The 230,686-nt window shown below is 35.3% G+C and carries 199 protein-coding genes, 2 tRNA genes, 1 other RNA gene and 1 riboswitch (2 of these 203 cut by a window edge); of the genes, 93 read left to right on the top strand and 109 right to left on the bottom strand.

Annotated features, from left to right (window positions below):
- The 6 genes from ACZ2G0_RS08220 to lgt all read left to right on the top strand — a co-directional run.
- Positions 1 to 703, top strand: the 3' portion of a protein-coding gene (locus ACZ2G0_RS08220; RefSeq protein WP_470307174.1) for a pyridoxal phosphate-dependent aminotransferase. 491 nt of this gene lie to the left of the window's left edge; 703 of the gene's 1,194 nt are visible here — the last part of the coding sequence; its start codon lies off the left edge, out of view; its stop codon occupies positions 701 to 703.
- Between the two features lie 237 nt (positions 704 to 940).
- Positions 941 to 1,612 carry a GTP cyclohydrolase I FolE gene (gene folE, locus ACZ2G0_RS08215; RefSeq protein ID WP_470307172.1) on the top strand — a complete coding sequence of 224 codons (672 nt, stop codon included), beginning with the start codon at positions 941 to 943 and terminating at the stop codon, positions 1,610 to 1,612.
- A gap of 45 nt (positions 1,613 to 1,657) precedes the next feature.
- On the top strand, positions 1,658 to 2,020 hold the full coding sequence (locus ACZ2G0_RS08210; protein ID WP_470307170.1) for a four helix bundle protein: 363 nt from the start codon (positions 1,658 to 1,660) through the stop codon (positions 2,018 to 2,020).
- A 76-nt stretch (positions 2,021 to 2,096) separates the two neighbouring features.
- Positions 2,097 to 3,575: a cysteine--tRNA ligase gene (gene cysS / locus ACZ2G0_RS08205; protein ID WP_470307169.1), complete on the top strand. Its 1,479-nt coding sequence runs from the start codon at positions 2,097 to 2,099 to the stop codon at positions 3,573 to 3,575.
- 23 nt (positions 3,576 to 3,598) lie between these two features.
- Complete coding sequence (gene yidD, locus ACZ2G0_RS08200) at positions 3,599 to 3,844, top strand: membrane protein insertion efficiency factor YidD (protein ID WP_470307167.1); 246 nt, start codon at positions 3,599 to 3,601, stop codon at positions 3,842 to 3,844.
- A gap of 99 nt (positions 3,845 to 3,943) precedes the next feature.
- Positions 3,944 to 4,864 carry a prolipoprotein diacylglyceryl transferase gene (gene lgt, locus ACZ2G0_RS08195; RefSeq protein ID WP_470307166.1) on the top strand — a complete coding sequence of 307 codons (921 nt, stop codon included), beginning with the start codon at positions 3,944 to 3,946 and terminating at the stop codon, positions 4,862 to 4,864.
- Between the two features lie 50 nt (positions 4,865 to 4,914).
- Here the strand turns inward: lgt and ACZ2G0_RS08190 are convergent, their stop codons facing one another.
- From ACZ2G0_RS08190 to ACZ2G0_RS08155, 8 genes are all read right to left on the bottom strand, one after another.
- Positions 4,915 to 7,128 carry a T9SS type B sorting domain-containing protein gene (locus ACZ2G0_RS08190; protein ID WP_470307165.1) on the bottom strand — a complete coding sequence of 738 codons (2,214 nt, stop codon included), beginning with the start codon at positions 7,126 to 7,128 and terminating at the stop codon, positions 4,915 to 4,917.
- A gap of 219 nt (positions 7,129 to 7,347) precedes the next feature.
- Positions 7,348 to 10,323 carry a protein translocase subunit SecDF gene (gene secDF, locus ACZ2G0_RS08185; RefSeq protein WP_470307163.1) on the bottom strand — a complete coding sequence of 992 codons (2,976 nt, stop codon included), beginning with the start codon at positions 10,321 to 10,323 and terminating at the stop codon, positions 7,348 to 7,350.
- A 223-nt stretch (positions 10,324 to 10,546) separates the two neighbouring features.
- Complete coding sequence (mdh, locus tag ACZ2G0_RS08180; protein WP_470307162.1) at positions 10,547 to 11,482, bottom strand: malate dehydrogenase; 936 nt, start codon at positions 11,480 to 11,482, stop codon at positions 10,547 to 10,549.
- 84 nt (positions 11,483 to 11,566) lie between these two features.
- Positions 11,567 to 13,510: a DNA topoisomerase (ATP-hydrolyzing) subunit B gene (gene gyrB / locus ACZ2G0_RS08175; RefSeq protein WP_470307161.1), complete on the bottom strand. Its 1,944-nt coding sequence runs from the start codon at positions 13,508 to 13,510 to the stop codon at positions 11,567 to 11,569.
- Positions 13,511 to 13,702: 192 nt separating this feature from the next.
- Complete coding sequence (gene asnB, locus ACZ2G0_RS08170; protein WP_470307160.1) at positions 13,703 to 15,304, bottom strand: asparagine synthase B; 1,602 nt, start codon at positions 15,302 to 15,304, stop codon at positions 13,703 to 13,705.
- A 242-nt stretch (positions 15,305 to 15,546) separates the two neighbouring features.
- The gene (asnB, locus tag ACZ2G0_RS08165; protein WP_470307159.1) at positions 15,547 to 17,223 is read right to left on the bottom strand and encodes an asparagine synthase B; all 1,677 of its coding nucleotides are present in this window, start codon (positions 17,221 to 17,223) and stop codon (positions 15,547 to 15,549) included.
- Positions 17,224 to 17,423: 200 nt separating this feature from the next.
- A complete protein-coding gene (locus ACZ2G0_RS08160) occupies positions 17,424 to 19,049 on the bottom strand; it encodes an amidohydrolase (protein WP_470307157.1) in 1,626 nt (541 codons plus the stop codon).
- Positions 19,050 to 19,131: 82 nt separating this feature from the next.
- Positions 19,132 to 19,581 (bottom strand): hypothetical protein, encoded by a 450-nt coding sequence (locus tag ACZ2G0_RS08155; protein ID WP_470307155.1) that lies wholly within the window; start codon positions 19,579 to 19,581, stop codon positions 19,132 to 19,134.
- Between the two features lie 180 nt (positions 19,582 to 19,761).
- Here ACZ2G0_RS08155 and ACZ2G0_RS08150 point away from each other — a divergent pair, with 180 nt between their 5' ends.
- Positions 19,762 to 20,307 (top strand): DUF2911 domain-containing protein, encoded by a 546-nt coding sequence (locus ACZ2G0_RS08150; RefSeq protein ID WP_300283635.1) that lies wholly within the window; start codon positions 19,762 to 19,764, stop codon positions 20,305 to 20,307.
- A 73-nt stretch (positions 20,308 to 20,380) separates the two neighbouring features.
- On the opposite strand, the gene ACZ2G0_RS08145 is transcribed toward ACZ2G0_RS08150, so the two are convergent.
- The 3 genes from ACZ2G0_RS08145 to ACZ2G0_RS08135 all read right to left on the bottom strand — a co-directional run bounded on the left by ACZ2G0_RS08145 (position 20,381) and on the right by ACZ2G0_RS08135 (position 26,165).
- Entirely contained in the window at positions 20,381 to 22,141 is a 1,761-nt protein-coding gene (locus tag ACZ2G0_RS08145) for a TonB-dependent receptor (RefSeq protein ID WP_470309835.1), read from the bottom strand.
- A gap of 88 nt (positions 22,142 to 22,229) precedes the next feature.
- A complete protein-coding gene (locus ACZ2G0_RS08140) occupies positions 22,230 to 23,096 on the bottom strand; it encodes a PhzF family phenazine biosynthesis protein (RefSeq protein WP_470307154.1) in 867 nt (288 codons plus the stop codon).
- A gap of 54 nt (positions 23,097 to 23,150) precedes the next feature.
- A complete protein-coding gene (locus ACZ2G0_RS08135; RefSeq protein ID WP_470307153.1) occupies positions 23,151 to 26,165 on the bottom strand; it encodes a tetratricopeptide repeat protein in 3,015 nt (1,004 codons plus the stop codon).
- A 166-nt stretch (positions 26,166 to 26,331) separates the two neighbouring features.
- Between ACZ2G0_RS08135 and ACZ2G0_RS08130 the strand changes: the two genes are divergently transcribed.
- From ACZ2G0_RS08130 to ACZ2G0_RS08120, 3 genes are read left to right on the top strand one after another with little or no spacing between them, the layout of a single operon-like run.
- Positions 26,332 to 27,015 carry a cell division ATP-binding protein FtsE gene (locus ACZ2G0_RS08130; protein WP_470307151.1) on the top strand — a complete coding sequence of 228 codons (684 nt, stop codon included), beginning with the start codon at positions 26,332 to 26,334 and terminating at the stop codon, positions 27,013 to 27,015.
- Positions 27,015 to 27,899 carry a glycosyltransferase family 2 protein gene (locus ACZ2G0_RS08125; protein WP_470307150.1) on the top strand — a complete coding sequence of 295 codons (885 nt, stop codon included), beginning with the start codon at positions 27,015 to 27,017 and terminating at the stop codon, positions 27,897 to 27,899. The genes ACZ2G0_RS08130 and ACZ2G0_RS08125 overlap by 1 nt, the downstream gene beginning before the upstream one ends.
- On the top strand, positions 27,899 to 28,843 hold the full coding sequence (locus ACZ2G0_RS08120) for a glycosyltransferase family 2 protein (protein WP_470307149.1): 945 nt from the start codon (positions 27,899 to 27,901) through the stop codon (positions 28,841 to 28,843). The genes ACZ2G0_RS08125 and ACZ2G0_RS08120 overlap by 1 nt, the downstream gene beginning before the upstream one ends.
- Here the strand turns inward: ACZ2G0_RS08120 and ACZ2G0_RS08115 are convergent.
- Complete coding sequence (locus tag ACZ2G0_RS08115) at positions 28,840 to 29,235, bottom strand: sugar 3,4-ketoisomerase (protein WP_470307148.1); 396 nt, start codon at positions 29,233 to 29,235, stop codon at positions 28,840 to 28,842. The two genes, ACZ2G0_RS08120 and ACZ2G0_RS08115, sit on opposite strands and share 4 nt — an antisense overlap.
- Positions 29,236 to 29,239: 4 nt before the next feature.
- Positions 29,240 to 30,343 carry a glycosyltransferase gene (locus tag ACZ2G0_RS08110; protein WP_470307147.1) on the bottom strand — a complete coding sequence of 368 codons (1,104 nt, stop codon included), beginning with the start codon at positions 30,341 to 30,343 and terminating at the stop codon, positions 29,240 to 29,242.
- Between the two features lie 40 nt (positions 30,344 to 30,383).
- On the opposite strand from ACZ2G0_RS08110, the gene ACZ2G0_RS08105 reads away from it, so the two are divergent.
- Positions 30,384 to 31,520 carry a glycosyltransferase gene (locus ACZ2G0_RS08105; RefSeq protein WP_470307145.1) on the top strand — a complete coding sequence of 379 codons (1,137 nt, stop codon included), beginning with the start codon at positions 30,384 to 30,386 and terminating at the stop codon, positions 31,518 to 31,520.
- A gap of 6 nt (positions 31,521 to 31,526) precedes the next feature.
- On the opposite strand, the gene ACZ2G0_RS08100 is transcribed toward ACZ2G0_RS08105, so the two are convergent.
- From ACZ2G0_RS08100 to ACZ2G0_RS08080, 5 genes are read right to left on the bottom strand one after another with little or no spacing between them, the layout of a single operon-like run.
- A complete protein-coding gene (locus ACZ2G0_RS08100; protein ID WP_470307144.1) occupies positions 31,527 to 32,996 on the bottom strand; it encodes a lipopolysaccharide biosynthesis protein in 1,470 nt (489 codons plus the stop codon).
- A 34-nt stretch (positions 32,997 to 33,030) separates the two neighbouring features.
- Positions 33,031 to 34,386, bottom strand: coding sequence for an SDR family NAD(P)-dependent oxidoreductase (locus ACZ2G0_RS08095; protein WP_470307142.1), 1,356 nt, complete (start codon positions 34,384 to 34,386; stop codon positions 33,031 to 33,033).
- A gap of 26 nt (positions 34,387 to 34,412) precedes the next feature.
- A complete protein-coding gene (locus ACZ2G0_RS08090) occupies positions 34,413 to 35,741 on the bottom strand; it encodes a CDP-glycerol glycerophosphotransferase family protein (RefSeq protein ID WP_470307141.1) in 1,329 nt (442 codons plus the stop codon).
- Positions 35,742 to 35,775: 34 nt separating this feature from the next.
- Positions 35,776 to 36,876 carry a DegT/DnrJ/EryC1/StrS family aminotransferase gene (locus ACZ2G0_RS08085; RefSeq protein WP_470307140.1) on the bottom strand — a complete coding sequence of 367 codons (1,101 nt, stop codon included), beginning with the start codon at positions 36,874 to 36,876 and terminating at the stop codon, positions 35,776 to 35,778.
- The gene (locus ACZ2G0_RS08080; RefSeq protein ID WP_470307139.1) at positions 36,873 to 37,850 is read right to left on the bottom strand and encodes a GNAT family N-acetyltransferase; all 978 of its coding nucleotides are present in this window, start codon (positions 37,848 to 37,850) and stop codon (positions 36,873 to 36,875) included. The genes ACZ2G0_RS08085 and ACZ2G0_RS08080 overlap by 4 nt, the downstream gene beginning before the upstream one ends.
- A 117-nt stretch (positions 37,851 to 37,967) precedes the next feature.
- Here ACZ2G0_RS08080 and ACZ2G0_RS08075 point away from each other — a divergent pair, with 117 nt between their 5' ends.
- Positions 37,968 to 39,779, top strand: coding sequence for a gliding motility-associated C-terminal domain-containing protein (locus tag ACZ2G0_RS08075; protein WP_470307137.1), 1,812 nt, complete (start codon positions 37,968 to 37,970; stop codon positions 39,777 to 39,779).
- Between the two features lie 4 nt (positions 39,780 to 39,783).
- Here ACZ2G0_RS08075 and ACZ2G0_RS08070 read toward each other — a convergent pair whose 3' ends face one another.
- Positions 39,784 to 40,386, bottom strand: coding sequence for a trimeric intracellular cation channel family protein (locus ACZ2G0_RS08070; RefSeq protein ID WP_470307135.1), 603 nt, complete (start codon positions 40,384 to 40,386; stop codon positions 39,784 to 39,786).
- 205 nt (positions 40,387 to 40,591) lie between these two features.
- Between ACZ2G0_RS08070 and ACZ2G0_RS08065 the strand changes: the two genes are divergently transcribed.
- The 6 genes from ACZ2G0_RS08065 (at position 40,592) to ACZ2G0_RS08040 (ending at position 47,870) form a co-directional block, all read left to right on the top strand.
- Positions 40,592 to 41,377, top strand: coding sequence for a TrmH family RNA methyltransferase (locus ACZ2G0_RS08065; RefSeq protein WP_470307133.1), 786 nt, complete (start codon positions 40,592 to 40,594; stop codon positions 41,375 to 41,377).
- Between the two features lie 26 nt (positions 41,378 to 41,403).
- A complete protein-coding gene (locus ACZ2G0_RS08060; RefSeq protein ID WP_470307131.1) occupies positions 41,404 to 42,951 on the top strand; it encodes a serine hydrolase in 1,548 nt (515 codons plus the stop codon).
- 103 nt (positions 42,952 to 43,054) lie between these two features.
- Positions 43,055 to 45,274 carry a RelA/SpoT family protein gene (locus ACZ2G0_RS08055; RefSeq protein ID WP_470307130.1) on the top strand — a complete coding sequence of 740 codons (2,220 nt, stop codon included), beginning with the start codon at positions 43,055 to 43,057 and terminating at the stop codon, positions 45,272 to 45,274.
- Positions 45,275 to 45,412: 138 nt separating this feature from the next.
- Positions 45,413 to 45,916 carry a Fur family transcriptional regulator gene (locus tag ACZ2G0_RS08050; RefSeq protein WP_300286343.1) on the top strand — a complete coding sequence of 168 codons (504 nt, stop codon included), beginning with the start codon at positions 45,413 to 45,415 and terminating at the stop codon, positions 45,914 to 45,916.
- Positions 45,917 to 45,959: 43 nt separating this feature from the next.
- Positions 45,960 to 47,231, top strand: coding sequence for an adenylosuccinate synthase (locus ACZ2G0_RS08045; protein ID WP_470307128.1), 1,272 nt, complete (start codon positions 45,960 to 45,962; stop codon positions 47,229 to 47,231).
- Between the two features lie 57 nt (positions 47,232 to 47,288).
- Positions 47,289 to 47,870: an NUDIX domain-containing protein gene (locus tag ACZ2G0_RS08040; RefSeq protein WP_470307127.1), complete on the top strand. Its 582-nt coding sequence runs from the start codon at positions 47,289 to 47,291 to the stop codon at positions 47,868 to 47,870.
- A gap of 80 nt (positions 47,871 to 47,950) precedes the next feature.
- On the opposite strand, the gene ACZ2G0_RS08035 is transcribed toward ACZ2G0_RS08040, so the two are convergent.
- Positions 47,951 to 48,589, bottom strand: coding sequence for a peroxiredoxin (locus tag ACZ2G0_RS08035; RefSeq protein ID WP_300286334.1), 639 nt, complete (start codon positions 48,587 to 48,589; stop codon positions 47,951 to 47,953).
- An 82-nt stretch (positions 48,590 to 48,671) separates the two neighbouring features.
- Positions 48,672 to 49,586: an AEC family transporter gene (locus ACZ2G0_RS08030; RefSeq protein WP_470307124.1), complete on the bottom strand. Its 915-nt coding sequence runs from the start codon at positions 49,584 to 49,586 to the stop codon at positions 48,672 to 48,674.
- Positions 49,587 to 49,697: 111 nt separating this feature from the next.
- Between ACZ2G0_RS08030 and meaB the strand changes: the two genes are divergently transcribed.
- Positions 49,698 to 50,837: a methylmalonyl Co-A mutase-associated GTPase MeaB gene (gene meaB, locus ACZ2G0_RS08025; RefSeq protein ID WP_470307122.1), complete on the top strand. Its 1,140-nt coding sequence runs from the start codon at positions 49,698 to 49,700 to the stop codon at positions 50,835 to 50,837.
- A 31-nt stretch (positions 50,838 to 50,868) separates the two neighbouring features.
- Here the strand turns inward: meaB and ACZ2G0_RS08020 are convergent, their stop codons facing one another.
- The 5 genes from ACZ2G0_RS08020 to ACZ2G0_RS08000 all read right to left on the bottom strand — a co-directional run bounded on the left by ACZ2G0_RS08020 (position 50,869) and on the right by ACZ2G0_RS08000 (position 57,055).
- Complete coding sequence (locus tag ACZ2G0_RS08020) at positions 50,869 to 51,630, bottom strand: hypothetical protein (RefSeq protein WP_470307121.1); 762 nt, start codon at positions 51,628 to 51,630, stop codon at positions 50,869 to 50,871.
- Between the two features lie 206 nt (positions 51,631 to 51,836).
- On the bottom strand, positions 51,837 to 52,067 hold the full coding sequence (locus tag ACZ2G0_RS08015; protein ID WP_091473020.1) for a hypothetical protein: 231 nt from the start codon (positions 52,065 to 52,067) through the stop codon (positions 51,837 to 51,839).
- A 236-nt stretch (positions 52,068 to 52,303) separates the two neighbouring features.
- Entirely contained in the window at positions 52,304 to 53,683 is a 1,380-nt protein-coding gene (locus ACZ2G0_RS08010; RefSeq protein WP_470309798.1) for an MATE family efflux transporter, read from the bottom strand.
- Positions 53,684 to 53,774: 91 nt separating this feature from the next.
- Positions 53,775 to 55,535: a cytochrome-c peroxidase gene (locus ACZ2G0_RS08005; protein ID WP_470309797.1), complete on the bottom strand. Its 1,761-nt coding sequence runs from the start codon at positions 55,533 to 55,535 to the stop codon at positions 53,775 to 53,777.
- An 83-nt stretch (positions 55,536 to 55,618) separates the two neighbouring features.
- Positions 55,619 to 57,055, bottom strand: a complete 1,437-nt coding sequence (locus ACZ2G0_RS08000; RefSeq protein ID WP_470309796.1) for a PhoX family protein — start codon at positions 57,053 to 57,055, stop codon at positions 55,619 to 55,621.
- A 430-nt stretch (positions 57,056 to 57,485) separates the two neighbouring features.
- Here ACZ2G0_RS08000 and ACZ2G0_RS07995 point away from each other — a divergent pair, with 430 nt between their 5' ends.
- Positions 57,486 to 58,058 (top strand): hypothetical protein, encoded by a 573-nt coding sequence (locus tag ACZ2G0_RS07995; RefSeq protein ID WP_470309795.1) that lies wholly within the window; start codon positions 57,486 to 57,488, stop codon positions 58,056 to 58,058.
- Positions 58,059 to 58,112: 54 nt separating this feature from the next.
- On the opposite strand, the gene ACZ2G0_RS07990 is transcribed toward ACZ2G0_RS07995, so the two are convergent.
- Positions 58,113 to 58,991 (bottom strand): PPK2 family polyphosphate kinase, encoded by an 879-nt coding sequence (locus ACZ2G0_RS07990; protein WP_470309794.1) that lies wholly within the window; start codon positions 58,989 to 58,991, stop codon positions 58,113 to 58,115.
- A 201-nt stretch (positions 58,992 to 59,192) separates the two neighbouring features.
- Here ACZ2G0_RS07990 and ACZ2G0_RS07985 point away from each other — a divergent pair, with 201 nt between their 5' ends.
- Positions 59,193 to 60,029, top strand: coding sequence for a DUF6929 family protein (locus ACZ2G0_RS07985; RefSeq protein WP_470309793.1), 837 nt, complete (start codon positions 59,193 to 59,195; stop codon positions 60,027 to 60,029).
- A gap of 2 nt (positions 60,030 to 60,031) precedes the next feature.
- On the opposite strand, the gene ACZ2G0_RS07980 is transcribed toward ACZ2G0_RS07985, so the two are convergent.
- Positions 60,032 to 60,895: a L,D-transpeptidase gene (locus ACZ2G0_RS07980; RefSeq protein WP_470309792.1), complete on the bottom strand. Its 864-nt coding sequence runs from the start codon at positions 60,893 to 60,895 to the stop codon at positions 60,032 to 60,034.
- A gap of 277 nt (positions 60,896 to 61,172) precedes the next feature.
- Here ACZ2G0_RS07980 and ACZ2G0_RS07975 point away from each other — a divergent pair, with 277 nt between their 5' ends.
- Both ACZ2G0_RS07975 and ACZ2G0_RS07970 read left to right on the top strand, forming a co-directional pair.
- Positions 61,173 to 61,889 (top strand): 3-ketoacyl-ACP reductase, encoded by a 717-nt coding sequence (locus tag ACZ2G0_RS07975; protein WP_470309791.1) that lies wholly within the window; start codon positions 61,173 to 61,175, stop codon positions 61,887 to 61,889.
- Between the two features lie 11 nt (positions 61,890 to 61,900).
- Complete coding sequence (locus tag ACZ2G0_RS07970; RefSeq protein WP_470309790.1) at positions 61,901 to 62,404, top strand: hypothetical protein; 504 nt, start codon at positions 61,901 to 61,903, stop codon at positions 62,402 to 62,404.
- Between the two features lie 102 nt (positions 62,405 to 62,506).
- Here the strand turns inward: ACZ2G0_RS07970 and mtaB are convergent, their stop codons facing one another.
- Positions 62,507 to 63,835 (bottom strand): tRNA (N(6)-L-threonylcarbamoyladenosine(37)-C(2))-methylthiotransferase MtaB, encoded by a 1,329-nt coding sequence (gene mtaB, locus ACZ2G0_RS07965; protein WP_470309789.1) that lies wholly within the window; start codon positions 63,833 to 63,835, stop codon positions 62,507 to 62,509.
- Between the two features lie 184 nt (positions 63,836 to 64,019).
- On the opposite strand from mtaB, the gene ACZ2G0_RS07960 reads away from it, so the two are divergent.
- Positions 64,020 to 64,601, top strand: coding sequence for a hypothetical protein (locus ACZ2G0_RS07960; RefSeq protein ID WP_470309788.1), 582 nt, complete (start codon positions 64,020 to 64,022; stop codon positions 64,599 to 64,601).
- 98 nt (positions 64,602 to 64,699) lie between these two features.
- Positions 64,700 to 66,196 carry a hypothetical protein gene (locus ACZ2G0_RS07955; RefSeq protein WP_470309787.1) on the top strand — a complete coding sequence of 499 codons (1,497 nt, stop codon included), beginning with the start codon at positions 64,700 to 64,702 and terminating at the stop codon, positions 66,194 to 66,196.
- Positions 66,197 to 66,263: 67 nt separating this feature from the next.
- Here ACZ2G0_RS07955 and ACZ2G0_RS07950 read toward each other — a convergent pair whose 3' ends face one another.
- The 15 genes from ACZ2G0_RS07950 to ACZ2G0_RS07880 all read right to left on the bottom strand — a co-directional run bounded on the left by ACZ2G0_RS07950 (position 66,264) and on the right by ACZ2G0_RS07880 (position 81,017).
- Positions 66,264 to 67,061, bottom strand: coding sequence for a Cof-type HAD-IIB family hydrolase (locus ACZ2G0_RS07950; RefSeq protein WP_470309786.1), 798 nt, complete (start codon positions 67,059 to 67,061; stop codon positions 66,264 to 66,266).
- Positions 67,062 to 67,147: 86 nt separating this feature from the next.
- A complete protein-coding gene (locus tag ACZ2G0_RS07945; protein WP_470309785.1) occupies positions 67,148 to 67,366 on the bottom strand; it encodes a DUF2007 domain-containing protein in 219 nt (72 codons plus the stop codon).
- Positions 67,367 to 67,375: 9 nt separating this feature from the next.
- Positions 67,376 to 68,062, bottom strand: a complete 687-nt coding sequence (locus ACZ2G0_RS07940) for a DEAD/DEAH box helicase (RefSeq protein WP_470309784.1) — start codon at positions 68,060 to 68,062, stop codon at positions 67,376 to 67,378.
- Positions 68,063 to 68,144: 82 nt separating this feature from the next.
- The gene (locus tag ACZ2G0_RS07935) at positions 68,145 to 69,308 is read right to left on the bottom strand and encodes a sigma-54-dependent transcriptional regulator (RefSeq protein ID WP_470309783.1); all 1,164 of its coding nucleotides are present in this window, start codon (positions 69,306 to 69,308) and stop codon (positions 68,145 to 68,147) included.
- Positions 69,309 to 69,497: 189 nt separating this feature from the next.
- A complete protein-coding gene (locus tag ACZ2G0_RS07930; RefSeq protein ID WP_470309781.1) occupies positions 69,498 to 70,814 on the bottom strand; it encodes an ABC transporter permease in 1,317 nt (438 codons plus the stop codon).
- Positions 70,815 to 70,880: 66 nt separating this feature from the next.
- Positions 70,881 to 71,804: an ABC transporter ATP-binding protein gene (locus ACZ2G0_RS07925; protein ID WP_470309780.1), complete on the bottom strand. Its 924-nt coding sequence runs from the start codon at positions 71,802 to 71,804 to the stop codon at positions 70,881 to 70,883.
- A 165-nt stretch (positions 71,805 to 71,969) separates the two neighbouring features.
- Positions 71,970 to 73,091 carry a molecular chaperone DnaJ gene (dnaJ, locus tag ACZ2G0_RS07920; protein ID WP_470309778.1) on the bottom strand — a complete coding sequence of 374 codons (1,122 nt, stop codon included), beginning with the start codon at positions 73,089 to 73,091 and terminating at the stop codon, positions 71,970 to 71,972.
- 51 nt (positions 73,092 to 73,142) lie between these two features.
- On the bottom strand, positions 73,143 to 73,721 hold the full coding sequence (locus ACZ2G0_RS07915; protein ID WP_300288956.1) for a nucleotide exchange factor GrpE: 579 nt from the start codon (positions 73,719 to 73,721) through the stop codon (positions 73,143 to 73,145).
- Positions 73,722 to 74,040: 319 nt separating this feature from the next.
- Positions 74,041 to 75,969, bottom strand: coding sequence for a TonB-dependent receptor plug domain-containing protein (locus tag ACZ2G0_RS07910; RefSeq protein WP_470309777.1), 1,929 nt, complete (start codon positions 75,967 to 75,969; stop codon positions 74,041 to 74,043).
- A gap of 98 nt (positions 75,970 to 76,067) precedes the next feature.
- A riboswitch (cobalamin riboswitch) is annotated at positions 76,068 to 76,327 on the bottom strand.
- A 49-nt stretch (positions 76,328 to 76,376) separates the two neighbouring features.
- Positions 76,377 to 76,898 carry an alpha-ribazole phosphatase gene (cobC, locus tag ACZ2G0_RS07905; RefSeq protein WP_470309776.1) on the bottom strand — a complete coding sequence of 174 codons (522 nt, stop codon included), beginning with the start codon at positions 76,896 to 76,898 and terminating at the stop codon, positions 76,377 to 76,379.
- A complete protein-coding gene (locus tag ACZ2G0_RS07900; RefSeq protein WP_470309775.1) occupies positions 76,883 to 77,680 on the bottom strand; it encodes an adenosylcobinamide-GDP ribazoletransferase in 798 nt (265 codons plus the stop codon). Before ACZ2G0_RS07900 ends, cobC begins: the two co-directional genes overlap by 16 nt.
- Before the next feature lie 80 nt (positions 77,681 to 77,760).
- Positions 77,761 to 79,440 carry a nicotinate-nucleotide--dimethylbenzimidazole phosphoribosyltransferase gene (gene cobT / locus ACZ2G0_RS07895; RefSeq protein WP_470309774.1) on the bottom strand — a complete coding sequence of 560 codons (1,680 nt, stop codon included), beginning with the start codon at positions 79,438 to 79,440 and terminating at the stop codon, positions 77,761 to 77,763.
- Positions 79,441 to 79,477: 37 nt separating this feature from the next.
- Positions 79,478 to 80,128: a Dph6-related ATP pyrophosphatase gene (locus tag ACZ2G0_RS07890; RefSeq protein ID WP_470309773.1), complete on the bottom strand. Its 651-nt coding sequence runs from the start codon at positions 80,126 to 80,128 to the stop codon at positions 79,478 to 79,480.
- A 2-nt stretch (positions 80,129 to 80,130) separates the two neighbouring features.
- Positions 80,131 to 80,640, bottom strand: coding sequence for a bifunctional adenosylcobinamide kinase/adenosylcobinamide-phosphate guanylyltransferase (gene cobU, locus ACZ2G0_RS07885; protein WP_470309772.1), 510 nt, complete (start codon positions 80,638 to 80,640; stop codon positions 80,131 to 80,133).
- Positions 80,641 to 80,657: 17 nt separating this feature from the next.
- Positions 80,658 to 81,017: a DUF5522 domain-containing protein gene (locus tag ACZ2G0_RS07880; RefSeq protein WP_470309771.1), complete on the bottom strand. Its 360-nt coding sequence runs from the start codon at positions 81,015 to 81,017 to the stop codon at positions 80,658 to 80,660.
- 96 nt (positions 81,018 to 81,113) lie between these two features.
- On the opposite strand from ACZ2G0_RS07880, the gene ACZ2G0_RS07875 reads away from it, so the two are divergent.
- Genes ACZ2G0_RS07875 through ACZ2G0_RS07865 form a run of 3 tightly spaced genes read left to right on the top strand, consistent with a single transcriptional unit; the run spans position 81,114 to position 84,104 of the window.
- Positions 81,114 to 82,256 (top strand): ABC transporter substrate-binding protein, encoded by a 1,143-nt coding sequence (locus tag ACZ2G0_RS07875; protein ID WP_470309770.1) that lies wholly within the window; start codon positions 81,114 to 81,116, stop codon positions 82,254 to 82,256.
- A gap of 1 nt (position 82,257) precedes the next feature.
- A complete protein-coding gene (locus tag ACZ2G0_RS07870) occupies positions 82,258 to 83,289 on the top strand; it encodes an iron ABC transporter permease (RefSeq protein WP_300288966.1) in 1,032 nt (343 codons plus the stop codon).
- Positions 83,290 to 83,318: 29 nt separating this feature from the next.
- On the top strand, positions 83,319 to 84,104 hold the full coding sequence (locus tag ACZ2G0_RS07865) for an ABC transporter ATP-binding protein (protein ID WP_470309768.1): 786 nt from the start codon (positions 83,319 to 83,321) through the stop codon (positions 84,102 to 84,104).
- Positions 84,105 to 84,209: 105 nt separating this feature from the next.
- Here the strand turns inward: ACZ2G0_RS07865 and ACZ2G0_RS07860 are convergent, their stop codons facing one another.
- Together ACZ2G0_RS07860 and ACZ2G0_RS07855 are read right to left on the bottom strand one after the other, a co-directional pair.
- On the bottom strand, positions 84,210 to 84,662 hold the full coding sequence (locus tag ACZ2G0_RS07860; protein WP_300287572.1) for a tRNA (cytidine(34)-2'-O)-methyltransferase: 453 nt from the start codon (positions 84,660 to 84,662) through the stop codon (positions 84,210 to 84,212).
- A gap of 38 nt (positions 84,663 to 84,700) precedes the next feature.
- On the bottom strand, positions 84,701 to 85,276 hold the full coding sequence (locus ACZ2G0_RS07855; protein ID WP_470309767.1) for a pseudouridine synthase: 576 nt from the start codon (positions 85,274 to 85,276) through the stop codon (positions 84,701 to 84,703).
- Between the two features lie 105 nt (positions 85,277 to 85,381).
- Between ACZ2G0_RS07855 and ACZ2G0_RS07850 the strand changes: the two genes are divergently transcribed.
- From ACZ2G0_RS07850 to ACZ2G0_RS07835, 4 genes are all read left to right on the top strand, one after another.
- The gene (locus tag ACZ2G0_RS07850) at positions 85,382 to 86,752 is read left to right on the top strand and encodes a DNA recombination protein RmuC (RefSeq protein WP_470309766.1); all 1,371 of its coding nucleotides are present in this window, start codon (positions 85,382 to 85,384) and stop codon (positions 86,750 to 86,752) included.
- A gap of 4 nt (positions 86,753 to 86,756) precedes the next feature.
- Positions 86,757 to 87,122: a 6-phosphogluconate dehydrogenase gene (locus ACZ2G0_RS07845; RefSeq protein ID WP_470309765.1), complete on the top strand. Its 366-nt coding sequence runs from the start codon at positions 86,757 to 86,759 to the stop codon at positions 87,120 to 87,122.
- A 5-nt stretch (positions 87,123 to 87,127) separates the two neighbouring features.
- Positions 87,128 to 87,676, top strand: a complete 549-nt coding sequence (locus tag ACZ2G0_RS07840) for an acyl-CoA thioesterase (RefSeq protein WP_300287576.1) — start codon at positions 87,128 to 87,130, stop codon at positions 87,674 to 87,676.
- Positions 87,677 to 87,791: 115 nt separating this feature from the next.
- Entirely contained in the window at positions 87,792 to 88,328 is a 537-nt protein-coding gene (locus tag ACZ2G0_RS07835) for a YceI family protein (protein ID WP_470309763.1), read from the top strand.
- 3 nt (positions 88,329 to 88,331) lie between these two features.
- Here ACZ2G0_RS07835 and ACZ2G0_RS07830 read toward each other — a convergent pair whose 3' ends face one another.
- Positions 88,332 to 89,240: a TIGR01777 family oxidoreductase gene (locus tag ACZ2G0_RS07830; RefSeq protein WP_470309762.1), complete on the bottom strand. Its 909-nt coding sequence runs from the start codon at positions 89,238 to 89,240 to the stop codon at positions 88,332 to 88,334.
- A 110-nt stretch (positions 89,241 to 89,350) separates the two neighbouring features.
- On the opposite strand from ACZ2G0_RS07830, the gene ACZ2G0_RS07825 reads away from it, so the two are divergent.
- From ACZ2G0_RS07825 to ACZ2G0_RS07800, 6 genes are read left to right on the top strand one after another with little or no spacing between them, the layout of a single operon-like run.
- Entirely contained in the window at positions 89,351 to 90,010 is a 660-nt protein-coding gene (locus ACZ2G0_RS07825) for a TetR family transcriptional regulator C-terminal domain-containing protein (RefSeq protein ID WP_470309761.1), read from the top strand.
- Entirely contained in the window at positions 90,011 to 91,309 is a 1,299-nt protein-coding gene (locus ACZ2G0_RS07820) for an ABC1 kinase family protein (RefSeq protein ID WP_470309760.1), read from the top strand.
- A 2-nt stretch (positions 91,310 to 91,311) separates the two neighbouring features.
- Positions 91,312 to 91,593 carry a TIGR03643 family protein gene (locus ACZ2G0_RS07815; protein WP_470309759.1) on the top strand — a complete coding sequence of 94 codons (282 nt, stop codon included), beginning with the start codon at positions 91,312 to 91,314 and terminating at the stop codon, positions 91,591 to 91,593.
- A gap of 25 nt (positions 91,594 to 91,618) precedes the next feature.
- A complete protein-coding gene (locus ACZ2G0_RS07810; RefSeq protein WP_470309758.1) occupies positions 91,619 to 92,302 on the top strand; it encodes an SDR family NAD(P)-dependent oxidoreductase in 684 nt (227 codons plus the stop codon).
- Positions 92,303 to 92,328: 26 nt separating this feature from the next.
- On the top strand, positions 92,329 to 92,940 hold the full coding sequence (gene folE, locus ACZ2G0_RS07805; protein ID WP_470309757.1) for a GTP cyclohydrolase I FolE: 612 nt from the start codon (positions 92,329 to 92,331) through the stop codon (positions 92,938 to 92,940).
- An 18-nt stretch (positions 92,941 to 92,958) separates the two neighbouring features.
- Positions 92,959 to 94,377 carry an SDR family oxidoreductase gene (locus ACZ2G0_RS07800; protein WP_470309756.1) on the top strand — a complete coding sequence of 473 codons (1,419 nt, stop codon included), beginning with the start codon at positions 92,959 to 92,961 and terminating at the stop codon, positions 94,375 to 94,377.
- Between the two features lie 237 nt (positions 94,378 to 94,614).
- Here the strand turns inward: ACZ2G0_RS07800 and ACZ2G0_RS07795 are convergent, their stop codons facing one another.
- The 7 genes from ACZ2G0_RS07795 to ACZ2G0_RS07765 all read right to left on the bottom strand — a co-directional run bounded on the left by ACZ2G0_RS07795 (position 94,615) and on the right by ACZ2G0_RS07765 (position 101,289).
- The gene (locus tag ACZ2G0_RS07795; protein WP_470309755.1) at positions 94,615 to 95,910 is read right to left on the bottom strand and encodes a cryptochrome/photolyase family protein; all 1,296 of its coding nucleotides are present in this window, start codon (positions 95,908 to 95,910) and stop codon (positions 94,615 to 94,617) included.
- Positions 95,910 to 96,371 carry an SRPBCC family protein gene (locus ACZ2G0_RS07790; RefSeq protein ID WP_300287587.1) on the bottom strand — a complete coding sequence of 154 codons (462 nt, stop codon included), beginning with the start codon at positions 96,369 to 96,371 and terminating at the stop codon, positions 95,910 to 95,912. Before ACZ2G0_RS07790 ends, ACZ2G0_RS07795 begins: the two co-directional genes overlap by 1 nt.
- A gap of 168 nt (positions 96,372 to 96,539) precedes the next feature.
- Positions 96,540 to 96,980, bottom strand: coding sequence for a sterol desaturase family protein (locus tag ACZ2G0_RS07785; protein WP_470309754.1), 441 nt, complete (start codon positions 96,978 to 96,980; stop codon positions 96,540 to 96,542).
- Between the two features lie 25 nt (positions 96,981 to 97,005).
- Positions 97,006 to 97,848, bottom strand: coding sequence for a phytoene/squalene synthase family protein (locus ACZ2G0_RS07780; RefSeq protein ID WP_300287589.1), 843 nt, complete (start codon positions 97,846 to 97,848; stop codon positions 97,006 to 97,008).
- Between the two features lies 1 nt (position 97,849).
- Complete coding sequence (locus tag ACZ2G0_RS07775; protein WP_470309753.1) at positions 97,850 to 99,319, bottom strand: phytoene desaturase family protein; 1,470 nt, start codon at positions 99,317 to 99,319, stop codon at positions 97,850 to 97,852.
- A gap of 17 nt (positions 99,320 to 99,336) precedes the next feature.
- Positions 99,337 to 100,251 carry a MerR family transcriptional regulator gene (locus ACZ2G0_RS07770; protein WP_300285329.1) on the bottom strand — a complete coding sequence of 305 codons (915 nt, stop codon included), beginning with the start codon at positions 100,249 to 100,251 and terminating at the stop codon, positions 99,337 to 99,339.
- A 75-nt stretch (positions 100,252 to 100,326) separates the two neighbouring features.
- Complete coding sequence (locus tag ACZ2G0_RS07765) at positions 100,327 to 101,289, bottom strand: ion channel (RefSeq protein WP_470309751.1); 963 nt, start codon at positions 101,287 to 101,289, stop codon at positions 100,327 to 100,329.
- Between the two features lie 235 nt (positions 101,290 to 101,524).
- Between ACZ2G0_RS07765 and ACZ2G0_RS07760 the strand changes: the two genes are divergently transcribed.
- The 3 genes from ACZ2G0_RS07760 (at position 101,525) to ACZ2G0_RS07750 (ending at position 104,375) form a co-directional block, all read left to right on the top strand.
- The gene (locus tag ACZ2G0_RS07760) at positions 101,525 to 102,208 is read left to right on the top strand and encodes a nitroreductase family protein (protein ID WP_470309750.1); all 684 of its coding nucleotides are present in this window, start codon (positions 101,525 to 101,527) and stop codon (positions 102,206 to 102,208) included.
- Positions 102,209 to 102,292: 84 nt separating this feature from the next.
- Entirely contained in the window at positions 102,293 to 103,150 is an 858-nt protein-coding gene (locus tag ACZ2G0_RS07755) for a DUF808 domain-containing protein (protein ID WP_470309749.1), read from the top strand.
- 34 nt (positions 103,151 to 103,184) lie between these two features.
- A complete protein-coding gene (locus tag ACZ2G0_RS07750; protein ID WP_470309748.1) occupies positions 103,185 to 104,375 on the top strand; it encodes a retropepsin-like aspartic protease in 1,191 nt (396 codons plus the stop codon).
- A gap of 68 nt (positions 104,376 to 104,443) precedes the next feature.
- Here the strand turns inward: ACZ2G0_RS07750 and ACZ2G0_RS07745 are convergent, their stop codons facing one another.
- A complete protein-coding gene (locus ACZ2G0_RS07745; RefSeq protein ID WP_470309747.1) occupies positions 104,444 to 105,625 on the bottom strand; it encodes an alginate lyase family protein in 1,182 nt (393 codons plus the stop codon).
- A gap of 298 nt (positions 105,626 to 105,923) precedes the next feature.
- Here ACZ2G0_RS07745 and ACZ2G0_RS07740 point away from each other — a divergent pair, with 298 nt between their 5' ends.
- The gene (locus tag ACZ2G0_RS07740; RefSeq protein WP_470309746.1) at positions 105,924 to 108,350 is read left to right on the top strand and encodes a zinc-dependent metalloprotease; all 2,427 of its coding nucleotides are present in this window, start codon (positions 105,924 to 105,926) and stop codon (positions 108,348 to 108,350) included.
- Between the two features lie 104 nt (positions 108,351 to 108,454).
- Here the strand turns inward: ACZ2G0_RS07740 and carB are convergent, their stop codons facing one another.
- Both carB and rpmH read right to left on the bottom strand, forming a co-directional pair.
- Positions 108,455 to 111,307, bottom strand: coding sequence for a carbamoyl-phosphate synthase large subunit (gene carB / locus ACZ2G0_RS07735; RefSeq protein WP_470309744.1), 2,853 nt, complete (start codon positions 111,305 to 111,307; stop codon positions 108,455 to 108,457).
- Positions 111,308 to 111,475: 168 nt separating this feature from the next.
- Positions 111,476 to 111,637, bottom strand: coding sequence for a 50S ribosomal protein L34 (rpmH, locus tag ACZ2G0_RS07730; protein WP_008464848.1), 162 nt, complete (start codon positions 111,635 to 111,637; stop codon positions 111,476 to 111,478).
- 166 nt (positions 111,638 to 111,803) lie between these two features.
- Between rpmH and ACZ2G0_RS07725 the strand changes: the two genes are divergently transcribed.
- A complete protein-coding gene (locus ACZ2G0_RS07725) occupies positions 111,804 to 112,319 on the top strand; it encodes a DUF2892 domain-containing protein (RefSeq protein ID WP_470309743.1) in 516 nt (171 codons plus the stop codon).
- A gap of 69 nt (positions 112,320 to 112,388) precedes the next feature.
- On the opposite strand, the gene ACZ2G0_RS07720 is transcribed toward ACZ2G0_RS07725, so the two are convergent.
- The gene (locus tag ACZ2G0_RS07720) at positions 112,389 to 113,297 is read right to left on the bottom strand and encodes a lytic transglycosylase domain-containing protein (protein ID WP_470309742.1); all 909 of its coding nucleotides are present in this window, start codon (positions 113,295 to 113,297) and stop codon (positions 112,389 to 112,391) included.
- Between the two features lie 36 nt (positions 113,298 to 113,333).
- Entirely contained in the window at positions 113,334 to 113,990 is a 657-nt protein-coding gene (locus ACZ2G0_RS07715; RefSeq protein ID WP_300288257.1) for a lipase family protein, read from the bottom strand.
- Between the two features lie 426 nt (positions 113,991 to 114,416).
- On the opposite strand from ACZ2G0_RS07715, the gene ACZ2G0_RS07710 reads away from it, so the two are divergent.
- Positions 114,417 to 114,701 carry a GNAT family N-acetyltransferase gene (locus ACZ2G0_RS07710; protein ID WP_470309834.1) on the top strand — a complete coding sequence of 95 codons (285 nt, stop codon included), beginning with the start codon at positions 114,417 to 114,419 and terminating at the stop codon, positions 114,699 to 114,701.
- A 61-nt stretch (positions 114,702 to 114,762) separates the two neighbouring features.
- Here ACZ2G0_RS07710 and ACZ2G0_RS07705 read toward each other — a convergent pair whose 3' ends face one another.
- From ACZ2G0_RS07705 to ACZ2G0_RS07690, 4 genes are all read right to left on the bottom strand, one after another.
- A complete protein-coding gene (locus tag ACZ2G0_RS07705; RefSeq protein WP_470309741.1) occupies positions 114,763 to 116,397 on the bottom strand; it encodes an ABC-F family ATP-binding cassette domain-containing protein in 1,635 nt (544 codons plus the stop codon).
- Positions 116,398 to 116,560: 163 nt separating this feature from the next.
- Positions 116,561 to 118,021, bottom strand: a complete 1,461-nt coding sequence (locus ACZ2G0_RS07700; RefSeq protein ID WP_470309740.1) for an alanine/glycine:cation symporter family protein — start codon at positions 118,019 to 118,021, stop codon at positions 116,561 to 116,563.
- Between the two features lie 307 nt (positions 118,022 to 118,328).
- Positions 118,329 to 119,504 carry a GlmU family protein gene (locus ACZ2G0_RS07695; protein WP_470309739.1) on the bottom strand — a complete coding sequence of 392 codons (1,176 nt, stop codon included), beginning with the start codon at positions 119,502 to 119,504 and terminating at the stop codon, positions 118,329 to 118,331.
- A 699-nt stretch (positions 119,505 to 120,203) separates the two neighbouring features.
- Positions 120,204 to 120,455: a type B 50S ribosomal protein L31 gene (locus ACZ2G0_RS07690; RefSeq protein WP_470309738.1), complete on the bottom strand. Its 252-nt coding sequence runs from the start codon at positions 120,453 to 120,455 to the stop codon at positions 120,204 to 120,206.
- A gap of 244 nt (positions 120,456 to 120,699) precedes the next feature.
- Between ACZ2G0_RS07690 and ACZ2G0_RS07685 the strand changes: the two genes are divergently transcribed.
- The 6 genes from ACZ2G0_RS07685 to ACZ2G0_RS07660 all read left to right on the top strand — a co-directional run bounded on the left by ACZ2G0_RS07685 (position 120,700) and on the right by ACZ2G0_RS07660 (position 127,577).
- The gene (locus tag ACZ2G0_RS07685) at positions 120,700 to 121,233 is read left to right on the top strand and encodes a DUF4199 domain-containing protein (protein ID WP_470309737.1); all 534 of its coding nucleotides are present in this window, start codon (positions 120,700 to 120,702) and stop codon (positions 121,231 to 121,233) included.
- A 6-nt stretch (positions 121,234 to 121,239) separates the two neighbouring features.
- Positions 121,240 to 122,196, top strand: coding sequence for a glycosyltransferase family 2 protein (locus ACZ2G0_RS07680; RefSeq protein WP_470309736.1), 957 nt, complete (start codon positions 121,240 to 121,242; stop codon positions 122,194 to 122,196).
- Between the two features lie 111 nt (positions 122,197 to 122,307).
- A complete protein-coding gene (locus ACZ2G0_RS07675; protein ID WP_470309735.1) occupies positions 122,308 to 124,035 on the top strand; it encodes a phospho-sugar mutase in 1,728 nt (575 codons plus the stop codon).
- Between the two features lie 75 nt (positions 124,036 to 124,110).
- Positions 124,111 to 125,937 carry an ABC transporter ATP-binding protein gene (locus ACZ2G0_RS07670; RefSeq protein WP_470309734.1) on the top strand — a complete coding sequence of 609 codons (1,827 nt, stop codon included), beginning with the start codon at positions 124,111 to 124,113 and terminating at the stop codon, positions 125,935 to 125,937.
- 114 nt (positions 125,938 to 126,051) lie between these two features.
- Complete coding sequence (locus tag ACZ2G0_RS07665) at positions 126,052 to 126,687, top strand: DUF2306 domain-containing protein (protein ID WP_470309733.1); 636 nt, start codon at positions 126,052 to 126,054, stop codon at positions 126,685 to 126,687.
- A gap of 188 nt (positions 126,688 to 126,875) precedes the next feature.
- The gene (locus ACZ2G0_RS07660) at positions 126,876 to 127,577 is read left to right on the top strand and encodes a hypothetical protein (RefSeq protein WP_300287485.1); all 702 of its coding nucleotides are present in this window, start codon (positions 126,876 to 126,878) and stop codon (positions 127,575 to 127,577) included.
- Positions 127,578 to 127,636: 59 nt separating this feature from the next.
- Here ACZ2G0_RS07660 and ACZ2G0_RS07655 read toward each other — a convergent pair whose 3' ends face one another.
- The 3 genes from ACZ2G0_RS07655 to ACZ2G0_RS07645 all read right to left on the bottom strand — a co-directional run bounded on the left by ACZ2G0_RS07655 (position 127,637) and on the right by ACZ2G0_RS07645 (position 132,658).
- Complete coding sequence (locus ACZ2G0_RS07655; RefSeq protein ID WP_470309731.1) at positions 127,637 to 128,359, bottom strand: hypothetical protein; 723 nt, start codon at positions 128,357 to 128,359, stop codon at positions 127,637 to 127,639.
- 114 nt (positions 128,360 to 128,473) lie between these two features.
- Entirely contained in the window at positions 128,474 to 130,906 is a 2,433-nt protein-coding gene (locus tag ACZ2G0_RS07650; RefSeq protein WP_470309833.1) for a TonB-dependent receptor, read from the bottom strand.
- 54 nt (positions 130,907 to 130,960) lie between these two features.
- Positions 130,961 to 132,658 (bottom strand): M23 family metallopeptidase, encoded by a 1,698-nt coding sequence (locus ACZ2G0_RS07645; protein WP_470309730.1) that lies wholly within the window; start codon positions 132,656 to 132,658, stop codon positions 130,961 to 130,963.
- A 180-nt stretch (positions 132,659 to 132,838) separates the two neighbouring features.
- On the opposite strand from ACZ2G0_RS07645, the gene ACZ2G0_RS07640 reads away from it, so the two are divergent.
- The 4 genes from ACZ2G0_RS07640 (at position 132,839) to rny (ending at position 135,198) form a co-directional block, all read left to right on the top strand.
- Positions 132,839 to 133,129, top strand: coding sequence for a hypothetical protein (locus tag ACZ2G0_RS07640; RefSeq protein WP_470309729.1), 291 nt, complete (start codon positions 132,839 to 132,841; stop codon positions 133,127 to 133,129).
- 7 nt (positions 133,130 to 133,136) lie between these two features.
- On the top strand, positions 133,137 to 133,430 hold the full coding sequence (locus tag ACZ2G0_RS07635; RefSeq protein ID WP_300287495.1) for a cell division protein ZapA: 294 nt from the start codon (positions 133,137 to 133,139) through the stop codon (positions 133,428 to 133,430).
- A gap of 51 nt (positions 133,431 to 133,481) precedes the next feature.
- A non-coding RNA gene (gene ssrS / locus ACZ2G0_RS07630) (6S RNA) lies at positions 133,482 to 133,588 on the top strand.
- Positions 133,589 to 133,635: 47 nt separating this feature from the next.
- Positions 133,636 to 135,198 (top strand): ribonuclease Y, encoded by a 1,563-nt coding sequence (gene rny / locus ACZ2G0_RS07625; protein WP_470309728.1) that lies wholly within the window; start codon positions 133,636 to 133,638, stop codon positions 135,196 to 135,198.
- Between the two features lie 133 nt (positions 135,199 to 135,331).
- Here the strand turns inward: rny and ACZ2G0_RS07620 are convergent, their stop codons facing one another.
- Entirely contained in the window at positions 135,332 to 136,231 is a 900-nt protein-coding gene (locus tag ACZ2G0_RS07620; protein ID WP_470309832.1) for a site-specific tyrosine recombinase, read from the bottom strand.
- A 78-nt stretch (positions 136,232 to 136,309) separates the two neighbouring features.
- The gene (locus ACZ2G0_RS07615) at positions 136,310 to 136,903 is read right to left on the bottom strand and encodes an outer membrane beta-barrel protein (protein WP_470309727.1); all 594 of its coding nucleotides are present in this window, start codon (positions 136,901 to 136,903) and stop codon (positions 136,310 to 136,312) included.
- Between the two features lie 366 nt (positions 136,904 to 137,269).
- On the opposite strand from ACZ2G0_RS07615, the gene ACZ2G0_RS07610 reads away from it, so the two are divergent.
- The gene (locus ACZ2G0_RS07610) at positions 137,270 to 137,833 is read left to right on the top strand and encodes a porin family protein (protein WP_470309726.1); all 564 of its coding nucleotides are present in this window, start codon (positions 137,270 to 137,272) and stop codon (positions 137,831 to 137,833) included.
- Between the two features lie 71 nt (positions 137,834 to 137,904).
- Positions 137,905 to 138,318 carry a type II 3-dehydroquinate dehydratase gene (gene aroQ / locus ACZ2G0_RS07605; RefSeq protein ID WP_470309725.1) on the top strand — a complete coding sequence of 138 codons (414 nt, stop codon included), beginning with the start codon at positions 137,905 to 137,907 and terminating at the stop codon, positions 138,316 to 138,318.
- A 61-nt stretch (positions 138,319 to 138,379) separates the two neighbouring features.
- On the opposite strand, the gene ACZ2G0_RS07600 is transcribed toward aroQ, so the two are convergent.
- From ACZ2G0_RS07600 to ACZ2G0_RS07585, 4 genes are all read right to left on the bottom strand, one after another.
- On the bottom strand, positions 138,380 to 139,252 hold the full coding sequence (locus ACZ2G0_RS07600; protein ID WP_470309724.1) for a cation diffusion facilitator family transporter: 873 nt from the start codon (positions 139,250 to 139,252) through the stop codon (positions 138,380 to 138,382).
- Between the two features lie 17 nt (positions 139,253 to 139,269).
- Positions 139,270 to 140,583, bottom strand: a complete 1,314-nt coding sequence (murA, locus tag ACZ2G0_RS07595; protein ID WP_470309723.1) for a UDP-N-acetylglucosamine 1-carboxyvinyltransferase — start codon at positions 140,581 to 140,583, stop codon at positions 139,270 to 139,272.
- A 77-nt stretch (positions 140,584 to 140,660) separates the two neighbouring features.
- Positions 140,661 to 141,383: a DUF4290 domain-containing protein gene (locus ACZ2G0_RS07590; protein ID WP_470309722.1), complete on the bottom strand. Its 723-nt coding sequence runs from the start codon at positions 141,381 to 141,383 to the stop codon at positions 140,661 to 140,663.
- Between the two features lie 83 nt (positions 141,384 to 141,466).
- Positions 141,467 to 141,751, bottom strand: coding sequence for a DUF493 family protein (locus tag ACZ2G0_RS07585; protein ID WP_470309721.1), 285 nt, complete (start codon positions 141,749 to 141,751; stop codon positions 141,467 to 141,469).
- Between the two features lie 144 nt (positions 141,752 to 141,895).
- Here ACZ2G0_RS07585 and ACZ2G0_RS07580 point away from each other — a divergent pair, with 144 nt between their 5' ends.
- The 5 genes from ACZ2G0_RS07580 (at position 141,896) to ACZ2G0_RS07560 (ending at position 146,486) form a co-directional block, all read left to right on the top strand.
- Entirely contained in the window at positions 141,896 to 142,435 is a 540-nt protein-coding gene (locus ACZ2G0_RS07580; protein WP_300287768.1) for an AAA family ATPase, read from the top strand.
- Positions 142,436 to 142,503: 68 nt separating this feature from the next.
- Positions 142,504 to 144,399 carry a RecQ family ATP-dependent DNA helicase gene (locus ACZ2G0_RS07575; RefSeq protein WP_470309720.1) on the top strand — a complete coding sequence of 632 codons (1,896 nt, stop codon included), beginning with the start codon at positions 142,504 to 142,506 and terminating at the stop codon, positions 144,397 to 144,399.
- Positions 144,399 to 145,346 carry a methionyl-tRNA formyltransferase gene (fmt, locus tag ACZ2G0_RS07570; RefSeq protein ID WP_470309719.1) on the top strand — a complete coding sequence of 316 codons (948 nt, stop codon included), beginning with the start codon at positions 144,399 to 144,401 and terminating at the stop codon, positions 145,344 to 145,346. The genes ACZ2G0_RS07575 and fmt overlap by 1 nt, the downstream gene beginning before the upstream one ends.
- Positions 145,347 to 145,521: 175 nt before the next feature.
- Entirely contained in the window at positions 145,522 to 145,794 is a 273-nt protein-coding gene (locus tag ACZ2G0_RS07565; RefSeq protein ID WP_187009898.1) for an HU family DNA-binding protein, read from the top strand.
- Between the two features lie 131 nt (positions 145,795 to 145,925).
- Positions 145,926 to 146,486 (top strand): YqgE/AlgH family protein, encoded by a 561-nt coding sequence (locus ACZ2G0_RS07560; RefSeq protein ID WP_470309718.1) that lies wholly within the window; start codon positions 145,926 to 145,928, stop codon positions 146,484 to 146,486.
- On the opposite strand, the gene ACZ2G0_RS07555 is transcribed toward ACZ2G0_RS07560, so the two are convergent.
- Together ACZ2G0_RS07555 and ACZ2G0_RS07550 are read right to left on the bottom strand one after the other, a co-directional pair.
- Positions 146,483 to 147,322, bottom strand: a complete 840-nt coding sequence (locus tag ACZ2G0_RS07555) for an aminotransferase class IV (protein ID WP_470309717.1) — start codon at positions 147,320 to 147,322, stop codon at positions 146,483 to 146,485. The two genes, ACZ2G0_RS07560 and ACZ2G0_RS07555, sit on opposite strands and share 4 nt — an antisense overlap.
- Before the next feature lie 55 nt (positions 147,323 to 147,377).
- Positions 147,378 to 147,770: an START-like domain-containing protein gene (locus ACZ2G0_RS07550; RefSeq protein ID WP_470309716.1), complete on the bottom strand. Its 393-nt coding sequence runs from the start codon at positions 147,768 to 147,770 to the stop codon at positions 147,378 to 147,380.
- Positions 147,771 to 147,922: 152 nt separating this feature from the next.
- On the opposite strand from ACZ2G0_RS07550, the gene ACZ2G0_RS07545 reads away from it, so the two are divergent.
- Positions 147,923 to 147,996: transfer RNA gene (locus ACZ2G0_RS07545), tRNA-Met, on the top strand.
- A 104-nt stretch (positions 147,997 to 148,100) separates the two neighbouring features.
- On the opposite strand, the gene ACZ2G0_RS07540 is transcribed toward ACZ2G0_RS07545, so the two are convergent.
- The 6 genes from ACZ2G0_RS07540 to ACZ2G0_RS07515 form a co-directional block, all read right to left on the bottom strand.
- Entirely contained in the window at positions 148,101 to 151,142 is a 3,042-nt protein-coding gene (locus tag ACZ2G0_RS07540) for an efflux RND transporter permease subunit (RefSeq protein ID WP_470309714.1), read from the bottom strand.
- A complete protein-coding gene (locus ACZ2G0_RS07535) occupies positions 151,142 to 152,071 on the bottom strand; it encodes an efflux RND transporter periplasmic adaptor subunit (protein ID WP_470309713.1) in 930 nt (309 codons plus the stop codon). The genes ACZ2G0_RS07540 and ACZ2G0_RS07535 overlap by 1 nt, the downstream gene beginning before the upstream one ends.
- Complete coding sequence (locus ACZ2G0_RS07530; RefSeq protein ID WP_470309712.1) at positions 152,061 to 153,236, bottom strand: TolC family protein; 1,176 nt, start codon at positions 153,234 to 153,236, stop codon at positions 152,061 to 152,063. The genes ACZ2G0_RS07535 and ACZ2G0_RS07530 overlap by 11 nt, the downstream gene beginning before the upstream one ends.
- A gap of 142 nt (positions 153,237 to 153,378) precedes the next feature.
- The gene (locus ACZ2G0_RS07525) at positions 153,379 to 153,813 is read right to left on the bottom strand and encodes a PepSY-like domain-containing protein (RefSeq protein ID WP_470309711.1); all 435 of its coding nucleotides are present in this window, start codon (positions 153,811 to 153,813) and stop codon (positions 153,379 to 153,381) included.
- A 47-nt stretch (positions 153,814 to 153,860) separates the two neighbouring features.
- Entirely contained in the window at positions 153,861 to 155,135 is a 1,275-nt protein-coding gene (locus tag ACZ2G0_RS07520; RefSeq protein WP_470309710.1) for a sensor histidine kinase, read from the bottom strand.
- Positions 155,132 to 155,812 (bottom strand): response regulator transcription factor, encoded by a 681-nt coding sequence (locus ACZ2G0_RS07515; protein WP_470309709.1) that lies wholly within the window; start codon positions 155,810 to 155,812, stop codon positions 155,132 to 155,134. Before ACZ2G0_RS07515 ends, ACZ2G0_RS07520 begins: the two co-directional genes overlap by 4 nt.
- 194 nt (positions 155,813 to 156,006) lie before the next feature.
- Between ACZ2G0_RS07515 and ACZ2G0_RS07510 the strand changes: the two genes are divergently transcribed.
- Positions 156,007 to 156,744 carry a phosphatase PAP2 family protein gene (locus tag ACZ2G0_RS07510; protein WP_470309708.1) on the top strand — a complete coding sequence of 246 codons (738 nt, stop codon included), beginning with the start codon at positions 156,007 to 156,009 and terminating at the stop codon, positions 156,742 to 156,744.
- Between the two features lie 494 nt (positions 156,745 to 157,238).
- On the top strand, positions 157,239 to 162,200 hold the full coding sequence (locus ACZ2G0_RS07505; RefSeq protein WP_470309707.1) for a LamG domain-containing protein: 4,962 nt from the start codon (positions 157,239 to 157,241) through the stop codon (positions 162,198 to 162,200).
- Positions 162,201 to 162,500: 300 nt separating this feature from the next.
- Here ACZ2G0_RS07505 and ACZ2G0_RS07500 read toward each other — a convergent pair whose 3' ends face one another.
- On the bottom strand, positions 162,501 to 162,953 hold the full coding sequence (locus ACZ2G0_RS07500) for a DUF4442 domain-containing protein (protein ID WP_300288759.1): 453 nt from the start codon (positions 162,951 to 162,953) through the stop codon (positions 162,501 to 162,503).
- 214 nt (positions 162,954 to 163,167) lie between these two features.
- Here ACZ2G0_RS07500 and ACZ2G0_RS07495 point away from each other — a divergent pair, with 214 nt between their 5' ends.
- The 5 genes from ACZ2G0_RS07495 to ACZ2G0_RS07475 all read left to right on the top strand — a co-directional run bounded on the left by ACZ2G0_RS07495 (position 163,168) and on the right by ACZ2G0_RS07475 (position 167,534).
- Positions 163,168 to 163,623 carry a DUF4870 domain-containing protein gene (locus ACZ2G0_RS07495; RefSeq protein ID WP_470309706.1) on the top strand — a complete coding sequence of 152 codons (456 nt, stop codon included), beginning with the start codon at positions 163,168 to 163,170 and terminating at the stop codon, positions 163,621 to 163,623.
- A gap of 158 nt (positions 163,624 to 163,781) precedes the next feature.
- Positions 163,782 to 164,114: a PadR family transcriptional regulator gene (locus ACZ2G0_RS07490; protein ID WP_039110051.1), complete on the top strand. Its 333-nt coding sequence runs from the start codon at positions 163,782 to 163,784 to the stop codon at positions 164,112 to 164,114.
- A gap of 2 nt (positions 164,115 to 164,116) precedes the next feature.
- Positions 164,117 to 165,877, top strand: coding sequence for a PspC domain-containing protein (locus tag ACZ2G0_RS07485; protein WP_470309705.1), 1,761 nt, complete (start codon positions 164,117 to 164,119; stop codon positions 165,875 to 165,877).
- A 2-nt stretch (positions 165,878 to 165,879) separates the two neighbouring features.
- On the top strand, positions 165,880 to 166,620 hold the full coding sequence (locus tag ACZ2G0_RS07480; RefSeq protein ID WP_470309704.1) for a head GIN domain-containing protein: 741 nt from the start codon (positions 165,880 to 165,882) through the stop codon (positions 166,618 to 166,620).
- Positions 166,621 to 166,703: 83 nt separating this feature from the next.
- Positions 166,704 to 167,534, top strand: a complete 831-nt coding sequence (locus ACZ2G0_RS07475) for a GIN domain-containing protein (protein ID WP_470309703.1) — start codon at positions 166,704 to 166,706, stop codon at positions 167,532 to 167,534.
- 73 nt (positions 167,535 to 167,607) lie between these two features.
- Here the strand turns inward: ACZ2G0_RS07475 and trxB are convergent, their stop codons facing one another.
- The 4 genes from trxB to ACZ2G0_RS07455 form a co-directional block, all read right to left on the bottom strand.
- A complete protein-coding gene (gene trxB, locus ACZ2G0_RS07470; protein ID WP_300288765.1) occupies positions 167,608 to 168,555 on the bottom strand; it encodes a thioredoxin-disulfide reductase in 948 nt (315 codons plus the stop codon).
- A 206-nt stretch (positions 168,556 to 168,761) separates the two neighbouring features.
- Complete coding sequence (locus ACZ2G0_RS07465; protein ID WP_470309702.1) at positions 168,762 to 170,378, bottom strand: isocitrate lyase; 1,617 nt, start codon at positions 170,376 to 170,378, stop codon at positions 168,762 to 168,764.
- A 71-nt stretch (positions 170,379 to 170,449) separates the two neighbouring features.
- On the bottom strand, positions 170,450 to 172,048 hold the full coding sequence (gene aceB / locus ACZ2G0_RS07460; RefSeq protein WP_470309701.1) for a malate synthase A: 1,599 nt from the start codon (positions 172,046 to 172,048) through the stop codon (positions 170,450 to 170,452).
- 885 nt (positions 172,049 to 172,933) lie between these two features.
- Positions 172,934 to 173,011, bottom strand: a tRNA-Pro gene (locus ACZ2G0_RS07455).
- 229 nt (positions 173,012 to 173,240) lie between these two features.
- Here ACZ2G0_RS07455 and ACZ2G0_RS07450 point away from each other — a divergent pair.
- The 6 genes from ACZ2G0_RS07450 to ACZ2G0_RS07425 all read left to right on the top strand — a co-directional run bounded on the left by ACZ2G0_RS07450 (position 173,241) and on the right by ACZ2G0_RS07425 (position 178,562).
- The gene (locus tag ACZ2G0_RS07450; RefSeq protein ID WP_300284614.1) at positions 173,241 to 174,008 is read left to right on the top strand and encodes a ParA family protein; all 768 of its coding nucleotides are present in this window, start codon (positions 173,241 to 173,243) and stop codon (positions 174,006 to 174,008) included.
- Positions 174,009 to 174,012: 4 nt separating this feature from the next.
- Entirely contained in the window at positions 174,013 to 174,912 is a 900-nt protein-coding gene (locus ACZ2G0_RS07445; protein WP_300284612.1) for a ParB/RepB/Spo0J family partition protein, read from the top strand.
- Positions 174,912 to 175,472: a DUF5683 domain-containing protein gene (locus ACZ2G0_RS07440; RefSeq protein ID WP_470309700.1), complete on the top strand. Its 561-nt coding sequence runs from the start codon at positions 174,912 to 174,914 to the stop codon at positions 175,470 to 175,472. Before ACZ2G0_RS07445 ends, ACZ2G0_RS07440 begins: the two co-directional genes overlap by 1 nt.
- Positions 175,473 to 175,527: 55 nt before the next feature.
- Positions 175,528 to 176,226 (top strand): 4-hydroxy-tetrahydrodipicolinate reductase, encoded by a 699-nt coding sequence (gene dapB / locus ACZ2G0_RS07435; RefSeq protein ID WP_470309699.1) that lies wholly within the window; start codon positions 175,528 to 175,530, stop codon positions 176,224 to 176,226.
- A 51-nt stretch (positions 176,227 to 176,277) separates the two neighbouring features.
- Complete coding sequence (lepB, locus tag ACZ2G0_RS07430) at positions 176,278 to 177,855, top strand: signal peptidase I (RefSeq protein WP_470309698.1); 1,578 nt, start codon at positions 176,278 to 176,280, stop codon at positions 177,853 to 177,855.
- 89 nt (positions 177,856 to 177,944) lie between these two features.
- Complete coding sequence (locus ACZ2G0_RS07425) at positions 177,945 to 178,562, top strand: WbqC family protein (RefSeq protein WP_470309697.1); 618 nt, start codon at positions 177,945 to 177,947, stop codon at positions 178,560 to 178,562.
- 15 nt (positions 178,563 to 178,577) lie between these two features.
- Here ACZ2G0_RS07425 and ACZ2G0_RS07420 read toward each other — a convergent pair whose 3' ends face one another.
- The 6 genes from ACZ2G0_RS07420 to ACZ2G0_RS07395 form a co-directional block, all read right to left on the bottom strand.
- On the bottom strand, positions 178,578 to 179,624 hold the full coding sequence (locus ACZ2G0_RS07420) for an endonuclease/exonuclease/phosphatase family protein (RefSeq protein ID WP_470309696.1): 1,047 nt from the start codon (positions 179,622 to 179,624) through the stop codon (positions 178,578 to 178,580).
- 48 nt (positions 179,625 to 179,672) lie between these two features.
- Positions 179,673 to 180,542 carry a rhomboid family intramembrane serine protease gene (locus ACZ2G0_RS07415; RefSeq protein WP_470309695.1) on the bottom strand — a complete coding sequence of 290 codons (870 nt, stop codon included), beginning with the start codon at positions 180,540 to 180,542 and terminating at the stop codon, positions 179,673 to 179,675.
- A gap of 17 nt (positions 180,543 to 180,559) precedes the next feature.
- Positions 180,560 to 181,336 (bottom strand): rhomboid family intramembrane serine protease, encoded by a 777-nt coding sequence (locus ACZ2G0_RS07410; RefSeq protein WP_470309694.1) that lies wholly within the window; start codon positions 181,334 to 181,336, stop codon positions 180,560 to 180,562.
- The gene (mutL, locus tag ACZ2G0_RS07405; protein WP_470309693.1) at positions 181,333 to 183,195 is read right to left on the bottom strand and encodes a DNA mismatch repair endonuclease MutL; all 1,863 of its coding nucleotides are present in this window, start codon (positions 183,193 to 183,195) and stop codon (positions 181,333 to 181,335) included. Before mutL ends, ACZ2G0_RS07410 begins: the two co-directional genes overlap by 4 nt.
- A gap of 163 nt (positions 183,196 to 183,358) precedes the next feature.
- The gene (ribH, locus tag ACZ2G0_RS07400; RefSeq protein ID WP_470309692.1) at positions 183,359 to 183,931 is read right to left on the bottom strand and encodes a 6,7-dimethyl-8-ribityllumazine synthase; all 573 of its coding nucleotides are present in this window, start codon (positions 183,929 to 183,931) and stop codon (positions 183,359 to 183,361) included.
- A gap of 104 nt (positions 183,932 to 184,035) precedes the next feature.
- Positions 184,036 to 184,812 carry a tetratricopeptide repeat protein gene (locus tag ACZ2G0_RS07395; RefSeq protein ID WP_470309691.1) on the bottom strand — a complete coding sequence of 259 codons (777 nt, stop codon included), beginning with the start codon at positions 184,810 to 184,812 and terminating at the stop codon, positions 184,036 to 184,038.
- 234 nt (positions 184,813 to 185,046) lie between these two features.
- On the opposite strand from ACZ2G0_RS07395, the gene recF reads away from it, so the two are divergent.
- From recF to ACZ2G0_RS07335, 12 genes are all read left to right on the top strand, one after another.
- On the top strand, positions 185,047 to 186,126 hold the full coding sequence (gene recF / locus ACZ2G0_RS07390) for a DNA replication/repair protein RecF (RefSeq protein WP_470309690.1): 1,080 nt from the start codon (positions 185,047 to 185,049) through the stop codon (positions 186,124 to 186,126).
- 76 nt (positions 186,127 to 186,202) lie between these two features.
- Positions 186,203 to 186,901, top strand: a complete 699-nt coding sequence (locus tag ACZ2G0_RS07385; RefSeq protein WP_470309689.1) for a rhodanese-like domain-containing protein — start codon at positions 186,203 to 186,205, stop codon at positions 186,899 to 186,901.
- Positions 186,902 to 186,908: 7 nt separating this feature from the next.
- Positions 186,909 to 187,589 carry a DUF2461 domain-containing protein gene (locus ACZ2G0_RS07380; RefSeq protein WP_470309688.1) on the top strand — a complete coding sequence of 227 codons (681 nt, stop codon included), beginning with the start codon at positions 186,909 to 186,911 and terminating at the stop codon, positions 187,587 to 187,589.
- Between the two features lie 9 nt (positions 187,590 to 187,598).
- Entirely contained in the window at positions 187,599 to 188,669 is a 1,071-nt protein-coding gene (locus ACZ2G0_RS07375) for a glycosyltransferase (protein WP_470309687.1), read from the top strand.
- Between the two features lie 2 nt (positions 188,670 to 188,671).
- Positions 188,672 to 190,519, top strand: a complete 1,848-nt coding sequence (asnB, locus tag ACZ2G0_RS07370) for an asparagine synthase (glutamine-hydrolyzing) (RefSeq protein WP_470309686.1) — start codon at positions 188,672 to 188,674, stop codon at positions 190,517 to 190,519.
- 46 nt (positions 190,520 to 190,565) lie between these two features.
- The gene (gene murB, locus ACZ2G0_RS07365; RefSeq protein ID WP_470309685.1) at positions 190,566 to 191,579 is read left to right on the top strand and encodes a UDP-N-acetylmuramate dehydrogenase; all 1,014 of its coding nucleotides are present in this window, start codon (positions 190,566 to 190,568) and stop codon (positions 191,577 to 191,579) included.
- A 108-nt stretch (positions 191,580 to 191,687) separates the two neighbouring features.
- A complete protein-coding gene (locus tag ACZ2G0_RS07360) occupies positions 191,688 to 192,794 on the top strand; it encodes a glycosyltransferase (RefSeq protein WP_470309684.1) in 1,107 nt (368 codons plus the stop codon).
- On the top strand, positions 192,785 to 193,336 hold the full coding sequence (locus ACZ2G0_RS07355) for an RNA polymerase sigma factor (RefSeq protein ID WP_470309683.1): 552 nt from the start codon (positions 192,785 to 192,787) through the stop codon (positions 193,334 to 193,336). The genes ACZ2G0_RS07360 and ACZ2G0_RS07355 overlap by 10 nt, the downstream gene beginning before the upstream one ends.
- Before the next feature lie 185 nt (positions 193,337 to 193,521).
- The gene (locus ACZ2G0_RS07350; RefSeq protein WP_470309682.1) at positions 193,522 to 194,343 is read left to right on the top strand and encodes an energy transducer TonB; all 822 of its coding nucleotides are present in this window, start codon (positions 193,522 to 193,524) and stop codon (positions 194,341 to 194,343) included.
- 268 nt (positions 194,344 to 194,611) lie between these two features.
- Entirely contained in the window at positions 194,612 to 195,481 is an 870-nt protein-coding gene (gene lipA / locus ACZ2G0_RS07345; protein ID WP_300284567.1) for a lipoyl synthase, read from the top strand.
- A gap of 62 nt (positions 195,482 to 195,543) precedes the next feature.
- Complete coding sequence (gap, locus tag ACZ2G0_RS07340; protein WP_470309681.1) at positions 195,544 to 196,551, top strand: type I glyceraldehyde-3-phosphate dehydrogenase; 1,008 nt, start codon at positions 195,544 to 195,546, stop codon at positions 196,549 to 196,551.
- Between the two features lie 19 nt (positions 196,552 to 196,570).
- Positions 196,571 to 198,736: a tetratricopeptide repeat-containing hybrid sensor histidine kinase/response regulator gene (locus ACZ2G0_RS07335; protein WP_470309680.1), complete on the top strand. Its 2,166-nt coding sequence runs from the start codon at positions 196,571 to 196,573 to the stop codon at positions 198,734 to 198,736.
- A gap of 5 nt (positions 198,737 to 198,741) precedes the next feature.
- Here the strand turns inward: ACZ2G0_RS07335 and ACZ2G0_RS07330 are convergent, their stop codons facing one another.
- Entirely contained in the window at positions 198,742 to 199,554 is an 813-nt protein-coding gene (locus ACZ2G0_RS07330; RefSeq protein ID WP_470309831.1) for a purine-nucleoside phosphorylase, read from the bottom strand.
- Complete coding sequence (gene lpxK / locus ACZ2G0_RS07325; protein ID WP_470309679.1) at positions 199,544 to 200,551, bottom strand: tetraacyldisaccharide 4'-kinase; 1,008 nt, start codon at positions 200,549 to 200,551, stop codon at positions 199,544 to 199,546. The genes ACZ2G0_RS07330 and lpxK overlap by 11 nt, the downstream gene beginning before the upstream one ends.
- Before the next feature lie 102 nt (positions 200,552 to 200,653).
- On the opposite strand from lpxK, the gene ACZ2G0_RS07320 reads away from it, so the two are divergent.
- The 4 genes from ACZ2G0_RS07320 to rluF all read left to right on the top strand — a co-directional run bounded on the left by ACZ2G0_RS07320 (position 200,654) and on the right by rluF (position 204,449).
- Positions 200,654 to 201,751, top strand: coding sequence for a Nif3-like dinuclear metal center hexameric protein (locus tag ACZ2G0_RS07320; RefSeq protein ID WP_470309678.1), 1,098 nt, complete (start codon positions 200,654 to 200,656; stop codon positions 201,749 to 201,751).
- Positions 201,752 to 201,754: 3 nt separating this feature from the next.
- Positions 201,755 to 202,534 carry a zinc ribbon domain-containing protein gene (locus ACZ2G0_RS07315; protein ID WP_470309677.1) on the top strand — a complete coding sequence of 260 codons (780 nt, stop codon included), beginning with the start codon at positions 201,755 to 201,757 and terminating at the stop codon, positions 202,532 to 202,534.
- Between the two features lie 39 nt (positions 202,535 to 202,573).
- The gene (locus ACZ2G0_RS07310) at positions 202,574 to 203,425 is read left to right on the top strand and encodes an alpha/beta fold hydrolase (RefSeq protein ID WP_470309676.1); all 852 of its coding nucleotides are present in this window, start codon (positions 202,574 to 202,576) and stop codon (positions 203,423 to 203,425) included.
- Between the two features lie 202 nt (positions 203,426 to 203,627).
- Positions 203,628 to 204,449 carry a 23S rRNA pseudouridine(2604) synthase RluF gene (gene rluF / locus ACZ2G0_RS07305; protein ID WP_470309675.1) on the top strand — a complete coding sequence of 274 codons (822 nt, stop codon included), beginning with the start codon at positions 203,628 to 203,630 and terminating at the stop codon, positions 204,447 to 204,449.
- 60 nt (positions 204,450 to 204,509) lie between these two features.
- On the opposite strand, the gene xrtN is transcribed toward rluF, so the two are convergent.
- The 12 genes from xrtN to ACZ2G0_RS07245 form a co-directional block, all read right to left on the bottom strand.
- A complete protein-coding gene (gene xrtN, locus ACZ2G0_RS07300) occupies positions 204,510 to 205,661 on the bottom strand; it encodes an exosortase N (protein WP_470309830.1) in 1,152 nt (383 codons plus the stop codon).
- 83 nt (positions 205,662 to 205,744) lie between these two features.
- Entirely contained in the window at positions 205,745 to 208,243 is a 2,499-nt protein-coding gene (locus tag ACZ2G0_RS07295; protein WP_470309674.1) for an XrtN system VIT domain-containing protein, read from the bottom strand.
- 57 nt (positions 208,244 to 208,300) lie between these two features.
- Complete coding sequence (locus ACZ2G0_RS07290; protein ID WP_300285740.1) at positions 208,301 to 208,594, bottom strand: winged helix-turn-helix domain-containing protein; 294 nt, start codon at positions 208,592 to 208,594, stop codon at positions 208,301 to 208,303.
- A 1-nt stretch (position 208,595) separates the two neighbouring features.
- Complete coding sequence (locus tag ACZ2G0_RS07285; RefSeq protein ID WP_470309673.1) at positions 208,596 to 209,210, bottom strand: hypothetical protein; 615 nt, start codon at positions 209,208 to 209,210, stop codon at positions 208,596 to 208,598.
- Between the two features lie 138 nt (positions 209,211 to 209,348).
- A complete protein-coding gene (locus tag ACZ2G0_RS07280; protein WP_470309672.1) occupies positions 209,349 to 210,275 on the bottom strand; it encodes a magnesium transporter CorA family protein in 927 nt (308 codons plus the stop codon).
- 412 nt (positions 210,276 to 210,687) lie between these two features.
- Positions 210,688 to 211,572, bottom strand: a complete 885-nt coding sequence (locus ACZ2G0_RS07275) for a bifunctional 5,10-methylenetetrahydrofolate dehydrogenase/5,10-methenyltetrahydrofolate cyclohydrolase (protein WP_470309671.1) — start codon at positions 211,570 to 211,572, stop codon at positions 210,688 to 210,690.
- Between the two features lie 147 nt (positions 211,573 to 211,719).
- A complete protein-coding gene (ffh, locus tag ACZ2G0_RS07270; RefSeq protein WP_470309670.1) occupies positions 211,720 to 213,072 on the bottom strand; it encodes a signal recognition particle protein in 1,353 nt (450 codons plus the stop codon).
- A 124-nt stretch (positions 213,073 to 213,196) separates the two neighbouring features.
- A complete protein-coding gene (locus tag ACZ2G0_RS07265) occupies positions 213,197 to 214,861 on the bottom strand; it encodes an MBOAT family O-acyltransferase (RefSeq protein ID WP_470309829.1) in 1,665 nt (554 codons plus the stop codon).
- Between the two features lie 39 nt (positions 214,862 to 214,900).
- Positions 214,901 to 216,310 (bottom strand): GDSL-type esterase/lipase family protein, encoded by a 1,410-nt coding sequence (locus tag ACZ2G0_RS07260; RefSeq protein WP_470309669.1) that lies wholly within the window; start codon positions 216,308 to 216,310, stop codon positions 214,901 to 214,903.
- Complete coding sequence (locus ACZ2G0_RS07255) at positions 216,300 to 217,814, bottom strand: SGNH/GDSL hydrolase family protein (RefSeq protein WP_470309668.1); 1,515 nt, start codon at positions 217,812 to 217,814, stop codon at positions 216,300 to 216,302. The genes ACZ2G0_RS07260 and ACZ2G0_RS07255 overlap by 11 nt, the downstream gene beginning before the upstream one ends.
- A 35-nt stretch (positions 217,815 to 217,849) precedes the next feature.
- The gene (gene argS / locus ACZ2G0_RS07250) at positions 217,850 to 219,628 is read right to left on the bottom strand and encodes an arginine--tRNA ligase (protein ID WP_470309667.1); all 1,779 of its coding nucleotides are present in this window, start codon (positions 219,626 to 219,628) and stop codon (positions 217,850 to 217,852) included.
- 288 nt (positions 219,629 to 219,916) lie between these two features.
- The gene (locus ACZ2G0_RS07245) at positions 219,917 to 220,924 is read right to left on the bottom strand and encodes a 3-oxoacyl-ACP synthase III family protein (protein ID WP_470309666.1); all 1,008 of its coding nucleotides are present in this window, start codon (positions 220,922 to 220,924) and stop codon (positions 219,917 to 219,919) included.
- Between the two features lie 231 nt (positions 220,925 to 221,155).
- Here ACZ2G0_RS07245 and ACZ2G0_RS07240 point away from each other — a divergent pair, with 231 nt between their 5' ends.
- Positions 221,156 to 223,567 (top strand): alpha/beta hydrolase family protein, encoded by a 2,412-nt coding sequence (locus tag ACZ2G0_RS07240; protein WP_470309665.1) that lies wholly within the window; start codon positions 221,156 to 221,158, stop codon positions 223,565 to 223,567.
- Positions 223,568 to 223,611: 44 nt separating this feature from the next.
- Here ACZ2G0_RS07240 and ACZ2G0_RS07235 read toward each other — a convergent pair whose 3' ends face one another.
- The 3 genes from ACZ2G0_RS07235 to ACZ2G0_RS07225 form a co-directional block, all read right to left on the bottom strand.
- Positions 223,612 to 224,562, bottom strand: coding sequence for an ABC transporter ATP-binding protein (locus ACZ2G0_RS07235; RefSeq protein WP_470309663.1), 951 nt, complete (start codon positions 224,560 to 224,562; stop codon positions 223,612 to 223,614).
- A 143-nt stretch (positions 224,563 to 224,705) separates the two neighbouring features.
- On the bottom strand, positions 224,706 to 225,401 hold the full coding sequence (locus tag ACZ2G0_RS07230) for a YiaD family glycine zipper/OmpA-like lipoprotein (RefSeq protein WP_470309662.1): 696 nt from the start codon (positions 225,399 to 225,401) through the stop codon (positions 224,706 to 224,708).
- Between the two features lie 33 nt (positions 225,402 to 225,434).
- Entirely contained in the window at positions 225,435 to 225,911 is a 477-nt protein-coding gene (locus tag ACZ2G0_RS07225; RefSeq protein ID WP_470309661.1) for a lipocalin family protein, read from the bottom strand.
- A gap of 179 nt (positions 225,912 to 226,090) precedes the next feature.
- Here ACZ2G0_RS07225 and htpG point away from each other — a divergent pair, with 179 nt between their 5' ends.
- Positions 226,091 to 227,977, top strand: a complete 1,887-nt coding sequence (gene htpG, locus ACZ2G0_RS07220; protein ID WP_470309660.1) for a molecular chaperone HtpG — start codon at positions 226,091 to 226,093, stop codon at positions 227,975 to 227,977.
- Between the two features lie 256 nt (positions 227,978 to 228,233).
- On the opposite strand, the gene ACZ2G0_RS07215 is transcribed toward htpG, so the two are convergent.
- A protein-coding gene (locus ACZ2G0_RS07215) for a TonB-dependent receptor (protein WP_470309659.1) crosses the window boundary here: on the bottom strand, positions 228,234 to 230,686 show its 3' portion. The gene runs 673 nt beyond the window's last position; the window shows 2,453 of its 3,126 coding nt (coding positions 674-3,126); the start codon falls outside the window, past its right edge — the gene reads right to left on this strand; it ends in the stop codon at positions 228,234 to 228,236.

Here is a 230,686-nt window from a genome sequence, read left to right as displayed (position 1 = left end):
AAAGGCAATCTTAATATGTAATCCAGGTAACCCAACCGGTTATTTGTATTCGAAAGAAGAAATGATGCAATTAGCTGATCTTGTTAAAAAACACGATTTATTCCTAATTGCTGATGAGGTTTATAGAGAGTTTACTTATGATGGCGACGTGCATTACTCGGTAATGAACATACCTGGATTAGAAGAAAACGCAATCATGATTGATTCGGTTTCTAAAAGATACAGCATGTGTGGCGCACGAATTGGTTGCATTGTTTCTAAAAACAAAGAATTGATGGCAACTGCAATGAAATTTGCTCAAGCTCGTTTGAGTCCACCAACTTTTGCTCAAGTAGCCGCTGAAGCTGCACTTGATACACCACAAAGTTATTTTGACGAAGTAATTTCTGAATATAGGGAACGTAGAGACACATTGGTTACGGAGTTAAACAAAATCGAAGGTGTAAAAGTAGCCAATCCAAAAGGGGCTTTTTACTGTATCGCCGAACTACCTATTGACAATGCAGATACTTTTGCACAATGGTTACTAGAAAGTTTCGATTTTAACGGAGAAACTGTAATGGTAGCTCCTGCAGCAGGATTTTACTCAACACCAGGTGTAGGACTTAATCAAGTACGTATTGCTTATGTTTTGAAAAAAGAAGACTTAATAAAAGCGGTTCAAATTTTAAAAGAAGCAATCAAAGTCTACAACGCTAAATAATTTTTTATAGACAAGAGGTGCTTTAAAAGCGTAGTAACCATAGGTAATAGACACAACTCAAGGCAGTAACAAATAGAAGTTACTGCCTTGAGTTTTTTGGACAGATACACACAGAAAAAAAGAATTATACCACACCTTAAATCGAGTTGATTAATTAGTAAAACCTTTAGAAAATGTTTGGTTTTTATTAATTATCTTTACGCTCGAAAATTATACACACAATAATAGCTTTTTTTAATGATAAATAAGGAAGAATTACAAGATGAAATGGGTGACAACCACATCGCATCTAGTGCAAATAACCCAGTAAGAGAAGATGCATTTGACATTACTGATGATGAAAAAATTGAAAAAATAAAAAAAGACGTTGAAAACATTCTTTTAACTTTAGGAATGGATTTAACGGATGATAGCATGAAGGGCACACCTAACCGTGTAGCTAAAATGTTCGTAAAGGAGATCTTTGGGGGACTAAATCCTGAAAAAAAACCAAAGGCATCTACATTTGATAACAATTACAAATATGGAGAGATGTTAGTTGAAAAAAACATCACTTTGTATTCTACTTGTGAACACCACCTTTTACCAATTATAGGAAGAGCACATGTTGCTTACATCTCAAACGGAAGAGTTATTGGACTTTCTAAAATGAATCGTATCGTAGAATATTATTCAAAAAGACCACAAGTACAGGAACGTTTAACAATGCAAATTGTTCAGGAACTACAAAGAGCGTTGGGAACAGAAGATGTTGCTTGTGTTATTGATGCTAAACATCTTTGTGTAAATTCAAGAGGAATTAGTGATATTGAAAGTAGTACTGTAACCTCTGAATTTGGTGGAAAATTTAAAGAGCCACAAGCCCGAAGAGAATTTTTAGACTACATTAAGTTAGATACAAAATTCTAAAGAAATGTTTAATTGTCAATTTGTTTAACTGTTTAACCTACTCTCATGTATATTTTTTCCTTTGAAAAACTTGATGTTTGGCAAAATTCAAGAGAGTTTATTATAGAAATATACAAATTGACGAGTAACTTTCCAGCAAGCGAAACCTATGGTATCAGTTCACAAATTAAAAGGAGTTCGTCGTCTATTGCAACAAATATAGCAGAAGGCACTTCAAGAAACACTAACAAGGACAAAGCTCATTTTCTAACTATTTCATATTCTTCAGCTACAGAAACGTTAAATCACCTAATAATTTCTAAAGATCTGAAGTATATTACTGAAGATGACTATTTACTCTGCAGAGATAAACTTGAAAAAATTTGCAATCAAATTAATAGCCTGAAAAAATACTATCTTGCTCAATAACAATTGATTAAATCGTTTATTTGACTACCTAACAATTAAACGATTTAAACAGTTAAACAATTAAACTAAAAAATACATGCCTTTATACTCAAGTCAAAAACTGAAAATATACAATTCGCTTTCGGGAGAGAAAGAAACATTTGTACCTATTAACGAAGGAAACATTGGTATGTATGTTTGCGGACCTACTGTTTACAGCAATGTCCATTTAGGAAATGTTAGAACTTTTATGTCATTTGATGTCATATTTAGGTACTTATTGCATTTAGAGTATAAAGTACGCTATGTGAGAAACATTACAGATGTTGGACATATTGTAGATGATGTAGATGAAGGCGAAGATAAAATTGCAAAAAAAGCCCGTTTAGAACAGCTAGAACCAATGGAAGTCGTACAACGCTACACTATTGATTTTCATGATATCCTTAAAGCATTTAATTTTTTACCACCAAGTATTGAGCCAACAGCGACAGGACATATCGTGGAGCAAATTGAAATCATCAAAAAAATAATCGATTCCGGAATTGGATACGAAGCGAATGGTTCTGTTTATTTTGACGTAGTAAAATTCAATAAAACTAATCATTACGGACGCTTAAGTGGTCGTAATATTGAAGACATGCTTGCCAATACTCGAGATCTTGATGGCCAATCCGACAAGAGAAATCCACAAGATTTTGCCTTATGGAAAAAAGCAGAGCCACAGCATATTATGCGATGGCCTTCGCCTTGGAGCGATGGTTTTCCTGGATGGCACTTGGAATGCACAGCGATGAGTACAAAATATTTAGGCAATCATTTTGATATTCACGGCGGTGGAATGGATTTAAAATTCCCCCATCATGAGTGTGAAATTGCTCAAAATGAAGCTTGCACGGGACAAACCCCAGTTAATTACTGGATGCACGCCAATATGCTGACCTTAAACGGAAAGAAAATGGCGAAATCTACGGGTAACAATATTCTACCAAGAGAAATCCTGACAGGCGAAAACAGCATTCTTAGTAAAGCATTTTCAGCATCAGTGGCTCGATTTTTTATGCTACAGGCACATTACCGCAGTATTTTAGATTTCTCTGATGATGCTATTGTCGCTGCTGAAAAAGGATACAAACGCTTAATGGAAGCAATAGATACGCTTAAAACTTTACAAAGTAACACTGTTAGTTCACTAGCAATCGAAGACTGGAAGCAAAGTTGTTATGATGCTATGAATGACGATTTCAACTCTCCTATTTTGATTGCGAACTTGTTTGAAGGTGTCCGATTCATCAACCTTATAAATGATAATAAAGAGACTGTTACAGCTGATGATCTTGACATACTGACCACAACAATGAACGCCTTTGTATTTGATGTGCTTGGACTTGAAGATGATAAAACTGTTGACGGGAATTCGAATAAGCTAGAAGGAACGATTAACATGCTAATTGGTATGCGCAATCAAGCACGTGCTGACAAGAATTTTGCTTTATCTGATCAAATTAGAGACCAATTGATAGCAATCGGAATTCAGTTAAAAGATGGAAAAGAAGGAACAACCTTCACGGTCTAGCTTTTAATGTAAAACGAAAACAAATGCTGAAAAAAGTACTTATTTTCCCATTTTTAGTGCTTGTTCGTTTTTACCAACTGGTGATATCACCATTGACTCCTGCTTCTTGTAGATTTGAGCCAACCTGTTCAGCCTATATGATTGAAGCATTAAAAGAGCATGGCTTATTGTATGGCTTGTTTTTAGGCATAAAAAGGATAATAAGTTGTAACCCATGGGGCGGCAATGGATATGATCCCGTTCCTAAGAAAAATTGCAACCACAAATAAGTCGATAAGCATTCCGATCTTGAGTCCAGTTTTAATTTTCAAAAAATTTTAGAGCGAACCTCTCTACAAAAAATGTATTTTTACTTAAAATAAATAATAATGACGCACGCTTTAAATATTGTCTGGAACCCATCAGAAGGAATTGATCTTGGTTTTTTTATGATTCGTTTCTATAGTCTAATGTTCGTAATTGCATTTGGACTAGGATGGTACATTATGAAAAACATCTTTGAAAGAGAAGGTGAATCAATTGAAAAATTAGATTCACTATTCATATGGTCCGTATTGGCTACCTTAATTGGAGCGCGTTTAGGACATGTCCTTTTTTACGATTGGGGCTACTTTAAAAACAACTTATTAGAAATATTTTTACCGGTTCGTTTTAGTCCTACATTTGAATTCACAGGTTTTCAAGGACTAGCAAGCCATGGCGCTGCCATTTCGATAATTGTAGCTATGTATTACTTTAGTAAAAAAGTACTACAACGTCCGTTATTATGGATTTTGGATCGTATCGTAATAGCGGTAGCTAGTGGAGCTATTTTTGTACGACTAGGTAATTTTTTCAATTCTGAAATCATTGGGAAAGAAACGACATCACCTTTTGGAATCCGTTTTTTACGTGATCAATTCACTCCCAACGATGCAATAAATGCGACCCAAATTACCAATCCTAATGAGGCATATAAAGCGATAGCAACCGACCCTAAATTTGCTAATTTATTAGCACAAGTACCCGTAAAACATCCAACTCAGTTGTATGAGGCTGTTTGTTATATTTTTGTATTCGCTATTTTGTTTTTCTTATATTGGAAGACAGAAGCTAGAAAAAAATCAGGATACTTATTTGGTTTGTTCTTAGTCCTATTGTTTTCTGTACGAATGGTAGTCGAATCAGTTAAAGAAAGCCAAGGAGGTTTTGAAAGTGCCTTAGGACTACTTTCAACAGGACAATGGCTAAGTATTCCCTTCATCTTAATCGGTTTTTACTTTGTCTTTACTGCTGAAAAGCAACCTTAAATGGTAAATTAGTATAAAAAACGAAAAGCTTCTCAATGAGAAGCTTTTTTTTATCTTTTAAGCGAAAAATGTGATCTATATTTTTTCAAAACATCTTGCACTGTGTACTCAACTACAAACCAGTAGTCGTCGCTAGGCATTGGACGACCAATGTACAAACCATTCCAACCCGCACTATTTGGCGTTATTTCTTTGAGAAGTTTACCAAATCTATCAAAAATATGAATTTTAGCTGTTGGATCATCTCTTAGAGAAAAAATGTTCCAATTTTCATTGTAACCATCTCCATTTGGAGTAAAAAACCTTGGATAATCAATTACAAGTATATTAGATTTTGTTATCGGACTACTACATCCTTTATTCTCAATAACGGTAACAGTATGAAGGCCTGCACTCACAAATTCAAATACGGGACTAGCTTGAAACGGACCATCATCCAATCGATAAGAATAATCGCCATTTGCAATAGTTGGTAAAATGGTAATCATTTGATTATTAGAAAAAGCTTCAGTAACGGTCCAACTAAAATCCGTTAAAGTATTAGAAGGATTTACGACTACGTTGATTGTTTGAGCCGTAGCACACTCATTAGCATCAGGTGTAAATACATAAGAACCACTTGTCATGTTGTCCACAACAGCAGGATTCCACAAACCATTTACGCCCGATGGAGAGGTAGTATTTAAAGTTGGAGGTACAGCTCCTGAGCAAATACTAAAAGAGCTAAAACCAGGCGCTGTCCTTGCGTTTACAGTTGTAGTAAGTGATTGAGAGGCTGCACACTCGTTAGCATTAGGGGTAAACACATAGGTACCACTTACTAAATTATCAACCTGAGCAGGATTCCACGTACCCATTACACCATTAGGTGAGGTCGTGGCCAAGGTAGGTGCGGTTGTGCCTGCGCAAAATGCGGGAATTGCTACAAATCCAGGATTAACCCTAGCTGTAACCGTAACATTAAGCGTTTGATTCGTTGAACACTGATTTGGATTGGGTGTAAATACATACGAACCACTAGTAGTATTACTAATTTGTGCTGGTACCCAAGATCCCGTCACTCCCGATGGAGAAGTAGTCGCTAAAACGGGTGCTGTACTACCGGAGCAAAGCGGAGCAATAGCAGCGAAGTTCGGACTATTATTAGCAACAATAGTAATTGTAGTTGTCGTAGGATTCACCGAACTACACTGTCCTGGATTAGGTGTAAAAGTATAAGTAACGGGTCCTAATATAGCAGTATTAACTATAGAAGGTGACCAATTACCTGAGATTGCTGGCGTATTATTAGAATTCATGGGTAATACAGGTGCAGCTGCATTTTGACAGACAGTAGCTGGAATACCTGTAAAAGTTGGCGCTACTAATGGCAACACCGTTACATTTAATGTTTGGGTAGTTACGCACGGATGCAACATAGCGTTAGGAGTAAAAACATAACTTCCACTAGTGGTATTACTGACCACTGCTGGAGACCATGTACCCGAAATTCCATTAGGGGAAGTAGGTCCCAAAACTGGAGGCGGAGTACCTATACAGAAAGGAGGTATTGGACTGAAATTAGGCGTAGTAGTAGCAGTCCCACACGGAACACTACAGGTCAAAACAGAACGATCACATGGATACGTAGCGTGTTCTACAGTTAATGTAACTGATTGACCTGGTAACAACCCAAAAACTTGCAAATTAGTAGGACTCTTTGATCCCGTAACAGCAGGTCCACCATCAACGGTATAACTATAATTATACTGATTAGGCAAACCAGTTGTATTTGCCCAATCAAAAAAGACGGAACTATTTTTATCCGCAGCAGCAATTTGTGAGGGATCACATCTAAAAACTAAAATTTTACTTCCATTATCTGCCACTACATTAACAACAATTTGGACTCTTGAACTTTCAAGTACACCGTCAGTTTCGCTAACATAATAAGAAACAGATCCAACAGCTACAGTCGATGGTGTAGGCGCAGTGGTACTAAAAGTACCACCTGTAGCAACTGTATACCATCTTAGCGTGTTCCCTACTGAAGGTGTTGCTGTTAATGGCACAGCAGTAGTCCCTTGACAATAATAAACTGGAGAGCTAACAACTGGAGGTGCCACCGCTAAAGTACCAACTCGAGCAAAAGTACTTGGGCTTACAAAGGTCTTATTGAAAAACAACCTGGTATTTAGAGGCGCGCTATCCTTCGCTACTGCCGTCGCATTGAGCAAGAATACAGTTATAAAGATAAAAACAGATTGGATAATGTTTCTTTTCATTGTTACGATTTATAAATGATATGGAATCTCAAAAACTAGGAGAATCTTAAGGATAGTAAATATATTAAAAATGAAATTGTTAAAAAATAAAAACCGACTAACTACAGTATTAAATCCCGTATTCGATACTATTTAACTACAAAAATACCAAGCCTTAATACTAGGTCAAAAAAAAGACCTAACAGTTGTTAGGTCTTTTACTTTCTGAATTAGCAGCAATTATGCTTCAGCATGTTGCTTTTCAATTATTTTTTTATCAGCAGCAGATATTGTATCTACTAATACCGGCGTAGCGATAAATAGTGAAGAATACGTACCAACTACGATACCAACTAACATTGCGAAGATAAATCCTCTGATTGACTCACCTCCAAAGATGAACATGATCAATAATACACCAATCATTGTTAACGAAGTATTGATTGTTCTTGACATAGTTGAATTAATAGATTGATTCACGATCTCTCCAAAATTACCTTTTACTTTACCATCAAGGAATTCACGAACCCTATCAAATACAATTACAGTATCATTCATCGAGTATCCAATAACCGTTAGGATTGCTGCAATAAAGTGCTGGTCGATTTCCATTCCAAAAGGCATGAATTTATAACATAATGAGTAGATACCTAATACAAAGATAACATCATGCGCTACAGCTGCGATAGCTCCTAAACCATATTGCCATTTTCTAAAACTAATGATTAAGTATAAAAATACGATTAACATAGCTCCAAGTACTGCCCAGTATGCGTTAGTTTTAATATCCTCAGCAACAGTTGGTCCAACTTTAGATGCTTGGACAATACCAAACTTTTTACCATCATACGAGTTAACAAATTTATCATATGTTAAATCAGTGCTGTAATACGATTTTAAAGTTTCGAATAGAATTTTATTAACTTCCTCGTCAGCTTCTGTACCGTGTTCTTGTACTTTATATTTAGTAGTAATTTTTAATTGATTGTCGTTTCCAAAGATTTTCACCTCAGCACTTCCATCAAAAACTTTAGCTAACTGTTCTTTTACCACTTCAGTTTCAACTGGTTTTTCAAAACGAACTTGAAAAGTTCTACCTCCTACGAAATCTACACCTTGATCTAAACCATTTGTGAATAAAGAGAAAACACTTACAACTACAACAATCGCAGAAAACGCATAAGTACCTTTTTTAATTCTTAAGAAATCAAAATGGAAGTTAGTAAAGAAGTTTTTAGAAAAATTAGTTACAAAAGATAAATTAGCATTCTTAGCAATATCCTTATCGATGAAAATTCTAGCGATAAAAATAGAAGTAAATAATGAAGTTATAATACCTATTAATAAGGTAGTAGCAAATCCTTTAATTGGACCTGAACCAAAAATAAATAAAACTGCTCCAATTAAGATGTGCGTTACGTTTGCATCCACGATTGAACGCATTGCTCCCGTCCAACTGTACGAAATTTTAACTGCCTCATCTAAAGATTTACCAGCTCGTAGTTCTTCTTTCGCTCTTTCATAAATAATGATATTCGCATCTACCGCAGTACCCATTGTTAATACGATACCAGCAATACCAGGCAATGTAAGTACAGCACCTAAACTTGCTAAGATTCCGAATAAGAAAAGTAAGTTCACCGCTAATGCAATGTTAGCATACCATCCTGCTTTACCATAATATACAAGCATCCAAAGAGACACTAACAACAATCCTACGATTGCTGAAGTCGTTCCATTATCGATAGCCTCTTGACCAAGGGATGGACCTACCACTTCTGATTGAACAATATCTGCAGATGCAGGTAATTTACCCGCTCTTAAAACGTTAGCTAAATCTTTAGTTTCTGTAACATCAAAATTACCTGAAATTTCAGATCTTCCGCCTGATATAGGACCACTAGAAACTCCTGGAGCTGAGTAAACAACATCATCAAGAACAATAGCAATATTACTTTTTTGAGTATAGGCTCTTCCTGTTAACTCTTCCCAAGACTTAGCACCTTGACCGTTCATTTGCATAGAAACAGCAGGCTTACCTAACTGATCAAATGAATCACTAGCATCAGTTACAACACCACCACTCATCGCAGCAACATTATCTCTATTTCCCTTTAAAGCGTAAAGTTCAACAGCATCAACATCTTTATCTTTTGCATCTTTAATAGTTGTTGGTTTTCCCCAAACAAATTTAGCATAACGTTGATCAGCACCTAATAAAATTCTGATGTCAGCTCTCTTAAAGTAAGCATTAACAGTTGCAGTATCTTTTGGTGAAAACAGACCCAATACTGGACCACCACCTTGTGCAATAATTTTATCTAATAAAGGATTATTTCCTTTTTTAGCTACAGCTGTATCTTTTGCGTCAGTTAACAAAGCACTAAGAGAATCTTTTGCCACTGCTGGTTTAGTTTCTACTTTAGCAACTTCAGTTTTTTTCAATGACTCATTTGCAGCCATTAAAAAGTTACCTATTTCTTCAATTTTATAGGTTTCCCAAAATTCCAACTGAGCGGTACTTTGTAATAATTTCTTGATTCTATCAACATCCTTAGCTCCTGGAAGCTCAACAAGAATTTGACCAGACTCACCTAACTTTTGAATATTTGGTTGTGTTACCCCAAATTTATCAATACGTTTTCTTAGTACTCCAAAAGCACTCTCTACAGACTCATCAACTTTTCTTCTGATTACTTTTTGAACTTGCGAATCTGTCATTTGGAAATCAACTCCACCTTCACCTTGCAAACTTCTGTTAGCGAAGATATCTGGAGATGCTAATTTTACCGTTCCTTTAGAATTCGCTTCGAAAGCTTCAAAAAACTTATCAATAAATGGTTTGTTTCCTTGCAAATTTGCTGTTGCATCTGCGATCGACTTATTAAAAACAGGGTTTTTAGAATTATTAGATAATCCTTTCAAAATGTCTTTAACTGAGATTTGAAGGATCACATTGATACCTCCTTCTAAATCCAGACCTTTATTAATTTGTTTGTCACTTACTTCGTTAAAAGTAAAATTGGTAAATCCTAAATTAAAAACACTCTCCTTACCGATAGAGTCTAAGTATTTAACTTCTTTTTCAGGATTCCCTTTTGCAAAAGATTTTGCATCACTTTTTACTTTGTTTGCCACGAAAGTGAACGAAAGTTGGTAAATACTTACCAATGCAAATAGAATTGCGAAGAATTTAATAAGTCCTTTATTCTGCATTATTACTAAAAATTAATTATTTTTTATTATTTATGTTTGTTTCAAACCGATAATACAAGCCTTCAAACGATATTTCTCCTAAAAGGAAGACCGTGAAAACCCCCATTATTTTTTTAAACCGAGCAAATATATAATTAACGAAAAGATTAACCAATTTATTTATTAACTAATCTCAAAAAAAAGACTGCAAAACTGCAGTCTTCTCCGTTATATTGCAAATAGTTTATTCTAAAATTGATTTTAGCGCATCATTCATTGCACGAACAGCAGTTGCGCTTTTAGCGAACAACTCCTTTTCAGCATCATTTAATTTGATATCTACGATTTCTTCCACACCGTTTTTACCAATGATACATGGAACACCAATACAAATGTCATTTTGTCCATACTCCCCTTCTACGAAAACAGAACAAGCAATCATTTTCTTTTGGTCATTCAAGATACTGTCTACTAAATAAGCCACAGATGCTCCTGGTGCGTACCAAGCTGAAGTTCCTAAAAGTCCCGTTAAGGTTGCTCCACCTACCATTGTATCAGCTGCCACTTTTTGCAAAGCTTCTTCTGATAAAAATTGAGATACTGGCATACCATTATAAGACGCTAAACGAGTCAGAGGAATCATAGTTGTATCGCCATGTCCTCCAATAACCATAGCTGATATATCGTTAGCTGGTTTATCTAAAGCCATAGACAAATACGTTCTAAAACGAGAACTATCTAAAGCGCCTCCCATTCCTATAATTCTATTTTTAGGCAATCCTGTTGATTTAAGCGCTAAATAAGTCATCGTATCCATTGGATTAGAAACCACCACAATAATTGCTTCTGGCGAAAATTCTAAAACATTTTGGGTAACCGTTTTCACAATACCGGCGTTTATACCTATCAACTCTTCACGAGTCATCCCTGGTTTTCTTGGAATACCAGAGGTAATAACCACTACATTACTATTCGCAGTGCGAGAATAATCATTAGTTACACCCACTACTTTGGTATTAAAACCTGTATTGGTAGCACATTGCATAATATCCAATGCTTTACCTTCGGCAAATCCTTCTTTAATATCTAATAATACTACTTCACTTGCAATTCCTCTATAAGAAATAACATCTGCGCAAGTAGCTCCTACATTTCCTGCCCCTACTATGGTAACTTTCATAATTTTGAGTTTATTCGGTTAATCGTTAATTTGGTTGTTTTATTGCAGTAAAAAAATCAGAAACTCTTTTACTTTTTTTATGTTTTAAGCATCAATATTAGCGTAAACTGCATTTTTCTCGATAAATTCTCTTCGTGGCGGCACCTCGTCACCCATCAACATTGAGAACACACGGTCAGCTTCGGCTAAACTGTCAATGGTTACTTGACGTAAAGTTCTGAAATTAGGATCCATTGTTGTTTCCCACAATTGCTCTGCATTCATCTCTCCAAGACCTTTGTAACGCTGAATAGCAGCACTTCCACCCATTCTTTCGTTCGCTTGATCACGTTGCACATCATTCCAAGCATACTCTTTTTTGTTTCCTTTTTTAACTAAATATAAAGGAGGAGCTGCAATGTAAATGTGACCTTCCTCGATTAATTCTTTCATGAATCGGAAGAAGAAAGTTAAAATTAAAGTAGAGATGTGACTACCATCGACATCGGCATCACACATAATAATTACTTTATGGTAACGTAATTTTTCGATATTTAAAGCTTTACTATCTTCAGCAGTACCTATGGTAACTCCTAGAGCGGTAAATATGTTACGAATCTCTTCGTTTTCAAATACTTTATGGTGCATTGCTTTTTCTACATTCAAAATCTTACCACGTAATGGCAAAATAGCTTGAAAAGCTCGGTCACGACCTTGTTTTGCAGTTCCACCTGCCGAATCTCCCTCGACAAGGTATACTTCACATTTTGCTGGATCCTGCTCTGAACAATCTGATAATTTTCCTGGTAATCCACCGCCACCCATTACGGTTTTGCGCTGTACCATTTCACGTGCTTTCTTAGCCGCATGACGTGCTTGAGCCGCAAGAATTACTTTTTGAACTATGATTCGTGCGTCATTTGGATTTTCCTCCAAATAGGCCTCAATCATATCACCAACTGCCTGACTTACCGGAGAAACAACCTCTCTGTTCCCTAGTTTCGTTTTGGTTTGTCCCTCAAACTGAGGTTCCGCTACTTTTACAGAAATAATAGCTGTTAACCCTTCACGGAAGTCATCTCCAGCGATTTCGAACTTTAATTTATCTAACATACCCGAAGCATCTGCATACTTCTTCAATGATCTTGTTAAACCAGTTCTAAAACCTTGTAAGTGTGTTCCTCCTTCGTGGGTATTGATATTGTTTACGTACGAAAAGATATTCTCTGAATAACTCGTATTATAAATAAGTGCTACTTCAACAGGAATATCTCCTTTATCGTTATCCATAGAAATCACATGAGCAATAATAGGCTCGCGGTTTCCATCTAAATACCTAATATATTCTTTTAGTCCTTCTGTAGAGTGAAAAACCTCTGAAACAAAATTTCCGTCTTTGTCCTTTTCTCTTTTGTCAGTAAAAGTAATTGTGATTCCTTTATTCAAGAATGACAATTCACGCATACGAGCCGACAGCGTATCGTATGAATATTCAATTGATTGTGTAAAAATAGTTGGATCCGGATAAAAAGTTACGATTGTACCTCTTTTAGTCGTTTCACCAATTTGTTTTACAGGATATAACGCCTTTCCTTTCTCGTATTCTTGCTCATATATTTTTCCATCACTACTGTGAACGGTAGCTCTTAAATGATTAGAAAGTGCATTTACAACAGAAACCCCTACACCGTGCAATCCTCCAGAAACCTTGTACGAATCTTTGTCAAATTTACCTCCAGCACCAATCTTAGTCATTACAACCTCCAGTGCAGAAACACCTTCTTTTTTATGAATCCCAACCGGAATACCACGTCCATTATCCTCAACAGAGATAGAGCCATCTTCATTTATATCTACTCGAATGGTATCACAATGGCCTCCCATTGCCTCATCGATCGAGTTATCAACTACTTCATAAACTAAATGATGTAATCCTCGAACTCCTACATCTCCAATATACATGGATGGACGCATTCTAACATGCTCCATTCCTTCTAATGCTTGAATACTATCCGCTGAATAATTGCTCTTATTGATTTCTTCGCTCATATGATTTATTCTAAATGAAATTTTGTCTAACACGCAAATATATAAAAATGCAACCTATATAACCGTTAAATTACCCTTTTAAGCCCTTAAGTTATTAACATATTGTTGATTTATAGCCCATAAAAAAACGCTCTCCGCGAGGAGAACGTTCTAAATTTTATTAAACAGCAAATCCAATGACTAGTGCAAGTCTTATTTTGCATTTCCCGCTCCAGACCCAATATGCGCAGCATTGGCTCTTCCGCTTGGATCTTCGTTTTCTTGCCAACGGGGAATCCATTTTCTAACTGTTTGAGCTGCATTTGTTTCCGGGTAATATTTATTAAATATAGTTCGGTACAAATAAGCTTCTTTGGTAGTTGGCGGATTATAAGGAAACTCCACTGCAGCTCCTGCCAACTGCGCATCAGTCACTTGTGAGGCACAATAGGATTTTAATTGATCAATCCATTCATAGCCCACTCCATCACTAAACTGCTCTTTTTGTCGCCACAAAATTTCATCCGGTAAATACGGATTATCAACATCGTCAAAGGCTTTTCGGACAATATATTTCTCTTTATTATCGTACGTTTTAGGTTGTTTTTCTTCCGGATTGATTCGCATTACCACATCTAAAAAATCAGTATCTAAAAACGGAACTCTGGTTTCGACTCCTTGCGCCATAGTTGATTTGTCCGCACGCAATAAATCTGCCGTAAACAGTTTTTGAACTCTTTCGATGGTTTCCTTCTGGAAATCTTCTGCCGATGGTGCATTTCTAAAATACAAATACCCGCCAAAAACCTCATCAGCACCTTCTCCTGAAAGCACGACTTTTATACCTAGATCACGTATTGCTTTTGATAAAAAATACATCGGCACACTCGCTCTTACCGATATGATATCATAGGTTTCCAAATGCCAAATCAATTTATCAAGCAATTCTATCCCTTGTTCTACAGTAAAGTAAACTTCGTGATGCTCAGTCCCTATGAAATCAGCCGCTTTTCTTGCTGCGATAACATCGGGAGCATTCTTATCTAATCCAATTGAAAATGTATATAATTTCAAACCTTTCTCTTTCAGTATTCTGGCAGTGATCGCTGCAATCAAAGAAGAATCTAATCCACCTGAAAGCATGACACCCAAAGGCACGTCAGCCATTAATCGTTTGCTTACAGCTGCGGTTAAAGTACTATTTATAGCCTCCAAATCTAATTCCTGATTGGCATTTAAATAGTCTTCATATTCAGGTCTGTAATACTTTACAAAACCAGAATTTACAGTGTAGTAGTGTCCGGGAGGAAATGTTGATAAAGTAACACATTGGTCAGTAATCGTTTTCATCTCTGAAGCAAAGTACATTCTTCCTCTTTCATCCAAGCCATAATACAAGGGCTTCACTCCAAGAGGATCTCTAGCTGCCATAAAATCATCTCCATTGATAATGACAAAGGCAAAATCTCCATCTAATTTATTGCAAAAGTCATAGCCAAATTCCTCGTACAAATGTACAATTACCTCACTATCCGATTTGGTGCGAAATGAATGTGCTGCTAACAGCCCGTCTCTTAATTCTTGATGATTGTATATCTCGCCGTTGTGAACCATCCAAGCATCCGAAGTTCCTTGAATAGGTTGTCTACCCGAGGTCAAATCAATAATTGACAAGCGTTCACTACTCAAAATATTACCCTTTGCAGTCAAATATAAATCACTCTCATCCGGACCACGATGCGACATTCTTTTAGAAAGATCTTTCACAAGTTGCAGGTCCTTACCTTTACCAATAATGGCCACTATTCCACACATACTATTCTATTTTATTTTCTGAATCACAAAGAGAATATTCTCTATATAATTCGCCATATTACTAGATTTAATTTAAAGCTAAAATCAAATATAAAAAAGAAACCCAAATAATTAACTAAATTTTTAATTTTTAGACTTAATAAAAATAGCAATCACAATTAAAGTACTTCACAACAAAAACGTTCTCAAATTGGAGAACGTTTTTCAATTTACTAATTAAAAATTTAAAAATGATTTTCTTCTTATGCTTTCAGGTATGCATCATCATGGACATTAGCTACTGCTCTACCCGATGGATCGTTCATGTTTTTAAATGCTTCATCCCATTCCAAAGCTATTTTAGTACTACAAGCCACACTTGCTTCTTGCGGCACACACAAGGCTGCTGCATCACTTGGAAAATGTTCTGTGAAAATAGATCGGTAATAATATTCTTCTTTTGAGGTTGGCGTTTGCAAAGGAAACTTGTATTTTGCGTTTGCTAATTGTTCATCTGAAATCTCTTTAGCAACCACTTCCTTTAAGGTGTCGATCCAACTGTAACCTACTCCATCAGAAAATTGTTCTTTTTGTCTCCAAGCTACACTTGGTGGTAACACATCTTCAAAAGCCTTACGAACTACCCATTTTTCCATAGGGTGTTCTTTATTAATCATCTTGTCTTGTGGATTAATTCGCATAGCGACATCCATGAATTCTTTATCTAGAAAAGGAACACGACCTTCAATTCCCCACGCTGCTAAACTTTTATTCGCACGCAAACAATCGTACATATGCAGTTTACTTAATTTACGAACATTCTCCTCGTGAAATTCTTGAGCATTGGGTGCTTTGTGAAAGTACAAATACCCACCAAATAACTCATCAGCTCCTTCACCTGATAACACCATTTTTATTCCCATTGACTTAATAACTCTCGCCATTAACCACATAGGAGTGGAAGCTCTAACAGTTGTCACATCATAAGTCTCGAGGTTATAGATAACATCTTTAATAGCATCTAAACCTTCTTGAATTGTAAATTTGATTTCGTGGTGAATCGTTCCAATATGATCTGCGACAATTTGTGCTGCTGCTAAATCAGGTGAACCATCTAATCCTACTGAAAAGGAGTGCAATTGCGGATACCAAGCATCGGTTGTATCATCAGACTCGATTCGTTTTTGCGCATATTTTTTGGCTACAGCCGATGTAATAGAAGAATCTAATCCACCCGAGAGTAAAACACCATACGGCACATCACTCATTAACTGTCTGTGAACCGCTGCTTCCAGCGCTACCTTAATGTCTTCAATCTTTGTCTCGTTGTCTTTTACATTTTCGTACTCCGTCCAATCTCTTTTATACCATTGTACAAATTCACCGTCTTTACTCGTCATGTAATGACCCGGAGGGAATAACTGAATTTTGGTACAATACCCTTCTAATGCTTTCAGCTCTGAGGCTACGTAAAAAGTACCATGCTGATCCCAACCAATATACAAAGGAATGATTCCCATATGATCGCGTGCTACAAAATACTCGTCTTTGTCAACATCATAAATTGCAAAACCAAAAATTCCATTCATTTCATCAAGAAAACGAGGCCCTTTTTCTTTGTACAACGCTAAGATTACTTCACAGTCACTTTCTGTTTGAAAATCATAGCTACCTACAAACTGCTTACGCAATTCTCTGTGGTTATAAATCTCTCCATTGGCCGCCAATACTAATTTGCCATCAGCACTAAACAAAGGCTGTTTTCCAGATGCTGGATCAACAATTGCCAAACGCTCGTGTGATAGTATGGCTTTATCATTACTAAAAATCCCACTCCAATCAGGTCCACGATGACGAATTATTTTTGACATCTCCAATACCTTTGGTCGTAAGGTTTCTGCATTTTGTTTTAAATCGAAGGCACATACTATTCCGCACATAACTATATATTTTATTTACTACTTTGTTTATTTTGACAAGGCAAAGATGGATTATTAGTTACAAATAGCAAACACATTTACTATATCTGATTATAAATCAAAACAAAAAACGCTTATTTACCGCAGTTTTGTAATCAAAACATGCAATAAACAAGCGTTCCTCTTAAAAACAGTAAGAAACCTACTGTTACTCTAAACTTTTACTTTACTTTTTGTCCTTTTAGGTAGGTATTTACCGGCTTCATGTTAAGGATCTCACTTTCAGATATTTTCATCAAATCTTTATCAAAAATCACCAAGTCAGCCCATTTACCAACTTCTAAGCTTCCTTTCTCTTTATCTTCAAAATTAGAAAAAGCAGCCCAAATTGTCATCCCTTTAAGTGTTTCTTCTCTAGTTAAAGCATTTTCCATTTGGAATCCCTTCGCAGGATATCCTTTACTATCTTTTCTAGCTACTGCGGCATGAAAAGTAAGCATTGGATTCACCTCTTCTACGGGGAAATCAGTTCCTAATGCAATTACCCCAGCTTTTTGAAGCAGTTTTTTATAAGCATAAGCATTTTTTAGACGTTCTTTTCCTAGTCGATCACCCGCCCAATACATATCCGATGTAGCATGTGTTGGTTGTACCGACGGAATAATCCCAAATTTGAAGTAATCAAAATCAATTTCACGCACTACTTGAGCGTGCTCAATTTTCCAACGACGATCCTTTTTACCCGTTAATGCATCTTTATATATTTTTAGCAAAACCGTATTAGCAGAATCACCAATCGCATGGGAATTCAATTGAAAATTAGATGCTGCAATTTTTTTTGCGATTGTTTTCATGTCAGCAATTGGAGTAATTAAGGCTCCAAACTGCGTGTGACTATCAGAATAGGGCGCATGCATAGCTGCTCCTCTAGACCCTAAAGCACCATCTCCATACATTTTAAAGGAACGCACATCTAGGTTATCTGTTTTGTAAGTTCCTTTTTTAAGGTACAAATCCAAATTATCTGGATTAGCACTAACCATTGCATAAACATTTAATTTCAGCACTTTTGCCTTTTGAAGGCTATCAATTAAATCGATTATTTTGTGGTCTAAGCCGGCATCATTTACCGTAGTTAAGCCGTAATCAAACATGATTTTTTCTGCATCTAACAAAGCAGCAATTTGTGTTTTACGACTTGGCTTCGGAATAATACTAAAAACCAATTCCATAGGATTATCAATTAAAATCCCCGTTGGCTCTCCGTTTTTGATTTCGATTTGACCACCCGAAACCTTGGTGTCTTTCGTAATATTGGCTAAAGCCAAAGCTTTGCTATTTACAATAATTGCATGTCCATCTATTCGATTTAACACGACAGGAATATCAGGGAAGTATTTATCTAAAATGGCTTTTGATGGAAATTCTTTAATAGCCCAATCGTTTTGATCCCATCCATTACCTACAATAAAATCAGTTTTTTTCACCTTTTGGAAGGCTTGAATCCTGGCAACAATCTCTTCCATACTCTTTGTTCCGCGAAGATCAACTTCTTGTAAGGTCAAACCAAAATTGTAAAAATGGCAATGCGCATCAAATAAACCAGGATAAATAAACTTACCTTCGGCATCAATTGTGTTTCTAGATTGGTATTTATCAGTTAGTTCCTCATCCGTACCAATTGCAATTATTTTACCGTCTTGAATGGCAATAGCAGTAGCGGTATCAAAATTTTTATTAACAGTATATATTGTAGCATCAGTAATGATAGTATCTACCGTGATTTTATCTTTTTTTAGACAAGAAGTAAGCGATACTAAAGAGAGCAGTAAAATAATTTTTTTCATAAAGAGTCTATTTTTATGCTGGCTAAGATAAAAAAAGATGACTAAAAAAATACATCAACAACTACTAAATATGAAACTTTGCTTAGCTAATTTCTTCTAAAATATAATTTGTATTGCCAATTTCAAAGGTATAGCCAACGGAATTACCCATTAGCTTATTACCCAATGGTGACTCCGGAGATAAAGCAATTACATTAACTCCATCTATATTAATTTTAGGTAAGGCCAATGATAAATACAAGTAAATTCCGTTCGCTTTTACCAAACTACCCAATGTAACAATCTCTGCCACAATTTCAGGGTTAATCTTTTCTAAAACTGCTTTTTGCTGAACTACTTCACGTAGTTTCGCATTTAGTTTTTCTTGCTCCAAGTGCATCATCGAAAGTGCGGTTTCGTGCTTGTCGCCTGCAGAACCTTTTGCATCGTTTTTAGAATCTTCAGTCAATGCGGCGATCATATCTCTAAAAACATCGATTCGATCTTGAACAAGTTGCTTGTAATAGTTGTATATCTTATGCTTAAAGGTCATTTGATTTATTTTTATTCTTTAAAAATTTGAGATAATTTTCTTATCAATGGTGTATTTAGCAATCAAAGTTAGGCTAATAATAGCTGAGTATATTGCAAAATTATCCAAAATTTAACATCTGTTTTTGTGCTTTTCACAGCACAACTGCTATTTTTAGCATTAAATTAATTTAAAAAAATTATGAAAAAATCGACAATCATTGCTTCAGCTGCATTTGCTTTTACCGTTTTACTATCAACAAATGCCTCTGCACAAAAATTTCCTGATTTAGACAAAAGTAGCATGGACGTTGCTGCATTCCCTACAGATTATAAAATTTCAGATAAATTGGTAAAAGTAACGTACAGCCGTCCGTTATTAAAAGGACGTAGTTTATCTGAATTAGCTCCTGATGGTAAAGTATGGAGAACCGGTGCTAATGAAGCTACTGAAATAACACTTTATACTGACATGAAACTAGGTGGGAAAACTGTAAAAGCAGGAACCTACACACTTTATGCTATACCTGCTAAAGATAATTACACCATTATCATCAATAAAGATTTGAATGTTTGGGGATCTTATTTTTACAAAGAAGCTAACGATGTTGCTCGTGTAACAGTACCTGTAACAACTGCTGCTGATTCATTAGAAGCATTATCAATGGTTTTCACTCCAAGTGATAACGGCGTGGTACTTAATATGGGATGGGACAAAGTAAGAGTTGCAGTGCCATTTACAAAATAAAACTTTTGATTTTAAATAGAAAGAGCGCTGTATACTAAATACAGCGCTCTTTTTTTATAGCAAATTTCTAGGTTTAGAAATCAAATTTATAATTAGCTCCAAGTACAATTTGAAAAGCTTGAACGGGATAATTTAACCATTTTTGATACCCTTGATTGGCAATATTATTCGCTTTTACAAAACCTGTTAATTGACTGCTGTACTTGTACCCTACATGCGCATTGGCATCAAAGTAACTCTTAAGTGTTACCGGAGCAGGAGGAACAATATAAATGATATTGGTATCTACTTTTAAATCCTTTCTGTCTCCAACATAAAATACAGTGGTACCAGCATACCATTTTTCAGTAATAACTACATCTAATGTGGTGTTCATTTTAATTTTTGGTAAATTCCAGGCTTCCGGTTGAAAAGCATTTGTATACGTACTAAAAGTTCCTCCGATGCCAAACGTAACATTATCAGAAAAACTTGCCTTCAAATCACCTGAAAAACGTAATGTCTTCATATCATCATAAACCACACCCATCGAATTCCCAAAAGCGTAATCCTCATTAGAACTATTCTCAGTATAGTTATTACTTTTAAATAAAGCTCTATTTTTTTCTAAAGCATATGAACCTTTGATGTTGTAACTTACATTAGAGGCTAACTTACCTTTTAACCCTGCAAAAACATCATATTGCTTATCAGTAGGCGTTATATTTAAGGTAGGAGATAAAAAAGCATTCTCATTGACAAAATCTTGATATGAATTTTGAGAAAGACTTCCTTCAGCTCCAGTATAAAAAATCATTAAATCACCAACTACTTTAAGCGAAGCAGTAATATTAGGATACACATACACTTTATTGCTGCTATTTTGATTATCCATACTATAAAATACCGAGGCTCCTAAATTCAAGGTCCAATCGTCTTTTAATACAACAAAACTTGGCGCTACTCCAAAGTTAGTATACCCATACTTCAAAGGTTGGCTATTTGTGTTTTCATAGTTTTTTTCAAAAGATCCGGCTACATAATCAACTATAATATTAGTTTTAATAAACTGATCCATAATATTAAATTGCAAAGAGGGTTTGATAGAAAAACGGTTCTCAGCCGACTTAAAGTTGTCAGTAAAACGGCTGAACTTAACCGTAGATTCTTTTAAAAATCCATCATTAAATTCAATTTTAGCTCCTGCAGAAAGTGTATTATAACTGTGTTGCGGATCGATTCCAAATACCAAAGCTGAGCGGTCAGAAGGACTTAACGTATTACCAAAACTCTCTGGTAGGCCATACCAGTTGTAAATTTGATTTTGATAACCTAAATCCAAATTCCACGACATTGAGTTATAATTAGCTCCGTAGGTCAATCCGAGAGAAGTATCGTAAAAACGATCGTCTAATTCCACTCCTGAAATCCCTCCTTGCGAAGACAGATGGCGAAAAATACCCGCAACATAATCATTAGCTCCCAACTCTTGATTTACAAATAGCTCTCCGTTAAAAACACGATAATTACCAAAACCAAGGGTCGCATAATTATTAAACAAACGCGCTTGTTTGGTTTTATCAACTCCTTCTGCTTTCCCTTTTGAAGGTGTAAAAGTGGAAGCAACTGGAAAAGAAAATATAGTATATCTAATCGTTTCTTTCTTAGCATTTCCCTCATCATCAAGATTAGGTATCTCTTTAATTTTAAAAGCATCTGAAATGGTTGGTGTATATGGCTTAACCACATTTACTACTTCAGAACCTATTGTTTCTTCCTTTTTTTGAGCAATAGTTAGCTGAAACGCTACTAAAAACGTGGCAATAAGTAATTTGTTTTGAAAATTGAAATTCATATTTTTCATTTGTTATATTTTGATCTCGTTCGCATCGGTTTTCAAAAACCAATCCTACGCTATTATAGTTCTTATTTTATCGTATTTATTACCCAACTTGCCATTCTCCAGCAGCTATAAACTGTGTTTGGCCACCTATTCTAATATCATATTGATCACCAACCACTTTTCCATCAAAATAAATTTGCGATGGACGATGAACACTTTCTCCTTGATTGTTAATCATCTTGATAACAGGATTATGATAGCGCAATAAAAAAGCTTGTAAACAGGTGCTTGCGCTTCCTGTCGCTGCATCTTCAATTAATTGATTGTGTTCAATACATAACATTCTGGTATGCAGTATTTCGTTTTCCAAACTAAAAAAATACAAGGCTTTATGCTGCGTTTTACAATTGGCTTGCAACCAAGTCGCTGTTTTTTCTTTGTCTAACTGAATCTCTTGCAAAACTGTCTTGCTTTTTACAGGCACGATTACAAAGGCACTACCAGTTGATACTTCCTGAATTTCAAAACGGGAATCAAAATCAGCAGCGGTAAGATTACTAAAAGCAGCAAAATCATCCTTATTTAAGGTATCAAAAAATTGGGACTGAGCCGCCTGTAACCAAAGTTGGTTGTTAATTTCTTCCACAGGAATCGCTCCAACAGGTACCTGCAAAGTGATATTCTTGGATGTAGCATTCCATATTTTGTTTAAAATCACCCAAGAAGTTCCTATTACAGGATGACCCGCAAATTGCATTTCGCTTGCAGGTGTGAAAATTCGTACTGATGCTTCTTTAGTTTTTGCATTTAATGACGTGACAAAAGTACTTTCGGCGAAATTAATCTCTCTTGTAATTTCTTGCATTTGCTCGGTCGTTAACTCGCCTGCATTAAAAAAAACAGCGAGCTGATTGCCAGCGTATTTCTTTTCGGTAAAAACATCTACGATATAAAAGGGAATAGTCATTTATTTAATTTTTAAAAAATTAGGCAACGCTGTTGATTGAATTGCGCATCCTTTTTATTTTACAATCGATGAATTTGTTTTCGCTTCTTCTCCTTTTATACGATCCAATTCGGTTTGCGCTTCCGCGATTACGTCTGGATAATCTGTGAAATTTTTAATAACATTTTCTAAAATGTAGGTTGCCTGAAAACTATCTTTCAAACCATAATTGTTTCTAGCCATTACTACTAATCCTTTGGCACCAAAATAACGGTAAGCCGAATAATTTTTAGCTAATTTTTGAACCGCCAGATTTGATGCTTCGTATTTACCATCTCTGTACTTGAAATAGGCATCATAATACAAAGCCTCAGCAGCTAGTTCGCCTTTTGCCAATGTCAACAATTTAGCATAACCTGCCCTTGCTTTAGTTTCATCACCCGTTTGCAAGGCAGAACGCGCTATTATGATTTGAGCATCACTTTTTACATTATCATCTGTTTTTGGATTGTTCAATACTTTATCCGCATAAATAACCGAATTACTATAATCTTTCTTTTCGTAATAGCATTTCATCAAATTCGATTGCGCAAAAACTTTATTTTGTGGAAAATCAGCTTCATTTTCTAATCGAATAAGCACTGGAATAGCTTTATCGTTAGCTTTGTTATCCAATAGTACTTGAGAAAGTCTCGCTAAAGATTGCTCCGTAAATTCGCTTCTAGGTTCGTTAATTACAAAGGTATAATTGGTAATTGACTTGTCTTTTTGACCTTCTGCAAAATAGGCTTGCGCCAAATAGAAATTCGCTTTCAAAGCATGTATTCCTCTTGGGAAGCTAGAAATGTAAGCCATAAAACCAGAAATGGCTTGCTTATTATTGTTTTGTTCAAACTGCTTCAAAGCCGATTCGAATGTATCATTATCTAAATCAACATCGGTAACAGCAACAAAATCTAATGTTTTTACCCAAGCAGCATACTCTCCTACTCTACCACCATCAACATAAATAAGTCTTGCTGTTGAAACCGCCTCCAAAGCTTCCGCAGTTTTCGGGAAATCAGCAGCTACTTTTTTGAATTTAGTTAAAGCCTCCGCGTTTCTATCTGAATTGTAATAAATCAAACCTTGACGCAATATTGCTTTAGCAGTATAGGAACCTTTGGGATATTCATTTATTAATCGATCATAGGTTTTTAAACCCAAGTCCTGCTTACTAGCGGCAACATAAGTACTTGCTAACTCATACATCGCATCATCACGTAAACTAGATTTAGGATACGCACTCAAAAACGAATTTAACTCCTCAATTTTCTTATCATTTTTAGAAACAAATCCGTAGCAAATCGCTTTTTGGTAGGAAGCATAATCAGAATCTACACTTTTAAAATCGATCACCTTATTATAGGCATCCATTGCAGGCCAGTATTTTGAAGTAACAAAAAGACAATCTCCCAATCGTAAGTAAGCATCAGTCAAACGCACTTTATCATCCTTAACTTTATCAATATGTACTTGAAAAGCAGTTGCTGCCTGATCGTACTCTTTCATTTTAAAATAGGCATACGCTAAATTGTAGCTACTGTTTTTATACTCAGGAGTAGCACTAGCTTTGGGCATGCTTAAAAATTGTTTGTAACTAATAGCAGAATTGGCATAGTCAGCGGTAGTAAATTCGGTTTCACCTTTCCAAAAAGTGGCTCTTGCTGCGAATTCGGCATCGATTTGACCTGCTAAAGAACTTTTAAACATCTTGGCAGCAGCTGTATAATCCCTATCCATGTACAACTCTAAACCTCTATAAAAAGTCACCTTTTGATAGGCTAATTTATTTTCGGGACTTTTATTTTTTTCTAATAAAACTAAAGCTTCCTTATAGTTTTTTGAAGAGATGTAGGAGTCAATTAATAATTTTTCGACTACTGATTTACTAGCATTATTAGGATAGGTTTTCAAAAAACCTTGCAAAACAGCTGGAACACTTTGATAAGAATTCCCTAGTTCGTAACTTAATTTGGCGTAATTTAAACTTGCATCTTCCTGAATGGCCGCATCAAAATTCATCTCTGAAGCATTTTTAAAAGCATTCAATGCTTCTTGCTTCTTATCTAAATTCAAGTAACTCTCTCCTAAATGATAGTAGGCATTTTGAGCAACGAAGTCTTTTCCGTTCACAATTTTATTGAACTGAGAAACGGCGCTTTCAAAATCCTTTTGCTTGTAATAAGCATATCCTAATTGGTAAAAATCAGTGTTATTCCATCGGCCTTTTTTACCTTTATATTGCGATAAATACGGGATTGCTTTTTCATATTGCTTCAAGTTAAAATAACTCTCACCAATAATTTTATTGAGTTCTGATTTTTCCAATGCCGAAGATTTCGCCATCGCTTTATCTCCTAATTCAATAGCTTTTTGGAAATTACCCAGCTTAAAATTCATATCAGCTTGGTAGTAAGACAGCTTTTCCTTATATTTTTCTTCTCCTGAAACTTCATCGAAATACTTGGTAGCTTCCTTGTAATCATCGCCTTCGTATGCAATAAAACCAAGATAATATTTGGCCTGCGAGCCGTATTCTTTAGAATTAACAACCTTATTTAAGTACGTAGTCGCTTCTTTTTTGTTTTTGGAACTAAAAAACGCATAGCCTTTTTGAAAGTTAAATTTATCGCGATCACTAGCACTTAATTGATTTTCATTTACTTTTTGAAACCATTGCAAAGCTTGCGGATAGCTTCCTTGATCAAAATAATAATGAGCTACCTCAATATAGGCTTGATTACTTTTGGCACTTGTTGGAAAATTTGTTACAAAATTCTCCATTTTTTCATCTGCATTGGCGTGATTTAGTCGAATCGCGCAAGATGCATCGTAATAAGCGCAGTCCGATTTTAATTCGGCATCATTAGTTTCCGACTTGATTTTATCAAAAATCATTTGAGCCGAAGCATACTGATTGTCGTTAAATAACGCCACTGCTTTATTGTAATCCTTTAAATCACTGGTATATATAGCTGATTTTTGAGCTGAAACTGTAAACGAGTTTACCGCTATAAGTAAAAAGAAAAGCCAAGAAAGTTTACGCATTTTATATGTTTTTTAATGTATTCAAATGTATTGTAATATACTATTTATAACGAGGTAGTCAGCGGTTTTATTATGAACAAATTTTTAACATTGTTTAAAAAATTAATAATTGATAAGCGAAAATTCATAATTGATAATTACTTTTACACCATAAACACTATTAATTATGTCTCAAGCAATTCTGTCTTTAAAAAACGCAACGATTTATCAAGAAGATAAAGTGATTTTATCTAACATTAACCTAGAAGTAAATCGAGGCGAATTTTTATATATTATTGGAAAAACGGGATCAGGTAAAAGTAGTTTAATGAAAACGCTTTATGCTGATTTACCCTTTTCGGAAGGTGAAGGGCAGATTGTAGATTTCGATTTAGGCACCCTAAAGGAAGACGATATTCCGTTTTTAAGAAGAAAAATTGGTATTGTTTTTCAAGATTTTAAATTATTACCCGATCGTACGATTAAAGACAACATGCTTTTTGTTTTAAAAGCGACAGGTTGGATCGATGCTAACGAAATGGATCGTAAAATAGACGAAGTTTTGGACAAAGTAGGAATGAAAGCATATGCCTCAAAAATGCCGCACCAAATTTCGGGCGGGGAACAACAGCGTGTCGCTATTGCCAGAGCATTATTAAACGACCCTGAATTGATACTTGCTGATGAGCCTACTGGAAACCTAGACCCACAAACAAGTACAGAAGTATTAGAAGTTTTACGTACCATTAACGAAAACGGAAAAACGATTATAATGGCAACTCATGATTATGCCTTATTAATGAAATTCCCTGCTAAAACGTTGAAATGTGAAGACACTAAAATCTTTGAGGTAGTTCAGAGAACCGTGTAATGATTTCCATCCTGATTCCGATATACAATTACAATGCACTTCCTTTAGTACAAGAATTGCACTCGCAGTGTATGGAAGACGATTTGGATTTTGAGATTATCTGCATCGATGATGCTTCAACTGCTTTTACGTCCTCAAATAGTACCATAAGTACGCTATCCAATTGTAGTTACGAATTATTACCCCAAAATATTGGTCGCAGCCAAATACGGAATCTACTAGCAACTAAAGGTGCTTATGATTGGTTCCTGTTCCTAGATTGTGACACTTTTCCTCAAAGCAGCACTTTTATTGCTACTTATTGCAATCATGTAAAAAAGAATTCCTTCGAAGCAGCCTTTGGTGGACTGTTGTATTCCTCCTTACAACCAGCCAATGATCAATTATTACGATGGAAATATGGCCATAAGCGAGAGGCTGTTTCGGTTGAAAACAGAAAAAAACAACCCTATACCACTAGCTTTGTATCTAATTTTTTAATTTCAAAATCGGTATTTCGTGCTAGTCCATTTAGTGATGCGATTACTACTTACGGATATGAAGATTATGTTTTTATTCAAAATTTAAAAGAAAAAAACATTGCAATTGAGCAAATAGAAAACCCTGTTTTTCATCAAAATCTAGAATCATCTCTACAGTTTTTATCAAAAACTAAGGAAGCCTTGCAAACCCTTTTTTTCTTAAATCAGAATAATAAAGGGGTTGTAACCAAACTTACTCAAACCTACTCTATTTTAAAAAAGATACGATTGGTAGCGATCACATCATTTGTTTTCCAAAAATCGGCGCCCCTTTTAGAGAGAAATTTACTTTCAAAAAAACCTTCTCTATTCGCCTTTGACCTTTATAAAATTGGTTATTTTTGTTACTTAAACTACCAATAATGCCTTTTTTCTCGGTCGTCATTCCGCTGTATAATAAAGCAAATTATATTGAGGCAACTGTAAAAAGTGTTCTTAATCAATCTTTCGCCGACTTTGAGCTACTCATAATTAATGACGCCTCCACCGACGCTAGTTTAGAAAAAGTTATTGGCTTGGCTTCCGCCAAAGTAAAAATCATTAAGCATAGTAAAAACAAAGGACTTTCAGCTACGAGAAACACGGGAATTAGCGCGGCTTCTGCTCAGTACATTGCTTTTTTAGATGCTGATGATACTTGGGATTCTAATTACCTAACTACTATTGCTGATTTAATCCAAGAATTCCCCGAGGCTAATTTATTTGCAACTCATTATCTAGAAATCTATTCAAAATCCGTTGCACTCCAACCCAAAAGTCCGATTCAAAAAAACGATCCCTTTATTGTAGCTAATTTCTTTGAGACTAGTTTAAACCAACCCATTTATTGTCCATCGAGTTTGTGCATACATAAAATAGTTCTGGAATCAGTGGGAAACTACAACGAACAAATAACCTTTGCGGAAGATGTCGATTTTAATATTAGAGCCAACCTTACTTTTCAGCTTGCCTATGCACCACAGCCTTTAGTACATTACAGCATGTTTTCTGAAAATAAAATCACTACCTCATCAGTAAAAAACAAGGTGCTTCCTAATTTAGATTTCTATGAAAAAGACACTAAAGGCAACCCTAGTTTGAAAAGATACTTGGATTTTCACCGTTATATTTTTGCAAAAATGTATAAAATGGAAAAAGAGGAGCAAACGTATCAAAAATTAAAGAAGGCTATTGCTAACGATCCTTTTGTTTCAGGTTTGAACCCATCACAACGACTATTATTGATTGCGCCAAGAAAATTGCTGCTATTCGTTCAATACTTAAAACAATATTTGGTAAAAAAAGGCTACCGAATCACGACCTACTAATCCTGAATATACGCTATAAACTTTTGGTAATCTCGGATGTAATCTGATTCATCAAAAACTGCCGAAGCCATCACTAGGCATACAGCTCCCGACGAAAAGTTATCGAGTTCTCTCCAAATATTTGCATTAATTAAAAGACCCATATTGGGTTTATTGAGTGTAATTTTTTCTTCAGAAAAACCATCTTTTACGATAACATCAAAACTGCCTGAAATCGCTATTAAAACCTGCCGTAAATTTTTGTGTGCGTGTCCGCCGCGGCTCGCTGAACTAGGAATATCATACAAATAATACACCCTTTTCATTTCAAAAGGTATGGTATTATTCTCGACAACACCTATGGTTCCGAGGACATTTTCAAAGGTAGGGATTTCGATTAATTCTATATTCATAAGGCTAACTTACATCAATTTTTAAATAGGCCAACCATTGCTTTCCTATATTTTCTAATGAAAACCGTTGTACACTTGCTAACGCGTTTTGCTTGCAATTCTCATATAAAACACAATCCTCTATCATGCGGTTCATGGCTAGTGTGAGTTTTTCAAAATTCTGATTCTCGACCAAAAGTCCGTTCAATTGATCTTGTACAATCTCACTTGGTCCTGAGAGACAATCAAAGGCTACAACAGGCGTTTCGCACGCCAATGATTCTATTAAAACGGTACCAAAACCTTCATTCTTACTTGATAAAACCGTGAATTTGGCATGTTTAAAATAGCTAAACGGGTTATCATTCCATCCCAAAAACACCACCGATTTATCCAATTGACTTGCCACCACTTGCTGTTGTAATTGAGCGCGAAGTTTCCCTTCGCCCAGAATTACTAATTTGATTCTTTTGCTTGGAAGCGTTGAATTGGCGTAGGCAGTAATTAATTTATCAAACTGTTTAACGCTATCATCCATTCTACCTACTACTACAATATAGTCGTAATCTATAGCAATTTTCTCCGTGGAACTAGATTGAATATCCTCAATTGCAATTGCATTATGTATTGTAATTGTATTTTCATAACCCAACTCGAGGTTTATTTTTTCTTTTATTTTTTCAGAAACCGTCACGATTCCGTATGCGTTAGTATAGATATGTTTGGCTAAAAACTGCCGTTTCGGGAAATACAATGCTGTCATGTAGCTATGAATCGTCATCACATAAGGAGCCGAATACAGTAACTTAGTCATCAAGAATTCCTGAAACTGATTATTTTTGACTCGGAAATCAATGATGTAATCGAACCGGTTCGAGTTTAAAAATCGCCTTAAAACCCAAAATCGTTTTAGCTTGTTAAAAACACCATTTCTTTGATTCTTAAGCTTTCCGAGATTCAACAATTCACCTGAAAAATCATAGCCTATTTTGTCTATCACAATCACATGATGCACTTTAATATTATTCGAGACAAAAAATTGAGACAACAAAGCTGCCGCACGCTCAGCCCCGCCTGAGGCTAATTGTTCGCTTATGAGGCATATTTTGTACTCTTTCTTTTGAGGCATAAAGCAAAATCACTAATTTCGAAAACAAATATAACTATTCATGCGGATTTTATTAGTGGGCGAATACAGCAGATTCCATAATTCTTTAAAAGAAGGTCTGGTCGAACTTGGTCACGAGGTACTACTCATTGGAGATAATGATTTCAAAAATTATCCTTTAGACATTTCGGTTTTTGCGAAAGCTTTTAAGAAAAATTACCTCCTTAATAAATTCAGACAAGGCATTTTTAGATTATTTAAATTCGACTTAGCACAAGTGGAAACGGCCTACCGATTTTATACCAATCGAAAAAAATTAGTGGGTTTTGATGTGGTCCAATTAATTAATGAATATCCTTTACAATCTACGGTGTTTTTGGAAAAGAAAATGCTTAGTTACATTTTCAAAAACAATAGCAAAGTCTTTCTTTCCTCTTGTGGAGATGATTATAGTAGCGTTAACTATATGCTTGGAGGACAATTTCGCTACTCAGTAGTTACCCCATGCATCGGTAATCCTGAGCTTGGTCATTGTCCGTACACGCTGCGCTATGCGACAAAACCGTTCCAAGAATTACATGAGTTTGTATTCGAAAACACAATCGCAGTAATTCCAGGTGATTTAGATTATGCCATTCCGTTAGTAAATCATCCTCATGCAACAGCTTTAATTCCTTATCCCATAAATACAGCTACATTAAAATACTGTCCTCTTGAAATAGCAGAGAAAATCATCATTTTTCATGGAATAAATGAAGCTAATTACTTTAAAAAAGGAAACCACTATTTTGAAGCAGCTTTAAAAATTATAAAAGATAAATATCCTACCAGAGTAGACATAATTACCGCTAAAAGTATACCCTACGCCACCTATATAGAACTTTATAATAAAAGCCATATTGTATTGGATCAAGTATTGACTTACGACCAAGGTTATAATGCTTTAGAAGCTATGGCAAAAGGCAAAGTTGTTTTCACGGGAGCCGAAACCGAATTTTTAGTGCATTATAAATTAACTGAAACAGTTTGTATCAACGCCCTTCCTGATGTATCCTCACTTGTTAACGAATTGTCTTTTTTAATTGAAAATCCTACTGAGATTACTGCAATTGGAAAACGTGCAAGAGCATTTATTGAGAAAGAACACGATTATAAAGCTATAGCTGAACGGTACTTACAAACTTGGTTGAAAAATTAATACCACTTACCCATTGTTCGATTGATTATATACTTTCTTTTTAAAATTTAAAAGCAACTGTCTCAATTCGAAAACTTCCTCTACTTGCAGTAAATGGCAAATACCCAAATAGGTTATCAAACCGAAAAATCCACTCAAGAGTAATTGTAAAAGTAAACCTTCAGTAATCATTTGAATTAGTACGATTAGCACAGCCATTCCACAAGTGGCAATTAGTACCGGAATCATATCTTTAAATTGTTTAATTGCACCGTACCCAAAAAGTTTGCCCGGTAGATAGGAGTTGATTATAAACGATATTGCCGAGGTGATAACATGCCCAATAATCATTGCTTTTACTCCTAGCGGAATGGTAATCACTAGCGCAATTACAGTCATGGGCAATTTAGATAAGTCCACTTTTAAATACAAATCAGAACGACCAATCGCATTCAACACATTCATATTAATTGCACTCATCGGTAATAAAATCCGTGCAAATACCATCCATTGCAAAAGTGGAATCAAGGCAACCCACTTATCGGTAAGTAACAAAATCACAATTGGTTTGGCTAACAAAGCGATGAATGTCATCAAGGGAATCGTGCAAAAGGCTGCCATTTTAATCATTCGGCTGTAGACCGAAACCAATCTTTTCCTATCCGTTTGAATCAAGGTAAATATCGGAAAAGTAGTTTGTTGCAAAATAGTTCCAATGGTTCCCGCAGATACATCTGCGAATGTTTTGGCTCTTGTATAATAGCCGAGAACCGTACTGGGATAGAAACGCCCGATACAAATATTGTAAATATTGTTCAGCGTTTGTGCGTACAAACTCGCCAGCAAAAGCTTGGATCCGTAACCAAATAAAGTACGAAAAGAGTCTGTAGAAAATAAAAAAGAAAGTTTCCAATTGCCATACGACCACAAAGCTGCAGATGTAGCTATGGAACTTACAATCATTTGTACCACCAAGGACCAGACTCCAAAGCCATTCAAAGCCATAATTACCCCGGACAAACCTCCAAAAACGACACCTACTACATTACTTTTTGCGATGGATTTAAAGTCCAAGTCTATTGTTAAAATCGTTCTTTGAACTATAGCAAAAGCATGTATAAATAAACTTAATCCTAAAATTCTAGTCAAATCAATGAGATCTGGTTGACGAAAAAAAGCAGCAATATATGGTGCTGTAAAAAATAACAGAATGTAAAAAAAAGTACTAATAACTAAATTGAATACAAAGGTTGTTGAAAAATCAATCGCTTTTCGCTCTTGGCTCTGGATCAAGCCCATATTTAATCCGCTTTCAATAACCGTTTGCGATAAGGCGATGAAAATCGCAAGCATACCGATTAAACCAAAATCTTCAGGCATTAATAATCTAGCAAGCACTACTCCTACTATAAATTGCCCAATTTGACTTGCAAATTTATCTAAGGCAGTCCATAGGATTCCTTTTGCAGCAGCTGATTTTAGAGGAGAAGTATACATTGTTTTTTTTAGTCGCTTTATAATTTAGTCGCTTTTACAATCGAACATCTACAACTTGACCCGTATAGTCAGATACCACCGTTTGAAGGCTTCGCATAGCAACTAACTCTGGATTTAATAAACTAGATTCGTCCTCATTACCAAAATTTTTTACTCGCATGGGTGTTTTAGTCCGCTCTGGATTGATACAATTTACCTTGACCCCAAAGGATTCCCATTCTTGCGAAATGGCTTGTACAAAATTGACTGTCGCCGCTTTAGCTGAGGAATAAATACTAAAAAAAGCACGTCCTCTGGTGTACGAACTTGAAGTAAAAAACAAGAGATGCCCTTTGGACTTTTTCAAATAAGGCAATGCAACTAGAGCAATATTTATCATTCCTAGATAATTAGTATTCACGGACTCCGCTATTGCTTGCTGTTTCATTGATGCCAATGGTTCTTTATGCAAGATTCCTGCTGCATTAATTAGGTAATCAATAGTTCCTTCTCGGTCTGAAACTTCTTTTAATGCTTTTTGTACGGCATCAAAATCAGCAATATCAACATTATTTTGAGATCTTGAAAAACAGTGAACTTTAGCACCGTGTTCGAGTGCTAAATCGGAAATACACTTCCCTATTCCTGAATTACCTCCAAAAATTACAAGGACTTTATTAGCAAGATCTTCTTTAGTTAATTCGATGTTTTGCAATTCACCTGATTGCAATTGAAATAGCTTATCCAAAATGTAAGTATCCTCTGGATAGGTCAATTTCATGTTGGTTTCTTCACCTTCAACCACTACAATCTCTTCTGATGGTACATATTTTTTAACGATTCCACAGTCATCAGTGGCTGCAAAATTATCATCCAATAGCGCTAATTTATACGCTTGTGCAATCACTTTTTGCTTAAACCCTTGCGGAGTTTGCCCTCGTCGCATTTTACTTCTGTCGGGAATCGCTTTTATGATGGAATCTTCGACTTCGATAATGGTATCAGCTGAATTAATGGCGACATCGACTGCAGCAAAACTATCTAGTTTTTTGACCACTTCAGTAATGATACGTTGACTTACAAGTGGCCTAGCGGCATCATGAAATAGTATATTGGAATCTTGAAAATCAGCATAAGCTGTCACTGCTGCATAACTAGAATGGTAGCGCTCCTTTCCTCCTACCAAGATGCGCTTCACTTTTTTCCATTCGTTTTTTATGATCATATCCTCGACCATAAAAATATAATGCTCGTTGACTACAACAGCTATTTCATCAATCCATTCGTTTTTTTCAAACGCGGCTATAGCATGCTCCAGCACCATTTTTCCAGCAATTTTGAAAAACTGTTTTGGAAGAGATTTTTCTAATCTGCTTCCTTTACCACCTGCCAAAATAACCGCTATATTCATCTATTGTATTCTGTATATTTTTAATTCTACTCCTCTAAAAACAATTCCTTTTCAAGAAATTCTACTATTCTGGATGAAGCTGTTTGCTTATTGGTATTCAAAAGAACCGCATCGACAAAAGCTTTTCGGGCTGTCATCATAGTATCCTGTTCCTGTAAAACGACATTTTCAATAAAATCAACCAATTGCTGTTGATTTCTAGATTGATAATGTACTTGAATGGCTTGTTCCCCAAATGTACTCCATTGTTCCATAACTGACTCCTTTCTGATCATAAAAAGTGATGGTTTGCCCGTTATTAAGTATTCAGCCATGAAGGAACCACAGTCATGAATGAGCGCATCAGAGGTTAAAAAAAGATCTATATAATCCCCATTCTCTAACTGACCATTATCTAAATTCTCCCATTTAGAATAGTAGGCAGTCGTTTTCTCTTCTCCCCAATTAGGATCTTGCTCTAATTTAATTCGCAGCAATTGATGCGGCTTGAAGGCAATTTGAATTTTATCACTATACCTGCTGGCCAGTTCTAAAAAAACATCACAATATTCCAAAAAATTAGACACTTGATTGAGCTCGTGCATGGAGTGATGCGGTGCCCAAATAATTTTCTTTAGTTTTTGGTTTTTATTTTTCCAAACCGAAAAATCGGGTTTATCACAAAGCAAAATTGGATCGAAACCAGGGTAACCCGTCAGTACAGTATTGACACCTTTGTTCAACTGCTGATCTAATGCGATTTGGCGGTGCAATGGCGTTTCAGAAAAAATTTTCCAAACCAAATTATGAAAATCAGTATTGTAAAACAACTCATATTTGGTAGTCATAATCGCATACGGAACATAGCAAGTTAAAGTAGTTTTAAACTGTTTAATGTAATATCTATAATCTTGTACTCCTTCATATGGATTGGTATAAAAAACCAAATCAGGTTGAAAATACTTCTTAACATCTAGGTATTCTTCAGTTGTTTCATTGAATGTTTTAGTAACAGCATAGCCTTTGTTTTTAAAAGATTGATAGGTTTTTTCCATTTCAGCCAGCCTGTTTTCTTTGCCAAAATTCACAACTGGACAAACAAAAAGTGACGGTTCAAATCGCGGATGCTCTAACATCATCTTGTATAAAACATCATATTTCCAAACCGACTCATGAGTCAAGAAAAAAGCAACTTTCACGATTTCCTTGTTACGAACCAATTCTAGAGCTTTTTTATGATGATTTGGGGCTTGCTTAATCAAATACCAATTACAGCAATATTGATACGTTTTAATTAGCCTGCTTTTACCAAGAACAAAAAACCACCAAACGGAAGTTGGTGTATGTTTTTTTACTATTTCTTTCAAGTTGTTCATGGTTGTAAAGGGTAATGCTTTTTATTGGAAAAAATCAATATTGATTTATAACTTTTATAGTAAAATGCACTTCTTCGTTAGTAAGTATTGGACTTATTGGCAAACTCAAAACGGTATCATGAATTTGCTCCGTAATTGGAAATGACAAATGATTCAATGATTTCAATGCTTTCTGTTTGTGTGGTGGAATTGGATAATGGATAACCGTTTGAATACCATTATGCAACAGATATTCTTGTAAATCTTCCCTATTTTTTGTTCGAATAACGAACAAATGAAAAACGTGATTATTGCTTAAATCCCAAGCAGGAAGGACTATTTTGTCATTTTTAATTTCTGCTAAATACTGTCTTGCAATAGCTCTTCGTTTTTCATTATCGGTATTTAAATGAGGTAATTTTAGATTCAAAAAGGCAGCTTGTAATTCATCTAACCTCGAATTTACGCCAAGGAATTCGTTCTGGTATTTCGTCTCTGAACCATAATTTCTTAAAGCAAAAACGACTTTGGCCAAATCATCATCATTCGTTACCACCGCGCCACCATCCCCTAAAGCACCTAAATTTTTTGCTGGATAAAAACTATATGCTTGAGCATTTCCTCTACCTGATTTTGGATATTGACTTTCAAAAATAGCACCATGTGCTTGCGCCGAATCTTCAATTAACAGTAAATCATTTGCTGCAGCAATAGAACATATTTTATCCATTTCAGCCAATTGCCCATATAAATGAACAACGAGGATCGCTTTCGTTTTTAAACTAATATTGGACTCGATCAATTGGGGATCTATATTATAGGTATCTCGCTTTGGCTCGACCAAAACAGGAATTAAACCCGCCTCAATAATTGCCATGATACTCGCTATATAAGTATTGGCAGGAACAATGACTTCATCTCCAATTTGTAATTTACCTAATTGAATATAACCTTTAAAAATCAAAACTAAAGCATCCAAACCGTTCCCTACTCCAATACAATGTTCAGATTGACAAAACAACGCAAACTGCTTTTCGAATTCCAGTACTTCATTTCCTAGCACGTACCAGCCACTTTCTAAAACAGACTTCAATTTTTCTTGAAAGGCTGTATTATAAGCTGCGTTCACTTTTTTTAAATCCAGGAAAGGTATCATATAATCGCCGTTTCTAAGTGATAGTAATTAGCTGTTTCAATTTCGTAAAAATCTTGAATTGTAGTGCTGGCGCCAAAACTCTCTTTCCATTCTACTAATCCGGCATTCAATTCCTTCCCTTGATTTTCATTCGAACTTCCAAAATCAAAATAATTTTTATCTGCAAAAGTAATACGAATCAAATGATCAAATAAAAAGTCAAGACTTCCTGAATTCTTCTCTTTTTCGTATTTTGAAATGTATTGGCAATGTGCTGTAGTTTCGGTTTCAAAAATAGTAGTTCCGGCTATAAGCTGCCCTTTACGATACACATTAAATTGACGTATATTAGCTGGAAATTTATTTCGCAAGTAAGTGATTTCTGCTATGGAATGAACGGGACTAACTTGGTGGCGTGTTGCCAAATTTGGAATTAAAATTTCGTTCCAAAAACACTCAAAGTCTGTTTCTTCTTTGATAATCAAATTATTCTTAATTGCTTTTTGAATGCCTCTTTCTCGTAGCTTAGAAAAAGAAAAGTCTTTTTTCAAATCAATTACAGCTAATGAATCTCGGCGAACGAGCTGCGCTTTTGCCAAAAACAAAGCAGCTGCGATTTCGTCCGATGGTTTTTTATAATAATAAGATGGAATTGTTTTCACATGTAATGTACTAATTCCCTCCTTATTTAAGAATGACAATATGGCTTTAAAACAACCTATAACATTCACTAAACTAAGTCCATCTTCATAAACTAAACCGCCATAACTAAGTCCTGAATGTGAAAAAACAGTATTTTGCAATGTATTGGCAGGTAGTACCGCTACGCAATTTTTTCCCGAAAAAACCAATAAAGAATAATCTTCAAAACGATCTTGATGGTATTCCATAAAATCGCGATGAAATAAAAAAGTACCATTTTTGGCCGTACTTATAAAAGCATTCCAAATACGATAATCGCTAGGTTCATATATTTTAATCGTGTATTTTTTCAAAGTCAACTGTATAAAGGAGTAAATTAAGTAATTATTCTATAATTTTAGGGCATCAAGTAGAATAAGATTTCCAAATAATTTAATGTCCATAATAATAATTGGGCAAGGACCATTACAATGAATCAAAAACGACAACTTAATTTTATACTTTGGATGCTGCTATTATCTTGCACTGCTTACAGTCAAGATATCGAATTATTCAAACAGTATAATGGACGGTACGATTTTGTTTTCATTGGAAACACCTTAAATAAGGCAGAAAACGGCACTGGCGCTCCCTGTGAAATTAACACTAGCTCATCAGCTACTTTAGCACTTAATCCTACCGATCAAATTGAAAATGCTTATTTATACTGGGCCGGCTCAGGATTGGGTGATTTCCAAATAAAATTGAATTCTATCGATGTGGTAGCTGATCGAACTTTTAGTGTGGTTCAACAAACCTCTGGACTCCCCTTTTTCAGTGCTTTCGCAGATATTACCAATCAAGTAAAACAAAAGGGCAATGGTACCTATACTGTATCAGAATTGGATTTAACCAATGTAATCAACTTCTATTGTTTTAATGGAACTAATTTTGGTGGCTGGGCAATCGTACTAGTGTATAAAAATGCGCAACTTCCGCTTAATCAACTTACCATTTATGATGGCCTCCAATATGTTCCAAACGAGATTAACATAGTCTTGAACAGCTTGAACGTAATTGACAACCAAGACGCACGCATAGGTTTTGTAGCTTGGGAAGGCGACCAATTTATCAGTGTAAACGAAACACTAAGAGTTAATGGCAATCCTTTGAGTAATCCACCGCTCAATCCCGTCAACAACGCTTTTAATGGTACCAATAGTTTCACAGGATCCAATACGCTTTACAATATGGATTTGGACGTTTACAATATTCAAAACAATATTAAAGTGGGCGATACCTCCGCTCAAATACAGTTAACATCAGGACAAGATTTTGTGATGATCAACACTATTGTTACCAAGTTAAATAGTCAATTACCTGATGCTAGTACTCAAATTAATTCGGTTGAAACTGCCTGCGACTCTAAAGAAGTAGCTATTGCTTATACCGTCTTTAATAGTAATAGTACCAACAGTTTGCCAGCGGATGCACCTATTTCATTTTATGTCAATGGAAATCGAGTGGGTAGCAGCAAGACCAATACAATTATACCAATTGACGGCAGCGAGCAAGGAAGAGCAATAATCAAAGTCCCCGATAACACTGTTTCTCCCTTTACTTTGGAGCTAAGTGTAGACGACCTTGGAAACAGAATAGGAATTATAACCGAATTAAATGAAAATAATAACAGTGCATTTGCTAACAATATCATTTTAAAAAATTCACCCAAAATTAACACGGTTGCAAATCTAACTGCTTGTAACGAAGGATTTGGAATGGCAACTTTTGATTTTTCAAATTACCAAGAAAGTGTAAAAGTAGCTTCCAGCGACACAGTGAGTTTTTATTCCTCTTTACAAGAAGCTACCCTCGGAGTGGATCAAGGTGGAATAACTGTTCCTTCTACCACAGGATTTCAGGCTAAAAACCCCATTACTACGATTTATATTAGGGTCCAAAATGATTTTTGTTTTACAATAACCTCTTTTCAATTACTAGTTAAAAACTGTTTGCCTAAACTATACAACTTCGTATCAGCAAATAACGATGGTATCAATGACAGTTTTTCAAGCCAAGGTTTGAAAAATATCTTTACCAATTACAAAACAAGTATTTACAACCGTTGGGGCGTTATGTTATGGGAAGGAAATAATGCCACCGCTGACTGGAACGGATACGCATCCAAAGGATTAACTTGGGGCAATAGTAAGTGTCCGGATGGCACTTATTTTTATGTTATCGAATTAAATGATAAAGAATTCCCAGAGCCTCTAACCGGATTTATCTATTTAACTAATTAGCGCGCTACACCTTATCCAAAACTGGTAAATACCATTTGTACTTGACTGCCATTAAGCGAACCGATATAATCACCACCGAGGTACTGAGGTACAAAACGTCCTCATTTAAGTGCATTTTCTTGAGCAGAAAAAAAACAGCACCGCCTAAAATGCAAATAGTAGCATAAATTTCTTTTCGAAATATAACAGGGATTTCATTGCACAAAATATCCCGAATCACACCTCCAAAACAAGCTGTCATCGTACCTAACGCTATGCAAATTACTGGATGTAGCCCAATATTTATTCCTTTTTCAAGACCAATTAAAGTAAAAACTCCCAAACCAATCGTATCAAACAAAAATAAAGAAGTGCGCAATTTGTCAAATTTACGACGGAAAACAATAGATAAAATAAATGCAAAGGCAATAACATAAATATATTCTAAATCTTGCATCCAACCCACCGGCGTACGACCAATCATGACATCACGCAGGGTTCCCCCTCCTACAGCCGTTACGAAAGCGATAATAAAAACACCAAAAGGATCTAGTTTTTTACTGATAGCTGTAAGCGCGCCCGACATGGCAAAAGCAATGGTACCAATAATATCTAATAAATGAAACATGAAAAATAGTTTAGGATAGCTAATGGATTCCTTTTCGCAATCCGAATTGGGGCAAAATTAGCTAAAATTAGTGGTAAACCGCTACTTTTATAGTCGCTAATCCATTCTAAATGACCCTCACAAATAATCTGTTGGGATGTATCGAAAACTGCAGTTTCTCTCCGTATCTTTGTTTTTTTATTAAGCCATTAAAATGTAAATTCCCTTGAAACAAATTACTTCCATTCAAAATCCCTTCATAAAAGCCTTAGTTTTATTACAAGAAAAGGCAAAAAATCGCAAGCAAAGCGGAAGCTTCTTGATCGAAGGGCAACGCGAAATTAGTTTAGCACAAAAAGGGGGTTATGAAGTAGAAACTATTTTGTTTGCTCCTGAAATTTGCAGTGAATCCGAAGCGCGAAAACTTTCCAAATCAGCTGAATTGATCGAAATTAACACGGCTATTTTTCAAAAACTAGCGTATCGAGATACGACCGAAGGTATTTTGGCTGTAGCCAAAACAAAATCAATGCACTTAAGCGACCTAAAACTTTCGGAAAACCCGTTAATTGTAATTGCTGAAGCCCCTGAAAAACCCGGAAACATTGGTGCATTACTCCGCACCGCTGATGCTGCTAATCTCGACGCGGTGATAGTAGCAAACCCTAAAAGTGATTTGTACAGCCCAAATATTGTACGATCTAGCGTAGGCTGCTTATTTACAAACCAAATTGCAACAGGAACCACAGCTGAAATAATTGCTTTTTTAAAAGAAAAAAAGATCAATTTTTACTGCGCCACACTGCAAAACTCAACGGCTTACCACACTCAGGATTACACCACACCAACCGCATTAGTTGTGGGTACAGAGGCGACGGGATTAACCCAAGAATGGCGCGATGCAGCTACGCAAAATATCATTATTCCGATGCAAGGCGAAATAGACAGTATGAACGTTTCAGTTGCGGCAGCCATATTAATCTTTGAAGCCAAAAGACAACGAGGATTTTAAAAATTCAAATAAAAACCAATCTAATTATGAAAAATAAAGTAATTATAGCCCTAGCGCTTATCAGCAGTGCATTTGCTTTCGCACAAATAAGCGAGCCACAAGTCGATGCTTTAGTTAACAAAACCTTGACCGCTTTTAATGTACCTGGAATTGCAGTAGCGATTATCAAAGATGGCAAAGTAGTCCTTGCTAAAGGATATGGAGTCAAATCGATCGAAACGAAAGAAAAGGTAGATGCAAATACACTGTTTGGTATTGCATCTAATAGTAAGGCTTTTACAAGCGCTGCATTAGCTATTTTAGTTGATGAAGGAAAAGTAAAATGGGACGATAAAGTGGTTAAATACCTTCCTAATTTTAAAATGTATAGCGATTATGTAACCCAAGAATTCACAATCAGAGACCTTTTAACACATCGAAGTGGTTTGGGTTTAGGAGCTGGAGATTTAATGATTTGGCCTGATGGCAGCGATTTTACTGCCCAAGATATCGTTCAAAACTTACAATATTTAAAACCTGTTTCTGCTTTTAGAACCAAATACGATTACGACAACCTGTTGTATATTGTAGCTGGCGAAGTCATTCATAAGGTAAGTGGTAAAAGCTGGTGCGATTTTGTCGAAGAGCGTATCATGAAACCGTTAGAAATGAATAACAGTGCTGCTTCCTACGTGCGACTAAAGGACTCGACCAATATTATTGCTCCTCATGTTCCTATGAATGGCAAACTGAAGGTGATTAGAAGGTATCAAAACCAACTATTCGATGCTGCTGCCGGAATTTACTCTAGTGTAAATGACTTGAGCAAATGGGCTATTATGCAAATGAATAATGGAAAATACGGCCCTGAAAACAAATCGCTATTCTCTGAAAAAGAACATGACGAAATGTGGCAACTACAAACTATTATCCCAACTAAAACAAGAGCGCCGTACTTCACACATTTTAATGGCTACGGTTTAGGCTGGTTTCTTAGCGATGTAAAAGGATACAAACAAGTGACGCATACCGGCGGTTTAGAAGGTATTGTAACACAAACGACCTATATTCCGGAGTTGCAACTTGGAATTATTGTATTAACCAATCAACAATCAGGTGCGGCATTTAATGCGATTACAAATACCATCAAAGACAGTTATTTAGGGATTGCATCCGAAGATTATGTTAGTGTTTACGCTAACCGCGTAAAAGCAAATGAAGAAACTGCCGATAAAACTACGGATGAAGTTTGGGCTCAAGTCGCAAAAAACAAAAAAGATAAAATCAAAACCGACCTGAAGAAAATTGTAGGAACCTACAAGGACAATTGGTTTGGAAATATCGTATTATGGGAGAAAAAAGGACAGTTGTACTTTCGTTCAGAACGCTCTTCTCAACTAGCAGGTGAAGTCTTTTTTTACAAGGACGGAAACTATGTTGTAAAATGGAACAATGCTTATTTTCATGCCGATGCTCATTTAATTTTCGGATACGATACTAACGGAAACGCTAGTACACTTAAAATGAATGCTATATCAGAATTAACTGATTTCAGCTATGATTTTCAAGATTTAAATTTTACTAAAATTAACTAATAATTCGACTTGGAACAACCTAAAAAATGTTTACGCCATACACGCAATTAGGCTTGCATATATGGGAAGTATTCGCTATTTTTAGGAAGTAAATCCTGCTGTTATGATCGAAATAGATATAGAAAAAGAAAACAAAGCCATTGCTCACGAATACAAGGAGTTACTCCGGATTAGTTATCAAACCTTAACCGCTGAGGATAAAAAACTAATTAGGAAAGCCTTTGACGTGGCTGTAGATGCGCACAAAGAACAGCGAAGAAAATCAGGGGAAGCCTATATATTTCATCCTATTGCTGTTGCAAAAATTGTAGCTTCAGAGATTGGTCTTGGCGCTACCTCAATTGCAGCTGCCTTGATGCACGATGTAGTTGAAGACACACCTATAACGGTTAAGGATATCGAAAAAATGTTTAATCCTAAAGTAGCACAGCTAGTGGAAGGATTAACCAAAATATCGCTAGTGCAAAAAGACATGAATGTGTCAATGCAAGCAGAGAACTTTCGCAAAATGTTACTGACGCTTAATGATGATGTACGGGTAATCTTGATTAAAATTGCCGATCGATTGCATAATATGCAAACCATGGAATCGATGGAGGATTACAAGCAGGTAAAAATAGCGTCCGAAACGCTATATATCTATGCACCATTAGCACACCGCTTGGGATTATACAACATTAAAACCAAACTCGAAGATCTAGGTTTGAAATATACCGAACCAGCTATTTACAACGACATTGTAAGTAAAATTAGAGAAACAAAAGAGCAGCAAGACGCATACATCAAAGATATTTCAGATATATTAAAAACCTCTTTAGATGCCGAGGGCGTGGAATACATTATAAAAGGCAGACCAAAATCTATTTATTCCATCAGGCGTAAAATGAAAGCTCAGAATGTAAGCTTCGATGAAGTTTACGATAAATTTGCTTTGCGTATCGTTTACAAATCTACGCCACACGAGGAAAAATTTGTTGCTTGGAAAATCTATTCTATCGTTACGGACCATTATAGACCCAGCCCTAGCCGATTGAGAGATTGGATTTCTTCACCTAAATCTACGGGCTATGAAGCCTTGCACATTACCGTAATGGGACCAAAGGGTCGTTGGGTGGAAGTGCAAGTACGTAGTGAACGAATGGATGAAATAGCTGAGAAAGGTTACGCAGCACATTACAAATATAAAAATGGTGCGACTGAAGAAAGCGGATTGGATGTTTGGTTGAATCTATTAAAAGAAGCACTAGAAAACTCAGAGTCGAGTGCGGTGGATTTTGTAGAAGATTTCAAAATGAATTTGTATTCCAAAGAGATCTATATTTTTACTCCAAAAGGAGATATAAAATCACTCCCAAAAGGAGCAACCTCGCTGGATTTTGCTTTTAGTATTCACTCTGAAATCGGAATCAAAACGCGTGGTACTCGTGTCAACGGAAAACTAGTACCGCTAAACTACGAATTAAAAAGTGGTGACCAAGTTGAAATTATTACTTCACCTAACCAAAAACCAACCATCAACTGGTTGGATTATGTAACCACTTCTAGAGCCAAAAATAAAATCAGAAATGTTCTCAACGAGAATACTAAAAAAATTGCCGAGGACGGAAAAGAAGTTCTTACCCGAAAATTAAAACACCTTAAAATAACACTTAACGAAACCGTTGTTAATGAGTTGGTCAACTTTTTTCAATTAAAAACTAGTTTAAACCTCTTTTATAGAGTGGGCGTGGGTGCAATCGAAAACCAGCAACTTAAAGATTTTGCTGCGCAAAAAAGCAATACGTTAATCAATTTCTTTAAAAATAAAATCAAACGATCAGGACCAACATCTGACGGTGATATCCACAAACAAATACTAAGTAATAATTACGATTTAATCGTTTTTGGTAAAGAGCAAGACAAGCTAGATTATAAACTTTCGACTTGTTGTAACCCAATTCCAGGCGACCAAGTATTTGGATTTGTTACCATTAACGAAGGAATCAAAGTACATAAAAAAGATTGTCCAAATGCTATCTCGATGCAGTCTAATTATGCTTACAGGATAATGCAAGCAAAATGGATCGACTCGTCACAGCAAGAATTCCATGCTATTTTAAATATTACCGGTATGGACACTTTGGGTCTTACTAATGAGTTGACCAAAGTAATATCAAATAATATGAACGTTAATATTCAGAGCATTTCCTTGAATGGTGATGCTGGACTGTTTAAAGGACAATTGACCGTAATTGTTCAAAACATAACAATCCTGAAGAAACTAATAGACAACATTAAGAAAATTGATGGTATCGACAAAGTGACTCGTGTTTATAAAAATTGATATTCGTTAAAAAAATAGCTATTCAACTCGTAATCAAACACAAAAACACTATTTATTAAATTTTAAACACCTATTTTTATTTCGCTTCCTATCGATAAACACGATAAGTTTTAAAATAAAAAATTATCTTTGCCAGATATGACACTCATTTCCACAGATAACAACAAAAACCAAGAAATTGTAAAAAATGTTTTTACAATGTATCTTGAGCAAAAGGGACATCGAAAAACACCTGAAAGGTATTCTATACTACAAGAAATATACGAAAGCGAAGAGCATTTTGATATAGAGAACCTCTACATCAAAATGAAAAACAAAAACTATCGTGTTAGTAGAGCTACTTTATACAATACGATTGAATTATTGCTAGACTGTGCACTTGTTAGAAAACATCAGTTTGGACAAAACCAAGCACATTACGAAAAGTCCTATTTTGACAAACAGCATGATCATATCATCATGACTGATACCGGAGAAGTAATTGAATTTTGCGATCCAAGAATACAAACCATCAAGAAAACGATAGAGGAAATTTTTGATATCGAAATCACAAATCACTCTTTGTATTTATACGGTGTTAAAAAGACTCCAAAAGCAGAAACAATAACAGAAAATAGCACCAACACAGACGAACAACTGTAGTAGTTGCTCATCAATAAAAATTAACTACAAATAATAAAATAGAATGACCGTAGATTTATTACTAGGATTACAATGGGGAGATGAAGGAAAAGGAAAAATCGTTGATGTATTAACATCAAAATATGATATCATCGCTCGTTTCCAAGGAGGACCTAACGCAGGACATACGCTAGAATTTGACGGTATCAAACACGTGCTAAGAACAATCCCATCTGGAATTTTTCATGGTAACAACGTAAACGTAATTGGAAACGGTGTTGTGATCGACCCAGTTGTTTTTAAAAGTGAAGTTGATGGTTTAGCTAAATTTAATTTAGATCTAAAATCTAAATTAATCATTTCAAGAAAAGCACACTTAATTTTACCAACACACCGTTTACTTGATGCAGCATCAGAAGCTTCAAAAGGAAAAGCGAAAATTGGTTCTACACTTAAAGGAATTGGTCCAACTTATATGGACAAAACAGGTAGAAACGGAATTCGTGTTGGAGATATTGAATTAGCAGACTTTAAAGAGAGATACAGAGCATTAGCTGATAAGCACGAAGCAATGATCGCTTTTTATGATGTAAACATACAATACAACTTAGCAGAATTAGAGAAAGAATTTTTTGAATCTATCGAAGATTTGAAAAAATTAGATTTTATAGATAGCGAAGAATATTTGCACCAAGCTCAAAAAGCTGGGAAATCCATTTTATGTGAAGGAGCTCAAGGTTCTTTATTAGATGTTGATTTTGGAACGTATCCTTTCGTTACCTCTTCAAATACTACTGCTGCAGGTGCTTGTACCGGTTTGGGTATTGCTCCAAACAAAATCAAAGAAGTGTATGGTATCTTCAAAGCATATGTTACTAGAGTTGGTAGCGGACCCTTCCCTACTGAGCTTTTTGACGAGGACGGATCGACTATGGCACGCGTAGGAAACGAATTCGGTTCAGTTACCGGAAGACAAAGACGTTGTGGTTGGTTAGACTTAGTAGCGTTGAAATATGCGGTACAAGTAAATGGTGTTACGCAACTAATGATGATGAAAGGCGATGTTCTTTCTGGCTTTGAAACGTTAAAAGTATGTACGGAGTACAACTACAAAGGACAAAACATTGCTCATTTCCCGTACAACATTGAGCCAGAAAATGTAACTCCAGTTTACCAAGAGTTTAAAGGCTGGAAACAAGATTTAACTGGAATGACTACTTACGAGGAGTTACCGACAGAGTTAAAAGAGTACATTGCTTTTATTGAAAAAGAAATTGAAGTACCTATCAAAATTGTTTCTGTTGGACCAGATAGAAAACAAACAATATTGAAATAATATAAAGTAACGCTCTGAAATTTCAGAGCGTTTTTTATTTTGCCCAAAAAAAATATTATGTACAATCCCGAAATAAAAATTCAAAAAACAGACTTGCTTTCAAACAACAAGTACTTGCTTAACAAAGTTACTTTTGATTATAAAAAAAATGACAATTCTTGGATCACGCAAAAAAGAGAAGTCTATGATCGAGGAAACGGAGCCGCAATCTTGTTGTATAATTCTGAGACTCAAAATGTCATTCTTACAAGACAGTTTCGTTTACCTACTTACCTTAACGGGAATCAGAGCGGAATGTTGATAGAAGCCTGTGCGGGCATGTTAGACCTTGACGAACCAGAACAATGCATCATTAGAGAAACCGAAGAGGAAACCGGATACCGTATCACTAACGTGAAAAAAGTGATGGAAAGTTATATGTCACCTGGCGTACTAACGGAAATACTCTACCTATTTGTTGGCGAATACAACGAATCGATGAAAGTAAACGAAGGTGGCGGCTTAGAAGAAGAGCAAGAAAACATAGAAGTGTTAGAAATGCAATTTGATGCTGCTTACAACATGATCGCAACTGGCGAAATAAAAGATGCAAAAACAATGCTTCTTTTGCAATATGCAAAAATTAATTTAGGGTTCTAATGTTCAATACAACCCTAGCTACTTCAACTAAAAACAGCCACAATTTTTTTTTTGTGGCTGTTTTTTAGGAATAATAGTGACTATTTATTTGGTTGTGGTGTCATCCTTAAATAGTATTTAATTCTATTGAATCCCTTTGGAAATTTTGCTGGAATATCTTCATCTTTAATGGAAGGAGATATTACAACATCGTCCCCATCTTTCCAGTTTGCTGGTGTGGCAACACTATAATTAGCCGTTAATTGCAAACTATCAATCACACGCAACAACTCATCAAAGTTGCGACCTGTTGAAGCCGGATACGTCAATATTAATTTTACTTTTTTATCGGCACCTATAACAAATACAGAACGTACTGTAAACGTATCATCTGCGTTTGGATGTATCATATCATACAAACTAGCCACTTCCTTGCTCTCGTCTGCTATAATTGGATATTGCAAAGTCACCTCTTGCGTTTCTTCAATATCTTTAATCCATTTTAAATGCGACTCTAATCCATCAACACTCAAAGCAATTACTTTAGTGTTTCGCTTTTGAAATTCAGTATAGTAATTAGCTACCGTACCTAATTCAGTGGTACAAACAGGTGTGAAATCAGATGGATGTGAAAAAAGTACACCCCAAGAATCTCCTAACCACTCATGAAATTGAATCGTACCTTTTGTTGTTTCTGCTTTAAAATCTGGAGCACTATCTCCTAATCGTATCGTTGACATATATTATAATTTTTAGTTTGTTTAAAATTACTAATTATATACAAGAGAACGGGAAAACATACCTTAAATAAAAGCTAAATATCTAATGCCAAAATTGCAATAAAAAGTACCAGCCGGCTAAGGTTATAAAGGATAACGGAATACCGAAACCAATCATCATACTGCTCAATTTTGGTTTTAAACCATAGGTAGAGGCCAATATACTTCCAGTAATCATAGGTGCCATGGCTGTTTCCATTATCACAACATCAATCATAGTTGAATGTTGTTTTAAAATAATTATATAACCCACAAAAAATAGCGCAGGCATAAGTATTAATTTAAATAACAATCCTAATCCAAGAAAACGCCAATGCGCACTCCTACTGTCGAAATTTAATTGCAAACCTACTGATATCAGCGCTAATGGCGTAATCAAACTTCCTACTCCATGAATCGCTTGTTGAATTACATCAATAAAATCGAAATTACAAATATTCAGAATACATGCGAATAGAAAAGTTAAGAAAGGAGGAAACAAAAATACTTTCTTAAAAATTTGACTTGCAGTTGCTACTCCTTTTGAATGCATCGTAGCCACCAAAACTCCCAAGGTAGCCAAGACGACAAAACTTCCGGGTTGGTCAATCATAATTGCCGTTTTCATTCCCTCTGGTCCATAAATGGCAGCAATGATCGGAAAACCTACGAAAGAAGTATTAGAAAGCCCCGCGGTTAAAATTAAGCAACCCGTTAATTTTTTGGACCAACCAAACTTTTTTCCCAACACGTAAAAAAACAAAAAAGAAGCGCCAAAGCCAATCCAAGCAGCACCTATTGGATATAGCAACTGATTGTTCCAATGAATTTTTGGAATATAATACAATGCCAAAGCAGGAAGACAAAAGTTGACCGCAATGGAATTCAATAGTTTATAGATAGTGGTAGGCACCTGTCGTACCCTTTGCAACAACAATCCTATGAATAAATAAATGAAGATTAAAATAAAATTATTCATAGTAAGTACTTGATTCTGCTTTGCTACTGATCTTTTAATAACAAAAATAGTATTTATAAACGAATATTAATCATTGCTGAATTAAATGAAATCCCCTTTAAAATTCAAAAAATGCATAAACTTTCCCGTAGAAGTATTATTTTTACTAAAATGATTGAAGCTTTGACAAACAACACCAATAAACCATCGGCCTTACACGAAAAATCAGGAGTGAATGCACCGGATAGCGTGAGTGCGACTGTTGTGAAAAACATACAGCATTTCAGAAAAAAACAACCTTCGGCTGATGAATTGACTAAAGGTATTTTAGCTTCAAATATCACGGCCTTAAGTCGGTCTATTACATTAGTCGAAAGCACAAATATTCAACATTTGGCGAAAGCCAATAGTATCATCAACGCTTGCCTTCCTCATGCTAACAAATCAATTCGCATAGGAATCACAGGAGTACCCGGAGTTGGAAAAAGTACATTTATAGAAGCTTTTGGTAAACACCTTACCTCTTTAGGAAAAAAAGTAGCAGTATTAGCTGTCGATCCTAGTAGTTCCATATCGCACGGTAGTATTCTAGGCGATAAAACCCGAATGGAAGAACTAGTTAAAGACCCGAATGCTTTTATTCGTCCTTCGGCCTCAGGGGATACTCTTGGTGGCGTAGCTCGAAAAACTAGAGAAACCATCACCTTGTGTGAGGCAGCAGGCTTCGATACGATAATTATCGAAACGGTTGGCGTAGGTCAAAGTGAAACCGCCGTACACAGCATGGTCGATTTTTTCTTACTTTTAAAAATTGCTGGTGCCGGCGATGAATTACAAGGTATTAAACGAGGTATTATGGAAATGGCGGATGCCATAGTGATTAATAAAGCGGATGGTGATAATATTAAAAAAGCAAAACTCGCTAAAACAGAATTTAATAGAGCCTTGCACTTATTTCCTGCGAAAAAATCAGGTTGGACAGCCACCACCTCAACCTGTAGTGCCATAACTCAAGAAGGAATTCCTGAAGTGTGGAATACAATAACTGATTTCATGCAGTTGACCTCAGCAAACAACTATTTTAATATAAAAAGGACGCAACAGAATGAATACTGGATGCTTGAAACTATTAATGCCGCCCTTAAACTACATTTTTATGGCAATCCCGAAGTAGAAAGCGTGCTAATAGAAACTAAAAAAGCGGTGCAAGAAGCTATTTTATCTCCATTTGCAGCCGCTCAAATTGTTTTAGAAAAGTATTTTAAAAAATAGTGCAAATCATAAGAATGCACTACTTGTTATTTTAACGTACATTATTAACAGAATTTTTAGCGATTTCATGTCTAGCAGATAACTGACCATTATTGATACTAAATCCCATTTTAACCTGTGTTTTCAAAGTATCCTTCAGGCCGGAGGTTGCTTTCTCGACAATAACGAAAGCTAGCTCATATTCCCCATCGGTGAGTACAAATTCTGATGTAGAATTATCATTAGGAATACTATACACTTGCTTTCCATTTTTAGCATAGGATGCAGCAGCAGCACCACCGCCGCCGCCTCCAGCTAAATTACCTACGCTAGAAACTGAAGCTGAAATAAGGGCACCGCCGGGCATGGCTCCTCCTAATAGTGAACTACCTTGTGATAAAACACTCCCAGCAGCATGCAAGCCTTGACTTATTTTCTCCCCAAAGGATAAAATGTCACTGGGTTGTAAAGCATTAATGCTTTTTTCGGTTGTATTAATGCTAAAACCATCAGCAGCGCTAAATAAAACGATACAGCCATTATTGATTAGACTTACGTTTATCGTTCCACTCTTTACCTTCTCCCCAAACGTTGCGCCTTGTGTTTGCTTGGCCACCGTAACGTTCATCGAAATCCTATTCGGAATTCCATTATTTATACCGTTTATACTATTAGAAACAGTTGGCAGAGCTACAACAGTTGATTCAGCATTGACTTGATTTTTTTTTACTGAAATTGGCAGTTTTTCTTGAGCATGCACTGTGAAACTAGCTAAAGCACAAAAAAACAAAAGTCTATTTTTATAATTTTTCATAAGATAGAATTTAAGGTTAATAGCAAAATGCAACTTCTTTTTAACAATCCAAAATATAAACTAAAACCATTGAAAAACAACACATTAAAGTTACAAAAAAAAGTAATCGGATGCTCAATCCAGCCCATAAAAAAGCGGTTATAAAAAGAAATACTATTCTTTTCATAACCGCTTATCCCTTTTTAGAAATAGAGAAGAAAATAAATTTATTCCTTCTCGTATAATTCCATTTCTCTATCGTAAAAAGCATTGGCTTGCTCGATCAACCCTTCCATTTCAGTATTTAATTCTGCTTCATCTAGGTCCTCAGCTTCTTCCATGAACTCTACTTCGTCATCCTTTAGGTTGATAATAAATCTTGGATAATCTAAGTGAATGATAAAAATATCGTCTGGAAAATCAGTGTTGTCTCCTAGTAAAAATTTTGGTAATTCCATATTGTTAGTATTATTTAATGCTAATTTTTAATATCGTAGTTCGTAACGGACTCAACGACTAAACAAATAACCGAATAAACTTTTAAAAAATCTATTGGTCTACCTAAATATTTATAATTTTTCCAACCAAAAGTAACCATACGCAAGCAGAAAAGCATGATTCGCTAGGATCTAAATAATTTGGTATCGAACAAGGAATTTATTTTAGAATAAAAATTAGACTGATCCTTTGCTATTTATTTCTGACCACCAAGGATTAACTTTTTTGTTAAGCTATTGAATCGAATATACAAAAATAATGCTGCTGTTGACAAACCAGCTAAAAGCCCTAACCATATTCCTGCTGCTTTTAGATCAGTGTACATCCCTAAATAAATTGAAACCGGAAAACCAACCACCCAGTACGCTACGAAAGTAATGTACATAGGAATCTTTACATCTTGAAGTCCACGCAACGCGCCTAAAACTACAACCTGAATTCCGTCAGAAATTTGAAAAATAGCCGCTACAAGTAACAGTTGTGCCGCTATTGTTACTACTTCTGTATTCACGGCTAAATCGGTTACATTGTTCATATCGACAAACAAAGCCGGTAGGTATTGGTGAAAAACGATAAATAGTAAAGCAAAAACAGACTCCAGTAAAATGGCCAGTAAGAAGATTGAAAATGCAACGATGCGCAATTGTTTGTAATCTCCCAGCCCTTTTTGGTTACCAACCCTAATGGTCGCTGCGACGCTTAAACCCATCGCAAACATAAAAGTAAACGAGGCCAAACTCAAGGCAATTTGATTAGCCGCCTGATTCGTTATACCTAACCTACCCGACAACCAGATTGCTCCAGTAAATAAGGCTACTTCAAAAAACATTTGCATCGCCGATGGTGCGCCTAATTTTATAATTTGAATATTTACCGCCTTTTCAATTTTCTTTAATGAAAAACCTTCAAAAAAAGGATGAAACTTTTCTTTTCGCTTCATGCGGTAGTGCATATAGCCCACCATTACAAAACGAGAAACAATAGTCCCAATAGCAGCGCCAATAATACCTAACTCCGGGAAAATCCAAATTCCGTAAATGAATAGATAATTCAGGATAACGTTTACTATATTTCCTAATATAGTGGCCCACATCGAATATTTAGTTTCACTCATACCGTCCGCAAATTGCTTGTACCCTTGAAAAACAATCAACGGAATTAAGCTAAAAGCAACAATATCAAGATAGGGTTTGGCTAATTCGACAACATTTTCAGGTTGTCCCATTAAAGTGATCAAAGGTTTAGAAAAGAATATCAAGGCAAATAGTAGCACCCCTAGAATTGTACACAAATACAAGCCATGATGAAAAGTACTGCGACCTTCCTCAATGTTTTTTTTACCGTCAGCTTGTGCTGCCATAGGAGTAATCGCAGTTGAAAACCCAATTCCTAAAGACATGGCGATAAAAATGAAACTATTTCCTAAGGAAACCGCAGCCAATTCAGTAGGTCCTAATTTACCTACCATGATATTATCGACAATTCCCACTACTGTATGCCCTAGCATTCCTAAGATGATAGGATAAGCTAATCGTAAGTTATAAGAGAATTCTTTGGTATAAGTTGCTAAAGTCACTGTAATTATTTTTGAGCAAATATAGCGAGAAGCAAAACCAATATTCGCTTAGTCAACCAAATACTTTTATTTAAATCAGTACGATCTCTTCCTATTTTTGGTACTTCTTATCAGTCAATGTTCGCATAAAAGCAACTAATTGTTTTTTTTCTAAAGTTGTTAATTGTAGTTTATCCACGGGTAATGTCTGGTTTTCTAGATCAAATCCCAATCCACTACCGCCACCTTCGTTATAAAAATCAACTACTTCCTCTAAGGTTTTAAAAACGCCATTGTGCATGTAAGGAGCCGTCAATTCAATATTTCTGATGGTTGGGGTTTTAAAAGCATACTTGTGAATCTTCGCTCTTGTCACATTGTATTTTCCTTCATCAGAATCTAAGGTACCATCTTCTCTTGGCACGCCCAATACTTCACTCTCTGATTTCATAAAATTAGGTGGAACAGTTCCGTTTGTTAATGGAATAAAATGGCAAGTGGCACATTTTCCTTTTCCCGCAAAAAGGTTGAATCCTGCTTTTTCATCTTTAGTAAAAGCCACTTCTTGACGCATATAGCCATCAAATTTAGAGTCATATTTACTCAATGTGCGAATGTAAGAAGCCAAAGCGTTTTTTATTTCAAAGGCAGTGATCTCTTTTTTCGGAAAAGCATTTTCGAACTGCTTTTGGTAGCCTTTGTTTTTCTTAATTTTTGCTGCAGCAACTTCAAGCGACCCGTGCATTTCGGTAGTGTTTGTTATTACAGCTACCGCTTGATCTTCAAGATAATTCACTCTTGAATCGCTAAAAAACACCCTTTGAAAAGCAATATTTGTTAATGTTGGGGTATTGCGCTTTACAAATGATTTTCCATCAAAAGATACTGCTTTGGCTTCACCATCGGTAAAAGCTTTTTCTGAATGATGGCAAGAGGCACAAGATCGACTGTTATCACCGGACAAAATCTTATCATTAAATAGTGCTTTACCAAGATTAGCTTTGGCTTCCGTGGTTTTATAATCTGGGAAACCAGAAAAAGCTTCTTCATCAAAAACTTCTTTATCGAATAAGGTTTGAGCAGTCGTTCGCAATCCTCTTACCTCCTTGAATACAGGTATTTTTAAATCCAACTGTTTTTGGTATAAACCACTGCTCAACGGATTGAGGTATTCCTTGATAAAGGTTGCGCGATCAAAACGATTAAAATCGGGATTTGATTCTAGGTACTTAATTGCATTGGATATAATTGACGTTTTTTCTTGAGTCGCTTCGTTTTTATAAATGGCATCGTATTTTTGAATTCCTTGCAAAGCGCTAATCGCTTCTGGAATAGATTGTTGCGCTATTGGGGAATCAAAACCCGTTATTCCCAAAGTAATAATTCGGAAAACCTCCAACCGCATGGCATCAAAAACATGAGCATCAGTCAGTTCAGTTGAAGTAGTAATTCGTTCTAATCGTTTTAAATTAGCCGTAAGTATTCCAAGCTCTTTCAGTAATTCTGTCTTAGACTCTTTATTGTAAACCGGAAATAAAAATGCTTCTAACACTTGTAAACCTTGTGGCGGGATAGTTAATCCATCATTTTCTTCGTATTCTGGAATGGCAGGACCGTTAATGGATTTAGATACTTCTGGAAAATAATACTCTGTAAAAAGTTCCATTTGCTTGTACTTTTTACGTGCTGATAAAAACTGTTTCTGAATCTGTGTAGTCGAAGCATCGTCTTGAAGTAATTGATCCAATTGGCTAACGGATTGTATTAATGTACTAATATCAGTAAGCAGTAACTCTTTTACTTGATTTGTTTTGGGTTGCTCTTGACAGGATACCAAAACACATACAATTAAAAAATAAATAAAAGTTTTCATAGGAAATGATAGGTGATTAAAAGCAAAAGCCCCGATTTCAAAAACTGAAACCGCGGACTTTTGACTATTCTATTTTTTATAATTTATCTCGCAAGTCCTTTAATTAAAACAATTTGACTCGCTTGCTTTTCATTTGGTCGTCCTGTACCACCATCAGCACCTTTGTATTTATCGCCAGTCCAAGTATGCGGTTGAACACTTAATAAAAAAGTATCTTCGACTCCTAACTGCTCAGATACATCAATCAAAGCGCCGTATTCCCAGTCACCAAATTTAGAAGTTCCGCCCACATTGTATTTTGCTGCATCTGATTCCGTACGACGGTGATCCAATTCAACTACCACCTTCATAGTTTTTTTAGCAATGTCATACTGATAAATGTAGCCATCATGTGTTTCGTCTCCGTAACCATTAGCATCCTCTTGAACGTACACATAGTTTTTAGTTACACAAATATTATCTGGATTTTGAAACGTTTTAGCAATTCCGTTACGATCGTCACCATCTAATAAAACTTTCAGTGTTCCCGCCAGCGGATTAGTAGCATCAAGGTTCAGCTGATACACTCTTCCGTATTTTGTTCTCGAACCATCCGCATTGGTACCCGTTGTATTTTGACCCGTAACATTAAAATAAATTTCTCTGTCAGCTTCTTTACCTCCTTTGCGGTAATCTAAATCCTCAACACGACCAAATTTAATTGCCTTCAAGGTATTAACTGAAGCATTTATTTGTGCTCCTGTCATCGTGGTATGATTCTCAATTTTGACAAAAGACACCGGATACGATTCACCGCTAACCATATCTTTCTCTCTTTGATTATCAGTAGTTCGCTTCATCATATACAAAGAACCGTTAGCAAGATCACCCACAGTGTTTGATACGTACATGAAAAGTTGCCCTCCGTAAGTTCCGGAGTCATCATCACCAATTACAATAACCGTTTTTCCTGCAAAAGCTGTAGCCTTCAATGGCAACGCATTCTCGGCACTCAAGCGACCCAATCCAGGAAGCTCTTTGGATACACTTGCAGTTCCTGCATCAGCGTAAGGGTTTACACCATGTGTACGAGACTCTTCACCTGATTCTCCACAGGTTAAATAAAGCGGACCAAAACCGTGCTCCGCAGGAGTTGCCATTGTAGCACCACACAATCTCCAAGTTCCTCCATTAGAGTTTAATAAATATTCGCCTTTTACAGGTTTAAACGTTTTGTCTAGTGTAATTCTGGAAACCGAAAAATTATCTTCGTTGTTGACTAAAAAGGTAAAAGTACCATCACCGTTTTTCAACAAACCGCTTCCATCAGCTGATCCTCCAAAAACAAAGTTGGGACTTTGTGGCAGTACATCATCAGAGGTTAGTAATGAAAATAACTCTAATTTTTCAAAACCTGATTTTTTCTTTAATAAAACGGGCGTAACTGATTGGTCAGCTAAAACAACTGTTGATTCGACTTTATCATTTTCACAGGAAACAAAAGCCGCTCCTAACAATAACCCTAAAATAATTTTTTTCATTTGTTTATCTTTTAAAATTTGAAGCAAAGAAAGGCTTGGTATTTTAAAACTAAATGAACTTAAGATTACTAAAACTTAAAATACTTGTAGGATATTAGGTGTAAATTATACGTTAATTTTACATAAAGTCCTTTTTTTGAACAAAATGGTGACTTTAAAATAACTTCTCTTCAAAAATGATTTTTATATTAGGACGCAGCTCCTAAGTTGTTGACTACTAATCTTAAAGTTTGCTCAAAAAAGTACTCTTAACCCTTACTATCAAAGGAACGAACGAGACAGCAAACATCCTAAAATAATTATTCTATAACAAAAACTGAAAATACTATAACATTTCCCTCTCGCTTCCATTCTACTTTTGTCAACGTCATCAACAACAAACAATAATAAAAACGATGACTTCTTAATTATAAATAAAAAAACAAATAGTATGAAAACGACAACAAAATTCAAAACAGTACTTTTAGTAGCTATAGCTGCTCTATTTTCTAACACAACTTCAGCACAAGAAACGCCAACAGCAACTAACTACGATCAGGGATTTCGTTTAGGAGTAGGTGTAAACGCAGGATATGCTACTAACGATCCTTATAAATTAGCCTTAGGTGGTGATGTTAGGTTACAGTACGATTTATCTAAAAGATACTCTTTGACTGCAACTACAGGTTACACTAACCTTTTCGTGAGTCAATCAGATGCAATTCCTGGACAAGTGGCTGGAAAAGACTTAGGATTTATTCCTGCTAAAGCTGGTTTCAAAGCTTTTATTTGGGATGACCAATTTTATGTAATGGGTGAAGCTGGAGCTGCTTTTGGAGTTTCTAATAAAAGCAATGGTACTTCATTATTGTTATCTCCAACAATTGGTTATGCTACAAAATTCGTAGATATCTCAGTTCACTATGAGCACTACTCTGACTTTGCTAAAATCAACAACAACGGAACTACTGGTAAAGGAGTAGGACAAGTAGGTGTACGTTTAGCTTACGGTTTCAAATTATAAAAACTAACAAAATTGAATTAGTTAAAAGGGCTCTGAAATTTCAGAGCCCTTTTGTTATTCTTTCATTAATTGATCCCTATAAAGGCCCAAGTTCAGCTTTACCTTATCATCTAACTCTGGTTCCTTTATATCGGTGTATTTTTGCATTTCATTCCAAATAATTTCGGCAATAATATAACGACACATATCCTTGTCATCAGCAGGAACAACATACCAAGGCGCGTGTTCCTTAGCTGTATTATTAATTGCCTCTTGGTAATAGTTCATATAATCATCCCAACGTTCCCGTTCTTTGAGATCACCAACCGAAAATTTCCAATTGTGCTCCTCCTTCTCCAGTCGTCTCAACAATCGCTTGCGTTGCTCCTCTTTGCTTAAATGCAAGTAAAATTTCAAAACAATAGTTCCGTTTTGAGCGATATGCTTTTCAAAATTATTAATTTGCTGCATACGGTTTTCCCAAAATTCTGGCGTAATATCTGCTACTTTTTCGATACCCGGCAAATTCTCATTCATAATATATTCCGGATGTACTCTGGTTACCAGCACATTCTCGTAATGCGTTCGATTAAAAACAGCAAACTTCCCCTTCTCAGGCAAAGCAAGGTAATGCCGCCATAAATAATCATGCTCTAGCTCCGTCGAGTTGGGTGTTTTAAAACTATATACTTGAACACCTCTTGGATTAAACTCCTTAAAAACTTCCCGAATCAAACTATCTTTACCCGAAGTGTCCATTCCTTGCAAACAAATCAAAACCCCATAGCGGTTGTGCGCATACATAATGTCCTGCAATTCACTTAATTTTTTCTGAACCTTATCTAATTTATTCTCTTTATCATCATCGCTGGCTTCATTAAATAAGTTAGTGGGAATTTTTGAAAGGTCGATAGGACCTACCACTTTAAAATTTTCTGGATTTATAGATTTCATAGAATACCGTTTTTAATTAAAGTAAATATAGTATTTTTGGGTAGCTATTTCCTGCTTTTCATGGCAATACTTTTCAAGCAATTGTTTTTTTATTAGGTCCTTGCAGGAGCTTCCGGTGGTCGCTCTGCACCTCCCATAAAAAACGCAATTCCATTTAAAAAGTATTTCTATTACAATCAGGGCTAAAAACAACAACAATTCATGGAGAAATTCACGCTCGAAATCCTATTTCATATTGTCGGCATTGGTGCTGCTTCAGGACTTTTTTATCAAGAGAATTCACTATACATTATTAGTGATAACAGTGGTTTTATCTATGAGTATGCGATCCCCACACAAACTCTAAACCAATATCCGCTATTAAAAAACGCTCTGCCAAACATCCCAAAAAAAGACAAACCTGATTTTGAGTCCTTAACTCATTTTCAAGATACCTTGTATGTATTTGGCTCAGGATCGACTGACAAACGAAATACAATGATTGCCTTCGATTTAAAAACAAAAAAAAAGACAAGCACCAATAACCTCACGGATCTTTATGCTGTGATGCAGAGTTTTGAATCAGTTTTACCCCAAGATTTTAACCTTGAAGGTGTCATTTATACCGGCGAAGATTGGTATTTATTCAATCGTGGTAACGGAAGTACCAATAAAAATATCATTTATACGCTCCATGCCCAAAAACTAGATCAGGAATTTAGTTTAATTGCCAATACGTACAAACTTCCAAAAATAAAAGGAGTGCGAACTTCGTTTACCGATGCGATCAAAGTCGAAGACAAAATTTACTTTTTGGCCTCAGCCGAAAAAACAGTCAACACTTATGACGACGGCGAAATATTGGGAAGCATTATTGGCCGAATTGACATCGAAACCATGAAAATAGATTTTACAAAAAAAATTAGCCCTACAAATAAATTTGAAGGGCTAACTCTATATTCAAAAACTAAAGACCAAATTCAATTCCTACTCTGTGAGGATAAGGATAATGATGTGCAAGAAAGTACGATTCATAAATTGACTTTGGATCTAAAGTAGGATTACGCTTTATTAGCAGCTCTGTTTTTTTGCTCTTTCATAATAGTGTTCAAATGCGGTTGCACTAACTGTTGGATATCCTCTTCGGTTAAGTTTAAACTCTTTGAGTTTTTCAGCAAGGCTAACCATGGCTTTGGAGCTTTAAAATCATATTTCCCAAAAACAACCACTGGAGTTCCTTTTACCTTTACCGTTTCGACATCAGCAAGAACCCATTGATCAGCCCAGTCGTATAAGTAACGAGCATCTCTTTCTTGCAAACGCAAACAAGAGTGTGAAGCTGGATAACCAGGTAATTCATATTGGTGAAAACCTACTCCAAGTTTATTTTCGATGTTGTAATTCCATTTTAAATCCCATTCGTCATTAAAAGTACTCGTAGTTTCCTCTGCTTTCCAGTTGGTAAAAAATAAACCTGTTGGCGTTTGATCTTTTTCTCTTCCCATATTAGTAGGTCCTGTACGAACTAATTGTCCGTTTTCATAAGCGGCAAAGGTTTGAGAAGGATAGGAAAACAAAATAATTTTGTCAACCTCATTCAACGCTTCCACCTCAAGCGGAAAAGGCAAATAAAATTCTAAATCACCGCTTAAATCTTTAGGAACTATAATCGAATCCATTTTCTTTAAATTGGCTGCATCCGTTCTATTTATAGCATATGCAATTTGCAAGCTGGTAATACTTTCTTTATTTTTGGCTAGCCAGTCTTGGGTGTTTTCTAACGAATAAGAAACCTCTTTTGGTTCATGACGCTCAATTACCTTTACAGGCTTCTTTGTTTCATTGGATTCTTTTGTAGTCTCTTGTTTGCAAGAAACTAAAGCTGTCATTGCAAAACCGACTAGAAGTAGATGTATCTTTTTCATAAAATTAGTTTTAATATTTTTTTATTGATGGTTGCTATTAGATTCACTTGACTAGTTTTCTACCGTTTTAGCTTTAATTTTACTACGGCTTTTATCATGCAAATCTTCTGATGTAAAATTGCAACCTTTAGTCTTCTTAGCTGTTACGTAATTTTTGGATAATCTTATCAAATTTTAAGAAAAGTCGCTTTTCAGCGATTCCATTTTTAACTTTTTAATATCATTTAAAAAATTCCAAAGCCTTAACTTTGTTTATCAAAATATAATTAAAAACATAATGACCGATATCAAAAATAAAACGGCCTTAATCACAGGCGCTGGAAAAGGAATAGGAAAAGCAATCGCACTTGCACTAGCAAAAGAAGGGGTAAATGTTATTTTAGTTGCTCGAACGCAAGAAGAAATTGACAATGTGGCTGCGAAAGCACGAGCGTTGCGTGTAAAAGCACTCGCGATCACTGCTGATGTTGCTGATATCAATTCGGTTAATCTAGCAGCTGAAAAAGCTTTGGCTGAATTTGGTACTATCGACATCTTAATTAACAATGCGGGAATTGCCTCTTTTGGTAAATTTCTAGATTTAGAACCTACCGATTGGGAACGCATCATTCAAGTAAATTTAATGGGAACCTATTATATGACCCGCGCTATATTGCCAACAATGATAGCACAACAGTCAGGTGATATCATCAATATTTCATCCACAGCAGGTTTGGCCGGTAATGCGATGACCAGCGCGTATAGTGCATCTAAATTTGCTGTTCTTGGATTAACTGACTCGCTAATGCAGGAAATGCGCAAACATAATGTGCGTGTAACAGCGTTAACACCAAGTACCGTTGCCACTGATATGGCCAAAGAATTAAAATTAACGGATGGGAATCCTGAAACCGTCATGCAAGCAGAAGATATTGCCGAATTAATCATTGCACAGTTAAAGTTAAACAAAAGAGTTTTTATCAAAAACAGCAGTATCTGGTCTACTAATCCCTAATTTACAGTCCAATGGAAAAATATTTAAGACAATTAATTTCAATAGAATTTGAAGATAAAAGAGAAATATTTTCAGGTTTTTTAATTGATTACTCTGATGAGTGGATTTTGCTGCGGAACAACCCGGTTGATTTTATCGTAGACGGCTATGTTTTGCTTAAAAACAAAAATGTAAAAAGCATCCATCGCGACGAAGACCATGAGTTTACTGAGAAAGTGATTCGGTTGAAAGGAGTAAAAACCAACGCCGAGGACATTATTCCTATTAAAGATTTAGCTTCAATCATTAGCTATTTGGATAAAAAATATGGCGTATTCCAAATCGCAAAAAAATCATCAAAATCAGCTTATCTTGGAAAATTAATCGAATTGAACAAGGAAGAGCTCACGATTGACTTCCTTGATATACGAGGTGAATTTGGCGGAGAGTTAAGTTTTAACCCTGATAAAATTAGAGTCATTGAATTCGATACGGACTACATTAACTCTTTACAATTGGTAATTAAAGAAGATTAATACAGCTATTGGCCGTCAATTTAAAAGCTTGCATAAAAAAAACCATTAAGAAATAGAGATGCTATTTTCTTAATGGTTTTTCTATTCTAATCCCTTTTGAGTTTACACTTCTACATTTAGGAATTCCATTCTCACACTTCCGTCTTCATCAATTCGAGTTAAATTAATGTCATGCAGTGTATTTACTAAAGCCGGATTCCAAGGTGTTTTTACTTTTACATAGTTCTCGGTAAATCCATGAATGTAACCTTCTTTGTTTTCACTTTCGAATAAAACAGTCCTGTTGCTTCCTAATTGGTTTTCATAAAAAGCACGACGTTTTTTTACAGATAAACTACGTAACATTTTACTGCGTTTAGCACGAACATTGGCAGCAACCACGCCATCCATAGCAGCAGCCTCTGTATTATCACGTTCTGAATACGTAAAAACATGTAGGTATGAAATATCCATTTCATTCAAAAAATGATAGGTTTCTAGAAAGTGTTCATCGGTTTCACCAGGAAAGCCAACGATCACATCCACACCTATGCAGGCGTGAGGCATGACTTCTCTAATTTTATTGACTCTTTCGGTATAGACTTCTCTTTGATACCTGCGCTTCATTAACTTTAAAATCGCATTGCTTCCTGATTGCAACGGAATGTGGAAATGCGGTACAAAAGTTCGGCTTTTAGAGACAAACTCTATCGTTTCGTTTTTTAATAAATTAGGCTCTATCGATGAAATTCGTAATCGCTCAATTCCTTCGACCTCATCTAAGGCTTGCACTAATTCAAGAAAAGTATGTTCGTGTTTTTTATTTCCAAATTCGCCTTTACCATAATCTCCAATATTGACACCCGTAAGCACAATTTCTTTGATGTTTTGCTTCGAAATTTCGGCGGCATTTTTCAATACATTTTCTAATTCGTCTGAACGTGAAATTCCACGTGCCAACGGAATAGTACAATATGTACATTTATAATCGCAACCATCTTGCACTTTTAAAAATGCTCTAGTTCGATCACCTATGGAATAACTACCCACATAAAAATCAGCATCAGCGATCTCACACGAGTGCACTTCGCCCATGTCGTTTTTAGACAAATCGTTAATATAATCAGTGATTTTAAATTTTTCGGTCGCCCCTAAAACTAGGTCAACTCCATCAACTGCGGCTAGCTCTTCAGGTTTTAACTGAGCATAGCATCCAACGGCAGCTACAAAGGCTTGGTTGTTTAATTTCATTGCCTTTTTGACAACTTGCTTGAACTGCTTGTCGGCATTTTCAGTAACGGAGCAAGTATTGATTACATACATATCCGCCACTTCTTCAAAATCTACGCGATCAAATCCTTCGTCTTGAAAACTACGAGCGATTGTCGATGTTTCCGAAAAATTTAGTTTACAACCTAAGGTGTAAAAGGCAACTTTTTTTCTATTTTCCATAAATGAACGCTATTGATGAAATCGTTGTCAAAAAATAGCGTGTGCAAATTTACAAACATTTTTTAGAAACAAATTAGAATTTAGCAATTTACTCTGTACTGTTTGTGAGATTAGCTTTAAAAACAAGTTCAAAAATCAATACTTTTAGATACTTTTACGACCGTTACCAAAATCAAAAACCACAATGAACAAATTTTTTCTTACGCTAGCACTGCTTATTTCAGTTTTAGGAACTGCACAAAATAAAATAGACTGGGATGGCACGTATCAATTACAGTTATCCGACTTTCAATCAAATGAAACGCAAGTGGGAGGCACAACTATTACGTCAATGCAAACCGCTTCTAATTTAGAATTTGGTTTCCAAATGAGTAATGTAGAATTTATGTTTACTAAAAATTTCAACTCAAAAGTAAGCTGTGCTTTCCAGAAAGATGCTGCGATGATCGTTGCTCCAGATGCTGCTACCGCAAATAAATTAGTCCAATTTGCTCAATACCAATTCAATTTATCCGAGTTGTATGCGCGCAAATTGAGACAAAAAATATATGAAAACAAAGGAACCTTCTCAGATATTACTTTTTTGAAACCTTTATACGAGCAAATAGAAAAAGAATTAATTGAACAAAATGGTATTGCTTCTAAAGCGACCAACTTAGGCCAAGATGAAGGTAAACTTACCGTTCTTAACGCAAAGGTGCTTTCACAAATAGACGCCCTTGCTGATTTTTGCAAAGCGTGTAAACCTCCTAAAAAGAAAAAGTAAAAAGTCACTCTACCGTGGTTTTATAGTTTATGACTACTATCCTTGACTTAATACTTTATCACAAACCAACCAAAACGAAATACAAAACAAAAAATTTTATGAAAAAACTAGTTCTAATCTGCTTATTGATAAACAGTTATTTTGCTCAAGCACAAACCAACACGCAACTAAAAGTAACTGAAAGTGCGGAATATGAAGATGATATCAAATCGATTGATATCCTATCCATACACACAGCGCAGTCCGGTGAAACTTCCATCATTAGAAATGGTAAAAAAGATTTTTTATTCGATATTTTTGACAGTAAACTCGCTAAAACTTTTTCTAAAAAGGTTGCTAGTGAAGACGATGAACAATATGTTGGTGATTTATTCTATAAAGATCAAGTAAAATTATTTACAGTTGCTTCCCCTAGTAAAAATGAAAGAGTACTGTACTGTCACACACTCAATTTATCTACAAAATTATATAATAAGACTACGATTTTTACAACTACTGTCGAAAAAAATCAGTCTTTATTTAGCACCAAAAACAAACATAAGACTAATTTCGCTTTATCACCTGATGGTAACTATTTTGCAATTGCCACTGATAACATTCTTAAAAACAAAAACTCCTACACAGTACGAGTTTATGAATCTAAAAATGAAAATTTAGTCTTTACAACATCGTATCAGGAAGATGTTGAAAAAACTTTTGAGCACAATGATCTTTACATTACTAACGACGCTACGGTTTACTCTTTGGGTAAATTATACATTGAAGGTTCTTCAAATAAAAAAAATCAGGGACAAGCTAATTATCAGTTTGTATTAAACAAAATTACGAAAGCAAAAACCAGCTTTATTTTAGTCGATTTAGAAAAGGAACATATTAAATCCTTGAGCATTTCATTTAATAAAAATGAATTGCAGCTAATTGGTTTTTATTCTGAATTAAATGTCAATAGAATTAAAGGTGGTTGCAATTTTATCATCGATACCGATAATTTGACTGTCAAATCAAAAAAACTACAGAATTTACCAAAACAAGTATACGATGACTTATACGGATATAGAGAAGCAGAAAACAAAAGTGAAAAGCAGAAAGAATTGAGAAATTTTGATATTGACTATTTGTTAAAAGACAAAGAAAACAATACGTTCCTTATTGCCGAAGAATTTTATGTATCGCAAGTATACGTGAGCTCTGGAGCCTACGGTGGTTATATGCAAACCGTTTATCACTACGATGATATTTTAATTTTAAAGTTCAATTCAGCTGGAGATTTAGTTTGGGGAAGAAGCGTTTTTAAAAAAGCCAACAACCCATCCTACAATGCTTTTTTGAAAGATGACAGTTTACACCTTATTTTAAACTCCGGTAAAAACTTAACTGAAAAAGCAGACGGACGCGTTAAATTATCCAAATCATGGTTAGAATCTACGTCATTATACGATCTAGAATATTCAAAAACGGGAGAAGTAGCGTACAACAAAATTCAAGACAATAAAAACAATGAGTTTTACCTGCCTTATTATGGTACTTATGAATCCAACAAATTCATTATGATGAATGATGGAAAAAGAAAAAAGACATTTATGATTTTACAATAGAAAGTCAAAAACAACAAAAAACCGTTAGGATTAAATAAATTCTAACGGTTTTTTTATTTGAAAGTAATTAGGCTAAGATAAATCTCTTCACAACTTCGGCTACGCCATCATTGTTGTTAGAGGCTACAACAACATCTGCTTTGTCCCGCAGGTGAGCATCTACATTATCGACCCACACACCTAAACCAGCGTACTCGATCATGGACAAATCATTACCTGCGTTTCCAACGGCAATCACTTCAGATTGTAAAATATTTAATTTTTCGGCTAAGAATTTTACACTAGCGCCTTTGTCTATGCCATTTTGAGCTACTTCTAAGAAAAAAGGTTTAGACATACACACACTTAAATGAGGCATGGCAAGTTTTAAATCCTGCTCTACTTGTTTTAAATACGAAGGTTCTTCTAATAAAATACATTTCACTGCTGACGACTGCACTGCTGCTTTAAAATCAGCCACTTTATGGTGTTGTAAACCTGTAATATTTAATTCTATATCAATATATTCAGAGCTAGTTTCACTTACCACCTTTCCCTCTGCATATGTTATAATGTGAGTGTTGTGCTGCACACTGTAATCGTACAATTCATGAATTTGCTCTTGCGTAAGTGTTTGCTCAAAAATAACTTCGTTTTCTTTTAAGTTAGTAATTACTGCTCCGTTATACGAAATCATATAGGAATCTTCCAAACCAAGTTCTTTTGCATACGCGGTCATGGCAGGTGTTGGTCGTCCCGAAGCTAGGATTACTAACACTCCTTTTTCTTTGGCTTGGGCCAACATTAACCTATTTTCCTCTGAAATTTTATGGTTATCATTTAACAAGGTGTCATCCATGTCTAAAACCAGCATTTTATATTTCATAACTTTAATTTCTTATACCTAAAAAAGAAACCTCGGCTTTTGGACAGCTAAGGTTTCTTACTTTAATTATTTAGGACCAATTGGTTTTAAATACTCAATCTAAATTCTTCAATCACGGGATTTACTTTTGCAAATTCTGTTTCTTGAACAAATAATTCAACTGCTGATCCTGAACTTCCAAATCCTGCCAATCTAGCCGATTGAATATTGTCTTTCATCAATACATCAACTCCTATCGCTTCGATTTTTTCTTTTAGCGCCATTGCTAAAATTTCACTTCCTGAAAACACTTTCATTAATCCCATGGTATCTTTTTAATTGTTATTTTCTTCTTCCTCTTTCTCTAATTCGTTTTCTTCATCTGAATCCTCATCCTCTTCGTCATCTTCCCCATCAAATTCGAATAAAAACGGTTCTTCCATCATTTTGTCAGCAAGACTATCAATTCGTTCTGATAACTTTTCAGAAAAAATAATGCGTTGCGTTCTTGCAATACTATTAGAGATGCGCATGATTTTAGTTTCGTGACGCAATTTTAAAACGGCATCAGCATCATCAACGATAAACATTTTTAGACGGTTTACATTGTAACCCGCTGTTGTAAACATGTCATTTAGCTTTGTAGGTGTTCCAATTAAAACATCTACACCACCAGAAATGAAATTTTTATCATATTCCAAATCTCCTTTTTCGTGTACGCCGTAAACCGTTAGATCCGTATGTTTACCATACTTTTCAAAAAGCACTTTCATAGCAAGTACTTTCTCTTTGCTTTCAACTAAAATTAGCGCACGAGGTGACTGCTCCCCTTCCTTAACCAATTGCTGAATAACATTAATAACAATCGTAGTTGATTTTCCGCTGCCGGGAGGCGCTATAATTATACAATCTGCACCACTTTTAAGCGTTGAAAAAGTGTCTGCCTGCATGGCATTTGGAGTTGTTAGTCCGTTTGCTACTAACGATTCTTTAAGACCTTCGTTTATTTTTTTTAGTTTCATTCTTTAGTATTGAAAATTTAAAAACCAATCGTTTCGCATTAATAGCGCAGAATTGCATTTTTAAACCTAATTTAACTTTATATTATTTAGAAGCAAATAGCTTCACGTCATTCTCTGAAATTTGGCTTCCGCCAAGGATAATCAATCGCTCGACCACATTTCGAAGCTCACGGATATTACCGGTCCAATCGTATTCCTGCAGTAATTTAACGGCATCGTCAGAGAATTTTTTAACTGCATTTCCTTGTTCCGAAGCAATTTTGTTTGCAAAATGTGCAATCAACATTGGGATATCATCCCGTCTCTCATTCAGCGAAGGTACTTTAATTAAAATAACTGCCAATCGATGGTATAAATCTTCGCGAAAACGACCTTCGGCGATTTCTAGTTTTAGGTCTTTGTTAGTAGCGGCTACGACACGCACATCCACTTTGATATCCTTATCAGCTCCTACTCTGGTAATCATACTTTCCTGCAAAGCACGCAAAACTTTGGCTTGAGCCGAAAGACTCATATCTCCAATTTCATCTAAGAAAATAGTTCCTTTGTCTGCTGCTTCAAATTTACCTGCTCTGTCTTTTACTGCCGAAGTAAAGGCTCCTTTGACGTGACCAAACAACTCACTTTCAATCAATTCCGATGGAATAGCGGCACAATTGACCTCAATTAAAGGAAAACTAGCACGTTCACTTTTTTCATGAAGTTGATGGGCTACAAGCTCTTTACCTGTTCCGTTAGGTCCAGTAATTAATACTCTGGCTTCGGTTGGGGCTACTTTATCGATCATGACTTTGATATGATCAATAGCTTCGCTTTCGCCTATCATTTCGTAATTTTTACTGACCTTTTTCTTTAAGATTTTATTCTCAACTACAAGTTGTTTTTTATCTAAAGCGTTTCGAACCGTATTTAATAAACGGTTTAAATCAGGTGGTTTGGAAATGTAATCAAACGCTCCTAATCGCATCGTATTTATGGCAGTTTCCATATCTCCGTGACCGGATATCATAACGATTGGAATTTCGGGCTTTATTTTTTTGACAGCTTCAAGTAGTTCTACACCATCCATTTTTGGCATTTTAATATCGCAAAGCACCAAATCGTAATCGTTATTTTTTATTTTTTCATATCCTAAAATTCCGTCTTCGGCATCTTCTACTTGGTAGCTTTCGTTTTCTTCGGACAGTATTTTAGTTAATACTCTTCGGATTGCTGCTTCGTCTTCTATAATCAGTATTTTAGGCATATTTTTTTATTTTATCATTAATAGGAATTGGAAGCTGATCTTCCAAATACAAAACCATCTTGGCTTTTTAGCCCTGATAGAGCCGGTATCCTCATGCTCCCGATCTTTAGGGAGCTTGAGATTTAGGCGATAGCAGGTACTATGAAAACTGACAAAAACCAAGCCATTCGCTCCTACTCATTCTAATTATTAGTACTGAAGCCATTTGTATAGCTCTTTCCAAGTTGGTTTTTTACCATACATTAAAATCCCTATTCGGTATATTTTAGCGGCAAACCATACCACTCCAAAAAATGTCACGAATAGTAAAGTGACCGAAATGGCAACTTGCCACAAAGGTACACCAAATGGAATTCGCATGAGCATTACAATAGGTGATGTTAACGGAATCATTGAAAAAACAACGGCAATTGTACCATGAGGATCATTTACAACACTAAAAAAACCAACATAAACGCTTAGCATTAATGGCATTATTACAGGTAGTAAAAACTGTTGTGAGTCGGTTTGATTGTCGACTGCCGCTCCAATTGCTGCATAAAACGAACTATATAAGAAATAGCCTCCGATAAAATAGATCAGAAAAGAGATTAGGATGGTTGCGATTGGCAAATTCCATAGCTCTTTAATATACATTTGTGCTGTTCCTGCAAATTCGTGCTGTGCTTGTTGCATTAATTCCGGTGATAATTTAGCGGTAGGCGTTGCATTGATACCAAAGAAAAAGGAAGCTGCAAACATTAGGGAAAGTCCGATTACTGCCCAAATTAAAAACTGCAGAATTCCGGCTAATGAGGTTCCTACTATTTTACCAATCATTAACTGGAACGGCTTAACGGATGAGATAATAATTTCGATGATACGATTGGTTTTTTCCTCAATTACGGATCGCATCACCATATTTCCATAAATTATAATGAACATCATGATGAGATAACCAAAACCGCCACCAATAGCTATTTTTATCTCGTTCAATCCCTTCATGGATTGCTCACCAGTTGCTTTAGTTAAACTGATATTGACTTTTGATTGTGCTTTTTGGATGGCTAAAGTATCTAAATGTGCATTTTCAAGATTGATGTTCGTGATCTTTGTAGCAATCACATCTTGTACATTTTCAATAAAAGAAATACTAGGACTGCTGTTTGAGACAAACTGAATTTTAGTTTCGAAATCATTCATAGCAGTCGCCGCAGGAATCACTAACAAACCATCGTATGACTCTGTTACGATACTATCTTTTAATATTTGTGTGTCAATTGCTGATAAATCGACGTATTTATATTCGCCTTTTTTACTGTTTTGAGCAGTAAAATTTTTAACAAATAATCCCGATGCATCGTGAATGGCTATTTGCTTCGTATCCGCTTTCATAGAACTCAAATAACCTACAAATGCCGCGATTGCCACAAATAAAAGCGGACTTAAAAAAGTCATGACGATAAAAGATTTATTACGCACCTTGGCAATAAATTCTCTTTTTATGATTAATGCTATTATACTCATAATGTTGTTTTTTGAAGTAGGAAGTCCAAAGCTGAATTAAATAATTGGACTTATTAAATTTAGCGTTTATTTTTCCTGTACGGTTTGTATAAAAATATCATTTACGCTTGGTATTTTTTCGACAAAATGAGTAACCTGTCCACGCTGCGTTAAAAGATGTAGCAACTCGTTAGGCATGGCATTCCCTAATTGAATTTCAAGTTTTAACTCCTTATTCAAGGATTTAAAATGAGCCGGACTAACGGTAAATTTTTGGGTGATATCATACATTAATCCTTCGACATTATCGGATAAAATCCCTACTTCAAAACTATTGGTTTTGAACTGTCGTTTGACATTATCAAGTTTTCCTTCGATTAACTTATTCGATTTGTGAATCAAAGCAATATGATCGCATAATTCCTCTACACTTTCCATGCGGTGTGTTGAGAATATGATGGTTGCCCCTTGGTCACGCAAGGCTAAAATTTCGTCCTTAATTACATTTGCATTTACCGGATCAAAACCCGAAAAAGGTTCATCAAAAATCAATAATTTAGGCTTGTGCAAAACACAAACGACAAATTGAATTTTTTGAGCCATTCCTTTCGAAAGTTCTTGAATTTTTTTATTCCACCAACCTTGAATTCCAAGGCGATCAAACCAATACTCTAGTTGTTTTTTAGCCTCGGCTTTGGACAATCCTTTCATTTGAGCCAAATACAAACATTGCTCTCCAACTTTCATACTATTGTACAACCCTCTTTCTTCGGGTAGGTAACCAATGTATTGCACGTGTTTGGGTTGTAGTTTTTCACCATCCAATATGATGGTACCACTATCAGGCATTGTAATTTGGTTTATAATTCGAATGAGGGAAGTTTTTCCGGCACCATTAGGACCTAAAAGCCCATAAATACTACCTTGAGGAACAGATAATGACACTTCGTTAAGCGCTACGTAATCACCGTATTGCTTGACTACTTTATTTACTTCTAATAAGTTATTCATGCTGTATTTTTGAATTTACTGGGCGAGTTGAACTGCTACAACTTAACTGTTGTAAAAGTAAATAATTAGTATGGAATTGGGACCACTTGTTACATAAAAAACCCATCTTCTTATTGGTTGAAGATGGGTTGGTATGCTATTATTAATTCCTGTAGTTTAAGTAATCTACGAGAACATATCTTTTACTTTTTCAAAAAAGGATTTATCTGATTTTTCAGGATGTGGCACAAAGTTATCATCCGTCATGTTTTTCTCGAAAAATTGTTTTTGCTCTTTATTCAACGTTTTTGGAGTCCATACATTAACGTGAACAAGTAAGTCTCCGTTACCATAACCGTTGATGCTTGGAATTCCTTTGCCTTTCAGCCTAAGGATTTTTCCAGATTGAATACCTTCTTCTAGTTTGATTCTCACCTTACCGTTGATTGCATCGATATCTTTAGAAACTCCCAAAACAGCTTCAGCGAAACTGATGTATAAGTCATAGTGTAAATTTTCACCTTCACGCTTTAAAAACTCGTGTTCAAGCTCTTCAATAGCAACAATTAAATCTCCAGGAACGCTATTTCCAGGTGCATCATTTCCTTTATTAGAAACTTTTAACTGCATTCCGTCAACAACTCCTGCTGGAATTTTAATTGAAACCGTTTCATCTTCAAGAATCATTCCTTGTGAATCAGCTTCACTTGGTTTTTTATCCAAAATTTGACCTGAACCACCGCAAGTAGGGCAAGTAGAAGCTGATTGCATTCTACCTAAAATGGTATTCGTTACACGCATTACCTGACCTTGTCCATTACAAGTCCCACAGGTTTTATACGATACGCCAGCGGCTTGCACTTTGCGTTTTACTTTTACTTTTTTCTCAACACCGTTAGCAATTTCTTCCAGTGTTAATTTTACTTTGATACGTAGGTTACTTCCTTTAGTACGACGTTGGCCTCCGCCACCGCCTCCAAATCCGCCACCACCACCAAAGGCGCTACCGAAAATATCTCCAAATTGGCTAAAGATATCGTCCATGTTCATACCTCCATGACCACCACCGCCAAAACCACCGGAACCATCAAAAGCTTGATGTCCGTATTGATCGTACTTGGCTTTTTTGCTTGCGTCACTTAAAATCTCGTAAGCTTCAGCAGCTTCCTTAAATTTTTCTTCTGCTGCTTTGTCTCCAGGATTTTTGTCAGGGTGATATTCTAACGCTTTTTTTCTGTAGGCTTTTTTAATGGCTGCAGCATCTGCACCTTTAGCAATACCTAATATCTCGTAAAAATCTTTTTTCATTTTAATTTTTTCTTTTGATAAGTTGCACTATTTACATGCTTCTCTTGCAAACTATTGTCCGATTACTACTTTAGGGAAACGAATAATCTTTTCTCCTAATTTGTATCCTTTTTCAAGAACATCTACAATTTTACCTTTCATTTTATCGTTAGGTGCAGGAATTTGAGTTATTGCTTCAGCAAAATCAGCATCAAATGCATCACCAGCTTTTACATCAACTACTTCCAATCCTTTTGCTACTAAAGTATTTTTTAGTTTTTCGTGAATTAGCTCAACCCCTTTAGTCATCACCTCATCTTCAGATTTAGCTATCTCAACAATGGCTCTATCGAAATCATCTAATACTGGCAACATTGCTAATAAAACCTCTTGATTTGCTGTTTTAAACAATTCAATACGCTCTTTGGTAGTACGTCTTTTATAATTTTCAAACTCAGCAAACAATCGTAAGAACTTATCTTTTTCCTGTGCTAAGTCCTTTGCTAATTGCTCTTCCACAGTTAATTCCTCAACAGCAACTTGCTCTTCAGTTGTGTTATTTTCAATCGTTACCTCTTCTAAATTTTGATCGATTTCTGTATTTTCAGCAGCCATATTACTTGTATTTTTAAATATATTCTTAAACTTCATTTTTGCACTTTCCTTTGGATGGCAAAAGTACTGCCAATTCTTTAAAAATGTCAAATTGTCATTCTTTTTTTTAAGTTGTATAGTGGGGTAAAAATCGGCAGAATTCGTATTCGTTCTAGTTCCTAGTAAAAAATTAATATAATTTTAAGACTTTTATGTATATATTTTTTTAAGTTTGTTTCTGAATCAAATTACTAACAGCGTCTCACAAAGAAGCTTTTGAATTTAATTCTACCTAATTATTAATTCGTGATTACCCTATATCAAAAAAAGCTTTGTTTCAAGAAACAAAGCTTTTTTTATGACTACTACTTAACTATTACAAACTAATATTCAATCCTACTTTAAAGTTGCGACCTCTAGTACTAAAACCTCTTGCCTCAACAAAGTCTTTATCTAATATATTGTCTGCAGATGCAAAAATATTCATTCTGTTTTTGATCAATACGTATCGAATGTTTGCATTAACCAATTGATAATTTTTTAGAATTTCTGAATTTAAAACAGGGTTAAACGCAGGAGCTGGGTAGGTTGTGTATTCCGTATATCTATCTGAAACAAATTGATAGGTTGCACTAAACGCTAGTCTTTCGGTTGCTTGAAAATCAAATCCGGCATTTACTTTATTTTTTGGATTCAAAATACGAGATTGTCTTTCTAAATCAGTAAAAGTATAATTGGCGTTAAAACGAATTTTACTGTTTAAATCAAAAAGTAAAGTAGTCTCTACACCTCTTGCCTTATTTTTCCCTAAAACATTAAAATATTGATAAGAAGTTAAATCAAAACCAATAGCATCCGTTTCTTCTCTAAAAAATGCAATAGAAGTTACCGTTACTCTCTTATTAAGCAATCGAGCTTCAAAACCAAATTCGACAGTAGCATCTTTCTCAGGCGCCAAATTTAAGTCACCATATTCAGAGTACAGTTGATACAAACTAGGTGCAACAAATGCAGTGCTATACGATGCAACTAACTTTAAAGGCAAAGTCGAAAGCTGGAAGGAAGGGTTTACATTATAAACTAGGTTATTCCCAAATTTACTATGCATCGTATAACGTGCACCAGCATTAAGGTTGAAACCTGATTCAGCATTGTACACCACAGTTGCATAAGGATCAAACATCGTAAACTTAGCTAAAGTTTCCGGTATGTAGGCATAATCACTTTTATTTGACATTTCATAAAACTGAAACTGCGTTCCGGTTACGATAAATAATTCTGGAATAATAGTGTACTTATTGAATAGATCGGCATTTACATTTCGAGATTTATAGTACGAAAAGCTACCAAAATTAAATAATTCGCGATCAATTGAACTTGCACTTGAGTTCAGTACAACTTCTCCGCCATTGTACTTATACTTTGGTGAAAAACCAACACGATATTGCTCAGAAGTTGAAAAATTTACTTTGTTATCCGCAAATGATCCTGAATCAAACTCATTTCGCAATTTATCATAACTAGTAAAAAAGTCTAGTGATACTTTTTTATTCGGTGTAAACCCAAACTTTACAATCGAATTTACTCTTGAAAAAGCATCTGGCTCAAAAGTTACATTGTTGGTAGCTGGTTTAGCTTCAGAAATACCAGTAGTTTCCGTACTGTTTAATGCTGCAAAATAATTAAACTTATCCGACTTCCCATTGAAAGAGAAACCTTGATTATAGTCGTTTATCTTGGTACTATTTTCTTTAGCAACACCTTGCGTTCCCATGTTTAAATAAACGTTTCCAGCAATTGCTTTTTTGTCCGCTTTTTTCAAAGTAATGTTAATCACTCCTGTCGCAGCACCTGAACCATATAATGTACTAGCAGCGCCTTTCATGATTTCGATACTTTCAACTTGATCCACAGCTAACAAGCGTAAATCGTAGGACAAGTTAATCCCTGATGCATCAGTAACAGGAACGCCATCTACTAGAATTAAAACTTGATGTCCTCTTCCACCCCTGATGTACAGACCTAGATCTTTCCCGTTTCTACTCTGATTTCCATTGATTTCAACACCAGCAACAGTACTCAATACGGCAGCTACGGATTGCCCTGGCCTTTTCTTTAAGTCTTCGGCAGTAATTTTAATAATTACTTTACCTGATTTCTCCTTAGGCAAAGCAAATTTAGAGTCGGTGATCACCACCTCATCCAATTCATTGGAAACAGGAAGTACGATTCCTTTTTTTTGTGCAAATGTACAAGCGCTTACTAATAGACATAGCGCACTAATACGAACGATTTTTTTGTTCATTTTGTTAAATTTAGCAACAGTTTATTACCTATTACATGACTAATAAATGGGAGAAAAGCATAGAATGACCCATACCCAAACCTTTTTTCCCGAAAGTTTGATACTCGATGTAGTAGGCAGGTCTCCTGGCTTGCGTCTTGTTGTTGACCTTCTCATCCGCCGAAACGAACAATGGTTTTGTAGATAACAACAAGCGTATTAGCTTACAGTTGCGGGTACAGCTTAGGATTTAAAAATTTAGATACACTCGTTTTGATTTAGTACAATCAAAAAGTAGCTCTCGGCATTATTTCACCTAATTCCCTTTTAATGCTATTTTATAATCATAAAACAGCAACCTCAATACGGCGGCAAATATAACATATAATTAGAAGAAAACTAACATTTATTATAGGTCAAAAAAAAGACTATAGTTCGACCTTTAGTACGGATCCAAAATCAACTTTATTCGTAAAAGCATCCTTTAATGGTAAGCCCGAAATTTCACAAAGAATACTTCGAATAACACCAGCATGAGCAACAATTACTACCGGTCTTGAACTAGCTGTTTCAATTTCTTTATTTAAAAAATCTAGTACGCGATGGTGTAATTGCACAAATGATTCTCCGTTTGGTACAGCTACATTAACAAAATCATTCATCCAAGGGGTAATGTCATCAGAAGGGATTTCATCCCAACTTTTAAGTTCCCAGTCACCAAAATTCATTTCCATCAAGCGGGAATCCGTAATTAGATCTTTCGAAATATGACGAGCCAATTGTGTACAACGGTCTAATGGACTCGAATATACGATTGCATCCTGCGGAAGTTGCTTTTTGATGGATTCGAATAATTCTAGAAAAGGTTCTAAAATGGCAACATCTGATTGCCCGTAGCAGATTCCTTTTTCACAAACTGTTTCGGTGTGGCGTACTAAATAAACTTCCATATCACTATAACTGATAAATAAAATAAAACTTCACATACTTGCTGCGTTGCGCCTAGACAATCTCCTGTATAACCGTCAATCCACTTTTGAAAATAGCGCGCCAAGAAAAAACGACCCACAGAAATAGGTATTAAAACCAAGATCAATTGCCATTGAATAGCAACCAAAAATAATAGTGGCAACAGCCCAAAAAAGAACGCGCCAATAACTTCTCGCCAAGAAAAATTTTGCGCTATAGGTTTGCTTTTGCTTGTAGCGTCTTCTCGCGAATACTCATGCGTAAAAACAATTGAAATTGCTGCCAATCGGCTCAAAGAATGGCCCGAAACAAATAATAAAAAAACCATTAAATGCCCTTGAAATGTCAGTGCATCTGATTTTGAAACCAAAAAAGATAAGGTTTGGTATTTTAATAAAAATAATAGCACGACACCTATCGCTCCATAAGCTCCAATGGCGCTATCTTTCATAATCAGGAGGATTTTCGCTTTGGTCCAGCCACCACCAAAACCATCACAAACATCGGCAAAACCGTCTTCATGAAAAGCACCTGTCACCAATATGGAGGCAATCATAGCGATAATCACTGCGATCTCAGGCGTCACTAAAAATTGAAAAAAGCTAAAAACACCAAATGCAATCCCTCCTACTATCCAACCAATCAAGGGAAAATAGCGTGATGCCTTGTTTAAATAATCGGGATTGTGGTCAATGTTTTTAGGACAAGGAATCCGAGTGTAAAACATTAAAGCAGTAAAAAATATATGGAGTTCTTTTTTCATAATTGTATAAAGATGTAAGCATTAATTTGGCTGTAGCCAAAGAATCTCGAGAGTGATAAACCATACCAAATGACTGCAATTTACTGCAATTTAGCAGCAATATTGGCACTTTCAAAACTGGCCATTTCATTTAAAAATCCCACTGCTGATTGGATAAGTGGAAAAGCAAGAGCACAACCCGTGCCTTCGCCCAAGCGTAATCCTAGTTGCAAAATAGGTTTCACATTTAAAAATTCTAATAATTTCACATGGGCTTGCTCCGCTGAGCAGTGACAAAAAATAGCGTTCTTGATAATTTCAGGATTCATTTGATGCGCAATCAAAAAAGCTACACTACATATGAAACCGTCTACGAGAATCAGCATATTATTTTCATAGGCCGTCAACATGCCCGATGCCATTTGTAGTATTTCGAATCCACCAAAGTAAGCCAGCTTATCCTCTAGCTTATCGGAACCTGAATAATTATCTACTGCTTTTTGCAGTATTTTATGTTTCTCTTTTAATCTTTCATTGCTTACACCAGTTCCTAATCCGATACATTTTTCAAGCGGAATTTGGGTAATAATACTCATCAAAACCGAAGCTGTCGACGTATTCCCAATGCCCATTTCACCAAAAGCTATGCAATTACTGCCCGTTTTTGCAATAGTTTCAACAACGGCCTTTCCTTTTGAAAAACACAAATTAAATTCGGTTGTACTCATAGCAGGCACATGCAAAAAGGACTGCGTCCCATTACCAACTTTCGCTGCAATCAAATTGGTATTTGGAGCAAAATCATAATTCACACCCGCATCTACAATTGATAATTTGATGTTATTTTGTTTACAAAAAACATTAATCGCCGCACCACCTTCGAGGAAATTAGTCACCATTTGTCGGGTTACATCCTGTGGATACGCGCTTACACCATGATTGGCAATACCATGATCCGCAGCAAAAACTACTAAGTTGGGTTGTATTATTTTTGGATTTAATGTTTGAAAGACTTCACCTAATTGTTGCGCTACTTCCTCCAGCATTCCTAAAGATCCTGTTGGTTTGGTTTTACTGTCAATTTTTACTTTTAAAGCGTCGGTAATTGAAATCTCTTGTAATCGAGACACTTTCGATTCTGTTACAGTCTCAGTCTTATAATGTGGTTCTGTTATTTCTGTTACAAAAGGAACATCCGATTTTTGTTTCCAATTCAGTTGCTGCAACATGGGTTGATTGTCATAATTAGTGGCGGGTTTGCCTACGCAAAAATACCCCAGCGGTTCCAGATGTTCGGGCAATCCTAATAGTTGCTTGAATTGATAATAGTTTAAAATCGAAATCCAACCCATCGAAAAACCATGCTCGGTTAAGGACAGCCAAATGTTTTGAGCGGCACAAACGGCACTAAATTTAATCGCCTCGTTACTTCCAACGGTACCAATGGTAAAATTATTCAAAACCGATCGATCGTAGCAAATCACCAAACCAATGGGCGCCTCTTCGATTGCTTCTAGTTTTAATGCTTTGTAAGCTGCTTTTTGCTCTTCGCTATCTGTTTTACTAGCCGCTTTGTTGTCGTATTCTACAAACAATGCTTTAACGGCTTTTTTTATTTCATCGGACTTGATTAGATAATATTTTGTAGCATCGGTCAAACCCACAGATGGCGCCCAATGCCCCGCCTGCAATGCTTTGTTGATTACCGCATCGGGCACTTCCTCATTCGTAAAATGACGGGTATCGCGACGTGCTTGTAAAATTTCATCCAAATAAGTCATCCAGTTGTGTATTTAAAATTTCAGTTTGAGTTTATTGCTAACGAAAATCTTCCCAAACTATAAAACAATAATCCTGATAAGTAGTTACTGCAAATTGAGGGAGCTTAATTCGGTCTGAAAAAAGCGGACAATCAAGCACCAAGGTATGAAACTCGCCGTTCTCTCCACAAGGATCAATCCCTTTTTGTTGTAACTCAATGGCTAATTCTTTTGATAAAATGCAACCTAAATATTCTTCACCCATCGTGGTATTACAAGAAACAATCATCGTTTCGATACCTTTATCGATCATTTCGTTTACCAACGTCAGCCGATCTTGCTGCCACAAAGGTAAAACTGCTTTTAAACCAGATGCTTCGCATACTTTGTCTTCCCAATCTTTGTGCGCTTGCAAATCGATATCTCCAAAAACTGCGGCATCTAGCGTATATTTTGCTTTAAGCGTTTTCAAAGTACTAATAAACTTAGCTTCATAATCGCCCCAAGTTGCCGGAATCCCTTCGAGTGGCAACTGCATTTTTTCAGCTTGTTGATTTAAAATAGATAACGGCAGTCCATGCGAACGCGATACCTTTCCAATCTCATTCATCATATTGAGCAAAACTTTCGGATCTAAGCCTTGATCAACGGCCTGCATCATCGCGTAGCAACTGTCTTTTCCACCACTCCAAGAAGTCAAGAAATTCATAATTATCCTTTTATAGTCACAGGAATTCCCGAAACCATTAATACTACTTTCTCAGCTTTTTTGGCAATATATTGGTTCATCCAACCTTGTAATTCGGTAAATTTACGACCAATGTGTGTATCGGCATGAACACCCATTCCTATTTCATTAGTCACGATTATAATGGTTGCGTTTTCTTGATTTGCAATTTTGTCAAATTCGGCCTTAGCTTGTTCCAAGGAAAGGGCAACATCATTTTTAGTATCCACAAAAAAATTCGTCAACCACAACGTGACACAATCTACGATCGCGACATTTCCTGAAAAATCAATTTCGCTCAGGTACTTTTCTTTTTCGATATTTACCCAACGTTCGTCACGGTCTTTTTGGTGGCGGTCAATTCTTTTTTGAAAATCATTATCCCATTTTCTTGCTGTAGCAACGTACATCGGTTTAGCCGCTAGTTCCTTGGCCAAATTTTCGGCATAACTACTTTTTCCTGAACGTTCGCCTCCTGTAATTAAATATATCATGAATTTATTTTTCTAAATTAATAAGGACAATGCCGACATCCATTTCCGCAACAACTGCCTCTCTTGAGATGAAAAAAAGGTTTGAAAACATAATTACCGTTTTCTAAATAATAATCAATCCCTTCAATTAATTGAGCGGCTTTTGGTAATGCCGTTACTTTATTATCTAAAATCGTTTCGGGAGTTAAACTATTTATATAATCATCAATTTTAACCGAACTGGCAGCTGTAAAACATGCAGGACAAAGGCAATCAATAGCAGTGGTTGGCACGAATAAAGGTGGGAAATTGTTGCACCAGCAACTTTGAGCAGTTGTGTCACCGCAGTCAAAAGGAGTTGAGCAACTAGAACAATGTTTCACTTTTATGGCATTCATTTGGTAAAGATAGTATTTGTTGATTTTTTTTGAACAAAAAATAAACAAGATTTTTTGTATTTTCTTCTACCTTTGTCCTAGTTCTAAAATCGCAGCATGAAACTCTATTCCTACCGTATTCTTTTTGTATTTGTTTTTTTAACGCTAACCGCATGTAAAAAAACTGAAAAGAGCGACAGCAAAACCAACTCAAGTTCTAAAAATGAAATCGAATACGCAACAAGCTTAGCCATTTACAAACAAAATGGTTATTCGATTGTCAAAGTAGTCAACCCTTGGCCTAATGCCGAAAAAGACTTTACCTACATCCTTAAAGAAAAAAATGCTACCGTCCCTGATAGCTTACAAAAATACAATACCATTCAAGTGCCCTTGCAGTCGATTGTTGTCACCTCAACCACGATTATTCCTTATTTAGAAATGCTTGGTGTCGAAAATAAACTTGTTGGATTCCCGCACACTGACTTTATTTCTTCAGTGAAAACCAGAAAATTAATTGACAACGGAACTGTCAAAAATGTAGGTCAAAACGAAAAACTAAATATGGAAATGTTGATCGACAGCAGTCCAGAACTTATTGTGACTTTTGGTATTGACAACAATAATCCTACACTAGACAATTTAACCAAAAGCGGTTTAAAAGTTCTTATTCAAGCTGATTGGATGGAGCAATCTCCCCTTGGTAAAGCTGAATGGATAAAACTGTACGGAGCGCTTTTTGGTAAAGAAAAAGAAGCTAAATCGCAATATGACGCCATTGTAAAAAATTACAAGGATGCACTAGCGGTGGTCGCGACCAAAAAACCAACAGCAACGGTTTTATATGGTTCCATGTACCAAGACCAATGGTATGTGGCCAAAGCCAACAGTTGGGTAGCACAATTTTTGAAAGATGCCAAAGCCAATTACCTTTGGTCTAATGCTCCAGGAACCGGAAGCATTGGTCTTTCTTTCGAGCAAGTTCTCGAAAAAGCCAAAACAGCTAAGTACTGGATTGCTTCGGGACCTTATAAAACAGTGGCCGAATTGAATGCAATTAACCCGCACTACAGTCAGTTTGATGCGTTTAAAACCAAGCAAGTTTATACTTTCGAAGGCAAATTAGGTGCAACTGGCGGAACTATTTATTATGAAACCGCAGCCAGCCGTCCAGATTTAGTTCTAAAAGATTATATCAAAATATTTCATCCTGAATTAATTCCCAACTATACGTTTACCTTTGCACAAAAACTGAACTAAATTGATCCAGAAAAAACGAAATATTTTACTATTTTCCTTACTTGGTTTAGGGCTAATTGCTTTGTTTTTTATCAACATTAGCTTGGGTTCCATTACGATTCCGTTTAAGGAAGTCTACACCAGCTTAACTGGTGGGGAGGCGAGTAAATCGACTTGGGAATACATCATCATTAATTATAGGTTGCCCAAAGCTATTACGGCAGTGTTAGTTGGAATGGGACTTTCGATAAGTGGCTTGCTAATGCAAACTTTATTTAGGAATCCATTAGCAGGACCGTATGTGTTAGGACTCAGTTCGGGCGCGAGTTTAGGAGTCGCTTTTGTTATCTTGGGAGCTGCATTTATGCCAGCATTCATCAGTTCTATTTTACTGTCCTCGTACGGCATTGTGCTTGCCTCCACCTTAGGAAGCTCTTTTGTTTTATTGGCAGTTTTACTGGTTTCCCACCGTTTAAGAGACACAATGGCGATACTTATTGTAGGTTTAATGTTTGGGAGTTTCACTAGCGCCATTGTAGGAACACTCACTTATTTTAGCACGGCGGAGCAATTGCAAAAATTCACTTTTTGGTCCATGGGAACACTTGGTAATTTATCATGGACATCCATAAGTATTCTATCCGTTTCTGTTTTCATCGGATTGCTATTAAGTTTGTTTAGCATCAAACCGTTGAACGCCCTACTACTTGGTGAAAATTATGCCCGCAGCCTTGGCTTAAACTTCAAAAAAACACGATTCGTCATTATCCTGGCCACTAGTATTCTTGCCGGAAGCATTACCGCCTATGCAGGACCGATTGCTTTTATTGGCTTGGCGGTGCCTCATATTGCAAAACTACTATTCCAAACCAGCAATCATTCGGTTTTATATTGGAGTACGCTTCTCATCGGAGCGGCGATTATGCTTATTTGCGATGTGGTTTCACAAATGCCTGGATTTGATATTACCTTACCCATAAATGCCATAACATCCTTGCTTGGTGCGCCAATCGTGATTTGGTTATTGGTACGAAAACGAAAAATGATGGGCTAATTTGTCCTACTTTTAACTGTAAAAGAAAAATGAGTAACACTAACGATATCCTATATACTACTGACCTCAGCATTGGTTACAAAACCAAGACTGATGAGACCGTTATTGCCAAAAATCTGGATTTAAAGCTGCAATCAGGCAAATTAATTGCTTTAATTGGTGCAAACGGAATAGGGAAATCGACTTTGTTGCGCACGATTACTGGAATTCAGAAACCACTAGAAGGCGCTGTTTTGTTGAATAACAAAAAAATCAGTGATTATCAACCTTTAGAGCTCGCGCAAAATCTAAGTATCGTTTTAACCGAAAAATTACCGCCAAGCAACTTGACCGTTTTTGAACTAGTGGCTCTAGGTCGCCAACCGTACACCAACTGGATTGGCACTTTATCAGACTTAGATACTACCAAAATCAATGCGGCATTAGAGCTGACTCAAATCAGTCATTTGGCTTCTAAAAAACATTATGAAATAAGTGATGGTCAGTTACAAAAAGTATTGGTCGCTCGAGCATTGGCGCAGGACACGCCGTTAATTATCCTCGACGAACCTACAACCCACTTGGATTTATTACACAAAGTCGCCTTGTTCAAACTCTTAAAAAAGCTTACAATCGAAACCCAAAAATGCATTCTTTTTTCGACTCACGATATCGACATGGCCATTCAGTTGAGTGACGAAATGATTATCATGACGCCTGAAGCCGTTTTGCAAGATGAACCCTGTAATTTTATTTCCAAAGGAACTTTCAACACCATTTTCAAAGACGAACATATTTCATTCGATTCCGAAAAAGGCAAGTTTATAATCAAGTAAAAGTAGTAGGAGCTGATTCCAGCTATCCGCTTTATCTTTTATTTTTTAAAGAAAAAAATAAAAGGATGCCGCTCCTATCTGGGCTAACCTTTGTAATCTTGAGAACTATTTCAATCCTATCTGTCTCTTCGCTTCACCAATTACAAAAGCAACCGAATTGGCGATGTTGAAACTTCTAATATTGCTCGACATAGGGATTTTTAAGTGATTATCAAATTGAGCTAAGACTTCTTCGCTCAAACCCTTACTTTCCTTTCCAAAAACCAACCAGTCACCATCTTGAAAATCGATTTCTAGGTAGGATTTCGTCGCATGCGAACTCATTAAAAAAACTCGTGATAGATCCGGAATTTGAGATTTCCATTCGGCCACATTTTGATATTCGGTTACATCAAGGTGAACCCAATAATCCAAACCAGAACGTTTTAAGTTTTTATCATTAATCACAAACCCAAACGGATGAATCAAGTGTAGTTTACTCTCTGTACCCACGCACAACCTTCCAATGTTTCCTGTGTTGTTAGGGATTTCAGGTTCTACTAAAACAATATTTAACATTTTTAAAATAGTTTAAAGTTAAAGATTAAAAGTTGGTTTTACTTTTCAACCGAAAAATGATCGACTTCCATTACGTCACCCGCTTTCAAATCTTGCAAATGTACGTTACCTATTCGAACACGAACCAATCGCAAGGTAGGAAAACCAACAGCGGCGGTCATTTTTCGTACCTGTCTAAATTTACCTTCGTTAACCGTAATCGATGCCCAGGAAGTAGGTCCGTGGCGTTCATCTCTGATTTTTTTTCCACGCGGACCAAAATCAGGAATTTCAGTAAGCAATCGCGCTTCGCATTTTTTGGTGGTGTATTTGCTACCATCAAACCCAATCTCGACACCTGCCTTTAGAATTTCAATTGCTGCTTGTGTGATTACACCATCTACTTGGACGTAATACTCCTTGTCGACTTTTTTAGATCGAATTTGTTCACTTACTTTTCCATCTGTAGTCAATAGCAAAAGCCCTTCGGAGTCTTCATCTAGCCGTCCAATGGCCATCGTCCCTTCGGGAAAATCATGCAATTCACCCAACAGTTTCTTTTTTCGCTTCAATTCGTATATAAATTGACTCAAATAACCATAAGGCTTGTGAAGAATAAAATGATAGTGCGACATGAATGGGGATAATTTAGGGCAAAAATACATTTTTAAATTGTCTCTTTTCAATTTTAGGAAAAAGCACTTTCTTTGTTTACTTTTACTTTCCACAATACCCTTTTTATGGCTGAACTTATTCCCTTTTTATTTCTTTTCCTAATTGCCCTTGCAGTTGGTATTTTTATTGGAAAATTAATTTTCTCCGCTCGCTTTCAATCTGAAAAAGTCAGTTTGGAAGAAAGGTTAATCGCGCTTAATGCGCAATTCGACCAACAAAGAATACAATTTATGAACGATAAAAACAGCTTAGAGAAACAATTAGAAACAGCTAATTCTGAAAAAGAAACCATTCGAAATGAAAAAGACAGCTTAGCTATTCAACTCTCCAAAAAAGAAGTAGATTTTGAAAACCTGTGGGAACGCAACAAAGAGCAAAAAGACGAAGTTGAAAAACTTCAAGAAAAATTCACCAAAGAATTTGAAAATTTAGCCAATAAAATTTTAGACGAAAAGTCAAACAAATTTACAGAACAGAATAAGGAAAATATGAAAAACATCTTGTCGCCTTTACAAGATAAGATTCAGTTGTTTGAGAAAAAAGTAGAGGATACACACAAAGAAAGTATTGATTATCATGCTGCTTTACGTCAACAAATTTTAGGGTTACGTGAGATGAACATTCAAATGAGCAAAGAAACCATTAATCTTACAAAGGCATTAAAGGGCGATAGTAAGATGCAAGGAAATTGGGGCGAACTTGTCCTAGAACGGGTACTTGAAAAATCAGGTTTAGAAAAAGGGCGTGAATATGAAGTACAGCAGGCCTTTACTACCGAAGACGGCAATCGTGTATTTCCTGATGTGGTTATTAATTTACCTGATGGAAAAAAGATGATCGTCGATTCAAAAGTATCATTAACTGCTTATGAAAAATACATCAACGAAGAGGAGGACGAATTAAAAACAGGCTATTTAAAAGAACACGTCAATTCGATAAAACGCCACGTGGAGCAATTAGGCAATAAAAATTATCAGGATTTATACCAAATCGAAAGCCCTGATTTTGTTTTATTGTTTATTCCTATTGAGCCTGCCTTTGCGATGGCTTTGAACGAAGACACGACATTATACAACAAAGCATTTGAAAAAAATATTGTGATTGTAACTCCTGCAACATTATTGGCTACATTGCGAACTATTGATAGTATGTGGGCCAACCAAAAACAGCAAGAAAATGCTTTTGAAATTGCTCGCCAAGCAGGAGCTTTGTATGACAAATTCGAAGGGTTTGTTACTGACCTTATCAAAATTGGAAAGAAAATTGACGAAAGCAAGACAGAATACAGCGGTGCGATGAACAAATTAGTAGAAGGTAAAGGAAACCTCATTACTAGTGTCGAAAAATTAAAGAAGATGGGTGCGAAAGCTAAAAAATCGCTACCAGATAGTATTATAAACAGAGCCAACAAGGAAGAGAACGAACTTTTAAATTAAAAACATGAGAAAATTTATAATGATACTAAGTATCACAATCCTAGTATCGATTATTGCCTATTTTACCTTCATATACAATGCAACCTATAGCGAAGGAGTACGATCAGGACAACTAATAAAATTTAGTAATAAAGGAGTGATCTTTAAAACATGGGAAGGAGAAATTAGCCAAGGAATTTCGGGAGCACAAATATTTGCCTTTTCAGTTTTAGACAAAGACAAACAAGTGATAACTGATTTACAACAATTTGAGGGTAAATATGTCAAAGTAAAATATGTAGAACGCTACAAAACTTTTGCTTGGTGGGGCGATACGAAATACTTTATCATTGATGTAAAAGAGGAAGCCTCACCATACCGCTTTAAATAAACAATATGACAAACAATTATAAAACGGTTGAATCATCGGATATCACCATTTCAGAACTAATGTTGCCGTCTCATACTAACTTTAGTGGTAAAATTCATGGTGGCTATATCTTATCACTTTTAGATCAAATTGCTTTTGCCTGTGCTTCAAAATTTTCAGGTAATTATTGCGTAACCGCCAGTGTTGACACGGTAGATTTTTTAAGCCCAATCGAGGTAGGCGAACTAGTAACAATGAAGGCCAGCGTTAATTATGTTGGAAAGAGTTCGATGATCGTAGGTATACGCGTAGAGTCGGAAAACATACAAACTGGAGCAAAAAAACATTGCAACTCCTCCTATTTCACCATGGTGTCAAAAGATACTAATGGAAACAACGCTCAAGTTCCTGGACTCATACTATCTACAGAAAAGCAGGTTAGGCGCTTTATCAATTGCCTCAAGCAAATTGCACTAAAAAAGGAAAAAGACCGCCATGAGGAAAACTTCAACTACAATTCAAAAGAAGCTATTGATAGTTTGAAGCAATACCGCGTAAGTATCCAAATACCATAATCTTTCAAACAAAGCTAGAAAGGAGCGGAAGTTGCTTCATTTTTTTTACGTGTTTTTGATTAGGAAATAGCTAAGATTATTCGTAACTTTAGTTTAGCCCCTAAATGTTATTCTCATGAAAAAAATACTACTCCTCCTATTATTGAGTTGCATTGCGGTTAATGCACAAAAAAAATGGACTACCCATAAGGCTATAGTTTCTTTTGAGGCTTCAGTTCCATTGTTTGAACCCATAGCAGCGGAAAACAGAACTACGATTTGTATTATTGACACTAAGAGAAGTACCATTAACTTCGTAGTAAAAATGAAAGATTTTCAATTTGAAAGAAAGCTTATGCAGCAGCATTTCAATGAGAATTACTTAGAAACTAAGAAATATCCAAAAGCAACATTTAAAGGAACTATACTAAATTTTGATTGGGTCGATTTCACAACTATCCAATCTACTTTTTATGTTGAAGGCATTATTACCATCCATGGCCAATCAAAAAAAATTAAAGCAGCCATTGTTCTTAAAAAAAATGGAAAGCAACTGGTCTTAACCACAAACTTTAGTTTAAATACCGACGATTTCGGAATTGCAATTCCGTTTTTAGTTCGGGACAAAATTGATCGCAATGTAAAAGTTCATTTAGAAGCGATACTAGACTAGCTATTAAAGACTAGCCTTGATAGCTTCATCCAACTTTTGCCATTTAAAAGTAAAACCTACTGCTTTTATTTTTTCGTTTGACACGCGACGACCGGTTAAAAGTAATTTTGCCATTTCACCCAAGGCCACTTTCATAATAAAAGCTGGAACGTTGGGTAGCCACATTTTATAACCGTAAACCTGTGCAAAAGTAGCAGAGAAACTAGCATTGGTAGTATTATCATTGATGGCTGCATTATACGCTCCACTCATATCAGCATTTTGAATCGCTTCGAGGTAAATAGCACATAAATCATCAATATGAATCCAAGGCATGTACTGTGTCCCTGTTCCTAAAGCGGATCCCAACCTATATTTAAATAACGGCTTTAATTTTTCAAGAAAACCATCATTAGGACCTACAACTAACCCAGTACGAACTTTAACCGTACGTATTCCCAGTTTTTGAAATTGATTGGCTACCGCTTCCCACTTTTGACAGGTTAATCCCAAAAAGTCGTTTGCTGGTTTTTGATCCTCTACGCAAATGGCCTGACCATTAATCGCACCATAAATCCCAACTCCTGATGCCGAAATGAAAGCGTCGAGCTTTTTATCATATTTCTTAACCACACCATAAATCAATTTGGCCGATTCTTCCCTACTGCTAATGATCGCTTCTTTACGTTCTTTACTCCACCGCTTACCCGCGATGTTCTCACCCGCTAGATGAATAACAAAATCTGCATTGAGAACCGCTTCGTTTTCAATTAGTTGTTTTTCAACATCCCAAGTGTAATAAAAAATAGTATCGGTACTCTTTTTCTTTGTACGACTTAAAATAGATACACTATAGCCGCTATCTATTAATAAGGCTGTTAAATGCTTCCCCACAAAACCCGTACCTCCAGTTATCAGAACATTTTTTTTCATCAATTATATATTTAAATCGTCTTTAGTCAAAGATACAAAATAAATTTTGTTTAACTTTGTCGAATAATTGTTAAACATTTATTATCTTTATACTCTAAAAAAAAGTACAAATGGCAACCAAGAAATCTAAAATAACGAAAGAATCTATCGTTTCTATGTTTATGAACTACACATTAGAACATAACGAGAAGCCTAAATCAGTATACAATTTTGCAAAGAGTAATGATTTTACAGAAGCAGAATTTTATACCTTTTTTGGTAATCTTGAAAGCATAGACAAGGTAATATATGACATGTTCTTTGAGCGGACAATGGAGCTGCTTCAAAAAGATGCGAATTACGAGACCTATGATATGAAAAGTAAATTATTAAGTTTCTACTTTACTTTTTTCGAATTGCTAACGGCTAATCGTTCTTATGTATTAATGAGTTTGCACCAAAATAAAAACCAACTTAAAAATCTAGCACAATTATCTAGTTTAAGAACCAATTTCAAACTGTTTATTGCTGAGATTACTACTGATGAAATATTAATTGATCAAGAAAAACTACAAGAATTACAAGAAAAAGCGATTCAAGAAAGTGCTTGGATACAATTCTTACTAACCTTGAAATTTTGGATTGAAGACGGATCTGCTGCTTTTGAAAAGACAGACATCTATATCGAGAAGAGTGTAAAATTAAGTTTCGACCTGATGAACATTGCACCAATCAACAGCCTTATTGACTTTGGAAAATTTATTTTCAAAGAAAAAACACAAAAAAACTAAATGAAAACAATTGACTATATACCCACATCCAAAATTGAGCGAGCAACAAAACTCGTGCAAACAGGAGCCAAAGTAGGTGTGAATTATTTAAAATATTACGGAGAGAAAATCGTGAATTCGGACTTAACTCGTGATAAATTAAATGAAAGCAATGCCGAAGATATATATGACGGACTGAAGAGTTTGAAAGGTAGCGCTTTGAAAGTAGCTCAAATGCTAAGCATGGACAAGAATTTCTTGCCGCAGGCTTATGTTGAGAAATTTTCTTTGTCACAATTTTCAGTACCACCACTTTCAGCACCATTAGTACTAAAAACATTCAAAAACAACTTTGGTAAAACACCTTACGAAATTTTTGATGAATTCAATGCTAACTCAATTAATGCGGCTAGTATTGGTCAAGTGCATTTGGCGGTGAAAAACAATAAAAAACTTGCTGTAAAAATTCAGTATCCAGGGGTTGCTAACAGCATATCCTCTGATTTGGCTTTGGTAAAACCAATTGCGATCCGAATGTTCAATTTGCAAGGAAAAGACTCTGATAAATATTTCAAAGAAGTTGAAGATAAACTTATCGAAGAAACGAATTATTTATTAGAATTGAAACAGAGCCAAGAAGTTGTGGCAGCTTGTAAAAAAATAGAAAATTTAGTTTTCCCAGAATACTATCCTGAATATTCATCAGAGAAAATCATTACGATGGATTGGATGACTGGCGTGCATTTATCAGAATTCAAAAATTCAGATCCAATTGTAGCAAATAAAATTGGTCAGGCGCTATGGGATTTTTATATGTATCAAATTCACGTTTTGAAAAAAGTACATGCTGATCCACATCCTGGGAATTTTTTAATCAACGAAAAAAATGAGCTAGTGGCATTAGACTTTGGTTGCATGAAGAGTATTCCTAATGACTTCTACGTTCCCTACTTTGAATTGATTGATAAAAATGTAATAGACAATAAAAAGTTATTCAAAGAAAAACTATTTAATCTAGAGATTTTAAGAGCTGACGATACCAAAGAGGAAATTGCGTATTTCACGCAAATGTTTCACGACTTACTCTCTTTATTTACGCAACCATTCCAATCAGAGACTTTTGATTTTTCTGACGAAATTTTCTTTGAAAATATTGCGAAATTAGGAGAACGTTTTGCAAACGATACCAACTTAAAGAAAATGAACGGTAATCGTGGATCTAAACATTTCATCTACATTAACAGAACCTTCTTTGGATTATACAATCTAATGTTCGACTTGAAAGCGAATATAAAAGTAAATGATTATCTAAAATATTAAGAATGGCAGGAGCACAATTGACTGATTTAGAAAAAGATCGTGTAATCGAAATGGCGTGGGAAGACCGCACTACTTTCGAAGCAATTCAACTACAATTTGGTTTGAAAGAACAAGATGTAATTGACTTGATGCGAGCCGAAATGAAGCCGTCTAGCTTTAGAATGTGGCGCGCAAGGGTTCAAGGTCGCAAAACCAAACACGAAAAACTACGCAACTTCACTGAGGGAAGATTTAAATGCACCATGCAAAGACAAATAAACAACAACAAAATATCCAAGCGCTAGCCACTTGGTCCATTAAAAAACAATTATGAAAAACATAGTAATAGTAGGTGGTAGCAAAGGAATAGGAAGTGCTATTTTATTGCAACAGTTAGAAAATAATTATATTTACAACATCAGTAGAAATGCTCCGGATATCACACATCCTAACCTGAAGCATTTTCCTTTAGACATCTTACAAGATGCCTTACCCGAGATTGAAAATGTAGATACTTTAATTTATTGCCCAGGATCTATCAACTTAAAACCAATAGGGAATTTAAGTATTGATGATTTCAGAAATGACTTTGAAATCAATGTAATTGGTGCTGTTAAAACGATTCAAAAATATTTGCCTGCCTTAAAAAAAGGAACTAATCCATCAATAGTGCTATTTAGTACAGTAGCAGCAAAACTTGGAATGCCTTTTCACGCGAGCATCGCTACAGCAAAAGCAGGTGTCGAAGGTTTAGTAAAAACGTTAGGTGCTGAATTAGCATCGACAATTAGAATTAACGCCATTGCTCCTACTATTACAGAAACGTCTTTGTCTGCCAATATTCTGAGAAATGACAGAATGAAAGACATGATGGTAGAACGTCATCCAATGAAAGGGTATTTAAAACCATCTGAAGTAGCTGATATGGCTGACTTCCTAATATCAACTAAAGCAAAATCTATTTCCGGACAAGTATTCGAAATGGATTACGGCATTGTAACTTTTAAAATATAATTACCCTCCAAATAGCAGATTTAAGCATGATCAAAGAAATGAAAAATTACGAGAAAAAAGAGCAATATAATGCGGAAACAACTGCTGTATTAGCCGAAAATTACAAAACCATTATTCATGGTCTAGGTGAAGACGTAACAAGAGAAGGTTTAGAAAAAACTCCAGAACGAGTGGCTAAAGCAATGCAATTCCTAACACATGGATACGCACTAGACCCATTAGAAATTTTAAAAGGGGCTCTTTTTACCGAAGATCATAGCCAAATGATTGTAGTTAAAAATATTGAAGTATATTCGATGTGTGAACACCATATGTTGCCTTTTTTTGGAAAAGCGCACGTAGCCTACATTCCAAACGGCAAAATCGTTGGATTGAGTAAAATACCGAGAATCGTTGATGCTTTTGCAAGAAGAATGCAAGTACAAGAACGATTGACGGATCAAATTAAAGACTGTATCCAAGAAGCCTTAGAGCCTCTAGGAGTAGCAGTAGTTATTGAAGCGCAGCACATGTGTATGCAAATGCGCGGAATCGAAAAGCAAAATTCATTCACGACCACTTCCTCTTTTACTGGAGCATTTGAAAAAAATAAAACCAGAAAAGAATTCATAAGCTTAATCTCGAATAAGTTGAGCTAACCTTAAAATCACAATGCGATGAAAATTCTCTTAACAGGCGCAACAGGCTATATCGGAAAAAGACTATTACCCATTTTAATAGACCAAGGACACGACATAGTTTGTTGCGTAAGAGATTTAAATCGCTTTTTTGTTCCGCTCCTGTACAAAGATCGGGTTTCAGTAATCGAAGTTGATTTTTTAAAAGAGGACAGTTTAGCTGCCATTCCCAACGATATTGATGCGGCCTACTACCTTATTCACTCCATGTCAAGCTCTGCCGATAATTATGACAAACTTGAAAAAGAGTCGGCATTGAATTTTGTGTCTCAAATTAATAAAACGCAGGCACAACAAGTCATTTACCTGAGCGGAATTGTCAACGATGATTCCCTTTCCAAACATTTATCTTCAAGAAAAAGAGTCGAAGAAATTCTAAATACAGGAACCTATGCCATGACTACCTTACGAGCGGGTATCATTGTAGGATCTGGTAGCGCCTCGTTTGAAATCATAAGGGACTTAGTCAATAAATTGCCTGTCATGATTACTCCAAAATGGCTTAACACACGCTGTCAACCCATCGCAATTACAGATGTATTGGAGTTTTTATCCAAATCACTACTAAATCCAGTAACCTACAATCAAAGTTTTGACATCGGCGGACCTGATATTCTGACTTATAAAGAAATGCTTTTGGGCTTTGCCAAAGCAAAAAATTTGAAACGCTGGATATTTACCATTCCCGTAATGACTCCTAAACTCTCCTCCTACTGGCTTTATTTTGTAACCTCAACTTCCTATAAACTAGCAAGCGCCTTAGTCAGTAGCATGAAGGTTGAAGTAGTTTGCCGAGATACAAGAATCAACGTACTACTTGGAGTAACTCCTATGTCCTATGATTTAGCGTTGTCTAGAGCCTTGGTAAAAATCGAATCCAATTCAGTTGCATCTAGCTGGAAAGATTCTTTAGTTAGTGGTCGTTTCAAAACCAATATATCCACGTATTTAAAAGTACCAAAAAAGGATTGCTTCATTGATCGTCGCAAAAAAGAAATCATCGATAGAGACTACACCATTAACCAAATCTGGTCAATTGGTGGCGAAGTAGGATGGTATTATGGCGACTGGCTATGGGATTTAAGAGGTTTTATCGATAAACTTTTTGGTGGTGTTGGTTCCCGACGCGGCCGAACAAATAAACACGACATCCATGCTGGCGATTCACTTGATTTTTGGAGAGTGCTTTATGCCAATAAAGAAAAAGGAAAACTAGTACTGTTTGCCGAAATGAAACTACCCGGAGAAGCCTGGTTAGAATTTAAAATTATTGGCAATACCTTGTATCAATCGGCTACGTTTAGACCTCGAGGAATATGGGGAAAATTATATTGGTATTCGGTTCTACCTTTTCACGGCTTTATTTTTGAAGGAATGCTCAATAAATTAATTAAATAATATTGAGGAGCTATTTCCAGCTATCCGCTTTATCTTTCCTTTTTTAAAGAAAAAAAGCAAAGGATGCCGCTACTATCTGGGCTAAAAAATCTCGATCTTAAAGATAAACTGGTTTAAATTGACAATTACCTTTACACATATAAGTAATGGACACAATCGTTAGTATAAAATAGACCTATTTGTAGTTTATTTCTCTGCTTTCAAAGTCAATAGTAACCTTGTATTCACAACCAGATATTACTTTAAAATACCTGCTTTGTAGGTCGCTATCGCTCTATCACGTGCAAAAGCATGATCCACCATAGGCGCACCGTAGCCTAAATCAAATTCAGGAATCCATTTACGAATGTACCTTCCTTTTTCGTCAAACTTTTTTAATTGAATTTCAGGATTGAAAACTCTAAAATAAGGCGCAGCATCACAACCTGTACCAGCGGCCCACTGCCAGTTACCTACATTAGCCGATAGTTCGTAATCCAGTAATTTTTGAGCAAAATAAGCTTCGCCCCATTGCCATTGAATCATCAAGTGCTTGATTAAAAAACTAGCCACAACCATACGCACACGGTTGTGCATGTATCCTGTCTCATTAAGCTGACGCATTCCTGCATCAACCATTGGGTAACCTGTTTTTCCTTCGCACCATCTTTTAAAATCATCTTCATTATTGCGCCACTCGATTCCGTCATAAGCAGGCTTGAAATTATGAGTCACTACTTTTGGAAAACTAAAAAGTATTTGCATGAAAAATTCACGCCAAATCAATTCACTTAAAAAAACAGCATTTGATTGGGCAGCATAATTAACCATTTTACGGATACTTACCGTACCAAAACGCAAATGAGGTGATAAATAGGATGTAGAATCGACAGCAGGAAAATCTCTTGTTTCATCATAAGTAGCTACTCCCTTAAAAGTATAGGGTTTCACCTTGATTTTGCTTCGAACAAAACCGATATCCTCAAGCGATAGTATTTTAAAATTAGACTGAAACCAATTACTAAAAAGGGGTGTTAAATCGTACTCTTGAACGGGTGCATTTAACTTATAATTTTCTAACCATTTATTTTTATAAGGAGTATAAACAGTATAGGGCAGTCCGTCGGCTTTTACAATTTCTTTTTCTTCAAATATAACTTGATCTTTGAAAGAGTAAGAAATTATATTTTTTTGTTCTAACAATTCACAAATTGCCTCGTCTCTAGCAATGGCATACGGTTCGTAATCTTTATTAAAAAATACTTCCTTAATGTCATACTCATCGACTAGGGCTTGCCATACTTGTTTGGTAGAACCGTTTTTGATTAATAACGAACTTCCTAGCTCTTTTAGTTGTTCATTGATGTTACTTAAATTATCGTGAATGAAACTAACACGAGCATCATCTTTAGGTAATTTATCAAGTATTTCCGTATCAAAAACAAATAAGGGAATAACAGGATACTCACTTTTTAAAGCGTGAAACAATCCTATATTATCTTCCAACCTTAAATCGCGTCTGAACCAAAAAAACGAAACTACTGCTTTACTCATTACTTTTTATTAAACATTGCGTCAACGGCTTTTTCTCTGAACTCAAAAATTTCCTTTAGTTTACTTTTAACCACTAATGTATTCATAATACGTCCTAAGAATCCTAGCGGTAAACCATAATGTACGACATCAGTCATTTTTACGCCTTCGGGAGTAGCTTCAAAAAAATGCTTGTGGTGCCATAAAGCGTAAGGTCCAAAGCGTTGCTCGTCTATAAAATAACTATTTTCTTTAACTGCTGTTATTACCGTCATCCAAGATAAAGTAATCCCAAACAAGGGACGTACTTTGTACTGAATCACTTGACCCGGATACACTGTTCTCTCATCATAATCGGTGATTTCAAAACCCATGTCCGATGGCGTTATTTTTTGCAAATTACGCGGACTAGAGAAAAAAGACCAACATTCATCTAAGGATGCTGTTACATTTTGAACCGTTTTTATGGAGTATATTTTCATCAGAGATAGTTTTTGCGAGTTGAATTGTAGGTTTGTTTCGCGTGAGGGATTGCAACGGAGCTCTTTATAAACAAGACCTTTGGTCGCGTTTATAAAAGCGGGAGTGTAAAGCCCGACCTTTTAAGAAAACTATTTTCAGTTTTTTTAAAAGGTCACGCCATACTTATTTTACATTTTGTAATATTTGAATGGAACGAAGAGCATTCCGAATACTTGGCTGTCCTCTTTACCTATGTTTTTATGGTGTACTTTATGCGCTTTACGCAAACCAATCAAGTATTTATTGTTGGTGTTCTTGAACCATTTAAAACGTTGGTGGATCAAGACGTCATGAATCATAAAATAACTTAAACCGTAGGCAAAAATCCCCAAACCGATAAAAAAGAGGTAGTTGAAACCTGCCTCAGCACCAAAATAGAACAAAGCAATTGACGGTATAGCAAAAATCACAAAAAAGATGTCATTGCGCTCAAAAGGGTGCTCGTATTTAGGCTGGTGGTGGTCTTCGTGAAAATACCACATAAAGCCGTGCATCACGTACTTATGTGTTAGCCAAGTAACGCACTCCATAAGAAGGAAAACCGCTAAAAAAATCAAAAAGGATATCATTGTAATTTATTTTAATTGTATTGATTTATTGAACTAAACGTAATTTATAAGTCACGAAAGACTGTGCTAAAAGACCCGCTTTGGTGTAATTAGACACTCGGATGCGAGAGGTACCTATTTGGTGATAAGGTGTGTTTTTTAGTTTGGTCAACAGCTTTTTGTAATAAACATAAGCGGTGTACACACCAAATTTAGCCTCCATTGGTAATTTTACTATTCCTTCGTAAGCAACTCTAAAATCCTCTTCAATCTCTTTGATGATAGCTGTTTTAGCATTTTCATCAAATGATTTTAGATCCACTCCCGGAAAATAATTACGGTTTAAAAGCAAATTATCGTCTTTTAAATCACGAAGGAAATTCACTTTTTGAAAAGCAGAACCCAATCGCATTGCCTCTCCTTTTAGAGCTTCATATTGATCTTCGTTTCCTGAAACAAAAACTTTCAAGCACATTAAGCCGACTACATCAGCAGAACCATAGATGTATTCCTCGTATTCTTCTTGGCTATCGTAATCCGATTTCACTAAATCTAGTTTCATACTTTTCAAGAAGGATTGTATCATATCATCCGTGATATTATACTCTTTCACAGTTTGCTGAAACGAATTTAAAATGGGATTCAAGCTAATACCTAAATCATATGCTTTGTAATATTCTTTTTCGAAGTCGTCAATTAAAACTTCCTTATCAAAACCATGAAATGAATCCACAATTTCGTCGGCAAAACGCACGAAACCATAAATGCTGTAAATAGCATCTCTTATACTTGGCGATAGCATGTAGACTGCCAATGAAAAAGAAGTAGAATAGTTTTTAGTTACTAATTTACTGCACTTAAAAGAGACATCGTCAAATAATTGCTTCATATTATTCTTGTAAAAATTGTTTATTAATCAAATCCGACACTAATTTACCTGAAATTAATGCTGGTGGCACTCCTGGTCCAGGAACTGTCAACTGCCCTGTGAAATATAAATTACGAACTTTTTTGCTCTTTAGTTTCGGCCTAAGGAAAGCAGTTTGTAATAATGTATTCGCCATTCCGTATGCATTTCCTTTATAGGAGTTGTATTCCGACACAAAATCGTTTTTACAAAATGACTTTTTAAATATAATATTTTTTTTGACATTCTGCTTCGTAACTGACTCAAATCGATTCATTATTTTTTCAAAGTACTCTTCTCTCAACGCCTCAGTATCATTTATCCCAGGTGCTAAAGGCACTAAAAAGAAAGCCGATTCCATTCCCTCGGGAGCAGCCGTTTTATCAGTAATTGATGGAAAGTTAGCGTAAAATAATGGTTCATCTGGCCATCTTGGTTCGTCATAAATATCTTTTGCATGCTGGTAGAAATCAGTATCAAAAAACAAAGCATGATGCGAAATATTGTCAATTTTTTTATCAAAACCAACATAAAAAAGCAAAGAAGAAGGTGCAAAAACACGGCTATCCCAATACTTTTCAGAATACGCACGGTGCTCTTGATCCAGCAAATTTTCAGTGTGATGGTAATCAGCACCACTTAAAACTAAATCCGAATCTACTCTTTCTCCATTGACAACAATAGCTTTGGCAGTTTTATTTTCGACTATAATTTTTTCAATATTGGCATTGGTATGAAAAACAACTCCAAGTTCTTCAGCTAGACTTTTCATGGCACGAACTACATCGAACATTCCTGTTTTAGGATGCCAAGTTCCTAGACCAAAGTCGGCATAATTCATAAAGCTGTAAAACGAAGGTGTATCCGATGGTTTGGCTCCCAAAAAGAGAACAGGAAATTCTAATATTTGAATCAGTTGCGGGTTTTTGAATTTCTTGCGAACATCTCTACTGATGTTACTAAAAAACTCACCTACCTTTTTAGCGGTTTCTACCGTTACTAATTCTAAAGGAGATACTCCCGGACGGTAGACCAAATCCTTAATGGCAATATTATAATTACTTTGCGCTTCCATCATGAAAGCATGCAGAACAGCACCACTACCTTTTTCGATTTTTTCAAATGTTGCCTCTATTTCAGGCAAATTATCAGCGATGGCGATAAATTCATCTACACCAAAATAGACTCTGTAGGCAGGAGATAATTTTATTAACTCATAATAATCAGTGGTTTTTTTACCAAAGTCAGCAAAAAAACGATCAAAAACGTCCGGCATCCAGTACCAGCTTGGTCCCATGTCAAAAGTGAAACCATCAATTTTTAACTGTCGTGCACGACCACCAACCGATTCATTTTTTTCATAAACATGCACATCGTGACCGCTTTGAGCCAAATAAGATGAAGCTGCTAAAGCAGAGAAACCGGAACCTATTATTGTAATTCTTTTTTTCATTTGTCTAGCAAATATAATTAATCGTTAAACAAATTTTCAATATTTTCTGTTAATTCTTTGATAGAATTATAGACTGTTATCTGCTCTGACAGACCTTTACGGTCTAAAAACTCGACTAATCTACCGGTTAGCCATAATTCGGTTTTATCGTCTAATAAAGTATCAGTCATTTCTTGAACGTATTCGTTGATAATGCCGCGATCCGGTTGTACTGTAAAAAACGATACGAAAACTATCGATTCGAAATGTTTCTTTAGTTCTTTCAAACTTTCAATTGGCATACTCTCACCTAAGTAGATACTTTTGTACCCGCTAAGCAAAATTTCATAATGCAAATACATTAATCCCAATTCGTGAATTTCGTTCATTGGAAGTGACAACACAAATACTTTTCCTTTTTTAGTGCGTTCCAATTGCTGCAACTTTTCAGAGTTTACCAACAACTTCTGTTTAATGAGGTAACTCACAAAATGTTCATGCGCCGGAGATATGGTATCTGTTTGCCACAATAAGCCTAACTCATTCAATAAAGGAATGAATATTTGATGAAAAATTTCTTTAAAAGACTTTTCTTCAATCAACCAGTTATAAGTGTTTAAAAAAAGTTCCTGATCAAAATTCATCATCGCCATTTTAAACGCACTGATAGCATGACTCTTCGCGTTTTTAGACGTAACGATTTCACGTACTAACGAGGGGATTTTTTCCTCAGGATAGGAAGCGATTTTAGATATTTTATAACCGTATTCGTGCAACAAAGTGATGTTTAACAATTTTTGTAAACTTGCTAAGTCGTACAATCGAATGTTAGTATCTGTTCGCATCGGTTGCAATACATTGTACCTTTTCTCCCAGATGCGAATAGTATGCGCTTTGATCCCTGAAAGGTTTTCAAGATCCTTGATACTAAAGACATTTTTTACATTGTTCATCTTTTTTCCGTATTTGATAAACAAATGTAAAACAAAATATACTGAAAATGGGTAAAATGGGTAAAAATAATTCTGTTATGGTAGTGTTACAGCATTAAATTCGTTCAATTTATCAAGGTATAACACTGTTTTTGAGTTATCTAGGCTTCGCGCATACATGGGTGTGAACTTAGCGCCGTACACCACTTCATCAAAAGTGTAAGAAGATCTTGTAGCCACTGTGGCACTAAACATATCGTCGAACGTTTTAATAAAAACCAATATTTCGCCGTGGATCGCTTTAAAATCATTTTCTGTTAGTTGATACAAAGGACTTTCTTCAGTAATAGGATGCACTAAGGTCCAACTTAAGGTAAGGGCGCTAATTTGAGATAATTCTAAGTCCAATTGATAAAATTTATTAGCCAAAACACCATTTTCCATGATACTCATCCCCAAAGTCATTTGCGCCTCAGCATCGGTAAAATTAGTATTCTTAAATGGAGACAAGCGAATCATTAAAGCAGTTCCCTCACCATAAGGAGCAATTAGCGCGTTGTGGGAAAACTTTAAAAAAGCAGTGGGTTTACTGAAACGCCCAAAAAACAAACCGGTGGCGATGGCAAAACTCAATAATCCCATCAAAGCTTCGGCTGCTGACAAAGCACTGGCTAAGAATCCTGTTGGACTAATATGTCCGTATCCCACAGTCGTAAAGGTTTGTGCACTAAAAAAATAAGCTTGACCAAACTTAACGAGTTCACTGTCAGTACTCGTAATACCATCAAGATGTTCAATACCAATAACATAATAAATCGTAGCGAAAACAAAATTGATACTGATGTAAAAGGTCAGAATAATAAACATAAACCGCCAAGCATTCATATCAATCATGGTATGGTACCAACTAGTGCGATGAAAAAGGTGCATTCCTACTTTTTCTACATTTGCTTTACCATCTTTATTAATAAATCGTCCACCATAACTACTTGAATTCGTTCCAAATCCCGAATTTTTGTCGGCTTTGGCATTCTGATTTATTCTTTCTACGTTCTCCATTACTATTTACTTTTCAGCAGTAAAAATAGTCAAAATGATTGTATAAAAGGTGTCGGATTTGCGCTGAAATAAATAATAGCAAACGAAACTCCAATTGCAATCACATCGCAAGAACATTGCTCGAATTCGTATTAAAAAGAAAAAGACCTACTCCCAACTACCGATCAAAAGCACAACTTAATTTATTTTTGAAATAAATAAAGTTATATTTGAGGAGACAAAAAAAGCAATAAAAATGCCTACTAAAAAATTAATCGACAACCATCCTTATATTAGTTACAGTAAATCAATCGTATCAGACCAAGAGATGCTCGATAAAGCACAGTCTTTTTATGAAAAGATGGACAGCCGCCGTTCGGTTCGCGAATTTTCTGATCGCCCGATTGCTCGCGAGGTAATCGAGAACATCATAAAAACTGCTTCGACGGCGCCCTCTGGAGCACACAAACAACCTTGGACTTTTTGCGTTATCGCTAATCCCGAAATAAAAAAACAAATCAGGATTACAGCCGAGGAGGAAGAAAAAGCAAGTTACGAATCCAGAATGTCTAACGAATGGTTGGACGATTTAAAACCACTAGGAACCGATTGGCAAAAGCCATTTTTGGAAATCGCACCTTACCTCATCATTGTTTTTAGACGTATTTACGAATTTGGCGAAGACGGAAAAAAGAAAAACAACTATTACGTTCAGGAAAGTGTAGGTCTTGCAGCAGGATTTTTACTTGCTGCCATACACGATGCCGGTTTAGTTTCCTTGACGCACACGCCAAGCCCAATGAATTTCATTACTAAAATACTAGATCGCCCGGAAAACGAAAAGCCATTTTTACTGATTCCTGTTGGCTATCCAGCAGCTGAATGTTGGGTTCCTGATTTAGAGAGAAAGAGCCTAGAAGAGGTTTGCGTATTTTATTAACTTTTAACTTTCACAAAACATCACAACTCTAATCCGGACATAAGAGTCTTGGATTAGTGTTCTAATTATTAAACTTACAACTATATGGCTTCAGGATTTTTTGCATTATTAGATGATATTGCCGCACTTATGGATGACGTAGCAGTACTAACCAAAGTTGCCACTAAAAAAACGGCGGGAATACTTGGTGATGACTTGGCTGTAAATGCTGAGAAAGCATCTGGTTTTGTGTCTTCAAGAGAGATTCCAGTTTTATGGGCGATTACTAAAGGTTCTTTATTGAACAAACTCATCATTTTACCCTTTGCATTTTTATTGAGTGCATTCGCCCCAATTGCTATAACTATCATTTTAATCCTTGGTGCATTGTACCTTGCTTACGAAGGAGTTGAAAAAATATATGAATATGTAGTTCCCCACGACCATGGAGAAAGCAAAATCACTATTGAACCCTTAACAGAAGAGCAAATTTTACTGGTAGAAAAAGACAAAATTAAATCGGCAATTGTAACCGACTTTATACTTTCGGTAGAAATTGTGATTATTGCACTAGGAGAAGTATTGAGTGAGCCCTTAATCAAACAAATTTTAGTGGTCACTTTTATCGCTATCATAGCAACTGTAGGTGTGTACGGAATTGTAGCCTTAATTGTCAGAATGGATGATGCTGGAACCAAATTACAGACGAAAAAGAGCGGTGTGCTTCAAAAAATTGGTGGTGTTCTAATTTTGGCTTTGCCAAAAGTAATTAAAGCCTTAGCATTTATTGGAACAATTGCTTTGTTACTAGTTGCTGGCGGTATTTTTGCTCATAATATTCCCTTCTTTCATCATCTATTTGAAAGTTTACCAGACACGGTAAGAGAATTTATTTTTGGGCTGATTGGTGGTGTACTCACTTTAGCAGTTGTACTCCTATTTAAAAAAGTATTTAAGAAATAAGTACCTCTACCATCTATAAACAATCTACGCTCCAATGTTATACTCAATAGTTAAGAAAAATATCATTTGCTTTGCAGTACTACTGCTTTCGATTAATTGTACTTCACAAAAAATCACACTTAATCAAGGAATTGTAAAAGAGCAAAACTATTACGCTGAAATTCCTTTTGAATACGTCAATGGTAAAATTATAATTCCGGTTACGATTGAAAGCTACGTATATCGGTTCATGCTAGATACTGGCGCGCCAAATTGCATTACTTTGAAACTTAAAAATAGTTTAAGCGCTAAAGTTATCCAACAACTTCCTATCACAGATGCTAACAACACCAAATCATCAATGGATGTTGTTGCCTTACCTGAACTAACTATTGGCGGAATTACATTTCAAAATTCAGTTGCATTGGCCTATACTAATGAAAAAAATATAATTTTTGATTGTTTTGAAATTGATGGCTTTATTGGTAGTAATCTTTTAAGAAACTCGATTCTGCAAATTGATACTAACAAGAAAGTAATTCGAATTACTAATGATATAACTAAAGTAACAACTAATAAAAAAAACGGTAGCAAGATTACATTAATAGGTAATCAAAGTAGTCCTTATATATGGATACGACTTAACGGCAAAAAATCTGCAAAAGAACAAGTATTACTTGACACCGGAATGAAAGGTTTTTACGATTTGTCTAATCGAGCTTACGATGTTTTTAAAGATAAAACTGAAATCGAATTACTAAATACAGGCAATGGTTCTAGTTCTTTAGGGATGTTCGAAAATAAAAAGAGTGATGACCTCTACAGAGTACGTGTTCCTGAATTAACAATAGCTAATGCGAAATTCATTAATGTCATTACAACAACAACTAGCGATAAAAACTCCCGAATAGGAATGGATTTTTTAGAACATGGAATCGGGACGCTCGACTATAAAAATAAAAAGTTCTATTATTCGGCCTATAATGATACAACTGATTTGAGTGAAGCAACACTACCTTTTACGCCAACAATACTAAATAACAAACTATCAGTAGGAGTTGTCTGGGATGAAAAATTAAAAGAAAAAACAAAAAGTGGTGATGAAATTATTGAGTTGAATGGTGTCAATTATGAGCAATACGCCATATGCGATTTGATCACCAAACCTTCTATTTTTAAAGATATAGTACTTAGGGATTTCGTTATAAGAAAAGCAGACGGATCTGTGCTAAAAGTGAATCTGTAAACCTAGTAATCTATATCATTCATAAAAAAGCCTCGAAAGAATATTTCGAGGCTTTTTACTTTTTAAAACTAATAGAGAAGCGCTTCTGTACTCGTTTTTGCTTTCGCTAATTCAGATTTATAATACTTTGAATACAGCGGTTTCTCCAGCATTTGATCTACACGATACAGTTGCCAGCATAATTTTTCTTGTACTTCATCCCACTCTTTTATTTGCTGATAAGGGAATGATGTTACTGCTGTACCTATAAACGGTGACAAAAAATCAATTGCTTTGAGTATACTTCGTCCATCTGCTGATTCAGCATGAAGTAAATCGACTTGTACGACCTTGGCTATTTGTGCCATATCTAAAAAATGCGTTAGATTAAAAACCGAATATCCAAAAGCTGTAGTTCGTTCTAGTTCCAGCGGTTGAGCACCATTTGGCATGATTTGCGTAAATAATCTGTTAGAAGCAAATTGATCTACTACTTTTTTAGCGAGTTCATGATTCCCTATAAAAATAGCGTAGCGTGCTAATTGAACATCAAATGCAGTACCATGATTGTTTTTGGCTAACTGTTCTTCAGAAGCTACAGATGAAGTCTGTAACCAATTTACATAGGTCACAAACCATTCTTTAATTGCTTTTTGATCATTTTCATGAAATGCCTTTGAGCCCTTTAGTAATTCTAGTCCGTCTAACATTTCTAGAAACGAATAGGTATCTAATACACCTTCTCCTCGACCCAATCCCTCACGAATACCAGGAATCGTTTGTCCGTAATTCATATTGGGATTCATCTTAGTCTCAGGGTTGATAAACCAAATTCTCAAATTATCTACTGCTTTTTGGGCATATTTCTCATCAGCTGTTAAGTAAAAAGCTACTGCTAAAGTCTCGACACTTTTGGCAAAATTACTCAACGGTATGCGGTCTAGTTTTTCGATTTCAGGATTGGACTGTCCATCTTTCCTGATATAGGGTAAGCCATCACTCTTGGTTGGGTCAGGCCACCAATAACGGCCCATACTCATATAATCGTGCTTGTCTCCACTGGAAGGCGTCATTTGCTTATCCATTACAGTGACAATGCGTTTCGACAGCATTTTATTGGCCGCAGCTGTTCTCATTAAAGATGCTGCAGATGGAGTTTCCTTTGCCTTTTGAAGCGTATTCATGTTCCATACAACAACTTGTGCTTGAGCTGCTGCACAAAAACACAGAAACAAAGCCACGAACAAAATACTAATACTATTTTTTATCATTTTAATTTAATTTCGTACCTGGCTAATATAAAAAATATAATTGGTTAACCAATTATATACACTTAAAATATACTCCTTCAAAATGTCACGCTTTCAATTTCTTTTGGTAAAACAGTAAAAATAGTAGGCCACGACTAGGCATTTAGAAAATACCCCACTGCAAATCCTTCTCAAAAAATAAGCAAGATTTTAATTATATTTGAAAGGATAAATTCACAAACCATCAAGAAATCAATTTCTGATGGAATCTAATCCACAACTAAACGAATACTTTTGAACCATCTATAAACAAACCACAATGAAACATCATTTACTTCGGTTGCTAGTACTGCTCCTTTTTCTACCCACTTTTGTTAGAGCACAAACAACTTCAATTGCAGAAAAAACTAAGAACATGACCGCTTACAATGGCTATAAACTTTTTTACAGGGAAGAATCGACCGGTAAAATATGGCTTCAAATTGATGAGTTTGATAAAGAATTCTTATACCAAACCTCCTTACCCGCTGGCTTAGGATCCAACGACATTGGACTTGACCGAGGTAAAATTGGCTCTACAGCTATCGTGAAATTCAATCGAGTTGGTAACAAAATATTAATGATACAACCCAACTATTCCTTCCGTGCGATTACTAATGATGTCGCTGAAAAAAGAGCAGTTGAACAATCCTTTGCGCAATCAACCATCTGGGGATTTAGCGTTGCTGCAGAGACTAAAGGCAGTGTACTTGTAGATATTACCTCCTTCCTGATGCAGGATGCTTTAAAAATAAGTGCCATTTTACAAAGTAACAATCAAGGAAGTTACTCGATTGATGACAGCCGAACTGCCTTATATCTAGAGCGCACGAAAAACTTTCCTTTAAATTCGGAATTCGAAACTACACTAACTTTTGTAAATAAAAGTGGTAAATCAGGCCGATTTGTAAATGAAGTAGCTCCAAATAGTGATGCGATCAGTGTACGTATTCATCATTCCTTTGTGCAATTGCCCGATGACAAGTTCGAAACTCGTTTGTACGATGCGCGATCTCCCTATATCACTAATTCCTACTATGATTACAGCACTCCCATTGGAGAACCACTCCAAAAAAACTTTATCATTCGCCATCGTTTACAGAAAAAAGAACCAGCAGCGCAGCAAAGTGAAGCCGTAAAACCAATAATTTACTATTTAGATAATGGCGTTCCCGAACCGATACGATCTGCCTTACTTGAAGGTGCTAGCTGGTGGAATCAAGCTTTTGAATCCGCTGGATATACTAATGCCTTTCAAGTAAAAATACTACCCGAAGATGCTGACCCAATGGACCTACGCTATAACATGATTAATTGGGTACATCGATCTACTAGAGGCTGGAGTTATGGCTACTCCGTTGTTGACCCTCGAACTGGAGAAATCCTGAAAGGCAATGTCAGCTTAGGTTCGTTGCGTGTTCGACAAGATTATCTAATTGCACAAGGTTTACTTTCGCCTTTTGAGAATGAGAATGTAACCGCAGATAATAAGATGGCGCAAATGGCACTACAACGCTTAAAGCAATTAGCGGCTCACGAGATTGGACATACTTTAGGAATTATGCACAACTACATTTCTAGTACGCAAAACAGAGCTAGTGTTATGGATTATCCGCCGCCCTTAGTAACTATCAATAGTAACGACGAGATTGACCTATCAAATGCTTACACTAACGAAATTGGAGATTGGGATAAAGTTAGTATCCAATACGGTTACCAACAATTTCCAAAAGGCAGTAACGAAGCCGTTGCCTTAAACCAAATTCTTACTGATGCTGCTGCAAAAGGATTAACGTTTATTTCAGATAGAGATGCTCGCGATCCAGGCAGTTTACATCCAAATGCTCACTTGTGGGATACCGGTAATGATGCCGTTGCAGAGCTAAATAGAGTTATGAAAGTTCGAGCAAAAGCCTTGTCAAAATTTGGAATAAACAGCATCAGCAAGGGTACTCCAATGGCGCTACTTGAAGACGTGTTAGTTCCTGTTTATCTATTTCACCGCTATCAAGTTGAAGCTGCCACAAAAGTTATTGGAGGACAATACTATTCGTACGCGATCAAAGGAGATGGACAGGTAATAACAAAAGCTGTTTCCAAGGAGGAACAACTAAAAGCATTGGATGCTGTACTAAACTGTATGGATCCTAAAGCATTAGCACTGCCGCAAAGGATACTTAGTTTGATTCCGCCTCGTCCAGCAAACTACGAGTATACTAATGAACTATTCAATCGAAAAACAGGCTTAGCTTTTGATCCATTGGCAGCCGCTGAAGCCGCTAGCGATATTCCACTATCGTTTTTATTCAATACAAAACGATTGAATAGATTAGTGGAGTATCAAGTTGAAAACAACGGACTAGGAATTGATGCCTTTATTGAAGTGCTAACCTCCAAACTTTGGAATCAGAAAAAAGCAGCTGGTCTAGAAGGATTAATCCAACAGCAAAACGAGCAAATGTTACTTACCTATTTACTTGCGGTCTCGGTAAATGACGACGCTTCATTTGCTACAAAAGCTGCGCTATTAAAAGCAATTGACGACATCAAAAAAAATGCGACAACCCAACTTAAAAGGACCAAAGAGGAAGCTCGAAAAGGCTACTTACTGCTAACACTCGAGCGAATTAAAGCACCCGAGAAAGCCAAAGCCACTTTACACGAAACGGCTCCTCCAGGATCGCCTATAGGTTGCGAAATCTACTAAATAACAAACTAACACTGCATTTAAGGATATAATTTACCGTCCTAACAGAATAAATAAAACTAAAAAAGCCCCGAATGGGGCTTTTTATGATAGTAAATGAATCGTTATTTACTTAAGTACATTTTTCTTCTAGAGTACAATTCGTAGAATTGATCGTCTTTTAAGTCATCAATAAACAAGATACTTTCTCCGGTTGATTTCATCTCTGGACCTAATGCTTTGTTTACATTATGGAACTTACTAAAAGAGAAAACCGGTTGCTTGATGGCAAATCCTTTCAATTGTGGGTTAAACGTAAAGTCGGTTACTTTATTGTGCCCTAACATTACTTTAGTCGCATAATTTACATAAGGTTCTCCGTAGGCTTTCGCAATAAATGGAACCGTACGAGAGGCTCTTGGGTTGGCCTCAATAATATAAACTGTATCATCTTTGATAGCAAACTGGATATTGATTAAACCTACTGTTTTTAATCCCAAAGCTATTTTCTTAGTATGGTCTTTTATTTGTTGCATCACGAACTCACCTAGATTAAACGGTGGCAAAGTAGCGTTACTGTCTCCAGAGTGCACTCCGCATGGTTCGATATGTTCCATAATTCCGATAATGTATACGTTTTCACCATCGCAAATGGCATCGGCTTCCGCCTCAATTGCTCCATCAAGATAATGATCTAACAGTAATTTATTTCCAGGAATCGTTTTTAGCAAGTTTACAACATGCTCTTCTAACTCTTGTTTGTTGATTACAATTTTCATTCCTTGACCTCCCAATACATAAGAAGGACGAATCAATAACGGAAAGTCTAAGGTATCTGCAAGGGCTGCTGCTTCATCAGCTGTTTCAGCAATTCCGAATTGTGGAAATGGAATTTCTAACTCGGTTAATAAATCAGAAAAACGTCCTCTGTCTTCGGCTAAATCCAGTGCATCAAAACTAGTACCAATGATTTTTACACCGTATTTCGATAATTTCTCGGCTAATTTCAGAGCAGTTTGTCCACCTAGCTGCACGATAACACCTTCCGGTTTTTCATGCTGGATGATATCATAAATATGTTCCCAGAAAACCGGTTCGAAGTACAATTTATCGGCGGTATCAAAGTCGGTCGAAACTGTTTCAGGATTACAGTTGATCATGATTGTTTCGTACCCGCATTCTTTTGCGGCAAGCACTCCGTGTACACAAGAGTAATCAAATTCGATTCCCTGACCAATTCTATTTGGCCCTGAGCCCAAGACAATAATTTTCTTTTTATCGGTAACCACACTCTCGTTATCTACATAACGCGTTCCGTCGGCTTTTTCAATTTCAGCTTCAAAAGTCGAATAGTAGTAAGGTGTTTTAGCTTTAAATTCGGCTGCACAAGTATCTACTAGTTTAAAAACACGGTTGATATTCATGTCCATACGCTTGGTATGTACCGCGCTTTCAAGACAGCCCATCATGTGTGCGATTTGTCTATCGGCAAAACCTTTTTGTTTCGCTTCCAGCAAAAGCTCCTTCGGTAAACTATCTACTTTAAAATTTGAAATTTCTTTCTCCAGTGTGTATAATTCTTCATATTGCTTCAAGAACCACATATCGATTTTAGTGATTTCGTGAATACGGCTCAAAGGAATTCCTAGAGCGATCGCATCATAAATTACAAAAACACGATCCCAACTTGCATAGGTTAATTTCTCAATAATTTGCTCATAGTTGGTGTAGCCTTTTCCGTCAGCGCCCAAACCATTTCGTTTAATTTCAAGAGATTGAGTCGCTTTATGAAGCGCTTCTTGGAACGAGCGTCCAATTCCCATCACTTCACCTACGGATTTCATTTGAAGTCCTAATGTTCTATCAGCGCCTTCAAATTTATCAAAGTTCCAACGCGGAATTTTAACAATCACATAGTCTAAAGTTGGCTCGAATAAAGCCGAAGTCGACTTGGTGATTTGGTTTTCTAACTCATCTAAATTGTACCCTAAAGCTAGTTTAGATGCTATTTTTGCAATTGGGTACCCGGTTGCTTTTGAAGCTAAGGCAGAGGAACGAGATACACGTGGATTAATTTCAATTGCCACAATATCCTCTTTTTCATCAGGTGAAACTGCAAATTGCACGTTACAACCTCCTGCAAAGTTCCCGATACTTCTCATCATCAAGATTGCATAATCACGCATTTTCTGGAAAGTAGTATCCGATAATGTCATTGCTGGCGCCACTGTAATCGAATCTCCCGTATGAATACCCATTGGGTCCATATTTTCGATCGAGCAAATGATCACCACATTGTCATTTTTATCGCGTAACAATTCTAATTCATACTCTTTCCATCCCATCAACGCCTTGTCAATTAAAACCTCGTGGATAGGTGATGCTTCCAAACCTCTTGTAAGCAGTTCGTCAAAATCTTCCTTTTTGTATACAATCGCCGCTCCAGTACCTCCAAGGGTAAATGAAGGACGAATAACTAAAGGAAAACCATATTCTTGTGCAATTTCCTTTCCTCTAAGGTAAGAAGTACAAATTTCAGCTGGAGCTGAAGGCACATTTATTTTTTTAAGCAATTGCTTGAATTGCTCTCTATCTTCGGTAATATTGATGGCGTTTACATCAACACCAATCATTTTTACATTAAAATCAGCCCAAATCCCTTTTTCTTCTGCTTCCAAACACAAGTTTAAAGCTGTTTGCCCACCCATTGTAGGTAAAACAGCGTCAATTTGAGGATGCGCTTTTAAGATTTCGATTATGGATTTTGTCGTCAAAGGCTTTAGGTAAATATGATCGGCCATAGAAGGATCGGTCATAATAGTAGCAGGATTTGAATTGATCAAAATAACTTCAATTCCCTCTTCACGTATCGAACGTGCTGATTGTGATCCTGCGTAATCGAATTCACATGCTTGACCAATAACGATAGGCCCTGAGCCTATAATTAAAACGGATTTAATGGATAAGTCTTTTGGCATTTTTTTGTAATTATTGTGTTGTTGAAGTAGTTAATTATTTAGAAAATCCAACCCTAAATTTGGGTGCAACAATCTTAAAATGTTGAGATTAGCTTTTTTTTGTCCCGACAAGGTATAAAAAAAGGCGATACTAAAAAAAGTAACGCCTTAAATATGTTCATTCAAACATTATTTTTTGTGTCTTGGTTCACTAGAAACAGTCAACTTATGTCTTCCTTTAGCTCTTCTACGCGCAAGAACTTTTCTTCCATTAGCAGAAGCCATTCTGTCCATAAATCCGTGCTTATTTCTTCTTTTTCTTTTCGATGGTTGAAATGTTCTTTTGCTCATTGCTTTGTATCTTTAAAATCTTGTTTATATGACTATCTACTTTTGAGATAACTGTTACCTCAAAACCGAGTGCAAATATACAAAGACTTTTTTTTCATGCAAGTAGTTTTATAAAAATATTTTTAATTCCTTTTACTATCTTTGCAATCTTAAATAATCACATACTATGTTAAACAAAAATATCAAACTTATTATTGCGGGACTTATTGTAATCGTTAGCATTTGGCAATTTACAGAGAACAATATTGGTAACGGAATTTTCCTTCTACTATTAACTGTCTTTCCAATTTTCTTGTATTTCAAAAACGAATTCATCCTTTTAGCTTTCTTAAAACTAAGAAAACAAGATTTTGAAGGCGCAAAAAAATGGTTGTCCTTCATCAAAAAACCAGAATCAGCCTTAGTTAAAAAGCAACAAGGGTATTTTAATTACCTACACGGTATCATGCTTTCGCAAACAAATATCAACCAAGCTGAGAAATATTTCAAAAAAGCGATTGAACTAGGTTTATCAATGGATATGGACTTAGCAGTAGCTAAATTAAACCTAGCTGGTGTTGCCATGTCAAGAAGAAGAAAACTAGAAGCGACAACCTTATTAAATGAGGCAAAAAGGCTCGACAAACAAAACATGTTGAAAGAACAGATCACGATGATGAAAGATCAAATGAAAAAAATATAATTAGAAAAGGGCAAAATGATATCATTTTGCCCTTTTTTTATTTACTAACTTTCCTTTTATTAAAAAGGATCAAAACCCGCTTAACGGAATTTCGATTATATATTTTTTACGTGAATCGTTTTCCAGTCGAATACTCCTTAACCAAGGATTGTATATTTTTAAGGTCTTATAGTTAATCCCTTGCGCCTTTGCAAAAGTTACAAGATTAGCAATAGAACGATTTACCACCACCTTTTTAGTTGGAATCATAGTGTATTTATCTTTGGCAGCAACTTCAAATCCAAATTTTTCAGGATTATTCATTATTTCCTTCAAAGCCATAATCCTAAAGAGATAACGCCCCGTTTCTTCATTCATATACAAATCGTAGTAGCTGGTTTCTTTTTGAAAATCAAGTAAATTTTGCACTCCTACTAACCCTCTATTGTACGAAGCAGCGGCTAAAGTCCAAGAACCAAACTTAGCTTTAGCATTTAATAAAAAGTCACATGCCGCTTGGGTCGCTTTGGCTAAATGGTACCTTTCATCTACATTATCATTCACTTCAAGTCCCATATCTCGTCCTGTTTGTGGCATGAATTGCCAAACACCGCGAGCACCCGCTTTTGAAACCACATTAACTAAACCGCTTTCGATAACCGCTAAATATTTAAAATCATCAGGAACGCCATTCTTTTTCAGAATTGGTTCAATTACAGGAAAAGATCGGTTGGCACGTTTTAAAGCCAAAATCGTATAGGAATGATAATTCTTATTTACGATCAATTCACGATCAAATCGCTCTTTAACATCTTCTACTTCTAATGGAGCTTGTTCCCCTGCAAAATTTATAGTCGCAGGAAAGTAGTCTGCTAATTTTTCTTTTTTTACTTCGACCTTGACCGCTTTGTCCGGCTCAGCCTTTTGGCATGCAACCACAAAAATCACCAATCCAACCACAACCACCAATCTACTTTTTAACATTTTACTTTTTTTCATTTTTATCTCCACCTTCTCCTTGGGCACTATTTATTCCTAACTCAGAATAATATCGGGTAAATTTTCATTTAACCATTTGTATTTACTTAAAATCATAATGTGCGTACCTCCTTTTACAATCGTACAATTAGCGATATATTTAATCGGAAAAACATCGTCTAAATCGCCGTGAATATGAACAACACTTTCGTCAATTACTTCTCGATCCCATAGTACCACCTTTTCGACAGCCCACTCCAGATAGCCTATATCGCGTACCGATAAGAACTTTTCATATAACTTAATTCGTTGATTAATTTTTTCGCCAAAAGAAAATTTCGCCAAATTCTCAATGTTAAGAATCAAACTCATTGGGATTAATTTATACGCCTTGGTGGTTTTAGCAATTTTTAGCCTACGAGGAAACTCTGAATTCGACCGCACACTAGAAATAATAATCACCTTTCTTGCTTTAATATGCTTAGCCATTTCTTGGACTAAAATACCACCAAAGGAAACCCCCACCAAAACTGGCATTTCATGGGTAATTTTGTCCGCAATCCTTTTTGCATACTCCGTTAGAGATTCTTTGGGTAACGGAATCTCCCATTCCAGTAAATGCATTTCAAATACTTCTTTTGAAAGTTCAATTCTCTCAAATATAGCTGAACTTGCCGCTAAACCGGGCATAAAATAAACATGGATTTTATTCATAATCTTTCGCTCTTTTCGGGCTTTAGTGGAACTTTTTGCAGCAATTTTGTGTAAAAATAATTCTTTTATTACATCTTAGCTCACTATCAAATAGATATTAGCAATTAAATTGCACTGCGGTTTTTTTATTACTACAATTGTTTAGTGTTTACACCCAAATGTTCTTCCGTTTTGGTACCGTCTAGCTTTACAGCAAAAGGTCGTATTGCAAGCTCATAATGTTACTCTAAAACAATTTGATATTGATAATCAAAATGATACCTTTGTAAGGAAGCGTTGCGCTTTTAAAAAAGAAAAATAACAAAACGAAACGATAACGCAACCGATCGTATCGTTCCAGCAGAGAAGGCAATAGATATAAAGTAAATTAGCTAGTAGTAATCCAACTTTATGGGAAAGCAAATAAATCATATGCACCAAATTAAAATGGAAATCAAAGACAACACATTCGCCCGACAGTTTGAAACAACAATTGAAGAGGAACTTATTTCGATAGAATATTCCTTTCAAGAGAAGAAAATATTTCTAACCAAAATTAATACGCCTGAGACTTTCACAAACGATGCTTTCATTGACGCTTTCCTAAAAGCAATAATGGAAGATGCAGAAGAACGCAAACTTAAAGTAGTCCCAATCCTTCCTAGAATAGTAGTATTCTTTAAAAAGAATCCAATTTACAAAGAGCTGTTACCACCAGGAATTCGCTTATAAAAAAGAAAAGAGCATTTAATACCAAATCAAATGCTCTTTTTAATTTATTGAAAAATTTCTATTATTTTTCGATTTCTCGCATGCTTTCCATTTTCTTGTTAGCTAAGAAGCCAGTAATATCCTCAAAGTGCTCGATAACTCTTTTATTTTTAAATTCAAAAACTTTAGTCGCTAAACCATCTAAGAAATCCCTATCGTGTGACACTAATATTAGCGTTCCATCAAAATCTCTTAGAGCGTCTTTAATGATATCTTTAGTCTTCATGTCCAAGTGATTCGAAGGCTCATCCAGTATTAAAAGATTTACGGGTTCTAGCAACAATTTTATCATTGCCAAACGCGTTTTTTCTCCTCCTGAAAGCACTTTCACTTTTTTAGTAATATCATCACCATGAAACATAAAAGCACCTAGGATGTTTTTAATTTGCGTTCGTACATCACCTACAGCAATATCATCGATAGTTTCGAAGATTGTCGCGTTTTCATCCAATAAAGAGGCTTGATTTTGAGCAAAATACCCAATTTGAGCATTGTGACCAATTTCTAAAACACCACCATCAATTTCCAATTCTTTCATAATTGCTTTGATCATGGTCGATTTACCTTCTCCATTTTTACCCACAAAAGCTACCTTCTCGCCTCTTTCAATAACGATATTTGCGTTTTTAAAAACTACATGATCACCGTAAGCCTTATCCAATTCTTTTACAATAACAGGATATTGTCCTGAACGTGCTGCAGCAGGGAATTTCAATTTCAATGCCGAGTTATCCACCTCATCTACTTGAACGATAACAAGTTTTTCAAGCATCTTCACACGAGATTGTACCGCATCCGTTTTAGAGAATGTCCCTTTAAATCGATCAATAAAGGTTCTATTGTCAGCAATCATGCGCTGTTGCTCATCGTATGCTTTTTGCTGATGTACGCGGCGGTCTTTACGCAATTCTAGGTAGTGAGAGTATTTCGCTTTATAATCGTAAATACGTCCCATTGTAACCTCAATGGTACGATTAGTAATATTATCTACAAACGCTCTATCGTGCGAAATAACTACCACTGCTTTTGCTTCATTGATCAAAAACTCCTCTAACCATTGAATACTTTCGATATCCATGTGGTTCGTTGGCTCATCAAGCAAAATCAAGTCTGGTTTTTGTAAAAGAATTTTAGCTAATTCGATACGCATTCTCCATCCTCCTGAAAACTCCGAAGTTTGGCGTGTAAAATCTTCTCTTTCGAAACCAAGACCAGTCAATATCTTTTCTACTTCAGCCTCGTAATTAACCTCTTCGATTGCGTAGTACTTCTCACTTAAATCGGATACTCTTTCGATTAACTTCATATAAGCATCACTTTCGTAATCTGTACGAATTGTTAATTGCTCATTAATTTCATCAATCTCCGCTTTCATACCTAAAATTTCGCCAAATGCTTTTGAAGTTTCCTCCATTACAGTTGCACCGTCGGTGGTAAGCAAGTGTTGTGGCAAATAAGCTACTACGGCTTCCTTAGGCGCAGATACACTTCCGGTTGAAGGCTTAGATTGACCCGCAATGATTTTTAATAGTGTCGATTTTCCGGCACCATTTTTTCCCATTAAGGCAATTTTATCATTTTCATTTATTGCAAAAGAAAGATCGCTAAAAAGCGTTGTGCCACCAAAATTTACTGAAATATCGTTAACTGTAATCATTATAATGTGAATTTGAAGATTCGGCCTTTAATTGAAACTAAACCGAGGTATTTAAAAAAATGCAAAGATAGCGTAAATAACTAGTTTTTTGACATAAAAAAAAGCTTCTAGAAACGAGTCCAATCACTAGTTTCTAGAAGCTCTATCAATTATAAATCACCAATTACTCTGGGTGCTTATTGATCGAATTCCAAATATGAGCATTTTCTACTCCTATGTCCAATGGATTAAAGACAGGATCTTTTCCCGCTTTCTTTTGCTTCTCGTAATCTTTTAAGGCTAATAAAGCCGGTTTTTGCAGCAATATAATGGCAATAATATTAAACCAAGCCATCAAACCTACTCCTAAATCACCAATATCCCAAGCTAATTTAGCTTGATTGATAGAACCATACATAATAACAAGCATCATAACCACTTTTAAAACATGGTTATAAATAGGCGAACTAAAGTTTCTAGTTAGATATGAAATATTAGTCTCAGCTATATAGTAATACGCCAAAATAGTGGTGAAGGCAAAAAAGAATAGCGCTATTGCAACAAAGTAAGAACCAAAACCAGGCAAAACACTATCCATAGCAGATTGCGTAAACCCAGGTCCTACAGAAACATTCTCAGCACCATTGTACAAAAACTCCGAAACTCCATTAGAACCAAAAGCGGGATTTTGCACATTGTATTTTCCTGTAATTAACAACATAAAACCAGTAGCAGAACATACTAATAAGGTATCTATATAAACCGAAAAAGATTGTACCAATCCTTGCTTGGTAGGATGCGAAACATTAGCAGCAGCTGCAATGTGTGGAGCAGTTCCCTGACCCGCTTCGTTAGAATATATTCCTCTTTTAACACCCCATTGAATTGCTAAACCAAATACGGCTCCAAAACCAGCTTCCATATTAAAAGCACTTTTAAATACCAAGGCTACAACTCCAGGCAGTTGATCAAAATCGATTGCAATAATAACCAAGACAATCAAAATGTATCCTATCGCCATTATAGGAACTATGAATTCAGTGAATTTAGCAATACGTTTTACACCACCAAAAACGATAGCTCCAAAAATAGCTGCTACAATCAGACCCGAAACCCAAGTATCCAATTGAAAAGCATTCTGAATTCCGTCAGCTACTGAATTCGCTTGTACTCCTGGCAATAGTAATCCTGCTGAAATAACCGAAACAACGGCAAACAAAATTCCAAACCATTTTACTCCTAATCCTCTTTCTATATAAAATGCAGGACCGCCTCGAAACTGTCCTAGGTGTTTTTCTTTATAAATTTGTGCCAATGTTGCCTCTACAAATGCAGTACTAGCGCCCAAGAAAGCCACCATCCACATCCAAAACATCGCTCCCGGACCACCAAAAGCAATTGCTGTAGCAACACCAGCGATATTTCCTGTACCTACTCTTCCCGCAAGGGACATTGCTAAAGCTTGAAAAGAAGAAACTCCAGACTCTGAACTTTTACCATCAAATAATAATCGGAACATTTCTTTGATATGACGCAATTGTAAAAAACGTGTTCTAATAGAAAAATACAATCCTGTTCCTAAACACAAAACAATTAAAGCATTACTCCATACTATACCATTCAATACTCCAATGATCTCTTCCATAAATAAATTTTAAATTAATAATTATTAAAAAATCAGCAAAAAGCAATCTTTCCCAATTTTATTTTATAAAAATAGCACTAAATAAAAGAAAAAACTACAAAACAGAATAAAAACAAAGCATCACAGCTAAACTCTTAAATATAAATACTATTTGTAAAAACCAGATATTTTGAACAATACCTATTTTTTTAAGACTTTTAAAAAACAATAGCCTTACTAATAGCGAGAGAGTGACACAACACCATAAAAAAACTGCCGTACTATTTCAATGCGGCAGTTTCGATATATTTATTACAAAAGGGAACAATTATTCCTTTCTCCATTTTTTAGTTTCCTCAAAAACATGCTCTAAAATAGCGGCTTCTTGCTCGTCAAACTCCATATTACGGCGACTCATAACAATTCGAGCGGTTTCAAAAGCTTTTTTAGTTATGTAAGTGGTAAAGCCCGAAGCTCCTCCCCATGAAAAACTAGGAACAAAATTGCGAGGAAAACCACTTCCAAAAATATTAGCACTCACTCCAATTACGGTTCCGGTATTAAACATCGTATTGATACCACATTTACTGTGATCTCCCATCATCAAACCACAAAACTGCAATCCCGTTTTAGCAAATCCCTCTTTTTCATAACTCCATAATTTTACTTCTTCGTAATTATTTTTAAGATTCGAATTATTACTATCTGCACCAATGTTACACCATTCACCTAAAACTGCATTTCCTAAAAATCCATCGTGCCCTTTGTTAGAATAAGCCGAGATTACAGAATTATTAACCTCTCCCCCTACTCTCGAATGTTGACCAACAGTCGTTGCACCATAAATTTTGGTAGCCAATTTAACCACAGCATGATCGCATAACGCAAAAGGACCTCTAATTACAGAACCTTCCATAATCTCGGCATCTTTACCAATATAGATAGGACCTGTACTTGCATTTAGCGTAACAAACTCCAACTTAGCACCTGCTTCAATAAAAATATTTTCGGGTGCAATTACATTTACCGATACTGGAATGGACTGCGAAACCCTGTCAGCGGTTATAAAATCAAAATCTTGTTGGATTGCCTCAGCATTCTTTGAAAAAATATCCCAAGTATTCATAACTGTTATAGCTTCTCCTTCATATTCCAAAATTTCATAATCATCAAAATCGACTCCTTCTTGATCTTCGGTAGTATAAAAAGCCACCACATCTTCACCTTTAAATATGGCTTGGTTTACACCTAAATCACAAATCATATCAACCAAAACAGGTGTCGGCAAAAAAGAAGCGTTGATCATAACATTTTCCTCTAATTCAACCATCGGATACTTATCTGATAGATATTCCTCAGTTAAGGTGGTGGTTGTAGAACCCAGATGCATCTCCCATTTTTGACGAATAGTCACTATCCCAATCAAAATATCCGCCACGGGGCGTGTAAAAGTAAAAGGCAATAAAGCGTTACGAGCAGGTCCATCAAAAAGTATGTAATTCATTTTATAAAGTTTCAAAGTTAGGAACAGCCAAAGTTACAAAGTTTTTGCTTGATTTTGCTTTTCATTATCGAATCACACGGGCTTTCTTAAATATAACGACAATCGCACTTCATCTTTTTAGAAACAACAGTATTACTATAGTTGACCGTCTGAACTTGTCCGTCTGAACTTGTCGAAGACCTTTGGATAAAAACAGTAGACTACCAATTTGAGAATACTAAAAAATCACACCACAAGTCATCGACCTCAACTATAAACAACAACATCACTACAGCTGTCCGTCTGAGCTTGTCCGTCTGAGCTTGTCCGTCTGAGCTTGTCGAAGACCCGTGGCCAACTAATAAAGCAACCGCTAAAGCAAAACATACATTTTGCCACACTTAAAATCACCCCACTAGTCATCGACCTCAACTATAAACAACAACATCACTACAGCTGTCCGTCTGAGCTTGTCGAAGGCCTTTAGATAAAAACAGTAGACTACCAATTTGAGAATACTAAAAAAATCACACCGCAAGTCATCGTTCTAAACTTCAAACAACAGCATCACTACAGTTGTCCGTCTGAGCTTGTCGAAGACCTTTAGATAAAAACAGTTGACTAATCAATTAAAGTACACTTAAAAACAAATTACATTTTACTCCATAAAAAAAGCCTCGCAAATCGCGAGGCTTCCTGTATATTGAAAACAAATTAAAATTATTTAATATGTTTTGCGTATTTAGTTTTGAATTTATCAATACGTCCAGCAGTATCGATAAGTTTGTTTTTACCTGTGTAAAAAGGGTGAGAAGTTCTAGAGATCTCCATTTTTACAACTGGGTATTCAACACCGTCAACTGTAATTGTCTCTTTAGTTTCAGCAGTAGATTTGGTGATAAAAACATCTTCATTCGACATGTCTTTAAATGCAACTAATCTGTAATTTTCTGGGTGTACACCTTTTTTCATCTTGTAATTCTTTTTTATTTGTTTGGTTATAACTCCTTTTGCGGCTTTCCTTATTGAAGGGAAAGGTATAAATTCACTATAACTTTTTGTTTTAACACTGTTATTTTGAGGATGCAAATTTACAATAAAAATTCAATAATCAAATCTTTGTTTCATTTTTTTTAATAAATCTCAAAAGCAACTGAAATCCACCTTATGTAAGATGAATTGTTATATTTGTAATCTAATTTAAAAAAACTAACCAATGATCAACGAAACTATTAAAAAAAACGGAATTACTTTTGGTGTCCTAACAGGGCTTTTTTCAATTCTAGTAACGACAGCCATTTATGTTATTGACTTGAATTTATTCACTGCTTGGTGGCTGGGTTTAATCAACATAGCTATTTACATCATAATCGCTATCGTTTTACTTTCAAAAACTAAAAAAGAACTAAATGGCGTTTTCACCTTTAAAGAAGCATTTACAACCTACTTCATTTCTGGTGTAATTGGTCTGATCCTTTCTGTAGGTTTTAGCATGCTTTTATTTAACGTAGTAGATCCTGGTGCTCAAGACACTATCAAGGAGTTAACGATAAAATACATGGTTACTACTATGGAGAAATTCAATGCTCCTGCTGAAACAATTAACACTGCAATTAAAGACTTACAAGAAAACAATCAGTTCTCTGTACTAGGATTACTGAAAGGACTTTTAACAAATATCATTTTTGTTAGTATCTTTGGCCTCATTATGGCTGCTTTTTTCAAAAGCAGACCTTCAACGCAAGAATAAAAGTCAATGAACTTATCCATTTTAATACCACTTCTTAACGAAGAAGAATCACTTCAAGAACTTTACACTTGGATCATAAAAGTGATGCAAGCCAATAATTACACCTATGAAATCCTCTTTTTGGACGATGGTAGCTCAGATAACTCTTGGGCTATTATTGAACAATTTGCTAGTGAAAACAGCAATGTTAAGGGAATACGTTTCATGAGAAACTTTGGTAAATCGCAAGCATTACACGCAGGATTTGCTAAAGCACAAGGTGATGTGATCATTACAATGGATGCTGACTTACAAGATAGCCCGGAAGAAATTCCGGGTTTATATGCTATGATTACTAGCGAAAATTATGACTTAGTATCGGGCTGGAAAAAGAAACGTTACGACTCCGTAGTTGCTAAAAACATTCCGTCTAAATTATTTAATTGGGCTGCCAGAAAAACTTCAGGAGTGCAATTAAATGATTTCAACTGTGGGTTGAAAGCATACAAGAATATTGTTGTTAAAAACGTAGAAGTTTCGGGCGAGATGCACCGTTATATTCCTGTATTAGCAAAAAATGCTGGTTTTGGAAAAATAGGCGAAAAAGTAGTACAACACCAAGCTAGAAAATACGGTGAAACCAAATTTGGAATGGAACGTTTCATCAACGGTTTTCTCGATTTAATTACAATTTGGTTTTTATCCCGATTTGGAAAAAGACCGATGCACTTATTTGGTGCAATGGGATCGCTAATGTTCATCATTGGGTTTTTATCCGCAGCTTACATAGGCGTTGCCAAGCTGTACCATATGTACAACAATATGCGTTACAGTTTAGTTACTGACAACCCTTGGTTTTACATTGCCTTAACTACCATGGTTTTAGGAACTCAATTATTTCTAGCTGGATTTTTAGGCGAAATAATCTTGAGAACTAAAAATAATGAAGAGCGTTATAAAATTGCAAAAGAAGTCAACATATAATAGGCCCTAGCCCTGATAGCAGTGAAAATCCTTTTATGGGGATTTTTCTCCCCGTAAAAGATTGAAACGAATAGCAGGATTAGCTCCTTAAAAATATAAAAAACACATAAAATGGATATCAAACAAAACATTTTAGACGCAGTAAATGAATGGCTAACACCGTCGTTCGATGCTGAGACACAAGAAGCCGTTAAAGCTTTAATCGCAGGCTCACCTACTGAATTAGAGGAGAGTTTTTACAAAAATTTAGAGTTTGGAACGGGTGGAATGCGCGGTGTTATGGGCGTAGGAAACAATCGCATCAACAAATATACACTGGGAAAAAGCACACAAGGACTGAGCGATTATTTGCACAGTTCGTTTCCTAACCAACCTTTGAAAGCCGTAATTGCATTCGATTGTCGTCACAACAGTAAGTCACTCGCTAAAGTGGTAGCTGATGTTTTCTCGGCTAATGGAATCCAAGTGTATTTATTCTCTGACTTACGACCTACTCCCGAATTATCATTTGCTGTAAAGCATTTAGGATGCCAATGCGGAATCGTATTAACAGCTTCACACAACCCACCGGAATACAACGGATACAAAGTGTACTGGCAAGATGGTGGACAAATCGTTCCGCCGGAAGACAAAGGGATTATTGATGTGATTGAAAATTTAAATTACAATCAAATTAGGTTTGATGCTAACGAAGATTTAATCAAATACATAGATACGGATATTGATGAAGCATTTATTGCATCTACTATCGAAAATGCTAGTTTTAATACTCCTGCTGCCGCAAAAGAAGATTTGAACATTGTATTCACTTCCTTACATGGAACATCGATTACGATTGTACCAGAAACATTTAAGCGCGCTGGCTACACTCAATTTCAAGTCGTAGAAGAGCAAGCGGTACCAAACGGAGATTTCCCTACGGTAAAATCACCAAATCCAGAAGAACCTGAAGCCTTGACAATGGCACTAGCGTTAGCCGAAAAAACAAATGCTGATATTGTAGTGGGAACGGATCCTGATTGTGACCGTCTAGGAATAGCGGTTCGTGACAATAATGGAAAAATGACATTGTTGAACGGAAATCAAACGATGGTTTTGATGACTGCCTTTTTACTAGAACAATGGAAAAAAGCGGGTAAAATTAACGGTACCCAATTCATAGGATCAACGATTGTATCAACTCCTATGATGATGGAATTAGCAACTAATTACGAAGTAGAATGTAAAATAGGCTTGACCGGCTTTAAATGGATTGCAAAAATGATTAAAGATTTCCCTGAGCTAGACTTTATAGGTGGTGGCGAGGAAAGCTTTGGTTACATGGTAGGCGATGCCGTGCGTGACAAGGATGCTGTTGCGGCTACATTGCTAGTTTGCGAGATTGCTGCCCAGGCTAAAGCCAATGGAAGCACCGTTTACAAAGAACTAGTTAAGTTGTACGTTGATAATGGTTTTTACAAAGAACATTTGGTTTCGATTACTAAAAAAGGAATGGAAGGCTTACAGCAAATTAGCCAAATGATGATTGACTTACGCGAGAACCCATTGCAAGAAATTAATGACCAACGTGTGATTATGGTCGAAGATTATCAATCATCGATCGCTAAAAACTTATTGGACGGATCAGAGTCTGAGATGGCAATCCCGAAGTCGAATGTATTGATTTACTATACGGAAGATGGCTCAAAAATATGTGCTAGACCAAGTGGTACTGAACCAAAGATCAAATTTTACATTAGTGTGAATACGACTCTTGAGGCAGTTGAAGATTTTGTAGAAGTACAAGAAATTTTAGACGAAAAAATAAAAAACATCATTGCTTCAATGCAATTGAATTAAAAACTGTAAAACAGTTACTAAATCACAAGACCCGACCGTTTTTATAAAACTGTCAGGTCTTAATACTACTATACCATGAATAATTTTAAAAGAATATTCTCCTTTATTGTTCCGTATAAAAAGTACGCCTATTTAAACATCTTTTTTAATGTTTTGTACGCATTCTTTAGTACACTTTCCTTCATGTCCTTAATTCCTATGATGCAGGTATTATTTGATCAAACAAAAAGGAATACAGTAGAGCCTGTTTACACTGAAGTTTGGCAGCTAAAAGAGTATGTAGAAAATTATATTAGCTTTTTCATCACCAATGCCACTGACACTTATGGCGTGGGCTATACACTATCTGTAATGGTGGCCTTAATCATCACTATCTTTTTATTGAAAAATGTAAGTGACTATCTAGCTATGTTTTTCATTACTTTTTTACGAAACGGTATCTTAAGAGACATGCGAAATGCGATGTACAAGAAAACATTAGAACTACCTTTAGCTTATTTCTCAGAAAAAAGAAAAGGAGACGTTATTGCACGAATATCCGCTGATGTGAATGAAGTACAAACTTCTTTTTTATCCATACTTGAACTAGTTGTAAAAGAACCTCTAACGATAATCTTTACCATTATTGCGATGCTTACAATTAGTGTAAAACTTACGCTTTTCGTTTTTATATTCATTCCAGTTTCGGGCTACATCATATCATTAATTGGGAAACAACTTAAAAAACAATCAACTAAAGCGCAAGAAGAACAAGGTATCTTTTTATCTACAATCGAGGAAACATTAGGTGGATTAAAAGTGGTAAAAGGATACAACTCTGAAAACTATTTTAACACCTTGTTTCAAGAATCGACCCAACGTTTTTTTAAACTATCTAACAGTATTGGAAACCGTCAAAACCTAGCTTCACCTACTAGCGAATTTATGGGAATTATGGTTATAGCCATTTTATTGTGGTACGGAGGAAGTATGGTTTTAATCGAAAAAACCTTAAACGGAGCTTCGTTTATCGCCTATATGGGATTAGCTTACAACATCCTTACACCAGCAAAATCAATATCTAAAGCATCCTATAGCGTAAAAAGAGGTAATGCCGCTGCAGAGCGTGTTTTGGAAATCTTAGACCAACAAAATCCAATCACATCTAAAGTCGATGCTATCAACAAAACCGATTTTGAATCGACCATAAGCATCAAAAACATCAATTTTAAATACGAGGAGGAAAACGTTTTAAAAGATTTTTCATTAGAAGTAAAAAAAGGACAAACCATTGCATTAGTCGGCCAGTCCGGTAGTGGAAAAAGCACTATCGCTAACTTATTAACTCGTTTTTATGATGTACAAGAAGGAACAGTGGCAATAGACGGTCAAAACATAAAAGACCTCAATCTCCAATCCTTGCGTGGTTTGATGGGACTTGTTACCCAAGACAGTATTTTATTTAATGATACTATAAAAGCTAACATTGCATTAGGAAAACTAGACGCTAGCGACGAAGAAATTATTGCTGCGCTAAAAATTGCTAATGCTTATGAGTTCGTTAAAGATTTACCAAAAGGTATTTATACTAACATTGGTGATAGCGGAAATAAACTTTCAGGCGGGCAAAAACAACGTTTATCGATTGCAAGAGCCGTTTTGAAAAACCCACCAATTATGATTTTAGATGAGGCGACATCAGCCTTAGATACCGAAAGTGAGAAATTCGTACAAGTTGCATTAGAAAACATGATGCAAAATCGCACTTCAATTGTAATTGCTCATAGACTCTCTACAATTCAAAAAGCAGATGTTATTATTGTAATGCAAAAAGGAACAATTGTAGAAAAAGGAACGCATGAAGAACTAATTGCGCTACAAGGAACCTACAACAAATTAGTTACCATGCAATCGCTGGAGTAAAATTAATACAAGTACAATTGAGTAGTAAAAAATAACAGTTCAGTAGTATTTTATTTAAAGGTTGAGTGATATGGAATATATTTACTCAACCTTTTTAATTTAATACCAATAACTATGCTTTTCAAAATAATCTTAGGCCTTCATATTCTTTTTGGAACGACAGGTCTGCTACTTGGAACCTTTATTTTGATTCGTAAAAAAGGCGATCGTTTACACAAAAATCTAGGCAAGGTTTTTACGATCTCCATGATCAGCACCGGTCTATGTGCTTTTTATTTATCCTATGTACACCCTAATTTGTTTTTATTCGTAGTAGGTGTTTTCACCATTTATCTATCAGTATCCGGATATCGTATGATACGATTAAAGCAGGTACATCAAGGGCAAAAGCCAACGTTTACTGATACGATTTTAAGTATATTCATGCTGATGGCATCGCTGATCTTTGTATATATTGGATGTAAATATGCCTTAGCAAAAGAACCTTTTGCAGTTGTGTTTTTTCTTTTTGCAGCGATAAGCATTCGATTGCTCCACACGGAATACAAAGCATATACCGGAAAAGTGACCGATCCAATGTATGGGCTAAAAAATCATATCGGCAGAATGACCGGAGCGTATATCGCCGCTTTTACTGCTTTTTTAGTGGTAAACAACACTTTTTTACCACCCATACTTGCTTGGAGCTTACCCGGTTTAATTGGAGGTGTATTTATTAGTAGGACGATACGAAAAGTACAAAAAAAGTAAAAAAAATCATCTATACTATTTGATTCAGACCATTGGAATGAGGCTATTGGCTTACGATATCCCTACAAGAAAAAGGAAATTAAAAATTATCTTTGCAAAAAGAAGTGCTAGAAACTCAATTATTGATTTGAATTAAGGAACTTTACGGCACATTTTTTTCCAAAATATAAAAGTAATCCTAACTTGTTATGTACGTTAATAATACAAATATCAAACTACCAACTGATCCAGATACCATAATTTGGAAATACTTGGACCTATCTAAGTTTTTAGATTTATTGATGTCTAAAAAATTATTTATGTCGCGGTCCGATAAATTTGAAGATCAATACGAAGGCACTTTTAGCGAGCCCACATTTGAAGAAATAAAAAAGCTATCAGCAGATAATCCTGACTTCCTGAAATACTATAAAACACACCGCGAAAAAGTAGCTATTAGCAGCTGGCATATCAACGAATACGAATCATTTGCCATGTGGCAAATATTTACGCAAAACAGTGAAGGATTAGCCATTCAATCTACCATCGGACGATTGCAGCAAGCGGTAGCGCCCGAAGTTAATTACAAGCAATATATTGGAGAGGTTAATTATATAGACTATAAAAAAGAATACATTCCGTTTGACGACATGTTTTTTCCTTTCTTATTCAAACGAAAAAGTTTTCAATACGAGCGCGAAGTAAGAATCATTACTGATGTAGCAGATAGTAAAATCACTTTAAACGATGGTTTAAAAATAAATGTAGACATCAATCAATTGATCGAGCGCATTTACATTCATCCCAAATCAGAGAATTGGTATAAAAACTTGGTAATTCAGCTCGTGGAGCAATTAGGATTTGATTTTACAATCGATAAGTCTGATCTAGAAAGTGATATCCTAATTTAAGAAATAAGAGTAAGTGGTAAAAAAGATAGCCTCCTAGTAAATCACTATCATGTTAATTCCTAAATGGGTTCGTAATTAGAAACCTTCCAATCACTAGCCGCAAGGTTAACATAGTTGTAATGCACCACGTCATTTTTATCAAATTGTCCGTTTTTGTTAGTGTCTTCTACTGTTCTAAAATACAAACGCCCTTTAGACTCCATTAAATTCCAGTCGATTAATTCTTGGTAATCAGCCGATATTTTCATGAAGTTCTTTCCACTAATATCACTCAGGTACAATGATTTGATATCACTCGTGTCCAATTTTCCGTCTCTATTCGTATCTACATCGTACATGGTGTACACCATAATTTGTCTTTTTATTCGATCAGAAACTGTAGCAAGATAAGTAGCCGTCAAAATCAAAGCGGGTTTATCGGTTAACGCATGGATCGAATCCGAGTCTGTTTTTTGAAATTTTAAATTTTGCAAATAACCTGTTATTTCATTCTCACCATAATTCGAAATCGTGAAACTCAAATCAATAACACTAGAGGAACCGTATCTTGATTTTGACCCTTTTTCATAAACGCGTAGATCGCCTACGGGATGAATTAAATAATCCGTTCCCTCCATTTGAATAGGCAAATCAGAAATTGCGACTTGTGTAGAATCAATTTTGGAAAGCGACTTCGCTTTATTGGCTGCATCATAAATTACTTTAGGCTTTTCTATTTCCTCCTTGCAACTCACTAATAGTAAAACTGCAGTACTCAATATGGCTATATGTAATTTCTTCATGGCAACTAATATTTAAATAATTTCAAATGTAATCAATTTTAAAAACGATTTCTTTTTTTTAGATTAATTTATGACCCAAATTAGCCACTCCAACTAAAAAAAGCAACTTTATTTTTACAGTCTCGCATTTAACTTGATGTTAAACACGCGACGGGTCATATAATTGGGAATTGCATATTCATTTTTAGAATACACATCACGAACCCAGGTGTTGGTAATGGCATTTTGATTGTTAAAAAGATTGAAAATTTCTAATCCTATGGCTAGCTCTTTGCAGTTACCCAACCATCTTTTCTTGTTGAGACCAGTAGTGTTATCAATTAACACCTTCGAAAAACCAACATCTACTCTACGGTAGTCATTCAACCTATTTTGGTACAAATACGGATTAGCATAGGCAGGAGAACCACCAGGAACACCTGTATTGTAAACCAAATTCAAATAGACTTTCATCGAAGGAATATTAGGCATGTAATCTTGAAACAAAATTCCAAATTTCAATCGTTGATCTGTTGGTCGGGCGATGTAACCTTGGTCAGCACTATTTTCTTCTGTCTTTAAATATCCAAAACTAAACCACGACTCTGTACCCGGAACAAATTCTCCGTTAAGACGTAAATCCAAACCTTGAGCGTAAGCCTTGGCTACATTAGAGGCAGCATATCGAATTCTGACATTATCAATTGTATAGGTATTGACGTCCGTAAGTGATTTGTAATACAACTCAGAAACCAATTTAAAAGGGCGGTCCCAAATTTTAAAACTATAATCATTCCCCAGTACAAAGTGTATGGATTGTTGTGCTTTCACATTAGGTTGCACTTGACCGGAGGCATCCCGTAATTCGCGATAAAAAGGAGGCTGATGGTATAGTCCTCCTGAAACCCTAAAAACCATATCTGCTTCCCAATCGGGTTTTACTGCTATTTGTGCTCTCGGACTAATTGTAAATTGCGATTTACCTACGATGGAACCACCTGATACTTCCCAATTATGAACTCGCACACCTGCATTGTACCACACCTCTGCAGCTCCTAGCTTGTCGCGTCGGCTCCACTGTGCGTAGCCTGAAAATCGATTGATTGTATTGAAATTTTTAGCTCGTACTGATTGATAAGGCACTAACGGACCTTCGTAAATAGTATACGGCTCGTCTTTTTTAGGCAAATCTATACGTGGAGGATTGATAGAGAATCCAGCAGAGTCAATCACCTCATATTCGATTAATCGATCTCTTATGGATTCGCGCGTATATTTAATGCCCCATTCGATGGCATTTTTCTTCCAATCTAAAAATCCTTTTACTTCTGAATTCACAATCAAAGCATCTAAATCGTTTCGGGCATGATTGAATTGAGAGCCAATTCCTTTTGTAAAAGAAACATCACCATAGGTTTGTGATCCAATAGTGACGTCAACATCTCCTAAACGATATTGCGCCAATATATCAAAATACTCTTGTTCCAAGGTGTGAAAAACCGAACCAATAAATTTCAATGTAAAAATATCGGAGACTTTGAAAGTCGTTTTTAATGCTCCAAAATAGGTATTGTACTTGTCTTTTTCTTGTCCTTCGTAAAAAACGGATAGAGCCATTGGTTTATCTATTGTCCCAAATTTCGTTACACGAGTCAATGGCGCATAATCATATTTATTTTGCGAAATATTTCCTAAAAAGCTCCATTGCCATTTTGCCGATGCTTGGTAATTTATATTGGTTTGTACATCGACAAAAGAAGGTGTGAAATTAGTCTGGGTATCTTGACTATTTACCAAGAGACTATTATTTCTATATCGAACACCCGTAATCGCTGACCACTTTTTATTTTTGGAAATGGCATCCATGGATAGGCTTCCGCCGAGAAAACTTGCTTCAACCGTAGCGCCAAATTGAGTTGGGTTGCGATAGGTAATATCCAAAACAGAAGATAACTTATCCCCAAACTTAGCCTGAAAACCACCCGCAGAAAAATCTACATTCTGCACTAAATCAGTATTCGTAAAACTAAGCCCTTCTTGTTGACCCGAACGAATTAAGAAAGGACGGTAAATTTCGATTTCGTTCACATAGACTAAATTCTCGTCGTAATTACCACCACGCACAGCGTACTGCGTACTCAACTCATTATTAGCATTAACTCCGGCAAAGGTTCTTAAGATATTTTCGACTCCTGCATTGGCTCCAGGAATTTTTCTAATCAATACAGGATCTATTGTGATCAATCCTTGCACTTGTTTTTTATTATTGGAAGTAACAATAATTTCTCCCATTTGCTCCGCCTGTTCATTCATAACTAAATTAAACTCATAGTCTTCATTTGCTTTGAGCAAAACGCTAACTGTAGCTTTTTTTAGAGAAACATGGGTAAAAACAACAAGCGCTTTTTGGTTAGACGGGATAGAGATACTGTAAAAACCGTTTTCGTTAGTGGTCACGTTCATTAAGTTACAAGAGACGTTGACGGCGCGCACAGGACGGTTGTTACTATCTAAAACAACTCCCTTAACTCGCGCAGTTTGAGCAACGGAAACCACACTAAGTAGCATAAAGATCAATACAAAAAAATTATTTTTAAGGCTCAAGCTATCTCTCAATTATATTTATTTTTGGCTTCGGAAAAAATGCGTTTCAAAGGTAGTTGAATTCCCTACATTATCCGTTACAATTACTTTTAAATCATTAGCTCCTTCAGCAACAATACCATCGCTAAAGTTGTGCGTGATTTTTTTTGTTTTACTATCATGTTCAAACAAAATCCATTTTCCGTTTAAATAGCCATTATAGCTTTTTATACCGGACCCAGAATCACTTATTGTAAATTGAAGTGTTTTTTGGGAACTAATCCATTTATTTTCAATTGAATTAGAAATGGTCACGGAAGGCGCTACTGTATCTGACGCTAGTGTATATTTCCCTAACGATCGTGTTCTTGTCGAAAAAACATTTCCTTTGATTGTGGTCGCATTGTAACCTTTTCTGCCAGACTTATCAATATCAGCAATGTACATCTTTTCTTTTTGCGCAGCTGTATATTTATCATCTTCAATAGTTACCGTAAAATAACTGTGTACAGGAACGGTATCATCGTGCAAAAATAAAGTATCTCCTTTGACATCAAAATTCATTTCAAAATTCTCATAAAAAGTTCCTGCTGGAAAAAAAACCGACATGTTATTTTTACTAAAAATATTATCCTTATTTACTTTGACAAAATAGTTAGATTCCACAACTTCCTTAGCCACAACCGGCGTAGTTAAATCAAAACTTATAGGAACTGAAACTGTTGTTTTATTACCGTAAAAATCAGAAACTTCAATTCGATAAACCGAAGACAAATTAGGTACTACATTTATAACGCCGTTGGATTCATCAGTTTTAAGAATACTCAACTTATAAGGGTTAGTCATAAATAACTTCTGAACTCTTTGGTACGTCTTTCTGTAGGTCGGATAATCTACCAAGGCATTTATATAGCGCATATCATCGAATGAATAGGTATCAAACTGATATCCAAAATTGAGTTTACCGTTCAAAAAGGCCTGTACTTTATAAACACCATTTTTATTAAAGGACACATTATCGTAATCTACTGCCGTGACACCAAAACCAATTTGACCATTCGCAGCCACTTTATTGGCTAAGTACGAACCATCTTTTTGCAAAACCAGACTTAATAACAAGGGACGCTTGGACTTATTAACTACTGTATTGTTACCCAATGGATAGACATAAATAGCCGAAACTGTGGGTTTTTTAGTGTCGGTCATGTTTTTGTCATAACCAAATAGCATAGGGTTAATGATTTTTTCGGTTTTGCTATCACGAAACTCAAAATGCAAGTGCGGCCCTTCTGAAGAACCTGTATTTCCCGAAAGTCCAATAATTTCGCCCTTTTTCACCACTAAATCAGTTGCTTTAGGAAATAGCTCGATTTCAAAAGACTGCTCCTTATATTGTGCTTTTTTGATGTAATCATCAATTGGGCCTTGGGCATTTTGCAAATGACAATAAACAGAGGTGTATCCATTAGGATGCGTAATGTAAATGGCTTTTCCGTTTCCGAAAGTAGAAATCTTAATTCTTGAAACATAACCATCAGCTACCGCATACACTTTCAAACCTTCACGCTGTAAAGTTTTAAAATCAAATCCTGCATGAAAATGATTGGGCCTTAGTTCCCCAAAATTACCAGATAACTGCATAGGCACATCCAATGGAAAACCAAAGTAGTCTTGCGGGTATTGGGTTTGAGCAACTGAAAAACAAGCATAAAGCAGAAAAAAAGATAAAAATTTCATCACATACATTTTCGCTAAGGTAAAAAAACTAATCCATACTAATTTACAAAAACAAGCAGAATTCCTAATGCATTACGGTACAACTAATTGCTGATTTTAAAATAAAAAAACGAATAAAATATTGTAATAATAAAAACTAATACTAAATTTGTAATATTAAGTAATGAATTAGGAAGAATAATGAGTGTAATTGCAGAAATAATTGATACTCTTGAAAATAAAGTTGTAAAACTTATTCTGAAAATAAAAAATTTAGAACAAAACAATCAAGGATTAAAGATCGAATTAACTAAATCTGCACAAATCATACAAGCTCAAACGAATGAGATTGAGGCGTTAAAAGCGCAATATGAGACACTTAAAATTGCTAGTTCGCTACTAGGCAGTGAAGAAAACAAAAGAGATACAAAGCTTAAAATAAATTCATTAATTCGGGAAATTGATTACTGTATTGCACAGTTATCAGATTAGTATAGACATGGACGAAAAGCTTAAAATTAAAATATCAATTGCAGACCGAGTATACCCACTAACGGTAGAACTCAATCAAGAAGAAGGCTTACGAAGCGCTTCGAAAAAAATTGATGTGATGATGAAGCAATTTGAAGAAAATTATGCTGTTCGCGACAAACAAGATGTTCTAGCCATGTGCGCGTTGCAATTTGCATCACAATCAGAGCAAAAACAAATTGATAATGCAATTAACGGAGATGAAACGATTGAAAGAATTAAAAAAATCAATGCACTCCTTGACCAATATCTTGACAATTAAACGTTCTTAACAGAAACTAAGATACTGCCTACATTAGTTCACAATTGGTAAACTCAACACTAACAAATTAGAATGAGCGAATCATCGTTACTATAGCAAGCCAATTCAGTTTGGAAGCTTGAACAACGAGTTAGCTCAAAACTTGTCTTTTCGAGTTTATTCAAGCAATTAATGTAGGCTTTTTTATTTATAAATTTTAACAAACATGGACATATTAACGATCGTTATTTCAGCAATAATAGGTATTGCAGCGGGCTTTGGAATCGCAAAAATCATAGAAAAAAGTAATATCTCAAACTTAATTAAAAATGCTAAAAAAGAGGCTGCATCTATCTTAAAGGATGCCAATTTAGAAGCAGAAAATATAAAAAAGGATAAAATTCTTCAAGCTAAAGAAAAGTTTATTGAATTAAAATCAGAGCACGAGCAGGTGATTCTTGCTAGAGATAAAAAAGTAGCAGAAGTTGAAAAAAGAATAAGAGATAAGGAATCACAAATTTCCAATGAACTCTCAAAAGCGAAGAAAGTCAATGACGATTTCGAAAGTAAATCGGCGGAGTTCACAGCTAAGATTGAAAACTTAGATAAAAAACAGGCTGAAGTTGAAAAAATGCACAAAAGTCAACTGCAACAATTAGAGGTGATTTCAGGCTTATCTGCTGAAGACGCTAAAGAACAATTAGTAGAAGGACTAAAAGCAGAAGCGAAGTCTAAAGCCATGTCTCATATTCAAGATACAATTGAAGAGGCTAAGTTAACAGCACAACAAGAGGCTAAAAAAATCATCATCAATACAATCCAAAGAGTTGGTACAGAAGAAGCAGTAGAAAACTGTGTATCGGTATTTAACATTGAATCGGATGATGTAAAAGGTAGAATCATTGGTCGTGAAGGTAGAAACATTAGAGCTCTAGAGGCTGCAACAGGAGTTGAAATCATTGTTGACGATACACCAGAAGCGATTATCTTATCTTGTTTTGACCCAGTTCGTAGAGAAATTGCTCGTTTAGCATTGCATAAATTAGTAACAGACGGACGTATTCACCCTGCACGAATTGAAGAAGTAGTTGCTAAAACTGCCAAACAAATTGATGATGAAATTATTGAAGTAGGTAAACGTACCGTTATTGACTTAGGAATTCATGGTTTACACCCAGAGTTAATCAAAGTGGTAGGACGTATGAAGTACCGTTCATCTTATGGACAAAATTTATTACAACACTCACGTGAAGTATCTAAACTATGTGGTATCATGGCGGCGGAACTTGGCTTGAACGTTAAATTAGCGAAAAGAGCAGGATTACTTCACGATATTGGAAAAGTACCAGATGCCGAAAGTGATTTACCACACGCACTTTTAGGAATGCAATGGGCAGAGAAATACGGTGAAAAAGAAGAGGTATGTAACGCAATTGGAGCACACCACGACGAGATTGAAATGAAATCATTACTATCTCCAATCATTCAGGTTTGTGATGCAATCTCAGGAGCAAGACCAGGAGCAAGAAGACAAGTATTGGATTCTTACATACAGCGTTTGAAAGACCTTGAAGAAGTAGCTTACGGATTTACAGGAGTAAAAAATGCCTATGCTATTCAAGCAGGTAGAGAATTACGTGTTATTGTAGAGAGTGAAAAAGTATCTGATGATAATGCTTCTACTTTATCATTTGAAATCTCTCAAAAAATACAAACGGAGATGACATATCCAGGTCAAGTGAAAGTAACCGTTATTAGAGAAACGAGAGCGGTTAATATCGCTAAGTAATCTTTGGACAATCCTTTGAACCTAAAAGGAATCAAAAAAGACCGATTGAATCGAAATTCAATCGGTCTTTTTATTTATACAACTATCCCAGCTAAAATAGCTAAGGTTGAACGATGACAACTATTTAGTACTTTTAACTCTTTCTAGGATGAAAATTATTGATTACCTCTGATAAATACTTTCTGTCGAGATGTAAATAGATCTCTGTTGTAGTTATAGATTCATGACCTAACATTAGTTGTATCGAACGTAGGTCAGCTCCATTTTCTAAAAGATGCGTTGCAAAGGAATGCCGAAATGTATGTGGACTGATTGTTTTATTCAAGTTGACTTTTACCGAAAGATCCTTGATTATCGTAAAAATCATAGCACGCGTCAACTGCCCTCCTCTTCTATTCAAAAATAAAGTATCTCCATATTCTTTTTTTATTGGCCTGTGAATCCTAATGGTATCCTTATAGAGCAGTATGTATTTTTTTGCTAAACCACCAATTGGAACAAAACGTTGCTTGTTCCCTTTACCGGTAATTTTAATAAATCCTTCGTCAAAAAATAAATCTGAAATTTTCAAAGCAACCAATTCTGAAACTCGCAGCCCACAGCCATAAAGCGTTTCGAGCATTGCGCGATTACGTTCTCCTTCATTGGAACTTAAATCTATTGCTGCAATTAACGCATCTATTTCCTCGATTGCTAAGGTGTCCGGTAACTTTCTCCCTGTTTTAGGTGATTCTATTAATTCGAGTGGATTATCATTCCTATAATCCTCAAAAATAAGATAACCAAAAAAACTTTTTAGTCCAGAAATAATTCGAGCTTGCGAACGGGGATTTACTTCGCTTGAGACAGAATATATGAACTGTTGCAAAGTGGTTTCATCAATTTTTATAGGAGAAATCGAGATTCCATTTTGCTCAAGATACAGACACAACCGTTCAATATCAAAAGAATAATTTTCTATGGTATTCTTCGATAGTCCACGCTCTATCCTCAAATAGGATTGATAACTTTTTATGTAGGAACTCCAACTCATATTGCAAAGTAAACCATTTTTAAGCATAAAAAAACCCCTTCTAGAAAGAAGAGGTTTGAGTTTTAAAAGGAGTAGATTTTATTTCCCCCATTTACCACCACCAACGTAGAAACCTAAATGAATTCCTAAGTAAGAGTTAGCTACTTTTCCTTTACTATTTCCGTTGATATCTTGCAAAGTAGATTCAGGAACTAAGTTATACTCTAAACCCATTCTGAATTTACCCCACTCAAAACCACCTCTTACAAGACCACCAAATTTTCCGGTAGCATCAAGATTAGTATTATTTGCGCTAGTATTATCATCAAATTCTAAATTTGCTATCGTATAGTAACCTGCACCACCCCCAACATAAGGAACGAAAGACGATCCGCTATTGTTGAAATAGTAGTCATAAGTACCTACGTACGATCCATTAGCTGAAATTTTAGCGGTTGTATTATTGTTATCGGTATTGATGTCACGAGCCATTGCTGCTGCACCAATACGTAAACCAACGTTCATATTGTCTTTGATGTTGTATTTTGGTTCAATTGAAAACAATACACCTCCACCACCATTAGATGGTACTGTATATCCTAAATCCAAACCTACTCTAAAACCACCCTCTTTTTGAGCGTAACCATTAGCTAAAGCAAATACAGCAATTGCTGTAAAAATTAATTTTTTCATGTTTTGTTTATTTTTTTGCGAATATAAATAATACCCTATAAAATCAAAAAAAAACAATATGGTTTATCATAAAAATAATACAAATAAAATCTAAACAAACATAACCAAGAAACTCATAAGCAATCAATTAGAGACAACTTCCTCACTAAATTTAGTGATATTATAAAAATGGCTCTTTTATCACGTAAACACAGTTTAATCTTACATAAAATATCGGTTAACTAAAAAAAAATCACCTTTTTGTCAAAATAATTACGGAGCTAGTTGCCAAACAAAAATTTTGCAATAAAATCTAATAATTTTATAATAAAATCCACTCTAAAGAGTTTTACCTTGCATTACATTAACCTACATAATATATTCATCATGAAAAAAGTAATCTTATTAGCGCTAGCATTTATTGCACTATCTCCAAATGTCGAAGCACAATCAGTACGACTAGGAATCAAAGGAGGTATTAATTATGCCAACCAAAACGGAACTGGTATTACAGTAAATTCAAGTAATTACGACTCTGAAGCGATCACAAGCTACCACGCTGGTTTAGTTGCAGAACTAAAATTAACAGAGGGTTTTGCGATACAACCCGAGCTTTTGTACTCTACTCAAGGAGCAAATTACAAAAATGGAGTAAATGAGTTTAAAAATGAATTAGGCTATTTGTCTATTCCAGTTTTAGCTAAAATCTACCTTAGCAAAAGTATTAGTTTGGACTTAGGACCACAGGCATCATTTCTTTTGAGCGAAAGAAACAATGTGAACTTTAAGGATCCAGAGACATTCGAATTTGCAGCCGTTGGAGGTTTAGGTTTAAACGTTACTAAAAATCTTTTTATTCAAGCACGATACGGTTTGGGTTTAACAGAAGCTTCTCGCAATGCTGATGTGAAAAATTCAACTTTTCAAGTATCAGCTGGAATTATGTTCTAAAAAACAAAAACAATTTGAAAAAACCGCTTCATTATTGGAGCGGTTTTTTTATTTTTACAAAAACGATACCTATGAAAATTTGCATCATTAACGGACCCAACCTGAATTTGTTAGGAAAAAGAGAACCAGAAATTTACGGAAGTATCACTTTTGAGGAATACTTTACGACTTTACAAGTCATGCATCCAACGGTAACATTTTCATATTTTCAAAGTAATATCGAAGGAGCGTTAATCGATAAGATTCAAGAAGTTGGTTTTTCGTACGATGGCATCATACTAAATGCTGGCGCTTATACCCATACCTCCATAGGAATTGGAGACGCAGTAAAAGCAATTACTACTCCAGTCGTAGAAGTCCATATTTCCAATACATTTTCTCGAGAAAGCTTTAGACATCAATCCTATATTTCAGGCAATGCCAAAGGTGTTATTTTAGGATTTGGCATGAAAAGCTACGAATTGGCAATTGCCTCATTTCTGTAGTAAACCATTAGACCTTTACACATTAATTATAAGTAAAGCACTTTGAACCTATACGTCTTTACTACTCGTCATCTGGTTCTATGTGGATTAAGATATGTCCAAGCTGCGGTATATTAATCTGCAAAGTATCTTTCAATACATGTGCTAGCTGATGTCCCTGTTTGACTGTGATAGTAGCACTTACAATAGCGTGAAGATCTACGTGATACTTCATTCCTGATTTCCGAATAAAACATTTTTCAGTATCAATAATTCCATCAACTGTTAAAGATACCCTTCTTATGGAAACAATCAAATCATCATAAAGATGCTCATCCATTATTTCCCCTAAAGCAGGTCTAAATATCCTATAACTGTTATAACAAATGAATACTGCTGCAAAAAGTGCCGCCCAATCATCAGCTGACTCATAACCCTTACCCATTATCAACGCAATTGCTATTCCAATGAAGGCAGCAACTGAGGTTATTGCATCGGATCGATGATGCCAAGCATCTGCTTTTAAGGAAGAACTATTGGTCTCGATACTTTTTTTCATAACCAATCGAAACGAATATTCTTTCCATAAAATGATGATCGCCAATAGATACAAAGTCCAAGATTTTGGCAAATCATGCGGTCTTTGAATATTAACGATACTTTCATAAGCAATAATTGTGGCAGAAGTAATTAAAAAACCAACTACCAAAAATGTTATCAAAGGCTCTGCCCTTCCATGACCGTAAGGATGATTCTCGTCTGCTGGTTTATTGGAATATTTAATTCCGAATAAAACCAGTAACGAAGCAAAAATATCTGTGGTAGATTCTATTGCATCAGCAATTAGGGCATATGAATTGCCAAAAAAACCTGCTAAGCCTTTTATGATAGCTAAACAGGTATTTCCTATTATACTAAAGTAAGTTGCCTTGACGGCTTCTTGTTCTTTACTCATTCTATTGCTCCTTCTATTTATTCAACACGAACGATTTTCGCTCCAATAGCTCTCAAACGCTCATCGATTCTTTCGTATCCACGATCAATTTGTTCAATGTTTTGAATTGTACTCGTTCCTTTTCCTGAAAGTGCAGCAATCAATAATGAAATTCCAGCGCGAATATCTGGTGAAGACATTGTTGTAGCTTTTAACTGAGATTGGAAATTATGTCCCATTACTACAGCTCTATGCGGATCACATAACATAATTTTAGCTCCCATGTCAATTAATTTATCGACAAAGAAAAGACGACTTTCAAACATTTTTTGGTGAATAAGCACGTCTCCTTTAGCCTGTGTTGCCACAACTAAAACAATACTTAATAAGTCAGGAGTAAATCCTGGCCAAGGCGCATCAGCGATAGTTAAAATCGATCCATCAATATCCGTTTTGATTTCATACCCATCTTCATGAGCAGGAATATAGATATCGTCTCCTTTTCGTTCTAAAGTAATCCCTAGTTTTCTGAAAGTATTGGGAATCAATCCTAGGTTATCCCAACTTACATCTTTAATTGTAATTTCACTTCTTGTCATCGCTGCTAAACCAATCCAAGAACCTATTTCAATCATATCTGGTAAAATACGGTGTTCACAGCCTACCAAACTTTCGACACCTTCAATGGTTAATAAATTAGAACCAACTCCAGTTATCTTGGCTCCCATCGAATTTAACATCTTGCATAATTGCTGTAAATAAGGCTCACAAGCCGCATTGTAAACGGTTGTAATTCCTTTGGCTAAAACAGCAGCCATTACAATATTAGCAGTACCGGTAACCGAGGCTTCATCTAGCAACATAGCTGTTCCTACTAAACCATTTTGAGCTTCAACACCATAAAAGTGATCTTCTCTGTTGTAACGAAATTTCGCTCCTAAATTGATAAACCCTTCAAAGTGGGTATCTAGTCTTCTTCTTCCAATTTTATCTCCACCTGGCTTAGGTATATACCCTTTTCCAAAACGAGCTAATAAAGGACCGACAATCATAATAGATCCACGAAGTGAACCACCTTCTTTCTTGAAAGCTTCTGTCTCTAAGTATCCTATATTTACATCATCGGCTTGGAAGGTATACGAACCAGGACCATTTTTTTGAATTTTTACACCTAGATTTCCTAAAAGTGTAATTAACTTATTGATATCAATAATATCTGGAATATTGTTGATTATAACTTTTTCAGGAGTTAAAAGTACCGCACACAAAATTTGTAATGCTTCATTTTTTGCTCCTTGTGGAGTGATTTCACCTTTTAGACGAATGCCTCCTTCTATTTTGAAAATTCCCATATTATCGTATTAATAGTGTTATAAGTTTGTAAATCAAAAACAGCTTTAGTAGGAATCGAAATGATTCGATTTCAAAACTATTTTTGGTTATTGTTATTTTTAGAGTAGGTCTTTGTTTTACCTGTTTTAGTGTTTTTATTACTTTGAATTTTTGGCTGACCTGCTGGGCTTATTTTGTTAGAAATTCGCTTATTGGTTCGCAATAAATCAGTCGTATTTATTAGCTCTTCTGTACTTTGACGCAAGTCTAGCTTTCCATCTGAAAGTTCATAAAGATGCTCAAAAATCACATCATCCTTTACGGTATCTTTGTTCCAACTTAAATAGGACTTTTTCATGTGATTGGCAATTACCTTTACCAAGGCATTTTTCATTTCCCCATCATCCCATTTATTAGCTACATCGATCATGTACTTAATATTGTTTCCGTAATACCTGTATTTAGGGAAATTTTGAGGGTAATTTAAAACATCTGGTTTTAATTGTAATACCTCTCTTGAAGGAATTGGATATGGGGAGTCGACCTGCAATTTAAAATCAGACATAATAAAAAGTTGATCCCATAACTTATGCTGAAAGTCCAAAACATCACGTAAATGTGGATTTAGGTTCCCCATTACTTGAATAATGTACTTTGCGGCTTTGTTTCGCTCTTCACTATCGGCTATGATAGTAGCTTGGTCAATCAGCTTTTGCAAATGACGACCATACTCCGGAATGATTAAATGCGATCTCTCGGCATTGTATTCTAAATGATGTACAACATCATTAGCAACTTCTTTTGTATACTTTGAATTCATCTTTGATTTATTTTGAGGCATTTGAGCACAACTAATTTGCCACCAACTACTAGCTGGTTTAGCATCCTAGAATTATTCAAATATTAAAGAGATACGATACCTTCAATTGTAGAAACTTCCTGATATTTCTCAACAATAGCTTGAGAACTTTTCATTTGAACATCAATAGATATACTTGTAAATTTACCCGTTTTAGACTTTGTAGTTTTGATAACAGCACCCATACTATTGAAGGCTGCTTCTACTATTTCTACATTTTCCGTTGTAGTTGGAACTATAAATTTAAACAAATACAAAGCAGGCCAAGAATTACTATTATCTAATTCTACCTTCAATCTATCATAAAATTCTTCCGTCTTCTTATCCATTTTTTAATTAAAATTAAAGCAAAGATACGGTTTCAAACGCAAATTATGAATTATGGATTATAAATTTTAATAAAACCAATTTTATTCGGTTCAATATTTCGATTTCCAATTAGTTTGAGTACTTTTGCGCCTTATTTCCAAATCGTGCAAAAAGAAGTCATTATTATTATAGGAGGTCCCGGAACTGGTAAAAGTACTTTAATTGATGGTTTAATAGCAAAAGGATTTTGCTGTTATCCTGAGATTTCAAGAGAGGTAACTTTAGAAGCAAAGAAACAAGGAATCGAACAATTGTTCCTTGAAAAACCGCTGCTTTTTAGCGAGCTTTTACTCGAAGGAAGAAAAAAACAATTCTTAGATGCTCAAAAAGAACCACATAATGTGGTTTTTATTGACCGAGGAATTCCTGATGTGCTTGCTTACATGCACTACATTGGCGATAGCTACCCTGCATCATTCGACGCTATTTGTCGAGAATACCGGTACAGTAAAATATTTATCTTACCACCATGGGAAGAAATTTATGTGAGCGATGAAGCGCGTTACGAAAACTACGAACAAGCTAAATTGATTCAAAATCATTTGATCGAAACCTACAAAGGGTATGAGTATGATTTAATAGAAGTTCCAAAAGATACCATTGAAAACCGAATTCTTTTTATCTTAGACAAAATTTCAAGCTAAACACTTTGTTGACACGGTTACGTCCAAAGAAATTTTAGTTACAAATTTGTAATTCAAATTAAAAAAGAATGTCTGAGGCGTTACAAATTCTACAAAAATACTGGAAGCACGATTCTTTTAGATCACTGCAGGAAGACATCATTGATGCTGTTGTAAGTGGCCAAGATACTTTTGCCTTGATGCCTACAGGCGGCGGAAAATCAATTTGTTTTCAAGTTCCCGCCATGATGAAAGAAGGAATTTGCTTAGTCATATCGCCCTTAGTAGCCTTAATGAAAGATCAAGTTGCTAATTTGCAGCAGCGAAACATCAAAGCCATTGCATTGACAGGCGGAATTTGGCAAGATGAAATAATTGACCTACTAGATAACTGCCAGTATGGTAATTTCAAATTCCTTTATTTGTCGCCGGAGCGTTTACAATCAGATTGGATTTTAGATCGTATTAAAACACTTCCAATCAACCTCATTGCAATTGACGAAGCGCACTGCGTATCCCAATGGGGACATGATTTTAGACCAGCCTATTTAAAAATATCACAACTTAAAGAACATTTTCCTAAGATTCCATTTTTAGCACTCACTGCGACAGCCACGGAAAGAGTTAAGGAAGATATTGTTTTGCAATTAGGTTTAGAGAAACCACAATTTTTTAAAAAATCATTTGCAAGAAAAAATATTGCTTACATGGTTTTTGAAGTCGAAGATAAACTGCACAGAATAACTCAAATTTTAAAAAAAAATCCACAATCGTCGATCATATACGTCCGAAACAGAAAATCGTGTCTTGAAATTTCATCTCAATTGCAACAGCTCGGCTTCAAAGCTACCTATTACCATGGCGGCCTTAGCTCCAAAGAAAAAGATAAAAACATGCAGCTTTGGATGCAAGACCAAGCACAGGTTATCGTTGCTACTAATGCATTTGGAATGGGAATCGATAAGGCGACTGTAAAAACGGTTATTCACATCCAATTTCCTGAAAATATCGAAAACTATTATCAAGAAGCCGGTCGCGCAGGAAGAAATGATGAAAAAGCATTTGCTGTACTTTTACACAGTCCGTCAGACAGTTTGCAGGCAGAAAGCCAATTTATCAATGTGCTACCTGATAAAAAATTCATAAAGGAAATGTACATCAAACTGTGTAATTTTTTCCAAATTGCGTACGGTGAAGGGATAGATGAACAGTTTTTTTTAAACTTAAACTCTTTTTGTTCCAAATATAATTTTCCTGTTTTAAAAACATACAACGCCATTCAGTTTTTAGATCGGCAGGGAATCATAACACTTTCTCAAGAGTTTTCGGAAAAGATAAGTTTACAATTCATTATACCCTCTAAAGAAGTAATTCGGTATACCAGCTTAAATCCACACGATGCTGAAATAATAGTAGTCATATTGCGAACTTATCCTGGGATTTATGAGGCACAAACGGTATTTAACGCATCGCTTATTGCTAAGAAGTCGAATCATACCGAAAGTCAGGTACATGCTTTGCTCCTTAAACTAAAAGAGAAAAATATTATCGATTATCACGCTAAAAACAATGATACCAAACTCCTATTTAATGAAATTCGAGAAGATGATCGAACCATTAATAGAGTTTCAAAATTTTTGGAGAATCAAAATCAATTAAAAATAGCACAACTGCGGTCCGTAATACAGTATGTGAACGATAAATCAACATGCCGCAGCAGACTAATTCTGGAATATTTTGGCGAAAAAACAACTGAAAATTGTGGTATTTGCTCCTTTTGTATTACATCCAAAAAAACAAAAAACAATAGCAAAAGCGTCCTCTCACAAATTTTAAGTATCTTAGAAACAGAAGATCTAAACTCAAGAGAGATTCAAGACAAATTACATTACAATCAAGATGAAATTATATTGGGTATACAACAGCTTTTGGAAAACGAACAAATAACGGTACAAAATAACAATAAATACACACTTAAGAAATAATGAATAAATTACGAATTGTTTTCATGGGCACACCGGAATTTGCGGTAGCTATCCTAGATAGTATAATTAAAAATAACTACGAAGTTGTGGGTGTTATCACAGCAGCAGATAAACCTGCCGGTAGAGGTCAAAAAATCAAATACTCAGCAGTAAAAGAATACGCATTAGCTAATAATTTAAACCTATTGCAACCCACCAACTTAAAAGACGAGACTTTTTTAGCAACTTTAAAAGCATTAAATGCTAATTTACAAGTGGTAGTCGCATTTAGGATGTTGCCTAAAGTAGTGTGGGACATGCCTGAGCTAGGGACTTTTAATTTGCATGCCTCATTATTACCTAATTATAGAGGAGCCGCACCAATTAACTGGGCTATTATCAATGGAGAAACAGAAACTGGCGTAACTACCTTTTTTATAGATGATAAAATAGATACCGGCGCCATGATTATGAACGCAACTACTCCCATTGACCCTACGGAAGATGCTGGTCAATTACACGATCGATTAATGGAACTGGGTAGCACTACTGTTGTTGAAACTTTAACTCTAATAGAAGAGAACAAAGTCAACCTTACTGTTCAAAGCGAGAATCCCGATACCAAAACTGCCTATAAGCTCGATAAGGAGAACTGTAAAATCGATTGGTCACTATCAGCGGGACAAATTCATAATACCATAAGAGGACTTAGCCCCTATCCAGGAGCTTGGTGCCACTTTTCAGATAAAAATGAAGAATGGAATGTGAAAATATATGCGGCGACTCCCATTATCGAATCGCATGCCATCGAGCTTGGAAGTGTTATTTGTACTAAAAAAGAATTGAAAATCGCAGTAGTTGATGGCTATATCCAAATCTTGAGCTTACAATTTCCTGGAAAGAAAAAAATGCTTGCATCGGAACTTTTAAACGGATTGTCCTTTACCGCTGACGCAAAAGTGTATTAACTCCAACAATGGCGGGCTATTACACAAAACAACAAAAACATCATGGTTTTATGAACAATTAAAATAAGTTATTAACAAACGAGGCTAAAATACGCCAAATCACTTGCGTGGTAAGGATTTCATGCTAAATTTGTGTATTAACAATTTATTTAACCAACAATTAATAACTATTATTATGAACAAATCAGAATTAATCGATGCTATTGCTGCAGATGCAGGAATCACCAAAGCAGCTGCAAAATTAGCTTTAGAGTCTTTTTTAGGTAACGTAAGCGGAACGTTAAAAAAGGGTGGAAGAATTTCTTTAGTAGGTTTTGGATCATGGTCAGTATCTGCTAGAGCAGCAAGAGACGGAAGAAATCCTCAAACAGGAAAAACGATTCAAATTGCAGCTAAAAATGTTGTAAAATTTAAAGCTGGAGCTGAATTAGAAGGAGCTGTAAACTAATTACACGATTTTAAGAGCATCTTAATATAGCTTAAACCTTCCTTACGGAAGGTTTTTTTTTACATTTAAAGTTAAAAATTTGCTTAATTTTATTTTTTTTTATTAAATTTAATAAAAAAATTACAGCAAACATGATTACTGAAACACTAATAAAAGGGCAACTGCTTATTTCTGAACCTTCTATAATTGGAGATTTATCATTTAATAGATCTGTAATTTTATTAGCAGACCATGATAAAGAAGGATCAGTAGGTTTTATTATCAATAAACCACTTAAGTACACTATTAATGATTTAATACCCGAAGTAAATGCACGATTCAAAATATACAATGGTGGTCCGGTCGAACAAGACAACCTTTATTTTATTCACAATATCCCTGATTTAATTCCAAACAGCATTGAGATCTCTAATGGAATTTACTGGGGAGGCGATTTTGAATCAGCCAAAGAGCTGATTAATAATGGCACGATCCATAAAGGCAATATTCGGTTTTTCTTAGGATATACCGGCTGGGGTAAAAACCAATTAGAAACAGAAATGAACGCTAACTCGTGGATTGTTACTACTAACAATTACAAAAATAAAATAATTGGGAAATCGAGTACTAATTTTTGGAAAGAACAAATTATGGAACTCGGTGGAGATTACCTCATATGGTCTAATGCTCCAGAGAACCCTTATTTAAACTAAACCTTCGTTATAAATTCATTAAGTTTTACCAATAATTCATTGGCAATATCGCTTTTGAACTCCTTTTTTCTATACTTGGTAATTGGCTGAATTCCTTTAATCACATTAGTGACAAACAATTCATCAGCTTTTTGCAGATCGAAGGGCGAGATAACAGCTTCTTCAACCTCTATTGAATTCATTTTTTTTGCTAGTGTTATAATCTGCTTTCTCATCACACCGTTTAAGCAGCCTTCAGAAATTGGAGGTGTAATTAACTTATTACCCATGACCATAAAAATATTGCCTTGAATTGCTTCCACTACATTTTTTGAATCATTTAACAGCAAGCAATTGTCTAACCTATTTTCATGAGCAAAAATACTAGCCGTAATATTCAACATTCTATTTGTTGTTTTTATGGACGACAGTAATTGCTTAGTGACATAAAAATCTTTAAATAAATCTACTTCGTAGGTTGCTTTTTCAAAGCTATACAGTGGAAATTCAATCGCAGAAGAATGAATAAGAAAAGAAACCTCATTGGTAGTTGGCAAATAATAACCACCATCGTTTCTAAAAACCGTGATCCGTACCCGCGAAGAAGCTAATAGTTGGGAAGCACCAGCAGTAGCAAGAAGTTGCTCTTCTAGATACTCCATGGTAAAATTCATAGGGATTTCCATGCGAACAACTCGCATTGAAGCCATAAGCCTAAAATAGTGATCTTCTAAAAAAAGAATGGTACCATTAAGAATTTTAATGGTTTCAAATACTGCATCTCCGTATAAAAAAGCACGATTTTGCGTCAATATATTTGTATCCTGCTCAACGAGTGTTCCGTTAAAATTAATCATAAAAAAAGCCCTAATTAAAATTTAGGGCAAAGGTAAGTTATAAAACACAATTTAACTAGACAGATCCAATTAGATGTTTCAAATCTGATATCTGATTTTCCCATAATTGAGTTGCTTCTTCTACCTCTTCTTTTTCAGCAAAATCAACCACCATTAAAGAAACATCTTTCGTCAACTCATCTACTAATATATGTAATTCAAAAAAATACTCGGTATCCTTATTATTACTGTCGACCCATTTAAACTTTACCTTCTCACCTGATTTCTTAGAAGCCAATCTAGCCTTCTCCTCAGAGTCATCCCAGATAAAAGTAAAAAACTCACCACGTGAGTTCACATTGTCAGCAAACCACTCCGAGAGTCCAGATGGAGTTGAGATATACTGGTATAACAATTGTGGGGAGGAGTTGATTGGGAACTCGATTTCGTAACGTATTTTTTGATCCATCAGTGTTAGTAATTTTTTCCGAATATATAGAATTTAATGCCGAAAAAAAAACGTTTTTAAAAATATTTTTTTTTCTTCAAATATGCTTGCAAGATGATTTATAATTTTTATATTTGCACCCGCATTCAAGAGGATAACAATTGAATCATTTTGGCGAGGTAGCTCAGTCGGTTAGAGCGCAGGATTCATAACCCTGAGGTCACGAGTTCAAATCTCGTTCTCGCTACAAAAACAAACCCTTAATCATCAATTGATTAAGGGTTTTTTATTAGCTAGATACTCCAATTCTTTATTATAATTCCAACAAAACCACCCTACCAAAAAAAAGTATTAGTCAATCTTATCAGCAACTTTAAAATAAAACAATAAACTTGGTAATACGATCAAAAGTAAAGGCATTGCTATTAGAAAACCACCAATCACTGCAATTGCTAAAGGTTGATGCAACTCTGAACCCGTTCCGATACCAATCGCCAATGGCAATAACGCAATAATGGCTCCTAAAGCAGTCATCAATTTTGGTCGCAAACGTGTTGAAATCGCATAGACCAACGATTGCTTTTTATTATTCGAACTAAGAAAGGTTTCTTTAAATTGTAAATAAGTAAAAATGGCATTTTCACTAATAATGCCGACAATCATAATCAATCCGGTGTAGCTACCAACATTTAATGGTGTGTTTGTCAAGAACAATAATAAATAACTTCCAGCGATACCCAAAACCGAAATAAACAGCAGAATAAAAGCTACTTTTAGATTTCGAAACAGAAATAACAAAACGCCAAAAACTAATAAACACGAAGCCAATAAAATAAGCAACAATTCCTTAAATGATTGCTGCTGGTCTTTGTAAGCTCCTGCATAATCAATGTAATAACCACTCGGGAGCGTCACTTTGCTGGATACTTCTTTTTTAATGTTTTGCATCACCGTACCTAAATCTTTATTGTCTAACCTTCCGGTAACAACGCACATCATCTGTAAATTTTCGCGTTCTATTTCGGCAATTCCTTTTGAAATCGAAATGGTAACTAGATTAGTAATGGGAATTGATTTTCCGTTTGGTAAAAAAATAAATATCTTTCTGATTTCTTCTAAATTTCTGTTTTGAGTATTGGGGTAAATCATACGTATCGGTACCGCTTTATCCAATTCCAAAATAGAACCAATCACATTCCCTTCTAACACCGTTTGCAATTGAAATTGCAAATTAGCTGGAGTAATGCCGTATTGAGATAATTGATTGTAATTAGGCGTAATACTAATCGAAGGTCCGGCGTAAACAATCCCATCAAATACATCAGCAGTCCCTTCTGTTTTTTCGACAATTTGGGCTACTTGTTTTGCGATTTTTTGCAATTCTTGTTGATTGTTTCCAAAAACTTTTACCTCAATAGGCGAAACAGAACTCATTAAATCTCCCAACATATCACCAATCACCTGACCAAAATCGATTCGAAGTGCAGGCTGTGAAGTTTCTACTTTTAATCTAATTTCGTCAATAATATCGTTACTAGTTTTAGATCGGTCTTTCTTAAGCTGAATTAAATAATCACCTCTGTTCGGTTCCGTAATAAAAAAGCCCATTTGTGTCCCCGTTCTTCTGCTATACGCTTCTACTTCTGGAATAGTATGTATTATTTTCTCTACCTCAATTAACATCCGATCCGTTTCTTCTAATGAAGTTCCTGGTGGTGATTCATAATCTAAAACGACACTTCCTTCATCCATCTCTGGTAAAAAGCCAGTTTCTAATCGGGGCAAAATTAAAATTATTGAAATAATTAATAGTGCACAAAAAGCAAAACTCAGTAGCGGTTTTTCAATAAAATAAGCCACCCAATTTTGACTTTTAACATCGTGATGTTCCGTTGTTGATTTTACTTCAGTAAAGTTGCTCTCTTTCTTCGTAAGTAACAAATAAACAACTGGTAATAGTATCCACGTGACAAAAAACGAACAGATTAATGTGATAATCATTGTATCTGTTAGCACTTTAAAATAAGCACCGGCAACTCCGCTCATTAATGCAAAAGGAAGAAAAATAACAATGGTACATAAAGACGAACCTACCATGGCAGGAAAAAGATAGTGAATTGCTTTTTGTAACAAAGCTGTCGTGGGCTCATCAGGATGTTCCTCATGGGTTCTGTGAATTTGCTCCACAACCACGATCGCGTCATCAATAATAAGACCTAAAGCGGCAGCGATTGCGCCCAGCGTCATGATATTAAAAGTTTGTCCTGTAAAATATAAAACTAGCAAAGTAGCACAAAGTGTTACCGGAATTACAATTAAAATAGTAGCACTTGCTTTAACCGATTTTAAAAATAAAATAGCCACAATGATTGCTAAAAACAATCCAATTAATAAACTATCTGTAACGCTTTTTACGGCATCGCCCACAAAACTGGATTGCTCATAATAAGGTTTGATTTTTATATCCTTTGGAATTATTTTTTCCAGTTCTTTCAGCTTTGCATCCATGTCCGTTGACATGGTAATTAAATTGGCACCTGGTTGTTTTATGATTGCAATTAAGACACTTTCTTTTCCGTTAGCATTTACCTTAATGTATTCTTTAGCTTCTTCAATGGCGACCGTTGCAATATCTTTTAGGGTTATGATCCCTTTCCCGTTGTTTATAACTACTAGATTCTCTAAATCTGATTTAGTAGCAATCTGAGCATCCGTTAAGGTTAAATATAAAAAGCGATTGTCTGCCAAATACCCATTGGAAGTAATAAAATTGGTTTGGCTTAAAACCTGAGAAACGGCCTCGGGAGTGATGCCATAAGCAACCATTTTACTCTGATTAAGCTCTATCCAATATTCTTTTTCTTTCCCTCCTATCACTCTAACTTCGCTTACTCCATCTACTTGTGACAGAAAAGGTTTTATCGTGAAATTGGCTATTTTTTTTAATTCAATAGGCGATCTATTCGTGCTTTCCAATGCGTAACCGATAACAGGAAGAATAGACGGATTCATCTTTTCTACTGTTATTTGAATACCTGCTGGTAAATCAGTTCTAATCTGATTAATTCTAGATTCGATTTGTTGTTTACTAACATCTAAATCAGCTTTCCAATCTACGAACGCAGAAATTTCGCAACTTCCTCTACTAGTTGTGCTTCGAACTGTTTTTAGATTGGGTATTTTCTTTATCGCATTTTCTAATGATTTAGTAACAGTAACCATCATTTTATCTACCGGTTGCTGCCCTGCATCGGCAATGACTTTTATTTTTGGAAAAGTAATTTCTGGAAATAAGCTGGTTTGCATTTTAGAGTACGCAAAAATACCTCCCAATAATACCAAGAAAATTAAAGTGCTTAAACCGCTTTTATGTTTTACAAAAAAATTATTCATTATTTGGCACTTTTTATAATTTTCACCTTGATGGTATCTCCTACTCCATAGTTTCCAGAAGTGACTATTTTATCTGTTGCTTTAAATTTCGGGGAAATTATTTCTGTTCTTTCTTGGTTTTTTAACCCAATTTGAACAGGAACTTTAATAGCCGTAGAATCATTTTTAAGCAACATAACCCAATAGTCCGTTTCTATTTCATTACTTAAAATAGCGGTCTTTGGCAGTGTAATTATAGCCGATTTATTCGATTTTGGAATACGTACCGAAACAATCAAATTTTCAGGTAAAACCTCATTTGAATTCATTTTTAAAAATACGCTTTGCATCTGCGAACTGGCATCTACCGCAGGAATAAATTGCTTCACTGTTGCTGAAATAGAGCTTCCGTCTGGTAAGTAAATCGATAGCTGTTGATTGATAGTAATGTGTTTTTTCAATTCGAAAGGAACATTTATTACAACTCCATAATTATTAGAATCATTGATAATGGCCAATACATCTCCTTCTTGAACATAGTTACCGTTTTCTACATTAACCGCAGTAATAAACCCTGTGGAACTGGCGGGAATTGAAACTGCACTTCCAAAATTTAATTTAGGATCTAATTTATTTACATCATTTCCCAGAGCAATTGCTTCCTTGGTTTTTATCGAAAACAAACGCTTTCCTTTTGCAACTTTGTCATTCGTTTTTGCATTAACCGCTGTAATAAAGCCCGTAATGATTGATTTTATTGGTGTTTTAACTATATAAGAAACCGTTCCAGAAACTTCTTCATAATCATCAATCCCAGTCGTGTCAATAGTTGTTACCGTTACTGGAATAATAGTTTCGGTTTCTGTAATAGCCACTTCTTCTTTTTTACAAGACTGTAAAAGGATTACAAATAATACAATTATAATGGGTATCGTTATCTTATTTTTCATTTGTATTCCAATAATTAAGTTCATTAATTAACAGTAGGCGGTCTGTATTGTTTTGAGCAATTGCATTTGTAATTGACAGTGCATTTCCCAATGCCATAACAAAGTCTGGAATAATTGCATTTCCGGTGACCAATAATTTATTAAAAGCGTCGAGTAGCGTTTGGTTAATTTTTAACTGAGTTTGCAGTTGCTCATTAATCATTTCGTTCTGACTTAATTTCAACACTAACTGTTCTTGCTGCTGCTTAAACTGTCTTTCAAATTGCTTTTTATAGGCAAAATTGGTTTCAGAAGCTAATTTGTTTTTAGTGATTTGGAGTTTTCTTTGGTTTCCATCATAAATAGGAATCGAAAGATTAAAACCAACACTATTTCCAAAATTCTTATAATATTGTCCTACTAAAGTCGAACTGTAACCGGCATCTGCTAATAATAGTAAGGATGGTTTGTAATTATTTGCAATAGTATGTTTTTGATTTTCGATACTCAAACTATCAATTTCAAATTGCTGATTGTAAATAGAATGTTCTGAATTAATGAGTTGTTTTAATTCGATTTGGGGTTCGATTAATACAATGTTCGATTTTTCATTCGTTCCAGATAAATAATTCAGTATTCCTAAATCATTTTCAAATTGGTATTTCATCTGAAGCAGGATTAATTCTTGCTGTTTTACTGTGGATAAAAACAGCAAATAATCGGTTTGTTTATAGATGGATTTCTGAGTAAACTTTTTAAGAATTTCTAATTCGGAATTCAGTAAACCCAATTGCTTTTGAAGGTTTAAAAATTGATTATTATCCGAAAAGGCAACGATATATTGCAAACAAATTGCTTTAGCAATATCATTTTTCGTTATTTTCTTATTAATATCAATTTTATCTTTTAATAAAGTGATAGCGCCAAGCTGATTATTTTTTTGACTTTTGCCAAAAATCTTTTGCGAAAAGCTCACTAAACCACTAACATTTTGTCCGTTACTAATCGCAGTATCATACCCATAATTATTTATTACTGGTGCATAATTAGCAAATAGGTTTGCATTTAATTGTGGCTTTAAATTGGCTTTATACAATAAGCTATCTATTGACAAAGAATTGGATTGATTATTCAAATCGTCTAACAAAGCCGTGTTCAAAAGTGCTTTTTCGATAAAAAAACTCACCTCTCTTTTTTGTGAAAAAGAAGCAATTGAAATAAGTGTCGTTATGAAGAGTAAAAAGATTCGCATAGGATAAAGATGAAAAATTAGAACACCTTAATGAAAAGGTGTTCTTATAATAAACACAAGTGATTATTTCTGATTATTAGTCTTTAACCAGTTTTAAGAATTTCCCTGAAGCATCAAAAATCAAATCACAAATTTTTCCATCAATTGTAACTTCCGCTTCGTAGGTAACTACCTTTTTATCATCTGTTATTTTAGCGGTTTCTTTTATTTTTTTGTTAGGATAAGTACTTGCTATATATGCTAACGCCTTAGCAGGCATTTCCGTTTCTTTGATTTCAATTTCTATAGCTAACTTATGTCCAGCTTTATCATAGTTTGCAGAAGCGTCCTTTCCGTTCATTTTAAACTCTGCTTCAAAACCGTCTTTTTCAACATCCCAGTCTACTTTTGTATTTGGATAGTCTTTCTGGAAAGCTTCTTTAACTATTTTAGGTACTTCTTTGTTCCCTTTGGATTGTGCACAACCTATCGCACTTATTGCAATAGCGGTAAATAAAATTACATTTTTCATGATTGCTGTTTTTAAATTATTCAACAAATATTAATCATGAATCTATTTCAAATCTGTTTTTTAAGCTGACTCAAAGAAAAAACGTGCTCCTTGTTTTCGTATTTATATAAAACAGTAATCGAATTTGCTTCTGCTATTTCTTTCACTATCGCTAATCCTAAACCTATAGAATTGGTATTAGAAGATTTTTTTTCGAAACGTTCAAAAACACTAAACTCATCCAAAGGTTCTAATGCACCCGTATTGCTTATCTGTAGCATTCCCTCATTTATCAAAATTGTAATTTGTCCATTATTAACATTATGTCTGACAGCATTTTGAATTAAATTATTAATTAAAATAAAACATAATTCTGAATTAATGGTAAAACACAAATTCTCCATCACTTCACAAACAAACTGCAAGTTTTTATCTAAAATAAAATATTCATTTACCTCTCTAACTTTTTCAATTAAAGGAAGTAGCGCAACCGTATCTGTTTTTTCGTATTGTTGGTTTTCTATTTTAGAAAGCAATAACAATGATTTATTTATTCTACTCAAACGACTAGTTGCCTTTTCAATAGAAACTAACAACGTCAAAGATTCTTCATTTAACGTGTTTTCTTGAAGTAATAAATCTACCTTACCTTTTATTATAGCTAATGGAGTTTGAAATTCATGCGAAGCATTTTCTGCAAATTTTTTCTGGTTTTTGTAATCACTAATCATTTTTGAAGTCATGTGATTTATAGAAGAATTTAGTTCGCTAAACTCCGTAATTTCATTGGATTCTAATTTTTTATAATCTGTTGTACGCACACTAAAATCTTTAATATAATCTAAGGTGTTCTTAAATGGTGTCCAAATGAGCTTCGAAATGCTACTATTTATATATGCTGTCACTAAAAAAAGCACCAACAACATAATAATAAACACGACCGATACGACTTCTACTAATTCATCATATTCTATGGTACTCTTCCAAACTTTAATTTGATAATTTCGCCCGTTTATGACAGCGTTTTTTTCTATCATTTTACTCCCAACATATTCATTTTCAATCTCAGAATACATCAAAGTATCCTTTATCGATTGTGGAATAAGGTGATCCTTTGCTATTTCTTTTATATAAACCTCATTATTAACTTCAAATACATTTAAAACAGTCGTATTTCCTTTTGCAATATAATTTTCAATTACTTTAACTCTCGTTAACAAAATAGATTCATTGCTTTCTCCAATTTCATTAAGAAGAAAAAAATAAATAAAGATGGCAGAAAATACAATTACCGGAATGGTATAAAGGATATAATATCGGCTTGTTTTTGTTAGTAGCTTCATATTTCTGTTTTAAAAGTATAGCCTATACCATATATGGATTGAATGTAGTCATTACAATGGGTCGCGAGCAGTTTCTTTCTTAGGTTTTTTACGTGATTGTAGATAAAATCAAAATTGTCAAATTGATCAGCACTATCTCCCCATAGGTGCTCTACCAAAGCATTTTTTTGTATCACTCTATTTTTATTGGCAATAAAATAAACCAATAAATCAAACTCTTTTGAAGTTAAATTAATCGGATTGTTATTAATCAAGACTTTTCTCTCCTCTGGATATAAAGAGATTTCATTGATAACAATTACATTCTCTCCATCAAAATTATTGCGTCTAACCAACGCTTTTATGCGAGCATTTAATTCGGGTAGATAGAAGGGTTTAGGCAAGTAATCATCTGCCCCTAAATTTAATCCATCAATTTTATCGTCGAATGAATTTTTGGCAGAAATAATAATAATTCCTGTTTTAGGTCTACTATTTTTAATGGTTTTTATTAAATCTAAACCATTGCCATTAGGCAAAGTAATGTCTAGTAAAACACAGTCGTATTCATATACTTGTATTTTTTCATATGCACTATTAAAATCATTGGCTACTTCAACTAAATTCTTTTCAAGCTCCAAGTATCGAGTAATACTTTTTTGCATTTCTATTTCATCTTCAATGAGTAAGATTTTCATACATAAAGTTTAAGTAAATAATTCAGCAGTAAAAGTAGTACGGAAATCTATTCTAAATCTATCGTTTATCAAAAATACAGTTTTAATACAGAATTGAAATTGATATTTGAACATAAAATAATTGGAAATAATAATATCATACAGCAATCCCTACTTATTGTATTCGAAATTTTTCAGTCATAATTTAAAAAAGAATGAATTACAAACTCCTTTTATCAGTACTTATAAGCTGTCAATCTATGCTTGCTCAGGAAGTAAAACAAGATTCTGCGTCCACTAAAAAAATTAGTTATAAGGAATTAATTATTCCTTCAGTTCTTATTGGTTATGGCGTGATTGGCATTGAGAGTGTTGCTCTTAAAAATTTAAACTTAGAAATTAAAGAAGAGGTTAATGAAAACATTGATCACAAAATAACGATCGATGACTTTACACAATACGTACCCGCAGCTTCAGTTTATGCTTTAAACGCACTAGGCATAAAAGGTAAAAGTAATTTTAAGGACCGATCTCTAATTCTGGCTACTTCTTATTTATTAGTTGCAGCCACTACACTACCTATAAAAAATAGCACTCACGTCCAACGCCCAGATGGTTCCTCGTTTAATTCCTTTCCGTCTGGTCATACCGCTACGGCCTTTGCAGGAGCCGAATTTCTTTGGCAAGAATATAAAGTTGTTTCTATTTGGTATGGAATTTCAGGCTATATCGTAGCATCAGGAACTGGTTTTTTCAGAATGTATAATGACCGTCATTGGTTAACCGATGTAGCTGCTGGTGCAGGAATTGGTATTTTATGTACCAAAACTGCCTATTGGTTGTATCCAAAAATGCAAAAACTACTTTTTAAAAAGGAAACAAAAGCGGCGGTTATGGTTGCTCCTTTTTACAATGGAAAGCAAACAGGTATTGGATTAGTTGGCAGATTTTAAGCCATTTTTCTACTTTGTCAAATTAGTTATTTTTAGCCTAATAATCTGTATCGTTTATTTAGGACTAGATAAACTACATTAATTACTAAAAAAAAATCTGGTGGGAAAAGCAGTAGCAACAGTTCAGACCTTCATATAAGCTCATCGTTAGTAGAAAATCATCAATCTAAATATATATATATTATTAGTTAATCATTAAAAAAAATACATTTTCTACTTACTTATTTAACCTGCTTAAGCTTACAATATTTAATAAAACGTACTTTTAATCGATTTTTTTTGTATTTTATCTTTATTTTTAAATGAAAATAATTATTTTTACGCGTGAATAGATTGCTACATAGAGTAACAGCACATTCACACGTTTATATTTCTTAGGAAATTCTGCTTATTAGAAAACTTCTACTATCAAGAACCTACTAATTAAAATCAAAATACTTTCTGACTACAGAAATTACAGATGAAAATATAAGCAATCGTTAAAAGAGAAGGCTATGGAGAAACATTACTTTAAAAAAATTAATTATTGGCTATCATTAACAGCATTTCTTGCTGCTTTTTTGGTTTCACCAAGCACTATAGTGGCACAAACTGTAACTACACCTCAAGTAAATTTTTCACAAAGGTCAGCCGCTGCGACACCTACTAAAAAACTTTATAACATCAAAGGTGATTTCACTATGTTGGGTAATACCAACTTAACGTTAGCCGTTTATGGAGACAATATTGATAACCAACAAAACTATATGAAGTTTGTGGACACTGATACGGATCCCACTACTTTTAATTCCTCTAAAGCAACTCTTGAACTTTCGAATGCAGGAGAAAATACTGCTAGCCAAAATTGTTCAACAGTACTTTTTGCAGGACTATATTGGACTGGAAAATCAAGTTCAACCGATACATTTAATGCATCTAAACAAGTACAATCAGGTACCAAAACAGTGAACACCAATTCAACAGTATATCACAATCAATCTATCACTGACTCTAACTATGGCCTATTCATAAACGTAGGAAATTCTGGTAGTTTTAGATGGCCAATATATACTTTCACTGGCAATGGAAACACTTATGCTTTTGAATTTAACAACACTCCAACCATATCGTTATCAATTAACGGTGGTGCTGCTACCAATATACCATACAGCATGGTAATTTCAGGCGGTGTAGCTACTGCCACATTGAACACACCATACGTAATCGCAGATGGAGGAGCCAACCTAACCATTAATCAACTGATAAGAAGTTCATCTACGGTCTTAAATAGCGGACAAGTTCAAAGCTCATCATCTGCCGTAGTGAATGTAACAGGAACTGTTCCCACCTACACCACTCAAACAAAAGCATTTGACAAAAAAGTAATCAAAATTAAAGGACCAGCTGCTAGTACATATACCAATATTACTTCGACTACGGACCTTTTATTTCCTGGAACTTCCTACAGTGGTATTTTTGTAGGATATCAAGAAATAACCGATTATGTGAAAGCAAATGGGCCAGGAGCATATACTGTTGCTGACATCGCCCTATTAGAAGCAGGATCAAATAATGATTCGCCAGGATTTTCAGGAGGATGGACTATGATCGTTATCTATGAAAATCCAATTATGAAAAGCCGAGCAGTAACGCTTTTTGACGGTTATGCAAACGTCAACTCTGGAGAATATGGAAATATTCCTATTTCAGGATTCACTACTGTTGGATCAGGACCAGTAAATATGAAATTGGGGGTAATGGCAGCTGAAGGAGATATTGGAATAACTGGAGATTATCTAGCGGTACAAAAACTAAATGCTGATCCTAACACCTACAATGCTACTAATTATCTCACTTTAAACCATGCCGGAAACACAACTACCAATTTTTTTAATTCTTCAATTTTTCCAGTCCCAGCAGTAGGTAGTAGTAGCCCTATTTTAAAGAATAATTCAGGAGTCGACTTTAGTATGTTTACCATTCCAAACGCTGGAAACTCAGTCATTGGAAACAATCAAACGTCTACCACATTTAGGTATGGTTCATCGGGTGATGTTTATACCATATTTGGTTTCGCTATGTCTGTTGATGCCTATATACCTGAACCACAAGGACTTATTTCCGTGAATAAAATAGGAGGAGTAACACCATCAACTCCGCTTACAGCTGTACCAGGTGATGAAATAGAGTACAAAATTGACATCAAAAATAGAGGTTCAGAAGCCACTACTAATACAATTATTTCGGTACCAGTACCTGCCTCCGCTTTGTATGGAGTTGGAAGTATTTCAACAGCCAACATTCATCCGTCATTTACGCCAGCAAACGCACCTTACTATGATTCTGCAACAAATTCAGTTATTTGGAATGTAGGTACTATACCGCTACTCGCAGATCCAAATACGTTATTAGGAAGTTTAATTTTTAAAGTAACATTAACCACTGATTGCGCTACCTTATTTAATTCTGGGTGTAATGCAAATCTTTCGATAAATGGAGCTATTACTGGAAATGGATCCATATCTAACACTGCTTATAATTTACCAATTTCACAAGGTAGTGATCCAACATCTAGCTGTGGTGGTCTTATTTTTAAACCTATTTTAGTAAATTTTAATAGCTCCAACAGTCCTTGTTTTGCCGCTTTAGCTGGACCAGACAAAGCACCTCCTGTTTGCGGGATAGATTCTGTCAATCTTGCTGGAACGGTAGGAACGGTAGGAACATGGTCAATTGTAAGCGGCCCAGCTGGAGGTGGCGAAGTTTTCTCTAATATTAATAGTCCAACAGCTGAATTCTCAAGTCCTAATTCAGGAGTTTACACTTTGAGATGGACTCTACCGTTTGGTGGGGGTAGCTGTACTCCTATTTTAGATGATGTCCTTGTAAGCATAGGGCTATGCAACAAACTAGATTTTGACGGTGTAGACGACAATGTCAATTTAAAAAACAACTACAATTTAAATACAGGTTCTTTCAGTATTGAAACGTGGATTAAACCCGGAGCTGCAAATACGAGCATCCAAACGATACTATCTAAAAGAAATTCAAGTGCTCTTACAGATGGATATGATTTAAGAATAGTAAATAATGTAATTTCTTTTAATTGGAATAATGGTAATTCAATTACCTCAAATTTCCCGGTAACAACAGGAAGATGGTATCATGTAGCTGTTACGTTCAACGGCTCAGCATACAACTTATATATTGACGGAATTAGTGTTAAAAATGCTGTACCTGGAGTTAATCCAATAGCAAACTCCAATGCTAAATGTATATTAGGTGCTATGATTCAAGGAACGAGCTATCCTTATCTTCCTACCAACTACTTTAAAGGTTACATGCAAGAACTACGTATTTGGAATGTGGCCCTTACAACTGCACAAACTCGTCAAATGATGAACCAACGTATTACTAATTTGAGCACAAACGTTCAAGGGGCTATTGTACCTTTGACAATCCCGGGACTTAGTTGGTCTAACTTAGAAGGTTACTATCAAATGACGCAATCAACTGATATCTTAAATGGATTTTTAGTTGACAAAACTGCAAATCTTAGAAATGGTAAATTGATAGGTATTATAACGGCACAGCCCGAAACAGCTCCGCTACCTTACACTACCAAAGCAAATACAGCATGGGAAACAACTGGAACGTGGACAAACGGCAGTGTTTGGAATATTCCAAATACTTTAGGAGTTGACGGAACTACTTATATTGATTGGAATATCGTTAAAACCACCAATAAAGTAACTACCGCAGGAAACAAAACCGTACTAGGATTACTTGTAGAAAGCAATACTCTTGAAGCCAATAACAATAACAAGTTAGAAGTAACACATTATTTAAAAGTTAATGGCAAAATTGACCTTGTTGGAAAATCACAACTAGTCCAAACAGAAGGCAGTATTCTTGAAACCTCATCCTCAGGATTTATAGAAAGAGACCAATTAGGACAATCTAATAAATACAATTACAACTATTGGAGTTCTCCTGTTAGCCCAATAAATACGACTCAAAACAACAAAGATTACAGTATTGCAGGTATCATGAAAGATGGAACCACAACTACACCACAAAATATTAACTGGGTTGGTGGTTATGACGGAGCGCCAACAACCCCTATTAGCGTAGCAAGATATTGGCTTTATAAATTTGATAGTTTAGGTAATGCTTACGCAAATTGGACTCAGATTCTTGAAACAGCTCCTTTGAGAGTAGGTTTAGGGTTTACCATGAAAGGAAGCGGAAGTGCGTTAGGAAATCAAACCTATACTTTTGTTGGAAAACCTAACAACGGAACCATAGCAACTAACACAGTGGGAGATGATCAATTGTTACTAACAGGAAACCCTTACCCATCTGCGATTGATGCTGATGCTTTTATTACTGATAACATAAGCGCCATTCAATCTTTTTCAAGTCCTTCGATTGACGGTACACTCTATTTTTGGGAGCATTACACAACCAACAACACTCATATACTACGTGCCTACCAAGGTGGATACGCAGTGCGAAATCTTACCGGTGGAATCGCACCATCCTCATCGGGCGTAGACTTTATTACGCAGGCTGGGACACCTTCTAGAGGTATACCAAATCGCTTTATACCCGTAGGACAAGGTTTCTTTGTAAACGGAAAAATAGGTTCGGGAGGAACAGTGGTTTTCAAGAACAGTCAACGTGGATTTCATAAGGAAGATGATGCTACTTATTCTAACGTGCTGTACAAAACAATAAAAGGCAAAAAGCAACAATGGAAATCCAATGACAATGACGAGGAGATAGCAGATACTCGAAAAAGAGTGCGTTTAGGATTTAACTCTTCTGATGATTTTCACCGTCAGATTCTGTTAGGTTTTATGGATGAAAAAGCAACGGAGAATATTGATGCAGGCTATGACGCCTTAAACATTGATGATTATCCTAACGATATGTATTTCTTAAACAACGACAACCAACTGGTTATTCAAGGAGAAGGAACCTTTGATACTAAAGCATCTTATCTTGTTGGGGTTAAAACAGATGCCGAAGGCAAGGTATCATTTAATCTTGATCAAGCAGAAAATTTCGATGCTAACCAACGCTTCTATATATTTGACAAACTAACTGACACTTATAATGATATTACGACAACACCCTACGAAGTAACATTGAAAGATGGTGTTGTTCACGATCGTTTCTATTTGCGTTTCACCAACGGAAAAACATTAAGTACGGAAGAATTCGCAAACCAATCAGATGCTATCATGGTGCGACATGCACAAAACGCAATCATCGTAAACAACCCTACTGAGGAAGAAATCACTGAAATTGTATTATATAACATTCTTGGACAAACAATTTTAAACACTCCAATCAAAAATAAAGACCAACAGGAGATTCTAATACCAATCAAGAAAGTAGCGTCAGGAGTTTATATAACCAAAGTAAAAACAACCACAACGACTATTAGTAAAAAAATAATAATACCATAACAAATTTATCCACAACTAATAAGCCAGTAAAGCACATGCTTTACTGGCTTATTTCGTTTTAACAAAAGCACTTGATAACTTTCGAAAATCAAAGCAAAGCAGAATTCGCATTTTAGTATAAAAACCAGCTGCTATTGATAAAGAAAATGAAATCCTCTTTCACTGTGATTTATATTTTTTTTACTTCTAATTTAGTTATACAGCATCATTGTTACTGCCCCTTTTTTTAAATGGGTACTCAACTAAATACAAAAAGCCTCTAACTAGAGGCTTTTTGTATTAGGTATATTTAAGGTATCTTTATTTAACTCGTACACTCCATTCAAAATCCATTTCGGATACTTGTACTCCTTTTTCATCCACTCCTATGGACTTCATCCAAAAGGTTTGCCCTTCGCCTGTGGCTATCGTTTGTTGAATAGCTTGCTCAATTAGGTGACCATCTTTACACGTAAAAGTGATTAATCCGGTTGCTTTTTTAGTAAAATTACCTTTATTGTTGGCAACCAACATGGATATTTTACGTCCGCTTTTTTGAATTTGATACATTACCAATGCACCTGTTGCTAACTCAGCCGCCATGGCTTGCACTGCAAAATACATCGAGTTAAACGGATTTTGATTGATCCAGCGGTGCTTGACTTTTACAATACAGTGCGTCTCGTCCAGCGTCCTAACACGAACGCCACAGATAAAAGCTGCTGGTAATTTAAAAAATAGAAATTTGTTGAGTTTAGACGCTGTAAGTTTCATGTTTGCTGGATTTGTTGCTAAAATACAAAAAAATACTATGCGTACATAATATTTTAATTTGTTAATAAATTGTTAATTTTAGGTACTATGCGATACAAGATACCATTCTTTAGATATATATTTGCATAAGAAATTACTAGGTCGAGTACTAGTACTTTTAAAAAACGAATCATCATCAAAGCCAAAAATCAAAAAGGCACCAAAATCAATCACAATGGAAAACACTACAGAAAAAAACATCGCAACATTTACACACTTGAGCACTTTGACTCAGTATTTTATTCCGTTTGGAAATTATATTTTTCCGATCCTTTTATGGTCTTCCAAAAAAGACAAATCGGACTTTGTTGATTTTCATGGAAAGCAAGTACTCAATTTTCAGTTGAGTGTTTTATTGTACTCAATCCTCACAGCTTTAATTGCTATCCCAATTTTACTAGTTACTATTTTTAACAATGTTTCTCTAGATGCGGTTATTAACGATGAGAACTTCGTAGTGAATAATTTTAACATTAGCGATCAAATAGGTTTAATAACGGTGGGACTAACTGCTGTTTTCCTTTTTGGATGTTTGAAAGTAGCTGAGTTCTTTTTAATTATTTATGCAGCGATCAAAACGTCTAACGGAGAACTTTATAAATATCCTATCACTATTCCTTTTATCAAATAGATTACTCCTAGCCCTGATAGCAGTGGAAATCCTTTTTATTTTTTGAAAAAAAATAAAAAGATTGAAACGAATAGCAGGATTAGCTTCCAATAAAAAATCATCAATCATCAATCAAGAAATGAACAATCAAATCATCAAAAAATCAAAAAAGACAAATTATGAACATTGAAAACACAAAAGCCCAGATGCGTAAAGGTGTTCTCGAGTTTTGCATCCTATCTGTTCTAAAAGAGAAAGATGCTTATACATCAGAAATACTAGACACTTTAAAAAATGCAAAATTACTTGTGGTGGAGGGAACTATTTACCCGCTATTAACCCGCTTAAAAAACGACGGTTTGTTAAATTACCGCTGGGAAGAATCGACCTCCGGACCGCCGCGAAAATATTATGGCCTTACTGAAATAGGTCAAACCTTTTTAAATGAATTGAGTGGTACTTGGACTGAATTATCCGATGCTGTAAACCTTATAACCAACCAAAAACAATAGTCATGAACAAAACTGTAAATATAAACCTAGGCGGAATGTTCTTTCATATAGACGAAGATGCATACCAAAAATTAACACGCTATTTTGATGCTATAAAGCGCTCTTTGAACAACTCATCAGGACAAGACGAGATTATCAAAGATATCGAAATGAGGGTATCAGAATTGCTGAATGAAAAGCAAAAAAGCGACAAACATGTTGTTGCCTTAAAAGATGTAGACGAAGTGATTGCCGTTATGGGACAACCTGAGGATTACATTATTGAGGATGAAAATACGAGTAACCAACAGTCGTACAACTTTAATTCAACTAGCACACGATCTAGAAAATTATACCGTGACAGAGACAAAGGAATGCTTGGTGGTGTAGCATCAGGATTGGGTTATTACTTTGGTATTGAAACTGTGTGGATTCGTGTGGTGCTATTACTATTAGTTTTTGCTGGATTTGGAACAGGAATCATTGCTTACATTATTTTGTGGGTAGTAACTCCGGAGGCAATTACAACATCGGAAAAACTTGAAATGACGGGCGAACCCGTTAATATATCGAACATCGAAAAAAAAGTTAGAGAGGAATATGAAAATGTATCTCAAAAATTTAAAAATGGAGATTATGACAAATACGGTAACCAAATCAAAACAGGTGCCACTAAAGTGGGAAGCTCATTAGGTGACTTTATCATGACTGTTTTTAAGATTTTTGCCAAGTTTTTAGGGGTGATTTTAATCATGTCAGGACTAGCAATGATTGTGGTGTTTTTAATTGGTGCTCTTACTCTTGGAACGGTACACTTTGATGATTTTCCTTTCCACCAATTTATTGAATCAGGCAATTTTACTGATTATCCCGTATGGTTTTTTGCAGTGCTGCTTTTTGTTGCAGTAGGTATTCCTAATTTTTTCCTTGTGCTATTAGGTTTCAAGTTAGTATCTCCAAGCATAAAATCAATTGGTAATATAGCCAAATCGACTTTGTTAGCCTTATGGATCATTGCGATAGCTATCCTAATTTCGATTGGTGTAAAACAAGCTTCGGCTTTTGCTACTGATGGTAGAGTCGTGAAAAAAGAAACAATAGATATCCTTGCGACAGATACCTTGTTTATTAAATTTAAACACAATGATTATTATTCGAAAAGCATTAATGATCATAACAATTTTAAAATAACCCAAGATTCTTTGAACAATGATGTTATATACTCTAATCAAGTAAGTTTTAAAATTGAACGAGCAGATACTAAATTACCTTACTTGCAAATAGAAAAAGAAGCAAAAGGAACGACACTATCCGATGCTAAAAAAAGAGCGGAACTAATTAAATACGGTTATAAAATAGTAGGAAACCAAATTATACTTGACAATTACCTACTTTCTAACGTAAAAGATAAATATCGTGATCAAGAGGTAGAAATTACTTTATACTTACCCGAAGGAACATTGTTTAAGGCGGATACCAGTGTACAGGATTACGATCGCTCGAATGATGAGTTTTTTAACCTGCACTACAGCTCAGGAAAATATTTATACCAAGTGATGGAAACGAAAGTACGTTGCTTAGACTGTCCTGCTGATGAAGATGAATACAACGATGTTGATACTACCGAAGAGAATGATGCAACCATCTGGACAGGAGACGATGAAAATAATTCCAATATCACAGATAAAAATGGAGTTACCAATACTGTCGATTCAACGAAAACGAGCAAAAGTAAAGGTCGCTTAAGAGCTAATAAAAACGGAATAATAATTAAATCAAACTAATCATGGTGAAAATTATATCCCTTATCACTAAATTTATTCTTGTACTGCTGTGCACCTTACTATTTGCATCTTGCAACTACAGTATTAATCTAAAATCAATTACTGGAAGTGGTACCGTAATAAAAGAGAACCGAGCAGTAACTGATTCGTTCAAGAGTATCGAGCTAAGCAATGCTATTGATTTAGAACTTGAACAGTCTGACAAAACGGAAATAATTGTCGAAGCCGATGACAATTTAATTACTAATATCCGTACTAGAATAGAAAATGGCGTTTTGATTATTGATTGTGATTACGATTCATTCCTGGACGTTGAGTCTAAAAAGGTGATCGTGAGAATGCCACTAATTGAAGAACTAAAAGCCTCAAGTGCTTCTTCCATCACTAGTAAAAATATTTTAAAAGGAGATGAGATTAGTATTAGAACCTCGAGCGCAGCAAATATTAAATTGGAGTTAGAGTACGACCGTGTAAATGCAAAAGCAAGTAGTGCAAGCACAATAGTTCTCTATGGACTCGCTCTAGATTTGACTACTAATGCTTCAAGTGGAAGTGAAATAGATGCAAATGACTTACTGGCAAATGACGTAAATGCTGGAGCTTCAAGCGGCGCAAGTGTGATTATTCACCCTATCGTAAATTTGAAAGCCAAGGCGTCAAGCGGAGGAAGTATTCAATATTCTAAAACACCACAGTCAATGGAACGAAAAGCATCAAGCGGAGGAAGTATTGACAAAATATAACCCAAGAAAATCTTAATAAGCAAATAAATCATTCCAGTCAGAATGATTTATTTACTTTTGTAATAAAGCATAAAACTATGAAAATGAAACATTCGATAGCCGTAATTTTAATTCTACTTTCAACCACCTTTGCGGTAGGGCAAAAAAAAGAAAAAATCAAAGGTTCTAAAACAGTTATCACTAAAGTGAAAGAGATAAGTAATTTTACTAATCTTGAAGTAAGTGATAACATCGAAGTCTTTTTAGAGAAAGGCGAATTTTCAGTTTTAAAAATTGAAGCAGATGACAATTTACAAGATCAAATTGCAGTTACCACAGTGGGTTCGACCCTGCAGTTACAAACTGTTAAAAACATTACACGCTTTACAAAACTTATAGTTAGAATCACCTACACTAACGAAATTAACAGCATTACAGTAAAGAATGACGCCATTGTAAATGCTATTCAAGAAATTCATTCAGACAATCTAAGTATCAAATCTTTTGATGACTCCAAATTATTTTTAAACATTGTTTCGAACAATTTCAATCTGGAAACAGCTCAAAAATCTACTATAGAATTAAATTTAAAAGGAGAAAATGCAAAAATAGTGATGAGCGACAACTCAGAATTAAAAGCACTGATAAAAGGAACCGACTTCGCATGTGATATGTACCAAAAATCGAAAGCTAAGATTGAAGGGAATTCGGATACAGGAACCATTCGTATCGATAACGATTCCAAACTTACTGCTGAAAAATTACAAATAAAAAGCATCAATCTTGTTGCTGAGCAAGGATCAGAGGGCAGCATCAATGCTGAGAAAGAAATAGTGATTAGCGCCAGTGAACGAGCAGAAGTTCAGTTATACGGAAGTCCAAAAATCACTTTAAAGCGATTTGATGATGAAGCCAAATTATTGAAGAAGAAATAATTTAAGAAAATCATAAAAAAAGTCCCATTTTACGCGCTCGTAAATGGGACTTTTTCTTTTAATCTTAGTATACTTACTCTTTGGAAGCTAAATATCTTTCGGCATCAAGCGCAGCCATACATCCTGTACCTGCAGCAGTAATTGCTTGACGATACACATGATCCGCAGCATCACCTGCAACGAAAACACCGGTAACATTTGTTTTCGAACTACCTGGCGTATTTACGATATAACCTGTTTCGTCTAGAGTGATAAAATCTTTGAAGATATCTGTATTTGGTTTATGACCAATAGCTACGAAGAAACCAGTAGCAGGAATATCAAATTCTTCATTCGTTGTTTTATTCAACGCTCTTACACCCGTTACCACTTGCTCATCTCCAAGAACTTCAACAGTATCATGGTTCATTAAAATGGTAATATTTTCGGTTTTGCGAACGCGCTCTTCCATGATTTTAGAAGCTCTAAATTTTTCGCTTCTTACTAACATAGTTACTTTTTTACATAGTTTTGAAAGGTAATGTGCTTCCTCGCAAGCAGAATCTCCTGCTCCTACGATCACCACTTCTTGATTTCTATAGAAAAATCCGTCACAAACAGCGCAGGCAGAAACTCCACCACCCATTTTTAAGTAATGTTGCTCAGAAGGCAATCCAAGGTATTTTGCAGATGCTCCTGTAGAAATAATCACAGTTTCGCAGTGTAATTCGATTGTATCGTTAATCCATACTTTATGAATATCGCCTGAAAAATCAACTTTAGTAGCCCATCCATCGCGCACATCAGTACCAAAACGCTCTGCTTGCGCCTGCAAACCAATCATCATTTCAGGTCCTGTAATTCCTTCAGGATTCCCTGGCCAGTTCTCTACTTCATTGGTCGTAGTCAATTGACCACCAGGCTGCATTCCTTGGTATACCACCGGATTCATATTTGCTCTCGCTGCATAAATTGCAGCAGTATAACCCGCTGGTCCGGAACCTATGATTAGGCATTTTATTTTTTCAATTGTATCTGACATAGTGAATTTTATATTTGTTTAAACACTGCAAAAATAAGTTTTATTTCACAGAATACTAAAACTGATTAATCAGTTTTTGTTATTCGACAATAAAAAAACCCTTTCTATAAAAATAGAAAGGGCTTTCCTTGGAGCTAATGCCAAACAAATATAGTAAACAACCTGAAATTGATTGAGTTAAAAAGACAATAGCTCCTTAATGTCTCTTATACCAATTCGCCTACTTGCGCTGCTTTTTTAGTTTCAAATTGATCACTGGTATTTTTAGCGCCATCTGCCTTTAATGCTTTATCGCCTGCAAAAAACGTTTTGTGATCATCACCTAGGTTGGATCCCGCCATACGTTGATGTTTTACACAAGCAACCCCTTTTCGGATTTCTTGTCTTTGAACTCCTTTAACATATGCTAACATTCCTTCCTTACCATAGTACCCTTGCGTTAAGTCATTCATATGAAGTGCTGTTGTATGGTACGTTGGTAAAGTAATCAAGTGGTGAAAAATCCCCGCCTCTTTAGAACTATCTCTTTGGAATGTTCTAATTTTATCATCTGCACGGTGACATAATTCAGAGTTATCATAGGCCACATCCATCAAATTATTGCGGTCATAACCCGTCATGTTTTCTCCTTCGGCGATCATTTCATCATAGGCTTGATTCCTAAAGTTTAAAGTCCAATTAAACGAGGGCGAATTATTATAAACCAATTTAGCATTAGGCACTACTTCTCTAATTCTGTTAACCATGTGAGCAATTTGTTTCACATTAGGCGTAGGTGTTTCAATCCATAAAAGATCGGCTCCATTTTGCAAACTAGTGATACAATCCAAAACCACTCTGTCGATATTGGTACCCTCCTTAAACTGGTACAAACCATTAGGCAATCGTACAGGACGCACTAACTTACCGTCTCTTTTTAATAATACATCATCTTCTTTAGCTTGGTCAATAGTTACTTGTTCTGCTTCCACAAAAGCCAAATACTGCGATGCTAAATCACCTGGCTCTTTACTCACTGGAAGTTTTTGAGTTAAACTGGCTCCTTCTGAATCTGTTCTTGCCACAATTACTCCTTCCTCTACTCCTAATTCTAAAAACGCGTAGCGAATCGCATTAATTTTAGAAAGAAAATCTTCATGTGGTACGGTTACTTTTCCGTCTTGGTGTCCACATTGCTTTGCATCCGATACTTGATTTTCAATTTGAATTGCACAAGCACCGGCTTCAATCATTTTTTTAGTCAATAAATAAGTAGCCTCTTCGTTTCCAAAACCTGCATCAATATCAGCAATAATGGGAACAATATGTGTTTCAAAATTGTCGATTTGGTCTTGAACGTCCTCTCCCTTTTCTAATCTTCTGAATAAATCATTTAACTCTATAGCATCCGCTTGACGCAAAAAGTCATATATCTCCTTGATCAAATTAGGAACGGTAGTTTTCTCATGCATAGATTGATCAGGCAAAGGACCAAATTCAGATCGCAGTGCAGCTACCATCCATCCTGATAAATAGATATATCTTTTACTAGTCGTTTTATGGTGTTTTTTAACGGCAATAATATTTTGCTGCGCTACAAAACCATGCCATGAACCTAGTGATTGTGTGTAATTTGAAGCATCGTTGTCGTATGCTGCCATATCTTTTCGCATGATAGCGGCAGTATACTTTGCGATATCCAAACCTGTTTTAAAGCGATTTTGAGTTGCCATTCTAGCAGCACTCTCAGGACTTATAGCGTCCCAAGTTGTTCCATATTTCGCTTTTAGGTCTCTTACCGTTTGTAAAGCGGAACTATAATTGCTTTGTTCTAAATTTTTCATAATTTTGTGTTAGTTATTTTATTAGTAATTAGATCCTGTTGATTGTGTCCGCAATCGCAGGATTGTTTTTTTTATATGTATTGATAAGCCGGTACTGTTAAAAATTCTTCGAATTCCTGAGCAAGTACGAGTTGGTCAAAAAGTGAAATGGCTAAATCTAATTTGCTGTTTTTACTGTTTTCATCACCAATTTGAGCTGTAATTTTTGCAACTTCATCTGCTAATAGATCTTTATACAATTCTGAAGTAAACAATCTCCCATCTTCTAATTTCACTTCATTTTTTAACCATTGCCAAACTTGAGTTCTTGAAATCTCGGCTGTTGCTGCATCTTCCATTAAGTTATAAAGTGCTACTGCTCCATGACCTCTTAACCACGATTCGATATACAAAATCCCCACATTGATATTTTTTCGGATTCCAGCTTCGGTTACCGTTCCTTCTGGAATCGCCACCAAATCTTGCTCAGTTATATTAACATCATCACGAGTGATATGCAACTGATTTGGTGTTGGCATGTGTTTATTAAATTCGGCCAAAGCCACTTTCACTAACGCAGGATGCGCGACCCATGTACCATCGTGACCATTAAGAACCTCGCGTTCTTTATCTTTTCTCACTTTTTCAAGTGCAGCTGAATTTGCTTCTTCATCATTTTTAATCGGAATTTGAGCAGCCATTCCCCCAATTGCTAGAATACCTCTGTTATGGCAACGTTGAATCACCAATTTCGAATAGGCATCCATAAACGGACTAGTCATCGTAACCTGATCCCGATTGGGAACTATGAAATTAGGATGGTTTCTGAATTTCTTTATATAGGAGAAAATATAATCCCAACGTCCACAATTTAAACCTACAATATGATCTTTTAGTTCATAAATAATTTCGTCAAGCTGAAAACTAGCAGTAATTGTCTCGATTAAAACGGTGGCTTTAAAAGTTCCTACTGGTACTTCTAAATAGTTTTCAGCAAATACAAATACTTCATTCCACCAACGTGCTTCGATGTAATGCTCTAATTTAGGTAGGTAAAAATAAGGTGCAGTTCCGTTTTGTAACATAGTTTGCGTGTTATGAAAAACATACAAACCGAAATCCACCAAACTACCCGAAGCAATTTCATTATTAATCAAAAGGTGTCGCTCATTTAAATGTAACCCTCTTGGTCTAACTAATAGTGTTGCCGTATTTGCATTTAGAGTATAGGACTTATTGCGCTGCACATCCTTCAATGCAATGGTTTTTTTGTTAGCGTCAATTAAATTTTTTTGTCCGTCTATTGTGTTCTTCCAAGAGGGTGCGGTGCTATCCTCAAGATCAGCCATAAAAGTTTTCGCCCCTGAATTCAAGGCATTAATAATCATTTTGCGATCTACTGGACCTGTGATTTCCACACGTCTGTCTTGCAAATCTTGCGGAATCGTTCCTGCTTTCCAATCGGACACTCGAATATCTTTAGTTTCTTGTGGGAACTGCGGAAAATTTCCTTGATCAAAAAAAGTTTGTTGGCTTAGCCTATTTTCTAAAAGTTCTAAACGCTTAGTATTATATTTTTCATGTAGAGCGGTGACAAAAACGAGTGCTTCATCTGTCAGGATTTCCGGATAGTAGTTGGTCACTTCGTTAGAAAAATTAATTTTAGTTTGTTGTAATAGTTTGCTTTCCATGGTAGTTATATTTTTATAGCACAATGATATAAAAAAGTTTTATACAAAACAAGCGAACGTACGCTAAAAATGTAAAATAATTATTTTACAACGATTCGCTATTTTAGAAACCAGCGCAAGAATCCATCCAACCTATTGCCATAAACCAACTATTAATAAGATAAAACGAGATGATATAAAAACGAAATAGCCACGATAAAACGCAAAAATACCGCTGATGCAAAAGATTCTGTGCAAAAATGAAATACGAAAGCACTACTTACAAGACAAAGAATTACTTTGAGAAGAAATGTAAAATTTGCGATGATTTACAAAAAGAAAGAAACAATAAATCTAAAACACTTACACAAATGAAACAAAAAACCCTCAAGTTTCCTTGAAGGTTTTGATCGGGCTGGCAGAGTCTATTCCGCACCCGGGAATGCGAACCTGCGGCCTTCTCGATCTTTAATCGGGACACTATAACCAAACTTTCCAATAAGACGAATAGACTAAATAGTAACCATTGCAAACCCATTTTAGTATATTCGATGACGTACCATAAATAATATGCATAAAAAAAACCCTCAAGTCTCCTTGAAGGTTGTGGTCGGGCTGGCAGAGTCTATTCCGCACCCGGAAATTCAAACCTGCGGCCTTTCCGATCTTCAATCGGGACGTGATAACCAAGCTTTCTGCGAAGACGAATAGACTAAATAGTAACCATTCCAAAACCTAATTGTTAAATTCGATGGCGCACACTAATTAATTCGAACCTGCGGCCTTCCCGATCTTCAATCGGGACTCGATAACCAAGCTTTGTATAAAGAAAAGACACTAAATATTAATCTATGCAAAACCTAATTATTAAACATAAAAAAAACCCTCAAGTCTCCTTGAAGGTTTTGGTCGGGGTGGCAGGATTCGAACCTGCGGCCTCCTGCTCCCAAAGCAGGCGCGATAACCGAGCTACGCTACACCCCGAAAGCGGGTGCAAATATACAATTCTTTTTTGCTTAAGCAAGAAAATAAAAAAATTAAATTGAATTGATTTTAATATTGCTCTTCAAATAAATCCCTAATCACTTGAACGATCCTAGTTAATTAATCCGATTATAATTCTCTACTAAGTACGACTTAACAATTGTTAACAAAATAGATTTTCAGAAACCATAATAAATTGTATTTTTACGGTTCAAAATTTAGAAAATAAATGGGCAAAATCATTGCGATTGCTAATCAAAAAGGAGGCGTTGGAAAAACTACTACATCAGTAAATCTAGCCGCTTCATTAGGAGTTTTAGAAAAAAAAGTACTACTCATAGATGCTGATCCTCAGGCTAATGCTAGCTCTGGATTAGGAATTGATGTTGAAAGTGTGGAAATTGGTACCTACCAAATTTTAGAGCACAGTAATGTTCCAAAGGAGGCAATCATAAAATGTTCTGCTCCAAATGTTGACGTAATTCCTGCGCACATTGACCTTGTCGCTATCGAAATAGAATTAGTAGACAAGGAAAATAGAGAATACATGCTTAAAAAAGCATTGGCTGAAATCAAAGAAGAATACGATTATATTATTATTGATTGCGCTCCATCATTAGGCTTACTAACACTGAATGCATTAACTGCAGCTGACTCAGTGATTATTCCAATTCAGTGTGAATACTTTGCATTGGAAGGTCTTGGGAAATTACTGAATACCATAAAAAGTATTCAAAAAATCCACAATCCTGATTTAGACATTGAAGGATTATTATTGACAATGTACGATTCGAGATTGCGTTTATCTAACCAAGTAGTTGAAGAGGTTCAAAAACACTTTAATGATATGGTATTTGAAACTATAATTCAAAGAAATGTAAAGCTTAGCGAAGCGCCAAGTTTTGGAGAAAGCATCATCAACTACGACGCAACTAGTAAAGGTGCAACAAACTATTTACATTTAGCACAAGAAGTAATTAAGAAAAATAGCAAATAATTGAATGGCAAAAGCAATAAAAAAACAAGCCTTGGGCCGTGGATTATCAGCCTTATTAAAGGATCCTGAAAACGATATTAAATCTGTAGATGATAAAAATGCTGATAAAGTTGTTGGAAACATCATTGAGCTTGACATTGAAGCCATTGAAATAAATCCGTTTCAACCTCGAAGTAATTTTAATGAAGAATCGTTAAAGGAATTAGCAGTATCGATAAAAGAACTTGGTGTAATTCAGCCTATCACGGTTAGAAAATTAGACTTTAATAAATACCAATTAATCTCAGGAGAACGCCGTTTAAGAGCCTCTACTCTTGTAGGATTAACTTCTGTGCCGGCCTATATTCGAATTGCAAACGATAATGAATCATTGGTTATGGCACTTGTTGAAAACATTCAACGACATGACCTTGACCCGATCGAGATTGCTCTTTCGTACCAACGATTAATTGACGAAATTCAATTAACGCAAGAGCAAATGAGTGAACGTGTAGGTAAAAAACGATCTACTATTGCTAATTACTTACGACTTTTAAAATTGGACCCAATTATTCAAACGGGTATTCGTGATGGTTTTATTAGTATGGGGCACGGTAGAGCGATCATTAACATCGAAGACCTTGATGCTCAAACAGGTATTTATCAAAAAATAGTGAGTCAAAATTTATCTGTACGTGATACAGAAGCTTTGGTAAAAAACTATCAAGAAAGTTTAAAACCTAAAGCCGCTACTAGTTCAAAAGCGCCTAATTTTGCAATTGAGGATACGGATAAAAATGTTTTTAACTCTTATTTTGGAAACAAAGTAGATGTTAAAGTAGCTGCAAATGGAAAGGGAAAAATTACTATTCCGTTTAAATCAGCCGAAGATTTTAGACGTATAGTAGAATTAATAAAAGGATAGTGAATAAAATTCTGTTAATAGGAATACTCCTTTTTAGTATAGGAAACAATATGGTTTTGGCGCAAGCTAAAAACGGTAGCGATTTAGTGGCTAAAGACACCTTAAAAGCAACAGAAATTGATCCGCTAACTCCTGCAAAGGCAGCTTTTTACTCCGCTGTACTGCCCGGTTTAGGACAGGCTTACAACAAAAAATACTGGAAAATCCCAATCGTTTACGGTGCTATTGGTACGAGTCTTTATTTCTTTTTAGATAGTAATAAGAAATACAATCAATACCGAGACGCGTACAAACGAAGATTGGAGGGATACTCTGACGATAACTTTGATTATCTTGATGATTCTAGATTGATTGCCGGACAAAAATTTTACCAAAGAAACAGAGATTTATCTGCTTTATTTGTTGTTGCTTTTTACGCATTAAATATTATTGATGCTAATGTTGATGCAGCACTACTACAATTTAATGTCGACGAAAACATTTCTTTTAAACCATCACTTTACACTAATGATGTAACTTTAAAGACAAATGTGGGTCTAACAATTAATTATAACTTTTAGAAATAGGAATCTTATTCACTATTTCTACAGATATTACATTCAAAATACAAATCAAATGAAAATTGCGCTTTTAGGATACGGAAAAATGGGTCAGGTAATTGAGCGAATCGCAATCGAGCGAGGTCATGAAATTATTTTAAAAAAAGAAGAACACAATAGCTTTGATGGTCTGGAGAATGCAGATGTAGCAATTGATTTTAGCGTTCCTTCCGCTGCCGTTTTAAACATTACTAATTGCCTAAATAATAATGTTCCTGTTATCTCAGGAACAACAGGTTGGTTAGATCAATACGAGGAGATGGTTGCTTTGTGTACAAAAAACAATGGCGCCTTTATTTCGAGCTCTAATTTTAGCTTAGGAGTAAATATATTCTTTGAAATAAACGAATATCTAGCTAAAATGATGTCTAAATTAGATAGCTATAGTGTTGAAATGGAAGAAATTCACCATACTCAAAAATTAGACGCACCGAGTGGAACAGCCATTTCATTAGCAAAAGGAATTATTGAAAATAGTGACTTTACGGAATGGACTCTAGGAGAAGCTAGTGCAAATCAAATACACATTGAAGCAAAAAGAATAGGAACAGTACCTGGCACGCATACCGTACTATATAACTCAGGCGTTGATAGCATTGAAATTAAACATACCGCACACAATCGCGAAGGTTTTGCACTTGGTGCTGTTATAGCAGCTGAGTGGATCATTGGAAAACAAGGTGTTTTCTCCATGAAAGATGTTTTAGCATTATAAAAACGACAACCAAATACTTATTTATTTACAACCAATTTAAACGTAACAATTATGTCTCTATATCAATGGTTTGTGTTTTTCTTATTCATTCAAATAGTCCATTTTTTAGGAACTTGGAAACTGTATGTTGCTGCAGGTAGAAAAAGCTGGGAAGCTGCTGTTCCCGTTTACAATGCAATAGTTTTAATGAAAATAATAGGTCGACCAACGTGGTGGACTATTTTGTTATTTATTCCAATCATCAACTTAATTATGTTTCCAATTATATGGGTGGAAACCTTGAGGAGTTTTGGAAAACGTAGCAATATCGACACCATTCTGGCTATTATAACTTGCGGATTATACGTTTACTATATTAACTATACACAAAAACTAACGCACATTTCAGATCGTTCGTTGAAACCTTCAACTACAATAGGAGATACAATAAATTCGCTATTGTTCGCAATTATTGTTGCAACTTTAGTTCATACATACGTGGTACAACCGTACACCATTCCTACACCTTCATTAGAAAAATCGCTATTAGTTGGTGACTTTCTATTTGTGAGTAAAATAAATTATGGAGCTAGAGTCCCAATGACTTCAGTTGCGTTACCTATGGTACACGATTCGATTCCAATGACCAAATCAAAATCCTATTTGAGCTGGCCTCAGTTGCCTTACTTTAGAGTACCCGGCGCTGAAAAAATAAACAGAACGGATATTGTTGTATTCAACTGGCCGGTGGATACCGTACATTACTTCTTTGAACCTAAAGGAAAACCCGGTGTTATAAAACCAATTGATAAAAAATCTAATTACGTAAAAAGATGCGTAGGGATTCCAGGAGATAGCTTATCTATAATCGATGGAATGGTCTATATTGATGGTAAAAAATTAGCGCTTCCGGATCGAGCTAAACCACAATTTTCATACAATGTAGTTGTGGATGGTAAGACGCCTATTGACTTTGAATATCTAGTAAAAGACATGGATATTACTGACGCGGCGGGATATCTAAATGAAGCCAGAGATACTTTGATATTTAGGGCTTTGACTGAAGCCAGTGCAAACCGATTGAAAAACATCCCTGGTATCACCGCAGTCAATAGAATCATTGCCAAAGATGTTGAACAGAGTATTTTTCCGCAAATCAATAAGTGGAATCAAGATAATTACGGACCAATTTATATTCCGGAGCAAGGAAAAACCGTTGCTTTAAACAGTGCTACATTGCCATTTTATAAAAGAATCATCACCGATTATGAAAAAAGTGATTCTGGAGACAAAAATGATTTAAAAGTTACAGGCTCTGAAATTAGATTAAATGGTCAAGTCGTAACGAGTTATACGTTCAAGCAAAATTACTATTGGATGATGGGTGATAACCGTCACAACTCTGAAGACAGTCGCTATTGGGGATTCGTTCCTGAAGATCACATTGTGGGTAAACCGGTTTTTATCTGGATGAGTATCAAAGGAATTAATGATGGAATAAAGAACTGGAGCATTCGATGGGATCGCGTTTTCACAACGGTTAGCGGTGAAGGTCAACCACAGTCCTACTTTAAATATTTCTTATTTGCACTAGCAGCGTTCTTTATCGGAGAATACTTTTGGAAAAAAAGAAAAGCTAAAAACAGCTAAATAAACAATACCAAATTTAAAAGTCATAAAGTACACTTGAATAAAGTAACTTTATGACTTTTTTATACAAATAAAAATACCGAATCATAATGCAAGCGCTTCTTCACCCCTCCTATTTCCCTTCAATCAGTCACTACGTCGCTATGGAACAAGCGGATTCCGTCTTGTTTGAAATAGAAGATAATTTCCAGAAGCAAACCAATAGAAACAGAGCTTACATTTACAGTCCCAATGGAATTCAGCTGCTAAACATACCCGTAAAACACAGTAAAGAAGCACATCAGAAGACAAAAGACATCATTGTTGACAATACATCTGATTGGCAGAAACAACATTTTAAATCGTTAGAAACCGCCTACCGAAGCTCGCCTTTTTTTGAGTTTTTTGAAGACGACATCAGACCCTTTTACGAGAAAGAACACAAATACCTATTGGATCTTAATTATGAATCAATAGACATAGTATCCAACTGTTTACGAAAAAGAATAGAATACAAAACAACTACCGAATATTTTCAAGAGGTAAACCCAAACACTACACTTGACTTTAGGCACTTAATTGATGGTAAAAAAGACAAGTCTGCCTTTAAAAGGTATATGCAGGTTTTTGAGGACAAACACGGCTTTATCAATAATCTTAGTGTCCTAGACTTACTATTTAATGAAGGTAAATTTACTATTGACTATCTGAAAGAGCAACAGTTTTAACGTAAAGCAGTACAATCACTCAATACTTAATTTAGTCATTATCGGATAGTGATCAGAGTCCTTCATTTCTGGAAAACTTTGAAACTCCTTAACAATCATTTTATCGTCAGCAAAAATATAATCGATTCGAGCAGGATAATACTTAAACTCATATGTTTGACCAAAGCCTTTTCCGGCTTCTTCAAAACAATCTTGTAATTTCCCTTTAATATTTCGGTACACATAAGAATAAGCACTATTATTCATATCACCACAAATAATTACAGGGTACTCACACGCACTTTCATGTTCTTTAAAAATCTCTGCTTGTTGTTGCTGCTGCGTAAAAGCCTTACTAATCCTTCGGTATAACATTTGCGATTTACTCTTATTGATAACCTCAATATTATCATTGATTTCATCCACATCAGGCGAAATCTTTATGGATTGCAAATGCATATTATACACTCTAATAATATCTTTACCTTTCTTGATATCGGCATAAATTACATTATTATTTGAATTAGGAAAAACAATATTGCCTTGATCAATAATAGGAAATTTAGAAAAAATAGCTTGTCCGGTTTTAATTTTATTACCGGCCATCAATACGTATTTGTATTTATACACTTTTAAATCGATGGTAGCCGAAGAAGAAAACTCTTGAATACATAAAATATCTGGATTTTTCTCATTTATAAAAGATACAATAGAACCCGCAACATCGGTTTTATCGATCCACTTAAATAAATTAAATAGCCGCACATTGTAACTCATGACTACAAAATCCTTGTCTTCCTGCTCATAAGGAGGCGCTGAAAATTTATAAAACTTATTGATAAAAGTTATTCCAATTAAGAGCACTATTCCAGATAAAATCATTCTTTTTTTAAACTGAAAAAGCCAGTATACAAAAAACAGACTGTTCAGTATAAAAAACAAAGGCATAACTAAAGTTAACACCGATAAAATAGGAAATATTTTAGGTGATAAAAATGGTAAAACGTAAGCTATAAAAGTGACAATAATAAGAAGAATGTTTAAACTGTACATTCCTTTATTGAACCAAGAAAGATTTTTCATCTTTATTGTTTAAAATTATACTTGGGTTACTAATCTATAAATTTACAATTATTTACCTGCCTTAAATAAAAAATCTTTTTCTTCTTTACTCAAACTATCATAACCCGATTGACTGATTTTATCTAAAATCTCATCTATTTGCTGTTGCTCTTTTGACTTAGTCACAATTTTAGCTACTCTTTGAACTGGGGGCTTGCTGTAATTTTTATGCACTTTTTTGAAAGGAGTAGAAGGCGATTTGCGAAATAAATTAACGAATACATCAATAACTTTAGTTACCCCTGTACTTAGATCCGTACCATTTTTTAGTAACTGGATATACAAGAATCCAAATAAAGCTCCGGACAAATGAGAGATGTGACCTCCCATATTATCCGAACGTAGCTGTAGCAAATCTAAAATTAGAATTACTGCGGTAATATGCCACAGTTTTACATTACCAATGATAAGTAATCGCACATTCATTAGAGGTTGGTATGCTGTTGCTGCTACTAGGATAGCCATAATCGCAGCAGACGCCCCTACGATAGCAGTCGTAATATTCAGCACATAAAAACAAGAAATGAATACAAGTCCAGCAAAAATACCTCCCAAAACATAGACACCTACAAATTGTTTTTCAGTAAAATAAGTGAGGAAAAATTTACTTGAAAAATTAAGAATTATTAGATTGAAAAGGATGTGAAAGAAATCAAAATGGAAAAAGGAATAGGTAACTATTGACCAAGGTTTCCATAACAAATCAACTGGATTTGAGGACAAGCTAACAAATTGAAGCACATTCACATTGACATTAACTAAAGCCAACAAGCCAACAAGCACAAATGACACTAAAAAGAAAGCAATATTCCAATAAATCAGCCTAAATGCGACGCCTCCTACTTTATACTGTAATTTTAAATCGTCTATAATATTCATACTTGCACTACTTTAAATTAATTCCAACGAGTATTATCAAACTGGTTCTTTTTCCAATACCAACTAATTAAGAATCCAAATAATGCACCTCCTACGTGGGCAAAATGTGCAATTCCGGGACCTCCAAATAAAGACTGACCCGATACTCCTAAATAAAGATCTACTGCAACCAAGCCCGGAACAAAATATTTTGCTTTTATAGGAATAGGAATAAACATCAAGGACAATTCAGCATTTGGAAACATGAAAGCAAAGGCTACGATGATACCATAAATAGCTCCTGAAGCTCCTACAACTGTACCTGCAAACGAACTTATGAAATCCTGATATTGCGATGGCGTCAATAATTCTTGCCATTGCGTATTTACTTTACCTTCATTCAAGATTTTAATAATCTCTACTTTCTGAAACCCACTTTGAATAAGCGTAGTAACAGCTTCATTAAAATAATAATAGTTGATTCCAGTATGAATTAAGGCTGCACCTAAACCACAGGAAATGTAAAAAAATAAGAACTTTTTACCTCCCCAAAAATGTTCTAGTGCAGATCCAAAAGAATATAAGGCAAACATGTTAAAGAAAATATGCATAAAACCACCATGCATGAACATGTGCGTAAGCGGCTGCCAGTACTGAAACCCACTATTTTCAGGAAAATACAATGCTAATAATCTGTATGCTGGATTATTTGGATTAAAACTATCTGGCGAAAACCCTCCAACAATTAAAGTTCCAAAATAGAACAATACATTAATAATTAATAACTGTTTTACAGTTTCGGTTATATTTCTCATAGTGCAAATTTTTTATCTAAATCTTCTACCCTCATGGTTATAAAAGTTGGTTTTTGAAAAGGAGAAACATTGGGATCTTTGCAAGCAAAAAGCCCATTGACTAAATTCTCTTGTTCTTTTACAGTTAAACTTGTTCCTGTTTTTACAGCTAAACTTTTGGCCATTGATTTGGCAATAGTATCATTTTGACTAAAGCTGTTTTCAGGAATTCCATCTTCTAAATCACTTAACAACTGTTCTAAAACCATCGAAACCTCACTCTCAGTAATGTTAACCGGTATGCCTGAAATTACAACATGAGCATTGTCCGGTGCTACTTCAAACACAAAACCAGTATTAATTAAAGACAGCTTCAAATCGTCAATTAATTCCATTTCGCTGGACGAAAAAAACAAATCTAAAGGAAATAATAATTGTTGGCTCGAGGCTTGTTGTACCGTCATATTAGTCAAAAATTGCTCGTATAGCACGCGTTGGTGTGCTCTTTGTTGATCTACAATCACCATTCCTGATTTAATGGGAGACACAATGTATTTTTTATGTATTTGATATACGTTTTGCACGGCATGCTCAACTTCCTCATCATTAAACAAAGAGCCTGTTACCTCTTCGGTTTCGAAACTAAGATTAGTAGCTGCTGATTGAAAATGTGTTTCCTGTTTCAAACCCACATATAAACTTTCCCAACTTGCGGTAGGTTCTGGTTTTCTATAGGAACTCGCCGAAGCGTAATGTTTATTTACTTTATCATCTGAAAACGGGTTAAAAGTACTGTTGACTTGAATGGTAGGCGTCTCTCCTTTTAAATCTTTGTAATTATACGGTGTATCTAAGTTCGCATCTCGATCAAAGTCTAAAACTGGCGCAACATTAAACTGCCCTAAGCTGTGTTTAATTGACGACCGTAATATGGCGTACAAGGCATGTTCGTCATCAAATTTAATTTCTGTCTTGGTTGGATGAATATTAATATCAATTGTGTTAGGAGGCACCGTTAAGTATAAAAAATAACTAGGCTGCGCTCCATCTCGCAAAATACCTTCATAAGCAGCCATTACTGCATGATGCAAATAACCACTCTTAATGAAGCGGTCATTCACAAAGAAAAATTGTTCGCCCCTGCTCTTTTTGGCAAACTCAGGCTTACTTACAAATCCTTGAATCGTTACAATTTCTGTTTCTTCCTGTACAGGTACTAATTTTTCATTGGTTTTACCCGAAAAAATATTCACTATCCTTTGACGTAAACTTGAACCCGGCAAATTAAACATTTCACTTCCGTTGTGATAAAAAGTAAAATAAATAGAAGGGTGTGCTAAAGCCACTCGATGAAACTCATCAACAATATGACGAAACTCTACACTATCTGATTTTAAAAAATTGCGTCGTGCCGGAATATTGAAAAATAGATTTTTAACAGCAAATGAGGTTCCTTTGGGTAATACTGCTGCTTCCTGTGATACAAACTTACTCCCTTCAATGATAATTTGAGTCCCTAACTCTTCTTGATCTTGCTTAGTTTTCATTTCAACATGCGCGATAGCAGCAATAGATGCCAGTGCTTCGCCACGAAAACCTTTGGTATTTAATGAAAATAAATCTTCTGCTAGTCTAATTTTAGAAGTTGCATGTCTTTCGAAACACAATCTCGAATCAGTTACGCTCATCCCTTTACCATTGTCAATTACTTGTACCATGACCTTCCCAGCTTCCTTAATGATAAGTTTTATATCCGAAGCATTGGCATCTACAGCATTTTCTAGCAATTCTTTTACAACAGAAGCGGGTCTTTGCACCACCTCTCCGGCAGCAATTTGATTTGCAACATGATCAGGAAGTAATTGGATTATACTTGACATTAAAAATAATTAATTTAAAAAATTATGGGTTTAGGATTCCTTGCAATGGTCACAAATTTAATGAATTTTGGTTGGCTTTAGTGCATCTACCAATCATAATTAAAACAAAAAACCTATACTGATTCAGAAACAGTATAGGCTTAAAATTGAATTATTTAAATTGTTATTCCTCAAGTTTCAGAGGCAAATCTTCAATTTGCAATTGTCCTGAAGCCAATAATGTTGGTTTTTTGTATTCGTGAGTTAAGGAAGCTTGCTGACGGATGAAGGCCATTTTAATCGCTGCAATTGCTGCTTCTGTTCCTTTATTACCGTGGATTCCGCCGCTTCTATCGATAGACTGCTGCATGGTATTATCTGTTAAAACACAAAAAATTACAGGAACATCTGATTGTACATTCAAATCTTTAATTCCTTGTGCTACGCCTTCGCAAACAAAATCAAAATGTTTAGTTTCTCCTTGGATAACACATCCAATGACAATTACTGCATCGACATTTTGCGTTTGTAGCATTTTTTTTGCACCATAAATCAATTCAAAACTTCCTGGAACATTCCATCGAATAATGTGAGCAGCAGGAACTTCGTTATCTAAAAAAGCTTCTTCGGCTCCATTGTACAATCCCTCTGTTATTTCTCCATTCCATTCTGCAACTACAACCCCAAAACGAAAATCCTTTGCTTTTGGTAAGCTGCTTTTGTCATAAACTGATAGATTTTTATTAATCGTTGCCATAATAAATGATATTTAAATTTGACTTAAAAAAAAATTGACAATTACATGTATTAAAATTACTCTTAATAAATGTAATTGTCAATCTTAAAACTTGTTATTTTTTATTATTGAGACAAACCAATCAAAGCATCAACTGAAGCTGCTTCTGGAGCAGTATCAAAGTTGTCTTTGATGTCTGTAAAGTATTTCAACGCCGCTGCTTTATCTCCAAGAGCTAAAGCCGTTTTACCCGCTTTTAATAAGAAACGAGGTGTTGTGAAATCATTTTTATTTGCATCAACTGCTTTAATATAATTCTCTAAAGCTTCTTTTAATTGATTCTTCTGAGCATATGCATCTCCAATTGCTCCTTTAGCTAAAGCACTTAAAACGATATCATCGGAATTAAATTTACCAAGGTAATCAATAGCTTCTGCGTACTTTCCTGTGTTTAAGTAAGCAACTCCCGCATAGTAATTAGCTAAATTTCCTGCATCAGTACCTGAATACTCATCTGCTATTTTAACAAATCCAAATTTACCTTCAGACCCGTTTAAAGACAATTTATATAATGAATCACTCTTTACTCCATCAGTTGCCAATTGAAAGTTTTGTTGTGCAACAAACATTTCATCTGCAGCCTCTAATTGTTTTGGCTCAGCAATAAATTTTTGGTATCCTAAGTACCCTATAGTTAACAAAGCAACAGCTCCTACTAAACCGATGATAATTTTTTGATTTCTAGCAACAAAATCTTCAGTTTTTGAAGCAGTTTCATCTAAAGCTGAAAAAACACCTGCTGTTGTACTATCCTTTTCGTCAATTATTACATTTTCAACAGTAGTATCGTTTACTTCTTTTTCTTTTGGTGCTTTATATCCTCTTTTATTGTAAGTAGCCATTTAAAATTAATTTAGTGAACCGCAAAAATAAAATTTTTATTCAAACTCACGCAATAAATTCAATATTTTATAGTGGAAATAAAAAAATAATTTTGCATCCCCTCGACAAACTAAAATATTTTCGATACAAAAGTTACAGAAGTTTCTTTTATCAATAATTTTCAATAATTTGCAGCCTCTTATTACAAATGCTTCAAAAAAGACAAACACCTCACTGTCAGAGGTTCCATAAAAATGTATCTAAAAAAAATTTCATTATTCAACTATAAAAACTTCGCAGAGGCTAATTTTGAGTTCGAAGGTAAAATTATATGCTTCGTAGGTAAAAATGGAATCGGCAAAACCAATGTTTTGGACGCTATCTACCATTTAGCCTATGGTAAAAGCTATTTTAATCCGCTTGCGGTTCAAAATATCAAGCACGGAGAGGAGTTTTTTGTCATTGACGCTGAGTTTGTTAAGAACGAAAGAACCGAACAAGTTGTTTGTAGCTTAAAAAAAGGACAAAAAAAAGTACTCAAACGCAATAGTAAAGCGTATGAAAAATTCTCTGACCATATAGGATTCATACCCTTGGTCATCATTTCACCAGCAGATAGAGATTTAATCGTAGAAGGAAGTGAAACACGCCGTAAATTCATGGATAGTGTTATTTCTCAGCTTGACTCGAACTATTTACAAAAATTGATTCAGTATCAAAAAGTAATGAGTCAACGCAATGCATTATTGAAATATTTTGCTCTTAATCATGTTTTTGAAAATGACACTTTGTCTATTTACAACGAACAGTTAATGGAATACGGGACATACATTTTTCAAAAACGAAAAGAATTTATTGCTTCATTTGTACCTATTTTCAATAACCATCACCACGCAATTACTGGCTCTGCCGAAAGCGTTCAATTAGTTTATGATAGTCAGTTATTTGAAAACGATTTGCGATTATTATTAGAACAAAACATCAATAAAGATCGAGCGCTTCAGTACACCAGTGTAGGTATTCATAAAGATGACCTATCCTTTGAAATTGACAATCATCCTATTAAAAAATTTGGCTCTCAAGGCCAACAAAAATCCTATTTGATTGCTTTAAAATTAGCACAATTCGAGTTCTTGAAAAAGCAAAGTGGCGTTAAACCCATCTTGTTGTTCGATGATATTTTTGATAAGCTTGATGAAGAAAGAGTTTCTAAAATAATTGCCATGGTCAATAGCGATAGTTTTGGACAATTATTCATCTCGGATACACATCCTGAACGAACGGAAAGCATCGTGAAATCGACACATCAGTCTTACCAAGTTTTTAATTTATAAGCGGATATTTTTAACAACAATAGCGCTTACGTACTTGTAATTTAGTTATTTTTGTAAAGTACTTAAATCTAACATTATGAATTCACAACCTAAACTTATACTGCTTTCTATCTTTTTTGTTTGTTTTTCCAGCCTGGCACAACAATCGATTAAAAGCAAAACGATTGCCCCATTGGAATTTGCAGAAAATATTAATAATACGCTAGGAACTCAAATCCTTGATGTCAGAACTCCTGAAGAATTCAATTTAGGGCATATTGAAAATGCTTTAAACATCAATTGGTTAGGAACAACTTTTGTTGCGGATACAAAAAAACTAGATAAAAAAAATCCAGTCTATGTTTATTGTAAAAGCGGTAATCGAAGCAGCAAGGCTGTTAAAAAACTAGAAGAATTAGGTTTTGAAACTATTATTGAGCTCGAGGGAGGCTATACACAATGGCAATTAACCTCTTTTAACAAGCCAAATACACCAATAATAGGAATGTCAATCCAAGAATTCAATCACCTTTTGGAATCTGAAAAAGCAGTCTTAATTAACTTTACAGGAAACTGTACTTCGTGTCAAAAAATGGAATCCATCATTTCAAAACTAGGAAAAGAGCAAGCTGATAGAGTTCAAATAATTACTATCGATTTCGAGAAAAATAAAACGATAGCAGCTGAATTAGAAGTTAACAACCTACCCGCACTACTCCTTTATAAAAATAAGAACCTTAGTTGGAGACAGTCGGGCGTTGTTACTGAAGAAGAATTAAAAAAACAACTGCAATAAACAAAGTATGCTAACCTCCCAAACCATAGAGTTCCTGAAGGACCTAAAAGCGAATAACAACCGTGATTGGTTTTTAGAAAACAAAAAAAGATACGAACTTTTTAAAAAGGACTATCAGCAAATTGTTTCCGATTTACTAGCAGTCATGAAGCCATTAGACCCTTCACTTGAAATATTGGAAGTCAAAAATTGTACTTTTAGAATCAATAGAGACATTCGATTCTCTAAAGATAAAACTCCCTATAAAACTCATTTAGGAATATGGATGCCTTGTGGCAGGGTAAAAGAAAAAAACAGTCCTGGTTATTACATACATTTGGACCAAGAAGAAGCCTTTATTGCTGGCGGACTATACGCTCCAGAAGCAGATGAATTAAAAAAAATTAGAAAAGAAATTGCCTTTTTCTATGAAGACTTAGAAGAAATTTTGAACGAAAAAGAATTTAAAAAAGTATTCCAAGACTTTGATAGAAATGAACGTAGCTTACTTAAAAATCCCCCAAGAGGATACGAAAAAGAGCATCCCGCCATTGAATTTTTAAAATTAAAAAGTTTCGAAACCTCATTTAAAATAAAATTCAATGATGTTACTAAAAAAGAGTTTGTTCCTACGGTTTCCAAAAAGCTGATCTTACTAAAACCTTTAAACGAGTTTTTAAGAAGGGCACTAAACGCTGAAGAAGCTTAAAACAAGTACATGAAGAAAAGAAAAATACTTTTTCTTGGAGAATCTTATCGAGCAGATGCTATTACTTGGATAAATGGCCTGAAGGAATATGGCGATTTTGAAATTATATGTTGGGAATTAAAAACTCCTAGTACGACTTTTTTAAACCGTATTTTACGCATTGCTGAATTCAACCTTGCTTATTTTAAAATTAAAAAAATAATCCAGGATGAAAAACCGGATATGGTAATCGCAGAGAGGACAACTAGTTATGGCTTTTTAGCCGGTATATCTAGGATTCGACCATCGGCAATTGCGCAACAAGGCATAACTGATTTATGGCCTTCTCATTCCATTTTACTACCATTAAAAAAAATAATTCAAAATTATGCCTTTTCAAAGGCAACATTAATTCATGCTTGGGGTCCTGCTATGACCGTTTCTATGGCTAAAGCCAAAGTTGATATGAACAAAGTGATGGTGTTACCCAAGGGGATTAATTTAGAAAAATTCAGTACTGGGAATGCTGCCCTACCAACTAAAATTCATGCTATAGTTACCCGATCACTACTGCCGGAGTATAGCCATGATATTATTCTTAAAGCATTTGAAATAGTAAACCAGAGTGGCATAGATTTCGTATTAACTATTATAGGAGATGGAAGAAAATTTCCTTGCATAAATGCTTTAACCAAAAAATTAAAAATTGCCGATAAGGTAGTTTTCACAGGAAGAATTTCAAATACCGAATTACCCGAGTTACTAAAAAAGTCAAATTTTTACATCAGTATGCCAACGACCGAAGGAGTATCGGCCTCCTTGTTTGAAGCAATGGCCTGCCAAGCCTACCCAATTGTAACAGATATAGTAGGAAATCAAAGTTGGATTGCACATCGAGTAAACGGACAGCTAGTGGCTGTAAATGATTATAAGATGCTGGCAGAAGAAATAATTTGGGCTTTTAATAATATCAAATACCGAGAAAATGCAATTCACCACAACAGACTTTTGGTGGAAAGCAAAGCCAATTACCAAACCAATATGAAAGCAATTGCCCAAAAATACCACGAACTTATTACTGCACACAGCTTAAACAAATAACTATGTGCGGAATTAACGGAATACTTCACTTTCAATCAGAACGAAAAGTTGATGAGCATACGCTGACCAAAATGCGTGACTCGTTAGCTCATCGTGGACCTGACGACCAAGGATTATTTATTGATAAAAATGTTGGTTTTGGCCACAGGAGACTATCGATCCTTGATGTTTCTGCAGCCGGTCACCAACCTTTTCTCTCTGAAGATAAGCGGTTCATTATGGTTTACAATGGTGAGATCTATAACTACAAGGAATTTTATCCCGAATTAAGAAGTAATGGCTTTTCGATTCGAACAAATTCGGATACCGAAGTTCTTTTGAAATTATACCAAATGCATGGTCTAAAAATGCTTCAACGCCTTAATGGAATGTTTGCTTTTGCCATTTGGGATACCCTAGAAAAAAAACTGATTGTAGTTAAAGACAGAATGGGAGTTAAACCACTCTATTATGCTATCTACAATGAAACTTTTTATTTTGCCTCCGAGCAAAAAGCCCTCTTTACTGCTGGCGTACCACTTAAAATTGCAAAAGAAGGATTAGAAGAATACATTTTTAATCGTTTCGTCGCAGGGGAAGGCACACTGTATGAAAACATCAATAAAGTGCTTGCAGGTCACAGTATGACAGTATATGCAAGTGGTAGAATTGAAACTGAAAAATGGTGGGATTTAAAAACAGAAATTCAAAATCAAACTCCAATTAAGGATCCGCTGGAATGGTTCTCCTCCACCTTTGATGAATCGGTACGATTGCGAATGGTGAGTGATGTACCTGTTGGTGTGCTTTTGAGTGGTGGCTTAGACTCCTCCTCTATTTTAGCTAGCTTAAAAAAACAGCAATTTCAAAACATCCAATCTTTTACCATAGGCTTTAAAGAAGAAGAACACAACGAGGCACATCTTGCCAAAATGCTTAGCGAAAAATTAGCATATGGCTTTCATACCCTTCAATTGGAAGACCAAGCGCTGCACGACAAACTCGTACAAGCTACTTACTTCCAAGACGAACCTATAATGCATCTGAACGAGCCACATCTTTTAGCCATTTCGGACCTGGCCAAATCATCTGTAAAAGTATTACTCTCAGGCGAAGGTGCTGATGAATTAATGGGTGGATACGTTCGTTATAAAGCGCTAGAATACCCCTCATTATTGAGCTCTATTGCTACCCTTGGCTCCCTAGATCTTTTTAACAAAACAGCCCGATTCGAAAAATTAGGCCGTTACGCTAAGATGAGTAAAAAATCAGATTTAATCCTTTTTAATAGTTGCAACATCTATCCGGCTGATATCGCTGCGCAATTTGGTATTAATTCTCCTCCTAAAAATGAATACCGAATCCAAATCTACAAAGAAGCTAAAGAACTTTACCCTGGTAATTTAAGAAGGCAAGCGCTTTATTTTGACCAACAAACCTACCTTCGCTCGCTACTGCACCGCAATGATAGAGCTACAATGGGTGCCTCGATAGAATGCCGAGAACCCTTTTTAGATCAACGACTCATCACAGGTTTAGGTTCATTAGAGGACAAATGGCTATTTACAGGAAAAAAGGGGAAATTTATCCTAAAATCAGCTATGCAGGATCAATTGCCCGAAGAAATATTAAAGTTTAAAAAAGTAGGACTCAGCGCTCCATGGGGAGATTACTTAGTTAATAGTTCGGTTTTTAAAGATGAACTCACCTCTTTTGCAACGAGTACTATTTTTGATATGCCCTACTTGCAAAATATAAATAGCAAAGCACTTGTTGATCGCTTGAAAAAAGGCGACCCTACCATGACTGCTTTTATTATGCCTTTATTTATGATGCATATCTGGATGAAAAATTATGTAACTCAATTTTAATGTTTACTTTTGACCTTTAAAATTCGCAATAAAAGCAACAGTTTTCATGGAGATAAAAAGCAACTTTTCCTTAAAAAATTACAATAGTTTTGGTATCGATGTAAAGGCAAAACAATTTATCGCCGTGCACTCAATTCCAGAATTAATTACTGTTTTAGGAGAAAATCAAACAGCCAAAAAATTTATTTTAGGAGGTGGAAGCAATATGCTACTAACTAAAGATATTGATGCTTTAGTGATACATGTTGACTTAAAAGGAAAAAAAATAGTAGAGGAAAATGATAGCTTCGTTTGGATTGAATGTCAAGCAGGAGAAAACTGGCATGAATTTGTATTATGGACCATCGATCAAGACTTTGGTGGATTGGAAAACATGTCCCTAATTCCCGGAAATGTGGGTACGACTCCTGTTCAAAATATTGGCGCCTATGGTACGGAAATCAAAGACACGATGGTTTCTTGTAGTACAATCTCAATTAAGGATCAAACTATCCGATCTTTTACCAATGCTGATTGCAATTTTGGCTACCGCGAAAGTGTTTTTAAAAATGAATATAAGGACCAATTTATCATAAGTTCAGTAGTTTTTAAATTAACCAAGAAAAATCATAAGATCAACACTTCCTATGGCGACATCACTGGAGAATTGTCTAAAAAAGGAATTTCAAATCCCAATTTAAAAGACGTTAGTGATGCTGTAATTGCGATCCGAAAAAGCAAATTACCCGATCCAAAGGAATTAGGTAATAGTGGAAGCTTTTTTAAAAATCCGATAGTGCTAAAAAAAGATTTCAATCCTATCCATCAAAAATTCCCTGAGATGAAATATTATGAAATTTCAGATACAGCAGTTAAAGTACCCGCAGGTTGGCTAATTGAGCAAGCTGGGTTCAAAGGAAAACGATTTGGCGATGCTGGAGTTCATAAAAACCAAGCATTAGTTTTAGTGAATTATGGGCAGGCTACCGGTCAAGAGATTTTGGAGGTTGCAAAGGATATTCAAAATACTGTATTTGCAAAATTTGGCATCCAAATCGAAGCAGAAGTCAACGTAATTTAAGCCAAATTAAGTTTGTAGAAATAACGAATAGATTTACCATTTTATCATTTATTTTTAGCAATTCTATTCATACCTTTGCCACCGATTTAAACAACCTATAAAACTCTAATGCTTATACTAATTCTCTACTTTTTTATTGCTGTTGTAGCTATTCAAATACTGTACTATCTAGTTGTTTTTGGGAAATTTGCTTTCGCAAAAGGGCAAACGGTTACGCCCAAACGCATTCCTATTTCGGTAATTGTGTGCGCCAAAAACGAAGAAGAAAACGTAGTGAAATTTATTCCGCTATTGGCTGAGCAGGATTATCCTGATTTTGAAATTGTTTTAATAGACGACGCTTCTAGCGATGACACTTTAGAACGTTTTGAAGAATTTGAAAAGCAGTACAGCAATATTCGCTTGGTCAAAGTAGAAAATAACGAAGCCTTTTGGGGGAACAAAAAATATGCTTTAACGCTAGGAATCAAAGCAGCTAAAAAAGATTATTTATTGTTTACTGATGCTGATTGTTATCCAACCTCTAAAAATTGGATTACAGCCATGAGTTCCCAATTTACCATGCAAAAAACTATTGTTTTAGGATATGGAGGATACGAGAGGATCAATAATTCTTTTCTAAATGTCTTGATTCGATTTGAAACCGTTTTAACAGCCATGCAGTATTTTTCCTGGGCAAAAATAGGACGTCCTTACATGGGAGTAGGTCGCAATTTAGCTTATAAAAGAGAGGAGTTTTTTAATGTAAATGGTTTTATTAATCATATTCAGGTGCGATCAGGAGATGACGACTTGTTTATAAACGAAGCTGCAACCGCTAAAAATTGCACAATAGCTTTTACACCCGAAAGCTTTACACGCTCTAAGCCAAAAACAACATACAGCCAGTGGTTTACTCAAAAAAGAAGACATATAGCTACGGCCAAGCATTATAAAAAACTAGACCAACTGCAGCTAGGTACATTTTACTGCAGCCAATTATTGTTTATTGTACTACCAATTGTGCTACTATCATTTCAATTTCAGTGGATGATTGTGGTTGGCCTAATCGCACTGAGATATCTTTGCGCATGGATCGTAGTAGGTTGTACTGCAGGAAAACTTAAAGAAAAAGATTTAAAATACTGGTTTCCCATCATAGAGCTAGTTCTTATCTTGACGCAAATCAATATCTTTATAACAAATATCTTCTCAAAACCCGTAAATTGGAAATAAAAACTCAAATAGAAAAAGCAAAAAAAGGCGACCAAACGGCCTTCACCTTTCTATTGAACCATTACTGGAATGAAGTTTACGGATTCATGCTCAAACGCACTGAAAACGAAACAAATGCTGAAGATATTACCATTGAAACTTTTTCGAAAGCATTTGACAAAATAACTACTTACAATCCTAATTTTCAATTCAACACCTGGTTAATAAGTATTGCTAAAAATGTGCATATCGACTTATTGCGCAAAAAAAAATCAAGCCTTTTTATAGAAATGACGGATCGCGAAGATCAAAAAGCCTATAATATTGCTGACACTACACTATCTGCAGAAGATGAATTAATTCGAGAACAAAATCTATCTCGTTTGTTGCGATACATCAAAGAATTGAAACCACACTACCAAGAAGTAATTCAACTGCGTTATTTTCAAGAAATGACGTACCAAGAAATAGCCAATACCATTAATGAGCCTTTAAGCAGCGTTAAAGTAAAACTACTCAGGGCTAAAAAATTGTTAGCTGAAATCATTACCAGTAAGCGATAACCTTTACTATTCTGCACCAAAAACAATCCATCACTTAAATAATTGTAAAAATTTAACTGATTAAGTGTATTTGTATTTAAAATTTAACTAAATTAGTATACTATAATTCTTATTATTCCGTTATACTTTAAAATTAAGCAATCGCCTATGATCTAATAGTTACTTAACCTTTAAATCCAATTACCATGTCTAAACTTAGCCTCTACGAAAACAACTGGATTAATCTAGTATTCGAAAACAGAAACCAAGAGTATGGAGCGTTTCAACTACGTCAACAAAGTACTAAAACCTCTTTGATTGCACTGTTCATGGGTGTATTACTATGTGCATCGTTAGCATCGCTACCACATGTAATCAGCACAATTTTTCCTGACAAAATTATTCCGGATGTATTGCCTCAAATCACAGATAAAATTATTGAGGTGACCAAAATTTATCCTACTGAAGTTAAGCCAGTAGTTCCCATTGCTCCAAAACCATTGCAAGCACAACCTGCAGCTGTGGTTACTACAAAACAACTAACAAATCCTGTCATTGTAAAAGCACCATTAGCAACACAAGACGTTCCTAAAAACATCGAAATCATTGCTAATCCCTCTACTGCAACTACAGGAAGTAGTACTGGCACCGGAATAAGCACACCACAAGTGACTAGTGGCAGTGGCACTGCTCCAGTTGACTATGGCAATACGGTTGTAACTAGTGCAGCACTTGATAAACTGCCGGAATTCCCTGGAGGAATAGGCAAGTTTTACACCTTTGTTGGACGAAATTTTGAAAGCCCTGAAGTAGCTAGTGATAAAAACATTAAAATCTATGTTTCGTTTGTTGTTGAAAAAGACGGGAGTATGACTGACATTCAAGTAAAAAACGATCCTGGTTATGGACTTGCTATAGAAGCAATACGAGTTTTAAAATCTTTAAAAACGAAGTGGCTGCCTGGAATGATCGATTCCAAACCAGTGCGAACCGCCTACAACTTACCGATAACCGTTCAAGTAAACTAATACTAAAAGGCATAATCTTCCTGATTATGCTTTTTTTTTGAAAATTAGTTAGGAACGAATTCGCATGTCCTAGCCCAGATAGCAGCGGCATCGTACTTTTCTAGAAAGCGGTTTTTACCGCAGTTTTAGAAAAGGACATATAGCGGATAGCTGGATTAAGCTCCTAATAAAAAAAATAATTTATTCAAAAACCAGATAAACCTTGGGTTATTAAAATCGGTATTTTAATTCCGCTTTCCGTATCTTTGCACTATTGAAATTTAAAATTATGGAAACTGTTTTAGAAAATAAATTACCTACAAGCAAACCGAAATGGCTAAAGGTAAAACTCCCTATAGGACAAAAATATACTGAACTTCGCGGACTTGTTGATAAATACAGCCTTAACACTATATGCACATCAGGTAGTTGCCCTAATATGGGGGAATGCTGGGGTGAAGGAACTGCTACGTTCATGATTTTGGGTAACACTTGTACTCGTTCTTGTGGATTTTGCGGTGTAAAAACAGGTCGCCCAGAAACAGTTGATTGGGATGAGCCTGAAAAAGTAGCCCGTTCTATAAAAATTATGAACATCAAGCATGCTGTGATTACTAGTGTGGATCGAGATGACCTAAAAGATGGTGGGTCTATCATATGGATTGAGACGGTAAAAGCAATACGCCGCATGAATCCAACCACTACTCTTGAAACTCTTATTCCGGATTTTCAGGGAATGGAAATCAACCTAGATCGAATCGTTGCTGCTAATCCTGAAGTTGTTTCACACAATATGGAAACTGTACGCAGACTTACTCGCGAGGTTCGTATCCAAGCAAAATACGATCGAAGCTTAGAAGTCTTACGTTACCTGAAAGAAAAGGGAATCAATAGAACAAAATCTGGAATTATGCTTGGCCTTGGAGAACAGGAAGAAGAAGTTTTTCAAACTATGAGAGACTTGCGTGAAGCTAACGTGGATGTTGTAACCATTGGACAGTATTTACAACCCAGTAAAAAGCACTTGCCGGTAAAGGAATTCATAACTCCTGAACAGTTTGCTAAATATGAGCAATACGGTTTAGAATTAGGTTTTCGCCATGTAGAAAGTGGTCCGCTTGTACGCTCTTCATACAAAGCACAAAAGCACATTTTATAGTTAAAGAACTAAAGTCAGAAAGTCGAAAGATCTAAAACACTGACTTTAGGTCTTTTTACTTTATGACATTACAAACTATGATAAGAATTGCCATAAACGGTTTTGGACGCATTGGTAGAAATGTATTTCGCCTGCTTTTAAACCATCCTACCATTGAAGTTGTAGCTATTAACGACATCGCTGACACCAATACGATGGCTCATTTATTGAAGTACGACAGTATTCATGGTGTTTTGCCTCAGAAAGTAGTTCCTGACGCAAGTGGTTTTACTATTGAAGACAAACACTTTTTGTTTTTCCATGAAAAAAACATTTCTAATTTAGATTGGAAAAGCATCGGTATTGATTACGTTATCGAATCTACAGGAAAATATAAAACCTTTGAAGAAATTAACGCTCATATAGTGGCTGGAGCTAAAAAAGTAATCTTATCCGCTCCATCAGAAGTAGATGCTATAAAAACAGTGGTACTAGGAGTAAATGAAAACATACTAGACGGTACTGAAACTATCATCTCTAACGCCAGCTGTACGACTAATAATGCAGCTCCCATGGTTAAAGTTATTGATGAGCTATGCGGAATAAAGGAAGCTTATATCACAACCATACATTCCTTTACGACAGATCAAAGCCTACACGATCAACCACACAAGGACCTACGGAGAGCCAGAGGCGCTAGCCAATCGATTGTTCCAACAACTACGGGTGCAGCGAAGGCTATAACAAAAATTTTTCCTACATTAGAGGGCAAAATAGGTGGTTGCGGAATTCGCGTCCCTGTTCCAGATGGATCACTAACCGATATTACATTTAATGTAAAACGAGCAGTCACTATTGAGGAGATAAATGCCGCGTTTAAAAATGCAGCTCAAAACAGCTTAAAGGGAATCCTAGATTATACAGAGGACCCAATCGTATCTGTCGATATAATAGGAAATAGAAATTCTTGTTTATTCGATGCACAACTCACCTCGGTTATTGACAAGATGGTAAAAGTAGTGGGCTGGTACGATAATGAAATTGGATATTCATCACGCATAATTGATTTAATAGAACTGACCAAAAACTAGCGCTAACACTAAGCTTAAGATGAAAAACAGCTGGATTTTTATTCTTTTTTTAAGTTCCTTTCTTTATGCTCAGCATAAAGAAACTTTAGATAGCGTCAAATATTATGAAGACCTAGCCGAGGCTAATATTCAAATCAACAAATTTAAAAATGCGCTTTTCTATACCCAGAAAGCCATTGATTATGCCGAAGAAAATAAAGATGTAAAAGCACAAGCGACACAAACATTGCGCCTTGGGAAAATTTACTTTGATCTCCAAAGGTATTCAACTGCTGAGGAATCGCTTTCTAAAAGTTTAACACTATTTGAATCGTTACCCCCTACCATTCAATATGCAGAAGCCAATTATTATATAGGCCTAACCGAAGTACAAAACAGCAACTACAAAGCCGCTAAGACTTATTTCAATAAAGCGCTGTCCATCAGTAAACTTTTGAAAATCGATAAAACGATTGATCTCATCAACTTACAGAAAGCAATAATTTTAAGGAAAGAGAATGCTCTCGAAGAAGCAGCCCTTTTATTTAACACTATTATCAGCAAACCAAACAGTGATGCATTAAACGATACCAAAGCGGAAGCATTGTATCAAATGGGATTGGTAGAATTAGCTAAAAACCGAATTAATTTAGCCTTAAACTACTACAACAAAGCGCTAGAATTAAATAAAAACACCCAAAACCTAGAGCAGAAATCTAATATTCTACTAGCCATTAGTATTGCTTATGAAAAGCAATTGGATAAAAGCAATGCCTATCTTTATTTAAAACAACACCTCAACCTAAAAGAGAGTTTAGCACTATTAAACAATGAAAAATTAGGTATCGACGATTACGAGAATTTTAAAGAGTCGCAAAGACTAGATAAGGAAGCGAAAATTTACAAACAAAAAAAGGAAGATGAAAAAACCAATAAGTTTTTCAAACTCATCAATATCCTAGCCATTTCATTGATTTCAATTTTGTCCCTTTTAAGCCTCTCCCTATATAAGCATAACATTGTACGAAATAAAACCAACTTACTACTCAATGAAAAAAACACTGAGTTAATGATTGCTAAAGAAAAAGCAGAAAAAGCCTCGCAAGCACGATCCGAATTTCTTTCAATTGTAAGTCATGAATTAAGAACACCACTTAATGCTATCAATGGTATAACGCATTTATTACTGGAAGAAAACCCTAAAAAATCACAACTTCATTACCTTTCCTCCCTACAATTCTCAGGCAACTATCTCACAACTTTTATTAATGATATTTTAGAAATCAATCGGATAGAATCGAACAGGGTTGAACTCGAAAAAATTTCGTTTAATTTAAAGCAACTCCTTGAAGATATTAAAAACTCGCTGCTGGAAGTCGCTATAAAAAACAACAATAATTTTGAACTAATAATCGACGATGCCATTCCTGAAAACTTATATGGAGACACGACAAAACTCTCTCAAATTTTCATGAATTTAATCAACAATGCCTTGAAATTTACAAAAAATGGTAGTGTTACTATTCGTGCCACTTTACTATCCTTTCAGGAAGAAAACACGGCTGTTTCTTTTCAAATTGAAGATACCGGAATTGGAATCGCTCCTGACAAATTAGAAACGGTTTTTGAAAATTTCGCACAAGGCTCCGTTGAAATTAACAGAAAATACGGCGGAACCGGATTAGGACTCACCATTGTTAAAAAACTGACCACTTTATTAGGAGGACAAATTAAACTGAAGAGCACATTAGGAAAAGGATCCTTGTTTACTGTAGAATTACCGTTTGAAGTAGATAAAAACAAAGAAATTAAAAAAGAAATTAAGTTAACTCGTGATTTATCGATGTTAGCAGACAAAAAAGTACTCATTGTTGAAGACAACAAAATCAATCAAATGATTACTCGGCGAATGCTTGAAAGTAAAGGTATTCTTTGCGAAGTAATCGATAATGGCGAAGACAGTATAGAAGCTGTTCAGGAAAACTATTTTGACTTGGTACTGATGGATGTGCACTTACCCGGTATTAATGGCACCGTGGCTACGCAGAAAATACGGGAATTCAATTCAAAAATCCCCGTGATTGCCTTAACTGCAATTTCTCTTGATGAAAACAGAGAAATGTTACTTTCTTTTGGAATGAATGATGTTGTTACCAAACCATTCATCCCTGAAGAATTTTATGCTGCTTTAGTTCGTAATATTTAAAAGAACTAATAATTCAAAATCAAACTTTTAATCAAAGCTCTAACTTTCGGCTCTGCATTTTGTGCGGCTTCAAGTACTTCATCATGAGAGATGGTATCAATACTCTCTTCATTCCCCATATCAGTAATGATGGACACTCCAAAAGTCTCCACATCCATATGACGGGCTACAATAACCTCTGGCACAGTCGACATTCCTACGCAATCAGCACCCAGAATTTTTACCATTTTGTACTCAGCTAACGTTTCAAAAGTAGGACCTTGTAATCCAAAATAAACACCGTCTTGCACGGCTACGCCCAGTTCAATTGCCAATTCTTTGGCTTTTACAATCATTTGGCGCGAATAAGGTGCGCTCATATTTACAAATCGAGGACCAAAACGCTCATCGTTTTTACCTCTTAACGGATGCTCAGGAGCAAAATTAATATGGTCTTTAATAATCACAATATCGCCAACTTTGTAATTAGGGTTCACTCCTCCTGATGCATTAGAAACAATCAATTTGCTCACTCCTATATACTTCATCACACGTACTGGAAAAGTTACCTCCTCCATCGAGTATCCTTCATAAAAATGAAAACGCCCTTGCATGGCAACTACCTTTTTGTCTCCAATAGTCCCAAATACAAGCGCTCCTTTATGACCTTGAACTGTCGATACAGGAAAATTAGGTATTTCGTTATATGGCAAGGTAAAAACTACCTCCATATCATCGGTAAAACTCCCTAAACCTGAACCTAGTATTACACCATATTCAGGATTGAAATCATTTACACTTTTTATAAATTCTACTGTTTCTTGCACTTTATCCCACATAATCATTTATCGTTTTATTAAAATTTTGGCCTTCATTTATAAAAGCACTTTGTATTGGTAAGTAAAAAAGCTGTTCTATTGGCAAACGCCCTTTTAGTCTTACATAATCTTTCTCAGTGGTAACAATAATGTTACTTTCTGCTTTATTTTTTATAGTAGCTAAATCACTATCGGTAAAATCATGATGATCCGGATAGGATAAACAAATGTCGTTCTCTCCTTTTAAAAACTCAAAAAAAGAATCTGGTTTTGCAATTCCCGCTAGGAGCACCTTTGTTTGTTTTGTCACTACATCTCTTTTAATAGAAGACTGTTCCGAAAAAACCAAATCATCGTATTTGATATAACTAAAATACAATTCCTGATTATCGTCCAATTTTAATTTAGCTTTGATCTTCTTTTGTTCTTCCACTGATAAGGTAGGTGGACATTTTGTTACAATCACCACTTTGGCTCTCTTGGCACCGCTCCTACTCTCTCGTAAATTCCCCGCTGGCAGCAAGTAATCATCACAATACAATTCCTTGTAAGTTGTGAGTAAAATATACAAACCTGCTTTTACCTTCCGGTGTTGGTAGGCATCATCAAGTAGGAGTATTTCGGGTTTATTCTTTTGCGCAAGCAAGGTTTCTATTCCGTTTTTACGATTCGCATCGACGGCAACCTGAATGGATTTGAACTTACTATAAAATTGATAAGGCTCATCTCCAATGGTCGATGCACTAGCAGTAGCATCTGCTAAAACAAAGCCTTCCGTCTTACGTTTGTACCCTCGACTTAAAGTTGCTACTTTATAATTAGGTTCTAATAAGCGAATCAAGTATTCAATTTGTGGTGATTTACCCGTTCCTCCAACACTTAAATTACCAACAACAATTGTGGGTACTGCAAATGAGTACGACTTCAGAACTCCAATATCAAAAAGAAAATTCCTAATGGCAGTAACAATTCCGTAAAGAACACTAAAGGGAAATAGTATTTTTCTAAGTGCATTCATAGTACGAAAGTATATTTTTTATTTTAAAATTGATTCCTTTATTCGTTAATTTGTTCTTTACATCCCTTTCACGCTCTAGCAGCATTAAATAAAAACTACTACATGTACAAAATTAAAGAAATACTAGCGGTACTCGATCAAATGGCACCGCTAGCCTATGCCGAAGATTTTGATAACGTTGGTCTACTCGTAGGAGATCAAGAAGCAATAGCCACAGGAGCGCTAGTTTGTCATGATGCACTGGAGAGTGTAATCGATGAAGCCATCGCTCAAAACTGTAATTTGGTGGTTTGCTTTCATCCGATTCTTTTTTCCGGACTCAAAAAAATCACAGGAAAAAACTATGTCGAGCGTGCTATTATAAAGGCTATAAAAAATGACATTGCAATCTATGCCGTTCATACTGCACTTGATAACCATAAAGAAGGAGTTAATAAAATATTTTGTGACGCTTTAGGGCTTATCAACACTAAAATATTAATCCCGAAGCAAAAATTCATTTACAAACTAGTTACCTACACTGTACCTGAAAATGCAGCTGCGGTCCGTACTGCATTATTCGCAGCAGGAGCCGGCAATATAGGTAACTACGATAATTGCAGCTTTAGCTCAAACGGTAGTTTTACTTTTAGAGGCAATGAAGACAGCAATCCCGTTATTGGAGAAAAAGGAAAGGTACATACAGGCGAAGAAATTAAGATTGAAGTTATTTTTGAAAAATATTTAGAATCTAAAATCTTAAAAGCCCTTTTTACTGCACACCTTTACGAGGAAGTTGCCTATGAGATCTATGAAATGCAAAATTCACATCAACATATAGGTCTTGGAATGATTGGTGAATTAACAACGCCAATGAACGAGACTGACTTCCTAATCGAAGTTAAAAACAAAATGCAAGCAGATGGAATTAGACATTCGGCCTTTTTGCAGAAACCTATAAAAAAAGTTGCAGTACTAGGTGGATCTGGAAGTTATGCTATAAAAAATGCAATTATGGCTGGAGCCGATGCTTTTTTAACGGCTGATTTAAAATACCATCAGTTTTATGAAGCCGAAAACAAGCTACTTTTGGCCGATATTGGACATTTTGAGAGCGAACGGTATACAAAAAATTATATTGTTGATTTTCTTCGGAAAAAAATCCTTAATTTTGCAATCATTTTATCTGAAGAAAATACAAATCCAGTTAAGTACTTATAGAATATGGCGAATACGAAAGAATTAAGTGTTGAGGACAAGTTAAGAGCAATTTACGATTTACAGTTAATTGACTCTAGAATTGACGAAATTAGAAATGTACGAGGTGAACTACCTTTAGAAGTGGAAGATCTAGAAGATGAAGTTGCTGGTTTAAGCACGCGTTCTGAAAAATTGAAAAGTGAACTTGAGGTAATCGAGGATCTTATTAAAGGAAAAAAGAATAGCATTGATGAGCACAAAGAGGCTATCAAAAAATACACAAAACAACAAGAAACAGTTCGTAACAATAGAGAATTCAACTCTTTAACTAAAGAGGTAGAATTCCAAGAGCTTGAAATTCAATTAGCTGAAAAGCAAATGAAGGAAATGAAAGCGTCTATTGAACACAAAAAAGAGGTGATTGCTCAATCTAAAGAAAGATTGGAATTAAAATCGAACCACTTGAAACATAAAAAGCTGGAATTAGATGCTATCATGGCAGAAACAGCTAAAGAAGAAGCCTTTTTAACAGAGAAATCTGCTGAATATGAAGCGTTAATCGAAGAGCGTTTATTAACAGCATACAAAAGAATTCGTTCTAGCGTACGCAACGGCTTAGCAGTTGTATCTATCGAAAGAGGAGCGTCTGCAGGTTCATTCTTTACGATTCCTCCTCAAACACAAGTAGAGATCGCTTCAAGAAAAAAAATCATCATCGATGAGCATTCAGGCCGAATACTAGTAGATAGTATGCTAGCCGATGAAGAAAAAGAAAAAATGGAAAATTTATTCTCTAAATTTTAATTATATTTAAGTCCCGATACACATCGGGACTTTTTTATTATGAAAAAAATCATTTATTTCCTTTTCACCAAAACAGTAGGTCTTTATGTTAACGTCCTAAGTTTTGTTGCTCCAGCTAAAGCAACGAAACTTGCTTATTCGCTATTTAGCGAACCACGAGACGGAAAATTAAATTCAGATAGTCTTCCTCTAGTATTATTAGAAACCGAAAAAGAAACGCATACCCACAACGACTTTCAGTTTCAAACCTACACTTGGAAAGGTAATCATACCGTTATCCTTTTAGTGCATGGTTGGGAAAGCAATGCCTCAAGATGGACAAAAATACTACCCTTTTTACAAAAATCAGGCAGCACCATAATTGCTGTCGATGCACCCGCACACGGCCTATCATCCGGAAAAGAATTTAATATTCCACAATATGCTGCCTACATTGACGTCCTAGCTAAAAAATTCAAACCTTCCTATCTCATTGGTCATTCGCTTGGAGGGAAAACCTGTTTGTACTACCAATCACACTATCAAAATGAGCACATCAGCAAAATGGTAATTCTAGGCGCACCGAGCGATTTTAAAATCATTTTAAACAACTACATCAATATGCTGAGCCTGAATTCAATTATATCCAAAGGGCTCGAAGCGCATTACCTAACTCATTTTAAATTAAAATTAGAGCAGTTCTCCGGAAAACATTTTGCATCCACTATAAAAACTCCCGGCTTAATCGCTCATGATTCTGACGATGCCATAGTTGCCTTTGCCGAAGGAAAAAAAATAGCCGATAGTTGGAAAAATGCCGTATTTATCAAAACCAACGGACTGGGGCACAGCATGCACAGCGACCGCTTGTACGAACAAGTATACCAATTTTTGTTTCAAACAATCCAATAATTTTATTTTGGGCGTGACCCTGCCTCATTAAAAAAAATGAGCCAAGGTCGGGCTATACGCTATATTCCCGCTAACAAAACCTACGGCTACCGCCTTGTTTTGTAGACCGGGCGATGCCGCTACTATCCCTTACGCACATCAAATCCAATACTTTTCCAGCATCAATTCCAAATCTCAAACTCAAAATGATTACTTTTGCAACATGGAAGAAAATTTAAAACGGCTGAACAAATTCATAGGCGAAACTGGTTACTGCTCCCGTCGCGAAGCAGATAAAATAATTGAGCAAGGACGCGTCACTATAAACGGTGTAGTTCCTGAGCTTGGTACTAAAGTTTCTCCACATGATGAAGTACGTATAGATGGCAAACTAATTCATGATCGAAAAGAAAAGCCTGTTTATTTAGCCTTTAATAAACCTGTAGGTATTGAATGCACCACTAATCTAGATGTACGTTACAATATTGTCGACTATATCAATTACCCAACACGTATTTTTCCAATTGGTCGTTTAGATAAGGCCAGTGAAGGATTAATTTTCATGACAAATGATGGTGACATTGTCAATAAAATATTGCGTGCCCGCAACAATCACGAGAAGGAATATACTGTAACGGTAAACAAACTTATCACCGAACGCTTTATTGACAAAATGAGTAACGGTATACCAATACTTGATACTGTTACCAGAAAATGTAAGGTTGAAAAAATTAGTGCAACTACCTTTAAAATCATTTTAACACAAGGACTAAACCGCCAAATTCGTAGAATGTGCGAATACCTTGGGTATGAAGTAACAGCCTTGAAACGCATCCGAATCATAAACATCTCACTAGATGTTCCAGTTGGTCGTTACCGCGATTTAACTGATGCCGAAATCAAAGAGCTGAACGAACTGATAGAACCATCGAGTAAAACAGAAGAAGCTAGTTTACCAAAGCCGGAAAGATCAGAAGCTCCCAAGAAAAGAACGGAGTTCATAAAAAGAGACGATCCTAGGTTTAAGAGAAAAGGAGAGTATTAAAGGAAGCAGAGGCTTTACCAAAAACATTTTTAAAAAAACCTCTATTTTAGCTCCTATAATTTAATCAATTGTAGTAGTTTCATTTATCAATCGAATAGGTTCGTTGTAGAACAACTTCACACACATCACTTCTAGAAATGACGTGTATTTTTTTTCTCCGCATTCATACCACCAATAGGATTTATATCTAATATTATTTTTTTCCATTATATTAAACCACACCTTTTCATTCTCCACGAGAACCTCAGTGGACTCTGTAATTTTATAGCCATTTCCAGTCCAGCAAATTAATGGTTTATGGGAAGGTATTTTAATATAAATGAGTTTGTCAGGTGACTCAATTTTAAAGACATCCTCATTTATCCAAATACCATTTTTAATAGTATACTTTGGACTGATGTTTTCTAAAATATTATTATTTATAGGCTTTTTCACCTCAAGACTGGTTACTAATAAAACACCGAAAGTCCAGCAAACTGCAACTCCATTGAATTTGAAATTAAAAGAATCTACTGCCTCAAATCTAGGTTTGAAATAGCGAATAATGAACATCATAGGAATCACTTGGTATATTCCAAAACATAATAATCCAACAAAATGGTGTAATGAATTTTCCTGCGTACAGTCTAAAATAATTAAAGTGACAATTCTAAAATAATTAGAAAGGACATTCAATACAATAACAATTAAACAAAAAGCAACAATCGTCGTAGTTCCAAAATATTTTTGTTGCTTTTTTTCCTCCACCGTCAACAACACAGCTCCAATTAACAAGCCCGTTTTAAACATTGATAATCCCATGCAAGCTGTATCAATTGTAACTTTAGCATCGTTTATATAAAAATTGACTCCTTCTATCCTGTCTATTCCCATAAAGTTTCTTAAAGTCAAAAAAACTACATAGCACAGACCTTGTTTAATTTCCGAAGTTGAATGTTCGAAAAATTTATTGAAAATTGTAGAAAACAACAAAAGACAAATAAAAGCTACATAGGAAAACTTGCCTGTACAACTATAAAAAATTAAACACAAAAAAAGAATTATCGATAAGAAATGTAATGATTTCGTATGCAACCTATAGCTTACAAATTCTAGAATAAAAATTAATACAATGAGCAAGTAATTAATTTTAAAATTTGTTGTTCTACTACCATATACAAATAACAAAGCAGAAAAAACGATTCCTAAAAAATCATTATCAATACCTAACATCAAGATATGATAATTCATTGCTAAGAGACAACAAATTAGCAGCATCCCAATTCCTATTTTATATTTTACAAGCAGCGTCTTCATTAATTAATCATCTTTTGCTTTCGAGAATAAATGAAAACTGTTGTTAATCCAATGATAATTAATAGCCATTCATGCGGTTCCGGAACTGCCCCATCATTATTTATTGAAGCGTTTCCAAGTGTATTAACATTTTTTTCAATCCCGTTATTCTTATAATCCTCGTCTGTTTCAAGAACAATTAGAGATGAAATAGGTGTAACAATGTTAGCTTCTCTAGCTAGATTAATAAATTTATTTTCTTTAACCGAATCGTTTTGAATGGCTACTTGTTCTTGTATAACTTTACCAAAAGCATACATTCTAAAAATATGATTAGAACCATTGTTCCTCATTTCTGCAGTTATATCCGTTTCCTGAATGGCAATACTAGCAGGCTCAATATTAATAGTGTTTTTTAGAGCTTTAAATTCCAAAAATTGATCTTGTTCAATTAAATTCAAGCAATTATTCAAATCAATTTTCAAATAAGAAACTATTTTTTGCTCTTTAACTGTCTGCCAAAATGGATTCAAATTTTCGGAAATATTAATTACTTTTATATTCTTCTGCTTTGTACCCTTTCTCAACTTTTTAAGATAGTCAGACGACTCTAATTCCTCAAAATTAGCTGAAATACTGCTACACTTAGTTATTACCAAACTACTATCTTTCAACTCATAAAGAGGTAATAACGAATAAGTCAAGGCTTTAAATTGATCCCAAACTGTTTTATAATTTTTTCTATTTATAGGTTCCTTATGATTGTTTTTCCAAACAAAATAGTTTTTATTAGAATGACTTACTATATCTTGAATTTCATCTTCTGTCCAACTTTCATTCAAATCCAAAATAATTTCACTTGGCTTAAAATGTATCTTACTCTTCTGGATTTCGTTGATTTTATAACCTTTATTTTTCCAAATGAAAGAGGTTGAAAAAGCATCGCTAGTCATTGGTATTTTTGCCTCCCAGCTATCTAAGCCTGTAGATTCATTTACGTAAAAATCATTTTCTAATTTAAAGACTTTAGTAGATTCAAATTTTTCGCTATTAGCCATTTGAATTCTTGAAATAGTTTCTGCATTATTTATATTAGGACCTTTAATATCTAAACTTAAATACTTCATATTGTTTTTGTCAACTTTTAAAGGAGTTGTGAAACCACATTTAAAAGTTCTTGGTAGGTCATATCGTATGGGAAAAATACGAACTACAATTTTATTTCCTTCTCGCCATTGCATCAATGAAGGATCGCGCGCTTCGACTCCTACAATTTGATCGTAAGCTTTTTTTGCTTTTTCCTTAGTTGTCAAAATTCCTTTTCGTTCTATTCCATTTACCCAAAGTGATAAGGAAGTCGCTACAGCACCTTCTGGAAGTTGAAAAGAATAGATTGCTTCTTTGTCTCCCCAACTTTTTTCTGCACAAGCAATATCAAGTGTTATTTCAGTGTAGGCCAGACGTTCTTTTGCGTAGATTATAACATCTTCCTTTATGTTTTTGGTAAACAAATCTTTACCGTCCCACAACTGCTCTTCAGTCTCTAATCGTTTATCAAAATTAGATTTAAGAATATTAATTCTGTCATCCGAAGTTAAATCTAATGATGTCGTAAATAAATAGGCCAAATTTATGATGGGATTATGCGTTTTTCTCCCGTTGTATTGCTTACTATTTCCAAAAGAATTAAAACTTCTAAACTGAAAAAAATTATCAGAAGAAATGTAAACAATATCTTTTTTGAGTAGTATTTCGTTTAAAAAATTAGGTTTTATTTTTTGTGAAATAGTGATATAGGTAGGTAAATCGGGATTTTGATTATCGAAAGAATTAGTAATACCACTTTTTGAAACCTCCTTACTTTCAAAATGTAACAACAGTGTAAAGATTACAAAACCTGCAAAAACCAACAAAATTCCTATTCCAAAAGCGAATGCGTTTTTTCTATTTTTATCAAAATTCTGAATTAAAATAACTGTATGACTTACAAGAACAATCATGGGAACTAGTCCATAAAAACCAAGACCTAAAGCCAATATTCCTAGCACAGAAATTGGAGCAAATGGAATGAGATAAATTGCATAATATAAAATGAGTAAATACGAACATCCATTTAGTAAGTACAAGATTCTAGTAAAATATTTATGTTTAAAATTGTTATAAATAGCAAAATTAGAGATACAAAACAAGAATGTAACCACATAAACCCAAATGGGTAAATTTTCAAATATATTGATAAAAACATTAGTTGAGAAGCAACCTACAAACCAGTTTAGAAATAGAAAAGGAATAAGATGTTTGTATTTTTCTTTATTTTTTAACACACAAAAACAAATAATTACGCCAAAAAGTAATTCAATTACAACATTAAAAAAACATATGCTCTCGAATTTTTGATTATCAAATTTACTTCCAATTAGTGAACTTACAAGAACGACAATACTCAAAAAAGTAATTACCATACTCGCTCTCACACCAACTTTGTTAACAAAAAGACTAATTTCAGTTTTTATATTCATTATTTCTACCTATTTAAAAGTACTTTGTTTTTCAAAGTAAATGGTTAAAAAAAAGGTTTATTTAGATTTTATTAATTTTTCAAGAAAATTGAGATGTTCCGTAAATGCAATGCGTCCCGCATTTGTAATTCGGTACGATGTTTTAGGTTTTTTTCCAACAAATTCTTTCTTAACCTCCAGGTAATTAAGCTTTTCCAAACCTGAGGTATGACTAGCCAAATTGCCATCTGTCACCTCAAGCAAGGCTTTCATCTCAGTAAAGTCAATCCAATCATTGACAATTAAAACTGACATAATTCCAAGCCTCACCCTGCTTTCAAAGTCTTTATTTAGCTTACCTATAATACTCATACTATTTGTACTTTTTATACATGATTAAACCATATAATACATGTAAAAAACCAAAACCTACGATCCAAAATAAAAGACCTTTTCCTAAATAAAAGAGAGAGACCACTCCTAAGATAAGTTCTAAATATCCTAAATATTTAATATCAGATAAAGTATACTTCTCTGCATTTACAAGTGCTAAACCATAAAACAAAAGAGTCGCAGGAGCGATGTAAACAAAAAGTTGATGTAAATAAAGTGAACCACAAAAAAAAGCACCTACACTTAGTGGAATTAGTAAATTAATAAGTACATTTTTAGTAGCAGAAGTCCAAATAGGTAAGTTATTCTTTTTACTTTTTCGAATTGTAAAAAATGCACCAAAAGCTAAAGCAAAGAGCAAAACCATAAGCGCTACAATAAAAAATTCAAAAATAATGTCACTATTGTAAACGCGATCCGCTGTAGTGGAATAATCGACACCTAGCATCTTTAGCCTAAAATAAATATAACCACCACCCAATAGCGCTGCAAATCCAGCAAAAACCCCCGACAATCCACTAAGTGAAATAAACCTCGAAGAACGCTCCATCATCGAGCGTATGTGACTTAAATCTTCTTGATGTTTTTGATTCATAATAAAAGTACTTTGAGTTACAAAGTTAGTGTAAAATTCTATAGTAAAACAAAACGGCAAAAGTTTTTTTAGCTTTATTTCGAATTAGACCAAAATTTACGTTGGAAAGTCAGAGCATCCTTAGCTAACAAGTCTTTTCTAAAACCATCTTTTCTTTTTAAATAAAAAGACACCAAATACTGAAAACAATATAGAAACCGCAATAATTATGAGTAATCCCATTGGATTGTTTTGCAAACTATTAGGTACATTCATACCATAAAAACTAGCGATAACTGTAGGAATCATCAAGATGATGGAAATTGAAGTCATTTGCTTCATGATGGTATTCATATTATTAGAAATCACCGAAGCATATGCATCCATAGTTCCCGTTAATATATCGCTGTAAATATTAGTCGTTTCCTGCGCCTGACGCAGCTCTATCTCAACATCTTCAAGTAAATCAGCATCGTAATTCATTCGTTCTGACTTAATATTCTTGATTCGGTGCAACAAAATATCATTTCCTTTTAATGATGTCATAAAAAACACTAAGCATTTCTCAATTTGCAATAGCGCTTGTAATTCTTCGTTTTTAATTGATTTCTCTAAATTATCTTCAGCTAGCTTAATCTTTTGATTTACTTGCTTTAAATACTTCAAAAACCAAACACTTGAGGATAATAATAGTCGTAATACAAGGTCAAAATTGTCTTTTATATCGATATTCTTTTTATTTGCATAGGTTACAAAGTCAGTTAGCATTTCTGTTTTATGAAAACTAATTGTTGCACACACATTCCCCTTAAAAACTACTCCTACAGGAATGGTATGAAAGGGTAATTTGACATCATTGCTTTTGACAGGAATGCGCATAATGATTAAAGTCCATCCGTTTTCGACTTCGATACGGGGTCTTTCATCGATATCTTCAATATCATTGTAAAAGGCTTCAGGAATTTGAAGTTCCTCTAGAATATAAAGTTTTTCAGCTGCTGTTGGACACTCGATATTGATCCAGCAATTAGGAAGCCACTGCGTGGTAGCGACTAATCCGTTATTGTTTTTATAAAATGCTCTCATTTCAAAATTCTATAGTATTTACATAGCTCCTTGAAATAGTACAAGAGCTACTTTTAATTCAACATTTCCGAATAATAATCGTCCATTACATTAAGTATTTATAAGGTGGTACAAAAGTATTCTTTATTTTTAGTTTGCCTCAAAAGTTAAATTATTTTATGCTTTTATTAATATTTAAAACCAAAACAAGGTGCAATTAAAACTATAGATTTAGTTCCGCATACCTAAAGTTGACAAGCTTGAATTAGTAATTAGCAACAGAAGTTCGTACAATAAAAAAAAGTTGTACCTGCAATACATTATTGTGTTCTACTATTTAAAAGTTAGAACGAGCCTGAGCCAACGAACAACCCTTAACAGCGTATTCAATATTCAAAAAAAAACCTACTCGAAGGAGTAGGTTTAGTCTATTTTAAAGTTTAGTTCTTTTCATTTCTCGAGCCAGTAACGTATTTTTCATTAGCATGGCTATGGTCATTGGCCCAACACCTCCCGGTACGGGTGTGATAAAACTCGCTTTTTTGCTTACATTATCAAAATCTACATCTCCAGTAATTATATAACCTTTCTCGACAGAATCGTCGGCAACACGCGTGATACCTACATCGATTACCACTGCACCGTCCTTCACCATCTCTGCTTTTAAGTAATTAGGAACTCCTAATGCTGTAATAATAATATCGGCTTGAGTAGTGATTTGTGCAATGTTCTTAGTATAACTATGGGTTAAAGTCACCGTTGAGTTCCCAGGGAAGCCTTTTCGCCCCATCAAAATACTCATAGGACGCCCTACAATATGACTACGGCCAATTACCACTGTGTTTTTTCCTTGTGTTTCTACTCCATAACGTTCTAGTAACTCTAAAATCCCAAACGGAGTAGCTGGAATAAAGGTGCTCATGTCCAAAGCCATTTTTCCAAAATTCTCTGGATGAAACCCATCAACATCTTTACTAGGACATACCGCCATTAAGACCTTTTGTTCATCGATTTGAACCGGCAAAGGTAGTTGAACGATAAAACCATCAATATTATCATCCTCGTTCAATTCCTTAATTTTCTTAAGCAATTCTGTTTCCGAGGTAGTACTCGGCATTTTTACTAAGGTAGATTCAAAACCTACTCTTTGGCAGGCTTTTACTTTACTTCCTACATAGGTTAAACTTGCACCATCGTTACCAACGATTACTGCTGCAAGGTGAGGTACTTTTTCCCCATTTTTAATCATTTTGTCTACTTCAATAGCAATTTCGCTCTTGATGTCTTCTGCTGTTTTTTTTCCGTCTAGTAGTTGCATGTTAATTTAGTTTAAAGTTTTAAAGTCATTTTAAAAGCCCTTCCTCACAAGCACTAAAACCATTTAAAACCATATCGTTGTTGTTCCAATTTGTACTAAAAATTTAAGGTTTAAAATTTCGTGAAGAAATCTTAAACCTTAAAAATATTATTTCGGCATTCCGCCTGGCATTCCTTTCATACCGCCCATCATTTTCATTAGGTTTTTACCCCCGGGACCTTGCATCATTTTCATCATCTTGCTCATCTGGTCAAACTGTTTCATCAGTTGGTTGACTTGCTCTATTTTCGTTCCGGAACCTTTTGCGATTCTGTTTTTTCTTTTTACATCAATAATAGATGGTTTGCTTCTTTCAATTGGAGTCATTGAATGAATGATTGCCTCAATATGTTTGAAGGCATCATCTTCAATTTCTACATCTTTCATTGCTTTTGAAGCACCTGGTATCATTCCGACCAAGTCTTTCATGTTACCCATTTTTTTCACTTGTTGAATTTGTGAAAGGAAATCATCAAAACCAAATTCGTTTTTCGCAATTTTCTTTTGAATCTTTCTAGCTTCCTCTTCATCAAATTGCTCTTGCGCTCTTTCTACCAACGACACAACATCTCCCATTCCAAGGATACGCTCAGCCATACGTACAGGATAGAATACATCAATTGCATCCATTTTTTCTCCAGTACCTACAAACTTAATTGGCTTATTAACAACTGATTTGATAGATAATGCAGCTCCACCACGAGTATCACCGTCTAATTTCGTTAGAATTACCCCGTCAAAATTTAAGATATCATTAAAAGCTTTTGCAGTATTTACAGCATCCTGCCCTGTCATGGCATCCACAACGAATAAAGTTTCCTGTGGTTTAATAGCATTATGAACACGAGCAATCTCGTCCATCATTTCTTGATCTACAGCTAAACGCCCTGCTGTATCGACAATAACTACATTAAACCCATTTGCTTTAGCGTGTTTAATTGCATTTTGAGCAATTTCAACAGGATTTTTATTTTCTGGCTCCGAATACACTTCTACACCAATGGAATCTCCTACTACATACAACTGCTGAATCGCAGCCGGACGGTAAATATCACAGGCAACCAATAACGGTTTCTTTCCTTTTTTAGTTTGAAGATAATTTGCCAATTTTCCTGAGAAAGTAGTTTTTCCCGATCCTTGCAAACCAGACATCAAAATTACAGATGGAGTTCCTTGCAAGTTAATACCCGCAACATCACCACCCATTAATTCAGTCAGTTCATCCTTAACCAATTTCACTAATAACTGACCCGGTTGTAACGTTGTTAATACGTCTTGACCAATTGCTTTTTCTTTTACTCGAGCAGTAAAATCCTTGGCAATTTTAAAATTCACATCGGCATCCAATAAGGCACGACGTACTTCTTTTAAAGTTTCGGCTACGTTTACTTCTGTTATTTTTCCGTGCCCTTTTAATATGTGAAAGGCTTTGTCTAGTTTATCGCTTAAATTATCAAACATGTAATTGTTGTTTTAGGAATTGCAAATATAATACAAAGGATTAGAGACACAAGATTTTGATCTTTAAAACTTTGTTATTTCATCTGAAAATAAAGGAGATTTTCTCTCTTTAAATGAGACTGGTTTAAAACTGAAAATAAATAAAAGGTTGCGGTCCACTTGTAGAGGTGGCATAAACCACCCAAAATGTCATTGCAAGCGTAAATGCTTTAAAAACGATGGGCATTTTATCGAAAATCATTTTGTTGAAATCAACGACCTTCGTTGGTAGAAAATGCCAAGCAAATCCAAACAACATTACGATAAATACATTTTCGTACCCTTGAATAATCACCATCCATTGAGCAGGATCGAACGTAACTTGTTGAATTGAATTTAAAACATCTAAAGCCAAGTCAAAACTACCTGCGCGAAAGAAAATCCAACAAAAAGCTACAAAATTAAAGGTAAGCAAAACTGAGATTACATGAATAAATCGGGTACTAAACGTCCATTTTGCTTCTTTTTGGGTCGGGAAATATTCGGCAAAAACTTTATTGACAGCCAGTGCTAATCCATGCAATGCTCCCCATACAATAAAACGAACACTAGCGCCATGCCAAAAACCGCCTAGCAACATCGTCGTCATCATATTGACATTTGTGTACATTGTTTTCTCGGTATCTTTAGAAAACAAAATAGTCAGCATAAAAACAATCAAAGCCGAAACACCAATAACAAAAACTATTGGGCTAGTGCCAAAAATAAGCAAACCATAGCCAATCAAACCAGTGAAAAACAAAGCAGGAAACAAAAATCCTGCAACGGAACCAGATCTATTTCCACCGATAGTGATATAAAGATAATCCCTTAACCAAGTAGATAGAGAGATGTGCCACCTTCTCCAAAACTCCGTAATCGATGCAGACTTATAAGGTGTAATGAAATTGGTTGATAATTTAAAGCCCATCAACAATGCAATACCTATCGCCATGTCCGAGTACCCTGAAAAGTCACAATAAATTTGCAAGGTATATCCATAGGCTGCCATCAGATTTTCGAAGGCAGTATAGCTCTTAGGTGCATCAAAAACACGGTCGACAAAATTTAATGAAATATAATCCGATACCACTGTTTTCTTTATCAAACCACCAATAATCATAAACAAAGCATTATTCACGTCCGTACGGGACAAAACAGTCTTTTTATATATTTGAGGAATAAACTCCGAAGCTCTAACAATAGGTCCTGCTACCAGCTGCGGGAAGAAGGAAACGAAAAACATATAATCAAAAAAGTTCTTCGTAGGCTCTAACTCTTTTCTATAAATATCGATAATATAACTCATCGATTGAAAGGTGTAAAACGAAATCCCAACGGGCAGTATAATATTTTGAAGGGCAAAATCACCATCAAAAAGACCATTATAACTCACAATCATGAAGTTAGAATACTTGAAGTATCCTAAAAAGCCTAAGTTAAAAATAACACTTAGAATGATAAAAAATCTGCGAAAGCGCTCATCCGTTTCTTGGTACAAAAATTTAGCTAACGTAAAGTCAATGACTCCCGAGAACAGTAACAAGAAAAAATAAATCCCGCTAGACTTGTAATAGAAAAAGAGGGAAAAAGCAAAAACATATATATTGCGATACAGTCTTGTACTCGCTTTGGTAGTCAAGATATATATTGGATAAAAAACTAAAAAGAGGCCTAAAAAGAAAGGCGTATTGAATAGTATTGGTTCTTTAGGGTTGTATACAAACCAATTCCCTACCTCAGCAATTGTGACCTGCCCATAGGTATCCATAAACCATTTTTGTAATGCTATAAAAAACTCCACGTACTGTTACTTATTATAATTATGAAATGTTTGAATGATCTCGTCAGCAACTAATTTGCCTTGCATTTGGTATCCTTTGACAGTATAATGCACTCTATCTGCTGCGATTATTCCTTTTCTAAAGTTTTGTTCCACACCTTGCATCCCTCCTAATAATGTGTAAAAATCATAAAAAGCATAATGGTTTTTAACTGCTGCTTTTTGCATCTCAGTACAATAGCCATCAACTATTGAATTTAACTTATGATTCGCTAAAAATGAAGGAGGAGGAGTTAAAACTAAGATGGGTACATTGGGATTGGTTTTTCTGATATTTTGAATAAACAGCTCTAATTGAAGCATGAATTCGGCATTGGTCAACTTACCATACGATTCATTAGTTCCAAAAGAAGCCACAACCAAATCGGGTGTTAAACCCTTGAGCTGCTCAAAAAACAAAGGGTATTTATTATAATCAGAATACTTAGCTCCATTCACACCAAGATTGTGATAGATAATTCCAGGTTTATCATTCTCTAAAACAACACCGCTCAAAACATACTGCTCTTGCTCTTTATTAGGCAGTAAATAGATTGTTTTTAAAGCCTCATCAGTATGATAAAAATAAAAGTTTGTAGTGCTCGACAAATCCATCGCTTTATATGAAGTTTCGGATTTGGCTACTTCAGTAATTTCGTTAGTTGGAATTTTTAACGTTTTCCCAAAGGTAATTCGGTCCGTTTTTAATCCATTTGCCTTTTTAACTTGAGTAATACTCAAGCCGTATTTCGAAGCAATTTCAGAGATAGTTTCCCCTTTTTTAATTTTATGAACCACAATCTTAGGTGCAGCTGATTTAACTACAACTTGTTGTTTTGAAGTAGCTAGCTCAAATAAATTTCGGTTCTCAGGGGTAATTATTTTTATGGTGTTAAAGGTATTATCTGCTTCTTTAGCATTCAATTGCAGCACTAATTTTTTCGATTTTGTGCTTAACAATATACCGCTTAACCCAATTTCATCTCCTTTTTCAGGGTAGATATTGCGGTAACTTTTCCAAACTACATTCGATGAAAATCTAAAATCCGTAGCGCCGTTGGTCTTTACTAAGTTATGCGGAAACACAAACCCTCGGCCTGCATTACCAAAGTAAGCTTGTAAACTCTCTCTGATCTCATTGGTCATGACATCCCCTTGAATATGCGAGTCTCCTATGTGAACAATATTAATTTGTCCCGTGTTATCGTCTTTTACCTTTTTTAGTTTTGCTAAAAAGGAAGCTATTTCAATACTGTTTTCAATGTTGCCTGCATTTGAAAAAGCAGGAACATCTGAAGTCTCGATTAAATCCATAGTAGTAGTGGTGTCATTCGTTTGAGAACATCCTTTAAAGGACATCAGTCCAAGAAACAGGAATAAATATAGTTTATTGCCCATTTGCAGTTTGTTGGTTGCTACTTAAACTATCTGATTGGCTTTTCTCAGGCGTTGCATTAGGCGTTGTAGGCATGGCTTGCTTGCGCAAAAGTTTGTACTTTTCATATCCACGATCCAATTCTTGAAATAACATTCCGCCTATTTTTTTTGACCCTCTAAAGTTAAAATGGGTATAATCTTTATTAGCTAATGGAGGATCTTGTTCAACCCATTTGGTCATGGAGCCGTTGCCTCCCATTAATTTATACAAATCAACATAAGCTGATTTAGTTTTCATAGCGTAGCTTTTTTGTGCACGAGTAAGCGGCACCACAGCTGAGTCTGTTTTCATAGCTGTCTCGTACTTGGTCGCTTTATCAGCTGTTGAGATCACTAAAATTGCTGCTCCCGGAAAACATTTGTGCAAACGCTCGACAGTTTTAGTCATACTTTTATCGTACCAGCTAAAATCTAAAGTACCATATTTTAAAACATTGGTCCCATAATGCAGTACGATAAGATCGTAGCCTAACTTTTGCTGAAAAGCATTCATTAATGGGATATCAAATTTTGAAATTGGTATTCCTGAATTTCCTCTTTGCGAAAAATTATCGACGTGAACTCCTTTGCCGTTATCAAAATTAAGTCCGTAAATAGGAATCGATTTTGCTTTTTTAAATCCAATTCTTAGTGCTTGCACATTATTTGGCGCTAGCTGTAGGGTATTCAAGATTTTATTTGGAGTTAACCTTTTGGCAATTGTATCGCTCTTTATTTGATACGAAATCAAACCGTTTTGATTAGCAGCACTTCCGTAAAACAGCGTAGGATTATTTAATTGTGCCGTATTCTTACTCTTACCTGCTTGGTATTTAACCCACGTACTTTTAGTGCTGTCATTAGCAAAAAAAACGTGGCCATTAACTGCAAAAGGACGAATAGGATTTTTTACATTTAGGTAGGATTGCATTTTCCAATTATCAGAAAACTGATGCACTACTGAACTACGAGCAGAGGCTGACTCCGAAGTAATAGGAACAAAACCGACGCCTTGCCCTCCAAATTTATCTTGAAAATTAGCTCGGAAATCTTGAACGATAAAATCACCATCCGTCATTGAATCACCATAATAGGCAATCCTAACTTTTCCTTTTTTATTGGTCTCGAGTTGGAATAATTTTTCATAAAATGCCGACAGGTATTGCAAACCACTATAATGATCATACCCATCTTCCATAAAAATAAAACCAGGGCCGGCTGCCGCAACATCTGGCTCCTCTTGGTTTGAAATTTCAGCTGAGTCGTTAGCCTCTGTTGGTAAAATATCTATAGCTCCATCGACTACTAATTCCTTATCAGCATTAATCGCGTCGATCAGCATACTATCAATTAATACATTTTTAGTACCTGCTTCCTGATCCGAAAAAAGTTTTTTAGGTAAGACTTCTTTGATGCCTATAAAAAAAAAGGTGGCTAAAAACAGAATCAAAAATGATTGAAAAAAATACGTTTTTGTTGTACTCACTTTAAAACATTAAACAGTTAAAATAGCTGCAAAAATTACATGCGTTGTGGAACATTAATTCCAAGTAAACCAAAAGAAGCAGCAATAACATCGGCTACTTTTTTAGACAACTGTACTCTAAATATTTTTTTACTACTCTCTTCTTCCCCTAAAATAGGAACTGCTTGATAGAATGAATTGTACTCACGAACTAAATCGTACGTAAAATTAGCAAGTAAAGCAGGGCTATGATTGTGAGCGGCATTCTGAATTACTTCTGGAAATAACTCAATTTGCTTTAATAATTCCTTTTCTTTTTCGTGCAGAGTTACCATTCCTGAATTTGCAGAGAAATCAAAGTTAGCTTTACGAATAATAGACTGAATTCTAGCGTAGGTGTACTGAATAAACGGACCTGTGTTTCCAGCAAAATCAACCGATTCTTCTGGATTGAACAAGATTCGTTTTTTAGGATCCACTTTTAAGATATAATATTTTAAAGCACCGAGACCAATCGTATTGTATAATTCAGTTCGTTCCTCGTCAGAGTAACTATCTAATTTTCCTAAATCTTCGGATATCTTCTGCGCTGTGGTTGTCATTTCGTTCATCAAATCATCAGCATCGACCACGGTTCCCTCGCGGCTTTTCATTTTTCCCGAAGGTAAATCCACCATTCCGTATGATAAATGATACAAGCTTGAAGCCCAGTCAAACCCTAATTTTTTCAAGATTAGAAAAAGTACTTTAAAGTGGTAGTCTTGCTCATTCCCTACCGTGTAGACCATTCCTCCTACATCAGACATGTCTTTCACACGCTGAATAGCAGTCCCGATATCTTGCGTCATGTAAACGGCGGTCCCGTCTGAACGCAAAACAATTTTACGGTCTAAACCTTCATCCGTTAAATCAATCCATACTGAACCGTCAGGATCTTTTTCGAAAATCCCTTTTTCAAGTCCAATATTTACAACATCTTTTCCTAGTAAGTAGGTGTTACTTTCGTAGTAATATTTATCAAAATCGACTCCTAAGTTTTTATAAGTAATAGCAAAACCATCATAAACCCATTGGTTCATTTTAGCCCAAAGCGCTTTTACCTCAGCATCTCCCGCTTCCCATTTCTGAAGCATTTCTTGTGCTTCAAGGATAATTGGCGCTTGTTTTTTAGCTTCCTCTTCTGTTTTACCTTCACTCATTAACTGAGTAATTTCTGATTTATAGGCTTTATCAAAGGCCACATAGTAGTTTCCTACTAACTTGTCTCCTTTTTGACCCGTTGATTCTGGTGTTTCGCCATTTCCAAACTTTTGCCAAGCCAACATTGACTTACAAATATGGATTCCACGGTCATTTATAATTTGCGTTTTGTATACTTTTTTACCCGAAGCTTTAATTATTTCAGCTACGGAATACCCTAATAGGTTATTACGAACGTGACCTAAATGCAAAGGTTTATTGGTGTTTGGGGACGAATATTCGACCATAATCGCTTTATCATCCGGATTAGGAGTCACAAAACCATACTTGGCGTCATCCTTAATACCATCAAAAAAGTTTAGATAATAGGTGTCAGATATCACAATGTTTAAAAACCCTGACACGACATTAAAGCGACTCACTTCGTCAAGATTTTCGACCAAGTAGTTTCCTATTTTATTTCCTAATTCAACAGGATTACTTTTAATTACTTTCAATAAAGGAAAAATGACCATAGTAATATCTCCTTCAAATTCTTTCCGAGTAGTTTGAAATTCAACTTTGTCAATAGCTACGTCAAATAAAGCTTGAATTGCTTTTTCAATAGAAGGTGTAAGAATTTCTGGTAATGTCATGAATATAATTTTAGAAGTGCAAAGATAATTCTAATTAACTAATATGCCCGCAAAAAACTGTTTTATGGTTTCAAAAACATAAAAAAACTATCTTTTTGCCCTTCGAAGTGCAAGGAGAAAGACCAAAGGCATCATTTACAGCTACTGACACAATATATTTAGGGCAACTTTAGGACTTTTTTAAACTTTTTATATACTAAAATTTTAGACGATCCAATAAAAAACCCGAAGCCATAAGGACTTCGGGTTTTTTAGTATGCTTAAAATACACTTTTTATCGGGGGCATTCTACCATTTAATAATTACACTTCCCCAAGTAAATCCGCTTCCAAAAGCTGCTAAAACTACCGTATCACCTGATTTGATTTTACCTTGTTCCCAAGCTTCTGTCAAAGCAATTGGTATAGAAGCCGCTGTTGTGTTTCCGTATTTTTGAATATTATTATAAACTTGATCGTCGCTCAATTCAAATTTCTTTTGGATAAACTGAGAAATTCTCAAATTCGCTTGATGAGGAATCAACATATCAATATCTGAAACAGTCAAATTATTTGCCTCTAATCCTTCGTTAATAACCTCAGCAAAACGAACTACTGCATTTTTAAATACAAACTGTCCGTTCATGTGCGGAAAGTAACTATCATCATCCGGATTATTATCCGCAATAATATCGGATACCCATCTCGCTCCCATTCCTGGTGCAATAAGCGCTAACTCCTCGGCATGTTGTCCTTCGGAATGTAAATGTGTAGATAAAATTCCTTTAGTCAAATCTTCTTCTCTGTTCAAAACCGCAGCTCCCGCTCCATCACCAAAGATAACCGAAACACCACGACCACGAGTGGTCATATCCAGTCCTGTTGAATGCACTTCTGAACCAATAACCAAGATGTTCTTGTACATCCCCGTTTTTATGTATTGATCTGCAACTGAAACAGCATAGACAAAACCCGAACATTGATTTCTAACATCAAGAGCTCCAACATTTCTCAATCCTAAATCACGTTGTACCAGTACTCCTGGACCAGGAAAATAATAATCAGGGCTTAAAGTTGCAAAAACTACAAAATCAATATCCTCTTTAGCAACACCTGAGCGTTCGATAGCAATTTCAGCTGCCTTCACTCCCATGGATGTCGTTGTATCTTCCCCTCTAATAATGTGTCTTCGTTCCTCGATTCCTGTTCTTTCCTGAATCCATTCGTCAGTTGTATCAATGATTTTTGTTAAATCATCATTGGTGACAACATTGGAAGGAACATAAAATCCTAACCCCGCAATTTTTGAATGATACATATTGTTCTTTTATTAATATAAGATTGCAAATTTAATAATAGTTTAAAATATAAGCCTACAAATTACTCATTTTTTAGCAGATACCAATTTTTTAAAATTAAGGCAAAGAAAAAAATAGCGTAAATTAGCTTTTAAAAATTAGAATACTCCTCTAAAAGAAAGACTGTTCCAATCCGTTTTATTTTAGAATTAAGTGCCTTATATTTACAAAAAATACCAAAAAAACTGTTTATGAAATTAAAAACGACCTTTGTTTTATTCCTTGGCCTAAGCCTTAGCGCTCTGGCTCAAGAGAACCTAACGTATCAAAAACCATCTAAATCAATCCTAGATTTAGTTGATTATGAAAGAGCGCCGTCAGTCTCGATGGATACTAAAAAAGAGTATATGTTACTTTCCTACAGAAGCACATATAAAACACTAGACGATTTGAATCAAGATGAAATGCGCTTGGGCGGATTGCGAATCAATCCAACGACTAACATTTCGAGCTCAGTTACTTATATTAACAATTTGAAACTGAGAAAGATTAAAGACAAAAACGAAATTCAAGTCAGTGGATTACCTGAAAACCCAAAGATTACTAACCTATCTTGGTCTCCTAACGAAAAGAAAATTGCTTTTTCGAACACAACCAACAATGGTGTTTCCTTATGGGTTATTGATGTTGCTTCCGCAAAAGCGACTATGCTAACCGATGACAATGTAAATGCAAACCTTGGCAATCCGTTTAGCTGGTACAAAGACAATGAAAATATTTTGGTAAAAATGCTTCCAAAAAACAGACCCGCCTTATTAGACGAGAAAAAAAACTTGCCCACAGGTCCTATCGTATCTAATGCGAGCGGTGCCGTTTCATCGAATAGAACCTACCAAGATTTGTTGAAAAACAAAAGAGATGAGCTTAATTTTGAAAACATAGTTACCTCTGAGCTCTATAAAGTGAATGTAAATGGTACCAAATCACTTTTCAAAGGCCCTGATATGTATGCTGGTGAAAACTTTTCGCCTGACGGAAACTATATCCTAATTTCCACTATCCAAAAACCATTTTCTTATATCGTACCACTAAGCCGTTTTCCATCTAAATCAGTTGTGTATGATCAAAACGGTACAGAAATTAAAGTAGTAAACGAAGTTGCTTTGAATGAAATCATGCCCAAAGGTTTCATGGCAACACGCACCGGTAAAAGAAACATGAGCTGGAGAAACGATCAAGCCGCTACCTTGTATTTCGTGGAAGCATTAGACGAAGGAAACCCTGAGAACCAAGTCACATACCGAGACGAAGTGATGCAATGGCAAGCTCCTTTTACCGAAAAGCCATCTTTATTAATCAAAACCAAACAACGTTTTGCAGGTATTATGTGGGGAAATGCAACAACAGCTATCGCAATGGATCAGTGGTATGACACCCGAAATTCTAAAACCTATTTATTTAATCCGTCTAACGCAAACGAAGAACCAAAAGTTATTTCAGATCGCAACTCTCAAGACATTTACGCTGATCCAGGAAATTTTGAAACAGTTAAAAATGCTTTTGGCAGACCTGTTTTAGCTATTGAAAACAATAATTTATATTTATTAGGCGATGGATTTACTAAAAAGGGGCAATTCCCTTTTATAGATGAATTCAATTTAAAAACACTTCAAACGAAAAGAATTTACACCTCGGCATACACCGATAAAAAAGAAGATTTACTATCTATCGAGGATTTCAAAAAAGGAGAAGTGCTAGTACAAATTCAGTCTAAAAATGAGTTTCCAAACTATTACTTTAGAAACATCAAGAAAAAAAACCAATTGACTCCTATCACCAATTTCAAAAATCCATTTGAAAGTATTAAAAATGTGAGCAAAGAGGTAATTGAATACAAAAGAAAAGATGGCGTTTCCCTATCCGGAACCTTATACCTTCCTGCTGGTTATGACAAAGCAAAGAAAGAGAAACTACCTTTATTAATTTGGGCCTACCCAGCCGAATTTAAAGACAAAAACTCAGCAGGACAAAACAATCAAAACCCAAATGAATTTACGTTCCCGTACTACGGATCATTTGTATATTGGGTAACCAAAGGCTATGTGGTATTAGACGACGCTTCGTTCCCAATTATTGGTGAAGGAACAACTGAGCCTAATGATAATTTTATTTCTCAATTAGTAGACAATGCCGAAGCTGCGATAAATGCAGTAGATGCTTTGGGCTATATTAACAAAAAGAAAGTAGCAATTGGAGGACACTCTTATGGAGCGTTTATGACGGCTAACTTACTAACACACTCTAATCTTTTTGCTTGTGGAATTGCTAGAAGTGGTGCGTATAACAGAACTTTGACTCCTTTCGGCTTTCAATCAGAACAGCGTAATTACTGGGAAGCTACAGATGTTTACAACACCATGTCACCGTTTATGAATGCTGATAAAATGAAAACACCATTACTTTTAGTACATGGCGAAGCCGATAACAATCCGGGGACTTTCACACTACAAACGGAGCGTTATTTTCAAGCTTTAAAAGGACTAGGAGCTCCAGCTAGAATGGTCATCTTGCCTAAAGAAGCGCATAGTTACGTAGCCAAAGAGAATATTCTACACCTTTTATGGGAACAAGATCAGTTCTTAGAAAAGTACCTGAAAAACTAATAGAAAGCGAAAGCCTCCAATTTTTAAAATTTGGAGGCTTTTTTTTATGATATCATCAAGCTGACTTCTTGATTAATCTCTAATGGAGCATCATGCTGAAAAAAGATTACTTTTCGATCAAATACTGCTTTAATCAAGTAATGACCTCCTTTAAAATAAGATTGTTTGACCACGACATTCATCAGGCCATTGGCCACCATTTTTAACTGGTGAGGATAAAGAAGAACTGTTTCATCTTCTTCCTCACTGCCTACAACCACTAATTGTGATAGCTTTAATTCATTGACTTCTCCAAAAAGTGAAGCCACATATTTATTAAGAGGATTATTATACAACTGAAACGAATCGCCTTTATCAACCAATGTTCCGTTTTGCAAAACTATCGTTTGGTCCGCGTATGAAAGTGCATCTGTACTATCGTGAGTGGCTACAATACAGGTAATACCTTTAGTTTTAAGGTAGGCAAACAAATTGCGTCGCAATGCATTTTTTCTAAAATTATCAATATGACTAAAAGGTTCGTCTAAGAGCAAAATCTCAGGTTCATTTGCCAAAGCTCTTGCCAAGGCTACCCGCTGTTGCTGACCGCCACTTAAAAATTTGGCTTGCACATTAGCAAACTCCGTCATTTCGACCATTTCAAGTAATTGCTCCACGCGCAACTTTTTTAAGGCTCTAAATCCATTGGACAAAAACTTACCTACATTTTCGGCTACGGTGGTATACGGCATCAAGTCAAAATCTTGCGCCAAATATTTTGCGAATGGAACACCTGGTACTAAATTAAATTTGGGTCCCAATATTTTTGTGCCATTCCATGAAATTGCTCCTTTATCGAGATCATGCAAGCCATACATCAGTTTAAGCAAGGTGCTTTTTCCGCAACCGCTTTCACCAATAATCGCTACATTCTGCCCTTTTTCAATTGTAAAATCAATATTTTTTAAAACCGTTTTATCAGTATAACCAAATGAGATGTTTTGAACTTGCAGCATTGTAGTATGAGTGTTTTTTTTTGAGAGTACAAAGATAGATTTCTTTTAAGAAAATAATTTTGATGTACTGATTTTAACTAAAAAAAAAGCCGTCTTGTTTAAAAAAAACAAGACGACTTTTTAATCTATTGAAAGTGTTGGATTTAGTTCCCAGCTTCTTTTTGAGCGTCTTGTTGCATTTTAGCATTTGCAGTAATAGCAAACTCTACACGACGGTTTTGGCTTCTTCCTTCAACCGTTTCATTCGATGCAATTGGATCAGCGATACCCATCCCAGAAACTTTAAATCTACCTGAAACAACACCTTTACTTACAAGGTAGTTTCTAACTGACGCTGCTCTTTCACCTGATAATTTCAAGTTATAATCAGCTGGACCTGTACTATCTGTGTAACCAAAAATAGTAATATCAGTATCTGGATATTCTGCGAATACTGGAACTAATTTATCTAAGTTTGCTTTTGCAGCAGCAGTCAATGATGATTTGTTAGTATCAAAACGAACAGCGTTTTCATTCAAAACTAATTGAATCCCTTCACCTACTCTTTTTACCTCAGCACCCGGAAGCACTTCGCCAATTTGTCTTGCTTGCTTGTCCATTTTGTTACCAATAACGCCACCAGCAACTCCACCAACTACACCTCCAAGTACAGCACCTAAAGCACCATTACCACCTTTACCAAGGTTATTTCCTAAAATACCACCAATGATGGCTCCTCCAGCAGCTCCTATTCCAGCTCCTCTTTGCGTTTTGTTAGTATTCTTGATCGATTCACAACCTGTGAAAACTGTTGACATTGTCATTATTACAGCCAATGCTGTTATGGAAAAATTTTTCATAATTATATCTTTTATATTTTTAAAACGGTTTTATTAGTTTGCTCTTTGAAATTGGTAAACAACATCGGTCATTTTTCCTCCTACATTGATTTTATCAATCAATTGAAAACTATCTTGAGTTTGATTTGCTACATATAGAATGTAACCATCTCTTACTTTTTTCGCTTTTTCCCCTGCGTCAAGCACTTTTAGTACAAATTGCCCCTCTTTGTTCACATACCAAGTAATTGGTGAGCTAAAAACTGGACAATTGTTCGCTGTTAAGGCCATATTACCTTTATTGTTGTTAGAAATAAACTTCCAAGTACTACCTTCAAAACATTTTGAATCGGCTAATTGAAATGAATTTACTTTGATAACTTCTGAACCTGGATAGTTTACTGAGCTTATTACCCAGTTACCTTTCATTGCTACTTGAGCTCCTTTATCTAATTTTTTGTCTGTAACTGATGATGTTTTACATGAAAACATCACTAAAGACAATGCTGCTAAAAAAAATATTTTTTTCATTTTGTTTTGGTTTTTGATTTAAACTAAAGCAAAGATACGAAGGGAATCTCATGTTAACGTTTTAATATTCTACTAATTTGTTTCAAAATTTACACATAAGACAATTTGTCACCTCAAATGCGATTGGTACTCTATTTGAATACTAGGAAGTTGATTGTAAAACCCTAATTAAATTAAATATGACAACAGGAAAAATTAATGTTTCAGTAGAAAACATCTTCCCTTTAATCAAGAAGTTCCTATACAGTGATCACGAGATTTTTTTACGTGAGTTGATTTCGAATGGGACAGATGCAACTTTAAAATTAAAGCACCTTACTAATATTGGTGAAGCTACCGTTGAATATGGTAACCCAATACTTGAAGTAAAAATAGACAAAGAAGGTAAAAAACTACACATTATAGATCAAGGTATTGGTATGACTGCTGCCGAAGTAGAAAAATACATCAACCAATTGGCTTTCTCTGGTGCTGAAGAATTTTTAGAAAAATACAAAGACACAGCAAAAGACTCTGGAATCATTGGACATTTTGGTCTAGGTTTCTACTCTGCTTTTATGGTCGCTTCCAAAGTTGAAATTATCACTAAGTCGTATAAAGATGAACCAGCTGCTCACTGGATTTGTGATGGTAGCCCTGAATTCTCTCTAGAACCGGCTGACAAAACGACTCGTGGAACTGAGATTATATTGCACATTGCTGAGGATTCATTAGAATTTTTAGAAGAATCAAAAATAAAAGGGTTATTGAACAAATACAACAAGTTCATGCCTATTCCAATTAAATTTGGAACTAAAACTGAAACACTTCCTAAGCCAGAGGATGCTCCTGAGGATTATGTTGCTGAAACAGTAGAAAAGGATAACATCATTAATAATCCTAATCCAGCTTGGACAAAACAACCTACGGACTTAAAAGAGGAAGACTATAAAACGTTCTACCATGAGTTGTATCCTATGCAATTCGAAGAGCCTTTATTCCACATTCATTTAAATGTAGATTACCCATTTAACTTAACGGGTATTTTGTATTTCCCAAAATTGAGTGGAGACTTACAAATCCAAAAAGATAAAATTCAGCTGTACCAAAACCAAGTGTACGTTACAGATAACGTAGAAGGAATTGTACCTGAATTCTTGATGATGCTTCGCGGAGTAGTAGATTCTCCTGATATTCCTTTGAATGTTTCTCGTTCAGGATTGCAAGCAGATGGAGCCGTGAAAAAGATTTCAAACTACATTACTCGTAAAGTAGCCGATAAATTAAAATCATTGTTCACTGAAAACCGTGCTGATTTTGAAGCAAAATGGAATGACATAAAAATCGTTCTTGAATACGGAATGCTTTCTGAAGATAAATTCTACGAAAAAGCAGGAGCATTCGTTTTGTACCCAACCGTTGACGATAAATACTTCACACTAGAAGAATTAAAAGAAAACCTAAAGGACAAGCAAACGAACAAGGATGGTAAACTAGTTGTTCTTTACGCTGGTAACAAAGAGGCACAACACTCTTACATCCAAACTGCTCAAGAAAAAGGATACGAAGTATTGTTATTAGACTCTCCTATTATCTCGCATTTGATTCAAAAAATCGAAGGAGACAATAGCGATATCACTTTCGTACGTGTCGATTCGGATCACATTGATAACCTAATCAAGAAAGACGAAACGACTATTTCAAAATTGTCAGAAGAAGAGCAAACAGGTTTAAAAACAGTTTTAGAAACTATCGTTCCTAAACAAACCTACACCGTTCAATTAGAAGCTATGGATAGCCAAGCAGCTCCATTTATTATTACGCAACCAGAATTCATGCGTAGAATGAAAGAAATGAGTCAATCAGGCGGTGGCGGAATGTTCGGGATGGGTAACATGCCAGAGATGTACAACCTAGTGGTTAATACAAATTCGCCGTTAGCAACTACCATTCTTGGTACCGAAGACAAAACAGCGCAAGAACACTTGGTTAAACAAGCGTTAGACTTAGCTAAATTATCTCAAAACCTACTTAAAGGAGAAGCTTTAACCGCTTTCGTGAAACGTAGTTTTGAAATGATCAAATAATTAGTACTATCCTACTAAATCAAAAGCTGTCCTTCATTGGGCAGCTTTTTTTTGGAGCAAAACTCCCATTTCCATAACACGATCTCTCCCGCTATACGCTCTAATCTTTGCCTTTGGCTACCGCCACCGCAAAGGATTTCCGCTGCTATCGGGGCTATAAAAGACGATTTGATTCCTATATAAGAGGGAAAGATTAATGACCATTAAAGCGGAACCTATCCAACTCCAAGTTTAAAACCCAAAATTATGCAGCTACTTAATTAAAAAAGTAGCTCGCACTAATTTGTCCTTGCCATTTCGAGTTGATATTATCTACTAACCATGGCGTTCCTTTAGGGTTTTTAAATTGATAAACAGGCTGTTGATTTTCGATTCTTACAAAGTCCAACAACGCATAACCCGAATTATTGATATTAGGAACATAGACTTGCGTTCCCCAATTGCGATTAAGTAAATTTCCAACATTAAAAATATCAAAAGCAAACTGTAATTTGTTCTTATAAAACTTAGTTTCAAAAACAAATTTCATATCCACTTGGTGATTCCAAGGTGTTCTAGCGGCATTTCGTTCCGCATACTGACCTCTATGACTGTTTAGGTAATTGCTATTATTGATATAAGCATCCAATTGTCGCCATTGCTCATCTGCTGATACAAGAACTACATTATTGCGGTCTACGATATTAATCAACTTGATTTCGCTTTGGTCTCTTGGAATGTATAAAATATCATTCTTAGCTGAACCATCTCTATTCACATCTCCTTCGTACACATAGGAAAAAGGACTTCCTGATCGTCCGTTGTAAATCAATCCCAACTTCAAAGTGCTACTTTTTATCGGAATATCATAAAAATGATACGAAACGATTTTGTGTCGCAAATCAAAATTAGAAGCCGTTAACTTGGGATCGTTCGCTACCAAACTTTGATTCCACTCAAAATTAGCCGCGTGTGAATTTCTATTGGTACTTGAAATATCTTTACTAACTCCGTACGTATATCCTAAAAATCCATTGTAATGTGCTTCAGACTTCGTTAAGCCAAAGGTTAGATTGTATCGGTAACCTTGAGAAGTATTAGTCAATAAAAAAACGTTGGTAAAATTAGGATTGATCTTTATGCTCTCGGCAGTAGTGTTGTAATACGGACGATTGTCAGCACCTGCAAAAGTACTTTTTTGATCTTCTTTACGGTTGATCGATTGAAACAACAATCCTTTCATCGTTTTGGTATACGTTCCTTCAAACGACAAAGCATAATTATTTTTAAGTGCAACATCAAGCGATATATTCGACTTCCAATCACGTGGTAAATTAAAATTATTGTCAATTAAATTCACTTCGGTCAGTTTACGACTTTGTCTTGATTCTAAAGTACTTAAATCTTCTGTTAAGTCTAAAGGTCCCGTCGGACGAAGGTCGATATTGTAATAATTAGTACCCGAGATATAGTATTCATAAGCGTACCAAACAAATGGCATTCTGCCGGTAAATAAACCCGATCCCCCTTTTAGAATGTATTTACCAGCATCATCAATGTTATAATTAAAACCCACTCTTGGGTTGATAATTGGCGCATCATTAATCTTATTCCTATACCCGGCAAACTCAGGCGTGTTTTTTATTTGATCCGAAATAGGAAAAGCCGTTGGTGTATTTTGCCAATCTACTCGAACTCCCGCTAAAATATTAAATTTAGGACTCAAACGGATTTCATCTTGAAGATAAACAGAGGATAACAAAACAGAGTAATCTGCCGAAGGTGTCTTTTTGTTGTATTCAAAATCATTATTATCTGTATTGTAAACCCCACGAACACGGTTAGGCCTGTCCGCTAAAAAATTTTCTATGGAGCTGTATTGCCACCTACCATTGAATGCCGTTAAAAAGCGGTATTCGATAGTGTTAATTTCGGTCGACGTACCCAAAGTAAACTTATGGTTTTTGACAAAATAAGTAATATTATCCGTAAACTGGATAGTGTTTAATGTCAATCCATAAACTGATGCTTCGCGATACGTTCCTGCAAAAATAGTGTTCGATGTATTGTCTATAATTTCAATATGCGGAAAAACCCTTCCGTTATACGTTCTTTCATCATTTACCGTAGAAAGCGAAAGCGTCATTTTATTAGACAACTTATTCGAAAATTTACTTTTTAGCTCAGCCACTATACTATTCGTAACCGAATTATGCCTGTACCCTTGGTTTCCAAAATTAAAAACAGTGGGAGTCCATTCTAAATTATCAGCAAAACCGGTAACAAAGTTATTACGGAGAGTGAATTTATGATCTTCGGATATGTTGTAATCCAAACGTAAAAATAATTTGGTGTTTTTACGTTCTGTAGTTGCATCTGATGCAATTCCGGGATCATAATTGTATTTGGACTTTAAACGATCTGAAATTAGATTAATCGTTTCAACTGAAATATTAGAAGTGGCACTTCCGGGTGCATTTAAAACCGATTCGTTTCGATCAGCATATTCTACATTAAAAAAGTAAAACAATTTATTTTTAACTATCGGTCCACCTACGCTTAACCCATAAGTTAAATCACTCGCTTCAGCCGAGAGTTGTTTAATGCCATCTGAATAATTTCCGATTAAATTTTTATTTTTTGCTACCGTATAAGCCGTACCTGAAATGTTATTCGTACCGCTTTTTGTCACAACATTGATACTTGCGCCTGTAAAATTTCCGAAAGTCA

The sequence above is a fragment of the Flavobacterium sp. KKT103 genome (assembly GCF_055640565.1).
The sequence above is the reverse complement of the archived record's forward strand: the minus strand, read 5'-3'. Positions and strand labels throughout refer to the sequence as shown.

Excerpts from the sequence above, each read along its gene's own strand:
- ACZ2G0_RS07495 (WP_470309706.1), top strand. The coding sequence starts at position 163,168 with ATGGAAAACACTACAGAAAAAAACATCGCAACATTTACACACTTGAGC.
- ACZ2G0_RS07295 (WP_470309674.1), bottom strand. The coding sequence starts at position 208,243 with ATGAATATAAAAACTGAAATTAGTCTTTTTGTTAACAAAGTTGGTGTG.
- mtaB (WP_470309789.1), bottom strand. The coding sequence starts at position 63,835 with ATGGAAAATAGAAAAAAAGTTGCCTTTTACACCTTAGGTTGTAAACTA.
- ACZ2G0_RS07790 (WP_300287587.1), bottom strand. The coding sequence starts at position 96,371 with ATGAAAATATACTCCATAAAAACGGTTCAAAATGTAACAGCATCCTTA.
- lepB (WP_470309698.1), top strand. The coding sequence starts at position 176,278 with ATGTCTCTATATCAATGGTTTGTGTTTTTCTTATTCATTCAAATAGTC.
- ACZ2G0_RS07915 (WP_300288956.1), bottom strand. The coding sequence starts at position 73,721 with ATGAAGTTTAAGAATATATTTAAAAATACAAGTAATATGGCTGCTGAA.
- ACZ2G0_RS07695 (WP_470309739.1), bottom strand. The coding sequence starts at position 119,504 with ATGAATTACATACTTTTTGATGGACCTGCTCGTAACGCTTTATTGCCT.
- cobC (WP_470309776.1), bottom strand. The coding sequence starts at position 76,898 with ATGGAAGTTTATTTAGTACGCCACACCGAAACAGTTTGTGAAAAAGGA.
- dnaJ (WP_470309778.1), bottom strand. The coding sequence starts at position 73,091 with ATGAAAAAAGATTTTTACGAGATATTAGGTATTGCTAAAGGTGCAGAT.
- ACZ2G0_RS07890 (WP_470309773.1), bottom strand. The coding sequence starts at position 80,128 with ATGAATTTCTTGACTTCTTGGAGTGGTGGAAAAGACAGTTGCTACGCG.
- ACZ2G0_RS07865 (WP_470309768.1), top strand. The coding sequence starts at position 83,319 with ATGAGTAACACTAACGATATCCTATATACTACTGACCTCAGCATTGGT.
- ACZ2G0_RS07335 (WP_470309680.1), top strand. The coding sequence starts at position 196,571 with ATGAAAAACAGCTGGATTTTTATTCTTTTTTTAAGTTCCTTTCTTTAT.
- rluF (WP_470309675.1), top strand. The coding sequence starts at position 203,628 with ATGGAAGAAAATTTAAAACGGCTGAACAAATTCATAGGCGAAACTGGT.
- ACZ2G0_RS07970 (WP_470309790.1), top strand. The coding sequence starts at position 61,901 with ATGGAAAAATATTTAAGACAATTAATTTCAATAGAATTTGAAGATAAA.
- ACZ2G0_RS07265 (WP_470309829.1), bottom strand. The coding sequence starts at position 214,861 with ATGGATACCTATGGGCAGGTCACAATTGCTGAGGTAGGGAATTGGTTT.
- ACZ2G0_RS07635 (WP_300287495.1), top strand. The coding sequence starts at position 133,137 with ATGGACGAAAAGCTTAAAATTAAAATATCAATTGCAGACCGAGTATAC.
- ACZ2G0_RS07500 (WP_300288759.1), bottom strand. The coding sequence starts at position 162,953 with ATGAAACTTACAGCGTCTAAACTCAACAAATTTCTATTTTTTAAATTA.
- ACZ2G0_RS07590 (WP_470309722.1), bottom strand. The coding sequence starts at position 141,383 with ATGAATTCAAAGTATACAAAAGAAGTTGCTAATGATGTTGTACATCAT.
- ACZ2G0_RS08070 (WP_470307135.1), bottom strand. The coding sequence starts at position 40,386 with ATGTTTCATTTATTAGATATTATTGGTACCATTGCTTTTGCCATGTCG.
- ACZ2G0_RS07475 (WP_470309703.1), top strand. The coding sequence starts at position 166,704 with ATGAAACATTCGATAGCCGTAATTTTAATTCTACTTTCAACCACCTTT.
- ACZ2G0_RS07755 (WP_470309749.1), top strand. The coding sequence starts at position 102,293 with ATGGCTTCAGGATTTTTTGCATTATTAGATGATATTGCCGCACTTATG.
- ACZ2G0_RS07710 (WP_470309834.1), top strand. The coding sequence starts at position 114,417 with ATGGAAATCAAAGACAACACATTCGCCCGACAGTTTGAAACAACAATT.
- ACZ2G0_RS07845 (WP_470309765.1), top strand. The coding sequence starts at position 86,757 with ATGAGAAAATTTATAATGATACTAAGTATCACAATCCTAGTATCGATT.
- ACZ2G0_RS07680 (WP_470309736.1), top strand. The coding sequence starts at position 121,240 with ATGAACTTATCCATTTTAATACCACTTCTTAACGAAGAAGAATCACTT.
- ACZ2G0_RS07850 (WP_470309766.1), top strand. The coding sequence starts at position 85,382 with ATGGCTGAACTTATTCCCTTTTTATTTCTTTTCCTAATTGCCCTTGCA.
- ACZ2G0_RS07980 (WP_470309792.1), bottom strand. The coding sequence starts at position 60,895 with ATGAAAAAGATACATCTACTTCTAGTCGGTTTTGCAATGACAGCTTTA.
- ACZ2G0_RS07380 (WP_470309688.1), top strand. The coding sequence starts at position 186,909 with ATGCTAACCTCCCAAACCATAGAGTTCCTGAAGGACCTAAAAGCGAAT.
- ACZ2G0_RS08075 (WP_470307137.1), top strand. The coding sequence starts at position 37,968 with ATGAATCAAAAACGACAACTTAATTTTATACTTTGGATGCTGCTATTA.
- ACZ2G0_RS07560 (WP_470309718.1), top strand. The coding sequence starts at position 145,926 with ATGATTACTGAAACACTAATAAAAGGGCAACTGCTTATTTCTGAACCT.
- ACZ2G0_RS07925 (WP_470309780.1), bottom strand. The coding sequence starts at position 71,804 with ATGAATAACTTATTAGAAGTAAATAAAGTAGTCAAGCAATACGGTGAT.
- ACZ2G0_RS07785 (WP_470309754.1), bottom strand. The coding sequence starts at position 96,980 with ATGATATCCTTTTTGATTTTTTTAGCGGTTTTCCTTCTTATGGAGTGC.
- ACZ2G0_RS07765 (WP_470309751.1), bottom strand. The coding sequence starts at position 101,289 with ATGGAGAACGTAGAAAGAATAAATCAGAATGCCAAAGCCGACAAAAAT.
- ACZ2G0_RS07565 (WP_187009898.1), top strand. The coding sequence starts at position 145,522 with ATGAACAAATCAGAATTAATCGATGCTATTGCTGCAGATGCAGGAATC.
- ACZ2G0_RS07940 (WP_470309784.1), bottom strand. The coding sequence starts at position 68,062 with ATGAAACTAAAAAAAATAAACGAAGGTCTTAAAGAATCGTTAGTAGCA.
- gap (WP_470309681.1), top strand. The coding sequence starts at position 195,544 with ATGACATTACAAACTATGATAAGAATTGCCATAAACGGTTTTGGACGC.
- ACZ2G0_RS07360 (WP_470309684.1), top strand. The coding sequence starts at position 191,688 with ATGCTTATACTAATTCTCTACTTTTTTATTGCTGTTGTAGCTATTCAA.
- ACZ2G0_RS07825 (WP_470309761.1), top strand. The coding sequence starts at position 89,351 with ATGGCAACCAAGAAATCTAAAATAACGAAAGAATCTATCGTTTCTATG.
- ACZ2G0_RS07385 (WP_470309689.1), top strand. The coding sequence starts at position 186,203 with ATGAATTCACAACCTAAACTTATACTGCTTTCTATCTTTTTTGTTTGT.
- fmt (WP_470309719.1), top strand. The coding sequence starts at position 144,399 with ATGAATAAATTACGAATTGTTTTCATGGGCACACCGGAATTTGCGGTA.
- ACZ2G0_RS08095 (WP_470307142.1), bottom strand. The coding sequence starts at position 34,386 with ATGAATATAGCGGTTATTTTGGCAGGTGGTAAAGGAAGCAGATTAGAA.
- ACZ2G0_RS07875 (WP_470309770.1), top strand. The coding sequence starts at position 81,114 with ATGAAACTCTATTCCTACCGTATTCTTTTTGTATTTGTTTTTTTAACG.
- ACZ2G0_RS07815 (WP_470309759.1), top strand. The coding sequence starts at position 91,312 with ATGGCAGGAGCACAATTGACTGATTTAGAAAAAGATCGTGTAATCGAA.
- ACZ2G0_RS08045 (WP_470307128.1), top strand. The coding sequence starts at position 45,960 with ATGACCGTAGATTTATTACTAGGATTACAATGGGGAGATGAAGGAAAA.
- ACZ2G0_RS07510 (WP_470309708.1), top strand. The coding sequence starts at position 156,007 with ATGAATTACAAACTCCTTTTATCAGTACTTATAAGCTGTCAATCTATG.
- ACZ2G0_RS07320 (WP_470309678.1), top strand. The coding sequence starts at position 200,654 with ATGTACAAAATTAAAGAAATACTAGCGGTACTCGATCAAATGGCACCG.
- ACZ2G0_RS07935 (WP_470309783.1), bottom strand. The coding sequence starts at position 69,308 with ATGCCTAAAATACTGATTATAGAAGACGAAGCAGCAATCCGAAGAGTA.
- asnB (WP_470307159.1), bottom strand. The coding sequence starts at position 17,223 with ATGTGCGGAATAGTATGTGCCTTCGATTTAAAACAAAATGCAGAAACC.
- ACZ2G0_RS08085 (WP_470307140.1), bottom strand. The coding sequence starts at position 36,876 with ATGATACCTTTCCTGGATTTAAAAAAAGTGAACGCAGCTTATAATACA.
- ACZ2G0_RS07410 (WP_470309694.1), bottom strand. The coding sequence starts at position 181,336 with ATGAGAAATATAACCGAAACTGTAAAACAGTTATTAATTATTAATGTA.
- ACZ2G0_RS07835 (WP_470309763.1), top strand. The coding sequence starts at position 87,792 with ATGAAAAAAATACTACTCCTCCTATTATTGAGTTGCATTGCGGTTAAT.
- ACZ2G0_RS08130 (WP_470307151.1), top strand. The coding sequence starts at position 26,332 with ATGTCTCAAGCAATTCTGTCTTTAAAAAACGCAACGATTTATCAAGAA.
- ACZ2G0_RS07480 (WP_470309704.1), top strand. The coding sequence starts at position 165,880 with ATGGTGAAAATTATATCCCTTATCACTAAATTTATTCTTGTACTGCTG.
- ACZ2G0_RS07830 (WP_470309762.1), bottom strand. The coding sequence starts at position 89,240 with ATGAAAAAAAATGTTCTGATAACTGGAGGTACGGGTTTTGTGGGGAAG.
- ACZ2G0_RS07655 (WP_470309731.1), bottom strand. The coding sequence starts at position 128,359 with ATGAAGAAATTACATATAGCCATATTGAGTACTGCAGTTTTACTATTA.
- ACZ2G0_RS07930 (WP_470309781.1), bottom strand. The coding sequence starts at position 70,814 with ATGAGTATAATAGCATTAATCATAAAAAGAGAATTTATTGCCAAGGTG.
- ACZ2G0_RS07285 (WP_470309673.1), bottom strand. The coding sequence starts at position 209,210 with ATGAATCAAAAACATCAAGAAGATTTAAGTCACATACGCTCGATGATG.
- ACZ2G0_RS08020 (WP_470307121.1), bottom strand. The coding sequence starts at position 51,630 with ATGAAAAATTATAAAAATAGACTTTTGTTTTTTTGTGCTTTAGCTAGT.
- recF (WP_470309690.1), top strand. The coding sequence starts at position 185,047 with ATGTATCTAAAAAAAATTTCATTATTCAACTATAAAAACTTCGCAGAG.
- ACZ2G0_RS07515 (WP_470309709.1), bottom strand. The coding sequence starts at position 155,812 with ATGAAAATCTTACTCATTGAAGATGAAATAGAAATGCAAAAAAGTATT.
- lgt (WP_470307166.1), top strand. The coding sequence starts at position 3,944 with ATGACGCACGCTTTAAATATTGTCTGGAACCCATCAGAAGGAATTGAT.
- ACZ2G0_RS08005 (WP_470309797.1), bottom strand. The coding sequence starts at position 55,535 with ATGAAAACTTTTATTTATTTTTTAATTGTATGTGTTTTGGTATCCTGT.
- ACZ2G0_RS08125 (WP_470307150.1), top strand. The coding sequence starts at position 27,015 with ATGATTTCCATCCTGATTCCGATATACAATTACAATGCACTTCCTTTA.
- ACZ2G0_RS08150 (WP_300283635.1), top strand. The coding sequence starts at position 19,762 with ATGAAAAAATCGACAATCATTGCTTCAGCTGCATTTGCTTTTACCGTT.
- ACZ2G0_RS07675 (WP_470309735.1), top strand. The coding sequence starts at position 122,308 with ATGGATATCAAACAAAACATTTTAGACGCAGTAAATGAATGGCTAACA.
- aceB (WP_470309701.1), bottom strand. The coding sequence starts at position 172,048 with ATGGAAAGCAAACTATTACAACAAACTAAAATTAATTTTTCTAACGAA.
- ACZ2G0_RS07550 (WP_470309716.1), bottom strand. The coding sequence starts at position 147,770 with ATGGATCAAAAAATACGTTACGAAATCGAGTTCCCAATCAACTCCTCC.
- dapB (WP_470309699.1), top strand. The coding sequence starts at position 175,528 with ATGAAAATTGCGCTTTTAGGATACGGAAAAATGGGTCAGGTAATTGAG.
- ACZ2G0_RS08110 (WP_470307147.1), bottom strand. The coding sequence starts at position 30,343 with ATGCCTCAAAAGAAAGAGTACAAAATATGCCTCATAAGCGAACAATTA.
- ACZ2G0_RS07725 (WP_470309743.1), top strand. The coding sequence starts at position 111,804 with ATGTTAAACAAAAATATCAAACTTATTATTGCGGGACTTATTGTAATC.
- murB (WP_470309685.1), top strand. The coding sequence starts at position 190,566 with ATGGAGATAAAAAGCAACTTTTCCTTAAAAAATTACAATAGTTTTGGT.
- ACZ2G0_RS07600 (WP_470309724.1), bottom strand. The coding sequence starts at position 139,252 with ATGAGTAAAGAACAAGAAGCCGTCAAGGCAACTTACTTTAGTATAATA.
- ACZ2G0_RS07260 (WP_470309669.1), bottom strand. The coding sequence starts at position 216,310 with ATGGGCAATAAACTATATTTATTCCTGTTTCTTGGACTGATGTCCTTT.
- lpxK (WP_470309679.1), bottom strand. The coding sequence starts at position 200,551 with ATGAATGCACTTAGAAAAATACTATTTCCCTTTAGTGTTCTTTACGGA.
- lipA (WP_300284567.1), top strand. The coding sequence starts at position 194,612 with ATGGAAACTGTTTTAGAAAATAAATTACCTACAAGCAAACCGAAATGG.
- ACZ2G0_RS08145 (WP_470309835.1), bottom strand. The coding sequence starts at position 22,141 with ATGAATTTCAATTTTCAAAACAAATTACTTATTGCCACGTTTTTAGTA.
- ACZ2G0_RS07450 (WP_300284614.1), top strand. The coding sequence starts at position 173,241 with ATGGGCAAAATCATTGCGATTGCTAATCAAAAAGGAGGCGTTGGAAAA.
- folE (WP_470309757.1), top strand. The coding sequence starts at position 92,329 with ATGATCAAAGAAATGAAAAATTACGAGAAAAAAGAGCAATATAATGCG.
- argS (WP_470309667.1), bottom strand. The coding sequence starts at position 219,628 with ATGACATTACCAGAAATTCTTACACCTTCTATTGAAAAAGCAATTCAA.
- ACZ2G0_RS07775 (WP_470309753.1), bottom strand. The coding sequence starts at position 99,319 with ATGAAAAAAAGAATTACAATAATAGGTTCCGGTTTCTCTGCTTTAGCA.
- ACZ2G0_RS07610 (WP_470309726.1), top strand. The coding sequence starts at position 137,270 with ATGAAAAAAGTAATCTTATTAGCGCTAGCATTTATTGCACTATCTCCA.
- ACZ2G0_RS07740 (WP_470309746.1), top strand. The coding sequence starts at position 105,924 with ATGAAACATCATTTACTTCGGTTGCTAGTACTGCTCCTTTTTCTACCC.
- ACZ2G0_RS08120 (WP_470307149.1), top strand. The coding sequence starts at position 27,899 with ATGCCTTTTTTCTCGGTCGTCATTCCGCTGTATAATAAAGCAAATTAT.
- ACZ2G0_RS08105 (WP_470307145.1), top strand. The coding sequence starts at position 30,384 with ATGCGGATTTTATTAGTGGGCGAATACAGCAGATTCCATAATTCTTTA.
- ACZ2G0_RS07960 (WP_470309788.1), top strand. The coding sequence starts at position 64,020 with ATGAACAAATTTTTTCTTACGCTAGCACTGCTTATTTCAGTTTTAGGA.
- ACZ2G0_RS07660 (WP_300287485.1), top strand. The coding sequence starts at position 126,876 with ATGTACGTTAATAATACAAATATCAAACTACCAACTGATCCAGATACC.
- ACZ2G0_RS07490 (WP_039110051.1), top strand. The coding sequence starts at position 163,782 with ATGAACATTGAAAACACAAAAGCCCAGATGCGTAAAGGTGTTCTCGAG.
- ACZ2G0_RS07810 (WP_470309758.1), top strand. The coding sequence starts at position 91,619 with ATGAAAAACATAGTAATAGTAGGTGGTAGCAAAGGAATAGGAAGTGCT.
- ACZ2G0_RS07750 (WP_470309748.1), top strand. The coding sequence starts at position 103,185 with ATGTTATACTCAATAGTTAAGAAAAATATCATTTGCTTTGCAGTACTA.
- ACZ2G0_RS07685 (WP_470309737.1), top strand. The coding sequence starts at position 120,700 with ATGATCAACGAAACTATTAAAAAAAACGGAATTACTTTTGGTGTCCTA.
- ACZ2G0_RS07950 (WP_470309786.1), bottom strand. The coding sequence starts at position 67,061 with ATGAAATATAAAATGCTGGTTTTAGACATGGATGACACCTTGTTAAAT.
- htpG (WP_470309660.1), top strand. The coding sequence starts at position 226,091 with ATGACAACAGGAAAAATTAATGTTTCAGTAGAAAACATCTTCCCTTTA.
- ACZ2G0_RS07975 (WP_470309791.1), top strand. The coding sequence starts at position 61,173 with ATGACCGATATCAAAAATAAAACGGCCTTAATCACAGGCGCTGGAAAA.
- gyrB (WP_470307161.1), bottom strand. The coding sequence starts at position 13,510 with ATGAGCGAAGAAATCAATAAGAGCAATTATTCAGCGGATAGTATTCAA.
- cobT (WP_470309774.1), bottom strand. The coding sequence starts at position 79,440 with ATGACTTATTTGGATGAAATTTTACAAGCACGTCGCGATACCCGTCAT.
- ACZ2G0_RS07990 (WP_470309794.1), bottom strand. The coding sequence starts at position 58,991 with ATGAAATCTATAAATCCAGAAAATTTTAAAGTGGTAGGTCCTATCGAC.
- ACZ2G0_RS07485 (WP_470309705.1), top strand. The coding sequence starts at position 164,117 with ATGAACAAAACTGTAAATATAAACCTAGGCGGAATGTTCTTTCATATA.
- ACZ2G0_RS07855 (WP_470309767.1), bottom strand. The coding sequence starts at position 85,276 with ATGTCGCACTATCATTTTATTCTTCACAAGCCTTATGGTTATTTGAGT.
- rpmH (WP_008464848.1), bottom strand. The coding sequence starts at position 111,637 with ATGAGCAAAAGAACATTTCAACCATCGAAAAGAAAAAGAAGAAATAAG.
- ACZ2G0_RS07650 (WP_470309833.1), bottom strand. The coding sequence starts at position 130,906 with ATGCTACTTAGTGTGGTTTCCGTTGCTCAAACTGCGCGAGTTAAGGGA.
- ACZ2G0_RS07235 (WP_470309663.1), bottom strand. The coding sequence starts at position 224,562 with ATGCTGCAAGTTCAAAACATCTCATTTGGTTATACTGATAAAACGGTT.
- ACZ2G0_RS07720 (WP_470309742.1), bottom strand. The coding sequence starts at position 113,297 with ATGAAAAAAAGTAAAATGTTAAAAAGTAGATTGGTGGTTGTGGTTGGA.
- carB (WP_470309744.1), bottom strand. The coding sequence starts at position 111,307 with ATGCCAAAAGACTTATCCATTAAATCCGTTTTAATTATAGGCTCAGGG.
- ACZ2G0_RS07715 (WP_300288257.1), bottom strand. The coding sequence starts at position 113,990 with ATGAATAAAATCCATGTTTATTTTATGCCCGGTTTAGCGGCAAGTTCA.
- ACZ2G0_RS08210 (WP_470307170.1), top strand. The coding sequence starts at position 1,658 with ATGTATATTTTTTCCTTTGAAAAACTTGATGTTTGGCAAAATTCAAGA.
- mdh (WP_470307162.1), bottom strand. The coding sequence starts at position 11,482 with ATGAAAGTTACCATAGTAGGGGCAGGAAATGTAGGAGCTACTTGCGCA.
- ACZ2G0_RS08090 (WP_470307141.1), bottom strand. The coding sequence starts at position 35,741 with ATGAACAACTTGAAAGAAATAGTAAAAAAACATACACCAACTTCCGTT.
- cysS (WP_470307169.1), top strand. The coding sequence starts at position 2,097 with ATGCCTTTATACTCAAGTCAAAAACTGAAAATATACAATTCGCTTTCG.
- ACZ2G0_RS07535 (WP_470309713.1), bottom strand. The coding sequence starts at position 152,071 with ATGAAAAATAAGATAACGATACCCATTATAATTGTATTATTTGTAATC.
- ACZ2G0_RS07350 (WP_470309682.1), top strand. The coding sequence starts at position 193,522 with ATGTCTAAACTTAGCCTCTACGAAAACAACTGGATTAATCTAGTATTC.
- secDF (WP_470307163.1), bottom strand. The coding sequence starts at position 10,323 with ATGCAGAATAAAGGACTTATTAAATTCTTCGCAATTCTATTTGCATTG.
- asnB (WP_470309686.1), top strand. The coding sequence starts at position 188,672 with ATGTGCGGAATTAACGGAATACTTCACTTTCAATCAGAACGAAAAGTT.
- ACZ2G0_RS08135 (WP_470307153.1), bottom strand. The coding sequence starts at position 26,165 with ATGCGTAAACTTTCTTGGCTTTTCTTTTTACTTATAGCGGTAAACTCG.
- ACZ2G0_RS07900 (WP_470309775.1), bottom strand. The coding sequence starts at position 77,680 with ATGAAAAAAGAACTCCATATATTTTTTACTGCTTTAATGTTTTACACT.
- ACZ2G0_RS08190 (WP_470307165.1), bottom strand. The coding sequence starts at position 7,128 with ATGAAAAGAAACATTATCCAATCTGTTTTTATCTTTATAACTGTATTC.
- ACZ2G0_RS07820 (WP_470309760.1), top strand. The coding sequence starts at position 90,011 with ATGAAAACAATTGACTATATACCCACATCCAAAATTGAGCGAGCAACA.
- ACZ2G0_RS07415 (WP_470309695.1), bottom strand. The coding sequence starts at position 180,542 with ATGAATATTATAGACGATTTAAAATTACAGTATAAAGTAGGAGGCGTC.
- cobU (WP_470309772.1), bottom strand. The coding sequence starts at position 80,640 with ATGATATATTTAATTACAGGAGGCGAACGTTCAGGAAAAAGTAGTTAT.
- ACZ2G0_RS07225 (WP_470309661.1), bottom strand. The coding sequence starts at position 225,911 with ATGAAAAAAATATTTTTTTTAGCAGCATTGTCTTTAGTGATGTTTTCA.
- ACZ2G0_RS07465 (WP_470309702.1), bottom strand. The coding sequence starts at position 170,378 with ATGAAAAATTTAGAACAAAGCAATTATAGTTCCGCTTTACAAACGGTA.
- ACZ2G0_RS07670 (WP_470309734.1), top strand. The coding sequence starts at position 124,111 with ATGAATAATTTTAAAAGAATATTCTCCTTTATTGTTCCGTATAAAAAG.
- rny (WP_470309728.1), top strand. The coding sequence starts at position 133,636 with ATGGACATATTAACGATCGTTATTTCAGCAATAATAGGTATTGCAGCG.
- ACZ2G0_RS07795 (WP_470309755.1), bottom strand. The coding sequence starts at position 95,910 with ATGAGTAAAGCAGTAGTTTCGTTTTTTTGGTTCAGACGCGATTTAAGG.
- ACZ2G0_RS07995 (WP_470309795.1), top strand. The coding sequence starts at position 57,486 with ATGAAAACGACAACAAAATTCAAAACAGTACTTTTAGTAGCTATAGCT.
- ACZ2G0_RS08000 (WP_470309796.1), bottom strand. The coding sequence starts at position 57,055 with ATGAAAAAAATTATTTTAGGGTTATTGTTAGGAGCGGCTTTTGTTTCC.
- trxB (WP_300288765.1), bottom strand. The coding sequence starts at position 168,555 with ATGTCAGATACAATTGAAAAAATAAAATGCCTAATCATAGGTTCCGGA.
- ACZ2G0_RS07230 (WP_470309662.1), bottom strand. The coding sequence starts at position 225,401 with ATGAAAAATTTTTCCATAACAGCATTGGCTGTAATAATGACAATGTCA.
- ACZ2G0_RS07760 (WP_470309750.1), top strand. The coding sequence starts at position 101,525 with ATGCCTACTAAAAAATTAATCGACAACCATCCTTATATTAGTTACAGT.
- ACZ2G0_RS07745 (WP_470309747.1), bottom strand. The coding sequence starts at position 105,625 with ATGATAAAAAATAGTATTAGTATTTTGTTCGTGGCTTTGTTTCTGTGT.
- ACZ2G0_RS08055 (WP_470307130.1), top strand. The coding sequence starts at position 43,055 with ATGATCGAAATAGATATAGAAAAAGAAAACAAAGCCATTGCTCACGAA.
- folE (WP_470307172.1), top strand. The coding sequence starts at position 941 with ATGATAAATAAGGAAGAATTACAAGATGAAATGGGTGACAACCACATC.
- ACZ2G0_RS07290 (WP_300285740.1), bottom strand. The coding sequence starts at position 208,594 with ATGAGTATTATAGGTAAGCTAAATAAAGACTTTGAAAGCAGGGTGAGG.
- ACZ2G0_RS08040 (WP_470307127.1), top strand. The coding sequence starts at position 47,289 with ATGTACAATCCCGAAATAAAAATTCAAAAAACAGACTTGCTTTCAAAC.
- ACZ2G0_RS07575 (WP_470309720.1), top strand. The coding sequence starts at position 142,504 with ATGTCTGAGGCGTTACAAATTCTACAAAAATACTGGAAGCACGATTCT.
- ACZ2G0_RS07910 (WP_470309777.1), bottom strand. The coding sequence starts at position 75,969 with ATGAACAAAAAAATCGTTCGTATTAGTGCGCTATGTCTATTAGTAAGC.
- ACZ2G0_RS07770 (WP_300285329.1), bottom strand. The coding sequence starts at position 100,251 with ATGAACAATGTAAAAAATGTCTTTAGTATCAAGGATCTTGAAAACCTT.
- ACZ2G0_RS08015 (WP_091473020.1), bottom strand. The coding sequence starts at position 52,067 with ATGGAATTACCAAAATTTTTACTAGGAGACAACACTGATTTTCCAGAC.
- asnB (WP_470307160.1), bottom strand. The coding sequence starts at position 15,304 with ATGTGTGGAATAGTGGCCATTATTGGTAAAGGTAAGGACCTGCAACTT.
- ACZ2G0_RS07585 (WP_470309721.1), bottom strand. The coding sequence starts at position 141,751 with ATGGATAAGAAGACGGAAGAATTTTATGATAGATTGAAGGTAGAATTA.
- ACZ2G0_RS07955 (WP_470309787.1), top strand. The coding sequence starts at position 64,700 with ATGAAAAAACTAGTTCTAATCTGCTTATTGATAAACAGTTATTTTGCT.
- ACZ2G0_RS08100 (WP_470307144.1), bottom strand. The coding sequence starts at position 32,996 with ATGTATACTTCTCCTCTAAAATCAGCTGCTGCAAAAGGAATCCTATGG.
- ACZ2G0_RS07615 (WP_470309727.1), bottom strand. The coding sequence starts at position 136,903 with ATGAAAAAATTAATTTTTACAGCAATTGCTGTATTTGCTTTAGCTAAT.
- ACZ2G0_RS07425 (WP_470309697.1), top strand. The coding sequence starts at position 177,945 with ATGCAAGCGCTTCTTCACCCCTCCTATTTCCCTTCAATCAGTCACTAC.
- ACZ2G0_RS07645 (WP_470309730.1), bottom strand. The coding sequence starts at position 132,658 with ATGAAATTTTTATCTTTTTTTCTGCTTTATGCTTGTTTTTCAGTTGCT.
- ACZ2G0_RS08160 (WP_470307157.1), bottom strand. The coding sequence starts at position 19,049 with ATGAAAAAAATTATTTTACTGCTCTCTTTAGTATCGCTTACTTCTTGT.
- ACZ2G0_RS07620 (WP_470309832.1), bottom strand. The coding sequence starts at position 136,231 with ATGAGTTGGAGTTCCTACATAAAAAGTTATCAATCCTATTTGAGGATA.
- ACZ2G0_RS07395 (WP_470309691.1), bottom strand. The coding sequence starts at position 184,812 with ATGGCTACTTACAATAAAAGAGGATATAAAGCACCAAAAGAAAAAGAA.
- murA (WP_470309723.1), bottom strand. The coding sequence starts at position 140,583 with ATGGGAATTTTCAAAATAGAAGGAGGCATTCGTCTAAAAGGTGAAATC.
- meaB (WP_470307122.1), top strand. The coding sequence starts at position 49,698 with ATGCATAAACTTTCCCGTAGAAGTATTATTTTTACTAAAATGATTGAA.
- ACZ2G0_RS07985 (WP_470309793.1), top strand. The coding sequence starts at position 59,193 with ATGGAGAAATTCACGCTCGAAATCCTATTTCATATTGTCGGCATTGGT.
- ACZ2G0_RS07445 (WP_300284612.1), top strand. The coding sequence starts at position 174,013 with ATGGCAAAAGCAATAAAAAAACAAGCCTTGGGCCGTGGATTATCAGCC.
- ACZ2G0_RS07690 (WP_470309738.1), bottom strand. The coding sequence starts at position 120,455 with ATGAAAAAAGGTGTACACCCAGAAAATTACAGATTAGTTGCATTTAAA.
- ACZ2G0_RS07315 (WP_470309677.1), top strand. The coding sequence starts at position 201,755 with ATGGCGAATACGAAAGAATTAAGTGTTGAGGACAAGTTAAGAGCAATT.
- ACZ2G0_RS07860 (WP_300287572.1), bottom strand. The coding sequence starts at position 84,662 with ATGTTAAATATTGTTTTAGTAGAACCTGAAATCCCTAACAACACAGGA.
- ACZ2G0_RS07555 (WP_470309717.1), bottom strand. The coding sequence starts at position 147,322 with ATGATTAATTTTAACGGAACACTCGTTGAGCAGGATACAAATATATTG.
- ACZ2G0_RS07420 (WP_470309696.1), bottom strand. The coding sequence starts at position 179,624 with ATGAAAAATCTTTCTTGGTTCAATAAAGGAATGTACAGTTTAAACATT.
- ACZ2G0_RS07330 (WP_470309831.1), bottom strand. The coding sequence starts at position 199,554 with ATGTGGGATAAAGTGCAAGAAACAGTAGAATTTATAAAAAGTGTAAAT.
- aroQ (WP_470309725.1), top strand. The coding sequence starts at position 137,905 with ATGAAAATTTGCATCATTAACGGACCCAACCTGAATTTGTTAGGAAAA.
- ACZ2G0_RS07700 (WP_470309740.1), bottom strand. The coding sequence starts at position 118,021 with ATGGAAGAGATCATTGGAGTATTGAATGGTATAGTATGGAGTAATGCT.
- ACZ2G0_RS07310 (WP_470309676.1), top strand. The coding sequence starts at position 202,574 with ATGAAAAAAATCATTTATTTCCTTTTCACCAAAACAGTAGGTCTTTAT.
- ACZ2G0_RS07280 (WP_470309672.1), bottom strand. The coding sequence starts at position 210,275 with ATGAGAGCATTTTATAAAAACAATAACGGATTAGTCGCTACCACGCAG.
- ACZ2G0_RS08050 (WP_300286343.1), top strand. The coding sequence starts at position 45,413 with ATGACACTCATTTCCACAGATAACAACAAAAACCAAGAAATTGTAAAA.
- ribH (WP_470309692.1), bottom strand. The coding sequence starts at position 183,931 with ATGGCAACGATTAATAAAAATCTATCAGTTTATGACAAAAGCAGCTTA.
- ACZ2G0_RS08030 (WP_470307124.1), bottom strand. The coding sequence starts at position 49,586 with ATGAATAATTTTATTTTAATCTTCATTTATTTATTCATAGGATTGTTG.
- ACZ2G0_RS07945 (WP_470309785.1), bottom strand. The coding sequence starts at position 67,366 with ATGGGATTAATGAAAGTGTTTTCAGGAAGTGAAATTTTAGCAATGGCG.
- ACZ2G0_RS07640 (WP_470309729.1), top strand. The coding sequence starts at position 132,839 with ATGAGTGTAATTGCAGAAATAATTGATACTCTTGAAAATAAAGTTGTA.
- mutL (WP_470309693.1), bottom strand. The coding sequence starts at position 183,195 with ATGTCAAGTATAATCCAATTACTTCCTGATCATGTTGCAAATCAAATT.
- ACZ2G0_RS08140 (WP_470307154.1), bottom strand. The coding sequence starts at position 23,096 with ATGACTATTCCCTTTTATATCGTAGATGTTTTTACCGAAAAGAAATAC.
- ACZ2G0_RS08115 (WP_470307148.1), bottom strand. The coding sequence starts at position 29,235 with ATGAATATAGAATTAATCGAAATCCCTACCTTTGAAAATGTCCTCGGA.
- ffh (WP_470309670.1), bottom strand. The coding sequence starts at position 213,072 with ATGTTTGATAATTTAAGCGATAAACTAGACAAAGCCTTTCACATATTA.
- ACZ2G0_RS08060 (WP_470307131.1), top strand. The coding sequence starts at position 41,404 with ATGAAAAATAAAGTAATTATAGCCCTAGCGCTTATCAGCAGTGCATTT.
- ACZ2G0_RS07840 (WP_300287576.1), top strand. The coding sequence starts at position 87,128 with ATGACAAACAATTATAAAACGGTTGAATCATCGGATATCACCATTTCA.
- ACZ2G0_RS07275 (WP_470309671.1), bottom strand. The coding sequence starts at position 211,572 with ATGCAACTACTAGACGGAAAAAAAACAGCAGAAGACATCAAGAGCGAA.
- ACZ2G0_RS07540 (WP_470309714.1), bottom strand. The coding sequence starts at position 151,142 with ATGAATAATTTTTTTGTAAAACATAAAAGCGGTTTAAGCACTTTAATT.
- ACZ2G0_RS07800 (WP_470309756.1), top strand. The coding sequence starts at position 92,959 with ATGAAAATTCTCTTAACAGGCGCAACAGGCTATATCGGAAAAAGACTA.
- yidD (WP_470307167.1), top strand. The coding sequence starts at position 3,599 with ATGCTGAAAAAAGTACTTATTTTCCCATTTTTAGTGCTTGTTCGTTTT.
- xrtN (WP_470309830.1), bottom strand. The coding sequence starts at position 205,661 with ATGTTAGGTATTGATAATGATTTTTTAGGAATCGTTTTTTCTGCTTTG.
- ACZ2G0_RS07245 (WP_470309666.1), bottom strand. The coding sequence starts at position 220,924 with ATGTATCATTCAAAAATTGCGGGGTTAGGATTTTATGTTCCTTCCAAT.
- ACZ2G0_RS07240 (WP_470309665.1), top strand. The coding sequence starts at position 221,156 with ATGAAATTAAAAACGACCTTTGTTTTATTCCTTGGCCTAAGCCTTAGC.
- ACZ2G0_RS07525 (WP_470309711.1), bottom strand. The coding sequence starts at position 153,813 with ATGAAAAATGTAATTTTATTTACCGCTATTGCAATAAGTGCGATAGGT.
- ACZ2G0_RS07780 (WP_300287589.1), bottom strand. The coding sequence starts at position 97,848 with ATGAAGCAATTATTTGACGATGTCTCTTTTAAGTGCAGTAAATTAGTA.
- ACZ2G0_RS07705 (WP_470309741.1), bottom strand. The coding sequence starts at position 116,397 with ATGATTACAGTTAACGATATTTCAGTAAATTTTGGTGGCACAACGCTT.
- ACZ2G0_RS07375 (WP_470309687.1), top strand. The coding sequence starts at position 187,599 with ATGAAGAAAAGAAAAATACTTTTTCTTGGAGAATCTTATCGAGCAGAT.
- ACZ2G0_RS07665 (WP_470309733.1), top strand. The coding sequence starts at position 126,052 with ATGCTTTTCAAAATAATCTTAGGCCTTCATATTCTTTTTGGAACGACA.
- ACZ2G0_RS07505 (WP_470309707.1), top strand. The coding sequence starts at position 157,239 with ATGGAGAAACATTACTTTAAAAAAATTAATTATTGGCTATCATTAACA.
- ACZ2G0_RS07880 (WP_470309771.1), bottom strand. The coding sequence starts at position 81,017 with ATGAATGCCATAAAAGTGAAACATTGTTCTAGTTGCTCAACTCCTTTT.
- ACZ2G0_RS08035 (WP_300286334.1), bottom strand. The coding sequence starts at position 48,589 with ATGTCAACGATACGATTAGGAGATAGTGCTCCAGATTTTAAAGCAGAA.
- ACZ2G0_RS08155 (WP_470307155.1), bottom strand. The coding sequence starts at position 19,581 with ATGACCTTTAAGCATAAGATATACAACTATTACAAGCAACTTGTTCAA.
- ACZ2G0_RS07520 (WP_470309710.1), bottom strand. The coding sequence starts at position 155,135 with ATGAAGCTACTAACAAAAACAAGCCGATATTATATCCTTTATACCATT.